Annotated in this window: 171 protein-coding genes and 11 pseudogenes (1 of these 182 only partly in view); 133 read left to right on the top strand and 49 right to left on the bottom strand. The window is 34.9% G+C overall.

Going from position 1 to position 190,248, the window contains the following annotated elements; genetic code table 11:
• The first annotated feature begins 44 nt into the window (after positions 1–44).
• From IPH11_12495 to IPH11_12375, 25 genes and pseudogenes are all read left to right on the top strand, one after another.
• Positions 45–1,085, top strand: a complete 1,041-nt coding sequence (locus tag IPH11_12495) for a type 2 isopentenyl-diphosphate Delta-isomerase (protein ID MBK6914419.1) — start codon at positions 45–47, stop codon at positions 1,083–1,085.
• Positions 1,082–2,077 carry a polyprenyl synthetase family protein gene (locus IPH11_12490; protein ID MBK6914418.1) on the top strand — a complete coding sequence of 332 codons (996 nt, stop codon included), beginning with the start codon at positions 1,082–1,084 and terminating at the stop codon, positions 2,075–2,077. The genes IPH11_12495 and IPH11_12490 overlap by 4 nt, the downstream gene beginning before the upstream one ends.
• Complete coding sequence (locus IPH11_12485; protein ID MBK6914417.1) at positions 2,077–2,343, top strand: HPr family phosphocarrier protein; 267 nt, start codon at positions 2,077–2,079, stop codon at positions 2,341–2,343. The genes IPH11_12490 and IPH11_12485 overlap by 1 nt, the downstream gene beginning before the upstream one ends.
• A pseudogene (ptsP, locus tag IPH11_12480) lies at positions 2,340–4,105 on the top strand (phosphoenolpyruvate--protein phosphotransferase). The gene IPH11_12485 and the pseudogene ptsP overlap by 4 nt, the downstream one beginning before the upstream one ends.
• Before the next feature lie 7 nt (positions 4,106–4,112).
• On the top strand, positions 4,113–5,147 hold the full coding sequence (locus tag IPH11_12475; GenBank protein ID MBK6914416.1) for a bifunctional phosphoglucose/phosphomannose isomerase: 1,035 nt from the start codon (positions 4,113–4,115) through the stop codon (positions 5,145–5,147).
• 41 nt (positions 5,148–5,188) lie between these two features.
• A pseudogene (locus IPH11_12470) lies at positions 5,189–7,997 on the top strand (BamA/TamA family outer membrane protein).
• The gene (locus IPH11_12465) at positions 7,994–9,133 is read left to right on the top strand and encodes a PQQ-like beta-propeller repeat protein (protein ID MBK6914415.1); all 1,140 of its coding nucleotides are present in this window, start codon (positions 7,994–7,996) and stop codon (positions 9,131–9,133) included. Before IPH11_12470 ends, IPH11_12465 begins: the two are co-directional and overlap by 4 nt.
• The gene (locus IPH11_12460) at positions 9,117–9,851 is read left to right on the top strand and encodes a hypothetical protein (GenBank protein ID MBK6914414.1); all 735 of its coding nucleotides are present in this window, start codon (positions 9,117–9,119) and stop codon (positions 9,849–9,851) included. The genes IPH11_12465 and IPH11_12460 overlap by 17 nt, the downstream gene beginning before the upstream one ends.
• A gap of 20 nt (positions 9,852–9,871) precedes the next feature.
• Complete coding sequence (prmC, locus tag IPH11_12455) at positions 9,872–10,660, top strand: peptide chain release factor N(5)-glutamine methyltransferase (GenBank protein MBK6914413.1); 789 nt, start codon at positions 9,872–9,874, stop codon at positions 10,658–10,660.
• A gap of 58 nt (positions 10,661–10,718) precedes the next feature.
• Positions 10,719–11,174 (top strand): D-tyrosyl-tRNA(Tyr) deacylase, encoded by a 456-nt coding sequence (locus IPH11_12450; GenBank protein MBK6914412.1) that lies wholly within the window; start codon positions 10,719–10,721, stop codon positions 11,172–11,174.
• A gap of 38 nt (positions 11,175–11,212) precedes the next feature.
• Entirely contained in the window at positions 11,213–12,100 is an 888-nt protein-coding gene (locus tag IPH11_12445) for an alkaline phosphatase family protein (GenBank protein MBK6914411.1), read from the top strand.
• Between the two features lie 35 nt (positions 12,101–12,135).
• Entirely contained in the window at positions 12,136–14,487 is a 2,352-nt protein-coding gene (locus IPH11_12440) for a DNA internalization-related competence protein ComEC/Rec2 (GenBank protein MBK6914410.1), read from the top strand.
• Between the two features lie 27 nt (positions 14,488–14,514).
• A complete protein-coding gene (gene purE / locus IPH11_12435; protein MBK6914409.1) occupies positions 14,515–15,006 on the top strand; it encodes a 5-(carboxyamino)imidazole ribonucleotide mutase in 492 nt (163 codons plus the stop codon).
• A 142-nt stretch (positions 15,007–15,148) separates the two neighbouring features.
• Positions 15,149–16,498 (top strand): T9SS type A sorting domain-containing protein, encoded by a 1,350-nt coding sequence (locus IPH11_12430; protein ID MBK6914408.1) that lies wholly within the window; start codon positions 15,149–15,151, stop codon positions 16,496–16,498.
• Between the two features lie 271 nt (positions 16,499–16,769).
• The gene (locus IPH11_12425) at positions 16,770–17,615 is read left to right on the top strand and encodes a VCBS repeat-containing protein (GenBank protein MBK6914407.1); all 846 of its coding nucleotides are present in this window, start codon (positions 16,770–16,772) and stop codon (positions 17,613–17,615) included.
• The gene (locus tag IPH11_12420; protein ID MBK6914406.1) at positions 17,537–18,796 is read left to right on the top strand and encodes a VCBS repeat-containing protein; all 1,260 of its coding nucleotides are present in this window, start codon (positions 17,537–17,539) and stop codon (positions 18,794–18,796) included. The genes IPH11_12425 and IPH11_12420 overlap by 79 nt, the downstream gene beginning before the upstream one ends.
• Before the next feature lie 172 nt (positions 18,797–18,968).
• The gene (locus IPH11_12415; GenBank protein MBK6914405.1) at positions 18,969–19,541 is read left to right on the top strand and encodes a hypothetical protein; all 573 of its coding nucleotides are present in this window, start codon (positions 18,969–18,971) and stop codon (positions 19,539–19,541) included.
• A 103-nt stretch (positions 19,542–19,644) separates the two neighbouring features.
• A complete protein-coding gene (locus IPH11_12410) occupies positions 19,645–20,460 on the top strand; it encodes a hypothetical protein (protein MBK6914404.1) in 816 nt (271 codons plus the stop codon).
• Positions 20,461–20,673: 213 nt separating this feature from the next.
• Positions 20,674–20,943: a T9SS type A sorting domain-containing protein gene (locus IPH11_12405; protein ID MBK6914403.1), complete on the top strand. Its 270-nt coding sequence runs from the start codon at positions 20,674–20,676 to the stop codon at positions 20,941–20,943.
• Between the two features lie 137 nt (positions 20,944–21,080).
• On the top strand, positions 21,081–21,251 hold the full coding sequence (locus tag IPH11_12400; protein ID MBK6914402.1) for a hypothetical protein: 171 nt from the start codon (positions 21,081–21,083) through the stop codon (positions 21,249–21,251).
• Positions 21,252–22,188: 937 nt separating this feature from the next.
• Positions 22,189–22,797, top strand: coding sequence for a T9SS type A sorting domain-containing protein (locus tag IPH11_12395; protein ID MBK6914401.1), 609 nt, complete (start codon positions 22,189–22,191; stop codon positions 22,795–22,797).
• 204 nt (positions 22,798–23,001) lie between these two features.
• Positions 23,002–23,148 (top strand): hypothetical protein, encoded by a 147-nt coding sequence (locus IPH11_12390; GenBank protein ID MBK6914400.1) that lies wholly within the window; start codon positions 23,002–23,004, stop codon positions 23,146–23,148.
• A 296-nt stretch (positions 23,149–23,444) separates the two neighbouring features.
• The gene (locus IPH11_12385) at positions 23,445–24,245 is read left to right on the top strand and encodes a T9SS type A sorting domain-containing protein (GenBank protein MBK6914399.1); all 801 of its coding nucleotides are present in this window, start codon (positions 23,445–23,447) and stop codon (positions 24,243–24,245) included.
• Positions 24,246–24,378: 133 nt separating this feature from the next.
• Complete coding sequence (locus IPH11_12380) at positions 24,379–24,774, top strand: tetratricopeptide repeat protein (protein MBK6914398.1); 396 nt, start codon at positions 24,379–24,381, stop codon at positions 24,772–24,774.
• Between the two features lie 106 nt (positions 24,775–24,880).
• Positions 24,881–25,787, top strand: a pseudogene (locus IPH11_12375) (DUF58 domain-containing protein).
• On the opposite strand, the pseudogene glmM reads toward IPH11_12375, so the two are convergent.
• A pseudogene (gene glmM / locus IPH11_12370) lies at positions 25,781–27,138 on the bottom strand (phosphoglucosamine mutase). The pseudogenes IPH11_12375 and glmM overlap by 7 nt on opposite strands.
• A 90-nt stretch (positions 27,139–27,228) precedes the next feature.
• Between glmM and IPH11_12365 the strand changes: the two are divergent.
• From IPH11_12365 to IPH11_12315, 11 genes are all read left to right on the top strand, one after another.
• Complete coding sequence (locus IPH11_12365; protein ID MBK6914397.1) at positions 27,229–27,951, top strand: endonuclease III; 723 nt, start codon at positions 27,229–27,231, stop codon at positions 27,949–27,951.
• 92 nt (positions 27,952–28,043) lie between these two features.
• On the top strand, positions 28,044–29,159 hold the full coding sequence (gene hppD / locus IPH11_12360; GenBank protein ID MBK6914396.1) for a 4-hydroxyphenylpyruvate dioxygenase: 1,116 nt from the start codon (positions 28,044–28,046) through the stop codon (positions 29,157–29,159).
• Positions 29,160–29,194: 35 nt separating this feature from the next.
• A complete protein-coding gene (locus IPH11_12355) occupies positions 29,195–30,358 on the top strand; it encodes a homogentisate 1,2-dioxygenase (protein MBK6914395.1) in 1,164 nt (387 codons plus the stop codon).
• A gap of 21 nt (positions 30,359–30,379) precedes the next feature.
• On the top strand, positions 30,380–31,396 hold the full coding sequence (locus tag IPH11_12350) for a fumarylacetoacetate hydrolase family protein (protein MBK6914394.1): 1,017 nt from the start codon (positions 30,380–30,382) through the stop codon (positions 31,394–31,396).
• Positions 31,397–31,399: 3 nt separating this feature from the next.
• Positions 31,400–32,377: a flavin reductase family protein gene (locus IPH11_12345; protein ID MBK6914393.1), complete on the top strand. Its 978-nt coding sequence runs from the start codon at positions 31,400–31,402 to the stop codon at positions 32,375–32,377.
• Between the two features lie 15 nt (positions 32,378–32,392).
• Positions 32,393–34,369, top strand: a complete 1,977-nt coding sequence (locus IPH11_12340; GenBank protein ID MBK6914392.1) for an acetoacetate--CoA ligase — start codon at positions 32,393–32,395, stop codon at positions 34,367–34,369.
• A gap of 53 nt (positions 34,370–34,422) precedes the next feature.
• Positions 34,423–34,632: a hypothetical protein gene (locus IPH11_12335; protein MBK6914391.1), complete on the top strand. Its 210-nt coding sequence runs from the start codon at positions 34,423–34,425 to the stop codon at positions 34,630–34,632.
• Between the two features lie 273 nt (positions 34,633–34,905).
• Positions 34,906–35,715, top strand: coding sequence for a LysE family transporter (locus tag IPH11_12330; GenBank protein ID MBK6914390.1), 810 nt, complete (start codon positions 34,906–34,908; stop codon positions 35,713–35,715).
• Positions 35,716–35,814: 99 nt separating this feature from the next.
• Positions 35,815–36,843, top strand: coding sequence for a histidinol-phosphate aminotransferase family protein (locus tag IPH11_12325; protein MBK6914389.1), 1,029 nt, complete (start codon positions 35,815–35,817; stop codon positions 36,841–36,843).
• Positions 36,844–36,845: 2 nt separating this feature from the next.
• Complete coding sequence (locus tag IPH11_12320; GenBank protein MBK6914388.1) at positions 36,846–37,727, top strand: CDP-alcohol phosphatidyltransferase family protein; 882 nt, start codon at positions 36,846–36,848, stop codon at positions 37,725–37,727.
• A 1-nt stretch (position 37,728) separates the two neighbouring features.
• The gene (locus IPH11_12315; protein MBK6914387.1) at positions 37,729–38,463 is read left to right on the top strand and encodes a phosphocholine cytidylyltransferase family protein; all 735 of its coding nucleotides are present in this window, start codon (positions 37,729–37,731) and stop codon (positions 38,461–38,463) included.
• Positions 38,464–38,490: 27 nt separating this feature from the next.
• Here IPH11_12315 and IPH11_12310 read toward each other — a convergent pair whose 3' ends face one another.
• The 3 genes from IPH11_12310 to IPH11_12300 all read right to left on the bottom strand — a co-directional run bounded on the left by IPH11_12310 (position 38,491) and on the right by IPH11_12300 (position 41,407).
• Positions 38,491–40,047, bottom strand: a complete 1,557-nt coding sequence (locus IPH11_12310; protein MBK6914386.1) for a DUF853 family protein — start codon at positions 40,045–40,047, stop codon at positions 38,491–38,493.
• Between the two features lie 82 nt (positions 40,048–40,129).
• A complete protein-coding gene (gene mscL / locus IPH11_12305; GenBank protein ID MBK6914385.1) occupies positions 40,130–40,528 on the bottom strand; it encodes a large-conductance mechanosensitive channel protein MscL in 399 nt (132 codons plus the stop codon).
• A gap of 30 nt (positions 40,529–40,558) precedes the next feature.
• Complete coding sequence (locus IPH11_12300; GenBank protein ID MBK6914384.1) at positions 40,559–41,407, bottom strand: DUF3078 domain-containing protein; 849 nt, start codon at positions 41,405–41,407, stop codon at positions 40,559–40,561.
• A 314-nt stretch (positions 41,408–41,721) separates the two neighbouring features.
• Here IPH11_12300 and IPH11_12295 point away from each other — a divergent pair, with 314 nt between their 5' ends.
• The 34 genes and pseudogenes from IPH11_12295 (at position 41,722) to IPH11_12130 (ending at position 73,079) form a co-directional block, all read left to right on the top strand.
• Positions 41,722–42,810 (top strand): T9SS type A sorting domain-containing protein, encoded by a 1,089-nt coding sequence (locus IPH11_12295; GenBank protein MBK6914383.1) that lies wholly within the window; start codon positions 41,722–41,724, stop codon positions 42,808–42,810.
• Positions 42,811–42,867: 57 nt separating this feature from the next.
• A complete protein-coding gene (locus IPH11_12290; GenBank protein MBK6914382.1) occupies positions 42,868–43,869 on the top strand; it encodes a LacI family DNA-binding transcriptional regulator in 1,002 nt (333 codons plus the stop codon).
• A gap of 11 nt (positions 43,870–43,880) precedes the next feature.
• A pseudogene (locus IPH11_12285) lies at positions 43,881–46,257 on the top strand (glycosyl transferase family 36).
• Positions 46,258–46,288: 31 nt separating this feature from the next.
• Positions 46,289–47,674, top strand: a complete 1,386-nt coding sequence (locus IPH11_12280) for a Tat pathway signal protein (protein ID MBK6914381.1) — start codon at positions 46,289–46,291, stop codon at positions 47,672–47,674.
• 58 nt (positions 47,675–47,732) lie between these two features.
• Positions 47,733–48,191, top strand: a complete 459-nt coding sequence (locus IPH11_12275) for a hypothetical protein (GenBank protein ID MBK6914380.1) — start codon at positions 47,733–47,735, stop codon at positions 48,189–48,191.
• Entirely contained in the window at positions 48,122–48,619 is a 498-nt protein-coding gene (locus IPH11_12270) for a discoidin domain-containing protein (GenBank protein MBK6914379.1), read from the top strand. The genes IPH11_12275 and IPH11_12270 overlap by 70 nt, the downstream gene beginning before the upstream one ends.
• A gap of 130 nt (positions 48,620–48,749) precedes the next feature.
• Positions 48,750–50,429, top strand: coding sequence for a hypothetical protein (locus tag IPH11_12265; protein MBK6914378.1), 1,680 nt, complete (start codon positions 48,750–48,752; stop codon positions 50,427–50,429).
• A 1-nt stretch (position 50,430) separates the two neighbouring features.
• Positions 50,431–50,907 (top strand): hypothetical protein, encoded by a 477-nt coding sequence (locus tag IPH11_12260; protein ID MBK6914377.1) that lies wholly within the window; start codon positions 50,431–50,433, stop codon positions 50,905–50,907.
• A 10-nt stretch (positions 50,908–50,917) separates the two neighbouring features.
• Entirely contained in the window at positions 50,918–52,573 is a 1,656-nt protein-coding gene (locus IPH11_12255) for an alpha,alpha-trehalase (GenBank protein MBK6914376.1), read from the top strand.
• A 28-nt stretch (positions 52,574–52,601) separates the two neighbouring features.
• Entirely contained in the window at positions 52,602–53,663 is a 1,062-nt protein-coding gene (locus IPH11_12250; GenBank protein MBK6914375.1) for a beta-galactosidase, read from the top strand.
• A gap of 74 nt (positions 53,664–53,737) precedes the next feature.
• On the top strand, positions 53,738–54,730 hold the full coding sequence (locus IPH11_12245; GenBank protein MBK6914374.1) for a hypothetical protein: 993 nt from the start codon (positions 53,738–53,740) through the stop codon (positions 54,728–54,730).
• A gap of 214 nt (positions 54,731–54,944) precedes the next feature.
• Entirely contained in the window at positions 54,945–55,388 is a 444-nt protein-coding gene (locus IPH11_12240) for a hypothetical protein (GenBank protein MBK6914373.1), read from the top strand.
• Positions 55,389–55,397: 9 nt separating this feature from the next.
• Entirely contained in the window at positions 55,398–55,634 is a 237-nt protein-coding gene (locus IPH11_12235) for a hypothetical protein (GenBank protein MBK6914372.1), read from the top strand.
• Positions 55,631–56,638 carry a T9SS type A sorting domain-containing protein gene (locus tag IPH11_12230; GenBank protein ID MBK6914371.1) on the top strand — a complete coding sequence of 336 codons (1,008 nt, stop codon included), beginning with the start codon at positions 55,631–55,633 and terminating at the stop codon, positions 56,636–56,638. The genes IPH11_12235 and IPH11_12230 overlap by 4 nt, the downstream gene beginning before the upstream one ends.
• Before the next feature lie 193 nt (positions 56,639–56,831).
• Entirely contained in the window at positions 56,832–57,404 is a 573-nt protein-coding gene (locus IPH11_12225; GenBank protein MBK6914370.1) for an alkaline phosphatase D family protein, read from the top strand.
• The gene (locus tag IPH11_12220) at positions 57,382–57,720 is read left to right on the top strand and encodes a hypothetical protein (protein ID MBK6914369.1); all 339 of its coding nucleotides are present in this window, start codon (positions 57,382–57,384) and stop codon (positions 57,718–57,720) included. The genes IPH11_12225 and IPH11_12220 overlap by 23 nt, the downstream gene beginning before the upstream one ends.
• Before the next feature lie 205 nt (positions 57,721–57,925).
• Positions 57,926–58,261 carry an extracellular solute-binding protein gene (locus tag IPH11_12215; GenBank protein MBK6914368.1) on the top strand — a complete coding sequence of 112 codons (336 nt, stop codon included), beginning with the start codon at positions 57,926–57,928 and terminating at the stop codon, positions 58,259–58,261.
• A gap of 12 nt (positions 58,262–58,273) precedes the next feature.
• Complete coding sequence (locus IPH11_12210) at positions 58,274–59,011, top strand: extracellular solute-binding protein (protein ID MBK6914367.1); 738 nt, start codon at positions 58,274–58,276, stop codon at positions 59,009–59,011.
• Between the two features lie 2 nt (positions 59,012–59,013).
• A pseudogene (locus IPH11_12205) lies at positions 59,014–59,917 on the top strand (sugar ABC transporter permease).
• Positions 59,914–60,722, top strand: a pseudogene (locus IPH11_12200) (carbohydrate ABC transporter permease). Before IPH11_12205 ends, IPH11_12200 begins: the two co-directional pseudogenes overlap by 4 nt.
• A gap of 50 nt (positions 60,723–60,772) precedes the next feature.
• Positions 60,773–61,614 (top strand): annotated as a pseudogene (gene ugpC, locus IPH11_12195) (sn-glycerol-3-phosphate ABC transporter ATP-binding protein UgpC).
• Positions 61,611–61,865 carry a TOBE domain-containing protein gene (locus tag IPH11_12190; protein MBK6914366.1) on the top strand — a complete coding sequence of 85 codons (255 nt, stop codon included), beginning with the start codon at positions 61,611–61,613 and terminating at the stop codon, positions 61,863–61,865. Before ugpC ends, IPH11_12190 begins: the two are co-directional and overlap by 4 nt.
• Before the next feature lie 574 nt (positions 61,866–62,439).
• Complete coding sequence (locus IPH11_12185) at positions 62,440–63,015, top strand: hypothetical protein (GenBank protein MBK6914365.1); 576 nt, start codon at positions 62,440–62,442, stop codon at positions 63,013–63,015.
• Between the two features lie 449 nt (positions 63,016–63,464).
• Positions 63,465–64,298 (top strand): PQQ-like beta-propeller repeat protein, encoded by an 834-nt coding sequence (locus IPH11_12180; GenBank protein MBK6914364.1) that lies wholly within the window; start codon positions 63,465–63,467, stop codon positions 64,296–64,298.
• On the top strand, positions 64,264–65,709 hold the full coding sequence (locus IPH11_12175) for a carboxypeptidase regulatory-like domain-containing protein (GenBank protein MBK6914363.1): 1,446 nt from the start codon (positions 64,264–64,266) through the stop codon (positions 65,707–65,709). The genes IPH11_12180 and IPH11_12175 overlap by 35 nt, the downstream gene beginning before the upstream one ends.
• Before the next feature lie 39 nt (positions 65,710–65,748).
• Positions 65,749–66,480, top strand: a complete 732-nt coding sequence (locus tag IPH11_12170; GenBank protein ID MBK6914362.1) for a hypothetical protein — start codon at positions 65,749–65,751, stop codon at positions 66,478–66,480.
• Positions 66,481–66,512: 32 nt separating this feature from the next.
• Positions 66,513–67,256, top strand: coding sequence for a T9SS type A sorting domain-containing protein (locus IPH11_12165; GenBank protein ID MBK6914361.1), 744 nt, complete (start codon positions 66,513–66,515; stop codon positions 67,254–67,256).
• A 175-nt stretch (positions 67,257–67,431) separates the two neighbouring features.
• On the top strand, positions 67,432–67,791 hold the full coding sequence (locus tag IPH11_12160) for a radical SAM protein (GenBank protein MBK6914360.1): 360 nt from the start codon (positions 67,432–67,434) through the stop codon (positions 67,789–67,791).
• Positions 67,792–67,831: 40 nt separating this feature from the next.
• Positions 67,832–68,446, top strand: a complete 615-nt coding sequence (locus IPH11_12155) for an SPASM domain-containing protein (GenBank protein ID MBK6914359.1) — start codon at positions 67,832–67,834, stop codon at positions 68,444–68,446.
• Complete coding sequence (locus IPH11_12150) at positions 68,447–69,382, top strand: flippase-like domain-containing protein (GenBank protein ID MBK6914358.1); 936 nt, start codon at positions 68,447–68,449, stop codon at positions 69,380–69,382.
• Between the two features lie 125 nt (positions 69,383–69,507).
• Positions 69,508–70,155 (top strand): glycosyltransferase, encoded by a 648-nt coding sequence (locus IPH11_12145; protein MBK6914357.1) that lies wholly within the window; start codon positions 69,508–69,510, stop codon positions 70,153–70,155.
• Entirely contained in the window at positions 70,152–70,562 is a 411-nt protein-coding gene (locus IPH11_12140) for a hypothetical protein (GenBank protein ID MBK6914356.1), read from the top strand. The genes IPH11_12145 and IPH11_12140 overlap by 4 nt, the downstream gene beginning before the upstream one ends.
• 235 nt (positions 70,563–70,797) lie before the next feature.
• Positions 70,798–72,207, top strand: coding sequence for a hypothetical protein (locus IPH11_12135; protein MBK6914355.1), 1,410 nt, complete (start codon positions 70,798–70,800; stop codon positions 72,205–72,207).
• 110 nt (positions 72,208–72,317) lie between these two features.
• Entirely contained in the window at positions 72,318–73,079 is a 762-nt protein-coding gene (locus IPH11_12130) for a queuosine precursor transporter (GenBank protein MBK6914354.1), read from the top strand.
• A 217-nt stretch (positions 73,080–73,296) separates the two neighbouring features.
• Here the strand turns inward: IPH11_12130 and IPH11_12125 are convergent.
• Positions 73,297–76,881: pseudogene (locus IPH11_12125) on the bottom strand (multifunctional oxoglutarate decarboxylase/oxoglutarate dehydrogenase thiamine pyrophosphate-binding subunit/dihydrolipoyllysine-residue succinyltransferase subunit).
• 151 nt (positions 76,882–77,032) lie between these two features.
• Between IPH11_12125 and pdxH the strand changes: the two are divergent.
• Complete coding sequence (gene pdxH, locus IPH11_12120; protein MBK6914353.1) at positions 77,033–77,680, top strand: pyridoxamine 5'-phosphate oxidase; 648 nt, start codon at positions 77,033–77,035, stop codon at positions 77,678–77,680.
• On the opposite strand, the gene IPH11_12115 is transcribed toward pdxH, so the two are convergent.
• Entirely contained in the window at positions 77,677–78,567 is an 891-nt protein-coding gene (locus tag IPH11_12115) for an EamA family transporter (GenBank protein MBK6914352.1), read from the bottom strand. The two genes, pdxH and IPH11_12115, sit on opposite strands and share 4 nt — an antisense overlap.
• Positions 78,568–78,651: 84 nt before the next feature.
• On the opposite strand from IPH11_12115, the gene IPH11_12110 reads away from it, so the two are divergent.
• The 9 genes from IPH11_12110 to IPH11_12070 are packed head-to-tail and all read left to right on the top strand — an operon-like array spanning position 78,652 to position 87,568.
• Positions 78,652–79,290 carry a polysaccharide deacetylase family protein gene (locus IPH11_12110; protein MBK6914351.1) on the top strand — a complete coding sequence of 213 codons (639 nt, stop codon included), beginning with the start codon at positions 78,652–78,654 and terminating at the stop codon, positions 79,288–79,290.
• Positions 79,275–80,375, top strand: a complete 1,101-nt coding sequence (locus IPH11_12105) for a glycosyltransferase (protein MBK6914350.1) — start codon at positions 79,275–79,277, stop codon at positions 80,373–80,375. The genes IPH11_12110 and IPH11_12105 overlap by 16 nt, the downstream gene beginning before the upstream one ends.
• Positions 80,375–81,367: a radical SAM protein gene (locus IPH11_12100; protein ID MBK6914349.1), complete on the top strand. Its 993-nt coding sequence runs from the start codon at positions 80,375–80,377 to the stop codon at positions 81,365–81,367. Before IPH11_12105 ends, IPH11_12100 begins: the two co-directional genes overlap by 1 nt.
• Complete coding sequence (locus IPH11_12095) at positions 81,367–82,197, top strand: DUF1207 domain-containing protein (protein ID MBK6914348.1); 831 nt, start codon at positions 81,367–81,369, stop codon at positions 82,195–82,197. Before IPH11_12100 ends, IPH11_12095 begins: the two co-directional genes overlap by 1 nt.
• Complete coding sequence (locus IPH11_12090) at positions 82,198–83,190, top strand: site-2 protease family protein (GenBank protein MBK6914347.1); 993 nt, start codon at positions 82,198–82,200, stop codon at positions 83,188–83,190.
• A gap of 59 nt (positions 83,191–83,249) precedes the next feature.
• The gene (locus IPH11_12085; protein MBK6914346.1) at positions 83,250–84,056 is read left to right on the top strand and encodes a hypothetical protein; all 807 of its coding nucleotides are present in this window, start codon (positions 83,250–83,252) and stop codon (positions 84,054–84,056) included.
• Entirely contained in the window at positions 84,053–85,645 is a 1,593-nt protein-coding gene (locus IPH11_12080; protein MBK6914345.1) for a hypothetical protein, read from the top strand. The genes IPH11_12085 and IPH11_12080 overlap by 4 nt, the downstream gene beginning before the upstream one ends.
• Before the next feature lie 9 nt (positions 85,646–85,654).
• On the top strand, positions 85,655–86,656 hold the full coding sequence (locus IPH11_12075; protein ID MBK6914344.1) for a hypothetical protein: 1,002 nt from the start codon (positions 85,655–85,657) through the stop codon (positions 86,654–86,656).
• Between the two features lie 12 nt (positions 86,657–86,668).
• Positions 86,669–87,568: a PorV/PorQ family protein gene (locus IPH11_12070; GenBank protein MBK6914343.1), complete on the top strand. Its 900-nt coding sequence runs from the start codon at positions 86,669–86,671 to the stop codon at positions 87,566–87,568.
• A 194-nt stretch (positions 87,569–87,762) separates the two neighbouring features.
• Here the strand turns inward: IPH11_12070 and IPH11_12065 are convergent, their stop codons facing one another.
• The 3 genes from IPH11_12065 to IPH11_12055 form a co-directional block, all read right to left on the bottom strand.
• Positions 87,763–87,996: a hypothetical protein gene (locus IPH11_12065; GenBank protein ID MBK6914342.1), complete on the bottom strand. Its 234-nt coding sequence runs from the start codon at positions 87,994–87,996 to the stop codon at positions 87,763–87,765.
• Positions 87,997–88,445: 449 nt separating this feature from the next.
• The gene (locus IPH11_12060; protein MBK6914341.1) at positions 88,446–89,027 is read right to left on the bottom strand and encodes a DNA-3-methyladenine glycosylase 2 family protein; all 582 of its coding nucleotides are present in this window, start codon (positions 89,025–89,027) and stop codon (positions 88,446–88,448) included.
• A gap of 150 nt (positions 89,028–89,177) precedes the next feature.
• Complete coding sequence (locus IPH11_12055) at positions 89,178–90,263, bottom strand: hypothetical protein (GenBank protein ID MBK6914340.1); 1,086 nt, start codon at positions 90,261–90,263, stop codon at positions 89,178–89,180.
• A gap of 376 nt (positions 90,264–90,639) precedes the next feature.
• On the opposite strand from IPH11_12055, the gene IPH11_12050 reads away from it, so the two are divergent.
• The 9 genes and pseudogenes from IPH11_12050 to IPH11_12010 all read left to right on the top strand — a co-directional run bounded on the left by IPH11_12050 (position 90,640) and on the right by IPH11_12010 (position 98,960).
• Positions 90,640–91,968 (top strand): pyridoxal phosphate-dependent aminotransferase, encoded by a 1,329-nt coding sequence (locus tag IPH11_12050; GenBank protein MBK6914339.1) that lies wholly within the window; start codon positions 90,640–90,642, stop codon positions 91,966–91,968.
• An 83-nt stretch (positions 91,969–92,051) separates the two neighbouring features.
• Entirely contained in the window at positions 92,052–92,522 is a 471-nt protein-coding gene (locus IPH11_12045) for a PTS sugar transporter subunit IIA (GenBank protein ID MBK6914338.1), read from the top strand.
• 38 nt (positions 92,523–92,560) lie between these two features.
• On the top strand, positions 92,561–93,859 hold the full coding sequence (locus tag IPH11_12040; protein ID MBK6914337.1) for a histidine--tRNA ligase: 1,299 nt from the start codon (positions 92,561–92,563) through the stop codon (positions 93,857–93,859).
• A gap of 28 nt (positions 93,860–93,887) precedes the next feature.
• Positions 93,888–94,760 (top strand): prolipoprotein diacylglyceryl transferase, encoded by an 873-nt coding sequence (gene lgt / locus IPH11_12035; GenBank protein ID MBK6914336.1) that lies wholly within the window; start codon positions 93,888–93,890, stop codon positions 94,758–94,760.
• Positions 94,761–94,766: 6 nt separating this feature from the next.
• The gene (gene rlmB, locus IPH11_12030; protein MBK6914335.1) at positions 94,767–95,495 is read left to right on the top strand and encodes a 23S rRNA (guanosine(2251)-2'-O)-methyltransferase RlmB; all 729 of its coding nucleotides are present in this window, start codon (positions 94,767–94,769) and stop codon (positions 95,493–95,495) included.
• A gap of 71 nt (positions 95,496–95,566) precedes the next feature.
• Entirely contained in the window at positions 95,567–95,983 is a 417-nt protein-coding gene (locus IPH11_12025; protein MBK6914334.1) for a hypothetical protein, read from the top strand.
• Complete coding sequence (locus tag IPH11_12020; GenBank protein ID MBK6914333.1) at positions 95,983–97,407, top strand: T9SS type A sorting domain-containing protein; 1,425 nt, start codon at positions 95,983–95,985, stop codon at positions 97,405–97,407. Before IPH11_12025 ends, IPH11_12020 begins: the two co-directional genes overlap by 1 nt.
• Before the next feature lie 53 nt (positions 97,408–97,460).
• Positions 97,461–98,025, top strand: a pseudogene (gene def, locus IPH11_12015) (peptide deformylase).
• A gap of 14 nt (positions 98,026–98,039) precedes the next feature.
• Positions 98,040–98,960: a methionyl-tRNA formyltransferase gene (locus tag IPH11_12010; protein MBK6914332.1), complete on the top strand. Its 921-nt coding sequence runs from the start codon at positions 98,040–98,042 to the stop codon at positions 98,958–98,960.
• A 176-nt stretch (positions 98,961–99,136) separates the two neighbouring features.
• On the opposite strand, the gene IPH11_12005 is transcribed toward IPH11_12010, so the two are convergent.
• Positions 99,137–99,760 (bottom strand): hypothetical protein, encoded by a 624-nt coding sequence (locus IPH11_12005; GenBank protein MBK6914331.1) that lies wholly within the window; start codon positions 99,758–99,760, stop codon positions 99,137–99,139.
• Positions 99,761–100,663: 903 nt separating this feature from the next.
• The gene (gene tnpA / locus IPH11_12000; protein ID MBK6914330.1) at positions 100,664–101,104 is read right to left on the bottom strand and encodes an IS200/IS605 family transposase; all 441 of its coding nucleotides are present in this window, start codon (positions 101,102–101,104) and stop codon (positions 100,664–100,666) included.
• Between the two features lie 851 nt (positions 101,105–101,955).
• Between tnpA (IPH11_12000) and IPH11_11995 the strand changes: the two genes are divergently transcribed.
• The 5 genes from IPH11_11995 (at position 101,956) to IPH11_11975 (ending at position 108,530) form a co-directional block, all read left to right on the top strand.
• Positions 101,956–102,540, top strand: a complete 585-nt coding sequence (locus IPH11_11995) for a hypothetical protein (protein MBK6914329.1) — start codon at positions 101,956–101,958, stop codon at positions 102,538–102,540.
• Positions 102,541–102,668: 128 nt separating this feature from the next.
• Positions 102,669–106,148, top strand: coding sequence for an SAM-dependent DNA methyltransferase (locus IPH11_11990; protein ID MBK6914328.1), 3,480 nt, complete (start codon positions 102,669–102,671; stop codon positions 106,146–106,148).
• A 15-nt stretch (positions 106,149–106,163) separates the two neighbouring features.
• Positions 106,164–107,246, top strand: a complete 1,083-nt coding sequence (locus IPH11_11985; GenBank protein MBK6914327.1) for an MBL fold metallo-hydrolase — start codon at positions 106,164–106,166, stop codon at positions 107,244–107,246.
• A gap of 2 nt (positions 107,247–107,248) precedes the next feature.
• Positions 107,249–107,902: a hypothetical protein gene (locus IPH11_11980; protein MBK6914326.1), complete on the top strand. Its 654-nt coding sequence runs from the start codon at positions 107,249–107,251 to the stop codon at positions 107,900–107,902.
• Positions 107,903–107,909: 7 nt separating this feature from the next.
• Complete coding sequence (locus IPH11_11975; protein ID MBK6914325.1) at positions 107,910–108,530, top strand: hypothetical protein; 621 nt, start codon at positions 107,910–107,912, stop codon at positions 108,528–108,530.
• Positions 108,531–108,767: 237 nt separating this feature from the next.
• Here IPH11_11975 and IPH11_11970 read toward each other — a convergent pair whose 3' ends face one another.
• The gene (locus tag IPH11_11970) at positions 108,768–108,908 is read right to left on the bottom strand and encodes a hypothetical protein (GenBank protein ID MBK6914324.1); all 141 of its coding nucleotides are present in this window, start codon (positions 108,906–108,908) and stop codon (positions 108,768–108,770) included.
• A gap of 138 nt (positions 108,909–109,046) precedes the next feature.
• Between IPH11_11970 and IPH11_11965 the strand changes: the two genes are divergently transcribed.
• From IPH11_11965 to IPH11_11930, 8 genes are read left to right on the top strand one after another with little or no spacing between them, the layout of a single operon-like run.
• Positions 109,047–109,760, top strand: coding sequence for a hypothetical protein (locus IPH11_11965; GenBank protein MBK6914323.1), 714 nt, complete (start codon positions 109,047–109,049; stop codon positions 109,758–109,760).
• A 4-nt stretch (positions 109,761–109,764) separates the two neighbouring features.
• Positions 109,765–110,004 carry a hypothetical protein gene (locus tag IPH11_11960; protein MBK6914322.1) on the top strand — a complete coding sequence of 80 codons (240 nt, stop codon included), beginning with the start codon at positions 109,765–109,767 and terminating at the stop codon, positions 110,002–110,004.
• Between the two features lie 13 nt (positions 110,005–110,017).
• Positions 110,018–111,247, top strand: a complete 1,230-nt coding sequence (locus IPH11_11955) for a DUF5103 domain-containing protein (GenBank protein MBK6914321.1) — start codon at positions 110,018–110,020, stop codon at positions 111,245–111,247.
• Positions 111,225–112,241: a Gfo/Idh/MocA family oxidoreductase gene (locus IPH11_11950; GenBank protein ID MBK6914320.1), complete on the top strand. Its 1,017-nt coding sequence runs from the start codon at positions 111,225–111,227 to the stop codon at positions 112,239–112,241. Before IPH11_11955 ends, IPH11_11950 begins: the two co-directional genes overlap by 23 nt.
• Positions 112,241–112,849 (top strand): hypothetical protein, encoded by a 609-nt coding sequence (locus IPH11_11945; protein MBK6914319.1) that lies wholly within the window; start codon positions 112,241–112,243, stop codon positions 112,847–112,849. Before IPH11_11950 ends, IPH11_11945 begins: the two co-directional genes overlap by 1 nt.
• Before the next feature lie 19 nt (positions 112,850–112,868).
• Positions 112,869–113,831, top strand: coding sequence for an ROK family protein (locus IPH11_11940; protein ID MBK6914318.1), 963 nt, complete (start codon positions 112,869–112,871; stop codon positions 113,829–113,831).
• 47 nt (positions 113,832–113,878) lie between these two features.
• Positions 113,879–116,440 (top strand): LPS-assembly protein LptD, encoded by a 2,562-nt coding sequence (locus IPH11_11935; protein MBK6914317.1) that lies wholly within the window; start codon positions 113,879–113,881, stop codon positions 116,438–116,440.
• Between the two features lie 6 nt (positions 116,441–116,446).
• The gene (locus IPH11_11930) at positions 116,447–116,893 is read left to right on the top strand and encodes an NYN domain-containing protein (GenBank protein MBK6914316.1); all 447 of its coding nucleotides are present in this window, start codon (positions 116,447–116,449) and stop codon (positions 116,891–116,893) included.
• A 4-nt stretch (positions 116,894–116,897) separates the two neighbouring features.
• Here IPH11_11930 and IPH11_11925 read toward each other — a convergent pair whose 3' ends face one another.
• The 3 genes from IPH11_11925 to IPH11_11915 all read right to left on the bottom strand — a co-directional run bounded on the left by IPH11_11925 (position 116,898) and on the right by IPH11_11915 (position 119,450).
• Positions 116,898–117,374, bottom strand: coding sequence for a Rieske 2Fe-2S domain-containing protein (locus tag IPH11_11925; protein ID MBK6914315.1), 477 nt, complete (start codon positions 117,372–117,374; stop codon positions 116,898–116,900).
• Between the two features lie 145 nt (positions 117,375–117,519).
• Positions 117,520–118,206, bottom strand: coding sequence for a dienelactone hydrolase family protein (locus tag IPH11_11920; GenBank protein ID MBK6914314.1), 687 nt, complete (start codon positions 118,204–118,206; stop codon positions 117,520–117,522).
• A 251-nt stretch (positions 118,207–118,457) separates the two neighbouring features.
• On the bottom strand, positions 118,458–119,450 hold the full coding sequence (locus tag IPH11_11915) for a hypothetical protein (GenBank protein ID MBK6914313.1): 993 nt from the start codon (positions 119,448–119,450) through the stop codon (positions 118,458–118,460).
• A gap of 123 nt (positions 119,451–119,573) precedes the next feature.
• On the opposite strand from IPH11_11915, the gene IPH11_11910 reads away from it, so the two are divergent.
• Entirely contained in the window at positions 119,574–120,353 is a 780-nt protein-coding gene (locus IPH11_11910) for a CPBP family intramembrane metalloprotease (protein MBK6914312.1), read from the top strand.
• A 7-nt stretch (positions 120,354–120,360) separates the two neighbouring features.
• Positions 120,361–121,080, top strand: coding sequence for a pyridoxine 5'-phosphate synthase (locus IPH11_11905; GenBank protein MBK6914311.1), 720 nt, complete (start codon positions 120,361–120,363; stop codon positions 121,078–121,080).
• A gap of 8 nt (positions 121,081–121,088) precedes the next feature.
• On the opposite strand, the gene IPH11_11900 is transcribed toward IPH11_11905, so the two are convergent.
• The 7 genes and pseudogenes from IPH11_11900 to IPH11_11870 form a co-directional block, all read right to left on the bottom strand.
• Positions 121,089–121,541 carry a hypothetical protein gene (locus IPH11_11900; protein ID MBK6914310.1) on the bottom strand — a complete coding sequence of 151 codons (453 nt, stop codon included), beginning with the start codon at positions 121,539–121,541 and terminating at the stop codon, positions 121,089–121,091.
• A gap of 337 nt (positions 121,542–121,878) precedes the next feature.
• A pseudogene (gene fabF / locus IPH11_11895) lies at positions 121,879–123,133 on the bottom strand (beta-ketoacyl-ACP synthase II).
• 85 nt (positions 123,134–123,218) lie between these two features.
• Complete coding sequence (locus IPH11_11890; GenBank protein MBK6914309.1) at positions 123,219–123,713, bottom strand: GNAT family N-acetyltransferase; 495 nt, start codon at positions 123,711–123,713, stop codon at positions 123,219–123,221.
• 4 nt (positions 123,714–123,717) lie between these two features.
• Positions 123,718–124,011: a DUF3298 domain-containing protein gene (locus IPH11_11885; protein MBK6914308.1), complete on the bottom strand. Its 294-nt coding sequence runs from the start codon at positions 124,009–124,011 to the stop codon at positions 123,718–123,720.
• A gap of 17 nt (positions 124,012–124,028) precedes the next feature.
• Complete coding sequence (locus IPH11_11880) at positions 124,029–124,292, bottom strand: hypothetical protein (GenBank protein MBK6914307.1); 264 nt, start codon at positions 124,290–124,292, stop codon at positions 124,029–124,031.
• A complete protein-coding gene (locus tag IPH11_11875; protein ID MBK6914306.1) occupies positions 124,289–124,447 on the bottom strand; it encodes a hypothetical protein in 159 nt (52 codons plus the stop codon). The genes IPH11_11880 and IPH11_11875 overlap by 4 nt, the downstream gene beginning before the upstream one ends.
• A 12-nt stretch (positions 124,448–124,459) precedes the next feature.
• Complete coding sequence (locus IPH11_11870) at positions 124,460–125,008, bottom strand: phosphatase PAP2 family protein (GenBank protein MBK6914305.1); 549 nt, start codon at positions 125,006–125,008, stop codon at positions 124,460–124,462.
• A gap of 145 nt (positions 125,009–125,153) precedes the next feature.
• Between IPH11_11870 and IPH11_11865 the strand changes: the two genes are divergently transcribed.
• A complete protein-coding gene (locus IPH11_11865; GenBank protein MBK6914304.1) occupies positions 125,154–127,787 on the top strand; it encodes a response regulator in 2,634 nt (877 codons plus the stop codon).
• A gap of 114 nt (positions 127,788–127,901) precedes the next feature.
• On the opposite strand, the gene rocD is transcribed toward IPH11_11865, so the two are convergent.
• Positions 127,902–129,131 (bottom strand): ornithine--oxo-acid transaminase, encoded by a 1,230-nt coding sequence (rocD, locus tag IPH11_11860; GenBank protein MBK6914303.1) that lies wholly within the window; start codon positions 129,129–129,131, stop codon positions 127,902–127,904.
• Positions 129,132–129,326: 195 nt separating this feature from the next.
• Here rocD and IPH11_11855 point away from each other — a divergent pair, with 195 nt between their 5' ends.
• Positions 129,327–132,191, top strand: a complete 2,865-nt coding sequence (locus tag IPH11_11855) for a T9SS type A sorting domain-containing protein (protein MBK6914302.1) — start codon at positions 129,327–129,329, stop codon at positions 132,189–132,191.
• A 79-nt stretch (positions 132,192–132,270) separates the two neighbouring features.
• On the opposite strand, the gene IPH11_11850 is transcribed toward IPH11_11855, so the two are convergent.
• Entirely contained in the window at positions 132,271–132,921 is a 651-nt protein-coding gene (locus IPH11_11850; GenBank protein ID MBK6914301.1) for a hypothetical protein, read from the bottom strand.
• A 382-nt stretch (positions 132,922–133,303) separates the two neighbouring features.
• On the opposite strand from IPH11_11850, the gene IPH11_11845 reads away from it, so the two are divergent.
• On the top strand, positions 133,304–134,227 hold the full coding sequence (locus IPH11_11845; protein ID MBK6914300.1) for an NAD(P)H-binding protein: 924 nt from the start codon (positions 133,304–133,306) through the stop codon (positions 134,225–134,227).
• A 222-nt stretch (positions 134,228–134,449) separates the two neighbouring features.
• Here the strand turns inward: IPH11_11845 and IPH11_11840 are convergent, their stop codons facing one another.
• The 5 genes from IPH11_11840 to IPH11_11820 all read right to left on the bottom strand — a co-directional run bounded on the left by IPH11_11840 (position 134,450) and on the right by IPH11_11820 (position 139,395).
• A complete protein-coding gene (locus tag IPH11_11840) occupies positions 134,450–135,643 on the bottom strand; it encodes a glycosyltransferase family 4 protein (protein ID MBK6914299.1) in 1,194 nt (397 codons plus the stop codon).
• 65 nt (positions 135,644–135,708) lie between these two features.
• On the bottom strand, positions 135,709–136,341 hold the full coding sequence (locus tag IPH11_11835) for a hypothetical protein (protein MBK6914298.1): 633 nt from the start codon (positions 136,339–136,341) through the stop codon (positions 135,709–135,711).
• Between the two features lie 10 nt (positions 136,342–136,351).
• Positions 136,352–137,191 (bottom strand): class I SAM-dependent methyltransferase, encoded by an 840-nt coding sequence (locus IPH11_11830; GenBank protein ID MBK6914297.1) that lies wholly within the window; start codon positions 137,189–137,191, stop codon positions 136,352–136,354.
• Between the two features lie 19 nt (positions 137,192–137,210).
• Complete coding sequence (locus IPH11_11825) at positions 137,211–138,401, bottom strand: ATP-grasp domain-containing protein (protein MBK6914296.1); 1,191 nt, start codon at positions 138,399–138,401, stop codon at positions 137,211–137,213.
• Complete coding sequence (locus IPH11_11820; protein MBK6914295.1) at positions 138,382–139,395, bottom strand: methyltransferase domain-containing protein; 1,014 nt, start codon at positions 139,393–139,395, stop codon at positions 138,382–138,384. Before IPH11_11820 ends, IPH11_11825 begins: the two co-directional genes overlap by 20 nt.
• Before the next feature lie 614 nt (positions 139,396–140,009).
• On the opposite strand from IPH11_11820, the gene IPH11_11815 reads away from it, so the two are divergent.
• The 7 genes from IPH11_11815 to IPH11_11785 all read left to right on the top strand — a co-directional run bounded on the left by IPH11_11815 (position 140,010) and on the right by IPH11_11785 (position 145,201).
• Entirely contained in the window at positions 140,010–140,372 is a 363-nt protein-coding gene (locus tag IPH11_11815) for a DUF1801 domain-containing protein (GenBank protein MBK6914294.1), read from the top strand.
• A gap of 42 nt (positions 140,373–140,414) precedes the next feature.
• Entirely contained in the window at positions 140,415–140,786 is a 372-nt protein-coding gene (locus tag IPH11_11810; GenBank protein ID MBK6914293.1) for a VOC family protein, read from the top strand.
• Between the two features lie 257 nt (positions 140,787–141,043).
• Entirely contained in the window at positions 141,044–141,697 is a 654-nt protein-coding gene (locus tag IPH11_11805) for a hypothetical protein (GenBank protein ID MBK6914292.1), read from the top strand.
• 126 nt (positions 141,698–141,823) lie between these two features.
• The gene (locus tag IPH11_11800) at positions 141,824–142,894 is read left to right on the top strand and encodes a hypothetical protein (protein ID MBK6914291.1); all 1,071 of its coding nucleotides are present in this window, start codon (positions 141,824–141,826) and stop codon (positions 142,892–142,894) included.
• A 741-nt stretch (positions 142,895–143,635) separates the two neighbouring features.
• Entirely contained in the window at positions 143,636–143,875 is a 240-nt protein-coding gene (locus IPH11_11795) for a hypothetical protein (protein MBK6914290.1), read from the top strand.
• Between the two features lie 47 nt (positions 143,876–143,922).
• Positions 143,923–144,240 carry a helix-turn-helix transcriptional regulator gene (locus tag IPH11_11790; GenBank protein ID MBK6914289.1) on the top strand — a complete coding sequence of 106 codons (318 nt, stop codon included), beginning with the start codon at positions 143,923–143,925 and terminating at the stop codon, positions 144,238–144,240.
• Positions 144,233–145,201: an RNA-directed DNA polymerase gene (locus IPH11_11785; protein ID MBK6914288.1), complete on the top strand. Its 969-nt coding sequence runs from the start codon at positions 144,233–144,235 to the stop codon at positions 145,199–145,201. Before IPH11_11790 ends, IPH11_11785 begins: the two co-directional genes overlap by 8 nt.
• A 290-nt stretch (positions 145,202–145,491) precedes the next feature.
• Here IPH11_11785 and IPH11_11780 read toward each other — a convergent pair whose 3' ends face one another.
• The gene (locus IPH11_11780) at positions 145,492–146,055 is read right to left on the bottom strand and encodes a hypothetical protein (protein ID MBK6914287.1); all 564 of its coding nucleotides are present in this window, start codon (positions 146,053–146,055) and stop codon (positions 145,492–145,494) included.
• A 243-nt stretch (positions 146,056–146,298) separates the two neighbouring features.
• On the opposite strand from IPH11_11780, the gene tnpA (IPH11_11775) reads away from it, so the two are divergent.
• From tnpA (IPH11_11775) to IPH11_11765, 3 genes are all read left to right on the top strand, one after another.
• Positions 146,299–146,709, top strand: a complete 411-nt coding sequence (gene tnpA, locus IPH11_11775; protein ID MBK6914286.1) for an IS200/IS605 family transposase — start codon at positions 146,299–146,301, stop codon at positions 146,707–146,709.
• A gap of 334 nt (positions 146,710–147,043) precedes the next feature.
• Entirely contained in the window at positions 147,044–147,592 is a 549-nt protein-coding gene (locus tag IPH11_11770) for a GNAT family N-acetyltransferase (protein MBK6914285.1), read from the top strand.
• Positions 147,593–147,678: 86 nt separating this feature from the next.
• Positions 147,679–148,503: a VOC family protein gene (locus IPH11_11765; protein ID MBK6914284.1), complete on the top strand. Its 825-nt coding sequence runs from the start codon at positions 147,679–147,681 to the stop codon at positions 148,501–148,503.
• A gap of 26 nt (positions 148,504–148,529) precedes the next feature.
• Here the strand turns inward: IPH11_11765 and IPH11_11760 are convergent, their stop codons facing one another.
• The 9 genes from IPH11_11760 to IPH11_11720 form a co-directional block, all read right to left on the bottom strand.
• Positions 148,530–148,925: a response regulator gene (locus IPH11_11760; GenBank protein ID MBK6914283.1), complete on the bottom strand. Its 396-nt coding sequence runs from the start codon at positions 148,923–148,925 to the stop codon at positions 148,530–148,532.
• A 36-nt stretch (positions 148,926–148,961) separates the two neighbouring features.
• The gene (locus IPH11_11755) at positions 148,962–150,836 is read right to left on the bottom strand and encodes a PAS domain S-box protein (GenBank protein ID MBK6914282.1); all 1,875 of its coding nucleotides are present in this window, start codon (positions 150,834–150,836) and stop codon (positions 148,962–148,964) included.
• The gene (locus IPH11_11750; GenBank protein ID MBK6914281.1) at positions 150,770–153,886 is read right to left on the bottom strand and encodes a PAS domain S-box protein; all 3,117 of its coding nucleotides are present in this window, start codon (positions 153,884–153,886) and stop codon (positions 150,770–150,772) included. The genes IPH11_11755 and IPH11_11750 overlap by 67 nt, the downstream gene beginning before the upstream one ends.
• A gap of 32 nt (positions 153,887–153,918) precedes the next feature.
• Complete coding sequence (locus IPH11_11745; protein ID MBK6914280.1) at positions 153,919–154,086, bottom strand: hypothetical protein; 168 nt, start codon at positions 154,084–154,086, stop codon at positions 153,919–153,921.
• A gap of 620 nt (positions 154,087–154,706) precedes the next feature.
• Complete coding sequence (locus IPH11_11740) at positions 154,707–155,825, bottom strand: C-GCAxxG-C-C family protein (protein MBK6914279.1); 1,119 nt, start codon at positions 155,823–155,825, stop codon at positions 154,707–154,709.
• 16 nt (positions 155,826–155,841) lie between these two features.
• Positions 155,842–156,291, bottom strand: a complete 450-nt coding sequence (locus IPH11_11735) for a tetratricopeptide repeat protein (GenBank protein ID MBK6914278.1) — start codon at positions 156,289–156,291, stop codon at positions 155,842–155,844.
• 199 nt (positions 156,292–156,490) lie between these two features.
• Positions 156,491–157,801, bottom strand: a complete 1,311-nt coding sequence (locus IPH11_11730; protein ID MBK6914277.1) for a sigma 54-interacting transcriptional regulator — start codon at positions 157,799–157,801, stop codon at positions 156,491–156,493.
• A 362-nt stretch (positions 157,802–158,163) separates the two neighbouring features.
• On the bottom strand, positions 158,164–159,252 hold the full coding sequence (locus IPH11_11725) for a hypothetical protein (GenBank protein MBK6914276.1): 1,089 nt from the start codon (positions 159,250–159,252) through the stop codon (positions 158,164–158,166).
• Positions 159,253–159,322: 70 nt separating this feature from the next.
• A complete protein-coding gene (locus IPH11_11720) occupies positions 159,323–160,624 on the bottom strand; it encodes an outer membrane protein transport protein (protein ID MBK6914275.1) in 1,302 nt (433 codons plus the stop codon).
• Positions 160,625–160,997: 373 nt separating this feature from the next.
• On the opposite strand from IPH11_11720, the gene IPH11_11715 reads away from it, so the two are divergent.
• The 11 genes from IPH11_11715 (at position 160,998) to IPH11_11665 (ending at position 174,768) form a co-directional block, all read left to right on the top strand.
• Positions 160,998–162,815, top strand: coding sequence for a hypothetical protein (locus IPH11_11715; GenBank protein MBK6914274.1), 1,818 nt, complete (start codon positions 160,998–161,000; stop codon positions 162,813–162,815).
• A 282-nt stretch (positions 162,816–163,097) separates the two neighbouring features.
• Positions 163,098–165,302 carry a molybdopterin-dependent oxidoreductase gene (locus tag IPH11_11710; GenBank protein MBK6914273.1) on the top strand — a complete coding sequence of 735 codons (2,205 nt, stop codon included), beginning with the start codon at positions 163,098–163,100 and terminating at the stop codon, positions 165,300–165,302.
• A gap of 1 nt (position 165,303) precedes the next feature.
• On the top strand, positions 165,304–165,843 hold the full coding sequence (locus IPH11_11705; protein ID MBK6914272.1) for a 4Fe-4S dicluster domain-containing protein: 540 nt from the start codon (positions 165,304–165,306) through the stop codon (positions 165,841–165,843).
• 7 nt (positions 165,844–165,850) lie between these two features.
• Positions 165,851–166,810 carry a polysulfide reductase NrfD gene (nrfD, locus tag IPH11_11700; GenBank protein MBK6914271.1) on the top strand — a complete coding sequence of 320 codons (960 nt, stop codon included), beginning with the start codon at positions 165,851–165,853 and terminating at the stop codon, positions 166,808–166,810.
• Positions 166,811–166,824: 14 nt separating this feature from the next.
• The gene (locus tag IPH11_11695) at positions 166,825–167,400 is read left to right on the top strand and encodes a YeeE/YedE family protein (GenBank protein MBK6914270.1); all 576 of its coding nucleotides are present in this window, start codon (positions 166,825–166,827) and stop codon (positions 167,398–167,400) included.
• Positions 167,397–168,002: a YeeE/YedE family protein gene (locus IPH11_11690; GenBank protein ID MBK6914269.1), complete on the top strand. Its 606-nt coding sequence runs from the start codon at positions 167,397–167,399 to the stop codon at positions 168,000–168,002. Before IPH11_11695 ends, IPH11_11690 begins: the two co-directional genes overlap by 4 nt.
• Positions 167,999–168,661 carry a rhodanese-like domain-containing protein gene (locus IPH11_11685; protein MBK6914268.1) on the top strand — a complete coding sequence of 221 codons (663 nt, stop codon included), beginning with the start codon at positions 167,999–168,001 and terminating at the stop codon, positions 168,659–168,661. Before IPH11_11690 ends, IPH11_11685 begins: the two co-directional genes overlap by 4 nt.
• 540 nt (positions 168,662–169,201) lie before the next feature.
• On the top strand, positions 169,202–171,457 hold the full coding sequence (pta, locus tag IPH11_11680; protein ID MBK6914267.1) for a phosphate acetyltransferase: 2,256 nt from the start codon (positions 169,202–169,204) through the stop codon (positions 171,455–171,457).
• A gap of 194 nt (positions 171,458–171,651) precedes the next feature.
• Entirely contained in the window at positions 171,652–172,857 is a 1,206-nt protein-coding gene (locus tag IPH11_11675) for a metallophosphoesterase (GenBank protein MBK6914266.1), read from the top strand.
• A gap of 181 nt (positions 172,858–173,038) precedes the next feature.
• A complete protein-coding gene (locus tag IPH11_11670; GenBank protein ID MBK6914265.1) occupies positions 173,039–173,641 on the top strand; it encodes an HD domain-containing protein in 603 nt (200 codons plus the stop codon).
• A 128-nt stretch (positions 173,642–173,769) separates the two neighbouring features.
• Positions 173,770–174,768, top strand: coding sequence for a hypothetical protein (locus IPH11_11665; protein MBK6914264.1), 999 nt, complete (start codon positions 173,770–173,772; stop codon positions 174,766–174,768).
• Between the two features lie 58 nt (positions 174,769–174,826).
• On the opposite strand, the gene IPH11_11660 is transcribed toward IPH11_11665, so the two are convergent.
• From IPH11_11660 to IPH11_11650, 3 genes are all read right to left on the bottom strand, one after another.
• A complete protein-coding gene (locus tag IPH11_11660) occupies positions 174,827–175,015 on the bottom strand; it encodes a hypothetical protein (GenBank protein MBK6914263.1) in 189 nt (62 codons plus the stop codon).
• Positions 175,016–175,098: 83 nt separating this feature from the next.
• A complete protein-coding gene (locus tag IPH11_11655; protein MBK6914262.1) occupies positions 175,099–175,533 on the bottom strand; it encodes a hypothetical protein in 435 nt (144 codons plus the stop codon).
• A gap of 73 nt (positions 175,534–175,606) precedes the next feature.
• Complete coding sequence (locus tag IPH11_11650) at positions 175,607–177,286, bottom strand: peptidase (GenBank protein ID MBK6914261.1); 1,680 nt, start codon at positions 177,284–177,286, stop codon at positions 175,607–175,609.
• Between the two features lie 329 nt (positions 177,287–177,615).
• On the opposite strand from IPH11_11650, the gene IPH11_11645 reads away from it, so the two are divergent.
• From IPH11_11645 to IPH11_11625, 5 genes are all read left to right on the top strand, one after another.
• Positions 177,616–179,235, top strand: coding sequence for an indolepyruvate ferredoxin oxidoreductase (locus IPH11_11645; GenBank protein MBK6914260.1), 1,620 nt, complete (start codon positions 177,616–177,618; stop codon positions 179,233–179,235).
• The gene (locus IPH11_11640; protein ID MBK6914259.1) at positions 179,232–179,816 is read left to right on the top strand and encodes an indolepyruvate oxidoreductase subunit beta; all 585 of its coding nucleotides are present in this window, start codon (positions 179,232–179,234) and stop codon (positions 179,814–179,816) included. Before IPH11_11645 ends, IPH11_11640 begins: the two co-directional genes overlap by 4 nt.
• A 479-nt stretch (positions 179,817–180,295) precedes the next feature.
• A complete protein-coding gene (locus IPH11_11635; GenBank protein ID MBK6914258.1) occupies positions 180,296–183,256 on the top strand; it encodes a discoidin domain-containing protein in 2,961 nt (986 codons plus the stop codon).
• Between the two features lie 127 nt (positions 183,257–183,383).
• The gene (locus tag IPH11_11630; protein ID MBK6914257.1) at positions 183,384–183,770 is read left to right on the top strand and encodes a class I SAM-dependent methyltransferase; all 387 of its coding nucleotides are present in this window, start codon (positions 183,384–183,386) and stop codon (positions 183,768–183,770) included.
• Positions 183,725–183,997 (top strand): methyltransferase domain-containing protein, encoded by a 273-nt coding sequence (locus IPH11_11625; GenBank protein ID MBK6914256.1) that lies wholly within the window; start codon positions 183,725–183,727, stop codon positions 183,995–183,997. Before IPH11_11630 ends, IPH11_11625 begins: the two co-directional genes overlap by 46 nt.
• 7 nt (positions 183,998–184,004) lie before the next feature.
• Here the strand turns inward: IPH11_11625 and IPH11_11620 are convergent, their stop codons facing one another.
• The 7 genes from IPH11_11620 to IPH11_11590 form a co-directional block, all read right to left on the bottom strand.
• On the bottom strand, positions 184,005–185,294 hold the full coding sequence (locus tag IPH11_11620) for an O-antigen ligase family protein (protein ID MBK6914255.1): 1,290 nt from the start codon (positions 185,292–185,294) through the stop codon (positions 184,005–184,007).
• The gene (locus IPH11_11615) at positions 185,284–186,054 is read right to left on the bottom strand and encodes a ChbG/HpnK family deacetylase (GenBank protein ID MBK6914254.1); all 771 of its coding nucleotides are present in this window, start codon (positions 186,052–186,054) and stop codon (positions 185,284–185,286) included. Before IPH11_11615 ends, IPH11_11620 begins: the two co-directional genes overlap by 11 nt.
• A 140-nt stretch (positions 186,055–186,194) precedes the next feature.
• Positions 186,195–187,148, bottom strand: a complete 954-nt coding sequence (locus tag IPH11_11610; protein MBK6914253.1) for an oligosaccharide flippase family protein — start codon at positions 187,146–187,148, stop codon at positions 186,195–186,197.
• An 87-nt stretch (positions 187,149–187,235) separates the two neighbouring features.
• Entirely contained in the window at positions 187,236–187,598 is a 363-nt protein-coding gene (locus tag IPH11_11605) for an oligosaccharide flippase family protein (GenBank protein MBK6914252.1), read from the bottom strand.
• A gap of 154 nt (positions 187,599–187,752) precedes the next feature.
• The gene (locus IPH11_11600; protein MBK6914251.1) at positions 187,753–188,655 is read right to left on the bottom strand and encodes a glycosyltransferase family 2 protein; all 903 of its coding nucleotides are present in this window, start codon (positions 188,653–188,655) and stop codon (positions 187,753–187,755) included.
• Between the two features lie 45 nt (positions 188,656–188,700).
• Positions 188,701–189,567, bottom strand: a complete 867-nt coding sequence (locus IPH11_11595) for a glycosyltransferase family 2 protein (protein ID MBK6914250.1) — start codon at positions 189,565–189,567, stop codon at positions 188,701–188,703.
• 25 nt (positions 189,568–189,592) lie between these two features.
• A protein-coding gene (locus tag IPH11_11590) for a glycosyltransferase family 4 protein (GenBank protein MBK6914249.1) crosses the window boundary here: on the bottom strand, positions 189,593–190,248 show its 3' portion. 565 nt of this gene lie beyond the right edge of the window; 656 of the gene's 1,221 nt are visible here — the last part of the coding sequence; the start codon falls outside the window, past its right edge; it ends in the stop codon at positions 189,593–189,595.

Genomic DNA, 190,248 nt, shown 5'->3' with positions numbered 1-190,248 from the left:
TTTATTTTCTATATTTTGCAACCGAATAAATAATCAATTCAGAAATGTCGAAATCAAATAACGAAATATCCATAAGAAAAAAAGAGCACCTCGAACTTTGCTTAACAGATAATGTTGCATTCCAATCAAAGACAAATGGTTTTGAGAGATATGATTTTATCCATAATGCAATTTCTGAAGTTGATATTTCCAAAATATCATTTCATACAAATCTCTTTTCAAAAAAAATAAAATTTCCATTCTTGATTTCCTGTATGACTGGCGGCACAGCGGAAGCAGAAAATATAAATTTAAGATTAGCTTCTATTGCATACGAACTAAAAATACCAATAGGAGTAGGCAGTCAAAGACAAGCACTCGAAGACAAAAATTATCACGACTCATACAAGATAATTCGTAAAACCGCCAAGAATATTCCGGTGCTTGGAAATATTGGCGTGGCTCAACTTGTCCAATCAAAGAAACTGACTGAAATTTTATCTTTGATTGATATGCTCGAAGCAGATGCGTTTGTTGTTCACTTAAATCCGTTGCAAGAATTACTGCAAAAGGAGGGTGAACCAAATTTTGTCGGTCTATTGAAGAAATTGGAAAAATTAATTTCAAAAGCAAAAGTTCCAATAATAATAAAAGAAGTTGGTTCAGGAATTAGTAAGGACGCTGCAAAGAAATTATTAAGTATTGGCATTAGCGGAATTGATGTAGCTGGCGCTGGAGGCACAAGCTGGGCTGGTGTTGAAATTATCAGAAGCAAATCTGGAAATGATTTTTGGGATTGGGGATTACCAACATCTTACTGTTTAAGAGAAATCTATCCTTTAAAGAAAAAGTATAAATTCGCTTTAATTGGTTCAGGCGGAATAAATTCTGCGAATGATCTTGCTGTTGCCTTTGCTCTCGGTGCTGATGTTGCTGCCTCAGCAAGAATTATTCTTCAGACTTTGATGAATGATGGCGAGGATGCGGTTCAGAAAAAAATTGTAAATTGGTTTGATTACGTTAAAAAAATTATGTTTCTAACGGGATCAAAAAATCTTAATGAGCTTAAAAAAAATAAGCTTATCAAAAAGGAAGAATTGTTTTGAAACCTTCTGTTGCGGAAAAATATTTTCTCATCTACGAAAAAGAGAGAAAAATTATCGATCAAAGACTTTCAACAGCATTAAAAGATAGACAGCCATCGGAACTTTACAAACCTGCTTCTTATATTTTAGAAAGCAGCGGAAAGCGCTTACGACCTCTGCTTGTGATCCTTTCTGCAAAGGCTGTGGGAGGAAAACCGAAGCAAGTTTACAATGCTGCTGTTGCTGTTGAGATGCTTCATAACTTTACACTTGTCCATGATGATATAATGGATAATGCTGATTTGCGGCGTGGAAATTTAACGCTTCATAAAAAATATAATTTGAATACTGCAATTCTTGCAGGTGATTCGCTGCTCGCAGTTGCTTATGAGTTCATTTTGAAGGATTGTAAAGTTAATGCCAGAGAAGCACTAAACGCATTTACTCATGGATTGGTAGAAGTTTGCGAAGGACAAAGTCTTGATACACAATTTGAAACTCGAAAAAATGTTTCGCTGGATGAGTACATCGAAATGATTAGTAAAAAAACTGCTGCACTTGCACAAATGTGCTGCGAGCTTGGTGGTTACCTTGTTAACGGAAGTAAGCAGGATATTAAAGCACTTTCTGCTTACGGTAAATATTTAGGAATCGCTTTTCAGATTCAGGATGATTTGTTAGACATTACAGCCGATAAAGTTGATTTTGGCAAACGCATCGGCGGTGATTTAATTGAAGGCAAGAAAACATTTTTATTTATTGTAGCTTTAGAAAAAGCTGAAGGCAAAGACAAAGAAGATTTATTAAAAGTAATTGCTAATAAGGGCATTCGATCAAATCAAATTGAAAAGTATAAACAGCTTTATAAAAAGCTTGGTGTGATTGATGATGCAAAAACTGCTATTCGTAATTATTCGAACAAAGCATTAAGATCAATTGAGAATCTTTCAAATAAGAGAGAGGTGAATATTTTTCGCTGGCTTGCTGATTCATTAATCAAAAGAAATAAATAATGATTGAAAAAACAGTAAAGATTGTAAACAAAGCCGGGCTGCATACAAGACCGGCGGCGACTATTGTTAAACTCGCTGCAAAATATAAATGTGAATTTTTTATCTCACGAGATGGAGTTCAAATAAACGGTAAAAGCATTATCGGCGTGATGACTTTAGCTGCTGAAACAGGTGCCGAAATAGTACTTACATTTGACGGTGAAGATGAAGAACAAGCAGCCTTTGAAATTGCAGAATACTTTAACAGAGGGTTTGATGAATTATGAAAAGCTTCAGTAAACTTTATAAAAATTCTTTAAACAAGGTGACTGGAATCGCTGCCGCACCCGGAATCGTTATCGGACAGGTTTATTTATTTACAAAAGAAAAACTGGATATAAACAAAGGTGAAATTACTAATGTTGATGAAGCTATAAAAAATTTTAATGAAGCATTAAATAAATCTAAAAAAGAGCTTCAAAAAATTTTTGCTATGGCGCGTGAAAAAATGGATGATGCACGCGCATCAATTTTTGAAGCACAAATGATGATCCTCGATGATCCAATTCTTTTACAAAAAATTATTTATCGAATTGAAAAAGAATTAAGACAGCCCGAATATATTGTCCATGATGAAATATCTAAATATCAGGAATTAATGGTGCTGTCAAACGAGTCTTATATGAAAGATCGTGCGCACGATATTGATGATATTAAAAATAGAATCATTCGTAATCTTCAAAAGAAAAGACTACAATCAAAAATTAAACACGATGTAATTGTTGTCAGCGATTCTTTAACTCCGGCGGATGCACTATTACTTTCACGCAATAATGTGAAGGGCTTTGTCACTGATCACGGGGGATTACTTCACACGCCGCCATAGTATCGCGTTCGTTAAATATTCCTGCTGTTGTTGGTACTCATAATGCAACAGAAATTCTGAAGGACGATCAAACAATTATTGTTGATGGATTTCACGGTTATATTATTTTCGATCCATCGGAAGAACAAATTAATTTCTTTTCTCAAAAAATAAGCCGCTTGCTCAAACTTCAAGAAGAATTAATTGACCTGAAGGAGCTTCCTGCTGAAACTCTCGATGGAAAAGAAATTAAGTTGATGGCTAATGTTGATGTTTCGGGAGAGATTGATTTAGTTGTTACAACAGGTGCAAATGGAATCGGGCTTTATCGTACCGAGCAGATTCTAGATGAGCTTGGAGAATTCCCGACTGAGGATGAGCAAGCAGATATTTATTCTAAACTTGCTTCAAGAATTTATCCGGAAACTTTAATAATTAGAACTTTTGATATTGGAGGGGATAAATTTAAATTTCTCGATTTTGTTGAACCTAATCCATTCCTTGGTCTGCGGGGAATTAGACTGCTGCTTGAAAATTTAAGTTTGTTCAAGACACAGCTCCGAGCTATTCTTCGAGCGAGTAAGAATAAAAACATTCAGGTAATGCTTCCGATGATTTCTACAATTGAGGAAATATGGAAGTCTAAAGAAATTATTACTGACTGTAAGAAGGAATTAAAAGCAGATAAAATACATTTTGATAATCATATCAAAGTTGGAGTCATGATTGAAGTTCCTTCTGCGGCTGTTATGTCAAAAGAATTTTCTGAAGAAGTGGATTTTATAAGTATTGGTACAAACGATTTGATTCAATATTTAATGGCTGTTGATAGAGGGAATGATCTTGTTTCAAATCTCTACCAGGAATTTAACCCTGTGGTTATCAGAACTATTCAGCATATCGTAAAGGAAGCGAAGAAGAATCATAAATCGGTCAGCGTTTGCGGCGAGATGGCTGCCGATACACTTGCAATTCCATTATTAATTGGACTCGGTTTAGACTCGTTGAGCATTTCTCCATCTACTATTCTTTATGCTAAAAGAATTATCCGAAGCTGTGACTATAAAAAAGCCAAAGAACTTGCCGAGGAATGCCTCACCCTTCGTACGCAGGAAGAAATTATTAGTAAACTCGAAAAGTTTTTTGCAGATAATAACATAACAAGAACAAGACAAATAATTTAGGAGTAAAATGACTGTTGAAGAATTAGTTCATAAATATGATCCTCAAAATCAATTCAAAGTGTTAATTGATACTTATAAGCAAATTGATTACGCATGGAATAATCCAAATGATTTAGGAAATATTAAAAAAGAAAACATTAGCTCAATTATTGTTACAGGTTTAGGCGGCTCTGCTATGAGCGGTGACCTGCTTCAAAATTTTTGTGCAGGTGAAATTAAAATACCTTATTCAGTCAATAGAAATTATTTCCTTCCCGAATATGCCGATGAGTACTCGCTTGTAATTGTATCTTCTTATTCAGGCAATACAGAGGAAACTATTTCTGCACTTAACCATGCACTTAAAAAAAAATGTCAGGTCATTTGTATTTCTACCGGTGGAAAAATTAGTCAAACTGCCAAAAAAAATAATATTCCGGTTGTTGTTATTCCAGCCGGATTGCAGCCAAGATATGCACTTGGATTAAGTTTTTTTTCTTTGCTGAAAATTTTTCAAACCCTAAACCTCATTCCTGATCAATCAAAATATGTCGAAGAAATTCGTGAATTATGGAAACAAAATGGAGAAATATTTTCAACTGAAAATAATCTTGCGCATTCTTACGCAGAAAAAATTATAGGATACATTCCTATTATTTATTCCGCTGCTGATGTCACATCCGCGGTTGGTTACAGATTTAAATGTCAGTTGAATGAAAATTCAAAACTGCATGCATTCCATAATGTTATTCCTGAATTAAATCACAATGAAATCATCGGCTGGGAATCTTTCGATGATGATAAATTTCAGGCGAAACTTATTACCGTTTATGATGATTGCTATCTTCCCCAAATAAAAAAGCGATTTGAAATTACTTCTGAACTCGCTGCAAAAAGTGGAATTGAGGTTATTAACCTTTCGAGTAATAAGAATCAATTTAAGGTGCGATTAATGGATTTGATTTATTTAACTGATTGGATAACTTACTATACAGCAGTGCTAAGAGCTTTTGATCCAACAGAGATAAACAACATCAATACTCTTAAAGAAAGATTGGCTTAGCTGATAAATAAAAAATTTATTAATCATCACAGTATGTAAGTGTGAAGTATAAATTACTAATTCTTGTATTTTTTATAGTTTCAATCTCTACTTCCGAAGGTCAAATTTATTTCTTTGGAAGGAACAAAGTGCAATGGGATAAATTTAACTGGAAAGTGATTGAGACTGATCATTTCAATATTTATTATTATGATGATATGCAGGTCGTCGCTTCTATCGGCGCTGCCTATGCTGAAGAAGTTTACGAAGAATTAAAAATAAAGCTCAATCATGTTGTTACGTATAAAATACCACTGATATTTTATAACACTTCACTTCATTTTCAACAGACCAATACAACACCGGGATTTATACCTGATGGTGTCGGCGGCTTTTTTTGAATTTCTGAAAGGAAGGGTGGTAATTCCCAACACAGGTTCATTAAGCGATTTTAAACATGTTATCAGGCACGAACTTGTTCACGTTTTTGTAACTACAAAAATTTTAAGAATCCAAAGAGATCATAAAAAAAATGTCTCATCTTTTCCACCGCTGTGGTTTACTGAGGGTGTGGCAGAATTTTTATCAACTAAAGTTGATGCACAAGCTGAAATGGTGATGCGCGATGCAGTGATAAATAATAATTTCTTTAGTCTTGATCGGATGAATCTGATATACGGAACATTTTTAATGTATAAGGAGGGGCAAAATTTTCTTGAATATATCAAGGATGAGTATGGCGAAGAAAAAGTCATTCAGTTTATTGATAACTTTTGGATGTATTCGGATTTTGAAGATGTTATAGCATACACAATTGGAAAACCTATCGAAGAAATTGACAAAGGGTGGCTGATTTATCTTAAAAAAAAATATTTCCCGCTGCTTCAATCTAATTTCCCGGTTGAACTAAATGCAAAAAAACTTACTGACTGGGGTTTTAATTTTGCTCCCAGGCAATGCAGCATTGATTCTATTGACTATGTTTATTTTGTTGCTAATCGTGATGGCTACTCTTCAATATACCGATTCACTTATGATCAGGAGGGGGAGGCACTCTCACCGGAATTGGTTTTGCGAGGCGAAAAAACAGATGAGTATGAAGCCTTCCATCCCTTTTATTCTTCGATAGATATTTCAAAAAACAAATCACTTGCTTTTGTTTCAAAGTCAGGAGCTACTGATGCAATTTATTTATATGATATTGTCGAAGATGAAATTAATAAAAAATTACAATTTGATTTTTTAGTCAGTCTTTCTTCGCCAAAATTTTCTGATGATTCTAATCAATTAATTTTTCAAGCTGTGGATCGAAAAGGATTCAGTGATATCTTCGTTTATAATTTGTTAACATACGAACTGCTGCGATTAACAAACGATTATTATGATGATCGCGATCCGGTGTATTCTTCAACAAGTCAAATAATTTTTTCTTCGGATCGAACAACAGGAGAATTTGCAGGTAAGTACAATTTATTTTCTTATGATTTTTCGACAAAATTAATTTCACCAGTTACCTACCTAAATGCCAATTCATCTTCGCCAATTATTTCGGCTGACAAAAGACAGCTCTATTTCACTTCTGATTATGATGGCGTGAAAAATATCTGGAAGATGAACTTATCGGATAACTTACAAGAAAATAAAATATTTAAAGTCACATCTTTTTTGTCAAGCTCTTTTTATCCTTCGCTTGTTGATTCAACTAAAATACTTTTTGGCGGATTCGAAAATTTTTCATTTAATATTTATTCAATTGATTTAAAAAATTCCGAGACTGATACAATCGGGATTGATGTTTCATCGCGTAATATCAGCCGAAATAAATGGATACCGGATCAGATAAACACTCCCCCGAGTCAGCAGGAATTAAAGTATGAAAAAGATTACACGCTCGATTATGCTCAAAGTCAAATTGTTACTGATCCAATCTATGGAACACGGGGAGGGGCAATACTAACATTAAGTGATTTACTTGGCGATGATAGATATGATTTCTTGATTTTTAATTCGGCACAAGCGCAGAGTGAATTTCTCAAAAGTTTCAATATCGTAATGCAGAAGATCAATCTTTCAACCAGAACTAATTACGGTTATGGAATTTTTCACTTTAGCGGCAGAAGATATGATGTGCGTGATGCTGATCTTTTTTATTTCGAAAGAAGTTTTGGCGGCTATTTTGGAATGAGCTACCCCCTTTCTAAATTTCAAAGAATCGAAGCTACTTTAACTGTTGCCAATTCGGATAAGGAAGTAATTGAAGGCGTCATTGAAAGAAAAGCTTTGTTAGTAAGTAACAGTCTTTCGTACGTGATGGATAATTCACTTTGGGGACCATCGGGACCGGTTGACGGAATCAGAACAAAAATTTTACTCGGCTATACAGGCGATGTGAAATTCAGTAATGTAAACTACTTTAGTGTTATCGCCGATTACAGGCATTATTTCCGTCTGGGATTTCTTTCAACAATCGCATTGCGAACTTCGCTTTATTACAACGAAGGCAAAGAAGCGCGCCGCTATCTAATCGGCGGGAGCTGGGATTTACGCGGTTATCCTTTATGGTCAATACGCGGCGAGAAAGCATGGGTGGGGTCTGCAGAACTTCGCTTTCCGCTCATTGATGAAATTAATTTAAGACTGCCTTTTGTGAATATTGGCTTTGGCGGAATTCGTGGTGCTTTATTTTTTGATGCAGGCGGAGCGTGGGATCAAAAATATATCGAAACACTTGGGAGTGTCGGCTTTGGTTTTAGAATAAATCTTTTTGGTTTGCTTGTCTTGCGTTATGATATTGGAAAACGTATTGAACAAAACTTTACAAAATTTCAACCTCGATTATTCTACCAGTTTTTTTTCGGATGGGATTTTTGAAAAAAATATTTTATATACTGTTGCTTACAACATTTATTCTTTCGGGCTGTATCGGCTCAAGTATCAAGCTTAATTTTCTAAAAGATAATGATCCCTATCCTGTTTTTGGAAAGACCAATCAGCGGACATTTTACTTCCCCATCTCAGTTACGGATTCGATAAAACGGAAATATGATTATTCAGTAAGCGGAAGCTTTGCTAATTCATCGGTTGTGTTTCATAACCATTATCTTTTTGTTAATGATCTTTCAGGAAGAGTTTATTGCTATAATACTTCAACAGGTAAAAAGATCGGACATATTTCTTATAAAGGATCAATCTTTACCACACCCTTGATTCATCGTTCGTGGGTAATTTTTGCCAATGTACATTTTAATGAGGATTTAACTTCAATCATTATTTATGATTTTTCGCGTGCTGAACTTTACAAAGAAATTGTAATAAAAGGTAAAGTGAAAACTGAAATGCTTTTAATGTCGAATGGAATAATTTTTACGACGGAAAAAGGGGTAATCTACCGCTATGATTTTCTTGGTGAAAAACTTTGGCAGGTTGATACTAAATCAACAATCAGATGTTCACCCGCAATGCTGGATAATAATATTGTAGTCGGCAATGACAAAGGAGAAATTATTTTTATTAATGCCGGTACCGGTGAAATTCTTTTTAGAAAAAAATTTGAATCAATGTTCGATACCGGGATAATGATCAGCCGTAATAATATTTTCGTTGGAGATCATAATGGCAATTTATTCTGTTTAAATTCTGACGGCTCGCAAAAGTGGAATTTTCAAAGTGGCAGCAGGATTACAATGACGCCCGCTGCTGATGATTCATCAATCTATTTTGGTAATCTCAAGGGTCAATTATTCAATTTGAATATTTCCGTTAATGGAAAGTTGATTTGGACTTCGATTGTTGATGGAATTTTGAACATCACTCCTGCGGTAACGGATAATTTTTTAATAGTACCGGATCAGAATAAACAAATTCACTTTGTGAATAAATTTACAGGCCAGATTACAGAAAATCATTCACTTAATGGCAGAGCAAAACTTACACCTGTGATAAAAGACAGTACTCTTTATATTGGTTATGACAATGGAAATCTCGAGGCTTATGAATTTATTAGATAAAATAAAATTTGTGGTACTATTTGTCCTGGCACTTAATATTTTAATCTCAGCACAGGATAGTTGTCAGGCAGCGATTACTATCGAATGTGATATTCCAAATGTAATTTTATCATTTAATGGACTTGAGTTTGAACAAAGCAATCAGTTCATGCTTCAACTAAAAAAAGGGATTTATAAAATCACATTGATGGAAAACAGTGATAGACTTGGTGCAAAAACAATTTTTGACACTATCTATGTTGATGATTGTGATGAAAAATATTTTAAATATTTCTTCAGTGAAGAAGTCTTTCTCGATTCTAAACCACAGGATGCAAAAATTATCAGCGGCGATTCATTACTTGGTTATACACCATTATTTGTAAATAAGAATCTTTCCCCCTTCCTCATTTCTAAAGATGGATTCGAGTCTCTGTCTATTCTATCCAATCAATTAACGGAAAATAATATTTTCAATTTGAAATTTATTGGCAGCACAAAAAAAGAAAGTTTTCTTGAAACGCTTCAGTTTAAAATTATTCTTGGCGCAGTTGCCGTTCTTGGCGGTGTGACTGCTTACTACAAGCTTTTAGCCGATGATAATTATGATGATTATAAATTTACGGGCAATCAAGCATCACTTGATCTAACTAAAAAATATGACCTTATTTCAGGCATATCGTTTGGACTGCTTCAACTAAATTTTGGATATCTTCTTTACAATGTTTTTGCAGAATAAAAAATTAAACGACGAAGTAAATGCTAACAGTACTTGAAGCCGTAAAGCTTTCCGCTGATTATTTACAAAAAAAAGGAATTGAATCTCCCCGCCTTAATGCCGAACTATTGCTTGCGCACCTTTTAAATTGCAAACGACTTGACCTCTACCTTTTATTTGATCGTCCGTTGAAGGAAGACGAAGTTGTGCTTTACAGAGAGTTACTAAAAAAACGCGGCAGCTTTGTTCCGCTTCAATATATTATCGGGAATGTAGAATTTTATGGATTAGAATTTAATGTTGATTCTTCAGTTTTAATTCCACGTCCTGAAACAGAATTATTAGTTGAAGCAATTATTGAAGAGAATAAAAATACTAATCTAAAAATTCTGGATATTGGAACGGGTAGTGGAATAATTGCAATTACATTGGCAAAGAGCATGGATCAACCTGAATTATTTGCGATAGATATTAGTGAAGCTGCATTAGAGAACGCTAAGAAGAATGCAATTAAAAATTGTGTGGCAGATCGGATAAAATTTTTACAATTAGATGTGCGTAATGACCTTTCTTTATCTGAGCGATCATTTGATATTATCGTTTCAAATCCGCCATATATTTCAAAGGATGAATTCCCAAAACTTCAAACTGAGTTACGGGTCTTTGAACCGTCAATCGCATTGACCGACAATGCAGATGGGCTTTCATTCTTTAGAATCATTTCAGAAAAAGCAATAAGACTTTTGAAAAATAACGGAAAGCTTTATTTTGAAATAGGAAAAGATCAATCTGATTCTGTAAAAAGATTCTTGAGGAAAATGGATTCGTAAACATCCGAATAAAAAGAGATTTTCAAGAGATTGAAAGAGTAATTTCAGGAGAGAAAAAATGAGAGCAATAGTTCAAAGAGTTTCCGAAGGGGGAGTTTATATATCGGCTAATAATTATTCGGCTGATATAAAGAGAGGATTAGTAATTCTGCTTGGAATAAAAACCGGAGACACGATTGAGGATTCAATTTACGTTGCAGATAAATGCACCAACCTTCGGATATTTGAGGACAGTGAGCAAAAGATGAATACTTCAGTTAAAGACATTAATGGTGATGTTCTGATTATATCTCAATTTACTTTGTATGGAGATACTTCAAAAGGTAACAGACCTGGTTTTACTGATGCTGCCAAGCCGGATGAGGCGATTCCCGTTTATGAAAAATTCATTGAAAGAATGAAAGATAATTTGGGTGAAAGAAAAGTTAAAGCAGGTATTTTTGGAGCGATGATGCAGGTAAAAATATTCAATGATGGACCTGTTACTCTTCTTGTAGAATCGAAAGAAAAATAAAATAACTATCGGAGTCTGAAAAGTTGAATCCGGTGCTAATGATTTTTATAGATGGTGTCGGTATCGGCAAAAAAGATTATGAGTTTAATCCCTTCTTCAAATACGGCTTCAAATCATTCCTAAAAATATTTGGTGAAATTCCTTCGCTGGAAAATTCTTCATTGACGTCAAATGGTTTCTATCTTTTCCCCACTGATGCAAGGCTTGGCGTTGACGGGCTGCCGCAAAGCGGTACGGGACAAACATCAATCTTCTGTGGAATAAACGCACCGCAATTTGTCGGCAAACATTTCGGACCGTATCCGTACTCCACTACAATTCCTATCATTAACGAAAAAAATATTTTTCTTCATTATAAAAATCTAAATCGCAAAGCTTTTTTTGCGAACGCTTATCCTCAAGTTTTTTTTGACTACATAAATTCAGGTAAATCAAGATTAAGTGTTACTTCATTGAGTTATCTTTCAGCGAGGATGAAATTAAATGATGAAACTGATGTACTGAAAGGCAGCGCACTTACGGCAGAGATTACAAATGAAAGATGGAACAGCAAACTTGGTTACAACCTGCCAATCATAAGTCCACAAACCGCTGCCGAACGATTGCTAAGTATCGCAGACGAAAATGATTTTACACTTTATGAATTTTTTCTAACCGATCATATAGGGCACGGTAGAATTAAAAATGAGTTCGATCAAATATTTAGCAACATTGATTTATTCCTCCTGCATTTGATTAAGAATATTCCAAATGATTTGACTTTTATAGTTTGTTCTGATCACGGAAACCTCGAAGATCTTTCTATTAAAACTCACACATTGAATCCCTCATTAACAATTACTGGCGGAAAACACGCAAGTAAATTGGCTAACGCGATAACCAATATTACTCAATTCAAAAAAGCTATATCTGACTTTTGTTTATGAAAGATTATCCGGTAATAAAATTTGTATTACTGTTTATGACGGGGATAATTATTCAACGATTTATCGAGCTCGATGCTATCGTTCTTGTATCATTTGAATCTCTCATTCTCATTTTATTGATTTTTATTTTAAAAAAAACTGTTACAGAAAGAAGCTTTGCCGCATCGTTGATTGTAGTTCTTTCAATTATAATTGCCGGATGTCTGACTGCCGAATTAAACAAAGTTAATTCATTTGATTTCCCGGATACTCTAAATCGAGAAAAAAATGTTTTTGTAATCGGTGAAATAAAAAGAATTGATCTTCAAAAAGAATATGAAATCAGTATGCTGATAAAAGTTGATTCAATAAAATTTAATAAGATGTTTCAACAAATTGATTGTGAAATGTACTTAAGAATCCGCGATGAAAAATTATTAATGGATTCGATTTATGATGTATTAAAACCTGGCAATATTATTTCTGCTATCGGTATTTTTTCTGAAGGTAAAACACAGCGAAACCCGGGTGAGTTTGATTATAATAACTATCTTCATTCAATAGGAATATCAGGTTCACTAACGACTTACAAAGTAAGTGATGTTAAAATTATAAATCCTGGCGTGAATTATTTTGACAATACAATTCATCAAATAAGACGAGTGCTTGATTCGAAAATTAAATCAATTCATTTACCGCTGACAGCAGGTTTTATCAAAGGACTTTTACTTGCAGACAGAAGTGAAATAGATTACGACACGAAAACTCAATTCATAAACACAGGGGTGGTGCACGTGCTTGCGGTTTCCGGTTTACATGTAGGATATATCGCAATGATTTTTTTAATTTTATTCGGCAGGTTCAATCTTTATTTGCGCTCTATTTTTACGCTGACTGGACTTATACTATTTATGTTTCTAACTAATTCACCCGACTCGGTTATTCGGGCTGTGGTTATGTCATCTGTAATTATCATTGCATTTATTTCTAATCGCACCACCAATATTTTTAATTCGCTCGCTATTGCTGCACTTGCAATTTTATTATTCAAACCTGATGAACTTTTTTCACCATCCTTTCAATTATCATTTGGTGCAGTATTTGGAATTGGAGCAGTGACTCCTCAAATCACAAAATATATTAATTCACTAAAGCTAAAATCTAAATCAATCCGGTATTTATTTTTATTTCTTGCGGTATCTTTTGGAGCGCAGCTTGGTACGCTTCCAATGACGATGTACTATTTTGGAAAATTATCCGTGGTAGCTTTCATCGCTAATTTGATTGTTATTCCTGCTGTTGGAGTAGTAGTTGCAATTGCGATTTTTACACTGGCGATTAGTCCAGTTTCAATGTGGCTTGCATCAGTTTATGCATTTGTAAATGATTATCTGACCATTTCATTATTTGCATTTATAAAATCAGCCGGCGAGCTTGATTTTTCTTTTGCCAGAATTAATCTTTTTTCAGCATTTAATGCGATTACGATTTCCGTATTTATTTTATTTGTAATTTATTTTTGGAAGAAATTTAATTCACCCATCGCTAAAATCATTTTACTGCTTATAATTTTTCTAAATATTTTTGTCTATTCACAAATTGATGATAAGGAACTGCTGCAAAAAAACTCATTAAACATTGTAATGATTGATGTAGGGCAGGGGGATTCTTTTCTTATTAAATTTCCCGATGGTAAGACTGCTTTAATTGATGCGGGCAATGCTGATCAATATTTTGATAATGGGGAGCGTGTAATAATTCCTTTGCTTGATTATCTTGGAATTGATGTTATTGATTATGGGTTTGTAACTCATATAGATTCGGATCATTACGCCGGGTTTATTTCTTTAATTGATGAAAATAAAATTAAAAGGATTTTCAAACCGCAGCTTGATTCAACACTCGAGAAAGATGTTCGATTTGAAAAGTATCTTCGTAAAAAACATTTACCAATTTCTTACTACCATAAAAAATATTTAGAAATTGGCGGAGCGCGTTTTTACATATTAAATGATCCAACCGATAAAAATTATTCTGCACTTTCTACAAATGATAAAAGCGGCATTTTCAAATTGGTTTACCGAAACACAAGTTTTTTATTTACAGGTGATCTTGAGGCTGATGGAGAGAATTACTTTGCGCATAAATATTCAGAGTTTCTAGATTCAAATGTATTGAAAGTAGGACATCACGGAAGTATAACGAGCAGCTCGTTAAAATTTTTAAATAGTGTCAAACCAAAATTATCTTTGGTAAGTGCAGGTTTTAAAAATAAATTTGGGCATCCATCCGGTAAAGTTTTGAACCGGCTGCAAAATTCAGCTTCAAAAATATTGCGGACTGATCTTTCTGGTGCATCAATTCTTCAGTCGGATGGCGATTCGATAAAAATTATTCAATGGAGATAAATCTATTTAAAGTGAACAGGAGTTGAAATGACAAATCAAAATATTTTAGTCGGTATTATTATGGGCAGCGATTCAGATCTTCCGATAATGAAAGAAGCTTCCGATATTCTAAATCAATTTGGAATTACAAATGAACTGAAAATAATTTCCGCTCACCGCAGTCCAAAATTTCTTTTTGAATATTCCGCCAACGCACACAAAAGCGGGATGAAAGTAATTATAGCCGGTGCCGGCGGCGCCGCTCATCTGCCGGGAGTTACCGCTGCATTCACTCCATTGCCTGTAATCGGGGTTCCGATAAAAGGGAAATCTTTGGAAGGAATGGATTCGTTGTTTTCCATTGTGCAGATGCCTTTAGGTGTTCCGGTAGCTACAGTCGCAATAAATGGTGCAAAGAACGCCGGAATACTTGCGGCACAAATTTTAGCAACTGCCGATAATAATATTCTAAATAAAATGATTGACTTCAAAAAAAATCTTGAGCGGGAATCACTCGAAAAAAATAAAAAAATTAATTAGCAAATACTTGCTTCAATACTAAAAAATGATTATTGTTGACTAAAGATTTTACCTAAATTGTTGTTAAAATATTAACTAAACATTGTGTAAAATATTTTGTAACTCATTAATTCAAACTTCATTTAACTTTTGGAGGTACTTAATGTCTAATATCTACCGTTCTTTGTTCGTCATATTATTAGTAGTATTCCTTGTGCCAAATTTGCTCGCTCAGGACAAGGCACAGGATAACAATTCATTCATAGGCACTAATAAAGCAGATCTTACAACACAACAACCGAAATTGAGTGACGGTTTATTTGCAGTGCTTTATGATAATGGACCTCTTGTAAATAGTCCTGGCACTGGTGTTGGTGGCGCAGACGAGAGTGTTTTACAAAGCGTTACGCTTGGAATGACTACGCTCGGCTTTGGCCATCAGATAATTAACACAAATTCAATGGCTGATGATTTCGTGGCAACGGAAGATTGGACTATTGACGAAATAATTTTTTATGCTTATCAAACATTTTCCGGCACAACTTCAACCATAAATGATTACCGAGTTCAGATTTGGGATGGTGATCCCTCAGTTGGTGGAAGTAGTGTTATTTGGGGTGATTTGACTACTAATGTTCTTAGCAGCACTGCTTGGGCTGGAATTTACAGAGTAAGTGAAACCACAACCGGTACAAACAGTGATAGACCAATTATGGAAAGTCATGTAACTGTTGGGGCAACTTTTTCTGCAGGAACTTATTGGATCGAATGGCAATGTGGCGGCACTTCTGCTTCCGGTCCTTGGGCGCCTCCTATTACGATTACAGGATTGACTACTACGGGTAACGGTTATCAAAATTTAGCGGGTGTCTGGGGTCCAGCAAATGATGGCGGCACCTTAACTCAGCAAGGATTTCCTTTCGTAATTATGGGTTCAGTAGTGCCAGTTGAATTAACTTCGTTCACAGCAAAGGCAAATAACAATGAAGTAGTATTGAACTGGTCAACAGCAACCGAAACAAATAATCAGGGCTTTGACATAGAAAGAAAAAGCAATGGTCAATTTGAAAAAGTTGGTTACGTAGCCGGTTTCGGTACAACTACAGAAGTTAAAGCATACACATTTACTGATAAAACAGTTGGAAGCGGAAACTATACTTATAGACTGAAACAAGTTGACTTCAATGGTACATTTGAATACAGTCCTGAAGTTGAAGTAGAAGTAAGCGCACCAAAAGTATATCAGTTATCACAGAACTATCCAAACCCATTTAACCCTGCAACAACAATTAATTTCAGCTTAGCAACAGATTCAAAAGTAAGCTTGAAAATATTTGATGTGATAGGACAGGAATTAGCACAATTGGTAAACGGACAGTTGGCAGCAGGTCAGCATAACGTAAACTTTGATGCAAGCAGCCTGAACAGTGGAGTTTACTTCTACAAGATAGAAGCAAACGGAGTAGATGGAACAAGCTACAGTTCAGTAAAGAAAATGATATTGACTAAATAATAATTTAGTTAGTTGAATTCTATTTAATTGGTCAGAAAATGACCGGCTTTTTTATAACTGATTGAAGCAACTTATAACGGCAAAAATCATCCGTTTTACCATTCCGAACTTGATCAGGAACCATAGGATTGTATCAATTTAAAAAATATTTTCTTTCAACAGTACTTGCTTCAATACTAAAAAATGATTATTGTCGCTAAGTAAATTTTTGAATAATTGCTTAAACTATTTACTGATTTTCTCATTCATAATTTTCTGAGAGTTTTTTAGGATGAAGAAATTGATTCTGGCTCTTGCGTTAATTACTGTTTCAAATAGCATCTCTCAAGTGACATTTCAGGATGTTGCTTTAAGTATGGGATTATTTCACCCGTTTCAAGGAGCGGATGGAGGAATAAGTTTTTGTGATTTTAACAAAGACGGCAAAGATGATATTTCTTTTAACAACAGTAATGGCGGAGCTGTTTTTCTATTTAGAAATGACTTTACGAACTTCACCAATGTTCAACCCTCCTCTGGAATCTCAGATACTCTCCGTTCAACTCTAACACTATGGGTTGATTATGATAACGATGGCGACCGCGATTTATTTGTGGGCAGATACTTTGCTAATAATTTACTTTATCGCAACGATGGAAATTTTAATTTTACAGATGTTACATTATCTTCAGGACTATCTCCTGATTCAATGACCACTTCCGCAGCTTGCTGGGGCGATTATAATAATGATGGTTGGCTCGATCTTTATGTGACTAACTACAGTGAATATCAACCTAATTATCTTTATAAAAATAATGGCGATGGAACTTTTGCAGATGTTACGATTCAGGCGAATGTTCAAGACACACTTGGCGGCACTTCATTTTTTAAAACTCCTCTTGCAGTAGCTTTCTTCGACTTTAATAATGACGGTTACACCGATATTTTTACAGCTAACGATCATCAAACCGGCAATTCACTTTTTAAGAATCTTGGTGACGGAACCTTTGCAGATATTACTGAGACCTCCGGAACAGGAACGAAAGGCTCGTTCATGGGGTGGGTATTGGTGATTACGATAATAATGGATTTTTTGATATTTATGTTTCCAATGATCCAACGGGCAATCATCTATTAAAAAACAATGGTGATGAAACTTTTACAGATGTTACAACTCAACTTGGAGTGGCGGTGAATCAGGTTTGCTGGGGCGCAAACTTTTTTGATTTTGATAACGACAGTGATATGGATTTATACGTATCTGTCTCAGTTGGAAGCCCAAACAATAATAATGTTTTATTTGAAAATCAAGGCGATGGAACTTTTAGTCAGGTAACCGGAATTGGTTTCGATGAAAATTATGAAAGTTACGGAAACGCAATCGGTGATTTTGATAACAATGGTTATTGCGATGTTGCTGTGTTCAACACGAATGGTAATATGAATTTATATCAAAGCAGCGGTGGAACAAATAACTGGGTAAAAATTATTTTGAATGGAATTTCCACAAACAAAGACGGGGTGGGAAGTAAAATTGAATATTATCTCGGCAGCGATAGATACGTTCGATATATTCACTGCGGTATAAGCTTTGCATCTCAATCAAGCTCCTCACAAATTTTAGGTATTGGAAATGCCTCTTCGATAGATTCCATTATTATTTATTGGACGAGCAGTTTGGTTGATAAATTTTATGATGTTGCTCCAAATCAAATTCTTTTAATTGAAGAAGGCGAAACAATTGTCCCCGTAGAACTGACTTCGTTCACAGCACAAGCAAATAATAATGAAGTAGTTTTGAACTGGTCAACAGCAACTGAGATAAACAACAGTGGTTTTGAAATTGAAAAAAGACAAGTCTTCAGTCCACAGTCTTCGATTGGCAATATGAATTGGAATGTAGTTGGATTTGTTCCAGGATTTGGAACTACAACCGAACTAAAAAGTTATTCATTCACCGATGATGATATTGCGGAAGCAAATTACCAATACAGATTGAAGCAAATTGATTTTGACGGAAGCTATGAATATTCTAACATAGTCGAGGTTTCAATTATAAATGCAGATAATTTTGAACTAGAACAGAACTACCCGAATCCATTTAACCCGGCTACCACAATAAGTTTTAATTTAGAAAATGACTCGCAGGTAAGTTTAATTATATTTGATGTATTGGGGCAGCAAGTATCGCATCTGATTAACAGAGAATTAGAAGCGGGAAGACATTCAATAAATTTTGATGCAAGCAGCTTAATAAGTGGAGTATATTTTTATAAGTTAAGAGTGAAAAATCAATCTGGTACTTTTTTGAAGCTGTAAAAAAAATGATATTTAACAAATAAGATTTTAAAATTTATGTAAAAAATAATTGCTTTATTTCAAAATTTTTGATAAAGTGAAGTGTAAATTTTTTAATTTAACACAGAACAAAAAATTGAATGAATGTTCTGTAACAAATTAAAAATTTCTTTAAACTATAATCGGAGGATATATGTACAAACTGTACAGGTTCTTTTTTAGTTTTCTTCTTTCAATGTTATTTATCACTACTGCTATTAGTCAGGAATTATCACGTGATATTTCACGTGCTCATCTGGATCAAGTTAAAAGGTACAATACTACTTCCCAGAATAATCCTAATAGTACTGTGTTACAATGGGATGATGGGGTTAACTTCGATGCTATAGGTTTAACTTCCGGCGGCACTTTTGAAGTTTCTGCTCGTTTTGATGGTTCAATTACAGGTTTGTATGTTGGTCAGTCTCTTACGCAGATTGAAATATATATCAATGATGCTCCATCACCATGTGTTATAAAAATTTATGATGAGGGAACACCTTCTCTCCCCGGTTCACTCTTGTATTCTGAAGATGTAACCAGCCAGATTGTAGGAACTAGTTGGAACCTTATTACTCTTTCATCTCCAGTATTTATAACAGGAAATGATATTTGGATTGGATATGAAGTAACTCACTCCGGCGGATTCTTCCTGCAGGTTGTGATGATGGTCCTGCAGTACCTGATGGTGATTGGATATATTTCTCTGGTGCGTGGGATCATTTAAAATAATTTTGGACTTCCCTATAACTGGAATATTCATGGAATTGTTGAATCGCTTTCCGGACCTGGTCCAGCTACAGATCCAATTCCTGCTTCCGGAACTACTGGTGTTTCAAGTTAATATTTCTGATCTAATGTGGACAAACCCGGCAGGTGCAACTTCTCTTGAAGTTTACTTTGGTGATACTCCTGGTGGCATGTCATTAATCTATTCTGGTGCGCTGGTTAATTCAGTTGGCGTTCCCGGAACACCTCTCAATTATTCAACCACTTATTATTGGAAAGTTAATGAAATAGACGGCAGCGGTACTACAAGCGGTTCAACCTGGAATTTTACAACCGAGCAAAACCCTGCAATTGCAAGCATATTCTTTGATGATTTCGAAGCTGGTTCTGGCAATTGGACAATAACAAATGACGGCGGTAACTGCGTATGGGAAATTATTCCATTGGGTAGCAGACCTTACACAATGCCTTCAACTGCGGCTGGTAATGTATTTGCAGCAGACGCAGATCTTTGCGGAAGCGGTACAGTTACAAATACTACAGCAGTAGCCGGTCCTTTTGATGCTACAAATGCTACAGATGTAACACTTGAATTTGATAACGATTGGCAGGCAATCATAGCCGGCGATTTTGCTATTGTTGATGTATCAACCGATGGCGGGCTATGGACAAACATTCTCACTTTTGACGATGTTGATGTGCGTAACACACATGAATTCTGGCCTATGTCAGTTGTTGATGGAACAAACTTCTGGATTAGATTAGTTTCTATTCAGCCTGGTTGGGATTGGTGGTGGGCTGTTGACAACTTACTAATTCAGGGAGTTGTTATTCCAGTTGAATTAACATCATTCACAGCAAAGGCAAATAACAATGAAGTAGTATTGAACTGGTCAGCAGCAACCAGAAACAAATAACCAGGGCTTTGATATCGAAAGAAAGAGCAATGGACAATTTGAAAAAGTTGGTTACGTAGCAGGTTTCGGTACAACTACAGAAGTTAAAGCATAAACATTTACTGATAAAACAATTGGAAGCGGAAACTATACTTACAGACTGAAACAAGTTGACTTCAACGGTACATTTGAATACAGCCCTGAAGTAAGTAGAAGTAAGCGCACCAAAAGTATATCCAGTTATCACGGAACTATCCAAATCCATTTAACCCTTCAACAACAATTAATTTCAGCTTGGCAGATTCAAAAGTAAGCTTGAAAATATTTGATGTTATAGGACAGGAAGTAGCACAATTAGTAAACGGACAGTTGGCAGCAGGTCAGCATAACGTAAACTTTGATGCAAGAAGCCTGAACAGTGGAGTTTACTTCTACAAGATAGAAGCAAATGGAGTAGATGGAACAAGCTACAGTTCAGTAAAGAAAATGATATTGACTAAATAATTTTTTAATTAGTCAAGTTCTTATTAAGCCGGTCTAAAAATGACCGGCTTTTTTTAAATTCTCTCCAAAACTAATAATATAGGAAGCAAAAATGAAGACAATGATATTTTATTGCATTTTTATAATAAATATAATCTATGGACAAACTTATTATATATCTAATAGTGGAAATGATGATTGGTTTAGGCACCACAATTGATAAACCATGGAAAACTTTAATGAGAGTTAAACGTGCTGCAGATCAATCTGTGTTTAAACATAGGGATATAATTTCATTCAAAAGGGTGATATATGGTACGAGTCTTTAGATTTATCCAATTCGCCAGATGGTTTGGACGATAAACATATAACTCTAAATAGTTATCCATATTTGGATCCTAGGTATCCAATCTTTGATGGCTCTAATTCGTTGGAGACAGGGATAATATTACAGTCTAAGTATTATAATATTGAAGATATAGAAATAAGAAATTACATAACAGAAGGAATAAGGCCATTCGCAATAACTTATACATCATAATAGATAATTTATTTATTCATGATATAGGTATCATCCAACCACCTAATCCATCACATATTGATAGAATTCATAATTGTCTCCTTAATTGGTAATAATACTGAAATCAGTAATTCGACAATATCTGAGATTAGAAATGATTGCATATTTATTATTGGCTCTAATTCAATTATTTCTTACAATTCATTATTGAATTATGGTGAGGAGATAATTCAATTATTCATTGGGGAGATGGAATTGAAATTCATAATGGTACGGACAATTGCATTAGTGAAAATTTTATAGAAGTAAAAAATGAAAATTCAAAAACTTTATTAAAATAGACGGTGCCGGTGTTGATGTTTATAATAATGTTTTGCAAAAATCTACACTCGGTATTGTTGTTGACTATGCGTCAGTTTCCAATAAAGAGCAAATATTTTCAATAATCATTTGGGTTGGAATAATGGTTTAATAAAAAGAATTTGAGGATACGAGTAAATAATAATGGAACTACCCCAGGGAATAGTATTAATATTTATAATAATATAATTGAAAATTGTCAGGAAGGTGGTGTTCAAATAATATCATCATTGGATGTGGTTACTATTTATAGCAATACTATTGTTAATACTAATAATAACCAAGGTTTCTGCTTGGAAATAAGCAGTGATGTCATCACACCAAGACTTCGTAATAACATTTTTATGCTGAGGATCTACCTAGTTTAAAAGCATTTCATTTTCCAAATGATAGTAACCCCCACAAACATTACTTTCTCCAATAATAATTTGTTTTATTCTACAAACAGCAATTTAATAATATTTAAAATTGGTAGTCAGTATGAATATAATTGGAATGAATGGATACTTGGTGGATATGAGGCACTTTCTAGAAATGAAGATCCTATATTTGAGAATAACGAGCAACCCTACATGATTACGTCGGGTTCACCAGCAATAGATTTAGGTGAAACTCTGCCAAATGAATTTGCATTTGATTTTCTTGGGAAGACAAGACCTTTCAATGATTTATTTGATGCAGGCGTTTATGAATACTATGATGTTCAAAAAAAAATGATTTTAAGTTCAATGGAGCACGAATTATCCGAATTCGAACTTTTCAATAATTTTCCAAATCCATTTAACCCTTCAACAACAATAAACTTCAGCTTAGCAGATTCAAAAGTAAGCTTGAAGATATTTGATGTGATAGGACAGGAAGTAGCACAATTAGTAAACGGACAGTTGGCAGCAGGTCAGCATAATGTAAACTTTGATGCAAGAAGCCTGAACAGCGGAGTTTACTTCTACAAGATAGAAGCAAACGGAGTAGATGGAACAAGCTATGTTCAGTAAAGAAAATGATATTGACTAAATAATAATTTAGTTAGTTGACTTCTATTTAAGCCGCTCTGAAAATGACCGGCTTTTATTTTATAAAAAAATATTGCTTTTGTTCAGAATTATTTATAAAGTGATGTGTAAAATTTTTTTAATTTTATCGCAGAGCAAAAAAATAAGTGTTTGTTCTGTTAATTAAACTAATCGTAAGGAGTCATAATGTATAAATTCTTTGTACTTTTTGTCCTTCTTTTTTCATTTTCTGTATTTGCTCAGTCTTCACTTCTCGATTATGGTTCTGCCGGGATTTCCGGAAGTTCTTACATCGAAAACTCTTTTCACCAATTGTCTTCCTTGACCAAGTAACAAACGGCGTAAACGGCTATTTCTCGGATTCTGATTGCCAAGGTTGCGGTACGCTACAGCAATCAATTGCGGATAACTTCGCAGTTGGAACTGCTGGTCCTACTTATGGAATCACCGGGATAGTATTTTGGGGTGGGTATTTCCCGGAAAACATCCCAAACCCGGTTGATGATTTCACACTCACACTTTACAACGATGCAGGCGGTTTTCCCGGAGCAGTTGTAGATAGTCCTAGTCATATTGCAGCCGATAGCCGGTCAACCACAGGAATCGTCCTGTTTGGGGTAGATGAGTATGTGTTCACATTCGACTTCAGTGCCTCTCCGATTATTGTCTCTACTACAGGATCGTATTGGATAGAAATCTTCAACAATAGCACGGCTTCAAGTAACTTCTTCTGGGAGACAGGAAATCTTGATGTTACACATGGTATAGCAGGCAGTGCTTTTGCTTTTGAAACACCGGGTATAACATGGAATCCGTTAGGTGACGATATGTCCATTCTAATCAGCGGTGATGATGCCGTTCCTGTTGAGCTTGTTAGTTTTGTAGCGACAAGTCAAGGTACGTTTGTCAACTTGAATTGGGTTACAGCTTCTGAAATCAACAACCAGGGATTTTCAATAGAGAGAAGCTCCGGTGCTGAATTTGAAGTAGTTGGATATATTGCAGGATTCGGAACAACAACAGAAAGTAAGTATTATAGTTTCAATGATAGAGAAGTAACTTCTGGAACATATACCTATCGTTTGAAACAGATTGATTTTGATGGAACATTCAAATACTCAAATACTGTTGAAGTTGAGATTCTTGCTCCTGCAGAATTTAATTTATCACAGAACTATCCAAATCCATTTAACCCTGCAACAACAATAGACTTCAGCTTAGCAGCAGATTCAAAAGTAAGCTTGAAAATATTTGATGTGATAGGACAGGAATTAGCACAATTAGTAAACGGACAGTTGACCGCAGGTCAGCATACTGTAAACTTTGATGCAAGCAGCCTGAACAGTGGAGTTTACTTCTACAAGATAGAAGCAAATGGAGTAGATGGAACAAGCTATAGTTCAGTAAAGAAAATGATATTGACTAAATAATAATTTAGTTAGTTGAATTCTATTTAAGCCGGTCTGAAAATGACCGGCTTTTTTTATTATTGCTCTTAGATTACTTTGCACCTTCACAACTTAATTTATAATTTTACATCAATAAAAATAAAATGGAAATTAAATGAAATACTTTGTCTTAACCATTATCATCAGCGTTTTAATATTATCCTGCGGTAAAACCACCGATAAGGAATATCTCGATAACGGTGCTGCACAACTTGATCAAAAAAAAATTTCTGAAGCGATTACTTCTTTTCAAAATTTAATTGATGAATATCCTGAAAGTGTATTGGCACCGGAGGCAATGCTAAAAATCGCTCAGGTTTACCAAAACAAATTGGATACAACTTTAACAGGCGGAGCATCTCTCAAAAAAGCTGTTGATACTTTCAAGATGATTTTTACGAAATATCCTAAGAGCCCGCAGGCACCTTCCTCATTATTCATATTGCATTTATTCTTGCTAATGATCTTAAAAATTTTAACGAAGCCACTGAAACTTATAATTTATTTCTAAGTAAATTCCCAAATGATAAATTAGCTCCCTCAGCAAAAGAGGAACTTGAAAATATGGGACTCTCACCGGAAGAAATTCTTGAGAAGAAAATTTCTGCGAATAAATAATGGAGGGGACAAAAAATAATTATAGAGATTATTTAAATCCCGCTTTAGTCTCTAAGCTTAACTCAATCGAATTAAAAGCAAGACTTGTTGTCGAAGGATTTATGGTAGGACTTCATCGAAGTCCATATCATGGCTTTAGTGTAGAGTTTACACAGCATAGACCGTATATGCAAAGCGATAGTCCAAAAGACATTGACTGGAAAGTTTACGGCAAGACTGAAAAATTTTTTATCAAGCAATATGAAGAAGAAACAAATCTTCGCTGTTACATTCTGCTTGACATTAGCAAGTCTATGAGTTATGGTTCTCCTTCAAATATTAGTAAAATTGAATATGCAAAAACTCTCGCCGCCTCGTTAAGTTATTTAATGGTGAAACAGCAGGATGCCGTTGGTCTCACTCTGTATTCTGACAAAATTGTTAAAACTATTCCGCCTAAATCCACTAAGACATATCTTCAGGAAATATTAAAAAGTATATCTCTCGCAGAAACTTCAGACAAAACGAATACCGCGTTTTGTCTTGGAAATATTGCTGAAAAAATTTCGAAGAAGGGATTAGTAATTATTATCTCAGATCTCTTTGATGAACCGAAGTCAGTAATTAGTGCATTAAAACATTTTAGATATAAAAAAAATGAGGTGATCGTTTTTCAAATACTCGATCCGCTTGAGAGAAGTTTCGATTTCCAAAAAGATTCTATATATAAGGATCTGGAAACGGGGGAGAAGATGACAATTCAGCCTTATCAAATTCAAAAGCATATCGGGAATCAATGAGAGAATTTATTTCTAAAATAAAAAAGATTGTCTGAATGCAAATGTTGAATTCAATTTGTTAGAAACCTCCACACCATTTGATAAAGCACTCTTCAGCTACATCAATAAAAGAAAACGTCTTTATTGATTGTGCAGTGCTTGATTTACTTCTTCAAAATAATGATCTATCAATCTTTTTGAATTTAATTCGGATTCTGACTCCACAATAACTCTAATAATTGGCTCAGTATTAGATTTACGAAAGTGAACCCAATGATCATTAAAATCAATTCTCAAACCATCCTCGGTATTTATTTTTTCAAGAGAATATTTCTCTGATAATTTTTTAATCACTGAATCAGGTTGTGAATCACCTAAGTTTATTTTTTTCTTCGAAATAAAATATTGCGGCAATTCGTTTTTTATTTCCGAAAGCTTCTTCCCGGAATCAGTCAAATACTGAAGTACGAACGCAATTCCAACAAGTGCATCACGTCCGTAATGAAGCGTAGGATAAATAACTCCACCGCTGCCTTCCCCCCAATTACAGCACTTACATCTTTCATCTTTTGTACGACATTTGCTTCACCAACAGCCGATCGGAATACATTGCAAGCATGATTTTTTGCAACATCCTCTACCGCACGTGTGGTGGATAGATTGACTACAACATTTCCCGGCGTTTTAGATAGGACAAAATCTGCAGCAACTGTTATTGTATTTTCTTCGTTGAATGCTTCCCCTTGATCGGTGATTAAAACTAAGCGATCAACATCAGGGTCAACAACAATTGCAAAATCTGCATTATTCTCTTTAGTTGCTGTCATTGTTTCTACTAAATTTTCTGGAATTGGTTCGGGCAGGCGGGGGAAGATCCCACTCTTTTCACAATTCATCTCGATTACTTCACAGCCAAATAATCTTAAAAAATCGGGAACGCAATAAACGCCTGCACCATTTACGCAATCTGCAAGTACTCTAAACTTTTTAGCTCTGATTTTATTCAAATTAATTACGGGCAATTTTAAAATTGCATCTATATGACTCTTTACAGCTTCGGAATACAAAGTTCTTACTCCGATGTTTTTCCAGTCAGCATATATTGAAAGATCATTTAAAGAATTTTTCATAATCTCATGCTCGGAGGGAGACATAAATTGTCCGGTCTGATTTAATAATTTTAATGCATTCCATTCATTTGGGTTATGACTTGCAGTAATAGCGATTCCCCCTTGTGCCTGCAGCGATTTTACTGTGAACTGCACAGTTGGGGTGGGGCAAATCCCAATATCAATTACATCCAAGCCTTTGGCAAGCAAAGTCCCGGTTACAATTTGATTTATCATTTCGCCGGTGATTCTTGCGTCACGCCCCACTACAACTTTACCTTCCCCAATATAGTTTGCGTAAGCAGATGTGTATTTAATTATAACCTGCGGATCAAGTCCATCGCCAATTATTCCACGAATTCCTGAAATGCTTACCATCAAAGTTGACATTAATTTTCCTTAGATTTTAAGATCGAATTAATAATTTTAATTCATTCAAATTTAATGATTTTCACTTAAATCATTTTTAGTATAACTTTTATGCAAATTAAGATTCTTCAGAAAAAAATATCAGAAGTTAATAATGCTCTTATCAATTATTACGGACTTCCAGGAAGAAATTCAAAACTGCCCAAACCAATTGATATGTTGATTGCCACGATCCTCTCCCAAAACACTAATGATAAAAATTCACATCGAGCCTGGCTGAATCTTAAAACAAAGTATAAATCCTGGCACTTACTATTAAACGTATCCACTAAACAACTACAGAATGAAATCCGTGTTGCAGGACTTGCAAATCAAAAAGCCATGGCGATAAAAGGAGTAATAAAAAAAAATTATATTGAAGAAGGAAGAGTGTCATTAAATCAAATAAAAAATATGTCGAACACAGAAGCACTAACATATTTAACAAATTTTGAAGGTGTTGGAGTTAAGACTGCATCCTGCGTTCTTTTATTTTCATTAAATAGAAATGTGTGTCCGGTTGATACTCACGTTCATAGAATTTCAAATAGAATCGGATTGGTAGAAACAAATACACCGGATAAAACATTTGCTCAATTAAATGAAAACTTCCCTTTAGGGATAGCTCACAGTTTTCATACCAATTTAATAAAACTTGGCAGAGAATTTTGCAAACCGACAAATCCCGCTTGTAAAGAATGCCCGATTGAAAATCAGTGTGGATTTAATGGAAAAAACTTTCAGAACAAGAAATTCAGGGTAAATAATTTTATGTTGCTGGACAATGTTAAATGAAAGTAGTTTTTAGTGCTTTGCTCTGATTGATAAAAAAATTAAATTTCAGAAAACATTTCAATTAAATAATTTATTCTCGGAGTTGATAAATGATGAATCAGTTAGGTCTAATCGGTTACGACTTTATTGAGTTTTATGTTGGTTCAGCAAAAATGTGGGCTTACTGGCATGCAAAAGCGATGGGCATGACAATTACAGCTTATCTCGGACCAGAAACTGGTAACAAGGAGAAAGTATCTTACTATCTCGAAAAAAATGATTTACGTTTTGTCTTCACTTCAGCAGTAAAACCGACTGCTTATGAAATATCTTCATTTGTTGAAAAACATGGTGACGGTGTTAAGCGATGGTCTTTGAAAGTTAATGATGTAAAAGATACTTATAAAAAAGCTCTCTCAAATGGAGCAATTCCGATCAGAAATCCAAAACAGTTTGAAGACGAATTCGGTCATTTAGAAGAAGCTGCAATTAAACTTTATGACGATGCAGAAATTGTATTTATAAATAGAGATAACTACAAAGGTTTATTCAAGCCGGGATTTGGAAAACCAATACAAAATATTGAAATTAGAAATGAAGAAACAGGATTAATGTCAGTTGATCATATTGTTGGAAATGTTCGAACAAATGAAATGAACTTATGGGCAAATTATATTAATAAAAGCTTGAACTTTGAGACATTTATTGAGTTCGGTGAAGGAGATATTTCTACACAATATTCTGCACTACTTTCAAAAGTGGTAAGGTCGCGAGAGGGTGCTCCGATAAAAAATCCTATCAATGAACCTTTTGAAGGATTAAAAAAATCTCAAATAGAAGAGTATATTGATGAATACTTTGGCTCTGGAATTCAGCATATTGCTATTGCAACTGAAAATATCATTGCCACAATCAAAGCGTTGAGAGAAAATGGAGTAGAATTTCTTACTACACCTCCCGATACTTATTATAAAATGCTAAAAGAAAAAGGCTGGGAAGTTACGGAGGATATGAACGAGTTAAAGAAATATGGAATACTTTGCGATCTGGAAGGCAAAGGATACTTGCTCCAACTTTTTACAAAACCAATTGGTGATAGACCAACATTTTTCTATGAAATTATACAAAGAAGAAAAGGTGCTGAAGGATTTGGTCAAGGAAATTTCCAATCACTGTTCGAATCAATTGAAAGAGATCAACAGCTTCGCGGTAACTTTGATCGTGAGTAAGTAGAAGATATTTTTATTTATAAAAGGAGTATAACGTGGCTTATTATATAAAATTAGGAAAAGTACCTGCTAAAAGACATATAACGTTTTTTAAGGATGACGGTAAATCACTTTATCGTGAAGAACTATTTAGCACAAAAGGTTTTGCCGGCATTTATTCAAATAAATATCATCTTTATATGCCGCCTCAGGTCGAAAGCATTAGCGAAGTTGATTTATTAAAGGACAAAATCTGGACTGATGCTCCGCTTCAATACTATCATTTTATGACAGGAAAGAAAAAAACATCGGGTAACTTTTTAACAGCCCGTCAAGAATTTCTGAAAAATAACAATTGTGTTATCTCAACAGCGAATCCAACTGAAGACACAGATTTGTTTTTTCGAAATAGTTATGCACACGAAATTGTTTTGGTGCATAATGGGAAAGGTGAAATGCTTTCTGAGTATGGTAAATTAGAATTTGATAATTGGGATTATATTGTAATTCCTAAAGGCACAACTTATCAATTGAAATTTGATGATTATAATGATGTTAAATTGATGATTATTGAATCTGACACTCCCTTTGATATTCCTAAACATTTTAGAAATGAGTATGGACAACTAACTGAGGACGCTCCATATTATGAGCGTGATTTTAAACCTCCCGTTTACCGCGAACCAATGGATAAAGTTGGGCAATTCAATTTGATCTTAAAAGTTAGGAATAAATATTTTGAGTATCATTTACCTCATCATCCATTTGATGTAATTGGTTGGGATGGATTCCTTTATCCTTATACGTTTAATCTCAAAGATTATGCGCCGAAAGTTGGGAAAATACATTTACCACCACCCGTGCACCTAATGTTTACGACTCAAAATTTTGTTATTTGTAATTTCGTTCCGCGTCTTTATGATTTCCATCCGCAGGCAATTCCTGCTCCATACTATCATTCAAATGTTGATAGCGATGAGGTATTATATTATGTACACGGAGATTTTATGTCACGGACGGGAGTTCAAGAAGGATCAATTACACTGCATCCAATGGGTATTCCACACGGACCGCAGCCGGGAAGAACGGAGGCTTCGATTGGGAAAAGGGAGACAGAGGAATATGCAGTAATGATCGACACTTTTTCACCCTTGTTCCTGACAACAAATGTAAAAGAAACAATGGTAGGGGATTATTCACAATCATGGCTCGAAAAATAAATTTTAATTAATGGAGTTTTAATGAAGTTCGTTTCTTATCAGAATGACTCAGAAGAAAGATTGGGAATATTTTTCAATCAAAAAATTTTTGATCTTAAAGATTGCGCATTGCAACTTGGAATCAAAATTCCTTCTAAAATGAAAAAATTTTTGAAAAAATTCGACGAGAATATATTATTAGCTAGAAAAGTTGAAGCGGAGATTAAATCTGAAAAAATTCAGAAATTTTTCAGCGAGCAGGAAATAAAAATTCTGGCTCCGGTACCAAAGCCGACGTCTTGCAGAGATGGATATGCATTCCGACAACATGTAGCTACTGCTCGAAGAAATCGTGGAGTCGAAATGATTCCGGAGTTCGATCAGTTCCCGATTTTTTATTTTACAAACCATAATGCAATCATTGGCCCTGGCGATGTACACCTAGAGGAAGATCATCTAAAAGGATTAGATTTTGAGTTAGAAGCCGCCATTGTAATTGGAAAAGAAGGCAAAAATATTTCATCACAGGATGCAGATTCATTCATTGCAGGCTACATGATAATGAATGATTTTTCTGCACGTGTTCTTCAAATGGATGAGATGAAACTGAATCTTGGTCCGGCAAAGGGAAAAGATTTTGCAACTGCTATTGGTCCGTGGCTTGTTACTCCCGATGAACTTGAACCGCAAAAAATTAAAACAGAATTTGGAAATAAATACGCACTTGAAATGAAAGCCTGGCATAACGGAACGCAAATTTCAAGCGGCAATATGAAAGACATGGATTGGACATTTGCTGAAATAATCGAACGGGCGTCATACGGAGTTACCTTATATCCGGGCGATGTTATTGGTTCAGGAACTTGTGGAACCGGTTGTTATTTAGAATTAAATGGAACGCACGCACTTGAAGCAAAAGCCAAAGGAGAAAATTTTATTCCAGTTTGGTTTAAAGAAGGGGATACTGTTGAGATAGAAATATCCGGCTTGGGTAGACTTGTGAATAAATTTGTTAAATCTCCAAATTCGTATTCAATTCTTGCAAAGAAAAAAGTTTAGCTGATGCTGCATTTTGAACCGAAGGAATTAACAGTTCCGAAACTTCATCAGATTTTACTGGGAGGAATTGCTCCACGTCCAATCGCATTGGTCTCGACTATTTCTGAAAGCGGGATTAATAATTTAACTCCTTTTTCTTTCTATAATGTATTCGGAGCCAACCCGCCGATTATTGCCTTTTCACCATCAAGACGTGGAAGGGATGGATCTTTAAAAGATTCTTATAATAATTTAGTAACTACTAAAGAGTGTGTAGTACACGCTGTAACATTTTCGATGGTGGAGCAAATTAGTTTGGCTTCCACAGAATATGCTCCTGAGATTGATGAATTTATTAAGTCTGGTTTAACTCCTATTGATTCTGATTTAGTAAAACCTAAGCGTGTTAAAGAATCACCTTTTCAGATGGAATGTATATTAAAAGATATGATGAGCTACGGCAGCGGCGGTGCTTCTGCTAACATTGCAATTTGCGAAGTGATAAAAATTCATTGTGCGGAGGATATCTTTAAGGATGGAATTATCCAACCCCAACTAATTGATTTAGTCTCCCGAATGTCCGCTGATTATTATTGTCGTGCTAATGGTGATTCAATCTTTATAGTTGAAAAACCTAATCAAAAAAAAGGGATTGGATATGATAATTTACCAGATATAATAAAATTTTCCGGTACCTACTCCGCAAACAACCTGGGAAGATTTGCAAATATTGAATCAATACCAACTGAAAAAGATGTATTAAATTTTGTGAACGAAATGAAACTTAAATCAATTCCTGAATTTGAAATCTCTGAAGAAGCTTTTCAGCGTTCTCAGCAGACTAATCAATACGAAAAAATGTTCAAACTCGCTTTGTACTATCTAGAATCAAATCACCCGAAAAAAAAATTATTGATCGAACTCACAGCAAAGTGTGCTTTGGAGAAAGGGGATTCTATTTTTGCATGGAAAGCTGCACTTACCCCATCCTACATAAAATAATTCGTGATATTTAACATGAATTCTTCTATTCCACTTTGGTCGCCTTCTAAAGAACAGATTGAAAATTCTAATTTGAACAGATTTATGGAATTTGTTTCGAAAAAAACTGGAAATTCTTTCGGTGATTATGATCAATTATATTCCTGGTCTGTAAATTCAATTGAACAATTTTGGGAATGTATCTGGAAGTTTTCGAATGTAATACACTCTAAATCTTACGACAGAATTTTATCTGAAAGAAAAATGCCCGGGGCTAAATGGTTTGAAGGTTCAAAGCTAAATTTTGCTGAAAATTTATTAAGATTTTATGACGATCAGATTGCAATTATCTCTGCACGTGAAAACTATCCTACAATAAAAATTACTTATTCAGAATTGAATCGTCTTGTTGCCCGCTGTACTTTTAGCCTAAAAAAACTTGGTGTAAAAAAGGGTGATCGCGTTTGCGGTTATATTTCAAATGTTCCGGAAGCAATCATTGCTATGCTCTCAACAACAAGCATTGGCGCAGTTTGGTCATCAACGTCACCTGACTTTGGTTTGCAGGGAGTGATTGATCGCTTTGGTCAAATAAAACCGAAAATATTATTTGCTTCAGAGAGTTATTTCTACAACGGGAAAAAAATTGATTGCACTCAGAAGATTGAACAGATTGTAAATCAACTCCCTGAATTAGAGCACTTGATTATTGTTCCAAACTTTTATGATTTTAAATCAAAGTCTTCAACTCGCGTTTCTGACGGATCCAAAAATAGCAATAATCTTTTGTTTCCCGATCTTATTAATAATAATGAATCAGTCATTCGGTTTGAACAGCTTCCATTTGATCATCCTGTTTATATAATGTATTCTTCAGGTACAACCGGCGTTCCCAAGTGTATTGTGCATGGGGCAGGTGGAACTTTGCTTCAACATTTTAAAGAATTATCGCTTCACACTAATTTAAAAAGAAGTGATGTAATTACTTTTTTCACTACTTGCGGCTGGATGATGTGGAACTGGTTGGTAAGCTCGTTACAAATTGGTTCGAAAATTTTTATTTATGATGGATCTCCAATCTATCCAAACGAAACAGTCTTGTGGAATAAAATAGAAGAAGAAAAAATTTCTGTTTTTGGGACAAGTCCGAAGTTTATTTCTATTTGCGAGAAATCTAAATTGATCCCTAAAAATCAGTTTGATCTTTCATCGCTTCGGTGTGTATTATCAACTGGCTCACCACTCTCCGAAGATAATTTTCATTGGATTTATTCCAACGTGAAAGATGATATTCAACTTTCTTCTATCTCCGGCGGTACTGATATTATTTCTTGTTTTATGCTCGGCAACCCGATTAAACCTGTTTATCAAGGCGAGATCCAAACAGCTGGATTGGGGATGAAAGTTTTAGCTTTCAATGATGATGGACAGCCTGTTGCAAATGAAAAAGGCGAGTTAGTTTGTACGGAACCTTTTCCGTCCATGCCCGTTTATTTTTGGAATGATACTGACAATAAAAAATATCATTCTGCATATTTTGAAAAATTTTCTGGAGTTTGGTGTCACGGAGATTATATCGAAATTACTAATAGTAATGGAATTATTGTTTATGGCAGGTCTGATGCAACTCTAAACCCGGGGGGTGTGCGAATCGGTACTGCTGAAATATATAGGATTGTAGAAGCAATGCCTGAAATTAGTGATAGCATTGTAATCGGGCAAAATTATCAAAACGATGTTCGGGTTATTCTTTTTGTAGTTTTAAAGAATGATATATTATTAGATGTTAAACTTGAGCAAAAAATAAAATCAGCAATTCGGAATCTTGCAACTGCACGACATGTCCCTGCGAAAATATTTCAAGTGAAAGAAATTCCACATACTGTGAATGGTAAAAAAGTTGAGATTGCTGTAGCTCGATTAATAAATGGAAAAAGTGTGGATAATAAGGATGTATTGGTCAATCCTCATTCTTTAGATGAGTATTTAAAAATCAAGGAATTATTTTTATAGATATTCATTCTAAATTATTTAATTTTGCGCGCATATTTATTGAAAGGTAAAGCATGACTAATTTTGACTTTAAAAAAACAGGGGATGTTTTAGTCGTAAAGTTTAATTTGAACAGAGCAACGGGTAAAGACTCGGAAGTTTTTAAGAATGAATTGAATAAGTTTATTGATGAAGGCTGGGTACAGATCGTTTTGGAAATGAAGAACTGTCATTTTGTTGACTCAACTTTTCTGAGCGCAATCCTTATTTGCTATAAAAAGTAAAATTGGTGGGGGGCAATCTTGCAGTTAGTTCGCTTAATAATGAAGTCGCATCTGTTATCGAATTAACCGGGGTAAAAAAATTTTTTAGTATTTATCCATCGTTGAAAGATGCAATAGCTGCATTTAAAAAGTCAGCATGATTTTGGCATATCTTCTATTCTTCATGTGAGTCACCTCTGATGATATTACACTACATATTAAAATTTCTCAATTTTAACTTCAATGCAATAAAATGATGCAGGCTAAATCGTATTTTTATAATATCAAAAATTTATGACTATAGCTTTTATCAATTTAATTTTAATTGGTTTTTTTGCGGGATTTCTGTTTTCAATTCCTGTTGCGGGACCAATAAATATAATTATTACATCGAATGCTCTCGGAGGCAGATTAAGATATTGTCTTCGTACGGCTATCGGGTCATCTATCATCGAATTTTTTTATGTGATGATTATCGTCTATGGAATTTCGGCATTGTACAATTTATATCAGCCGCTTATACCATACTTACTGTTTTTCGGTTCTATTATACTTATTCTTGTCGGGTTGCGTATGCTCAAAATGAAATTAAATTTTGATAATGTTGATACGGAAAAAGTGATTAGTGATAAAATAAAAAATAAGGGGGGTATGAGAACCGGCATATTTGTCAACCTCACTAATCCTTCTTTATTCCTTGGTTGGCTGACTTCAACTTTCATAATTTTTTCTTTCGTCTCTTCAATTGGAATTAACACTGGAGGATTAGACCTGCTGGTGAATAAAAATCTTAATACGTTTCAGGAAATTACAGGTAACACAAAAGATGAAATTAATTCGCCCCCGCTAACATCAGACATTCAAGAGCAAAGCACTTCCGAAACTGAAAGTCTCCATCCACTCTTATTAAGTTCTGTGTATTCAATTTCGGTAGCTTTTGGAAGTTTTGTCTGGTTGTTTCTTTATTCAAAAACTGTGGTTAAATATCGAAATAAATTTAAAATTGAATTCTTAAATTTTACAATTAAATTATTGAGCTATGTTTTGATATCAATAGGTATTTACTTGATTTATAAAGCACTAACCACTTTTATTATATCGTAAATTGTGAGAGAAATAACATCTGATGCATTTCAATGTTATTCTTAAATGATTTTTTAATATTTTCAAACAATTGAATTATAATTTTTATTAGGCTTAGCTATGCAAAAACAATTTCTTTTCCTTGATAGGAATGAAAATAATTATGGGCCCGCACCAAAATGCTACGAGGTTTTGAAGTCTGCTGACCTTACTAAAATGAGCTGGTACACCAGAGCATTTACAAAAGGTACGAAAAGTATTTTATCTAAACGACTCGCCGATGATTTCGGATTATCCGAAGATAGAATTGTACTCGGTTATGGCGCTGAAGATTTGCTGAAACAAGCAATTCAATGCTATTTGAAAAAAGGTGATAAGCTAATGGTGCCAACATATTCGTGGTGGTATTATAAAAAGATGGCAGACGAGGTGGGTGGAATAAACGTTGAGTATTCATTAAAGAAGGGAACAGATTCATTTTATTATGATCTTGATAATATGATGAATCTTTATAAAACTGAAAAACCAAATATGATTTTCATCAGTTCACCAAATAATCCAACCGGAAATTCAATAGATAAAAATGATTTGATAAAATTTTTAGACTTCGTCAAAGATACAATCGTAGTGCTTGATGAAGCTTATTTCTACAATGGAATTACTGAAAATGTCAGCGATTTTATTAATGCATATCCAAATCTTTTAATGATCAGAACTTTCTCCAAGTATTATGCTCTTGCCGGAACGCGAATTGGATTTGCGGTGCTCGGCAAAAATCATCAGCAGCTAACTAAATTCACGAACAGATATCTTGGCTACAATCGCATTTCAGAAATGCTAGCCATTGCTGCTCTGGATTCACCTGATTATTATTTTGACATTGCTCAAAAGATGAAGCAAGACAGAAAACTTTATTATTCACGACTGGGGCAAATTCCTGGTTTTACTGTATTCCAATCGAATGCGAATTTCATTCTTGTGGAAATTCCCCCATCCATTAAAAATGAATTAAATAAATTTTTAATAGAAAAAGGAATTCATCTAAAATTTATGGACGAGGAGCTATTGAACTCGCACATTAGGATTTCTTTAGGCACTCAAGAACAAAATCTTCGAGTAGTTGAAGCTGTTGAGGAGTTCTTCAAATAAGTATGTCTGGTTGGATTTCCCAATTTAACAGCTCTTTAAAATCCATCGAGGTAGAGGAAGTATTTGATCTTATTATTTATAGACCACTTGCTTTTCTGTTTGTAAAAATTATTTACAGAACTAACCTGACTCCAAATCAACTTACCTTTGCATCAATGATTTTTGGAATCTGGGCAGGAGTCGCAATTGCGTTTAACTCAAAAACAGCATTTATTATAGCTGCATTATCGATTTTACTTTATGATGTGCTTGACTGCAGTGATGGACAACTTGCGAGATTAAAACATAACGGCACCCACCTCGGAAGAATATTGGATGGATTTGCCGATTATATTGTTAGCATTGCAGCATATATCGGGATTGGGATCGGCTTCGCATCTAATTCAGAATCGCCGGCATTCTGGTGGACTATGACAGCGTTGGCAGGGGTAAGTAATGCTGTTCAATCTGGTTTGCTTGATTATTATAGAACAAAATATCTTGATCACAAATTGAATAGAGTTAGTATTCTTGAAGAAGAACTGCAGCAATTTAAAGACGAATATGAGCAATTAAAAAAAGTCGGTGGACGATCAATCGAAAAACTTATTATCAATGTTTATTTGAATTATTCTTTGATTCAGAATAAAATAATCTCTGCAAATAAAAACACTTCATTCTCAAAAAATTTCGACCGTGAAGATTATGTCCATAAGAATAAAAATTTTATTCACTTTTGGACTTACCTTGGCCCAACAACGCAGTGGACATTTTTAATTATTACCTGTCTAATCGGTAGAATAGATATTTATCTTTTAGGATTAATAATCGTTGGAAATTTACTTGCAGTAATTTTGTTTACAGTTCAATATCTAATTGATAGAAACACTTTGGATGCAAAATAAAATGCAAGCAGTGATTTTGGCGGCTGGAGTAGCTTTTAGACTTCGACCACTTACGAACAACACTCCTAAATGCTTGTTAAAACTTGCTGGTAAAACGATACTCGAAAGAACGATTTCAAATTTGCTCTTTAACGGTATAAATGATTTTGTGATTGTAACCGGATATTTGCAAGAGCAAATAAAATATTTTATAAACAGCCAGTTTCCATCTTTAAATGTAAAATACATTTTCAATGAAAAATACGAAGTAACAAATAATATTTATTCATTGTGGTTAACTAAATCAGAGGTTGGGGGAAAGGAATTTATTCTTTTAGATAGTGATATCATCTATGATAAAAAAATTGTCTCGTTGCTTAATGATTCACGTTATCAAAATGTTTTGGCGCTTCGCTCCGATGACCATCTGAGCGAAGAGGAAATCAAGATCAGTTTGAATAGTGACGGTTCAATTAAAGAAATTGGTAAAGTAGTCAGTCTTGAAGATGCAATTGGTGAGTCTATCGGAATTGAGAAATTTGGTGACTTGTTTTCTAAAAAATTATTCCAACTTCTTGATAAAATGATTTTACAGGAAAATCAAACAAATATTTTTTACGAAGCTGCTTTTCAGCGACTTATTGATTCAAGCGAAAAAATTTTTACTGAAGATGTTGGAGAACTAAAATGCATCGAGCTTGATACACCCGAAGACTTGCAAAAAGCTGAAAGAGAAATCATCTTCTATCTGCAATGATTTAGTGAAATAAAAATTATTCAAAAATCATCTGCGAGATTTACCTCCAAGCCCCAGCACTCCTAATAGACCTCGCGTAAGTTCCCGCATAACTGTTGTACCGATTTGCTTAGTTACTTTGCTATTCAACACATCTTTAAGAACACTCTTATCTTGAGTTGTTTTGTTTGATGTTCTGATTTTAGTATCCTGCTTGGGTGAATCGAATTTGATTTCAGGAATTTGACGGGCAGAGTCAAGTTTTTTAGTTAAAATTTCGAATGCACTTTCGCGGTCAATTGACTGATTATATTTTGGAACTAACTTCGACTTCAAAATTAATTCATCAATTTCCTGAGTCGTTAATATGTCCATTCTCGAACGAGGTGCGCAAAGCAGCGTTGCAGCAAGGGGAGTGGGAGAACCTTTTTCATCCAGAGCAGATATTGCAGCTTCACCAATTCCGAGTGAAGTTAAAAGCTCATCAGTTTTGTAATAATCCGATAGTGGGTAATTTTCGGATGTTAGTTTAATCATTTTTCTGTCCTGTGCAGTGAAAGCGCGCAGTGCATGCTGAACTTTCAATCCTAACTGGCTTAATACACTTGCAGGAATATCAGTCGGATTTTGTGTACAGAAGAATATTCCCACACCCTTTGATCTGATTAATTTTATTATTGTTTCAATTTGATCTAATAAAACTTTTGGAGCATCGTTAAAAATCAAATGAGCTTCATCAATAAAGATTGCTAATTTTGGCTGTGAAAGGTCACCTTCTTCAGGGAAGGAAGAATAAATTTCTGCAAGCAGCGAAAGCATAAATGTAGAAAATAATTTTGATCTGTCCTGCAAATCAACCAGCCTGATGATTGATATAATTCCGTATCCATTGTCATCTATTCGTATAAGATCGTTTACTTCAAATGATTTTTCACCAAAAAATAATTCTGCACCTTGCTGCTCTAACTCAACAACCTTTCTTAAAATTATTCCAACTGAAGCAGAAGAAATCATGCCATAATTCTCTTCAAGTTTAGCTTTGCCCTCGTTAATAGAAAACTGGAGAACTTTTTTAAAATCTTTTAAATCAAGTAGTGGCAATCCATTGTCGTCGCAGTATTTAAATAAGACCGAAATTATACTTGATTGAGTTTCATTTAACTCGAGCATTTTAGAAAAAAGTACAGGACCGAATTCAGAAACCGTAGCTCTTAATCTTACTCCTTTTTCATTTGATAGTGTTAAAAGTTCTACTGGAAATTCATAGGGGGAGTAAGCAGTACCGATTTTATTGTGACGTTCTTCTATTTTGGGATTTATCGAACCCGCTTTTGCTATACCACTTAAATCACCTTTAATATCCATCATTACAACAGGAATACTCTTAGCAGAGAGAGATTCAGCAATAAGCTGAAGTGTTTTTGTTTTACCGGTTCCGGTTGCCCCCGCAATTAGTCCGTGTCGGTTTAAAGTTTTCAGCGGGATTTTAATATTGAGGTTGGGAATGCATTCACCATTAAGAATTGCCCCTCCAATCGAAATGAATTCACCTTTAAAGTTATAGGCTGAATTAATATGATTGATGAAATCTTCTTTCGTTACCATTAGTTTATCCGTTTAATAATTAAGAATAAAAAAAAGGATTCCCTACTTTAAAGAAATAAGTGAGAATCCTTTGTGAAAAATTTTACTTCTTCAGTGCATCCCGAATCTGAGTTAATAAAACAACTTCTTCCGACGGTTTTGGTGGAACGGCGGGTTGTTCAACTTCTTTTTTCTTCGTGGAATTCATTGCTTTTATAACCATAAAAATTGCGAAAGCAACAATAAGAAAATCAACAACTGTTTGAATGAAACTTCCATATTTCCAAAGTACTGCGGGAGAAGTTTCCGTTGCTGGTTTTAGAGTCGTTGCTAAGTTTGTGAAATCAAGCCCACCGAGCATTGCTCCAAGCGGCGGCATTAAAACATCCCCAACAAATGAACTTACAATTTTTCCAAAAGCAGCACCGATAACAATACCGACTGCCATATCCACAACGTTACCTCGCATCGCAAAGGCTTTGAATTCTTTTACCAGTGACATAAGAACCTCCTTAATGATTTTGAAATATTTTTAGAAAATAGTATAAATAATACCTAACTGAAGAGCCTCTTTCAACTGTGTTTTTCTTGATTGACTAATTTCATGAACGAGGACAACATTTAAATTCACGCTAACATAATCATTAACTTTTGCAGCAATATTATTATCCCACCTAATATCCCACACATCAAGTTGATTGAATCGTGAAAACAATCGGAGAAAGGAGGAGTAAGACATGTTGGTTGCAAAATCATATTTCAATTCGCTAACCGATTCAAGTCCGGTATCAAATTTGAAATCTTCAATTTCATTTAACGTTTCCAGATCATCTGTGTATCCAGTAAATTTTTTAGCAAATGTTTGTTGAATTGCTAAACCAAGTCTGGTCGAAAATACGCTTCCTTCATTGTATAAAAATCCGAGGGATTCAGTAACATAACCCGGATCAAAAAAATCAACTATTTGAACGGAGGGAGTAACCGTGTAATCATAACCCTTAGTAACTGCACTGCGGATAGTAACTGCAAAATAAGGATCAACTGCCCAATTAATATCTCGAGAAAGCAACGTTTCGAAATAAATTTCATTGTCGGTCGTTCGATAACCAGCATCTTCTAGTTTCGTTCTTCCGAATGCAGATTTTAAGTATGATTTCCATTTCCAGGGATAATTAAAATATACTGCTCCAAAGTTTGAATAAAAAGTAAAGGCGAGTGAATTAGAACCCCCTTGTGTCCAATTACTGAATGCTATCTGGCTAAGATTTAAACCGACTACTCCATTAGGATTCCAGCCGGGTTTCAAAAGTGAGTCGGCGACAGTTTGGCTAAATGAAATGGATGTAAAAAAAAGTACAAAGGTTATTATTATTATTTTCATCTTCCCTTTATGTGTTTGTTATTGAATATTGAATTAAACTCAACATAAAATCTGAACAAAAAGTAAATAAAAGTTTCTCATTCACCAAATAATTTTTATTTCTTCCGACAGACTGATCTTGCTAACTATTTGGGAGAATCAAATTGAATAAATTTTTCAAAAAAATATTTGAAAAAAATCAAAATTTCAAATGGGAGCAAAAAAAATATTGGACTACATCTTGACTTTTAGAAAATGAATGATTAAGTTATACCTAAATGTAAACGTTTACATTTGATTTATTTAATTTATCAATAAATTTAAAGGAGTTCATTATGAAACGGTTGTTATTGGTTTCACTTTTTCTGTTCTCAACTTCTTTATTGGCACAGCCAATAGATTTTGAAACAGTTGGAAATACTTGGACCTGGAATATTTTTTCTCAGGGAACAGGCGGAAGTTTTGACATAGTGGCAAATCCTGACCCAAGTGGAATAAACACATCAGATAGTTGTGCTATGTTAGTTATCGGTGCTGATGGCGATCCATGGGCGGGGGTATGGTGTTCTGATTTCCCGGATATGACCATAGATGCAAGCAATTGTTACGTCAAAGCTCTTGTTTACAAAAACGTTACTTCAAGGTTTAACTTAAAACTTGAACCACCTAATGTTGACCACTTCGATTCAAATACAGTTGTAAATGAATGGCAAGAAATGATATTTGAATATTGTGCAGATAATGGTGTAACCTCTGCTACATTGACCCTAATTCCTGATATGGAAGATGGTGCAAGAACTCATTCAAGTATTAACTATATAGATAATATTAGATTTGAAGACTTTCTTCCGGTTGAATTAACTTCATTTACTGCTAATTGGTTAAACGGGGATGCTCAATTAATCTGGACAACAGCTACCGAAATTAACAATCAGGGTTTTGAAATTCAAAGAAGTGTTGATGGTAACATTTTTGCTACTATTGGATTTGTTAAAGGCAATGGTACTACAACTGAAAAAAGGAGTTATACTTACACAGATAATACTGTCAATGGCGGCGGATCGTTTTCATATCGTTTAAAACAAATTGATTTTGGCGGTAGCTTCGAATATTCAGAGATTATTAATCTTGGTTCTTATGCTCCGGATAAATTTTTATTAGAGCAGAATTTCCCTAATCCTTTCAACCCAACAACTTCACTTTCATTTTCTCTTCCGGTAAAATCTAATATAGAATTTGCAGTTTATAATTTACTCGGTCAGAAAGTAGTGGATATATATAACGGCACTTTAGAATCGGGCAAATATTCATTTAATTTTGATGCTGCCAGCTTAAGTTCCGGAGTTTATGTTTATACTGTGAATGCCCATGGTGTTGATGGACAAACTTCAGTGCTTAGTAAAAAAATGACTTTGATGAAATAATCTAAAGTTAATTGAGGGCAGGTTTATTGACCTGCCCTTTTTTTATGATGTATATTAATGACACCGCCTACTATAAAAGTAATAGCTAAAAAAGCAAATGTTTCCATAGCTACTGTCAGCAGAGCATTAAACAATGACCACCGGGTTAAAGACGAAACGCGAAATCTTATCCTAAAAATTTCAAAAGAATTAAATTATAACCCAAATCTTCTTGCCAGAAGTTTTGTTAAGCGTCAATCGAATGTAATAGGATTAATACTTCCGGATATTTATGATGAGTTCTTCACTGAAATTATTCGCGGGGTTGATGAGGTCACATTTTCATCAAAATTTTTTACAATGGTTGCCAGCTCTCACAAATACAGATCACTTGCAGACTCAGTTACCACGTTCATTAAGGGAGGGATGTTAGGTGGAATAATCATCTTAGTTTCATCACTCACTGAAGAATTTATAAAAGTAATTGATCAGAGCAGAATACCCGTTGTACTCATTACCGGTTCTGACCAAAAAACAAAATATGATACTATTACAATTGATAACTATCAAGGTGCTTTCGGAATGACAGAATTTTTATTAAGAACAAAAAATTATAAAAATCCAGTGCATATTTCCGGTCCCTCTGATAATGATGACGCTGTGTTCAGAAAAAAAGGATTTATTGATGCTTGTAAAAAAAACAATTTAAATATTTCAAAATCATCGATTTTACCTGGAGATTTTAGTCGAGAGAGCGGGGAAACTGCATTTTTCTCTGCAGCTAAAATGAAAAACAAACCTGATGTTATCTTTGCTGCTAATGATATGATGGCTTTGGGTTGTTATGATGCAGCAGCAAATCTTAAATTAAAAATTCCTGACGACATTGCAATTGCAGGCTTTGATGACATTTTTGTCTCAAAATATATTTCTCCAGGGCTAACTACTGTAAGAGTTCAAATTGAGGAAGTAGGTAAAGCAGCCGCAGAAATATTGATAAAAAAAATGACGCAGGATCAAAGTTATAGTTTACATTCAATTAGAATAGCAACGGAATTAAAAATTAGGGAATCTTGTTAAAAAAAAATACAATGGGACAATTCAAAACTAAATTCGGACACTTTTCTTCAGACCGCAATGAATATATTATTACGGACTTTAAAACTCCAAAACCATGGGTTAATGTAATTTCAAATGGCAGGTACGGCTTAGTAATTTCCCAGACAGGTGGCGGTTTTAGCTGGCTTGATCATTCTGAATTTAACAGACTTAACCGCTGGCATCAGGATTTGGTGCAGGATAATTGGGGAAAATATTTTTACGTAAAAGATAATCTTACCGGCGATGTCTGGTCGCCGACATGGATTCCGGTAAAAACTGATCTTGACTTTTATCAAGTTGTTTATGGATTTGGTTATTCCAAATTCATATCTGAATATAAAGGTATCAAAATAATTTTAACTGTATTTGTTCCTATCGGAGAAAATCTTGAAATCTGGAATTTTAAGATTGAAAATAAAACTACTCAGAAAAAATCATTATCAATTTTTACTTACTTTGAATGGTGCCTCGGTTCATCATCAGATCATCACAGAGAATTTCACAAGTCTTTCTTAGAAACTCATTTTGATTCTGAACTTAATTGTATGACGGCAACTAAAAGGATTGTGGGAAATTCCGCTTGGAGATAGAGGACACTGGAATATTGAGTATCCTTATTTGGGATTTATTTCCTGTTCAGAAAAAATTTCAGATTATGACGGAGATAAAAATTCTTTTGTGGGTCAATATGGTTCGATTCAAAATCCTGCTGGTTTAACTGCAAAATCCTTAAGTAAAAAACTTGGTAAGTGGAATGACTCAATTGGCGCTGTTAAAACAAATATTGAAATCAAACCAAATGAAACTAAAAATTTAAATTTCTTTTTAGGAATTAAAGAAAATAAAAAAGCAATTGCAGTATCATTAAAAAAATTCTTATCACAAAAAAATATTGACAGCGCATTAACCGAAGTAAAGCTTTCCTGGCAAAAAATGTTTGATACTTTGGTAATCGAAACACCTGATAAAGCAATGAATCTGCTAGTGAATAAGTGGCTTCGATATCAGGCAATTGCAGGAAGGTTATTTGCACGTACAGCTTATTATCAGCAAAGCGGCGCATTCGGATTCAGAGATCAGTTGCAGGATAGCTTGGTATTTCTTCCTATAGATCCAGAGAGAACAGCGCAGCAAATTCGTTTGCATGCTCGTCATCAATTTGAAGATGGAAGTGTGCTGCATTGGTGGCATCCAATTTCTGAAACAGGTTTGCCAACTAAAATGACTGACGATTTGCTTTGGCTTCCATTCGTCATTCTTCAATACATTGATGAAACTGCTGATTATAAAATTCTTACTGTAAAAGAACCTTACTACGATAACAAAAATAAAAAAGATACTTTACTCAATCACTCAGTTGCTGCAATTGAAAAAGTATTAACAAGAATGAGCAAGCGTGGATTAAATTTGATTGGTGCCGGAGATTGGAACGATGGACTTAGTGCTGTTGGATTAGATATGAAAGGGGAATCTATCTGGCTTACAGAGTTTTTCTATTTGATATTGAAAAGATTTGCTGAGCTTTCAAGAGAAATTGGTAACGAAAACCTTTATAAACAATATTCCAAAAAATCTATTCTAATAAAAAAAGCATTTGATAAATATGCCTGGGATGGAGAATGGTTTTGGCGTGCTACAAAAGACGATGGCAAAAAAGTTGGAAGCAAAACTTCACATGAAGGTAAAATTTATCTTAATGCTCAAACCTGGTCCGTAATAAGTGGTATTGCAGAAAACAGTAAACAGAAAAAAGCTATGGACTCGGTAACAAAACATCTACTAAAAAAGAATGGATGCTTACTTTTAAGTCCCGCTTATTCAAAGCCGGATAAAATGATTGGATATCTTTCTCGCTATGCGCCAGGCAGAAGAGAAAATGGTGGGGTGTATTCTCATGCTGCAACTTGGGCAATTTGGGCTTTCTCTTTATTAAAGAAAAATGATTTGTCTTTTACTGCTTATAAAAATCTTTGTCCAATTTATAATGGAATGAATCCTGAAGAATATGTCGCCGAGCCTTATGTTACTCCCGGCAATATTGATGGACCTGAATCACCTAATTATGGAATGGGCGGCTGGACTTGGTACACTGGCTCAGCAGCGTGGTATCAAAAAGTTATTGTTGATTGGATACTTGGCGTTCGCGCAACAAAGGGTGGGCTATTAATTGATCCCTGCATACCGGATGATTGGGAGGAATTTTCTATCAAAAGATTATTTAGAGGGACGATCTATAATATTAAGGTTGTAAGAAAAAGAAATAATAATTCATCTGATCAATTTATTACAGTTGATGGGAAAAAGTTGGAAGGGTTTATAATCAAACCTGTTAGGAAAGATATTGTGAATGTTGAAGTATTTCTCTAATCGAAATTTGAAAACAAAAAAAATGATGATGATGAATATTTTAAAAATATTTGTGTTACTGATATTCTTATTTGTGGGATGTCAGGCGCAGCAAAATTATTTCTCGTTTGAATCAAAGGGAAAAATTAATTACGATCTTTCAACTGATGACAACAAACTTTTAGATTCAATTCAGTATAAAACCTTTCTGTATTTTCTAAATGAATCTAATCCTGAAAACGGTTTGGTGAAAGACAGAAGCGCAAGCTGGGCACCTGCAAGTATTGCTGCAATTGGTTTTGCACTTCCATCTTACGCAGTTGGAGTTGAACACGGTTGGATAACTCGTGACAGAGCTGCTCTGATAACTCTTAATACTTTAAAATTCTTTTTCAATTCTGTCCAAAGTTCTGATACAAATGTTACAGGCTACAAAGGATTTTATTATCATTTCTTAAGAATGAATTCTGGTACCCGCGAATGGAACTGCGAACTTTCCACGATTGATACCGGTTTATTAATGATGGGAATCATTTTTGCAAGAAAATATTATAATCAAGTGAACGATGTTGAAAATGAAATTCGCAACCTTGCTGCAAATCTATTAAAGAGACTTGACTGGGATTTTTTTGAAATGCCTCCAACAGGCGAATATGCAAATACAATTTCAATGGGATGGAAACCAAATGAAGGACTGCATTTTATGGGATGGAATGGTTATAACGAAGCATTGTTCCTTTACATTCTTGCCGCAGGAAGTGGAATGAAAAATGTTGAAGCCGGATATAAAACATGGTTAGCTTCTTATGATTGGAGAACGCCATATCCGAATCTTTCTCACGCTGCATTTCCCCCACTATTTGGTCATCAATTCTCTCATGTGTTCATAGATTTCCATGGACTTGCTGATTCATTTATGAAAAATAAAGGAATAGATTATTTTGAAAATTCAAGACGGGCAACTTTAGTGCAAAGACAATACGCAATCGAAAATTCTTACAGTTGGGAGGGGTACGATTCTCTCTGTTGGGGACTTTCAGCTTGCGATGGTCCAACAGAAAAATATAATTATGATAGCAAACAGTTTTTGGGTTATGCAGCGAGAGGTACAAGCGGTGCTGATTTTAATTACTTTGATGATGGAACAATCGCACCTTATGCAGCAATATCCTCAATTGTTTTTGTCCCAGAAGTTGTTCTTCCAACTATAAAATCTTTTAATAAAAAATACGGTAAAGATTTATGGAAAGAATATGGATACGTTGACGCATTTAATCCTACTTTAAATTGGTTCAACAAAGAATACATCGGGATTGATCAAGGTCCGATGCTCTTGATGATTGAGAATTTTAGAACTGGCTTGATCTGGAATTATGTGATGAAGGATCCTATCATTCAAAAAGGACTGAATAGACTTAGTTTTGAATATATCAAATAAAATTTAATTCGTGTTAATTAGTGAAATTCGTGGCAAGATTTTTAAGTATAAATTAAAAATGTCAATCAATCATATAATCTTTAGAACAATTTTCGCAATAACGATACTGATATTAAGAAACAATATCCTAAGTGCTCAATCAACAACGCTGGATGATTTTGAAAGCACTAAAGGATGGGACTTAATAAAAGCCGACGGAGTTGATCTATCAATTTCAAGCGAGATTGGTCTACACGGCAATGCGGTAAAGTTTGAGTATGATTTTACTAAAGGTACTGGCTACGGCGGTATTCAAAAATTCTTTCCGATTGATCTAACTGAGAATTTTGAATGTACTTTTTACGTTAAAGCAGAATCTCCATCAAACAATTTTGAAATAAAATTTATTGACAGCACCGGCAATAATGTTTGGTGGGTAAACAACAGAAATTACGATTTCCCAGCTGAGTGGAAAAAAATAAAGATAAAAAAAGACACATCCAGTTTGCCTGGGGACCAACTGAAGATCAGTCTTTAAAGCGAATAGACAGAATTGAATTTACAATTGCCTCATTCGTTGGAGGTAAAGGAAGTGTTTGGATTGATGATTTGAAGTTTGAACCACTGCAATCTGAAACAAATGTTTATCCAACACCTCTTGTAACAGCTAAATCGCAATCCTTTGACTTGATACCAGGGAATATTATTGATGTTTCATCAGGTACTTATTGGAAGAGTATTGGTACAAATAATCAATCAATTACAATTGATTTCAAAACCCGAAGGGAATTCGGAGGATTAAAAATTGATTGGTTAAAAATTCATCACGCCAAATCTTTTGAGATATTACTTTCTGAGAACGGAAGTGATTGGGAAAAAGTTTACTCAGTTTCATCCAACCAGAGTGATGTTAGTTTTATAAAGCTAACAGAGGCAGAAGCAAGATTTTTAAATAAATCTTCTTGAAGCTAATTCTGCTGAAGGATTTGGTATCAACGAAATAAAATTTCTTGATATTAAGAATTCTTTAACTCCAAATGATTTTCTCATTTATATCGCTAAGAATTCACCAAAAGGAAATTACCCAAGATATTTTTTGGAACAAGCTTCTTATTGGACTGTGGTGGGAGTTAATAATGATGTTAAAGAAGCGTTGATTAATGAAGATGGAATGGTTGAGGTTGATAAAGCAGAGTTTTCAATTGAACCAATTATCAAAGTTGATGATAAGTTGTTTAATTGGACTAATGTAAGTTCAACACAATCTCTCGAAGAAAACTATCTTCCAATTCCAAAAGTAAATTGGAATTGCAATGATCTTGATTTTGAAACCAAAGTATTTGCAAACGGCGAGGCAAATAAAAGTTCTGTACTTTATTTTAAGTACACACTTTCAAATAATTCTTTATTACATAAAAACGGAAGTTTGTTTTTACTTATTCACCCATTTCAGGTTAATCCTTACTATCAATTCTTAAATATTACCGGTGGAGTCGGAAAGATTAATTCTATTAAAGAAAGTAGTGGTAAGATTTATGTAAATGATGATAAAGAAGTAATTCCGATTACTCATTACACTTCTTTTGGTGCGAACACTTTTGATGAAGGAAATATTGTTGATGCTGTAAGCAACGATAACATTTCTCAAAATAAATCAGTTGTTGATGCAACAAATCTTGCAAGCGGAGTTTTGAGATATGATTTTGATTTGAGGTCCGGGGAAGCAAAAATTGTATATGTCGCCGTACCGTTCTATGGAAAGGAATCAATAAAGGAAAATTTAACTGATGAAATAATCGAACAGAAATTTGAAGAAACAAAAAATTTCTGGAAATCAAAAGTAGATTATATAAAATTTAATCTTCCTAAATCTGCCGATAGAATAGTAAACACATACAAATCAAATCTTGCATACATTTTAATTAATAGAGACAAAGCGGGAATTCAACCCGGCTCACGATCTTATGAACGAAGCTGGATAAGAGATGGAGCATTAACTTCATCTGCATTATTAAAATCCGGAATTGTAGCTGAAGTAAAAGATTTTATTGATTGGTACACTGCTAATCAATTTGAAAATGGTAAAGTGCCTTGTGTTGTTGATTCCAGGGGTCCCGATCCGGTTCCTGAAAATGACAGTCATGGTGAAATGATTTATCTGATTCGTGAATATTTTAACTTTACAAAAGACACTACTTTCCTAAGATCAAAAAATGAAAATGTAAAAAAAGCTGTTGAGTATATTGAATCATTAATTGCCGAAAGATCAACTGACCATTTTAAAAATGGCAATGACAGCGTTCGAGCTTATTATGGTTTGGTTACTGAATCGATTAGTCACGAAGGTTACTCAGCAAAGCCAATGCACTCGTACTGGGATAATTTTTTTACTATGAAAGGGTTAAAAGATGCAGCAGAGATTCAAAAAATACTTGGTGAAAAAGAATCTTATGAAAGAATAAAAAAAGTTAGAGATACATTTAATGAAAATCTTTACAATTCACTTAAGCTCGCGATGAAGACAAGAAATATTGATTACATTCCGGGCTGTGTTGAGCTTGGTGACTTTGACGCCACATCAACAACAATTGCTCTAACTCCTTGCAACGAATTGAGTAACCTACCGAAACCGCGAGTTTACAATACTTTTAACAAGTACTATGAATACTTTAAAAGCAGAAGAGATGATAAAATTGATTGGGTTAATTACACTCCTTATGAAAATCGTTTGATTGGTTCTTTCATTCAATTGGATCAACCGGGACGTGCAATATGAATTGATAGAATTCTTTTTAAATGATCAACGTCCGCATGGATGGAATCATTGGGCAGAAGTTGTTTGGAAAGATAAACGCATACCAAGATTTATTGGAGATATGCCGCATACATGGGTTGGTTCCGATTTTTTAAATGCAATTCGTTCCATGTTTGTTTATGAAAATGAAGCTGATGAATCTTTAGTATTAGCATCAGCGCTTTATCAGGATTGGATTGATTCGCCAAATGGAATGTCGATTGAAAAACTTCCTACATACTTCGGAGATATTTCATACTCAATTAAAAAAGAAAATGAAAAATATACTTTATCGATTTATGGTGATGTTAATCTACCAAAGAACGGAATAAAAATTAAAAACTTTAATGAATCAAAACTTCCTATCGGTGTAACGGTAAATGGTAAAGAAACGAATTCATTCACAAAAAATGAAATTGATGTGAAAGAATTTCCTGCTAAATTAGTTATAGCTTATTGAGGATTAGTCAATGAAAACTAATATAATCATGACTCTATTACTTATCCTAAGTTTCTATTCTATCTTTTTACTACCCCAAAATGGCGAAGTGCAGGGGATATACTTTTCAAAAAAAACTTATGAGCCACGTCCGCTACCAAAGTTCGATGATACAAAGGATTTATTGCCAAATCCGATTTATGATGAAAATCCACTCTGGATTGAAACTTACTGGGCATCCTGGGAAATGGCTTTCAAAAACTTTCAAGCGCCTGCAGATGGAAGCGGTTTTGTTTCTCAATTTCTTGATTGTGCTTTTAATGCAAATTTATTTTTGTGGGATACTGCTTTTCAAACAATGTTCTTAAATGTGGCGCATCCTTTGGTTCCTGGAATTTCTTCTTTAGATAATTTCTATATTAAACAATATTCTACTGGAGAAATTTGTAGAGAAATAAATCGTACTACCGGAATTGATTTTGATCCGTGGAGAAATAATGAAAATCTACCTCTCTTTAGCCGCTGGGGATTTGATGAGTACTTTAATCAATACAAAGCTGATGTAATTTATAAAGGAAGGGCGACACCTACTCCAAATCCTAAATTAACGCTTGATGCATTGAACCATCCGATTCTAGCCTGGGCGGAATTGGAAAGCTATAAATGGACAGGCGACAAAGCACGGTTAGAATTAGTTAGACTACCATTAATAAAATATTACGAAGCTTTGAAGAAATATATCCGGCAGGGAAATGGATTATACATTACAGATTGGGCAAGTATGGATAATTCGCCAAGAAATATTTGTCTTGCAAGCGGAGGAACAGGAATCGACATTTCCTCAGAGATGGTTCTCTTTGCAAGAAATCTTTCTGAACTATCTGATATTTTAGGTTTCGAAATTGAAGCAAAAATTTTTAATGACGATGCAGACAGTCTTTCAGCAATAATAAATGCTAACATGTGGGATGATGAAAAGAAATTTTATTTTGATTTAACAATAGATGAAGAATTTTGTACAATCAAAACTATTGCAGCTTTCTGGACACTACTTTCAAAAACTGCTCCGTCCGATAGAACAATATATCTTGTCGAACAACTAAACAATCCCAAAACATTTGGAAGATTGCATCCAGTACCTTCTCTTGCAGCAGATGAAAAAGAATATTATCCGCAAGGTGGATACTGGTCTGGTGCGGTCTGGGTTATGACAAATACAATGATTATTAAAGGCTTAGATGCTTGCGGATATAATGATCTCGCTGAAGAGATTGCTCTTAAACATTTAGATGCTGTCGTACAAATATTTAAGAAGACATGTACATTCTGGGAAAATTTTGCTGCGGACTCTATTAAGGAAGGAATCAACACAGACGGAGCGCCGGTTGTAAAAGATATTGTTGGATGGGGGGCGTTAGCGCCGGTACTTTATTTTATTGAATATGGAATCGGATTAAAACCTAATGCACCGGAGAACGAATTGGTCTGGAAAGTAAATTCTGACAAACGTTCCGGCTGTGAAAGGTTTAGATTTAATGGACATGTTGTTGATTTGGTTGCCGAGCGAGTGGATGATACATTTAAGATTACTGTTCAATCTGATGGTGACTTTCAGTTGAAAGTGATTAGGAATGGTAGAGAACAAAAATTCAATATCCTACAAGGAAATAGTGAATTTTTATTTTAATTCAATAAATAGAGTCGGTTTTGATTAAATGAGCTTCAGCGCATCAAAAGGATATTTTTTAAAAAACGGAAAACCACATTTTATAATTTCTGGAGAAATACATTACTTCAGACTTAATCCAAAATTATGGGAAAAGCATTTAACATTACTGAAACAATCCGGTGCAAATACTACTTCAACATATATTCCCTGGGATTGGCACGAATATGAAGAAGGCAAGTTTGATTTTACAGGCGAAACAAATCCAGCACGAAACTTTTTAAAGTACATAAAATTATGTAAGAAAATAGGCTTGGATTTAATTGTAAAACCCGGTCCGTATATTCTTGCCGAGTACGATTCACATGGGCTTCCCACATGGCTTCTAGAACGGTGTTGTAAAGATTCTTTTGCTTTGGATGAACATGGAAATGTAATCTCACGCGATTTGATGTCATACATGTCTGATGAATATCTGCGTTATACTTTTCTTTGGTATGATAAAGTGATGCCAATCATTTCTGAAAATCAGCAGAGTAATAATGGACCGATTATAATGTTGCAGGTTTGTAATGAAGTTGGTGTATTCCAATGGCTTTTAGGTAAGATCGATTACAATCCTTCGGTGATAACATTATACAAAGAATTTTTGATTGAGAAATATTTATCAATTGAAAATCTAAACAATATTTACGGGATAAATTATTCATCATTCGAAAACCTTTCTGCACCAGTGGGGAAGATTGAGATCAAACAAGATTATTGTGCATACCATGATTTTCATCTTTTCTATCGTCACTATTTTACTCAATATCTAGATGTATTAATTAAAAAAATAAAAAGTTACGATATAAATGTTCAGCTTACACACAACATTCCAGGCTGGATTTACGGTAACGCGGCAGAACTTCCGATGCTTATTAGCACTTATGAAGAAATCATGCGTACTCGTGATGATATTGTTTTTGGATTGGATCATATTCCAGAATTTGTTTCTTTTAGAAATGCTCATTCTGATTTAGCTTGCAATAAAAATTCTAGAAGCTATGCAGCCAAATGCACCAGTGTGGGCTGCAGAATTTCAAGCAGGAACTCGCGAGCATCATGTTAAAAGTGATGCAAGTGATTTAGAAACATTTTATTTTGCTTCACTTGCTCATGGTATGAAAAGTCTAAACTATTAAGATGTTTTCTCAAGGAATTAATCCTAAAGGGAAAGGATTTTATGGAAAGACTTTTTACTATCAAACTCCTCTTGATTACAAAGCCGAAAAATCTCCTTTGTATGATTCAATAAAAAAGGTTAACAACTTCATCAATAAAGAGAAAGAGAATTTACTACTCAGCGAAACCAAAGCGGATATTTGTGTTGGATTATACAAACCATATTTCTATACAGAGCTGACAACTTCTCAACTGCTCAAAGAAAAACGACTTGATGTTGATAAATTAGGTCTGCAATATGATCCAAGATTTATTCGTGAAGAAATATTTTTTAATGGATTATTACGCGGGCTTCAAACGTTAAATTATAATTATGATATTAAAGATTTAGAAACTACTGCCGTAGATGATTTACTTAAGTACAAACAACTTTGGGTTGTTACAACAGAGTTTATGGATGCAGAAACTCAGAACCTGCTTGCTGATTACACAAAGGCTGGGGGTCATTTAATATTGTATCCTGCTTTACCTACTTTAGATTTGTATCTAAATCCCTGCACAGTGCTAAAGGATGAGTTTGATATTCAATTTTCAAATAGCGAAAGTTCAAATAAAATAAATGCATTTGGAATTGAAGATGTATTTACGATTTTTAAATCGAAACAAATTTATCAATCAAGCGATGCAGAAATAGTTTCGAGAACAAGTAACGGTGAAGTCTGTGCTATCAATAGAAAAATTGGCAAGGGCACAGCTACAATTCTTGGATATGCACTTGGATATAGCAGTGATGAGCATTTACTGCTTTACGAAAAAATAGTTTCACTTGATAACATAAAAAGACAAGCAAAGATTTCTGATCCTGATTTACAATTTGTTCAGCGAAAGGGAGAGAAGAACACATATTTGTTTCTGCTAAACTATCATAATCAAAAGAAAATAATTACGGTTGGTTCTAAAAAGTATAGATTGAAATCTTTTGGTTATAAAGTCATAAAAAAAAATAATTGTTAAATTCATTCACCATAGATTTAATTAAGGATAATAAGATGATACGATTTATAATATTTGCGATCATTTTGATTATATGCCCATTCGGAACAAATGCGCAGACAGACACCATACCCCCCAATACTCCGCTAAATCTTAAAGGTGTTGGCTATGAAAACATATAGACTTAATTTGGAAAGCAAATACAGAAAGTGACCTAGCAGGTTATAATATTTATTTGTGGAATGGTTCAGTTTATAATTTTTATAAGATCGTTGATAAAAGTAAAAACTATTTTTCTTTTAATTTGGGCGTTGCCGGTTATAGTTTCAAATTTAAAATTAGTGCATTTGACGTTAGTGGAAATGAATCCCCTTTAAGCGATAGTGTTGAAGCCCAAACACATGTAATGACTGATGATGAATTTCTGGATATGGTGCAAAGAACTACAGTCAGATATTGTTGGGATTACGGACATCCGGTTTCAGGTCTTGCAAGGGAGAGGCTCGGAAGTGCGGAAACTGTTACCTCAGGCGGCTCAGGTTTTGGTATAATGTCTATCCCGGTCGCGGTGGAACGAGGTTATGTGACTCGTGAAGAAGCAGTTGAACGAATGTTGAAAATATTGAATTTTCTTACAACAAAAGCTGATAGATTTCACGGAGCTTTTCACATTGGCTGAACGGTTCAAATGGAAACGTTATACCATTTAGCACCTTTGATAACGGGGGATCTCGTTGAAACATCTTATATGATTCAAGGTTTGATGACGATTCGACAATACTTTGATCAGTACACTGCTGAAGAAGACTCGATAAGAATTTTATCTACTCAAATTATTGATGAAGTTGAATGGGATTGGTATAGAAGATATCCCACCGAAATTACCTCTACTGGCATTGGTCACCAAATTATGGCTGGCAAATGAATATGACCGTTGCTGGTCCCAATGAAGCTATGATCGTATATTTATTAGCAATCGCATCTTCAACACACGGCGTTCCCGCAAATTTATTTCATGACGGATGGGCGAACTCTTCTTATTATGTTAATGGAAGTTCATTCTATGGTTATATACAATGGGTAGGGTGGGACTTCGGTGGTCCGCTCTTCTTTTCCCATTATTCGTTTCTTGGATTTGATCCAAGAAACAAAAAAGATGCCTACTGTAATTATTTTTTAAATAATAAGAATATTACTCTAATCCATAAAGCTTATTGTACTGATAATCCGCATAACTATGTTGGATATAATGAAAACTGCTGGGGACTAACAGCAAGTGATGATCCGACCGGTTATCGCGTTCACGAACCTAATAATGATAATGGTACGATAACTCCGACGGCTGCTCTTTCTTCTTTAGCTTATACTCCTCAAGAATCAATCGAGGTTATTAAATATCTTTATCGAACTTACTGGACAAGTGTTTGGGGGGAGTATGGTTTTTATGATGCTTTCAATCCCACTGAAAATTGGTTTGCAGATAGTTACCTTGCAATTGATCAAGGACCAATAATTGCGATGATAGAAAATTACAGGAGCGGATTGCTATGGAATAATTTTATGAAAAATCCTGAAATTCAACCTATGCTGGATGCTATCGGATTTGTGCCTGATTCAACTACAGATGTTGGAGATATAATTCCTGACGAAAATACTTTCAAGTTAATTGGTAATTATCCTAATCCTTTTAATCCTTCCACTAATATTGTTTTCACTCTTCCACATTCGGAATTTACTCAGGTGAACATTTATAATTCGCTAGGACAGTTAGTCAAGCAATTAGTAAATAAAGAACTTCCTGCAGGATTAAATGAGAAATCATGGGATGGTTTAGATGAACTTGGAAGATTAGTGAGTTCAGGTATTTATTTTTATAAAATCAGTTACAAAGAAAATGTCTTAACCGGCAAAATGGTGCTTGCAAAATGAATTTTATCATCGTTACGTTATGAAAAAAATAGTTGTTTGTTTCAGTATTTGTTTATCGGCTTTATCGTTTGCACAAAATAATTATCCGCTGATTTCAAAGATAGCTTTCGGTTCTTGTGCAGATGAAAACCTAGATCAACCGATCCTATCGATTATTCTTGAACATTAACCTGAACTTGAACCTGAACTCTTTATTTATCTCGGCGATAATATTTATGCTGACACAAAAAGTATTGAAGAATTAGAAGAAGCTTATAAAAAGCTGGGGGCTAAAGAAGAATTTCAAAAACTAAAATTGAACATTCCAATTATTGCAACGTGGGATGACCACGATTACGGCTGGAATGATATTGGGCGGCATTACGAATTACAAAATGAATCGAAGAAATTATTCCTCAATTTTTTCGAAGTGCCTAAAACTTCACCGCGATATAATCGTAAAGGTATTTATGATTCTTATTATTTCTCAGATTCGAAACACACTCTTCAGATTATTCTTCTCGATGAAAGAACTTTTCGCGATGACTTAAGAATTTATAATGATGAATTAAAAGATGACGAAAGCTTTTTTTACAAACTTGATTATTTCCCGCACCAAAATTCTGATTCAACAATGCTTGGCGAAGAGCAATGGCGCTGGCTTGAAAAGGAATTATCAACTCCTGCAGATATAAGAATAATTGGCAGCGGTACTCAATTTGGGGTTTCATTTAATGGTTATGAAGCATGGGCGAATTTTCCTTTTGAACAAAAAAAAATTACTTGACCTGATTAAAAAGACCAATGCCAATGGTGTTATTTTTATCTCCGGTGATGTGCATTATGCGGAAATTTCAAAAGTAGAATCGGAAGAACTATATCCGATTTATGATGTTACTTCGAGCGGTATAACTGAAAGCTGGAAATTTGCGACGCCAAATCTGAATCGAATTGAAGGTCCTGTTATGGATAATAATTTCGGACTTATTACTATTGATTGGAATAGTGATGATCCAAATATTAAAATGGAAATTTGGGTTTACCGAAATAATCAAAGAATTGAGCACACAATATCTTTGAGTGAAATTACTTTTAATAAGTAACTATTTAAATGACAAACAAAAGTCTAAATATTTTAATCATTCTCTTTTTATTTTTCTGTACAATTCAGTTTTCTTGTTCCAATGAAAAAAAGACTTTTACAGAGATAAAATTTTGGGCAATGGGGTCAGAGGCAGAGTTTGTCACAAAGCTTATTCCTGAATTTGAAAAACAGTACCCGCGTATAAAAAAGTTAAAGTTCAAGCAATGCCATGGACAGCCGCACAGGAAAAACTAATAACTGCTTTTGCGAGCGATAACACACCAGACATTTGTCAACTCGGTAATACCTGGATCCCTCAATTCGCAGCGTTGTATGCCATCATCCCCCTTGATAATTTAATTGCAAGCTCGGATAAATTGAACCGCGGCAGATATTTTGATGGAATCTGGCGTACCAATATTATTGATGGAAAAATTTATGGTATTCCGTGGTACGTAGATACAAGAGTTCTTTACTATCGCAAAGGATGTTTTGCAGCGTGCGGGATACTCCCACCCCCAAGAAATTGGGAAGAGCTTTTGGATGCTTCAAAAAAATAAAAATACTTTTCCCTGGGAGAAGAAAAATATGCTATTTACCTGCCAACAAATGAATGGGCACCGTTTGTTCAGTTCGGGCTTCAGGCAAATGCTGAATTAATCTCAGAGAATTTAACCAAAGCTAATTTTAGTTCGCCTGAGTTTAAAGAAGCATTTGATTTCTTAATTTCATTTCATAAACAGAAACTTGCTCCGATAGGAATCTCCCAGGTCACGAATGTATATCAAGCGTTTGCTGATGAGTATTTCAGTATGTATATATCCGGTCCGTGGAATATTCCTGAGTTTAAAAAATGGATGAAAGGTGATCTTGCAAATGAATGGATGACCGCGCCGATGCCTGGTTATAAACACGAATACCCGGGATTATCATTAGCTGGGGGTTCAAGTCTTGTTATCTTCAGCCGCTCCGAACACAAAAAGGAAGCAATCGCATTGATCGAATTTCTTTCGGAAGCGAAAACACAAATTGAGTTTTATAAGCTTACAGACGATTTGCCCTCGGTCAGAGAAGCGTGGGAAGACTCAATTCTAAAAAATGATATTTATATGAACGCGTTTTATGAACAATTTCATAATGTTGCCGCCACCCCCAAGATTCCAGAGTGGGAACAAATTGCGTTTTCAAAAATTCAACTTTATGCAGAACTTGCCGCAAGAAATGAGATGTCAACCAAACAAGCACTAATGAATTTAGATAAGGATGTTGATAAAATTCTTGAAAAAAGAAAATGGATGCTTGAACATTAAAAATGAAATCGTTATCTAAAAAATATTTCACAAACAACAGCAAAGCAGCGTACCTGTTTTTAGCTCCGGCAATTTCTGCGATTGGCATTTTTTTCTTCCTGCCTGTTGTAGCTGCGTTCATGATAAGTTTTACGGACTTCGATATTTATACACTTGGTGATTGGAGTACACTTCGATTTGTTGGATTGAAAAATTATTTAAAACTAATTGATGATCCTTTATTCTGGCAGGCACTGCAAAATACTTTTTTATTACGTAGTGGCAGCGGCGCCTTTATCTATAGCGATATCATTGGGAGCGGCGCTTCTGTTAAATTCGAAACTAATAAAGTATAAAGGAATATTCCGCTTAAGTTATTTTATGCCCGTTGTGACGACACTTGTAGCTGTCGCAATTGTTTGGCGAGTTATCTACCACCCTAAGTTTGGAATTCTAAATTATATTATAAGTTTTGTGGGAATAAATCCTATTGATTGGCTTGGTGATCCTGTTTGGGCGATGCCTTCAATAATCTTGATGTCTGTTTGGAAAAATTTTGGATACAATATGATAATTTTTATTGCAGGTTTGCAAAACATTCCCGAAGAATTATACGAAGCTGCCGATATCGAAGGAGCTAACGGATGGCAGAAATTTAAATCCATAACTTTACCAATGCTCGCCCCCACCACATTATTCGTAACTCTTATTACCATGATTGGCTTCTTTCAGGTTTTTGCTGAGCCTTATGTGATGACTCAGGGGGGTCCATTGAATAAAACATTAACCATCGTTCAATATATGTATCAGGAGGGTTTTCGATGGTGGAATATGGGTTACTCTGCTTCAATTGCTTTTGTGCTCTTCTTTATAATTTTTATCGGAACGATGATTCAGTTAAAAACTCAAAAGAGTAAAGATTTATGAAAAAGATTTTGCTTTACACATTTTTAGGAATTACTTCCTTCATCACTATGGTGCCATTTCTCTGGATGGTCTCTGCATCATTGATGAATGATGGGGAGGCAAGCGTATTCCCGCCAGTATTTATTCCTGATTACGCAGCATTAATTCAATTTCAAACTTTGTTTGTAAGATTGAATGCTGCCCAAAATTTTCTAAACAGTTTATTACTTTCAACCATTGTTACTATCGTCTCGCTTTTTTTTCAATTCCATGGCAGGATATGCCTTTGCAAAATATCGCTTTGCTGGAAAGGATAAATTGTTTAATCTGCTTTTGACTTCAATGATAATTCCAAGTCAGGTAACAATGCTTCCGTTATTTTTACTCTTAAAATATATGGGCTTTATCAACACATATATGGCTATCATAATTCCTGGTTTAGCTAATATTTTGGAATATTCTTGATAAGACAATACTGCCTTTCGATTCCCGACAGCTTAATTGAAGCCGCTAAAATTGATGGTGCCGGCGACTTCGAGATTTACCGGAAAATAATTCTGCCGCTTGCTACCCCATTTTAGTTACACTTGCCATATTCACTTTTCTTGGAACGTGGAATGATTTTCTTTGGCCTTTGATCGTGTTAACGGATGACTCTATGTACACGCTTCCGGTTGCACTTGCAAACTTAATGGGCGAGCATACAAAAGATCCCGAGTTAATGATGGCTGGATCTGTTGTTACTATTATCCCTGTCATTATTGTTTTCCTCGCTCTCCAAAAGTATTACATTAAAGGAATCATGATGGGGAGTGTAAAAGAATGATATTCAAAATAGAATAAGAAATTATTAAATAATCAAAGCAAAGAAATATTATGGCAGAAGTAATATTAAATAATGTGACGAAGGTTTATGAAGCCGGCAAAAAGGTGGTGGATAATGTTTGTGTCGAAATAAATGATAAAGAATTTGTTGTACTCGTTGGTCCTTCCGGATGCGGTAAATCAACCACTTTAAGAATGATTGCAGGGCTTGAAGAAATTTCAAGCGGGCAAATTTTGATTGATGGGGAGGTGGTAAATGATAAACCGCCAAAGGATAGAGACATCGCAATGGTATTTCAGAATTATGCGCTTTATCCTCATATGACGGTTTATGAAAACATGGCATTCGGATTAAAACTTAAAAATTTGATAAAAAGGAAATTGAAAATAGAGTAAATGATGCAGCTAAAATTCTTGAACTTGAAAATTATCTAAATAAAAAGCCAAAATCTCTTTCAGGAGGACAGCGGCAGAGGGTTGCTGTTGGAAGAGCTATTGTACGTAAACCAAAAGTATTTTTGTTCGATGAACCGCTTTCTAATCTTGATGCTAAATTAAGAGTGCAGATGAGAACAGAAATTTCTAAGCTTCATAAAAGTCTTAATGCAACAATGATTTATGTTACACATGACCAAACTGAAGCGATGACGATGGGAGATAGAATTGTTGTAATGAAAGATGGAGTTATTCAGCAGATTGATACTCCGCTAAATCTTTATAATAATCCAGCGAATAAATTTGTTGCAGGTTTTATTGGAAGCCCTTCAATGAATTTTATTGAAGGAGTAATTTTATCAGGTTCAAACCAGTTTAAGAGTAATTCATCTGAGCTTACTTTTCATCTTAATCAAACTCACATCAATCAACTTGTGAAGTACGAGAATAAAAAATAACTATTGGAATCAGACCGGAAGATTTTTTCCTGGAGCATGATAAGCAAGCCGTTTCTAATGTTATAAATGTTTGCATTGAATTAATTGAACCAATGGGTAATGAAATGTTTGTTCATTTTTCTATTGATGGAAATAAATGTGTAGCTCGAATATCACCGACAGATAAAATTAAAGAAAGTGACAAAGTCACCCTTGCTTTTAATTTAGAAAAATTAAAAATTTTTGATGTTGAGACGAACAAATTAATTTAACTCACCTTTCGCATTTATCATACTGATGCCTTGCCGCAGAATGACATAAATGATGATTTTGAGTTAGGCGAGTTCAATAGTCCTTATAGGTAATTTTTACACTCCAGCAGTAAATTTTCACTTCCTATCACTTTATTTTTGCTTCCTGCCGTCATCGCTTCCTGTCATCATTTCGCTTCCTGCCAGATCATTTTCGCTTCCTGTCATATCATTTTCGCTTCCCTGTCGTCTCATTTTCGCTTCCTGTCGTCTCATTGTCGCTTCCTGTCATCTCATTTTCGCTTCCTGTCATCTCATTTTCGCTTCCTATCACTTTATTTATGTGTGCTGTCAATTGATATCTTTGGCATTCAACTTGACATTTAACAGTAATAATGTGATATGTAATGAAAATAAACTGAGATTTTACTTAAATAACTCACCGTATACATTTGTCATGCTGTTGGCATTGCACAGAATGGCATAATGCTAATTTTGAGTAAGATTAGTGATTTAATATATTCAGTTATAAATTCTTAATCGTTCAATATTAGTCAATAAATTTCATCCAATTTAATAAGGTAATAAAAATTATATGAAACCAACTATGGTGAACCACGAATTGAGAGTTATTCACTTTGAATACAAAAGTGATGCTTCTCTAAGCGAGTTAGAATCTTCTGCTGTTATGGAATATCTAAAAATGCACAATGATTTAGCGGCGTTGTACAAAATGCAGAAAAGGATGGAGGAAATGTTCAGCGAAATTCAGCCGGAAATTTCCATCTTTGAAGAAGAACTTGATTGGATTGAACAGGGAGTTAAATCGTGGGGTACAATTGCAGGCTACTCAATGGAGGAGTGCGAAAGTGAAGAATATAAAAGCGGCACTTCCGATTTTCCTCAGCTTTTTACAAGATGTTTAACTCATCAAGATAAGCGGGAAATTTTTTATGAAAAGCTTAACAAACTTTTTGATGAATTTAAAAAATGGGATGAAGACACTGATAAAATGGAAGAGAAAATAGATTGGTTCGAAGCTACTTATCATGATCCGATCTTTAAGGATTATGAAAAAATGGAAATTGACTGGTACACTTTCGACAATGATTTGCAAGAGTTTTATAAAATGTACGATGATCTTATCCGAAAATTCATCCTGACTTTATAAAATATTTTAATCGAAATGGTGAGCTGTTTAAAATCTTATGCACAAAAGTCAGATGTTGTTTATAGTAGATTAGAATTGATTCAAAGACATCTGAATAAACTTAGCAATGAGACTGATTTCACTGCTTTCATGTTGATTAATTTTAATTCATAAGCTTTTAATTAAAATTTTCTTCTTTCGAAATTATTAAGGATTATTTATCCTATCTATTCAAACGATGCGTATGCAAATCTCGTTTCTTAATAGACTATTATATCTCAAGATGTTTTAGGTGAGAATTTTGTTTTTGAACGAACAACGTTCTAAGTTTGATCACAAATAAAATAATATTTTGTTATCAGCAATACGTTTCTGAAGATGTTAATGAGTACCTCAGTTACAAACCGTTCCTTCGTTAGTCCCTCTATAAAATATTACTACAAATTTATTAAACTATCCAGGAGGTTCACATGAAAAGTTTATTTCATTTTGATTTGCAAACCTTAAAAACAATTTTAATAAGTATCCTACTATTTTCGTTTTTCATTTTCACGAATGAATTGTATTCACAGGATAAGAATTTTATCGGCACAAAAATTCTTCGTGATGGAAATAATTCTAAACATCAGACTTTTGGTGTTAAGAATTCATTTGATGATAATTCATTGTTAAATCAATCCTTTGCCCCTTCAAGCCTAAATAAAGAAAAGTATGTTTTAGGCGGCAATCTTCTTTGGTGGTATCAGGATGGGGCAGCAATAGCGAATTTTACTGAGTTGAATAATAGCGGCTCTTCTCCGCTTACAGGATGGGGTTTGAATGATATGAGAGTATCGCTTTATTCTGATCACGATAATACTCCGCTCTGGGAATTATCTACTGCGCCGTATGACCCCGTGGTTGCAGAATCAGAAGATGATTTTGTCATTGGAGCAGCGAGGGGGAGTGATTTTGTACTAATCGAAAAAGCTACAGGCAATATTATTTATCAACTTACGCTTCCAGATACACTTTACGCTGTAAATATTGGAATACATGGAATAGGAGCCGGACCAACAATAAGAGTGATTTGTTTAGCTCAGGCGATTGGAAATGGTACAGTTTCAAGAGCATACTCTTTATTTTATAACGGAACAACATTCGAGGTCGGCTGGACTTTTGATGTCCCGAAAAGTGAAATATCCAATTGGACAGGAGTTGATTTTTCCTCCGATGGCAATGTGATAGTAATCAATGGACGAAACCATTTGTATGTTTTAAATAGAGTTGATGGTTCACTTATTTGGGATCACTTTTTTAGATAATACCGAAGCACCCGCTGTTATCAGCGGCGATGGAAATATTATTGTAACGGCTGATAACAGTGGTTTCATCCAAACGCGATATTTTGACGTTTCAACTAACGAATATAATTTACTCTGGCAATACCGTGTGCCGGTTGGTGCATTTACTAACTGGGCTTCATCAGTTGATATTTCTGAAGATGGAAATACAATTGTAGCCGGCACTCTGCTTTTTTATTCTGCTGGTTATGATGGTTCGGTAATTGCATTTGATACTTTTGGTGATGGAACTCCTAAATGGGTTTACACAGGGGCGGGGGACTTAGTTGATGATATTGCACTCTCATCGGATGGTAGAGTAGCTGCTGCAGTAAGCTGGGGTGATCTATCACACTCCCAACCCGATCTTTTAGTCTTTGATGTTCAAACCGGAGAATTATCATACAGCTTTAATTCACCCGGATCCTTATTCTCTGTTGATATTAGTTCTGATGGGAAAAAAGTTTTTGCCGGTGGTAAAGCCGTTCACGCAAGAGAATTTGGAAGCGGCGGTTTGATTTATTATGCTGAAATTGATTTAGGTGGCGGCAGTGTAAGTGGAAATGTGGAACTTACAAATACCGGCGATCATAGCGGTGTAATTATTAGCGCAGTAGGTACCGAACGATTTGGGATCTCACAAGCAAACGGTAATTATATAATTGAAAATATTCCTGCAGGCACTTATACTATTCGCGCACAAAAGCCGGGATATCAATATGGAACTGTTTCAAATGTAGTTGTACCTGAGGATGGGATAGTATTGGGTATTGATTTCTCACTCAGTTTTTATGGATATTCTGCTCCGGCTATTTCAGCTTCAACAGATCTCGAACTACTCATTCAGCTTACATGGGTAAATCCTATGAATTTAAAGGTTCAACGCGAAATGGCAGTTGATGATCTCGGCACTTTGATGCAAACATTGACGAAGCAGGCAAGAGATAAAGTTTCCGGCAATCAATATATCCCTTCTCAGATTGGTGAATTGACGGCCGATAGTGTGGCAATTTACCGAAGTTCAGTTTCCGGCGGACCATACGCCAAAATTGGAACTGCTAATTTGTTAGATGAAAATTTCATTGACGAAAATGTTCTTCCATTAAAAGATTATTACTACGTGATTACAGTGTTTGATGAAAATGGTGAGAGTGAATATTCAAATGAAGTTTTAGGCAGGGTAAATGACTCAATGTTTACTTTTACTTTTGAATCTCCACAAGGAAGTGTTCCCGTGATCGACGGAATTATTTCAGCAGGGGAGTGGGAAGATGCATTTAAAATAGATGTCTCCGATGTTTTAGGTTTTGGTGGCGGAATCCCTTTACCTGCGGGCAGTGTTTTCATGTATTTTAAATTTGATGATCAAAAGCGATATGCTTTACGTAGCTAGGAAGATTTTCTGAATTATACACTCGAGGATAACGAAGGCTTGGGATTTTATTTCGATGATAATAACAACAACGCATTCGAACCCAATGGCGGGGAGCCATTATTTACAGAAGGAAATTTCTGGGCGTACTGGCATCCAACCGGTTCAAATTTAAGATTCAGACCTATTTATACTGGAGGCGCAGTTGGAATTGTTGACACTCTCTTCGGTGCACAAGTAGAATTCACAGATGCAGCGGGACATCTGCAGGGTGAAGTTGCATTGCCAATGGGGTTTTTCGATGGCGATCAGCTTCAGGTTTACAGTCCTGATAAAACTCCGGGACTTGGAGCATTCTTAATTGCCAGAGCAGGTGGTGCTGCTATTTTCGATGGGTGGTGGCCTCAAACCATGAATAGTGTTTTTAATCCGCAGTATTTTGGCGACATAAAAATTAATGTTACTCTCTTAGCCCCTCCACAGTCACCAGCAAATATTTCGGTGGAGAAAGAAACAGACAATCTTTTACTAACATGGTCTGATCCAACATTAGGATTGAATAATGATCCACTCCAATTTCCACCAACTATAAATATATACAGAAATGGTGAATTCATTTCATCTGTTGATGCCGGTGTGCAATCATATCTTGATGAAAATGTTGGCTGCGAATTGTGGTATGAATATAAACTTGAAGCTTTTATCATCAGCGGAAGCGATACATTGACAAGTCCTTTGAGTGGTGTTTACGGGGAAACTTTGGCTGTAAAGATCCGGAACTTAATCCGCTGACATACGATGATGGAAGCTGGGAAGCATTTTATGTGGTTAGTTTTTCTTATGAGGAAAATAAATTTGCTCTTCGTTTTACGCCAACATTTTATCCTGCGAGAATAGTTCGACTGCAAACATTAGTAAATAATAATGGCGAGTTTGATTTTACCATTCATAAAGATAGCATCGGTTTACCGGGAGAAAAGATTGCAGGACCCTACCGCGTATCCGCAACAGGTGTAGGAGTTGCGAGCGCAATAACTAAAACGCTGCCGGGTGAAGATCCTCCATTATTAAAGGAAGGGGATTATTGGGTGGTGGTAAACTATCTGCCTGAACTCCCCGGAAATCCTGGAATCGGTGTTGATGTTAATGCACCTATTTCAGATCGCGGATATTTCTATTTGTCAAGCACAGGCTGGCAGTATTTTGCAAGCGGCAATTTGATGATCACTTCATTTATCGCCGACACTGTAAGTACAATTAGTAGTGGTGAATCCGAGAATAAACTTCCTCTAACTTTTCAGATGAATCAGAATTATCCAAATCCATTTAACCCTTCAACAATTATATCTTATCAAATTCCTCAAAGTGAATTTGTAACGTTGGAGATTTTCAATGCGCTTGGTGAAAAAGTTAATTCATTAATCAATCAGTTTCAGAATGCCGGAACTTATTCAATTCAATGGGATGGGGATAACTTTAGCGGCAGTCAGGTTTCCAGTGGAATTTATTTTTATAGAATTAAAGCCGGTAATTTAAATTCTGTTAAAAAGATGATTCTGCTCCGATAAATTTTTGTTTTCAACAATTATGGGAGGCGGTGATATTTCCGCCTCCATTCTTTTTCCTCTGTTCTTCAAGAGAATCTGCATATCAAAAAATATTACTGTTAGAATCAACTTCGATCAGTTTCGCTAAAAGATTGATTTTAACTATCTTCATTCCACAAAAAATTTAACTTATCTTTTGGAAATAAACGTCTTTAAATATCTCACAATTAAGCGAGCATGGAATGCTGTAAAAATTGTTTGCTCATTTACGTTGTCACGAATAACAAGAAAGCCGATTGTTTGGGGAATGCCCATTTCGTATTCTATCGAACCGACGAATCACTGCAATTTGCAGTGTCCCGAATGCCCTTCCGGGCTTGGTACTCTAACTCGACCACTTGGTTTATTAAAAATAAATGATTTCAAAAAGTGGATTGATGAAATAAAAGATACAGGATTTTACGTGCAGTTATTCTTTCAAGGTGAGCCGTACATCAATAAACATCTTCCTGAAATGATTCGCTACGCACAAAAAATAATGTTTATATCAGCATAAGTACGAACGGTCATTTTGTAAATGAAAAAATGTAGATCTTGTGCTAGATGATGCACCGGATAAACTTATCTACTCTGTTGACGGCTTGGATGAAGAAAGTTATCAGCAGTACCGTGTTGGCGGAACTTTTGCTCAAGCCGATAATGGATTAAAAGCATTAATCAAAAGACGTAATGAATTGAGTTTGAAAAAACCATTTGTCGAGTTCCAATTTATCGTGATGAAGCAGAATGAAAATCAGATTGAAGCTGTTAAAAAATACTGCAGGGAAAGGGGAGTGGACAAAATAGCTTTCAAAACTATGCAGATTTCGTCTTTAGAAAATGCAGTTAAATTTCTTCCTTCAAATCAAACTTATTCGAGATATATTTTAGAAAAAGATTCGTACCATATTAAAAATAAACTTAAAGATCATTGCTTTGCTTTGTGGAGAACTTCTGTAATCACATGGGACGGTAAAGTTGTTCCGTGTTGTTTTGATAAAGATGCTCAATATTCACTTGGAACATTGAATGGCAAATCATTCTCTCAAATATGGAACTCAGAAAAATATAATGCCTTCCGAGCTGGTGTACTTGATAATCGCAAAGCACTTGAAATGTGCCGCAATTGTACTGAGGGATTAAAAATAAATATTTTTGAGATTGAACAATAGATGACTTACGCCATTAAAAAATATTTTGAAGCATTGGCCACCTTTCTTGATGAACATAAATCAAAAGTATTTTTTGCTGCTAAAATATTGATAGCAGCAGGGCTTCTAATATTCATTTTCAATTATGTTGACATCAATGAAATTATAACTGCTCTTTCCAATGCTAATTACATAATTCTTTTTGCGGCATTTGCTTTAAGCTTTATCAATGTTGGGTTGCAGTATTACAAATGGAAAATTACCTGCGAGCATTTATTAAACGAAACCAATGATAAAAAAATATTTTCATCTTTGTTTTATGGTTTTGCTGCAGGATCATTTACTCCCGCAAGAGTAGGTGAATATTTCGGCAGAGCGATTGTTTTCAAAAATAAATCGCTGCTTGAAGTTACGATAGCCACTCTTATTGATAAGCTTTTCCCTCTGCTGATGGTTGCGTCGCTTGGAACCATTTCAAGCATTTTATTCTTACATTTTTATTATCAAGTATCATTCTACATTACAGTTTCGTTGTTCATTGTTTTCTTTATGTGTTTATATTTTATTGTAATGTTGTTTATTAATCCAAAGTTTTGGGAAAATATTTTATTCAAAAAATTAAGATCATCTGCTCATTTGAATAAACTGTTTGAAAAGTTTAGACCGCTGCAAATGCTGGATAAGAAATATTCATTGCAGATGACAGTTATTTCATTATTGTTCTATTCTTGTTTTATACTTCAATACTCACTGCTTGTAATAAGTTTCAGCGGCAACACGAATGTATTAAATTATCTTTGGGCTGGAAATCTAATAATGTTTGCGAAGACAATTATACCGCCGGTATCATTCGCTGAGCTTGGAATAAGGGAAGGAGCCTCAGTGTTTTTCTTACTTCTTTTGGGGGAAACACAAGCAGTTGCCTTCAATGCTTCTTTCTTCCTTTTTTATGATTAATGTTTTATTACCTTCATTAGTTGGACTGATATTCTTCTTTAGAAAAATGATTGATAAATTTTTGCTTATTGTATTTATTCTGCTGTTGATCAATTATTTTTTTTCTTCTAAGAATATTCTCTGGATTGAAAAACCTAAAATCTTGTGATGTAGATTTTATGTCGGAGGATTTTGTAACTGTTATTATTCCATTTCGTAATGAAACGGAAAATATTTTACGAAGCTTGAAAAGTATTGAAGCACAAAATTATCCGAAAGAAAAATATGAAGTATTATTTGTAAATGATTTTTCTCAGGATGATTCGCTTCAGAAAATTTCAGATTGCAAGAAATCAGATAACATCAAGATTCTCAGTGTTCCATCAGATTATTCTATGAATGCACATAAGAAAAGAGCAATTCGATTCGGGATACAAAACGCTAAAGGTAAAATTATAATTACTACGGATGCAGACTGTAATCATAATGTAGATTGGCTGAAATCTTTACTGGCTTGTATGAAGGATGATGTGGGGTTCGTTTCTGGTCCGGTTGAATTTTATTCAAACGAAAGTTTCTTCAGTAAACTTCAGAAAATAGAATTTGCAGGATTAGTGATAACAGGAGCGGGTTTAATCGGCAGCGGCAAACCAATCATTTGTAATGCTGCTAATATTGCATATCGTAAGAATGCTTTCGATAAAGTAAATGGTTTTAATGACCAGATGAATTTGTCTTCGGGTGATGATGAATTGTTAATGCAAAAATATGGAAAGAAACTGATTACAAAGTGAAATTCTGTACTAATAAAAAAGCTATCGTTGAAACTGATCCTAACAGAACGGTAAAGCAATTCTATCAACAAAGAAAACGATGGGCGAGCAAAGGATTATTTTATGCCGACAAACTTTTAATTGTAAAACTAATCTTGATTTATTTGTTTTATGTTGGTCTTCTTGTGCAATTAGTACTCGGAATATTCTTTTCGATTTATTTTGTTTTTTCTTTTATAATATCATTCTTCTTAAAGGCGCTGGTAGAATTCTTAGTGCTGAAAAAAGGTTCAAGTGTTTTATTCGATAAATTTTTCTTAATCCCATTTCCGATTGCTGAAATTATACACCTGCCATATATAATCATTGCTGGGATTAGTGGAGCTTTCGGGAATTTTAAATGGAAGAATAGAACAGTTAAGCGTTAATAATTTCTAGTCTTTGCTTACAAAATCAATTCTGCCACGAAGTCTGCGTATCTGTTTTTGACATTAACCTTTATTCATTCAGTAATATTTAAACTGTATAAATTCAATTAGCCTTTGTCCATTCAATTATACAGAACTAAAAAATTACCTTTAAATCTTATTGAATAAAGGGCTTTTATCATTGGCATATTCCTTGGAATAATCATCCTGAACAATTTATTAAAAGGAGTTCGTCATGAAAAAGTTAATGTTGATCGTTTTCGTAATAGCAGCAAGTTTTACTCTTAGACTGAATGCAGAACCAGCAGCTCGTGTAGGAGGATTCTTCTACTCATCTTTGTCTCCTCACGGAACATGGATAGAGTTGAATACCGGTGTGACCGTTTGGCGACCAAGAATCATCCGCAACGATTGGAGTCCTTACATGGAAGGTCAATGGATTTGGACAGACGATGGTTGGTACTGGGATTCTTATGAACCATTTGGACAGATAGTTTATCATTATGGACGCTGGTACTACGATGACTATTATGGCTGGATATGGGTTCCTGACTATGAATGGTCACCTGCATGGGTTGAATGGAGATACGATAATGATTATATCGGTTGGGCTCCGCTATCGCCTTATGCAAGTTTCTCAATTAGTTTTGGAATACATTTCTCGAACCATTGGGTTACACATTATCATCATTGGAATTTTGTACGGTTCAATTATTTCTGTGATCCTTATCCTTACAGACATTTTGCTCCGCACAATATTAAGTACAGAATCTATAATCACACTGTTTACAGAACTAACTACAATTATTCAAACGGAAGAATAAGAAATTACGGTGTTGATGTTGATTATGTTCGGGTTAGAAGCAAACAAGATATTAAGGTTAGAAATCTTCAGGTTGTAAGAGACCCGAATGATCTTAGAAATAATAATGGAAGAAATGGTGATGTTCGTACTTTGATAGTTGACCGCGATGAGCTTAGAAAAGAAAACTTCAAAGATGTTGAAGTAACTAAATCAAAAGAAAGAACTTCGCTTGAAACTTCGAAAATAGAGTTAAGCTCTGTAAAGGACAGAACAATTCTTAAAGAGAATAAAGATCGAAATACTGAAGTAACTCTTAACAAAGAACGTGAACAAAAAGTTGACGTAAAAGAAAATAGAAACCTTGATACAAAGAAAAATCAGGTAAAGGTGAATGAAGATAAATCAATCTTAAAAAATAAAAATGACAGAAGTTCGAATGAATCTGTAAATAAAAATTACAGCAAAGAAAATGTTAAAATAGATAAAAGCAGAACTGAAAATCCTGTAAAGATTGAAAAAAACACGAGCGAAAATCTTCAGTTGAGAAAGGATGTAAGTAAGAATACTTCAAAAAATTACGAGCAGAAAAAACAAAATGAAGTTACTTATCAGCCCAAGGTAAATTATCAACCGAAGAAAGATGTTAAAGTAAATACTCAAACTCAGTATAAAAAAGAAAATACTTCTAACAATAGAACACAGTCTTTTGATAAGAATAAAACGAATACAACAAAATTCAATACTCAGAAGAATAACACTCAAAAGACTTACACTCAGAAGACTCAGGTTACTTCAAATAACCGGAATAACACTACAAAACAAGATCGTAATAAAAGGTAACGTACTTTCACATCATCCCTCCTAGGAGCGGCATCGGCAAATAACCGGTGCCGCTTTTATTTTTTAATTCGATGTTCTCTGGATAAATTATCATTAAAAAATTAAACTCTATGAATAACAAAACTACCAAACTGTTTTATGTGCTTGGAGCATTCTTCGTCGCCAATGCAATACTTGCTGAGTTTATCGGTGTAAAAATATTCACACTTGAAGGAACATTCGGATTTACACAAGTGAATCTCTCAATCTTTAATGTTGAAAATCTATCATTCAATCTCAGTGCGGGTGTGCTGCTCTGGCCTGTAGTATTTATAATGACCGATATAATCAATGAGTACTTCGGAAAGAAAGGAGTAAGATTTCTTTCATACACTGCTGCTGGATTGATCGCTTATGCTTTTCTGATGGTTTACTTTGCAATACAACTTTCGCCGGCAGATTTTTGGATTGAACGCACAACAACAAACGGGGTGGTGAATATGGATTCGGCATTTAATACAATATTTGGACAGGGACTCTGGATTATTGTTGGCTCATTGATTGCTTTTCTCGTCGGACAATTAGTTGATGTTACTGTATTTCATTACGTTAAGTCAAAAACCGGAGAGGCGAAAATCTGGCTGCGGGCTACAGGCTCGACCTTAGTTTCTCAGTTTATTGACAGCTTTGTTGTTTTGTTTATCGCATTTTATATCGGTGCAGGGTGGGATATAAAATTAGTGCTTGCGATTGGAGTAGTAAACTATATGTACAAATTCACAGTAGCGATAGTTTTAACGCCGCTGCTGTATATCGTGCATAACATAATTGATAGATATTTAGGCAAAGAACTATCTGAAAAGCTAATGGCAGAAGCAATTGAAGCTGATTAGCAGAGCACTAGGAGTATAATAGGTGTATAATAGGAGCGAATGTGAAAAGTTATAGCTAAGTATTTTGAGTGAATTTCATTTAGAATTTTGAATGCAAGTCAGTCAAGAAAAAGAAGTAATTTGCTATTAATATATACTCTTCAAACACACAATTTTGCCATCATTAAAAATAATATTTTAGAATAATTTCTTCATCCCTCGGCAAACGCCTGCTTTACTAAATGCTTTTGCTGCTGATTAGAAATTTTGCTGAGCCCACTGCCGGGCTTGCACTTTCAGGTCTTCCTGCATATCGCAATTTTTGTCCAGTGCTTAAGTCCTCAATTAATCTTGAAGTCAGAAAATTCCAGGCTCCCATATTTTTAGGTTCTTCTTGAACCCATACCACATCCTTAGCCTTTGTGTATGAAGCGAGTATCTTCTTCATTTCTTTAGATTTGTACGGATAGATTTGCTCAAGTCGAATTATAGTTGAATCATTTATTTCATGCTCTTTCTTGAATTTGGCTAAATCATAAAAGACTTTACCGCTTGTCAGTATAATCCGTTTAATCATGTTTTTATTATTCAGAGAATCCTCTTCCAGAATTTCGTGGAATCTTCCTTTTAGAAAATCTGCTTTATGAGACTTCGCTTCAGGGTGGCGCAGTAAACTTTTTGGCGTCATAATAATCAACGGCTTATTAATATTTTGACGGATATGTCTTCGCAGCAGATGGAAGTATTGCGCCGGGGTTGAAGCATTGCAAACATACATATTATCCTGTGCACAGAGTATCAGAAATCTTTCAAGTCGTGCTGATGAATGTTCGGGTCCCTGTCCTTCATAACCATGGGGTAGTAGAAGTACAAGACTGTTTGGCAGTTTCCATTTTTCATAGGAGGCAGCTATGAAATTATCAATTATAATTTGAGCGCCGTTAGCAAAATCACCGAATTGTGCTTCCCACATTACAAGTGCAAGCGGGTCAGCTGTACTGAATCCATACTCGAATCCAAGTACTGCTGCTTCAGACAGAAAGCTATCGAGTGCTTCAATCTGGTTTTGGTCTTTACTGATATGATTTATAGGGAAGTATTCTTCGCCGGTGACAATATCTGTAAGTGCAAGGTGTCTTTGACTGAATGTCCCTCTAACACTGTCCTGCCCGCTCAATCTGATTGAGGTTCCTTCGAGCAAAAGGCTGCCGAAGGCTATTGATTCTGCTAATGCCCAATCCGCAAGCTCAGTTCCGTCAAGAATCCCTTTTCTCTTGTCAAGGAATTTTTTCAGTTTAGCATGACTGTTAAAATTATGCGGGATAGTCGTAATACCTTCAATTATTTTATGTAATGAATTTTCGGATATACTCGTGTCTTTGGTAATGTGCACATCTTCAACCTGTTCTTTTGGATAAGCAAGGGGGATGTCGGAATTGAATACACTACTTCGTCTTTTGGTTTTTTCCAATGCGTCATATAATTTTTCCTCAATTTCATTCTGAATTTTTCCAACTTCAGAAGGGGAGAGTATTCCTTCTTTTAACAGGTGCTCTCGATAGATGCTTTGCACTGAAGGATGCTGCTTAATTTTTTCATATAGAAGCGGTTGAGTAAATCCTGGTTCATCGCCTTCGTTGTGCCCGTGCCTTCTATATCCGAATAAATCTATTACAATATCTTTATTGAAAATCTGTCTGTACTCCAAAGCTAATTTAGTTACCCATACTGAAGCTTCAACATCATCACCATTCACATGAAAAATAGGAGCCTGAATCATTTTAGCGACATCAGTAGCATAAACGGAAGAGCGCGCATCTTCGGGGGTGGTGGTAAATCCTATTTGATTATTGATAACGATATGAACAGTGCCGCCTGTTCTATATCCCGAAAGTTGGGATAAGTTTAAAGTCTCAGCACAAATACCCTGCCCTGCAAATGCTGCATCGCCATGAATCAACAGCGGCATAATCTTTCTGTGAGTTTTGCTTTCACCAATATGGTTTTGCTTTGCACGAACAATTCCCTCTACTACAGGATTTACCCATTCAAGATGACTTGGATTGGAAGCGACAGATACAGAGATATAATCACCATCATATGTTCGGAATTTACCCGAAGCCCCAAGATGATATTTTACATCACCCGATCCCTCTATCGAGTTTGGATCCTGAATATCTTCAAATTCAGAAAATACTGACTCGAAAGATTTCCCGATTATGTTTGTCAATACGTTAAGCCTGCCGCGGTGTGCCATACCAAGCACTACTTCGGAGATGCCGCTTTTTTTTGCTTCATTTAAAAGGGCATCAAGTACAGGAATTAGTGTTTCAGAACCTTCAAGCGAAAATCTTTTATGACCGATAAAACTTTTATGGACAAAGTGTTCAAAGCTTTCGGCTTCAATTAATTTTTTAAGAATGTTAGTCCTAAATATTTTATCAAACTGCGGCTTATTCATAACCGGTTCCATTTGATTCTGAAGCCAAATTTTTTCGGCAGGGTTCTGAATGTGCATGTACTCCACACCAATTTTATCGCAATAGGTTTTTTGAAGTATGTTCAGAATCTCGCGAAGTGTGGCTTTCTTCAAGCCAGAAAACCCCGGTAATAAATTGTCTGTCGAGGTCCCAGATGGTAAGATTAAAACTCGAAGGATCAAGCTCAGGATGGTATGGGATCTTAAATTTAAGCGGGTCAAGATCTGCTATCAGATGCCCGCGCACTCTGTATAGATTTATAAGCTGTAACACTTTTGCTTGCTTTTCAATTTCTTCAGTATTAGAACTTGAATCAAAAATTCCCGGCTGATAATCAGTCTTCCATGAAAGCGGTTTTAGCGGAATCTGTAATGCCTCAAAAATTTCTTCGTAAAAATTATCTTGCCCGAGTAATAATTCATTTATCTTTTTCAGGAATAAACCAGACTGTGCGCCTTGAATAATTCTATGGTCGTAGGTGCTTGTGATAGTCATTACCTTACTTACACCAAGTGCAGAGATAGTAGAGGGGGACATAGCCTGGTACTCGGGAGAGTATTGTATTGCGCCTGTTGCTATTATCGCTCCCTGCCCTACCATCAGGCGGGGAATAGAGGCATTCGTTCCAATCGTCCCGGGGTTTGTAAGTGTTATCGTTGTTCCAAGAAATTCAGATGGGTCAATTGTTCCTTTCCTCGAGCGTTGGACAATACCTTCATAAGCCTCGATGAACTGTTTGAAGTTTAGTTCATTTGCATTTTTAATGTTGGGTACAAATAACGAACGAGAGCCATCTTTTCTTTCAACATCTATTGCAAGTCCAAGATTTACTTGTTTTCTTTTTATAAGGGTGGGTTTACCGTTTATTATTGAAAAAGCGTTGTTAATCGAAGGATAAAATGAAACAGATTTTAAAATCGCCCAGCTAATTAGGTGCGTGTAGGAAATCTTATTCAAATTTCGTTTAGCTACCGCTTGATTGATCACAGAACGATTTTCCTCAAGCAGTTTAACAGGAATAGACCGCTGAGACGTGGCGACAGGGATGCTTAAACTGTTTGTCATATTCTCCAGTATTCGAGCTGAGCTTCCAGCTATTACCTGTATTTCGTCTTGGTCGGAAGGTTGGGGATAATTAATATGCATATTTGCCGATAAAGATCCCGATGTTGTCTTTGCTCCATCGTCTTCCCTTTAACGTTTCCGAAAAAATTTCTCCATTGTTCCGGTATTGATTGTGGATCCGCTTCGTATTGCTTATGAAGTGATTCAACAAACCATGTATTTGCGCCAAATTTTTCTAATTCTTCTTTTTGTTTTTTAGTAAGATCGTTTGATTTCATTTTGTAATTTCGTGTTGAAAGAATTGATTATTTATAATTCAATTTATAAAAGAAATGAAAAAGTTCATAACCTTATTGCAGTTTAAGGGTTATAAATTTATCGCAGTTGTATTCTTAATAATATTTTTCGTTAGAGGTTTAGAAGAGAACAATGATTAATCAAAATAAATTGGCAGCGTTAAGACAAAATTATTCACTAAAAACTTTAGATGAAAAAAGCGTTGACATTAATCCATTTAAACAATTTTCAGCATGGTTTAATGAAGTACTTGCAGCAGAAATCAGTGAGCCTAATGCTATGATGCTTTCTACTTCGGGCTTAGAATCTAAACCTGATATTCGCGCAGTTTTGTTAAAAGGATTTGATGAACACGGTTTCGTTTTCTATACGAATTACTTAAGTCATAAAGCAAAAGCATTAGACGAAAACCCAAAAGCAGCACTTCTTTTTTTCTGGAAGGAATTAGAACGCCAGGTAAGAATTCACGGAAAAGTGGAACGAACTTCTTCAGCAGAATCAGACGAATATTTTGACTCCCGCCCTTATGAAAGTAGAATAGGCGCCTGGGTTTCTTTGCAGTCAAGTGTGGTTCCTAATAGGAAATATTTAGAAGATAAGTTTGTCGAATTCAAAAGCAAAATGAACGAACAAACTATTAAACGTCCTGAATATTGGGGCGGATACAGGGTCATCCCTTCTTATTTTGAATTTTGGCAAGGCAGGGAGAATAGACTGCACGATAGAATCGTTTACGAATTACAAAGTGAAAACTGGAAAATTTATCGTCTGTCTCCTTAATCACGCATAACTTTTTTGTTTCCCCAGATTTCCACAAATACAGTCCTTAAAAGAATTGCTAAAAGAATTATACCTCCCCCGACAAGTGCTTTAAAGGAGGGTCTTTCACCATAACCGATAAAAACCCAAATTGGATTCAATAAAGGTTCGAGCAGCGACATTACTGAAGCTTCGAACGCCTGTACTCGATGTAAGCCGTAACTAAAAATTGCGTATGCGATTCCGATCTGAAAAATTCCAAGAAATGAAACCATTAGGATATCAGTCACCAATAATTGTTCGATGTCGAATACAAATTGAAATGTAAAAACTGCCACAAGCATATTGCCATAAAAAATTGAGCTAAGCTGAAATTCTTTTTTATTCACGCGGAGTCCAATAAACAATGCCGCAAAAGCTAAGCCTGCACTAAGCCCGGCAATGTTACCATTCATTTGCCCCGGAGTTATTTCATCAACAAAAAACAAAACCATTCCAAGCGAACAAATAATAACTGTGATGATATTTATTTTTTCATACTTCGTTTTATTCAGCAGTGGTTCAATCAGGAAAACATAAATCGGAGCAGTGGATTGTAGAAAGATTGCATTGGCAGCCGTTGTGGTCTTGGTTGAATAAACAAACAGGATAAGCACAGCGGCATAAAAGATAGAATTTAATACAGCGAATCCATTTAAATAAAAAACCTGCTTCTTAAATATCACTCCGAAAACTAAAGCCGCAATCAAACATCTGAAAAAAGACAATTGCATAGCTGAAAGCGAAATTAGTTTTACTAATAGTCCTCCCGAGCTCCATAGCAGTGCAGTGAGTAATATTGCTGCTAATCCTTTTTGATGTTCTGAAAACTTTTCCATTGAGAATTTTTTTTCAATTGTTGAATCCAAACTTAATCTTATTGTTGTTAAATTGTGATGGAAAATAATTTTACGAAAATAGTAATCAACCTAATAGAAACATTAAATATCTGAATGAAGTATTTTTATAATCCGCCATTAATTATCAAAAAAATCTTTAGTGATTTTATTTGGGAGACTTATAACGATCAGATACTTCTGACATTTGATGACGGTCCAACTGTTGAATCTACAGAACTGATATTAAAACTTCTCGACGATCGGAATCTGCATGCTGTATTTTTTTGTGTCGGGAATAATATCAAACTAAAAACTCAGTTAGCGAAACTGATAATTCAATCCGGGCACACACTTGCGAATCATACTTTCAACCACGCTGTTCTAACCAACCTTGATAAGCTCTTAGTCTCTGCTGAGATAGATGCTTTCAATTATTTTGTTAATGATAATTTAAATTATTCTGTCAAATATTTCAGACCACCGCATGGTAAATTTAACTTTAGAATAAAAAGAATTTTGAAGCAAAAAAACTTGACAAATGTGATGTGGTCTTTGTTGACTTATGATTATAAAAATGATTTCAACATCGTGAAATATTCCATTGATAAATATTTAAAAGCGAATTCAATAATTGTTTTTCATGACTCAATTAAATCGGCGGCTATTATAAGGCAGTCTCTCGATTATTTATTTGAAGCTGTCGAGAGAAAGGGATTTACAATCGGAGAACCAGAAGAGTGCTTGAAACATTAGAAATAATATTCCTGATTTTTGTTTCGGGCTATTTTATTCAATCTGTAATATTCTTTATCGGTACAGGCAAAAAATTTCCACAAAAATCAGATGATGAACTTCCGACCGCTACAGTTATTGTTGCGGCAAGGAATGAAGAACCAAATATTCTGCGCTGTCTAACTTCACTTAATAATTTGTTATATCCCGATGGTAAGCTTAGCATTATTTTAGTTGATGATAAATCAACTGATAACACTGGAAGCATAATTGATGATTTTATTAAAGACAAACCAAAGTTTCAAAAGATCATTACTAAAAAAGAGATTGGCAAATTAAAGGGAAAAACAAACGCATTAGCAAATGCAATCCAATTAGCTGCCGGTGAAATTATTCTCACCACTGATGCTGATTGTGAGGTAAATCCAAATTGGGCTAAGACCTTAGCTTCATACTATGAAAAGGATGTGGCAGTTGTGAATGGTTTTACTACTCAAAAAGCTGCCTCAGGATTTAGCGGAATGCAGGCAATTGACTTTATCTATCTTTTGTTCGTTGCTTCCGGTACAATAAATCTCGGTCATCCGTTAAGCTGCATCGGTAATAATATGTCCTATCGCAAAAGTGCTTACTTCGAGGTAGGGGGATATGAGAATTTACCTTTCAGCGTAACTGAAGATTTCAATCTATTAATTTCTATTTATAGATTAAAAAAATATAAAATAATTTTCCCGCTAAATATTAATAGTCTTGTTGTATCACTCGCATGCAATGATTATCGAACCTTGTACAGGCAGAAGAAACGCTGGGGGGTAGGCGGTTTACAGATACCGGCAAAAGGTTACTTAGTATTTTTCTTCGGATATTTCACACAGCTTGGAATGCTTGCTCTTCCTTTTTTATTCACACCTGTATGGTTATATTTGGCTGCATTTAAACTGTTTATTGATTTTTTTGTCCTGTACATCATTCACGATAATCTGGGTATCAAAAAAAATCTTTTATATTTTTTCCAATTTGAAATTTACTATACTCTATACGTTTTAATTTTACCATTTATGATTACAGTCAGTAGAAAAGTTATCTGGAAGGATAGAAAATATTAATGCTTCTCCTTTGTAATTACTATGTAACTTACCGCTGCAATGCGTTCTGCGAGTTTTGTCATTTTGGTGTTCACGAAGATTTTAAAGATACTCCCTTTGCTTCCTTTGATGATTTTAAATCGAATGTTGATCAACTTTCTGATCTTGGTGTAAAGTTTATTGATCTTACCGGCGGTGAACCGCTGCTTCACAAAGATATTCACCTGATGGCTGAATATGCTAAGCAAAAAAAAATGCAAACGAGCATTACCACAAATGCTTTGCTTTACAAAAAGTTTGCTGAAAAACTTGCCGGTAAAATTAATCTGCTTCACTTTTCATTAGATTCTCCTGACGAAGATGAACACAATAGAATCAGAAAAGTAAATTGTTACGGTCATGTTCTCGAAAGTCTAAAACTTGCCAAATCACTCGGTGAATATCCCGACATTCTTTTTACTGTTACAAATGATACATATAAAAAACTTCCTCGTATGCACGAGATTGCAGTTAAAAATGATTTGGTTTTGCTGGTCAATCCTGTCTTCTCGTATTTCGGCAATCCCGGCTTGAGTGACGAAGCTATTGATTTTATTGAAGAATATTCTGACGGCAAAATGAATATTTACGTGAATAAAGGATTCCTAAAATTAAGGAAGGATGGAGGAAATAATATTAGTGATCCGCTTTGCAAAGCTGTTTCACGTGTGATTGTAATTTCACCTTATAATGAAATTATTCTTCCGTGCTATCATTTTGCAAGTGAACGAATTAAAATTGATAGACCAATTAAAGAACTTCGCTATTCTGATAAAATAAAATATTTCCAAAAGATGGAGGGACGTTTTGATTTTTGCCAGGGATGCACAGTCAATTGCTACTTCGAGCCTTCCTTTGCATTTCCCACCAACCTTTATGCAATGGCGAGCCTCACTTCAAAATTCAAGTATGGCTATAATAAACTCATCAAGCAGAAATTCAAAAAAAAATTTTCTAAACCGGATATTGTTTAATGCGCATTCTCTCTTTTATTTTTGTGATAACTTTATTGATGATCAATTCTGCCGGCGCTCAGCCGATTCATTCGTGGTTTAACTCGGAGTTAAATATTAAACCATTCACCGCAAATTTTTATGAACCAAAAGCAGGTACAAGCTTCGATCTCAATGGTAAATTTTTAAGACTCGATATTGGAACTACACAGGATGTTTATTCGATTCAAGATTCGACGACATCCTATTCTTGTGGTGCTGATCTTTTCACTTACACAAGGTTGAGAAGCGAAAATGATTTCAAGTTCCCAGTTGAAACTATTGATTATTTTTTCGGTGTGAACTTTGGATTTAAACATTTAATTTCGGATGGCAATTATGGTTTACGTTTTCGGGTAAGTCATGTCAGTGCACATCTTGTTGATGGACTTTACGACGGGCAGAATAATGATTGGAGAAATGGATTCTCACCTATTGTTTTCAGTAAGGAATTCATTGAACTTTTTCCTTTTTATCAGTATAAAAATCTTCGCGCTTATTTAGGTTTGACTTATATTTTTCACGTTATTCCTGAAACTATTGGCAAAGGTATTTATCAATTCGGCTTTGATTATTATTTAACTCAACTCTCGTTTGGTGATTTTACTCCTTTGGTTGCAGTAGATTATAAAATTAGCAGCACCAGCGAATACGCTGGAAATATTATTACGACAATTGGAATGAAGTTTGGAAAAGTAAATTCGAAAGGATTTTCGATTCTGTTTACTTACTACAATGGAAAAAGTATTCACGGAGAACTTTTTAATAGATACGAAAAATATTCAACAATTGGATTTAATGTAGATTTATAAATGGACGAACAATTCGATTATACTGCGCAAGATAATGTGAAGAAGAAATCAAAGCAGAATTATCTTCTCCACATTGGTTTATTTGCGGTAACATTTTTTACTACAACGTTAGCTGGCGCTGATTGGATTACCGGTTTCGGCGGTCCTTACGAACTTGCTTACTTACAAATAGGACTCTCATATTCTGTCTCAATTTTATTTATCATTGCCAGCCATGAATTTGGTCACTACTTTGCGGCAAAGTTTCATAAAGTGAAAGCCACGCTTCCTTATTTTATTCCTTTCCCTCCGCTGCCGGGATTTATTAGCTTTGGAACAATGGGGGCGGTAATTAAGACTAAGTCTGCCGTACCTAATAAAAAGGTTATGTTTGATATTGGTGTTGCCGGACCGATCGCTGGTTTTATTGCTTGCCTCGGAGTACTTATTTATGGATTCACAAATGTACCGGGAGTTGATTATATACTTCACATTCATCCAAATTATTTTGACGCAGACTACGGAAAAAATGCTTTATCTCTTGAATTCGGTGACACAATTCTATTCGCCTTTTTAAGATGGCTATTTGTTGATCCGAATAGTTTCTTCCCCCCGATGAGTGAAATTTATCACTTTCCATTTTTATGTGTCGGCTGGTTTGGGCTGTTTATTACTTCAATGAATATGATTCCTATCGGTCAGTTGGATGGAGGACATATCAGCTACACAATGTTCGGAGAAAAGAATCATTATAAAATTTCTGTAGTATGTTTTTTATTTTTATTTGTCAGCGGTGTGCTTGGGATAGTAGATTCAATGCTCGAACTTGGTTTTAACATCGGCTGGTCGGGATGGTTTTTCTGGGCTGCTGTTTTATATCTTGTTATAAAACTAAAACACCCTCCGGTCATGGATAATGAGCCGATTGATGTTAAGCGAAAAATTCTCGGCTTTATTAGTTTTATTATTTTTATTATTTCATTTTCACCAAATCCGATTGTGCTCTCTATATGAATTTAACAGGCAGATATTTTTACCTTTTGAAAAAACAATTAGAAGTTTTTATTTGAGTTATGAAAAAGTATTTCTTATTAATAGCTATTCTTTTTATCGCCGGATGCGAAAAAGATTTTGACGGTGTGATTGAATCTCAAAATCTAAGCTATGATGTAATCGGGATCAGTTCCTTCGAAAGTAAAATTTATACACCTTTGGATTCGCTCATCCAGTTAAATGTTTTTTTGAAGAATTCAGAAAACATTAAAGGCATCTTTGCCGATGTTTATTCTCCTTCATTAAGTAAATTAAATGACGCATCAATTTCTTTGTTTGATGACGGGAATGCTGAACATGGCGATATTGGTGCAGGAGATAACATTTACTCAAGTAAATTTCCATTGAGTGAGTTTGATATTAATGGCAGCTATAAAATTTATTATTACATTACTGATAAATTTAATGTTACAAATTTAGTGGGTGTGCATTCATTCAACTATAATAATTCGCAGGATAATCTTGCACCGGTTGTTTATAATCTTACTGCGCCCGATACTGCAATAATCGGCTCGGAGGATACTTTTATAAATATAAGCATACAAGCTGATGATCCAAATGGAAGAGATGATGTTGAACTTGTATTTTTTAATTCTTTTATTCCACCGGATGAACATCCCTCAAGCAGCAATCCATTCACTTTATTCGATGATGGCAGTGCCGAGCATGGCGATGATACAGCCAATGATGGAATTTATTCTTTAATTATTGTTCTTCCTAAAATAGGTTCTGGCGTTCCGACCGGTACTTACAGATGGGAATTTCAAGCGCGCGACAGAGGTAAAAAACTTAGCGAAAAAATTATTCACTTTATTCAGATTTTATGATTCGTAAAAAATTATTCCTTGTAATTTTCTCAACACTCATTTCGAGCGCTGCAATTGCACAGTTTGCACCCGATAATTTTTATCTTCAAAGTGAAAATAAATTTCTGCAAAAAATTTCTTCCGAAAATCCTGCAAGTAATAGTATCAGCGATATAATTGTAGCTGGCGATACTATTTGGCTTGGTACAAGTCGCAGTGTTAGCCTTTCAACCGATGGAGGCGAAAGTTGGACAAACTTTTACGGTACCTCTCCCTTAGGGGATGAAAGTATTTCTGCTATCGGCTACAACGACGGAACTTTTTGGGCGGCTACCGCAAATTCTGTTGATGTCAGTGGGCAGTCACTTCCGCAAGGGACGGGGCTAAAGTTCACCACTGATCTTGGTCAAACGTGGACATCCATTCCTCAGCCCATTGACGCAGAAGATGATTCTGTAGAAATTTACGGCACTAATCATATTCGTGCTTTGCCTGTTACTGTTACGATTCAAAATCTTACTTATGATATTGCCTTCACAAAAAATACTGTTTGGATTTCAAGCTTCGCCGGTGGATTGAGGAAAAGTACAGACAACGGTCAATCGTGGCAGCGTGTTATCATCCCCCCTGATTATTTGAACGAAATTAAGCCGACTGATACTCTTAATTTCTGTTTAAGCCCTGTAGCCGGAAATTTTTGTGCTGAGAATAATCTGAATCATCGTGTCTTTTCTGTAATTGGAGTTAACGATTCAACTTTATATGTCGGTACGGCGGGGGGAATAAATAAATCAACCGATAACGGAATTAGCTGGAAAAAATTTAACCACTCAAATCAGGATGAACCGATAAGCGGGAATTTTGTTGTTGCACTTGGATATGATTCTGTTAATGATATGATCTGGGGTGCAACCTGGAAAGCAGAGGGAGAGGCAGAATTTTACGGCGTAAGTTCTTCTTCAAACGGCGGCGACACGTGGCAAACATTTTTAGATGATGAACGCTCTCATAATTTTGGTTTTGCTGCTGGTGATGTTATCACGACTACAGACAATGGCGCTTTCAGATCAGCATCCAACGGCACAAGCTGGATACTTCCTGGTCCAATCATTGATAATAAGTCAAATCTTAAACTTGGCACTAATATTTTTTACAGCGCAGCTTCGAATGATGTAAACACATTTCTCGGTTCTGCCGATGGGTTAGTTCGCTATACAGAAAATTCTGCCGGTCCGTGGGCAGGGGAGTGGAAGCTTTATATTGCTTCTCAGCAGTTAGTTTCTGTAAGTGAAACGTATGCTTACCCTAATCCTTTTTCACCGAAGCTCGATCAATTAAAAATTAAATACAGCACCGGTGGAAAAACTGCTTCGGTTACAATTCGTATTTTTGATTTTGCAATGAATTATGTTTCAACTGTTGTTCAGAATGTTCAGCGCGGAAATTCATTTAATCAGATTGATGGAAATGATCTTGAAGCAAACGGTGTGATAGATTTTTGGGATGGAAAGGATGCTGCAGGAAATATTGTCCCAAATGGAGTTTATTTTTACCGTGTAGAAGTTGATGGGGCTGATCCTGTATTTGGAAAAATTCTGGTTTTACAGTAAGAGGAATTTGTGAAGAAAATAATTTCAATAATAATTTTAGTTTGTTCAATAACATTACTGGCTCAGCCGGAGTTTTCTAAAATCAGTTCTTTGCCCGGTTCATTCAGTAGAATTGGTTTTGGCGCACGCGGCTTAGGAATGGGTAATGCAATGTCTTCTGTCATCGAGGGTAATTTGGTCTCTTACTACAACCCTGCTTTATCCGTTTTTCAGAATGATAATTCATTTCAAACTTCTTACTCCATCCTTTCACTTGACAGATCATTAAACTTTTTGAACTTCACCCGGCGATTTGAATTTTATTCTTCTAAAGATTCTGCTCTCGAAAATAAAAAACCGCGCGCAACTGCGGGGATAAGTCTTGGTATAATCAACTCAGGCGTTAGTAATATTGATGGACGTGATAATCAAGGTTTTCCAACAGGTGAATTAAAAACTTCCGAGAATCAATTCTTTATAGCGATGGCAATACGAGTATCAGAGAAATTTGCTATCGGTGTTGCTGCTAAATTTTATTATTACAAATTGTACGAAGAAATAACTTCCACCGGACTTGGTTTTGATGTCGGAGCTCTTTACAAAGTGAATGAAAACTTTACAGTCTCTGCCGTTCTTGCCGATTTGAATAGCAAATACAAATGGGATACTTCTCCAATTTATGATCAGGATGGGACAATCTCCGAAGATAAATTCCCCCTGCTTAGAAAAATTGGTGTAAGCTATTATGAATCAGAACTTGGTCTTCTTGCTTCTGTTGAACTTGAAAACAGCAATGCTGAAACAAATATTCTTCGTGCCGGTGTTGAGTATAATATTTATGAAAATCTTTTTATCCGTGCTGGTGTAGATCAGTTCAATTTGAGCAATGCTGATTTTCTACCCAAGCCTGCCGCAGGATTTTCTTATTCAAAAAATTTCGGCTCACTTACGGCGGGGGTTCATTACGCTTTTATGATTGAACAATATTCGCCGCACGACAGGCACATAGTCGGACTTACAATAAACTTTTAATTTGGTTTTAATATGATTAAAAAAATTTTATCAATCGCACTTATCAGTTTCACATTTGTAAATGCTCAAAGCGCCGGGAATACCGGGTTATCTTTTTTGAAATTTGGATTCGGTGCGCGCAATATTGCAATGGGGGATGCAGGAACTTCTGCTTCTAACGATTTGACTGCATTGTTCTACAATCCAGCAAAATTAAATATCAATTCTGATAACGAAATTCTTGTAATGCACAATGAATGGATACAGGACGTACGAAGTGAAGTGCTTGGTGCGAAGACAAATATTTTCGGGCTGCCTTTTGCTTTTGGGTTTAATGTTACTTCCGTCAGCGATATTCAATTGCGGACCAAAGCGGGTGACCCCGAATCAACATTTGATGCAAATTATTTTTATGGAAGCATCTCCACAGGATTTGAAGTTTACGAAAATATTTCCACCGGCATTACGGCAAAATATCTTTACGAAGGTTTACTCTCTGATGAAGCTACAGGCTACGGATTTGATCTTGGTTTATTTTATAAAACTGAAATGGCGGGGTTAACTTTTTCCGGTGTTGTGAAAAATTTAGGCTCGATGAACAAACTCCGCAGTGAAGAAACTAAACTTCCTTCCGAAATCAGAATTGGTCCTGCTTACAATTTTGAGTTAGGCGAAAATAAATTTGATGCAATTGTCGCCGGGGAATTTCAAAAGTATCTTGACACAGATGATATTCATTTTAATCTTGGCGGTGAAGTTTTATATGATAATCTGCTCGCATTACGTGGGGGTTATCAAACGGGTTTTGAGTCAAAAGGATTTACAGCAGGATTAGGATTGATGTGGGGCAGTCTAAAATTTGATTATGCATTCCTGCCTTTCTCATTGGGACTTGGCAGTGCAAGCCTCTTCTCAGTTCAAATAAAGTTTTAATACTCACCCCTCTGTCATCCTGAGCCTGTCGAAGGATGAGAATGCCTGCCCCGCAGAGCGGGGTCGAAGGATGTGAAATTTCCAATCGTTTAGGATAAAAAAAAACCTCGGGGATACGTTCGGTCCCAGAGGTTTCAATTCAGACTATCTTCCGCGATACACGTGGGCATATCTTGTTTATATTTGTCCAACTATTATGCCATATTGATTTTTGATTTCAATATTGAAAAAAAGGCAAAAATAAGTTTGAGGATGGATAGAACAGGTAAAAAATTACCGCTGAGGATAAAAATTACTTGCCCAACGACGAAAAAAAGAGTGTTAACTCCCGCAGCGCTGGCTGTAACTTTATGGCGGTTATTACCAACCACGCCACCGTCCGGGCAACAGGGCAGCGTCGGTGCCAACCGTGAAATTGTTAGCGCCAACAATCTGACGGTTGGTTCATACGCGCTTGTGTTGTACCGATGTTCTGACGGTTAGTATCTCCCGCAATGTGGTTGGTGCTTACTTTCCGACGGTTATTGCCAACAGTCCAAAAGTTAGGGGCAACCGTGTGACGGTTGGGCTAAATAGAGCGAAAATAGGCAAAATTAAAGGGGTAATTGTTGCGTGGGTGAAGGGAATTTCGGCGGAATCGGAGGAGTTATATTGATAGGATTAGATATGTGGTCTTTTTACAATTCTGCCTTAAGCAGGCTGTCAGCACAAATGATCATTTGGAGAACTATACTTTCTTTGACCACAAAATTCGCCTGGAAACACGAAACCTCACCTTTGGGCAGGCACTATTTTAAATTGCCTTTTTGTTCTATCTTCGTAATCTGAAGCTTGCGGTTATCTTTTCATCGTTATTCAAAATAGCAGCAAGCCTGCATTAACTTCTATTTCTTTTCTTAAGATAATAATGCCACAGAAAATAAGCAGCTAAAGATCTATATGGTTTCCACTTTTGTGTTAGGCGAATAATTCCTTCCTTAGTTTTCACTTTGGTTAGTTCTTTTATTGTGGTGATTAGTGCAATATCTCCCAAAGGAAAAATATCTTTTGATTGCAGACAGAACATTAGATAAATATCTGCAGTCCAATTTCCGATTCCTTTTATGTTTGTAAGTATTTTTCTTACTTCTGACGGACTCAACTTAAACATTTCATCAAAATCTAATTCTTTGTTTAATATTGACTGAGATAGTGTGCGAAGATATTTTGATTTTTGTCTGCTTATCTGGCAGGCCCGCAATTCTTCATCCGTAAGCTTTAAAATTTCAGTCGGTGAAAATTCCGGCAGATAATTATTTAGCTTAATAAAATGTGCTTCTGCGGATGCAAGACTAACCTGCTGTTCTAAAATAATTCTTGATAACGAAACAAAACCCTGTGGTCTTGTCCAATTTGGTGGTACACCATATTTATCTTTTATCCTGGCGAAGAGTTTCTGAGCAATGGCGAGTTTATTTATGTCTAAGTTGTTTACTATCAAGAATATTACTTTAAACTCTATTTACGATTCGGGGTTTTAAGAAGTGGCGGTTTAGAAGCACAAACTTTCATACGAAGCACAAAACCCCTGCTATCGCAAATCCCTTGTTAGCGGCTGGCTTACTCTCTCTCATAACGACCAATTTATCTGTTGAACGCCATACTCCTGTGTAATGCTATTGACTACAACTTTGCAAAACTGCTTTATCTCACGCTTGCTGTAATTTGCGCCCATCCACCAGTTGTTCGGTAAAGATTTTGAAAAGTCCTGAACCAAATCTGGTCTGCCGATGAACAAGTTTTCTTTTTGTTTTGAAAGCAAAGAACGGGAGCGTCCTCGTGTTTGACTTTCAATTCTTCGTAGTGAATTGGGGAAGTTTGTAATCGCAATTTTCAAGAGTGCCTCTAAAGTGCCGATTGCGTTTCTACTTTGAACTGTCTGATTGTTGAACCTAACACCTCTAAAAGCATCGTTTGTATTTATGTCGTCTTCGTTATCATTTGTTTCATAGTCATCAATTGCGTCTTGTGGCTTGGAAACATAATTACTTGTCTTGCCAAGCTGTTTCAGGTATTCAATGAGTTTGTCGTCAGATGGTTCATAGCCACAAATGTCAGCTACTTTTTCTGAAAGCAAACGAACTAAGGTTACATCTTGGTCTTGAACAAGTTTGTCCCAAGCTAAAGGGATAGAAGTGTCAATCTCTTTACTCTTATACTGCTTGTCGTAGTCGGCTTTTGCTTGTTTGAGTGCCTCTCCAGTTCTAACTGCCTCATAACCTAAATAGCTTTGAAAAATTAGCTCAATCTCGGATGTTGTCCGTGCAAGCAAGTCAAGTTTATAGAAACGTCTCTCTGTCAAACTACCTCTCTCTGCGGGCAGATAAAAATGCCATTCTTGTCCGTCTGTTAAGATTGCAACTGGAATACCGGTCTTGAATGAATATGAAAGGACTTGCTCGTCTGTGTTGTTAGCTTTACCCAGTGCTTTTACTTCAATGATGATTGCAGGTTTGTTGTCCGGGAAGCAAAGTGCAAAGTCAATTATTTTGTTGTCAATTCGGAATTGCGGTTTCACTTTCTTGGTGTCATACACATTCCAATTCAATTGGTTTAGAATTCGCAATACAATTCCGTTAGTCACCTCTGCTTCGTTTAGGAAGTCCTGCTGCTTAATCGCTGTGATAATCTCGGTAAGTGTTGTTTGAAAGTCCATGTTGTTTCTTTAGTCGTGATTTGGTCTCATAAAATTAGACTAATACAACCGCACTTAGCTGTACATGTTTCATTACATTAATATATTATTATATATAATTTACATAAATTTTTTCTAATTATAATCAGCAGTACTTTTTATTCATACTTTTTCTCTAATAATAAAGCCCATCTTAAATTTTACTCAAGTAATTCCGCCAATAAATCCTTATGAATGTTCTGCGGAATTTTCTAATTTTAAGTAAGTAAAATTTTGGTGATAGTCACTCTGAATGTGTCGATTTTCACCCTGAGCGCGTCGAAGAGTGAATGGAAAAAGTAAAAGTGTTATGCTTCGACAAGTTCAGCATGACAGTATGTATAAAAAAATAAATCGAATGAAAAACACTCCAATAAATTATCAGGTTGTTGAGGATAAAATTAAGGCAGCTAATCTCCCATCAATCAGCAAAGCAACTATTCGTGAGATTAAAAAGCTCGTTGATGAAATTGAAAAAGCTTCCGGCGAAAAGTTTATTCGCATGGAAATGGGGGTGCCCGGTCTGCCACCGTCTCAGGTGGGTGTTGATGCGGAAATAGCAGCGCACAAAAAAGGTGTTGCGGCAATCTATCCCGATATTCAAGGCATTCCTGAATTGAAAATTGAGGCTTCGCGCTTTGTAAAACTTTTTATGAATATTGATGTAAGTCCGCAAGGCTGCGTGCCGACAGTCGGCTCGATGCAGGGAAGCTTTGCTGCATTTTTAACTCTTAACAGAATTCATAAAGAAAAAGACACCACCCTTTTTATTGATCCCGGTTTTCCGGTTCATAAACAGCAGCACAAAGTTTTGAATTTAAAATATGAGACTTTTGATGTTTATGATTTTCGCGGTGAAAAACTTAGTGCGAAGCTTGAGTCATATCTTGCAAAAGGCAATATCTCAAATATCATTTACTCGAACCCGAATAATCCGTCGTGGATTTGCTTCACCGAAAAGGAATTAAAAATTATTGCGGAACTCGCTGAAAAATATGATGCAATAGTTCTTGAAGATCTTGCTTATTTCGCAATGGATTTCAGAAGGGATATGTCAAAGCCCGGGGAGCCGCCGTATCAGCCCTCGATTGCGCATTATACGGATAAATATGTTCTGCTTATCTCCGGCTCAAAAGCGTTCAGCTATGCGGGGCAGCGAATCGGAATGATGATTATTTCGGATAAATTATTTTCTTCCACCTACCCGGACTTAAAAAGATATTATTCGACGGATACTTTCGGCTATACAATGATCTTCGGAACAATTTATCCATTGAGTGCGGGGATGACTCACACTGTCCAATATGCAATGGCGGCAATATTCAAAGCAGCTAACGATGGTAAATTAAACTTTGTGGAATCAGTCAAAGAGTACGGTTATAAAGCAGCGATCATGAAAAAGTTATTTACTGAAAATGGATTTGAAATAGTTTACGACATGGATGAGAATAACCCAATCGCCGATGGTTTTTATTTTACAGTCTCTTATCCCGGTATGGATGGGGAAGAACTTTTACATGAACTTTTATTTTACGGAGTCAGTGCAATCTCCCTTGAGATTACCGGCTCAACGCGAACAGAAGGATTGCGTGCCTGTGTTTCGCTTGTGCGGCGCGATCAATTCCCTGATCTTGAAAAACGATTAAAGCAATTTTATAAAGATCATCCATTACCTTATAAAGACTGATACTGTTATATTCAAAATGCAAATAATTTCTTTTAGTTTTATAGTTTAGAAATGAAATCTGAATTTAATTTATCAGTGAGTCAATGAAAGTTACAGATATACTAACCGAAAATTTTATAATTGCTGAACTTCAAAGCAATCAAAAAAATGAAGCAATAAATGAACTGCTTGAGTTATTCAGATCCGATGATCGTGTATTGGATTTTGAAAAAATGAAGGAGTCGGTTTTAGAAAGGGAAAAAATAATGTCCACAGGGGTGGGGAAAGGATTTGCAATACCGCACGGCAAAACTTCAGGAGTAAAAGAGATACTCGCTGCATTTGGAAAATCTACGAAGCCTATTGAATACGATTCACTTGACGGCAAACCGGTACAGTTACTTTTTTTATTGATCGGAAGAGAAAATATGGTAAGCGCACATATAAAACTTCTCAGTCGCATTTCCCGCATGATGAATAGAGATGAATTCAGACAAAAACTTATTGATGCAAAATCTTCTGCTGAAATACTTGATTATTTCAGACAGGAAGAAATAAATTACTTCGATGTCTGAGATTTGCACACATAATATTTTCCCCCTCCATTATCAAAATGATTAAAGCAATTACCGGTACAAAAGATATTCTACCAAACGATATTCCGAAATGGAATTATATTCAAAACATTGTTGAAAAAGTTTTCCGTCAGTTTAATTACAAGGAAATTCGTACACCCATCTTCGAGGAAACAATTCTTTTTGCACGCGGTATAGGCGAGCAAACTGATATCGTTGGTAAAGAAATGTATTCATTTAAAGATCGAAGTGAAACGAGCATAACATTGAGACCTGAAAATACTGCCGGAGTTGTTCGTGCTTTTATTGAACAATCACTTGGGGCGCAGCAGTCATTAAACAAGCTTTACTACATCGGTGCGATGTTCAGGCAGGAGCGTCCGCAGGCAGGAAGACTCAGACAGTTTCATCAGTTCGGTGCAGAAGCTTTAGGGAGCACTTCTCCGCTGCTGGATGGCGAAATGATTGAAGTTGCTTATCAAATATTAATTAAGCTCGGATTAAAAAACTTAGTCGTCAAAATTAATTCGCTTGGTGTGCCCGAAGTTAGAGAGAAATACAAAATTGAACTGCGCAAATTTCTGTTAGACAAAAAAGATAAACTATCCGAAGAAAGCAGGAAAAGATTTGACACAAATATTCTGCGGATCTTTGACAGCAAGATTGAGGTTGATAAACAGATAATGAAAGATGCCCCATTGCTTTTAGATTATCTTGATGAACAAAGTAAAAATGATTTTGCAATTGTAAAAAGTTACCTAACAAATGTTGAAATTCCATTCGAAGTTGATACCACACTTGTACGAGGGTTAGATTACTACACAAAGACAACTTTTGAAATAGTAAGCGGAAGTGTTGGTTCACAAAGCGCATTGTGCGGTGGGGGAAGATACGATTTACTTGTTCAGGAACTTGGCGGCAAATTTACACCGGCAGTTGGTTTTGCTGCAGGGATGGAGCGCATTCTACTTGCTTGTGAAAATGAAAAATCATTCAGTGTCCCTGACGATTCAATTGATGTTTATTTAATTCGTATTGATCCAAAACCTGAACATGAACTTGATCTTGAACTTGAACTGCTAATCACCACCCTCGCATCAAAGTTACGTAAAGAAAATTTAAGCTGTGATTACGATTATCACGAACGAAGCGTAAAAGCACAAATGCGCGAGGCAAATAAGTACAATGCAAAGTTTGTTCTGTTTGTCGGCGGTGATGAATTTAAAAATGGTCAGGTGAATTTGAAGAACATGAAAACAGGTGAACAAACTTTAATCAAATTAAATAGTTTATCATCAATCGTTGATGCAGTTAAAAATAATTTGCAATCCAAATAGTAACTTTTTTTTGCAGAGGTAATAAAATATGTATCCGGAATTATTTAAGATTGGACCACTAACAGTTTACAGCTATGGTTTGATGCTCGGTATCTCCTTCATTCTTGGCAGTTATTTCCTAAATAAGCAAATTGAAAGAAAGAAGCTTGATCCGAATATTGCGACTGAAACAACCCTGCTTGCAATAGTTTTCGGTGTGGCGGGGGGAAAACTTTTTCATCTATTTGAACACTGGAAACAATTTATTGCAGATCCGATTGGAATGGCATTCTCTCCCGGCGGCTTAACATTTTACGGCGGACTAATCCTCGCCATCATTGCGATTTATATTTACATCCGCAGAAAGAAAATTCCTTTTCTCGTTCTTGCCGACGCTGCTGCACCTTCACTTGCATTGTCTTACGGTATTGGACGAATCGGCTGCCACCTTGCCGGCGATGGTGATTATGGTATTCCAACTGATCTTCCCTGGGGAATGGTTTATTCAAATGGCACTGTCCCTCCATCAGCAATCTTTAATACAGAAGAAATGGCAAAACAATTTCCATCAATAATGGATAAATTCCCAAACGGTGTTCCCGATACAGCACCGCTTCATCCAACCCCCCTTTATGAATTTATAGTTGGCATCATGCTTTTTTATCTCTTGTGGAAATTGAGTAAAAAAGATTGGATGGATGGAAAACTTTTTATGCTCTACTTGATGCTCTCCGGTACTTCAAGACTGCTTGTTGAATTTATTAGGTTGAACCCACGATTGATGTTTGGACTTTCGGAAGCGCAGCTTATTTCAGTCGGATTGATAGTAATTGGCATTGCCGGCTGGTTCCATTTTATGTATCACAAAGAACTAGTTAAGTTTGTGCCTCCACCTTTAAAACCAAAAGCAGTTAAGAAATAACTTCTTATGCAATTAATCATTGGCAGAAAACCGGTTCTCGAAGCAATCAACTCCGGTGCCGAACTTGAACAAGTTGTTATATCTTATGGACAAACTGGCGGCATAATCGAGACTATAATTATAGCTTGCAAGAAAAAAGGGATTAAGTGTAATCAAATCTCCACTTCAAAATTTTCGGCTCTTGTTACAAGTCAAAACTCACAGGGTGTGGCTGCTATAAAAACTCAACAAAAATATTTTACATTAACGCAGCTCATAATTGATTCAAAAAAATCAGCCTACCCTTTAATATTAATCTTAGATTCCATTCAGGATACACATAACGTTGGGGCGATACTACGAACAGCGGACTGTGTCGGGGTGGATGGTGTGATAATTACAAAACACAACAGCGCACCGATAAATGAAACTGTTGCAAAAACTTCTGCAGGTGCAATCGAACATTTGAAAGTTTGTCCGGTTACAAATCTTGCAGATGCTATTCGTGAATTAAAAGATAAGGGCTTTTGGATTGTTGGTTCGTCACTCCAAAATTCAAAGCCATATACAAAAGTTGATTATAAAATTCCAATCGCTTTAATTTTAGGCAACGAAGAAAAAGGCATTCGACGATTAACTGCTGATAGTTGTGACATACTGGTGAACATTCCGATGAAGGGAAAAATTCAATCATTGAATGTGTCAGTTGCTGCGGGCGTTCTATTATTCGAGATATTACGTCAGCGCAGTGGCTAAAAATTTTTCTTGACCTTAATATTTTTTTTGATTACAATTCCGCTGTAGATTAATTAATACAGGGAGAAACAATGATCAAGAAAATTTTTCTATCAATAGTTCTTCTCGGCTCACTTTCGTTCTCGCAAGAGAATAGTGTTTTCACATCACTCACGGGACTTGATGATACGCTCGGAGTTACTCATCTTTATTATCGTTCAGGCAGTTCAATAGATATTTATAACCCAGTTTATCATTTCATTCCCGGGACTCCAATTGATAGTGCGTTTATTGATGCTTATGTAATTAACTACCCACCACCTACCGGAGAAATAGCCAAAGCAGTTCTTGATTTTATTTTTTATAAAGGTGATCCTGAAAAATATCTCGCCGCCGGTTTTTCGATTTTTCCTGACAATCATGGTTATATTGAAAGATTTGACGGCGCAGCGTATGGTGGGGTGGATAACATAAATCATCTAAGTTTTCATATCAAAATCCTGATCTGATGTATGCTAACGGAGGAATTCTATTAAAAAGTACAGATGGTGGTTATACCTGGCAGGATCAGAATCGTCCCGTCTTTCAAATTATTTCGCTTTCGCCTTATGATGATAAAATTATGTTTGGAATTGATTACGACAATTCTCTAATCAAATCGCTAGATTCGGGAAATACATACTATACGGTGGATACAGCAAATTGGGATAGTGGTTCTCAAATGTACTTTGATCCCGATGGAGTCCATATTTATTGTGTTTCAAACGGTTATAATTACAATTTCATGAAACTGTCCACAGGAGGAGGGGAACCATTTAGCTGGGTAATTAAAAAGCAATCTGATATTCCAATTTACTTAAGTAATGATTCGGAAATTCCCGGGTTCATTTTTTATGCTAATGGAAAAAATATTTATAAGTCGAATGATTTTGGAATCACATTTAATCTATATAAAACTCTTGAACGAAATATTGTCGGCATATACAAGAAACCTAATGAGGATAAACTTTATGCTGCAACAAAATATAAAATTTATGAGATAACTAATAATTCGATGATAGTATTAAAATCATTACCGATCCCTTCGGATGTTTTTGATTGGTTTCCACTTGCAATTGGGAATAAGTGGGTTTATAATATTACGTCCCTTAATTATTATTGCTGGCCTGATACTCAGTATGTAAAATCTTTTGAGATCACAAAAGATACTTTGATTTCAGGGATTAGATATTTCAAGTTTGAACCACCGCTTCGTTATGAATATAAATTTATAAGAATAGACTCACTTGACGGTCACTTAAAAACATTATACAATTTTTTTGGTTATTACGACACTATTGAAATTTCAATTTACGATTTCTTGATGGAGGTTGGCGACACTGTTTATCTAAATCCTCAAGAGCAATTGCCTGATGCTTATTACCTCGCTTCTGAGGAAACCAACTTTGTATTGGGAGAAAATCGTGTAGTGCGGACACTTTACCCAATTTCGTTTTATTTTCCCCAATATTCCTTAGCATATCAAATAGGATATTTAGGTAATTACAGTTGTGAGTTTGGTGGTTCTAGCAGCTATTTAAAGGGATGTATTATTAACGGAATCGTTTACGGAGATACTACAGTAACTTCCGTTAAAGAAGATCAAACTGTACCAAAAGAGTTTGTACTTTATCAAAATTTTCCCAACCCCTTCAATCCAAGTACTGCCATAGATTATGATTTGCCTGTAAGCAGCCGAGTTACTTTAAAAATATTTGATATACTTGGAAGAGAAATAGAAACGCTTGTTGATGAATTTCAGCAGGCGGGGAGTCATAGCGCTCAATACTTAAGCAATGCAGAACTCCCAAGCGGCGTATATTTTTATCAGTTAGCAATTGACGGCGGAGCTAAAAATTTTATTTCCGTAAAAAAGATGATGCTCTTGAAATGATTGTGTGATTAAGCTTAAATTGTGATAAGAAATAATTAATATTTGAGGAACTAATGAGCATTCTGCCTATCACGCTTTATGGTGATAATATTTTAAGAAAGAAAGTCAGCAAAGCTAAAAGCATTGATGATAAAACGATAGCACTTATTTCAAATATGTTTGAGACAATGCACAATGCACATGGAATCGGCTTAGCTGCAAATCAGGTAGGGGCAAACAAAGCGATTTTCATCGTTGATCTTACCGGGGTTGAGGAATACGAAAACTTTAAACCAATTGTTTTCATCAATCCCAATATAAATAAATACAGCGATGAGAAATGCATTATTGAAGAAGGATGTCTTAGCATTCCTGATATTCGCGGTGAAGTTGAACGTCCGTCTGAAATTGAAATAACTTATTTCGACACAAATTTTAAAGAGCAGACAATTCATGCCGATAAATTATTAGCGCGTGTAATTCAAAGATGAGTATGATCATTTAAGAGGAATTTATTTTACTGATCTGCTTCCTGCTGGCGAGCAAAAGAGATTAAAAAAATCTTTAACTAAAATTAAAAATCGTAAAATTGAAGTTGATTATCCTATCACACACGACCTTGATTACCAATTGAAATAGCTGACAATTAAAGCATGAGTATTGTGTTTCTTGGAACTCCTGATTTTGCTATTCCATCTATAAAAATTCTTTTAGATAATCACCATCAGATTCCTGCAATCGTTACTACACCTGATAAAGAGCGAGGAAGGGGACAGAAAATTTCATTCACTCCGGTTAAACAATTTGCGATGGATCATAATATTCCGGTTTATCAACCGAAAAAATTAAAAGGCAATCAAGAATTTGTTGAGCAGATGAAAAGTCTAAATCCGGATTTATTTGTGGTTGTAGCTTTCAGGATATTGCCGAAAGAAATTTTTGAGATTCCTAAGTTTGGTTCCTTTAACCTGCATGGTTCATTTCTGCCAAAATATCGTGGAGCTGCACCGATTCAGTGGGCATTAATAAACGGGGATACTGAAACAGGACTTACAACTTTTAAACTTGCAGAAAAAGTTGATACCGGAAATATCTATCTTCAGGAAAAAGTTTTTATACGCGCTGATGATAATTTTGAATCACTACACGATAGAATGAGTCTGCTTGGTGCAGAGCTTGTATTAAAAACTATTCAGCTAATTGAATCCGGTAATTTTCAATTGAAGAATCAAGATGATTTGTTAGCATCCCCCGCACCAAAAATTACAAAAGAGATTTGCCGTATAGACTGGCATAAATCTGCGAAAGATATTCATAACCTAATACGTGGACTTTCGCCTTATCCGGCGGCATTTTTTACTTTTAACAATAAAGTCTTTAAAATATTTAAGACTGAAATTGTATCTAACCTTAATCTTTCACCATTCCAAATTCATCAAACAAAAACTGAATTGATCATAGGCTGTGGGAATAATGCAATCAGAATTCTTGAAATTCAATTGGAAGGAAAAAAGCGCATGAGCATAGAGGAGTTTTTGAGAGGATTCAGTTTTCATACCGCAGATAATTTATAAAAATTCTTTTTCGAATGTTTCTATACTCTTATGTTCACAAGGCGATTTATTGAAGTATAAAACTACTAAAAAGGCGATCGCATTATAGCCGACCGCCTTTTAGTTTTTACAAATGATCATTTTGTTTTTTATTGTTCCCTGTTTTTAGGGAGGTGGGAGGTAGTGCTGTTGTTTTATTATCCTACCGTTATACTTGCTACATCTGACTGCTGTCCGACTTCAACATCCTTGTAAACAAGTCTGCCGAAGTACTCACGCTTTTCCGGCGCACCGTTAAGATTGGGGCGTGCGTCTTTGAAGCTTGTAAGTGTTACAGTTGCGAGCAGTGTAAATGTGGTTTCATCGCCGCGTTTACTGTAGATATTTATCGCAGCAACGAATCCTTTCTTCCATGTTATCCTGATTGATCCGTCTGCATTCTTAAAGAGCTTAAGAAATGGTTTGAGATCGTCGAGGTTTAATGGAACATCTATAGGTTCTATCCCGAGCTCCTGACCAATCTGCAATGTGTAATTTCCACTGCTTTTGATCTTTCTGATAAGTGATCTTGTAGCCCCGGGTGCCGAGATCGCAGCCTGCTTCTTTGCTTTATTATCCTGCACAGCACCATGATAAGATGCTTCGGCGGATACTTGTGCTGAGAAAGCAGCGCGGTGTGTATTAATGAGTGAAGTAACTGCTGCAACTTCGGCTGCTGTTACCCCTACCGTTGCATTATGCAAAGGCAGCTTTGTGATAAGGTTTTCTTCCCATGTGTCTAACTGATCGTTAGACTGGGGAAGATAATCTTTTGTGGACATGGTGTGTCCTTTCTGATTGTGAGAAAAATATTTAATTAATTGACCTTGCGGTTGAGATGAGAAAGTATTTTTTTTAATTTTCCCTTCTTACCACAGGGCTAATTATATCGTGTCAACCATCGTGCCAAAGTGATATTTGTAAATAAAGCATTTCAGAAAAAGAAAAAATTACCCTACCGTACGATAAATATTTAATAATTTGCGAAAAAACAAATTATTTTATTAGAAAAATATTCCCCGCATTCAACGCGGGGAGATCCGCAAGCAAAAAAACACTCCCCGCATTCAACGCGGGAAGCCCCGCAAGCAAAAAAACATTCCCCGCATCCAATGCGGGGAGTCCCGCAAGCAAAAAAACATTCCCCGCATTCAACGCGGGGAGTCCCGCATGAAATAAAACGTACGTTTTTTTTAATGAGGGAAATGTTTTATTAAGATTTATAACCTCCGCAAGCAAAAAAACGTACGCCGCACACAATAATTAGAGCAGCTTAATAGCAGGACAGATATTTTTTACAAGTAAAATTTTCCTTTTTAGAAATAATTACATGGCTGAGTGAGGGATTAGAATTAATTATAATGGACATATTACATATACTGCATTTTCAAATAGCCCCGGTATTTATTCCGGGGGTCAAAATAGGACAAATGACCCGGGCTTTAGCCGGCATTAGCACAGATAGTGGCTAAAGCCTTTGTTGTCAGTGGTTGTTCCGTCCCCACCATAAATGGCGGGGTTAATTTAGTCTATGGAATAAATTCCATAGAAAACCTAAAAATCTTGGTTGCTTGTATTTTGCTCTCAGGTTCTCAATCCACTTCATTGCATTGGAAAGTTTCTTCTTAGGTTCTCAATGCGATTTATCGCATTGGAAAAAGGATCAACAAATAGATTTAACGGTTTTAACCGTTTATTAAAACGCCGTATTTTTTTAGAAATAATTGATACTCTTCCGTATAACTTTTAAGGCGATGATGCTCCTCCTGATTTTTGATGTATTTTATCACCGCACTAACCCTTGAAGGGGAGACAGAGAACGCACCATAACCTATTCCCCATTGAAATTTTTGTCCCGTCATTCTTTGCTGATTTATATAATGTGAAGAAGCCCCCTTTAATAATTTTATACATTCTTCAACGGATAGGTTTGTAGGTAGGTCTATTAAAGTATGAACGTGATCACTATTAACGAAATTATTCTCCATATAAATGTTCTTCTCCTTAGCATATTTAAAAAGATATTCGGAAATTTTTAGCCTCGTTTCTTTGCTTAGTACTTTCTGATGATCAAGTGTTTCCCAAATAAAGTGTATCCAGATTTTGTGGTGTGAGTGTTTTGACATCTTATTTCCTTTTTTAGTAATAAAATATTAAACCGTTAAAACGGTTTCCTTTGTTGGTATAGCTTTTTTAACCTATGGAATAAATTCCATAGAGAACCTGATTTTTTTGGACTAAATAAATTTCATAAAGTCTTTTAAATAATCAAAGCTTATTTTGAATAGTCTCAATGAGTTTTATCACTTTGGAAAATAATCTCCTCTTAGGTTCTCAATACGATTTATCACTTTGAAAAAAAACATACACGCTAAAAAAGTCTTAACGGTTTTAACCGTTTACCCACTCGCCCATTAAACCGTTAAAACGGTTTTCTTTGTTGGTATAGCTTTTTTAACCTATGGAATAAATTCCATAGAGAACCTGATTTTTTTGAACTAAATAAATTTCATAAAGTCTTTTAAATAATCAAAGCATATTTTGAATAGCCTCAATGAGCTTTATCACTTTGAAAAAATTTCTCTTAGGTTCTCAATACGATTTATCACTTTGAAAAAAATCTCCTCTTAGGTTCTCAATGCGATTTATCACAATGAAAAGTTTCATATCAGGTTATCAATGTAATTCATTTCACTGAAAAAATTCCTCTTAGGTTCTCAATGCGATTTATCGCATTGAAAAAACATACACCCCAAAAGTCTTAACGGTTTTAACCGTTTGCTTACTCTCCTTTAAACCGTTAAAACGGTTTCCTTTGTTGGTATAGCTTTTTTAACCTATGGAATAAATTCCATAGAGAATCTGATATGCTTTTGAACTGCTGTACACTTAATATTTTATTTGCATCGGGTATAACATTTTATTTAAGTTATAAGTATCAAGGTAGAATAGTTACGCAAAACAATAGGACTTTCTTATGAAAACATTAATTTCGATCAGGATGCTGGTTTTAGGTTTCTTTTTAATAAGTATTTTTATTTTAACCTCCGCTGGATGTGGAAATAAAGAAACCCCCGATAAACAACAAACCCGGGAAAAACCTCTAACTTTTAAAAATTACAGCCCCACCCTGCAAGTTGACACCACTGCATTACAAAAAGAAGCTTTTCTGCCTTCAAGTGCCTCCGATTCCCTGTTGAAGCGATTCAGGTTTTTTGCCAAAGGTGTAAATAATGACCTCTTGAAAGAATATCCTATAGGCTACGGTATATTAACTTTGAATAATGGACGCTATACAAGTATAGCATTTTCAAATGATGAGCGGTTGGTTATAAATTGGAAGCAGTCCAAAATAAATCCAATGGGCGATAAAGGAATGGGAATACAATTAAATGGAATAAAAATGGAAAATTTTAATTTTTTGGGCTTCACAGTTCCATTTAATCTGGATTATACGCCAAAGGAAACAGAGCTTGTTAGTACGAGTCTGAAACTGTACACCCAACTACTTCTTAAAACTGAAGCGGGAATGATGGTGTTGGTGGGGTTTAAGGAAAAGTGAGGGTGAAGTGAAAAGAATAATCTCCGATTCATTTTTTATTTCGTAAATACTTTTTTTTGTAACTGAATGATTATTCTTTTAGTTTTGATGTAAGTAATGATTGGTTAAATAATAATAGATAGTATTGAATGCAAGAACCCAAATCCAACGAACGCACTTTTCAAGGAATTATCTGGAATGTTGTAAATAATATTCTGGATAAAGATGAAAACATTTCCTTTTCAAGAATTTTACAGGAACAAAATATAGGAGTAGGCGAATCCAGGTTTGCAGATGGATTATTAGAATCAAGTTTGGATATTACAAAGAAGGTACTGTTTGAATTAAAAGACTCAAGCTGGGATGCAACTGATGAGACGTTAGTTTATGACGCTGCAATGAAAGCATTCAATAGGGGTTTGAAGTATTTTGTTACAGGTACACCGCGTCAGCTTGTGATATATGAAACAATAAAAGAAGGCGTTCCGCTTAACGAGAGAAAACTTAAAGTCTATAACATCTCAAATATCCGTAAGAATGTTGAGTTTACTTACCCAGGTTATGTTACTCAGATAACCCAACCACTTAAGTTATTTCTAAAAGACTTAAGCGATATTGTTCATAATGTTAAAGAGATTCAATGGGATTCAATTGATAAGTTCTTTGTTAATAAACTTTCTGCATACATTCTTGAAGGCTCCGCAGAAATGTTTAATGTTATGTATGATAAGATAAATGAAGATGCACAGCTCAAAACTGAATTAAAAAAATATCTCCGTGATCAGGACATATTTAACATATCATTAAAATTTGATAGTGAAGAAATTTATAACATTTGTCAGCTTTCAAATTACCTGCTTTATCTTAAAATTATCTTTTATACTTATTTACAGCGTGATTTGCCTGAACTAAAATTAAAAGTCTTAGAAATACCTGAAGACAAAGACAAGTTGAATAAAACTTTAAGACAAAGATTTGATGATGTTCTTAAACACGATTTTGAATTAATATTCCAGAAAAACATTTTAGATGATTTTGAATATGATACAAAATATATCCCTTCATTAAAAAACAATGTTGAGCAAATAAGACATCTTAATTTCAAAGAACTTGATGCAGACATTATTGGTGCAATTTATAACAAACTAATTGATAACCAGGAACAGCACGACAGAGGACAGCATTTTACAAATATAAATGAAGTTGACATTGTTAATACTTTTTGTATAAATAAAGAAACTAAATTTGTTCTTGATAGTGGTTGTGGTGCAGGTACTTTTATTGTCCGTGCTTATGTAATGTTAAAAAGGCTAAATCCAAGACTTACACACGAAGAATTACTTGAACGTTTGTGGGGTGTTGAGATTGCTACCTTTCCAGCTTTTCTTGCTACAATGAATTTATCCTTGCTTAATATTAAAACAAAAGAAAATTATCCAGTAATTATTCGTAATGATTTTTCTCATTTGAAACCAACATCTTCAGCAAATGTTATTTTCTTGAATGCAAGTCATTTGTTTGAAGTTAAAGATACAGGTGGAAAAACTAAAAAGGTTAAAGTTCCTATTTTTGATACTTGCGTTGGTAATCCACCTTATATTAGACAAGAAAAGATTGATCCAGACGACAAGAGTCGCTGGGTTAGCCTCGCCCAATCTGAACATAATCTTAAAAAAGTAAACCAGCAGAGTGATTTATATGTTTACTATTTAATGCATACTTCAGCATTTCTTAAAAATGGTGGAAGACTTGGTTATGTCGTCTCAAGCAGTTGGCTTGATGTTTCATTTGGTGCTGGTTTACAGAAATTCTTACTCGATAATTTTAAGATTATTGCAGTTATAGATAATCAGAAAGTTAGAAGTTTTGAAACTGCTTCTATTAACACAGTAATTCTTATTTTAGAAAAGTGCAATGATCGCGAAGCTAGGGAAAAAAATAAAGTAAAGTTTGTTAGAGTATTCAAAGAGTATGATGAGCTTGTAGGAAATAGCAATGATACTGATAGAGCTAAATATTTAGAAAGATTTGTTGGTGGTATTGAAAACTCAAGCAAAACTATTAAAAATGAAAATTATCATATAATTGTTAAGAAACAATTTGATCTTGAAATTGAAAGCACTTTTGATGGCAAATATGAAAATGGGAATTGGGGTGCTAAATATTTACGTTCACCCGAGATTTTTAATAAGATTCTTGAAACTGCTAGCAATAAATTACAACCGCTTTATAAATTCTGTAACGTTGCTTATGGAATTAAAACAGGAGCGAATGAATTCTTTTATGTAAAAGACAATACAGATTTAGTAAAGAAAATGTCCGGTGATGAATTCAAGCTACATTTCGGACATAAAAAAGAAAGTTCAAAAATAAATTGGGAAAAGTTCGGTTGGTATTATTCTGAAATGGGTAATAAGCATTATTTATTAGAACGATTCCATTTTAAACCTTTGTTTAAGACACAAAGAGAAGCAGATAAACTTGAAGTAAATATCAAAAAATTAAAATACCAGGTTTTGGTTTGCAATGATTCTATCCATTCATTAAGAAAAGTCAATTCTAAGCTTGTTAAATACATCGAAGAGGGTGAGTCATCTAAACATAATTATGATAGTCGTCCAACTTGTGCCCAAAAAATTAAAGAAGATGGATCACAAGACTGGTTTAATCTCGGAGATGATTTATTTGTTGGAGATTTTATTTTTCCTTCCAAGATTGGCGAAAAATTTAGGCTAATAGATAATAGACAAACAAAAGTTTATTGTGATAAAGTTAACTATAATATAAAAGTAAAAGACAAGTATAATAACCTTGCTGGATTAATTTTCATAATTCTTAATAGTACACTTTTTAGATTTTTACTTGATCTTTTTGCGAGGCAATTAACAGGCAGTCAAACTCTCAGCGACGTTGATGTAAATGTTGTTCGAAGAACTTTTATTGTTGATCCTGATATTTTAAAGCCTTATGAAAAAGAACTTGTAGGTCTTTACCAAAAGCTAAAATCAAGAGAACAATTATCTATCATTGATGAAATAGAATTTGAAGATAGAAATCGAATTGATGAAATAATTTTTGAAGCTCTTAATCTATCAAAGAAAGATCTGAAGGATTTATATGAATACCAGAAAAATTTTATCACTGATAGGGAAGAAAAATCCAAGTCAGTAAAAACAACAAAAGTAAAACAAGTAGTTGATTACGAAACCTCAGTTCGTTTAGCCAAAGACAGATTTGATGAAATAAGAAATTACAATAAACTGATTGAGAACAGGCAAACAAAACCATATACATTTTATAATCTTCCTGCAATTTTTCCTAAAGACATTAAAAGCGGCGACACAAACTTTTTCGCTGCATATAAAGTATATTTCAAGGAGAATAATAAAACGATTACGATTAACTTTGAGAACAATAACCAAATAATGCTTTATCAATTCTTTTATAAAAATTTAGAAATCCGGGAAGGAACAATAAACCTTCCACTCGATGCAGAACAATGCGACAAAATCCAAAAAGCACTCGAATACGATTTTAACAAATACGCACAGCAAGTAAAAACATTATTAAAAACACATAGAAGCAAAGCACATTATTTGAGTGTGTATAGGGAGATAGTATTTAATTAATTAAAGGTAGATAATATGAATCAAATATTTTTGAGCTTGATTTTTACCAGTTGGAAATGGGAACGAAGTGGTGACGCTATTAGCTTAAGACATGGGGTCAAAGACGAAACACATATTATTTCTCAAGAAGTAATCGTAATTGATGGTGGAACTAAAGAATCAGGTGAAAGTCTTGTTGAACATATAAAAACATTTTACAATACTTCATCTGTGTCCCACGTAATTAATACTCATCCAGATATTGATCACGCTTCTGGATTGAGTATTGTACTTGAGAATCTATCAGTTGGTAGACTCTGGTTGCACCAACCTTGGAATTATGCTGAATATCTGAAAGATAAATTCAAAGACGTTCGTTGGACTACTGAAGGCCTTGCAAAAAAACTTAAAGATAGTTATCCATTTGCATATTCACTCGAAGAAATTGCCAAAATAAAGAAAATACCTATAAGCCAACCATTTCAAGGTTCAAGAATTGGGCCTTTTACTGTCTTATCTCCTACTGAACTATGGTATCTGGAATTAGTACCTGAGTTTGATAATACGCCAGAAGCTCGTCAAAAGAAACGTGAGACTAAATTTCGTTCATTCATTGCAAGTATAAAACAATGGATAGATGAAAATTGGGATATTGAAACTTTAAGTGAGGATGGTGTTACTTCTGCAACAAATGAGAGCAGTGCTGTTTTATATACTAATATCGATAATGTAAAAATTTTACTTACAGCTGATGCTGGCATTGATGCGCTTAATTTATCAACCGAGTATACAAATAGTCTGGGTATAGCATTGAATAATTGTAATATTTACCAAATGCCTCATCACGGGAGTAGGAATAATGTCAATCCAACAACATTAAATAGAATACTTGGTCCTAAAATCGGTATTCAGTCTGCACGTACAAAATACGCGATGGTTAGTTCATCTAAGGTGTCGGAAACTCATCCAAGAAAAATTGTGTGTAACGCTTTTTTAAGAAGAGGTGTTAGTGTATTTTCGACAAATGGTCTCAACCTAAGTAAAAGTCACAATATTGATGTTAGACCTAATTGGCATAGTGCCACTGCTTTGCCATTTTATGATCAGGTGGAGAAGTAATAATGACTGATAAGTTTAATTTTTATGACTTTATTGCAGTACTTATTCCAGGATTGTTTTTTCTTATTTCACTAAAAATATTAATTGGATTTAGCAGTACTGACTTCCATGTAACGAGTTCCTTAGAATTAATGAACTCTTTTGCATTGATAGTTTTTGGTTATGTTATGGGTGTGTTACTCCAAGGTATTAGTCAAGGTATAACACAAAAACTGCTTTCTTTTCTTTGGAGTGGGTTGCCTTCCGAGAAATGGCTATTGGATTCGGAGCCTAAACTTACCTCTGATTATAAAAATCATCTTTGGAATAAAATCAACACAACATTTCATCGTGAAAAACCAGAAGGCGAGTTATCACAAATAAAAAAAGTAAATAATGAAATTTTCTATTTAATCTATCGACATATTGAAAAACAAAAGATCACCGAGAAACATCAAGTATTTAATGCACAATTCAGCTTCTTTAGATGCTTGTTAACTGCTTTTGTATTTCTTTTTGTAGTTACCCTTTACCAAATACTTTGTTCCTGGTCTTTTGATTTTAAGAATATGAGCTTTTTAATTTTCACTTTGATTGGAATAGTAGTCTCGTATTCGGGTGCTTTAAGACGAGGTGAAGATTTTGTTAAATGTATTTTAGATTCATTTTTAGCTTGAGGAATTTATGGCAATTGAAGATAAACAATTTGAATTATTAAAAACATTTCACGAACAATTCGCGCAAAATCAAAATCATCATCAAAACTTATTTATAAAATTTCTCTCAGCAGTATTTATTGTTATTGCAGCTTATTTTATTATTTATGTTAATACTCAATCCTTTGCCAAATGGCACGATTCAACATTTGTTGCAAATTCAAATGAAATAACTTCGTATGCGATTTTGCATTTAATAGGAGCTTATTTCATAGCCCAAATAATATTTTTGATAATGTTAATAGTTGTAACAAATATGGGTTATAATTTTAGAAGGGATCAAAAAGTAAATCGTAATATTAGAATTAAGTACTTAAATAAAGAGGTTTATAAGGAGATTTTTAGTGATAAAGCATTTAATACTGACAAGCTAACTTTGCGTGATTATTTACCAGGCTTCCACTTAATTTTTTCTCTTTCTATTTATTTTTTACAAGTCCTTTTATTAATCACTATCATTTTTAAATCAAAATCCATTGAAGATTTGTGGATATATCCAACAAATGTTGTATTCATAACACCTCTAATTATATCACCGCTCATCTATTTTAAATATTACACTAAATTTAAGAAAAAAGTTCAAGGCTGATTTATGTCAGTCATAAAATTATTTCAAATCACCAGTAAAAAAGTAACTGAATTAGAAGGCAAATCAGTTAAGTAGCATAGTTTATTCACCTCATTAATTAATCAGAAAAATAATCAGGTACAATTAGCCGGGGAAAATATTCCGGATAATATTAAAACTCTTGCTCTTAGGCTGACATTGTCTATCACGTTGTGGCAGGAGGTTGGGAATGAGTTCCTTTTAATCCGCACAAAAAAATTACTTCTTCTTCCTATTATAAGGTGATTGATTAACGGGCTTCAACGAAATATTAAATTCACTCGCTTTCGATCTTATTGATTCTTCCGTTCTTCCAAGCTTTAACCCAATCACACGTGTTGGCGTATTCTGCTTAGCCAATGCTTTTAATTCATTCTTTTGTCCTGCTGTCCAAAGGTGACCACTCTTCCTCTATTATTTTGGTATGATTTTCACCCTTCCCGTTTTACTGCAAAATCTTTCAAATCACTTATATTTGAGCAGGTTATTATTAGATATATGAAAAAAATATTATTGACTATTATGGTGTTTTCATTTTCAATTGTCTTTGCTCAAAGTGACGAGTATTTATTCGAATCTTTTACAGTCAAATTAGAAAGCAAATCATTGATCGCTCTTGATTCGCTAAACCAAATTGTATTTACAAAAACTTTTGTTAATCCTGTTTTAACTTTATCCGATCTTAATAGGGATGGAGTTGATGAAATCATTCTTATTGATTCCGCCTCTGCCTTTGATCAGCCTGATTATTATTTATTTATTTACGGCTTCGATAAAAATATTTTTCTGATTGATTCGGTTTATTCGGGAGTTATTCAGCCGTTTGAAACTGAGTTTGAGGAACTTGACGGAACAGTTCTTGTCACAGGTGATACTCAATATAATTTTTTTAATCAAGCTGATAAGCAGTTTTATCTTCCGATAAGTTGTTTAACATTTGATGGATCAAAAATGGTTTTAGTAAATGATATTCTTTATGATATTTTTATAGAGGAAAACGAAATTATTTTAGCAGGTATTATTGACTACGTAAATGTCAATGGAAAAAATTGTAATTCATCCGAGGCACTTTTGCCGCTGATTGTTTCGGCTTATGTAAATTATATTAATGCCGGAGAGAATTCGAGTGCCTTACAATTAATCAATAATTTTTACTATTGCGAAAACAAAAACGAGCTAATTAAAAAAATAGAATCACTAATTGAGAATTAAAATTATGAAAATGAACTGGGCTGATTTCATCGGTAAACTTTTAAATATTACTCTGCACGAAAATTACGGAATGACTATGGATACAAATTCAAATGCACCTTTCTATGAAATTGTTTTTACAACAGGAAAACTTACGCAGGTTTATGACGAAGGATTATTTCTGGAAACTGAACGCGAAAATAAAATTGTAAATATTTTTGTACCGCATTCTTCAATTAAATGCGTCGAAATTTTTAGTATCTAACAGGATTGATAAAATGAAAAATATCATTAGTCTATTTTTATTTATTTTTTTTATACCTGGAATAACTTCTTTTGCACAGGATCCGCTTGTAAAAAATCTTCGCACCTATTCGATTGTAAGTGAAATTGGATTTCCTATTATTTCTAATGAGTCATCGGCAATCATTATAGAATTTGACCTTCAATCAAACTATCAGCCCGATATGAATATTGTTTTCAGATATTGTGATAAAAACTGGAGACCTGTTGATAATATTTTTTTGCTTAACACAGGCAAAAATATTTTTTATAGTATTGGCTTCACAAAACTTCCTCATACAGTTCTTGATGCTGATTATCATTTTCAAAAATCTTTTCCCGATGCAGAGGGATTGGTTTCATTTCCTTTCACCGGCAAATGGCGCTATTATATTACCGATGCCCAGGATACAGCAAATGTTTATGCAAATGGAAAATTTATTGTTGCAGGAACATCAGTACCTTTAACTGTGACTGTTAAAAATGAAGAGCTTGAAGATAAAGTATATTTTCCGGCAGACTTAAAAAAAATATTTAATATTACCACCTCCTTCACTTTACCCGATGAACTTTTCCCGAACTACGTGAGCTTCGTGGAAATTATAGAGAACAAGAAAATTGATTACCCGACGATCATTGATAAAAATTTTAATACTAATGTCCGCCAGTACTATTGGGATGGAAATAGAAAATTTACTTTTACCGCACGTGATATACATCCCGGCAATGAATACCGCCAAACTGATTTGAGAAATACGAATAAATTTATTTCAAATAATGTTAAAGCGCAGTTTGATGGAATTGAGTTATCCCGGTTTTTTATACAAGGCGGACCGGATTTTAATGGTGGTTCGCAGCTTACAAAATATTCAGATGAATATGCGACTTATATGAATGTGAAATTTAACATTCGCACTCCTGAAGATTTTGGCGGTGAGGTTTTTCTTGTCGGTGCATTTAACAATTGGAGGCTGTCTCCCGATTACAAAATGTTAAACGAGGGGGGACGGTTTACAAAATCACTTTTGTTAAAACGGGGAGCTTATGACTATCAATATGTCACCGCAGATATAATTAATGGAGAAATTAAAAATGCCGATTGGCAGTATCTTGAAGGAAATAGCTGGGAGACTTCAAATGAATATTATATTTTCCTTTATTATACCGATCCAAACTTCGGCGGATATGATAGAATAATCGGATATAAAAAAATCATTACAAAATAATTATGGAAAAACAAAGGTTGGTGTAATCGGCGTCGGACATCTCGGAAAATTTCATACAAAATTATTTAAGGAAATTGATTCCTGTGATCTTATGGGTATTTTTGAACCGGATTTCTCAAGGGCGATTTCTGTTGCAACTGAATTATCTGTAAGGTCATTTACTTCAATTGAGCAGCTTCTGCAATACTGCGATGCAGTCTCAATTGCAGCCACAACAAGCGCACATTATTCAATTGCCAAGCAATGCATTGAAGCCGGAAAACATGTTTTTGTTGAAAAACCAATAACAGCAACAATTGAAGAAGCGGAAGAGATTGTGAAACTTGCCCGAGATAAGAATCTTATTCTTCAAGTTGGACATGTTGAAAGATTTAACCCTGCCTTACTTTCGTTGGATAATTTTGAATTAAAACCAATGTTTATTCAAAGTGACCGGCTCGCTCAATTTAATCCTCGTGGTACCGATGTAGCTGTCGTTCTCGACTTAATGATTCATGACATTGATATTATTTTGAGCTTAATAAAAAGTGAAGTAAAAAAAGTTGAAGCGAGTGGAGTAGCCGTTGTATCAGATACACTTGATATAGCAAATGCAAGAATTGAATTTGAAAACGGGGCGGTTGCAAATGTTACAGCAAGCCGCATTTCACAAAAGAAAATGAGGAAGATGAGAATCTTTCAAAAGGATTCATATATCTCGATAGATTTTGATTCAGGACTATCAGAAATTTTTCGTTTAATTTCATTAGAAGAAACAACCAATCCTGCTACGATTAACTATGGTGAAATAGGAGTTGGTGAAAAGAAAAAAAGAATTATTTATGAGCAGCCTGAAGTCAAAGCAGAAAACGCATTGAAGCATGAATTAAGTTTGTTTATTGATTCCATCCGAAATAACACAAGACCTGTTGTTTCAGGCGAGGACGGATTGAAAGCATTAGTAGTAGCTCAACAAATCATTAATAAAATAAAAGAATCAAAGGTAGGTGTATAATGAAAAAAAGTCTCTATTTACTTTTCGTGGTAATTATTTTCAGCAGCCTAAGCTGCAGTGTTTATGAAACAATCGTTAACTTGTCGCGTCTCCAATTCAAACTTGGAAATGTGAACGGATTTTTATTGAACGGCGTTTCTATTTCTGATAAAGCAAAGCTTGATGATTTTTCTGCCTTTGATATAATAAAATTATCCACTGCTGTTGTGCAAGGCTCGTTGCCTGTTTCATTCACTTTAAACGTTGAAGCTAAAAATCCGAACGACGGAACCGGAGGATACAAAAAAACAGATGCCACATTAAAATCTTTTCCATGGCGATTGAATCTTGATGAAAAAGAAATCCTGACAGGAAATATCAGTTCTCCGGTTACAGTGCCCGGAACAGGCGACGCAACAATAATTCCAATTCAAATTAGTGTTGACCTTGTTAAACTATTTAAAGACCAGGGATATGAATCTTTGATTAACCTTGCTTTAAATCTTGGAGGCAAGGGAGGATCAGCATCTAAACTGACAATATATGCTAAACCTACTGTTACTTCTCCGCTTGGTGATATCACATACCCCGGTGAATTAAAAATTGTAAATGTAGAATACACTAAATAATCTAATTAGTTTTAATATGATGAATCATAAAAATCAGTTTGCAGTTGGTGTTGATCTCGGCGGCACAAATATTAAAATCGGTATAGTCTCTGACAGTGGAAAAATTCTTGTAAAAAGTTCGATTCCGACTCAAGCAGAACGTGGACCAAAAAAAGTTTTGGATAATATTTGTGAGGAAGTTTCAAATTTAATCTCATCCTCGAAGGTGAAAATTGCTGGAATAGGAATAGGTTGTCCCGGGATTGTTTTGCCGGAGGAGGGTGTAGTAAAAAATCCTCCAAACCTTCCCGGCTGGAAAACCGTTCTCGTCTCGCAAATTATTTTTGATAAACTTCATATAAAAACAATTGTAGCAAACGATGCAAACGTAGCGGCTGTCGGTGAATTGATTTTTGGTGCAGGTAAACAATTAAATGATTTTATAATGGTTACACTTGGAACAGGAGTAGGTGGTGGAATTGTTATCAATAAAAAAGTCTATCACGGAATGCACGGTGCTGCAGGAGAAATAGGACACATCACTATTAATTATAAAGGCAGGAAGTGTAATTGCGGCTCCATCGGCTGCATCGAAACTTATGCCGGAAACCAATATCTTAAAGCGAGGGTGATTGAGGAGCTTCAGTTTCATCCTGATTCACTAATAGTTGGATTAGTTGAAAATAATTTTGAAAAAATATCTCCATTAATAATTCAAAAGGCTGCTTCGATAGGAGATAAATATTCGAAAAGTGTGATTCAGAATCTCGGAATGCATCTCGGCGCTGCTTTTGCTTCGCTTGGTAATGCATTTGATATTACAAATTTTATTGTAGGCGGGGGAGTAGCAGGTTTTGGAAAACCTCTATTAGATTCGATTGCCCATACAGCGTCTTCGAGAGTAATGACTCCGCTTCGAAATAAAATAAAAATTATTCCTGCAAAACTTCGTAATGATGCAGGTATCAAAGGTGCTTCTGCACTTATTTTTAATAAATATTAATTAACGAGTTTAATTTGATGTTATTCAGTGCAGTGAAATATAAGTGAATGAAAATCATCGCCTCACTCATATTAATAGTTTTAACTTTAAACTTTGCGCAAATAACTGATTCGTTATTCGAGACAAAAACGGATTCAGTTAATTTAGTTTATAGCGACTCCCTCCTTGTGTTTGATTCGACATCAAATAAAAAAAGCGATATTGACACTATAATATATGCTAGTTCCAACGACTCGCTTATCTTTTTTATCAATCAAAAAAAAATGAGCATCTATGGAGGCAGCGAGTTGAAGTATAAAAATACTGAAATCAAAAGCGCTAACATTTATCTTGATTTTGTTTCAAGTAATATTGATGCAGAGGGAGTTCCTTCAGATTCCCTCCAAGACAAATTGGAAGGGACACCGGTGCTTTCAGATAAGGGCGAAGTATATGATGGACAAAAGATCCGGTATAATTTTAAAACTCAGCAAGGAATAATTTCCGGTGCACACACAGAACAGGAAGGTGCATTTTATGACGGCGATAAAATAAAAAAAGTAGATAAGGATACTTACTTCATTAAAGATGGAATTTATACAACTTGTGATGATTCTTGTCCACATTACTATTTCAGTGCAAGTGAAATGAAAGTAATTCACAAAGAACAAATAGTTGCGGAAATGATCTGGCTGAATTTTGGCGGTGTGCCTTTGCCAATTCCTATTCCATTTGGTGTATTTCCGATTGAGTCGGGAAGGCGGTCAGGAATTATTGCCCCTGCCTTTGGTGATGATGGAACTTACGGAAGATACTTTTCCCGCTTCGGATATTTCTGGGCAATAAGTGATATAATGGATCTGACACTGACTGCTGATTACTATACCCGCGGCAGTTACAGGTTGAATAGCCGTTACAGGTATGGGCTTCGCTATAATTACACCGGAAGTGTTGAAGCTAATTATGAAAACCTGCAAACCGGAGCCGATACAGATCCTGATAAATCTTTGCAGCAAAATTGGAGGCTCAAAATTAATCATAACCAAACAATAACACCCACCATGCGTCTCGATGCGCGATTAGAGTTTCTATCTGGAAATACCTTACAGCGGAATATTAATGATCTAAATGAATTGCTAAGAAATGATGTTATCTCCAATGCTACATTTACTAAAACATGGGATGAATCCGGCAATTCACTTTCTTTAAACTATTCGCGTACACAAAATCTTGAGTCAGGAGATATTTCGGAAATTCTTCCGAATATGACTTTTAGTAAATCACAGTCATATCCATTCAAGCGAAATGATTCATCCGGTGATCAGAAATGGTACGAACTTTTTGGGTATAATTATTCCTCTCAGTTCCAAAACAAAAGAACTAAGGTTGACGGTACATTAAGTGTTCGGGGTGGAATTCAACACAACATAACAATGGGGATGTCTCCAAAGATTGGTTACTTCAGCATTTCGCCTTCATTCAGGTATCAGGAAAAATGGTACAATAAAAAAATTGAGCAGTATGCGGTTGATCTTGTCTCAAGTGACTCTGATTCGATTGTTAGTAATGACATTCATGAAATTAATTTTGTCCGCACATTTAATTTTGGAATAAGCACCTCTACAAAGTTTTTTGGAATGTTTCAGCCAAATGTATTCGGGATAAGTGCAATCCGTCATACTGTTAGTCCAAGTATATCTTATAATTATCAGCCGGACTTTTCTGACCCGAAATGGGGATACTATGGTTCATACAAAAACTCCAAAGGGGAGGTTATTAAATACAATAAATATATCAAAGAAGTTTTCGGCGGTGCTTCATCAGGAGAACAGCAAAGTATTTCATTCGGACTTTCAAATATTTTTGAGATGAAAACCACTGTTGATCCGACAGATACTACTTCAAAGGAAAATAAAATTCAATTATTAAATCTTGGTGCAAGAATAAGCTATAATTTTGCAGCCGATTCATTGCGGCTTTCAGACTTGAATATTAATTACCGGACTCAAATTGGTGATGTATTCAATCTGTCAGGTTCATCCACTTTTACACCTTATGATTACTCTGCCTCTTCTTCAAAGGTAAATCGCTTTTTAGTTGATGCAGGAAGGGGAGTGCTCAGAATGACTAACTTTTCTTTTTCGCTTTCAACAAGTATCTCAGGTGAGAAATTAAAATCGGACAAAGATGATGATGTGGAAAAAACTACTGTTAGCCAATTGCAAAATCAATCAAATCCACTCACTCAAGGCGAATCAGTTTATCAAGGCTTGTATTCAAATCAGGATCCTGATTTCACGATACCGTGGGACATCACTTTGAGTTATAATTTTACACAGAGCAGCCCTAAGCCGGATCAAAAAACAAAATTCTCTACTCTTTCCGGCAGTCTCAATTTCAATCTTACCCCTGCCTGGAAATTTTCAGTTACAGGAAGTTATGATATTGTTGGAAAAGATTTTTCGGCTCCTCAAATTAGAATATCGCGCGATCTTCACTGCTGGCTGATGAACTTTACCTGGAACCCAATTGGTACTTATCGCGGATATTTCTTTGAGATAAGAATTAAAGCGCCGCAGTTACAGGATTTGAAAGTAACAAAGCGTGATGCTTTTTACAGCGGCAGGTAAAATATTATGCTTAATTACATTCTCGATGGTAATAATCTTATCGGACAACACCAACAATTGAAACAGCTTCAGAAGAGCAATAAACAATCATCCCGTGAGAAACTTGCTTTTATGATCGGAAATTATTTTGCGGATAAAAAAGTAATAGTCTCACTTCACTTTGACGGATACCCAAAAGAATCAATAAAAATCCTCAAAGCGAAAATTATCTACTCTGAAAACAAAACTGCTGATGAAAAAATAAAAAGTGAAATCGAATTCGCTAAAAATAGAACGAAAATTGTTTTAGTAAGTTCGGATAATAACTTAAAGGAATTTGCAAAAGTGTGTGGATGCAAAGTTTTATCTTCATTGGAATTTATCTCGCTGCTGAATCAGAAAAAAAATAATTCTGATGAAAAGAAAATTGATGATAACGATATCGAATTTTACAAGAAACTTTTTAATGAATAAATCTTTACAAAAAGATTGTCAGCAAATTATTTTCAAATGTAGTTAAAAAAGATTTTAATGGGGCATCCGCCGGACCTTGCACCACTCCTCCATTTAAATTAAATCTTGAACCATGACAAGGACAGCCAAAATTATTTTCTTCCGTGCTGAATAAATCAATTATGCAGCCATCATGAGTGCAAACTGCGGTTATAGCTTTAATTTCGGTCGCACTGATTCTTTGAAGTAATACTCCGTTATCTCCGTTATTATAAACTAATAACAAAATACCACCGGTTAAATTCAAAGGATTTGCAGAATCAATTGTTAGTTCGATTTTATTATCAACTGGAGAGGCTGCTATTTTCGTTATACCCGAATATGAGTTTAAGCCGGTGGGATTAGCTGCGCAGCTTTGCAGAATGCTTGCTAATGATCCTGAAATTCCGGCAATAGTAATGGTGCTAATTGTGTTGAATAAAAATTCTCTTCTTGAACTCATACTCGAAATCTTTCAAATAATTTATTAAATAACTAATCAGATAATATAGAAGAATTGAAAATTGTGTAAGGCAAAAAAATGGGATTTAGTTTTGGAAATGTATTTCAAAACCAAATCCCGGATTTAAAAATATTATTTCACCTACTTACTTATTAAAAACACGTTTGAAAAAATCCTGCATATCAATCCAGGATTTTTCATCTGCCTCTTTGTTATATGCAATTTTTAATCCAAACTTCTGTGCATTAACATCCGCTTCTGGATTTGTGAAAGCATGGAGAGCATTTGGATAATTTATAAAATTATAATCAACTCCAGCTTTTTTCATTTCTTCATTAAAATTTATTATATCTTCTTTAGTAATAAATGAATCAGCTTCACCATTGCAAACGAGGATTTTAGATTTTACTTTATTTAATCCTGCAGGATTGTCAGTTGCCAGGCTGCCGTGAAAACTAACTACGCCCTTCAAGTCAACTCCAAGCCTTGCCATGTTTAATACAACTCCGCCGCCAAAGCAATATCCTATTGCCCCGATTTGTCCCGCCTCAACATTTTCAGATTCATTTAAAAAATTATAAGCAGCTTGAAATCTTTCTTTTGCGGTTTCCATATTACTCATCACTTCCGATGCAAAAGTGTTTGCATCATTAGGATGATTAGCGAGTTTACCATCACCATAAAGATCTAATGCAAAGGCAGTATAGCCAAGCCCGGCAAGCATTTCTGCACGATTGCGTACATACTGATTATGCCCCCACCATTCGTGGACAACTAAAATTCCCGGTCGTTTGCCTTCAATCGAAGCATCATAAACAAGGTAGCCTTTCATTTTAAGTCCGTTTGAATAGTATTCGACTTCTTTAGTGATAAGATTACTTTGTGCAATTAACGCTGATTCGTTGATTAAAAAGCCAAGAATTAAAAAACAAAAAAGCTTTTTAAATTCATAATTACTTCCTTTCTATTGTTGAGAACTAATGAAATAGTTAAAGTGAAAATAAAAAATTATTACTCTATCAACTGCTAATTATTGAGTAAAAAAAACGCTCTAATAAATACAATTAAATCTGAGCTAATATTTTAGTTCTTAAAATAATAAAACTCTTTTGCCAATTCGTCGGTAGTAAAAAACTCATAAAGAATCCGACCAACTTTTTCTATTCCAGCACCCCTACCCGGATGAGTAAAATCTTTCGTATCATAATCAGACTTAAACCAGTTTAGCCCTGCACTATTTTTATTTTCACCATTTGCCCAAAGATATGGACCCCAAACTAATGTAGGGGTCGTTTTTAGGTCGAGTAATTGATCACCGTTTATTTGTTCAAGTATAACATTGCGAACAGCGAATCCACTTTCATAAGCGAAAGGCTCAGGGTTCAAATCACTTGTTGCATAACCGGCATAGATGCGGGATGATAAATAAATCACTTTAAGATTTAAGAATTTTTCCTTTAAAATATTTATTATTGATATGATATCTTTTTCAAGCTGCACTGCATCCGAATTTTGATTAGGCATGGAAGTGGTTGGCTGCTTGTGTGCAGTTTTCAGCCAGACAATCTGAACTTGATCAGAAATCAATCCTGACTGCTGCAATCTCTCGTCAAGCACATTCCAGGGTTTTGAAGAAGCTTCCGCCCATAAATCTGCGGTCACCCCGCCCTGTGCCCCATTACAGAGAAAGAGATAGTTTGATTTGTTTTTATCATTTTCAACTAACCTCATAAAATACTTAAACTCGTAGGCTGTGTTTGACATTCCAATTGAGAGAAAACCAATTTTCCCATCAATAGGTTTTATCTCCCCGATCTTAGTTTTTAAAGAAATTAAATGTGAAGAAGGGATTTCGTTATTTCCATTTCCATAAAGTCCGCCGCTCTCGTTTTTGTAGTAAATACCAGCCTTCAAATCAATCAGAGGGATTAAATCATTCGTCTGCTGATTTGTAGAATCAATTTCTAATGCAGTCCCATCTTTGTTTTTCTCTCTTTTCTCCAGTTGCTGCGTTTGACAAGATGAGTATAAAAATACTGAAAGTAAAAACAGGCTAAAGCAAATCTGATGTTTCATTGGAATTCCTTTTATTTATAATATAAAAATATTATGTCACTTTATTAGAATTATTTTTGATGCTTTGCCGAAATTCCTCGAATTATTTTCGGTAAGAGTTCATTTCTATTCTTAAATTTGATTATGATTTTAAAGGAAATAAAAATCTTACTGGACATCATCAAGTCCCTCAATAGAAAAGTTGTAATAATTTTTTTTTCTATCGCTTTTCTTCAAACAATTTCCTGGTACTATACTTCCCGCTCATTCTTTCGATTAAATTTGGTTGAATTCTTTAAGTCGAAAGAAAATATTTCTCTGATTGAATATTTCTATTGGTTTATTAGTGATTTCTTTACACTGCTGATTATTCCTGTGTTGATTGTAAAATTAATACTAAAAGAAAAACTTAACAATTTTGGATTTCAAGTTGGAGATTATAAAACCGGACTAAAATATTCTTTCCTATTTATTCTTTTTATGATCCCGCTTATCTGGTTTGTTTCCGGCAGTCAATCTTTTGCTTCTACCTACCCTCATCTGCAGATGGCAAGGAGTAATTGGTCAATATTTATTTTGTATGAAACAGGGATGTTGATTTATATGATAGCGTGGGAATTTATCTGGCGCGGATATATGCTTTTCGGGTTGAAAGAAAAATTTGGTTATTACGCAATACTAATTCAGATGATTCCGTTTCTGATTTTGCACAACGGGAAACCTGTGCTTGAAACATTCGGGGCGATATTTGGCGGTATTGCTTTAGGTATTCTTGCATGGCGGACTGCTTCGTTTTACTATTGCGTTATTATTCATATGGCAGTTATGTTTACGATAGATTTTATTTCTGTTTTAAGATTTCGCAGTTCTGATTACGGAATTGGACTAAATTCTATTCTGAATATTTTTAAAAGTTTTTTTTAAAGGATTAATTATGAGATTTTCATTAAATGTAGATCACATAGCAACATTAAGAAACGCAAGGGGAGGGAATGAACCTGACCCTGTAGCAATTGCATTGATTGCTGAACAAGCAGGCGTTGATGGAATCGTTGTCCATCTTCGTGAAGACAGAAGACACATTAATGAGCGCGATCTAAGACTGCTCCGTGAACTCATCACTACCAAACTTGATCTTGAAATGGCAGCAGTTGATGATATAATAAAAATTGCCTGCGACGTGAGTCCTGAATTAGTTACTCTTGTCCCGGAGAAACGTCAGGAATTGACTACTGAAGGCGGGTTAAATGTCATTGATAATATTTCTCGTTTAAAAGATGTAGTTCAGGAATTACACGCAGCAGATATAGAAGTTTCATTTTTTATCGAGCCAAGTATTGAACAAATTGAAACATCAGCGGAAATTAAGGCTGACTTTATTGAAATTCATACGGGTGTGTTTGCAAATTCAATTTCTGAAGAAGAACAATTTGATGAACTGGAAAGAATCAGGCAGGCTGCAAAACTTGCAAAGAAACTTGGGCTTGGTGTTAATGCCGGACACGGATTGAATTATCAGAATATTAAAGTATTCCGTGAATTAGAAAACATTGACGAAATTAGTATCGGGCATTCAATTATTGCGCGAGCTGCATTCACAGGGATATCTGAAGCAGTCCGCGAAATGATCAGACTGATTAATAAAAGATAATCGCTTAGTTAAAATCTGTAAGACAATCCAACGCTTACATGGCTATCGCTTCTTAAAAATTTATTCCGATTTAAACTAACGAATAAATTTACCGGCAATTCATCTTTTAATTTATTAGCTTCGGAATAATTCTTTTCACCAAATTGAAAAACTTTTTCCTGGAGAATAGATTGGCTGTCGGTACTTGTTGAATCACTTGCATCTTCTATGACAGGGTTTTTGTCTTTATAAAATACAAACTTATAAATCAGAAGAGCAGCCACAGCCACACCGGCAAGAACGAATAACGTTGTCCCGCTATTTCCGCTTTCTTCCACACTTGAGCTGCTTCCACCGCTTCCGATCTCTCCGTTAATTGATTCAATGCTTTGGGCTTCAACACCAGGTGCTAAAATAAACTGTGCAGCCACAATCATTGTTATCAGTATTGTAAAAAATCGTCTTAATATTTTATCAGACATATTTTAACTCCTTTTAGGACTAACAATAACAAATTAAAAAATTTAATTCAACCTATTTTAGAATCGGTAATCTAAATATTGAAAACAATATTATTGAATAATTATTCAACTTTTCAGCGATATAATTTTATTTGTAATTCCTATTATAAAAAAAACTAAACCGATGAAGCTGATAGTTAGTACTTCAATCAGTAAACCTGTAATCATCCAGATAGTTCCAAGAATTAAAAAAGATTATTCCTTTGTAAAGGATCAACAATTCTATTTCTGAATCTAAAAAAAATGATTACAGAAAAAATGGCTAAAGTAAATGCCAGAATTGCGAAAAATAAATCCATCAGGAATATTTCTTAAATACGACTGAAGTATTATGACCGCCAAAGCCAAAAGCATTACTCATCGCAATGTTCACTTTTCTCATTTGTGGTTTGTTAAAAGTATAATTTAAATCACACTCAGGATCGGGATGTGAAAAATTTATTGTCGGTGGAATAGTATCATTTTTAATTGCGAGAATTGATGCGATAGCTTCAACAGCACCTGCAGCACCGAGCAAATGTCCTGTCATACTTTTCGTCGAAGAGACATTTAACTTGTATGCGTACTCGCCGAATATTTTTTTGATTGCTTTAGTTTCTGCAATATCACCAAGCTGTGTTGATGTTCCGTGCATATTGACATAATCAACTGCTTCCGGTTTTATGTTTGCTGTTTGTAAACCCATTTCCATTGCGAGGATTGCGCCTGTTCCTTCGGGATGGGGTGCAGTGATGTGGTAAGCATCAGCCGAAAGTCCAAAACCTATTATTTCAGCATAGATTTTTGCGTTTCGTTTTATTGCATGTTCAAGTTCTTCTAACACAAGTGCCCCACCACCTTCACCCATAACAAATCCATCTCTTGTAGCATCAAATGGACGGCTGGCAGACTCAGGGCTTTCATTTCGTGTTGATAATGCACGAGAAGCATTAAAACCTCCGACACCCATTTCGTTTAGCGGTGCTTCACTTCCGCCGGAAATAATTATATCTGCAACGCCATTCTTAATCAGCAGGTAAGCATCAATCATATTATTATTTGCAGTAGCAATATGCAGATACAATACAGTAGTTTGGTCCTCTGAATCCATATTGCATAGAAATATATCCGCTTGCTATGTCCGGTATCAGCATCGGAATAAAGAATGGGGAAATTCTACCGGGTCCTTGAGTATGATTTATTATAGACTGCTGATAAAAAGTATCAATTCCTCCGATGCCGCTTCCAAACACAACGCCGATCCTGGCACGTTCGGCGTCTGATAAAGTTTCGGTTTTCAATTCGCTGTCTTCAACTGCCATCTTTGCCGCAGCCATTGCATACTGGGCATACTTGTCCATTCGTCTCGCAGTTTTTTTATCAATATAATTTGTGGGTTCAAATCCTTTTAGTTCGCAAGCAAATTTTGTTTCGATTTTGGAAGTGTCAAAACTTTTTATGAATGCACAGCCGCTTACTGAATTCATCATCGAGTTCCAGAATTCCTCTACTGTTAATCCAATCGGAGTTAATGCACCCATTCCGGTTACTACAACTCTTTTCATTTCTGCCATTATTGTACCTTATTTTATTTTCTAAATGAATGGTATAAAGTTAGTGTAAAAATAAAGATTTTCATTCAAAATGAATAAATGAAAATCACTGAGATGCAAGTTCGTTTATTTTATCTTCTGTTATTCTGAATATAGTCCAGTCATTTATTGCTTCAGCGCCAAGCTTTTTATAAAATTCGATGGCAGGAAGATTCCAATCGAGCACAGCCCATTCAACTCTGCCGCAGTTTTTTTGCTTTGCAATTTTTACTAATTGGATGAGAAGTGTTTTCCCAATATTGAGTCCACGAAACTGCGGTCGAACGAATAAATCTTCGAGATAAATTCCAGATCTGCCTAAAAATGTTGAAAAATTATAAAAGAAAATAGCCATTCCCGCCGCTTCACCTTCTAACTCTGCAATTAATGCTTCCGCCGATTTGTCATTACCGAACAATGAATTCAATAGTAATTCCTCGGTAGCGATAACTGAGTGCGAAAGTTTTTCATATTCAGCCAATTCTTTAATCAATTTTAAAAGAATGGGTACGTCATTTGCCGAAGCGGATCGAATTACTAATTGATCTTTTTTATAATACATAAAATTATTGCTCTAATTTTTTTAATTTAAAATCACTAACCATCAAATTCTCAATCTCATTCCATGGAAGAAGTATTTCAACATCTCCCATTACATAAGGACCAATTTCGTAAGGATCAAATTCGATGACCAGTGCATTGTTGGTTAGATAAAAATCCTGCTCGGCAGAAATTGTTAATTTTTCTTCGAAAAGACCAATATCAGTAAACCTTTCAACTTCAAATTCTTCAATCATTTTCTTTTCAGATATCGAAGTCAATTCATCCAGCATTTTGGAATCTATTATATCAGTAAGCATAAGTAATTTCCCGGCGTTTAAATCCAGATTATAACCATCGTGACCATAATAACCATGAGCCCCTCCATTGAATGTATAAAATTATGAACAATTGAAATTAAATCTGAGGAGTTGAATTCAACATAGCAATTTATTTCAAGTGTCGAACCTATATCAGGATCACAATCGGAAATATCAATTTCATCTTCGTGTATAAATTCATTTTTTAAAAACCTATTTAATGTATCCTGCATAAATTTATCTTTTAATGATAGAAGTTCGGGATAATTAATATCTATCACACACTTGAATCTTCCGAAGCCATTTGAAAAGTGTGAATGACAAATTTAGTAGAATCAGAATCATCCTCAATATTTGTGTGAAGCGCCGAGGCGAAAATAATTATTAGATTTATGCATTGAAGAAAAGATATTTTTAATTTCCAAAAATTTGACATGAATTTATCCGGCTAATATTTTAATCGAGAGTTGATTCTATTGATGACAATTGAGAAACCATACCCAATTACAGATCCAATCAACGCACCGCCGATTACATCTGACGGGTAGTGTAAACCGAGATAGACTCTTGATAATGATATGAGCACTGCCGTTATAAAAAGTACCCATTTTAAATTCGGATACAAGCGATAAAAGAAAACAGCGACAGCAAAATTATTTAAAGCATGATTTGATGGAAATGAAAAACTGCCGGTGCATCCAAGTGGTGTAAGTACGTTAACAAGTGCATTACACGGACGAACTCGCTGAAATAATTCTTTGAACAGTTTTGCTCCAAGCTGATCGCTGAAGATAATCAAAAGGATCACTGCGACTGCCGCAACTCTTCCTTTTTTACCGCCGTAACGAAATAATATTCCAAGTAATATTACATAGGCGATATACCATTTAGTAACATCAGTGATCAATGAAAAAAATTTGTCCAGAAAAACTGTGGACAAATTATGATTGATGAAAAAAAATATTGATAAGTCAATTGAGTAAAGAAAATCAAGCATAAAAAAAATAATTATTCCTTTTCTTCAATCTATACAAATTTTAGAAAAATGAGCACTATTTTTTTTATTTTATATTGTGTTGTATAAATAATTATGTTGCTACTGTGTCGCAGCAACTTAACATACTGAAATTAAGAGAGTTGAAATGTTAGAAAATAATAAAGTAAACCATTCGCCTATCATAAAAATATTTATGGAGGATGGATTCCCTCCGAATGTTGAAGGATCTTTGTCTGAAGACGATCAAACATTACTTATCACTCCGCTAAAAATAATTGCAATATTAGTTTCAATAGCCGGCTTATTCGCCATGATATTTGAAATAAAATATTTTAATCAATTTTCGTGGCAGATATATTTTGCGCGCTTATTCTCCACAGTGATCGCATTCTTGGTTTTGCTTTACCTTTATTTTGGCAAAGCCCTGAAAAAAACAGTTGCATTAATGCATCTGTTATTGCTTACTATTATTATCTCCTCGGGATACATGATCTATCTCATTCCATCCACTCTTTTTGTTAATGCGCAGATTGTAGCCTTACTGATTTTTACTTCAGCACTTTTTTTAACATGGGCAGTAAAGAATCAAATAATTGTTGCAATCTATTATAACACAGTCTTCGCCGCCGCAATAATTTTAGGCAAGCAGGACATTTACTTTTTACCAAATCTTTATGAATCTGTTTTATTCGTTTTATTTTTAAGTGTGATTTCAGTTGTAGCGAGCATGATAAATTTCAAACTTCGATTGCTCGTCAATGAAAGAAATTCAATTATGGAAAAGTCGGAGAAAAAGTACCGCTCCATATTTGATAATTCTTTCGATGGAATTTTTCAAACTGATTTGAAAGGAAGAATTCTACTTGCAAACAAATCATTTTTTGATCTACTTGGATATGAGAATTATGAAGATATCTTCAACCTTAATTTAAATAATAATTTTTTTGCTGATGAAACAGAGTTTAAAAAATTATTAATCGCGGCAAGGCAAAACGATTCAAACGAATGTGATGTAGTTCTGAAAAAGAAAGATGGAGCAAAATTATATTCAAAATTTCATTTGCAAATCTTACGCGATGATCTGGGCAATGATTATTTACAGGGAAGTTTACACAATATTACAGCGCAGGTAGAATCCGAGCAGCTTCAAAAAAAATATGCCGAGGAATTGGAAAAGGCAAAGATAAAAGCCGAACTGCTTGCAAAGGAGGCGGTAGAAGCAAGCATTTTAAAAAGTAAATATCTCGCTAATATGAGTCATGAGATCCGCACTCCGATGAATGGTATAATTGGCTATCTCGCACTTATAGATTCTGATTCATTTAATACCAAAGAAGAATTAAAACAGTTTACCGCCAGCGCGAAGCAATCCGCAGAAACATTACTGGATATCATTAACACCATCCTTGATTTTTCTAAAATTGAGTCCGGCAAAATGGAATTGGAAGAAATAGATTTTAATATCGAAAAAGTTATTGATGATGTTATTGCTATCGTTTCACCAAAAGCGATTGAAAAAGATCTGACCATTATTAAGGAAATAAAAGAGAATTCAGTCCTTTATCTTAAAGGTGACCCGACCCGGATCAGGCAGATTTTTATGAATCTTTTGTCGAATGCAATTAAGTTCACACAGTTTGGTGAAATTATAATTCTACTTGATTCTAAACAGATTACCTCTGAATATGTTTTGGTTACCGCAGCAGTAAAAGACAGCGGTATCGGCATCCCCTCAGAGCGATTGGAGAAAATATTTGAACCATTCACTCAAGTTGATGGTTCGAACTCAAGAAAATACGGAGGCACAGGACTTGGTTTAGCCATCTCAAAAGAATTTGTCAATATGATGGGCGGGAAAATCCGGGTTGAAAGTATTCCAAATTCCGGTTCAATTTTTCACTTCACACTAAAATTAAAATTAAGTGATGTTGTACAGGATGAGAAAGGCAGCAGCACGAAAGTTTCAGCCTCTGGTTATTTCATTCATCCAAAGAGGAGTAAACAGAAAAATGAAGAACTAAAACTGAGCAGGGAGGGGTTCAATATTTTACTCGCTGAAGATAATCTGATTAACCGAAAAGTAGTAGTAAGAATTTTAAATCAAGCCGGGTTTAAAGTTGAAGTAGCAGGCAACGGAGCAGAGGCTGTTGAATTGTATCAGGCAAAAAAGTTTTCGGTGATATTGATGGATGTTCAAATGCCGGAAGTTGATGGGTTTGAAGCTACCGCAAGAATCCGGGGTGAAGCGAACGGTAAAGCGATACCGATAATTGCACTCACAGCTCATGCTCTTGCAGGCGATAGAGAAAAATGTCTTGCCGCCGGCATGAATGATTATCTTTCTAAACCCATCGAAGCTGATATTTTAATAAGCAAACTTGATCAGTGGCTTAATATTTCAGATGATTCCAATGTTGAAGAAAATTCGATCAGATCAATAGAGAATCCTATATTTGATTTTATGCAGCTCGAAAAAGCTACAGGCGGCGATCCTTCTTTCAAACGGGAATTGGTAAGAGAATATGTCGGAGATTCTTTACGCCGATTTAAAAATTTGGAGGAATTTTTTCTAACAAATGAGATGGACCGATTAGTTCGCGAAGCACACACTTTGAAAGGTTCAAGTTATTCAGTTGGTGCTAAAAAAGTTGGAGATGAAGCATTAGCCGTAGAAATTTCCGGCAAGCATTTCGATATTGCAAATTTAATGGATCGAATGAAGGCGCTTGAAAAAGCAATTGCAGAAACTAAGGATTCACTTCAATCGTTACTTGATTAATATTTTTCTTTGTGACTTTGAGTCTTTGTGGCAGTGCCTTTTTCTTTTTAAAGAAGACGCCACAAAGACACGAAAGCTCTAAGATTCACTAATAAATTTATTTCGAGATAAAACTCAATTCTCTGCCTGCATTTTACGAAGAACTTTTCCGATCGTTTCCGTTGCCGTCTTCATCTCGTCTTCATTGATTACAAGAGGAGGGGCGAAACGAATTATATCTCCGTGAGTTGGTTTTGCAAGCACACCTTGATTCATCAGTTCGACGCAAACAGTCCAGGCATCTTTACCGCTTTTTGTCGGCTTTATAACGACTGCATTTAATAATCCTTTACCACGTACGAGTGAAACCATTTCAAGTTCATCAACAAGCTTTTGCATTTCAGCGCGGAATATTCTGCCCATTTTTTCTGCATTCTCAGCGAGCTTCTCTTCAATCAGAACTTTTAATGAAGCAACAGCAACCCTTGCAGCAAGCGGGTTACCGCCAAATGTTGAGCCATGCTGTCCCGGTTTTATCGTTAACATAATATCATCATTTGCAAGTGCGGCGGAGATAGGCATTGTTCCACCCGAAAGTGCTTTACCGAGAATTAATATATCAGGTTTTACATTTTCATGTTCAGAGGCAAGCATTTTTCCTGTGCGCGCTAATCCTGTTTGAACTTCATCACAAATGAGTAAAACATTTTTTGCTTTACAGAGTTCCTGAACCTTTTTAAGGTATCCATCATCGGGAACCATGACTCCTGCTTCCCCCTGAATTGGTTCAATGAGAAATGCACAAACGTTTGGGTCTTCGAGAGTCTTTTCGAATTCAGGAATATTATTAAAAGGGATTTTGATAAAGCCCGGCACATAAGGTCCGTAACCGTCATAGCAATCAGGGTCGGTGGAAGCAGAAACTGCCATCATAGTTCTTCCGTGAAAATTTTCATTCGCTACAATAATTTTTGCTTCATATTTTTTTATTCCTTTAACTTCATAAGCCCATTTACGTGCGAGCTTAACAGCAGTTTCATCTCCTTCCACGCCTGTATTCATCGGCAAAACTTTATCATATCCCAAAAGTTCGGTCACAAATTTTTCATATTCGCCAAGTGCATTATTATAAAAAGCGCGCGATGTTAGAGTAAGCGTTTGAGCCTGTTCGATCATCGCATTTACAATTTTAGGATGACAATGCCCTTGATTTACTGCGGAGTAAGCCGATAGAAAATCGAGATATTTTTTCCCTTCAACATCCCAAACCCACACCCCCTTGCCCTTTGCAATCACTACGTCAAGCGGATGATAATTATGTGCGCCGTATCTACTTTCGAGTTCAATAAAATCTTTTGAAGTCATAAAATTCCTATTTTGATTTATTTATGGATTGATAAAATTGTGATGGAAAATTAAGTGAGATCGCAATAATATCCAATCAGTTTTTCTTTATTTACAATAAGTTACGGAGTACTTGAGATTATTAATGGTTATTTGAACAATTAAATTTTCTTTATTTTAAAATCAGAAAAGAATTTAATATTTAATGGAAAAAATATGCAGCTAAGACTCACACTTATTTTTCTTACAATACTGATTACTAAAGTTTTCTCTCAGGTAATCGTAACAATTCCGGAATACTCAACTGAAAATGATTCTATCACAATTCAGTTTAATGCGCAGGAAGGGGATGGGGGACTTGAAGGATACACCGGGACTGTTTATGCTCACACGGGAGTGATCACTAATTTTAGCAGCGGTCCTTCGGATTGGAAACACGTTATCGGTGATTGGGGAAACAACTCAAATCAACCGGCTCTTACCCGAATTGGAACTGATTTATATGAGTTGACAATTGGATATCCGCGTGAATTTTATTCTGTCACAGACGCAAATGAACACATTCAACAACTTGCTTTTGTTTTTAGAAGTGCCGATGCTACTAAAACAGGTCGCGATGTGGGTGGGGCGGATATTTTTGCCGACCTTTATGAAGCCGGTTTGACGATTGTTGTAAATAATCCACAAGTTTCAGTTTTGTATGGCGATCCACTTCGCTCTCCATATTTTATGAATGATGATGATACTCTAAATATTTCTCTAACTTGTGTTGAACTTGGAACACTTGTGCAGGATTTCACTTTATTCGTGAATGGGCTGCAGGTGGCACAAACAAATACGACCGAACTTCAATATGATTTCTTCGCAGCGAACTATTCTGTTGGCGCTAATTACATTTCTGCTATTGCAAATAGTGTTTCAGGAAGTTCGGATACAAGCGAATTTGTTATTATGATTAATCCACCCATTGTTAATTTACCCCTGCCTGCAGGAAATGATCTCGGAATTAATTACGTTGATAATTCTACCGTGACGCTGGCTCTTTATGCACCTTACAAAAATTTTATTTATGTAATTGGTGATTTTAATGATTGGAAAGCTGATATAAATTATTTTATGAATAAAAATGAAATCACACCCGACAGCACAATTTGGTGGATTACTATTTCAGGATTAACTCCACAGACAGAATATGCTTTTCAATATCTTGTTGATGGTGAAATAAGAATAGCCGAACCATATTCAGAAAAAGTACTCGATCCTTCAAACGATCAATATATTTCCGCTTCGACTTATCCGAATTTAAAACCCTACCCTTACGGTAAAACAGGCGAAATTGTTTCTGTTCTCCAAACAGCACAAACACCTTACGACTGGCAGGTAACAGATTTTCAAAAGCCATTAAAAACCGATTTAGTTATTTATGAATTACTCATCCGCGATTTTATTACGGCACACGATTACGACACTTTGGAAGATACTTTGAACTATCTAAAAAATCTTGGCATCAATGCAATTGAACTTATGCCTGTTATGGAATTCGAAGGAAACAGCAGTTGGGGTTATAATTCAAGTTTTCATTATGCACTTGATAAATATTACGGTCCTGCTGATCAATTAAAATCTTTTATTGATAAAGCACATAGCATGGGGATGGCAGTAATTCTTGATATTGTATTAAACCATGCTTATGGTCAATGCCCGCTTGTTCGTTTGTATTGGGATTCAGCGAACAATCGTCCTGCAGCTAATAACCCCTGGTTCAATCAGGTTTCCCCCAACCCTGTTTTTAGTTTTGGAAATGATTTTAATCATGAAAGCGGCGCCACAAAATATTTTGTTGATCGTGTAAACAAGCACTGGCTAAACGATTTCAAGGTGGATGGTTTCAGATTTGATTTTACAAAAGGATTTACAAATACACCCGGTGATGGATGGGCTTATGATGCAGCAAGAATTTCTATACTTGAAAGAATGGCTAATGTAATCTGGAGCGTTGATACGCAGGCTTATGTTATTCTTGAACACTTTGCCGAGAACAGCGAAGAAATAGAATTATCAACTTATGGTGCAATGCTTTGGGGAAATATGAATCATGAGTACAATGAAGCCACAATGGGATATGCTTCTGATCTTAGCTGGGGCTCATACAAAACAAGGGGGTGGTCTTTCCCTCATCTTGTCACTTATATGGAAAGCCACGATGAAGAAAGACTGATGTATAAAAATCTTCAGTACGGAAATTCTTTTGGAGATTACAATATTAAAGAACTTTCACAGGCGCTTAACAGAATGAAACTTGCCGGCGCTTTCTTTCTTACGATCCCGGGACCTAAAATGATATGGCAGTTTGGTGAACTTGGTTATGATTACTCGATTGATTATAACGGAAGATTAGGTGAAAAACCAATTCGTTGGGATTACTTTGATGATCCGCGAAGATTAAAAGTCTATAAAGTATTTTCTGCGCTTTCCAATCTTAAAGAAAATTATGAAGCATTTCGCAGCACAGATTTCATTTTAGATGTTTCAGGTTTCAGCAAACGAATTGAAATTAATGATCCTTCAATGGATGTTAGAATTGTCGGCAATTTTAATGTGCAGTCAGGTACTGTCAGTGGAAATTTCAGCAGAACAGGGTGGTGGTATGAATATTTTTCCGGTGACAGTTTAGATGTGGTAAGTACGCAATCACAATTTCCTTTAGAGCCGGGTGAGCTGAGACTTTACACTTCAGTAAAGCTGCCGGATCCTGAACCAGATTTACTCTCTGAAGTAGAACTGATTAATACACAAGTGGTTGAAGAATATAATCTTGAACAAAACTTCCCAAACCCTTTCAATCCTTCAACTGAAATTGTATTTCAAATAGTTAAACCGGGAATTGTAAAACTTAAAGTTTACGATATACTCGGCAGGGAAGTGATGACACTTGTTGATGAAGAATTGAATAACGGAACATATACTGTTCCCTGGTTTGGAGAAAACAATCTTGGTGAACAATTAAGCAGCGGAGTTTATTTTTATAAAATTGAAACCGATGATTTTATTCAAACTAAAAAGATGATCTTGCTCAGGTGATTTCTCACGTGAGCAAAAATCTTTTGGTAAATCTTAATTGAAAAAATTAATTATTGTTTTTCATTTTAAGAATGATTCATTAATTCCCTGATAAAGTTGTCACTATTCCTGATTCACTATTAATCCACAAAACCAGCGAATTGGAATCAGAGTAAAAGTTTATAAGCCAGTCTGCAGAATTAACTATAGAAGTTGAATCAATTGATTTGCTCGGCACAAGCAGCATATCAATTTTTGTGTTAGTATTTTGAGTGATGAAAGCACTCCCCCCATTAATCAATGCCGTTTGCACAGCCGATGGGCTATCATCATAATTTGCTGCTGGATCAATTGAAGCTGTAGCAAGTGTGCCGAAAACTGATCCGAGAATATTTGCCGCCGTTGTGTCTTTTACTAATTGAATCATGGCATCAAAATTTATTGGAGATTTTACAGGACCTGCACCAAACACCGGTACATAAAATTCATTGCTCTGCATAATATCAGACTGAACAACATACACAAAAGCATTTTCAAGATTTAATAAATCAACTTCACCGCTCTGGCTTACATTCCTTCCGTAGATTGCAGCAATCTCCGCATCAGAAGCAAAATCCTGTTTTGCGGTCTGCAATACCTCATCCTTTTTTTGATTGGCAGTAATCGAACTGTCAACAATATCGTTCACGGTTTCACTGCACGAACTAAACAGTAATAAAGTCATTAAACTGCTAAATAATAATTTCTTCATTTTAATTTCTTTCCGATTTAATTTCTGATAATTTTTTCATGACTAAATTAACCAATAGACATTAAAAAAAAGGTTCAATAAATTATAAGTTGTATGAAGGGAAAAAATAAAATTATTCGTTTTGAAAAATCTATTTTTTTATTTCAACATCTGAATAAACGGTTAAAACCGTTAAGGCTTTTTGTTGTATGCATTTTCAATGCGATAAATCGCATTGAGAACCTGAGACGAAAATACAAGCAAAAAAGTTCTTTAGGTTCTCTATGGAATTTATTGCATAGACTAAATTCAAACAATCATTATTTGTTATATTTATGTAAGTAAAAATTGCTTACATCATTTATCTAAAAAAATCCTTCCTTAATTTTAAAGAGATTTTCAAATGCTTAATGTCGTAACAGGTTCCTTTGGATATATTGGTAAATACATTACCCGCAAATTATTGGAGCATGGGGAAGAAGTTATTACGATCACAACTCATCCGGATAAACCAAATCCATTTGGCAGTGCGATAAAAGCATTTCCATATAATTTCAACAACCCACAGGAATTGACTGCGAGTCTGCGCGGCGCATCTACACTTTATAACACTTATTGGATTCGATTTGAGTATGACAATCAAACTTACCGGCAGACTATCAAAAATACAATTACACTTTTTAACTGCGCTAAAGAAGCCGGGATTAAACGCATTGTTCATATTAGCGTAACAAACGCTTCTGAAAATTCTGATCTGCCTTATTATTCCGGTAAAGCTGAACAGGAAAAAGCATTAATTAATTCACGTGTTCCTTATAGTATTGTTAGACCCACCTTAGTTTTTGGTGATGAAGATATTCTCGTAAATAATATTGCATGGCTGATCCGGAAATTTCCACTCTTCCCGATTTTTGGGGATGGGGCATACCGCGTGCAGCCTGTATTTGTCGAGGACTTAGCTTCAATTGCGATTGAAAGCTCCAAAGAAGAAAACTCTGTTATACTTGATGCAATTGGACCGGAGTCATTTACATTTCAGGAATTTGTGCAGCTCATCACCTCTAATATCAAACCGGCTGCTAAGTTAATACATATTCCTCCTCCCATTGGAATTATATTCGGTAAACTAATCGGATTAGCTTTACGTGATAATATTTTAACACATAATGAACTCAAAGGACTTATGGATGAAATGCTTACGTCCAAACAAAAACCAAATGGAACAACTGCATTTTCAGATTGGCTTAATTTGCACAAAGAAAAAATTGGTTCAAAATATTCCTCTGAAATTGAAAGACATTTTAAGTGGAAGCACACAAATCAATAGAGATATTCAATTCTTAAGTCTTAATTTAGATTTATTGCCATTAGAAACGGGATTCGATCTAATTTCTAATTTAAAGTTAAGCAATCACCTTTTTCTATTCCTTACCTTCTAATTATAAATTTTTTAATTGAAAAATAACCTTACCTGGGATTTTTGTTTTACCGCTCAGAAAAAAAACATTAAATGGAATAACAAAGTTTTTTTTTGAATGAAATATAATCGCTATCCTTTTCTGAGTGAGTTATAAACGTTTAATAAATTTTGTCTCTGTTTTTCCCAGGTATATTGATGATACACTTTAACGCCCGCAGTTATAATAGCAGCTGCATCTTTCGGATAGGAGTAAATATTTAGAATCATTTCACAAAGACTTTTGGCATTACCAGATTCAAAAAAGAAAATAGAATTTTCATCAAAGTAATCTTTTATCCCTCTGGTTCTTGGAACAATCGTTGGTTTGTTATAAAAAAGATATTCAAATATTCTTGTTGGAAAATTAATATTTGTAAATGGACTGATTTTGTTCGGAATTATTCCGACTGATATTTTAGGTATAGTTGCTGATATTTGTTCAAGACTAACTAATCCTGAATACTTAACGATATCCTGCAAATCTAAATCCTTAACTTTATTTAAAAAAGTTTTTGTATAATCCCCCTCCCCAAACACCCAGAACTCTAAATTTGGGATAGTGTGTCTTAATATGCCTATGGCTTCTAAAGCGGTATCGAGACCATGACGCTCAACCAGTGTACCGTGATACATAATTATAAATTTGTCACTTCGAATAGAATTATCGCTATCAATAGTACCAATTTTAAAAACAGTATTCTGAGGTGAGTTCATAACAATGGTAATCTTCTCTTCAGGACACCCCCTTGATACAAAAGTCTCTAAAAATGAAATGTTTGTAGTAATTATTTTATCGGCAAATTTTATACTGATCTTTTCCTGGAATTTTAAAAACTTTATGCCTAAGCTGTCATGCCCATCATAGTATTTCGCCATAAAAACTTCGGGGGTGGGGTCGTGAAGATCAAGAATTATTTTTGCACTCCATAATTTCTGAATCATCGGAACAAATACCAGGAAGTCCGGCATATTATGAACATGAACAAAAGAATATTTATTTTTTAACGATAATTTATTTGCTATGAAAAAAGCTCTAAGAAAAAAATTAATATACCTAAGCGCATATTTATATTTGGATGGTCTTTCTCGCAGCATGTTGACCCTATATATATTTACACCATTTATGGTTTCCTTTTTAGGGCGATCAGTTTGGTTTAAGCAAATGATATCGACATTATAATTTTCACTTACTAAGGCTTCAGCCTCCCTTCTAACTCTTACATCGGCGGGGAGGCGGGAATGCACTACCATTAATACATTTTTACGTGCTTTGTTATGAATCATACTTAAATGATTTTTTTCTAGGTAACATTTGAAATGAATAAACTTATATTAAAACAACTTTTTAATTACAACTTTATCGTCAATTTTCTCAATGCGAATCTGCAATAAATTAAGTAATAAATAAAAAGATTCGCTATTCCTAAAAACTTCAACCCGTCATCCAACAAGTATCTAAAACTAAACCGCACAACATTTAAATAACTTAAGATATCAACTAAAACCGACAAGCCAAGAAAAGTGACTGCAACAGCGAAAAGCGATATGTTATTTTTTTTAATAAGATTTCTAAACTTGAGTAATAAAAGAACTGTAAGAATTACATAAACGATCAATACAATTAGCTGATGAATATTAAAAACTTTTGGTAAAATAAAATTATGAATTAACAGAAGTTCATCCATCAAAAAGTATCCGAAAAATATTCCTGAATAAAGCAAAAACTTTTTTATGTCTTTTAGATTTTCAGATGATTTCAGAACAGAAAAACTGAATAGTGTAATTAGAACTGTGCCGCCCCAGAGTATAACTCCTATTCTTTGCAAAATACCCTGATAAAACGGCAGATCAAGAAGTGAAATAGGATTTGCTGTCAGATTAGCAAAAGGAATTTCAAAAACGAGTCCAATGAATCCAACAATGAAGACCAATAGCACCGTAAATAATTCAAGAACAATAAATCTAATATCCGCTGTTTTCATCCATTATTATTTACAATATTTTTTTACGCGGATTAAGAACTAATTTTGAGTCATTTCTTTTCTTAAAACAGATGACCGGTTCGGACGCCCAGCGAGGCGACAAAACAGAATACATGGTAAGCATCAACGCCTTATAAATTGCAGCGCCAACTTTGTGTTTTGATTTGAATTTTAAGTAACGGGTTCCCATTTCAGGTTTACCAAGATAAACAGCCTCTGCAGTAAATCCGAATGAACTGATATATTTAATGAGGCTCAAATGAGTGAAATATCTGAGATGAGCATAAAATTCATAACTGTCTTTAGGATTTAATGGTTCGTGAAAATTCTTTCCTTTAAATATAAGTGGGATAAGGTAACTTAACCCATTATAGTTCGGAACTGAAATATAGATGTACCCATCATCTTTAAGTATTCTTCTCGCTTCATGGAAAAAGTTATCAATGTTATAAAGATGTTCTATTGTGGCGAGTGAAATTACCGCATCAAATTCACCATCTTTTAATGGATACGGTTTGGAAGTATCATCAAGATCAAAGGATGTTGTTTTTAATCCTAATTTATTTAGTGACTCTAAACATTTGGGTGCTAACTCATTGCATAAAAGATCAGCCTTGTAATATTTATTCACTCTGTTTGCGGCAGCACCGATCCCTGCTGAAACATCAATAATTTTTTTATGATTTCTGGTTTCAAATATTGCGGGGAAAATTCGGTGTCTCTCATGAAACATATCAAAATCTTCAATATCAGAGATATGTTTCAATCGTTCTTCTTCAAGACCGATAGCAGGATTTTTTTTATCAGTTTTTAGTAACTCACTTTGTTCAATTTCTGTAATCAATTCCATGTTTAACTTTCTTTATAATTTATAAAATTCTGTTGAAATCAAATAATAACTTTAAGCCATCCGCGAAATGCTTATAAAAAGGCTTCATATCTTTTGAATAAAAAATTGCGAAGACTTTTTTCGAGAAATAAGTTTTTAGAAATCTCAACAAATTTTCTTTACCACTTAAAAGTTTTTTTATTTTTTCTTGAAAATCCTTAAACTCATCCACATAGTAAAAACCTTTTTCGTAATCATTTTGCTTAAAGTCTATACCATTAATAATATAATTGTATTGAATCCAGGGGAAATTTATTCCGGATTCCGCCGATAGCAGTGATGACCTGTTATATCTGCCATTCACTTCAAGTAATTTATATAACCCATCCCTTTTATCATATTTAAATTCGACATTTGAATAACCTTCATATCCCATTTCAGATAGTAATTTTTCGGAGTAATCCCACAATTCCTTTATCATTTCACGGCTGCGAACAATAACGGGAATTCCATAGCCATTGTCGGTCATCCTGACTTTATAAGCAGTAAATCCTTGCTTAATCTTGCCGTTGTAAATCAACGAGTTGAAGTTTAACCCCTGGGTGATATCTCCTTCTATAATTTCCTGTAACGTAACGTCTAAGCTATATTTTTTACATTGCTCAAACTGATTTTTTAACTCTTCAATATTATTTACTATAGCCATTTTAGATTTAAAGATATCAAAATAAATGTGGCTCTGGACAGGCTTAACTAAACAGGGGAATCGAAATTCTTTTATTAAATCCTCTGTAATTGTGATAGTTTCATCCAACGAAAGTGTTTTTGGAAATGGTACACCAACTTTCTCAGCAACAGCGTAAGTCATGTCTTTGTTAATTACCTTGCTTATGATAGACCAATCCTGGCTCGCTATAATAAATTTTGCTTTTAATAAATCTATATTTTTTGAAAGCGCTACTAAAGTAGGATCATCTGCGGGAAAAACTAACGCCTTACCGATTTTGTCATGTATCCTTAATAATCCCGCAATAAATTCTTCAGCATTTTTTTCAGGATGGGGTAGAACAAAATGCTGCTGTATAAATTTTGATTTATACGCCATATCTTTTGTATCATAACTGACGACGTACACAGGCACACCTTTTGACCCAAGGGAGCGAATTACTCCCAATGCAATGGCATGACCGGAAAGAATTAATACCGGAAGATTATTGTTGTTTTGTTTCATTATCAATCACCTGTTTATTAATCGAATGATTCAAGCCTGGTGAATTTATTGGCTGGATCCATAAAACCCAGCGATTTGCAAAAAAACTTAAGAAGCCAAATATCCTAAACCGTTGTAAGCCTTCTATGAATTCACTGATCTTAATAGATCTCTCGAGTGAAAAAAAACTTTTCTGCCACAGTGCAAAAGGACCAAAACAATATCCCCGATATTCATTTATTCTGTACCCGGAAGATTCTATAAGCTTTCTTACTTTCTTAAAACTATATCTTGTAACTGTAGATTTACCAAAATCTATTTTTGCCTGCTTATCTGCAGCGATATCTGATCTGTATTGAGCTCCTTTTTTCCCGAACAAATAACTCCATACTCTGATTAAATAGTAATATGGATTTATAAGATTTCTTAACTTATAAACATTTGGAAAAGTTACCATTATATTTCCATCAGGTTTGATTAACCTATGCATCTCTCCGAGCGCTTTAGTTTCTTTGCTTAGATATTCAAGTACACCGATGCTAATAATTAAATTGAAATGATCTGATGGAAAAGGAATATTATAACAATCGGCATTAATCAATTTTGTTTCTTGAAAGGAAGCTTTGGCTAAATTATTTTTAGAAGTTAAAAGCATTTCTTCAGAATTATCTGCACCCACCGTGCTATACCCAATGTTAGATAAATTCACAAGGTAATGCCCCGCTCCGCATCCTATATCTAAAGCAGTTTGATTTGGCTTGAACGGCAGTCTGGAAATAAAATCAAAAACTATTTCTTTCCTTTTTTTAAGTTCAAATTTTGTAAATGATTGCTTGCCGTTTGTTTCATCATAAAGAGAATCCCAGTATTCCGTTTTGTTGGAGAAATGTTCTTTAACTTTGTCCTTTCTACTTGTTAAAGAATTTTTTTCTATTGATTCATCATAAAGAGAATTTCGGTATCCTGATTTTAGAGTGTTTGGGTCTCTGACTGTATTCGTTTGAGTGTATATCATTTTTTTAAATTTATTTTTTTTTTACTTTAAAATTATTTTCTATTTTCACTATTCTTAATATAGAATTCTGCTTCGTTTAGCAGCGCATTTCGGTGTTACCCCTTTGTTATCTTTTAATTAACTTATTGTTATCATTTAATTATTGAGAAAAATCATGATAACCTTAACAAAGAGCATATTTAATTTGATTTGAATAGAACCATTAATTAAATAATCTTTTCGTAAAGAGACTAAAATTATGCCACCCTCCCGTTTCATTGAATCTTTAGTATTTCTCTTAAATTATGTGATTTCCTTTGTTTAGAGAGTATAAAAAAAGTAAAATATTGACAGTGGTGAAATGCGGTTTTACATAAGTTGATACATTGTTCTTGATTTTGTACATAAGCGGGAATATTTTTATTAACCCTTCTGATTGAGTTTCAATTGAGACCGGATAAAATGAAGATAATTAATTTATGCTACGCATCTTGGATAAAAATCTTCGATTACATTGCCAATGAATGATAACTATAGTCACCGATGGACAAAATAACATTGACAATAGTTCTCATTGTTCAGAAGTCTCAAGAAATATTACTATTTTATAAATTATAAAGTGAAAGAATTACTCTCTGAATAATATTTTCAAAAACACAGACGATTACATAAAAAGTTTCCCGAAAGACGTTCGGCACCGACTCGAACAAATCCGTGCGATAATAAAACACACAGCGCCGGATGCAGAGGAATCTATAAGTTATGGTATGCCTGCCTATAAATTAAACGGCAAGCCATTGGTATATTTTGCCGCATTCAAAAACCATATTGGCTTTTATGCTACACCATCAGGACATTCAGAATTTGCGAAGGAACTTTCAAAATATAAACAGGGAAAAGGTTCGGTTCGGTTTCCACTTGATAAACCCCTGCCATTGGGACTGATAACCAAAATTGTTAAATTCAGAGCGAAGGAAAATTTGCAAAAACAAAAATGAAAAAAAACTAAATTCATTAACAAACAATAAGGATCAAACAAAATGAAAAATGCAATCAACTGGTTTGAAATTCCAGTAAAAAATTTCAACAGAGCAAAAGCGTTTTATGAAACACTTTTCGGTGCAGAGATTCAGGAAATGGCTCACCGCGAAATGAAGTATGGCTTCCTTCCCTGCGACATGCAAAATGGCGGGGTTGGGGGTGGAATCGTGGAAGGTGAAGGATTTGAACCATCAATGACCGGCTCATTAGTTTATCTGAATGGCGGTGATGATTTAAGCGTGCCGCTTTCAAAGGTAGAGGCAGCAGGCGGTAAAATTCTTATGCCTAAAACTTCAATTGGCGAAAATGGTTTTATGGCTCACTTCTCCGATACCGAAGGCAACAGAATAGCACTTCACTCAATGAAATAATTTTCATAAGATTTGGTTGTCTCAAAAGTAATTTTTCCTGCCACACTGAGTTTGTCTCCCAAAGGCATCCCTGAGGCAGAGGTGTAAAGTCATTATAGTATGAGACTGTCTCAAAAGTCAGTTTTTGTCACCTAGTCACGATACATCGGGATGGAATGATACTTTTGAGATAGCCTCTGCCAAAACTTTTGAGACAGCCTTCTATTAAACTCTATTTTGAGTAACGTGACTTAAAAGTTGGAAAATTTACCCCATACATAAGCATAGTTTTTGGACTAACAACACTTTTAACATTTGGTCTTTTTTATAAATCAGCCGGCAGTTCAAAAGGCACTTTACTGATTTTATTAATCTGGATTGCGGTACAAAGTGTTATTGGACTTTCCGGATTTTATACTGTGACAGACACAATACCCCCTCGTTTCTTGCTTTTAGTTTTACCGCCATTCCTTTTTATAGCTGGATTATTTTTAACGGCAAAAGGCAGACAATATATTGATGGTTTAAACATCAGAACATTAACCCTTTTACACATAATAAGAATTCCTGTTGAAGTTGTACTCTTCTGGTTATATGTTAATAAAGTTGTACCTGAACTTATGACTTTTGAGGGGAGGAACTTTGACATTTTATCCGGGTTGACAGCCCCCTTTATTTATTATTTTGGCTTTATTAAAAAACAAATAAATAATAAAGTAATTCTGACGTGGAATTTTATCTGCCTTGGACTTCTTTTGAATATTGTTTTAAATGCAATTCTATCCGCTCCATTTTCGTTTCAGCAGTTTGCTTTCGATCAACCTAATATTGCTGTTTTATATTTTCCTTTTAACCTGCTTCCGGCTTGTGTAGTGCCATTGGTTTTACTTTCGCACCTTGCTGCAATAAGACAATTACTTAATCAAAATTGAAATCAGACAGCCTAACTTAATTATTCATTGTTAATTCTTAATTCTTAATTGTTTTTTCCCTCTTGAGTTTTTTGTTTTATTGATGTAGATTTATTACAGCATAATTCAAATTCTAAGGAATGTTATATGTTTAATTTTACAAGTGCATATACCCGTAAAAAATATTATCAAATAATTTCAGCCTTTATTTTTATTCTAACAGGTATTTTGGGTTGTGATTTTGGACCGGTTGAAAGTTCAATTGACACTAATAACACAAAGCAGGGACCCTATTCTGTTTTTGTCGAAACATTTGATGGGGGAGTTACCTGGTCTGAAGTTGACACCCTCCGTTTTGCTAAGGAACTTCGTGCCGGAGCGTTTGGATTTGCTTCCAACATCTTTGTTGTAGGCGGGCAGGACACCTTAGGCAAAGGTGCTATCTGGCAGTCTTTAGATAACGGACTTCACTGGACTAATGTGCTGACAACAGAAGGTACTATATTTTCAGATATCGCAGTGACTTCTAATTTAGGAATGATTGCAGTCAATAATGAAGGGCGCATCTTTTTAAGTACTAATGACGGCACTACCTGGAATATTATTACAACAGCTCCCAATACCCTGAACAGTGTTTCTTTTACACCCACCTATGGCGTTGCAGTTGGCAATGCAGGCACTATACTTGTTTCTTATAATGAAGGTTTTAACTGGACTATAAAGACATCTCCAACAACTGAATCCCTGTTTGCAGTCCACTGCTTCGGTGATACAAGTGTTGGTGTTGGCTCAAACGGAGTTTATGTAATGTCCACGGATGCCGGGGTTACATGGACTGAGTATAATTTCAACAGCACTAAAATCTTTATAACGGTTGGTTTTTCTGAAGAGCAAAATGGACGGTATGGTATTGCCGCCGGTTATGATAATACGATTTTTAAAACAACCACCGGTGTTATGAACTGGAAATCGTTGTCGTCAAAGATGCCGGGGTTTGGAAACATTGAAGATCTACATGCGGCAGCCGATGGTAAATGCATAGCAGCGTATTACGATACAGGTGCAAAAACCGTAGGGAGTCAATTTATTTATTCAACTGACCGCGGCGAAACGTGGAGCGATCCTGATATAATTGAGAATGCTTATATATATAAAATGGTGTTCAGGACTTTTCCTGTCGGTTATGGATTTGCTGTTGGAAACCAGATACAAAATTAGTTTATCAATTATTTCCAATGTAGAATGTAGAATTAAGAATTAAGAATTGTCGTCTTCCAATCTCCAACTTCCTAATTCTTAATTATTAATTATTCATTCTTAATTCTTCATTTTTAATTTTTGTTTATTTCCCGTACTTTTAACCCTGTAAAGAATGGCGGTTTTACTATATAACTATTTGTAGGATTAGAAAATATGCTTACACACTGCCGTACTTGATTAGAAACTAATAAAAATAAGAAAATCCAGAAAAAGATTTTACCATTCGATTATATTTGTACTAAAGTCTAATACTATTTGTAAAGATTAGGGACGTATTAACTTTTTGGACTAAAAGATATTTTGTCCCTAAAACATTAAGTAATTCACATATTGTAAATTAATTTGTTTCTGAGTTAACTTATAAGTATATTTGATTATCCAATATGTAATTATTGGGTTCTTTGAAATTGTGATATTTATTACATCAACCTCCATTCGTCTCCTTAAGATGATTCTTACTCAAATTGTTGTAGTAACCAGGATACTAAAAGTAAGTGGGCATAGAGGATGTCAAGCTTATGTTAATCAAAATCAGTTATACTTCGGTTAATCATACTTCCATCTACTAACAACTATATCCATAAAACTTTGTAGATAGATTATGCATATTGTCATTGTTTATCTACCAGGATTAAAATTTTCCTGGGCTTTTAATTAAAGTATTGTTCCAATATTTCAAAGAAAGGAGGTTGAATCGAGATGAAAAATAACAATATCACACCGAGAGATATAAAACAGTTAAGAGAACTTAAAAATACTCTGACTAATATCTCTCAAGTACGTGGAGCACCAAATCGGTTGAAGATTTTCATTGCAGGTCTTATCAAGCAAATTGATAAAATACTTGTAAATGAAAAAGCTCGAAATAGATTGAGTATGATTAATTCGTTAATCGAGCTTATAGTTAAGTTCTTGACGTTACTTCAATTGATTAAATAATATTAAAAGCATTTTTTTTCTGAAATTTAATACCGATAGGTTTATAAATGGAACTTCTAAGCGAATTGGGTACAAGAATTAAGTTGATTCGGGTGTATAGTGGAATCAAACAAAAAAATCTTGCATTAGATTTAGATGTCCCTGCCTCATTACTTTCAATGTATGAACAGGGAAAAAGAGAACCCTCACTTACTTTTCTTCATTCATTTTGTAATCGATTTGATATGACATTGTCACAACTGTTTATTTTTCAAAATACAAATCGCGAAAGCAACGCCAACAAGGACTTTAAAAACATCATGAGTGAATTAAATTCAGTATTGAGAGATTTTGAAAGAGACAAGCTAAAATTGATAGATGCCTAGTAAAGTATTACAACACATTCCTCTAAAACTTAATTTACATGAAATTAAGTATCTTACGACCCCACTTAAAACCACTGAATCAAGATTATTAAAGATTATCTCCATCAAATCTAAAATTGTTAAAGAAAAAAAAATACCCAAAAAGAATTCAGATGAATTTCGAATACTCAATTACCCAGTTGGCGAGTTTAAATTAATCTTAAAAAGATTGCATAAATTTCTAATGTCACGGTCGAAATTTCCCAAAAGTGTTTGTGGTGGTATAGTAGATAAAAATCTTTATGATATGGTTAAATCTCATTGCGGTAGGGAAGGGATATATCAAATTGATTTGAAAGATTTTTTCCCTAATATTAATTCCGATAGGGTATATTCTTTTTTTAAAAATTCAGGACGTTCAGAAAGAATATCTCAAATTCTTACAGATTTAGTGATTTATGATAAAAGACTACCTCAAGGGTTTCCAACTAGTCCAATTGTTGCTAATCTAATTGCTTGGAAAATGGATTATGACCTTCAATCAATATGCAATAACCATAAACTAAATTATTCAAGGTGGATTGACGACGTTTTAATATCTGGTAGGATTTCAGAATTAAATAAAGCTATTTATAAAATAGACAAATCAATTCTTAAGAATGGATTCTATATTAATAATAAAAAGAAAAGATTATTAAAGAGAAAGAATAGTAAAGAAATTGTATCGGTTGGTTTAGATTTAAAAAGACATAAGCCAGATGTTCCGATAAAAGTTTACGAAAAGTTGGAATATATTTTACAAGTGTTAATAACTGAGGGAGTTGAATTTGCTCGTGATTTTTTTGAAGAAGAATTTAAACTAAAAGATATTCAAAAATCATTAATTGGTAAGATACGGTTTATTGAAGAATATAATAAAGCAAAAGGTAACTTTCTTAGTAACTTATATATTCAGATTAATTGGGGTAAGGGCATTGGATAGCAAAATAATTTGTTATCATGCATTATTAAGCTATTATAACTAAAGTTATTACGTAATAACCTGATAGCTATAGCTGTGAGAGTAATATTTATTGTATAGTGATCCGCATTAATGTGAAATCAATTTCTTTTCATAGATTATTAATTTTGTTAAATGATTTATTAATTTTCTATCAACACTTCAAAAACAAATCACAATAAGGATTATTCCGTTGTGAAAACATTTACAGTAGTCCCGATGACAGTCGGGATTGTTGTTTTAAAATCATATTCCAAAATACTTTCTATCTCTCATCTAAACCCTAACAAAATTATCATTCCATCTTTTGTTTTGGCTATTAGCTGGCTGTACATTCTTAATGTTGCACTTGATATTCCTGCATCCCGCGGCTGTTCGTTAAGGTTTATGGGTATGGTTAATCCTTCCATTGAAATGTTTTCCATATTTATTTCAGGAATCCATAGTTGCAATTCGGTTTCGCTTAGGTTTTGAACTTTTGCATTTTTCCATTTTAGTGTTACACGACTTTCATCAAGTCTTGTAGCGCCGTGATAATGCCCTTCAAAATCTATATATAAAACACCATACCCCGCCGGGTAGGTGCTAAATATTTTTTCTGCTTCGGTCGTAATTAACGCCTGGAATAGTAGCTTAAGAGAATCCGGCATAAATTGAGGAAGCTGCAAAGGATCTTTGGTCACGGTCGTATCGCCGGGCAGGGGAGTGTTATTATTAGTGGGGGTTTGCGGTTTTTCGGATGTGTCTTTCTTTAAGCATCCTGCAGAGGTTACACTAAAAACACCAATTAAAAAGAAACTTAAAACCAGCATCCTGATCGAAATTATTATTTTCATAAGAAACTCCTTTTGTTTTGCGTAACTATTCTACCTTGATACTTATAACTTAAATAAAATGTTGTACCCGATGCAAATAAAATATTAGGCGTACAGCAGTTCAAAATCATTATCAGGTTCTCTATGGAATTTATTCCATAGACTAAAAGAAGCTAAACAAAAAGCAAAACCGTTTTAACGGTTTAATATTTTATTACTAAAAAAGGAAATAAGATGTCAAAACACTCACACCACAAAATCTGAATACACTTTATTTGGGAAACACTTGATCATCAGAAAGTACTAAGCAAAGAAACGAGGCTAAAAATTTCCGAATATCTTTTTAAATATGCTAAGGAGAAGAACATTTATATGGAGAATAATTTCGTTAATAGTGATCACGTTCATACTTTAATAGACCTACCTACAAACCTATCCGTTGAAGAGTGTATAAAATTGTTAAAAGGATCTTCTTCACATTATATAAATCAGCAAAGAATGACGGGACAAAAATTTCAATGGGGAATAGGTTATGGTGCGTTCTCTGTCTCACCTACAAGGGTTAGTGCGGTGATAAAATACATCAAAAATCAGGAAGAACATCATCGCCTTAAAAGTTATGCGGAAGAGTATCAATTATTTCTAAAAAAATACGGCGTTTCAATAAACGGTTAAAACCGTTAAATCTTTTTGTTGATCCTTTTTCCAATGCGATAAATCGCATTGAGAACCTGAGAGGAAAACACAAGCAATTAAGCATTTCAAGTACTCTGTGTAATTTTCTTCTTAAATAAATTAAGTGCTCTATTGAGTTTTTAATTTTATTATTGTAGATTTAGCTAACTAAAGAACTGCTGTTGTCACAAATACAATTTAAAAAAAATACAATAAAATCTAAGGCAAATAATATTTGCTTGAAGACATAAATAGTTTTACACAGCGCATTTTAGTAATCGAGATTTTAAATTCACAAAGAAATAATTAAGCTTAAATAATAAAACGAATTAATATGCACACCGAAAACATAATAGTATCTAAAGCAAAACTTGCAGAACTTAATGAGCTTTTGATTGTTGCAGCAAAAACATTTTACGATACCTTCTCAGAGGTAAATACTGAAGAAGATATGAAAATGTATTTGGCTGAACATTTTACTTTTGAAAAATTATCATCTGAATTTAATAACCCATATTCTGAATTTTATATTGCGACTTTAAACGACAGGATAATCGGTTATCTGAAAATAAATTTTGGACAGGCTCAAACTGAAACTATTCAGAATAACACAATCGAAATTGAACGTATATATGTTCTGAAAGAATTTCAGGGACACAAAGTTGGTAATCTTCTGCTCGATAAAGCCTTCGAAGCAGCAAAGCAAAAGAAGATAAATTTTGTATGGCTTGGTGTCTGGGAAAAAAATGTAAAGGCAATTAGTTTTTATAAGAAGAATGGTTTTACTGAATCTGGGAAACATTTATTCAAATTAGGAACCGAAGAACAAACAGATATAATTATGAAAAAAAAATTAGAGACCTCTAATGCCACTGCCGCATAATGTATTCTCGCGGTGATGGCAGGTGAATGACAAACAGGAAGATATTTATTTCTCAGAAGTTTCATTAAATAAATAAGGAACATAAAATGACAAATCAAATTTATCCTTGCTTATGGTTTAACGGACAAGCCAAAGCCGCAGCAGAATTTTACTGCTCCATTTTCAATAATTCCAAAATAACTTCTTACAATAAGGTGGTTGTTACTTTTGAATTAAACGGAACAAAATTTATGGCGCTTAATGGAGGATCAATGTTTGAGATTAATCCATCTATTTCTTTTTTTGTAATCTGCGGATCAATGAGTGAAACCAATAGAATGTGGGATAAACTAATTGATGGAGGTAAAGCATTAATGCCAATTGATAAATATCCATGGAGCGAGAGATACGGCTGGCTTCAGGATAAGTTTGGTGTAACATGGCAGTTGTCTATTTCAAGTAATGAAGATACAAATCTAAAAATATCTCCATCAATGTTATTCACCAACGAATTGTTTGGAAGTGCAGAAAAGGCTATTAATAATTACACTTCTGTTTTTGATAATTCCTCGATAGATGTGATGATCCATTATCCGCCGGAAGATGCTAATGCCGGCAAGGTGATGTTTTCAGAATTCAAATTGAATAAGTGCAACATGATTGCAATGGATGGTCCGGGAGATCATGATTATTACTTCAACGAAGCTGTTTCCTTTGTTGTCGAATGTGATACGCAGGATGAAATTGATGAATACTGGGAATTACTAACGGATGGGGGAGAAGAAAGTATGTGCGGATGGCTGACAGATAAATTCGGCGTTTCGTGGCAGATTGTTCCAACTATACTTCCAAAATTAATGAGCGATCCGGAAAAGGCACCGGGAGTTATGAAAGCGCTGATGAGCATGAAAAACTGGATATTGATGCGCTAAAAAATGCTGAGTCAGAGTAGGATGGATTAATCGCTGTAAATATTAATTGTATCCATTACGCTTCTTAACAGGTCATCCGAGTGATAAGGCTTTAATATGTAGTTATCAAAGCCAGCATTTAGAAAAGATTCTTTGTTGCCGAAATTAGCATAGGCAGTGATTGCAATGACCGGGGTATTTTTACCTTTATCGGATTCCCGAATTATTTTCATAACCTCGATCCCGTTTAGTCCGGCACCAAGATTTATGTCCATAAGAATAAGATTATAATTATTTTTCGAAAACAATTCGATAGCCTCTTCTCCATCTTTTGCGATATCAATTAAATAATACTTCCCAAGTTGAAATTCCATTATTTTGCTATTTACTTCATTGTCTTCGACAATAAGGATTTTTTTTGATTGAATATTTGAATCTGTCATACTAAAACGCTCCAACAAAAAATTAAATTAATATCTTTATAAAACGAACTTGCCAATTGTGTCAAGCAGTGCATTTCTTGAAAAAGGTTTTGCTAAATATTCATCACAGCCGGCATTCATTGCATTCGCTCTATCGCTTTCAAATGCGTGAGCCGTTAAAGCAATTACCGGTATCTTAGAATATTCTTTTGATGCTTTTAATACTTTTGTTAATTCCAATCCATTCATGTCTCCTTTAATTGAAAAATCCATTAAAATAATATCAACTTTAGTATTCTTTAATAATTCAATTGCTTCGTTGGAGGAATCAGTGATAATTGCAAGATAACTTCTTTCAATAAATCTTTTAATTGTAGATTGGTTGATTTTATCATCTTCAACAATCAGAACTAAAGGCATGTTTTTTCCTTCCGGTATGGGGATATTTTTTATAATTTTTTCTTCCGTCATTTTTTCATCATGCTGATAAATGGGTTTTCCAAAATTGACTGTAAAAATTGTCCCTTTTTCTTTTGTGCTATTTACGGAAATGGTTGCATTGTTCAAAAGTAAAAATTTCTTTACCATTGGAAGCCCAAGCCCGATCCCTTCATAGGCACGACCATATCCCATTTGCTCCTGCTGATATGGCTCGAAGATATGCTGAATGTAATCCTCGCTTATTCCAATGCCGCTGTCTTTTACATCGAGTAAAATTTCATCATCTTCTCCGTTATAAAGAATAACTTCGACAAAACCTTTATTAGTATATTTTATTGCATTATCTATCAAGTTGGAAACTGCATGGGTGATGGAGTACTCATCGGCGAATATTGAAGTTGATTTACTGCATCTGTTTTCGAAAGAAAATTTAAGTGATTTACTTTTTGAGGAGTTGAAAAATTCTTTGACTAAATTATCACATATCGAAGAAAGTTCAATTTTTCTGTGTGCAACCGGAAAATCGCCGGTTTGCATACGCGAATAATTTAATATCATATCAATTGTTCTGATTATTCGTTTGCTTGAATGCTCAATGCCTGCAAATAATTCTTTATCTTCCTCTTGAATATGCCCGGCATACATATCCCTTATTATTTCCGATAACCCTAAAATTCCATTTAACGGTGTTCTGATTTCGTGGGACATATTGGCGATAAAAGCATCTTTTAATTTGTTGGCTGACTCAGATTTTTCTATCGCGGTAATTAATTCCTCTACCATCATTTTCTTTTCTGTTATATCTTCTTTCACTGCTACAAAGTGTGTTATATCTCCTTCTGAATTTAGTAAAGGTGATATGAGAGCTGACTCCCAGTATAATTCTCCATTTTTCTTTTTGTTGCGCATTTCACCTTGATATTCTTTACCAGATAAAATTTTGTTCCAGAAATTTTCGTAGAATGCTTTATCGTGATAACCGGATTTTAGAATGTTCGGATTTTTACCAAGAACTTCTACCATGGAATAGCCTGTTACCTCACAAAACTTTTTATTCACATATTCTATATCGCCGTTTTGATTTGTTATTACAACCGAAGCCGGACTTTGCTCAACGGCTCTTGATAGTTTTGTTAATTCTACTTCTGCTATTTTTCTTTTTGTGATATCAACTATGTATCCTCTTATCCGGATCAATTCGTTTGCATTATTAAACTCAGCAATAGCGCTTTCAAACGTATAAATAATTCTGCCGTCAAATGAAACAAGTTCTCTCTCAAAGTTTTCAATTTTTTTATGCTTTTTAATAAACTCAATAAACCGGTTTCTCTCAGATGGAAGCGGATATAGTTTTTCAATAGGAGAGGCAAGAGCTTCTTGTTTGGATTTAAAACCAAATATATTTAGAAATGCTTTGTTGCAGTCTAATAACTGCCCGGCAGGGGTAGAAATATAATCTGCAGATAAATCATCATCGAAAAACTTTTGCAAGTCTTCTTTGCTTTTGCGTAGTTCTTCTTCGGCTTGTTTGCGTTAGTAATATCCCGACCGATACCAACCAAACCGATAATCCGACCATCCTTATCTCTCAATGGAAGTTTGGAAGAAAGAAGCCAGCGTATTTGTTTTTTATCATCTATAATATATTCTTCCCTATTAAGCACAGGAATGCCGGTTTGTATTACTGATTGATCGTCAGCAAAGAACTTTTCCGCAAGTTCCTTTGGGTAAACCTCAAAATCAGTTTTACCTAAAACTTCGAGCTCCAATTTTGCTCCAGCGTAGCGGACATCAGCGGCGTTGGCGAGTGTCTTACGGAGGGTTAAGTCTTTTAAATAAATTGAATCCGGAATATTATCAATAAGTGTTCGCAGCAGCAGCCTTTCATTTTGGAGCTTTGATTCTGCAAGTTTGCGATCGTTAATATTACGCGCGACATTCCTGTATTCAACAACATTTCCGGTAGCATCACGAACAAAATGAGTAATTTGCTCAACCCATATTATTGTCCCATCCTTACGACGTACTCTGAATTCAAGAACAGAATCTGAAGAACGATTTAAAGTTTGTTCGAGATAATGATCTACCACCAAACGCCGGTCAATTGGCGCTATCAAACGAATGTATGATTTTCCCAGTATATCCTGAAGCGAATATCCTATTGATGTAAAACTATTTGGGCTGCAATACTCAATCTTACCTTCTCCATTTGATAAATAGAATACTTCATTAATATTTTCTACAAGGTTTCTGAACCGTTCCTCGCTTTTACGCAGTGATGCGTCCGCACGATTTTGCTGGGTAATATCACGGAAAGACCATACGCGCCCACTAATTTTATCTTCCATTAACAAGGGAGTAGAATATCTTTCAAAAACACGACCGTCTTTAAAAATGAGCGTGTCTAAATCTTCATTTGATGTATTATAAAGTCGATGTACTTTATTAAGGAATTGCTCCGGGTTGAGTAATTGATCCAATACAAATTTCAAAAGTGCTTCATCATCTCCCAAGTTAATCAGAGTCTTTGGTATTTTCCAAAGCTCAGCAAATCGTTTATTAGTTTTGATGATTTTACCATTTTGGTCAACGGCTAAAATACCATCAGCAGTGGATTCGAGAATAACCCGCAATTCATTTTCACTTTTCTGCAAGGCTTCTTCGGCTTGTTTACGTTCAGTAATATCATTGTAAGAAGAAAGAAAATGATTAACAGTCCTATCATCATTACGCTGACAAACAACCGAAAGTGTAACATAAATAATTCTGCCATCTTTTCTGATAAATCTCTTGTCCATCTCGTAATTATCTATTTTACCATCAAGTGCTTGTTGAAACAAATTTAAATTCTCAAATATATCTTCAGGATAAGTGATTAAATCCCAGGTAAGTCCGATTAATTCTTTTCTAGTATATCCCAACATTTTGCAAAGTCGTTGATTAATTTCAAGCCAGGTTTTATCTGGAGCTGTAACGCTTAAACCGATTGAACCCGAATCAAAATAGGATTTAAATTCTTTACGGCTTTTAAACAATGCTTCTTCTACCAGCTTGCGCTTGGTGATATCACTTATTGTCCCTTTTAATCTTACCGGCTGTTTCTTATTATCAAACTCAAGTTCACCCAAGCCATGAACCCATAGTTCTTTACCATCTTTAATCCTGACAATTTTATATTCTTTATCAAAACTTTTGCGTTTACCTATAACATCTTCAATAACATAATTTTTCATTATTTCCCTGAAATCAGGATGAACAATAGCAGCCCAACCTTCTAAGGAACGAATATAGTTTTTATCTATTCCAAAAATATCATCAAGGATATCTGAGCTTGTCCAAAAACCTTTTGATAAATCCCACGTATAGTTACCTAAACGAGCGATCTTCTGAGATTCTTGAAGAAGTTGTTCGTTACGCTCTAATTTTTTTCGTGTTTTATATGCTTCAGTCACATCAGAAAATACAAGTACCACGCCTTTAATTTTTCCATTAGCATCTTTAATTGGCGCAGCACTGTCAGCTATATTTCTTTCTTTTCCATCGCGGGATATAAGTACTGTATGGTTTGCTAAACCTATCACTTTACCGGTTTTAATTACTTTCTCAAATGGACTTTCAACCGCCAATCGGCTATCAGCATTTATTATTCTAAATACATCATTGAGATGTTTTCCTTTTACACCATTTATTTTCCAGCCGCATAATTTTTCTGCAGTTGGATTCATCTTATTTATAATGCCTTTATTATCTGTTGTAATTACTGCGTCCCCGATGGAATGTAAAGTAATAGAAAGATTTTCTTCGCTTTCACGCAATGCTTCCTCAGCCTCTCTTTTTATATTTTCTTCTTTAATAAATTCTAAAGCAAAGGATAAATCCTTAACCATCTCATGGAGGAGTTTTATTTCCTCATGATTAAAAAACAATTCCTGCGATGAGTAAAGGGAGAATGATCCAACAACTTTACCAAACAATTTAATTGGAAAAGATGCAGAAGATTTGTAACCGTATTTGATTGCATCCTTTCGCCAGGGAAGCATTCTTTTGTCTTCTTCAATATTATTAGAAATAACGTGCTTGCCGGTTTTTACTGCTAATCCCGTCGGTCCGCCGCTTCGCTTTTTATCATTCAAATCAATATTTATTTTTTTTAAGTAATCTTTAGTAACACCTGCTGAAGCAATTACTTTTACTTTATTTTCTTTTGTATCAATCATTCCAATCCACGCCATTACATAGCCGCCTTTCTCAACAGCTATGCGGCAAATGTTTTTAAATAACTTCTTATCGTCTCGGATGCGCACTATTGTTTGATTGACCTCGCTTAAAACAGCATAAACTTTATTCAGTTTATTTATTTTTTCTTCTGCAAGTTTTTTATCGGTAATATCTTTTGCAGTTACAAGCGCAGCTTTACGACCGTTATATTTTATTGTGTGAGAAGTTATTTCAACATCAATAATTTTTCCGCTTTTTAATTTGTGCCGCCAATCGTCGGATTGTTGAAGTGCCGGACGTTTTTTAGAAACATCCTTTATCAACCGGGAAACATCTTCTTTGGGTCTGATATCTTTTAGAGTAAGTGTAAGGAATTTTTTACGTGAGTAGCCGTATATTTTACAGCAGCGTCATTAACTTTGAGAAAGGCGAGAGATTGAATATCGTAAATCCACATCGGTAGTGGATGATTCTTGAAAAGAAGATTAAACTTTACCTGACTTGCATCTGACTTTGGGGACATAACCCCTCCTTGTATTATTAGTTGAAATTAACTAAAAGATCAAATCATACAGCCAAAAAATATAACATTTTTGCAATAGTAACTATATTTTATTTTGATGATCCTTGAGAGACATTTTAAGGATTATGCCAAGCACTTACTACGATTATTATAAATATTTTTCTAATCTTTAATTCGCTATTCAAGATTTCCAATTTATAATTGTTCATTTGAGTGTTCGTAACTAAAGTGTAAATAGTTTTGGCTTCAGTAAGTGTTACATAAAAACACCTGCTAAAAAGAAGCTAAACCAGTCGCAAATCCGTTTTAACTGTTTAATGGGTGGGTAGGTAAACGGTTAAAACCGTTAAGACTTTTTTAGTCTATGTTTTTTCAATGCGATAAATCGCATTGAGAACCTGAAAGGGAAATACAATCAGAAAAACTATTTCGGTTCTCTATGGAATTTATTCCATAGGTTAAAAAAGCTCGAGCAGCGAAGGAAACCGTTTTAACGGTTTAAAGATTTATTCGTATTAATAACCTGAGTTGGAAAGATTTTAATTAAAAAAAATGGCGATCACTGATTAAGTGACCGCCATTTAAAGCAATGAGTAAAAAGAATTTAAGATTTATAAAGTTTATTTTACAAGATTCATCTTTTTTGTTTGTGCAAATTTACCTGCCTGCATTTTGACAAAGTAAATGCCACTGGCAACATTCTTACCGTGATTATCTCTTCCGTTCCATTCAACACTGTAATTCCCTGGCTGATACAGATCGTAATCAACTAAGGATTTAATTAATTTACCCTGAATATCATAAACATCAAGACGAACCTTTTCTGTTTGCGGGACTGCAAAATTAATTTTCGTGCTTGGATTAAATGGATTAGGATAATTCTGACTCAGTGAAAATGAGGATACTATTCCGCCGGTTGGTTCAACTGCGGAGGTATCATGCGGGTCACCATGACAGGATGTGCATTCCATTTTAGTCATAACATTATTCATGAATGCAGTTCCGTGGCAGCCTAAACATGCAGTAACAGTTTCAGGATCAACATAAGTTGGAACAAAAGTTCCAGCGAAGTAGGCATTTAAAAGTTCAACAGTTTTTGCAGCGCAATCACCGGCGATTCTGCCGCATCTTTCTTTTCTTTCAACATCACTAACTTTTTTGCCGGCTGCAACGCACCATTCAGTAACAGATATATGACAAAGCGGACTTCCGGAAACATTCTGAACTAATGCATCGTCATAATTATGAACAAGATACCCGCCATTAACTGCGATATCATTTGCTGCATCACTTGGTAATTCAGCCTGAGTGTACCATCCAAAAAGTTCTGTTAAAAGCGGACCTGATGCAGCTTTTTCAGTAACCAGACTTATGAGTGCTGCCCCCCCGTTTATTACACCGCAAAGAGTACCCCAACCTCCGCCGCCGCCGCGTCCGAATAACATAACTTCCATTGGCAGGTTAGTCCATGGTTCTCCTATTTTTGCAGCTAATGCATTAACTAAAGCACCGAATACACCGGCGCAGCAGTCTTTATCATTCCAATAAAGATAATGAGCCTGAAGTCTAACTTCTTCTGCATCCAACTCTTGATAAGGCCAGGGCCAGGGGGTGATAAGAGGTTTGGCTTTTGTTGTAGCAGTTGTAACAAGGCTTGAGAACCCGGCTACTGCAGTTACACCAACGGCAGCTCTGGAGGCATTAACTAAAAATTCTTTTCTTGATAAATTACTTTTCATTTGAACTCCTTTTAGTTTAGTGTGATAACATCTGAGATTGATTATGTTTTTTTATTATAGATATTGTATCAATAATTTCTTTATTGTTGGACTGAATTGTTAACGCCTTTTGGAAATAATTGAGTGAAGTTTCTTTATCGCAAAATAGCCAGAGCATTCCCAATTGAAGTAAGTTTGTAAAATCCAAATCATTTGAATAAAATGAGTTTTCCATTTGAAAAATTAGATCGGGGCAGGGGCAATCTTCATCAGCAGTATTTGTATCCAAAATAATTTTAATGTTTGTTTTAATCAGAGAGCAGAATAAATTAAATGCTTCAGAAATTCTTCCGGTTTCTGCGTAACAGATGATTAGCTTCTTCTTTAAAGAATCATCATTGGAATACTTAAGAGCTTTTTCAAGCAAGGGTGCGGCTGTAATGAATTTACGATTCTGGAAATAATGATTTGCTAACATTTCGCTCATAATATTTTTATACAAGCAAATCTTTTACCAGAAAAAATATTGAGTTAGAGATAAAAATTTGAATGCTATAAATGCGGCAGTTGCAACACTGCAGTAAGTTTATGGTGCTATCTTATTTGGTTGTAAAATGTTAAAGGATGGTGCATCATTTTGTTGCATTGCAACATTGAGGAAGGGAGTAGTGAATTATAATGTTGATTTATTCTATACCCATTGATTTTAATTTTCGCCAGAGAGTTGATCGGTTAATACTTAATTCCTTTGCTACCTTTGACCTGTTCCACTGATGGAGTTCGAGCAGCCTTAATATTTCTGATGAGGAAGGATCGGATATATGATTTTTTTCTTTACTGCATTTAACATTATTACGCAGATATACAGGTAAACTGCAAGCGCACAAGGTGTCGGATGATTTGCATCTGATCATAGCATATTCAATTGCATTTTCAAGTTCGCGTACGTTACCACGCCAATCATATCTGTAAAGCAAATCCATCCCTTTATCGTCAATCTGAGTTATATCTTTTGAATAGAGTAAAGCAAATTTTTTAATAAAATGATTTACAAGATGAGGAATATCCTCTCGTCTTTTTCTTAATGGGGGAACCTCTATCGGGATTACATTCAACCTGTAATACAGGTCTTCTCTGAATGTACCGTTTTTAATAGCCTCTTCAATATTTACATTTGTTGCGGCAATAATTCTTACATCCACCTTACGGGTTTGCGATTCACCCAATCGCTCGAAAGCTCCTTCCTGAATTATTCGCAGTAATTGCAATTGCATTTGAATAGGTATCTCGGCAATTTCATCTAGGAAAATTGTACCTCCATCGGCATATTCAAAACGCCCCATCCTTTCTTTCACTGCATCTGTAAAAGCGCCTTTAGAATGACCAAACAATTCACTTGCAAGAAGCTGCGGCGGAAGAACTGCGCAATTAACTTTCACAAATTTATTATTTTTTCTTTTGCTCGTTAGGTAAACAGCGTTCGCAATTAATTCTTTACCCGTACCGGTTTCACCTATTATCAATATTGTTGCATCAGTGTTCGAAATTTCTGTTATCAAAGAAAATATTTCCTGCATTGGTTTACTATAACCAACTATGCCGTAAAATTGTGTATTGTGTTCGAGATATTGGCGAAGTTCTTTGTAAGCAGACATATCGCGGAAAGAAATTATTCCACCGGTTGGTTCATTAGAAGCATTTTTTAAGACAGCGGCATTCATACGAATCTGCAATACTTTGCCGTCACTACGCTGTATTTGTGTTTCTAAGTCGAAAATGCTTTTTCCATTTTCAAGGATTGAAGCAATGGGACAATTCAGATAGCAAAGTTCTGATTTTAAAACGTGCTTGCAAAATTTTCCAATCACGTCTTTTCTATCGAGCCCTGTTACTTTTTCAGCAGCAGAATTGAAAAAATTTATTTTAAAATTTTTGTCAACAGTAAATACACCTTCTGCTAAAGAGTTTAATATTGTATCGGTAGTCTGCTCTTCCATCGCTTTCAATAATAATTAAATATCGGCTACTCAAAATTACAAAATCATTTCTGCAATTCTTCTTTATTTGTTGTCCGTAAGCCTATCAAACAGCAAATACTGTATTAAGAAAAACAGCAGAATAATTTTTTGCGTATGAATCTTCTGAAAAATTTTTCGACTGTCATCCTGAGCTTGTCGAAGGATGATAATTTTGATCATCTCCAGACTTCGACAGGCTAAGTCTGACAGTAGTTTCTTATTGATTATAAATTATCAAAAGGCTCATTTTTAAAATTTAACAACAGCAAATAAAAACAAAATGATAATAATTTAATCCCAAAAGGTGATCAGTAAAAAAAAACTGACCACCTTTAGTATTACTAATCTTTATCCTTCGCAAACAAAGCACGGTAAATAGATTCATCAAGTATATCGGGCATACTCATGTGATCCATAAAAGCTTTCATTCCGGCATCCCAAAAGTACATGTCCATTCTCAACATCTCCCTTGGAGTGTGAACAACAATTTTATCACCTTTAATCATCAGTAAAACTTCGATGGGATAAGCAGTAAGATGATCAAGCCCGGGGCAGCTATTTTCTTTAGTTTCATCACCAACGATATAAAAGGAAACTCCTTCTGTTTGATTCCTTGTAATTCCCAAAAGAATTGCTTTTTTATCCGGAGAGTAAACTTCACTGATTACTTTCCATTTAAGATCCTCTTTTAGATTTTCGCTCCAGCGATATTCTTTATCTTCCTGGTTGGGTGAAAAGTTTTTAATGTTTGCTATAAATTTTTGTTTTAGTTTTTCCAAACCTTCAACGGTTACATTTTTTTTCTGTGAATAAATTTCCGGAAACTGATCTTCATCTTCAAAGAAAGTCATATCGCCTACCATCATGATCATATCTTTAGAAGCATCGCGAATATCTTCATCACTTCTTTTTGGCTCACGTACTTCTTTTACGTTTGAATCAAGTTTAAGAGAATGAATAGCATCAATAATTTTCGTTTTAAATGGGACTATTTTTTTTACAGCCTTATTGTACTGATCATCGTTCAAGTCATTAAAAATAATTCGATCAATCGTTTCAGGATCGGCGATGATTATTTGAATACCTTCATTTGTTTCATGAATTCCTACACGAAAGAATCCAGCGGATAAATATTTATTACCGAATGAAGTGATTGCTTTGATGTATTCGTCATTTGTAAAAACAAAAAGCTTTCCCCTATATCCGCAAAGATCTTTTCTATCCTCTTTTACTCTGTCTGGTGTAGTTATGTCATGGTCGGCTAAAATTTTGAAGCCGGCAGATTGCAGCGATTGTTTAACACTTGCACAAACTTTGGAGTAGTCTCCCTTTATATCTTTTACAACACGCATGTAAATACCATGATCAGAGGCTGAAGCGGCATTGATAAATAAGAATATGTAAATTATTAAAAAGAATTTTTTCGACATTTTATTCCTTGTTATAAATATTTAATAAAAAGGGCACCGGAATGATGCCCTTAATTAGATTGACTAAAAATTAAAAAGTAAATGCATAACCAAAATCAATTTGGAACTGACTCATTTTTATTCCGATTGTTTGTGCACCGGGCGCTTCCATCGGATTTGGTCCTTCAACAGTTACAGCAGGAGCGTACATCATTGCAAAATTTATTTCATTACTTCCAATAAGTTTGCTCAAGCCAAGTGTAATATGATGTTGAACGACAGCAGGGGCAAGAATATTAAACATGACTTCGCTTTCCGGAATCGGCTGTGAATTGAAAGAATAACCACCGAGTATGGTCCATGTATCGTCAAGTTTATACATTAAACCAAATTTTACAGCAGTTACATCTTCCCATCCGAAACCCCATCCTTCTTCATTGCCAAGAGCTTTAAAGTTTGGATTTGGATTTCCGTCGGGTAAAGCAGGGGAATTATTGATTAAATCCATTGGATTGCCGACTGAGTTTATTCCGCTGTAAAGAATCTGTTGAACATCAAGCAGGACTGTCAGGTTTTCCATCGGAACAACTGCAACACCGGCTGTCCATGAAGCAGGAACATCGAAGTCACCTTTTTCAGCAAACAAGCCCTGATAACGTTCGAACTTCTGCATTGATAATTTAGTTTGATACGCCGCACCAAAACTTAAAAAGTCAGTGAACTTTCCAACATAACCGATCTTTCCACCATATCCAAAAGCGGTTGAAAATGAATTACCAGTTAAACTTGCAGGATCACTTGAGAAATTAGAAAACGCAATTAATCCTTTTGCAGCAAACCTTTGCCATCCAAGTAAAGCACTTACTCCAAGTGAATGACCTTTTGCAATTTCAATTGAGTAAGTGGCGGCGGCAAACATTTGTTCAATATTTACTCCTGTGGAAGGGGAGGTTGGGTCATAAAATGTTTGAGCAGGGTAGTCACTGTTCATTCCGCCATTGCCGTAAAAAGCTAAACCAAGACTCATAGTCGGATTGATCTTATAGGCGATACCCATTGTGGGGAAAATAAAAAAGTTTGATTCACTTTCTATTGTGCCGGGTGTAAGTCCAAATGTTCCGGGAAAACCTGATGGAGCGCCTGTAATAGTGTACTCACGGGACGGGCTGAATAATGAAACGTTTATATCTAACCTGCTGTCAACGTAAGTTAGTAAGGCAGGGTTATTTATTGCGCCGAGTGAACTTAATGAAATAGCAACTCCAGAGCCTGCAAGTGCGGAGTATTTTATTCCGTAACCGTGTCGGAAATAGCCGTCAGTTGCGCTTGCACTTTGAATCATAATCAAAGCCAAAACGAATACAGTTACAATAGAAAAAAGTTTTTTGCACATATAGAATCCCTTCTTTTAATTTTAATAATTAGTTTGATTGTTTTGAATTAGTTTTTGTTTATAGTATTCAATTATTCTTTTAATGAAAAAGAAGAGTCAATTCTTTTACCAAATAATTAAGTTTATTTCAGACTTAATTCACACAATAATTGACTTTTAGTTTCATTATTGAGAACTAAGTTGATTGAAATTCTTAACATAGAGAACAGCTCTTTGCTTCACTCTAAATAATTATTTCGAAATAATATTTTGATTATAACAAGTGTTTTATTTTCCTTTCGTGGAATCTATTTTAGAAGTAATGTTTTAATCAGGCAAAGAATTATTAGAATTGACTCTAAGCAAAAAAATATTTTTTTCATCTTTATTAATATTGATTATTTACGTCTTTGCTTTTTACGTAAGTGGGTCTTTTATCAATAAAACTGCGTTTAACGGCTGTGTAAATTGTCACGATGAAATGGAGGGGTTTGAACCATCTCATTCACCTCAAATTATTGGTTGTAATGCCTGTCATCTCGGAAATCCAAATACATCCAATAAAATATTTGCTCATAAGGGAATGATACTCATACCGGGAAACACTTCAGACGCGGCAAAAACTTGCGGCGCTGTAAATTGTCATCCTGGAATTCCTGAACGAATAATCAGTTCTTTGATGAATACAATGAGCGGAGTAATTGCTGTAAATCGTTTTGCATTTGATGAGTTAGCCAGACCGGATGGTCATTTTGATGTAAAAGATTTGACTCAATCAAATGCAGATAATCACAACAGGAATCTTTGTGCCTCGTGTCATCTCTCAAATAAAAAAACGGAATGGGGTGCGATTAATGAATTATCACGTGGTGGGGGCTGCAATGCTTGTCATCTTAATTACAGCAATTTGGCAATCGAGCAATTAAACAGTTACCAAAAGGCAAAGGTCAAACGTGAAAAGTCAAACGAAAACAAAAATCAGTTTGAAAGTTTTCCGGAAATTCATCCTCAATTAAGCTTAAATGTAACTAATGATCATTGCTTCGGATGTCACAGCCGCTCAGGTCGCATCTCAACAAATTATGAAGGCTGGTTTGAAACGCTTTATTCCACAAGTGAGATAAAAGATAAAAATAATTTTAGACTTTTAATGGATGGGAGGGTTTTTCAAAAAACTAAGGACGATGTTCATCACTCTGCAGGAATGATTTGTATTGATTGTCATGTTTCTCTTGAGATTATGGGAGATGGAAATTCGTACGAGCATATGGAAGAGCAGACCAAAGTGCAGTGCATTGATTGTCACTCAAACGAATCCGGATCAGTTAGTTATTTGCAGCTTGATTACGAGTCAAAAAAAATTGTGGATTTAAGAAATGCTCGCATTGGAAATGAAAAATTTTTAATTACAACCAAATCAAATATTCCTCTAATTAACACTTATGTTAAATCATCCAGTCAAAAATATCTACTGACAAAATCAAGTAAGCAAAAGTTGAAATTAAATCCGCCGGCAAAAATTTGCATTGAGGGTAACGCACATAAAAAGTTAAGTTGCAGTTCGTGTCACACTGAATGGGTCTCGCACTGCGTTGGCTGCCACACGGAGTTTGATCCGAAACTTGAGGGATATGATTTATTAGAAAACAAAGATATCACAGGTAGCTGGAATGAAACTCCATCAGATTTTTATGTAGATTATCCTGTCCTCGGTGTTAGAAAAGGAAAAGATGGAAATGAAATCATTAATACATTTCTGCCGGGAATGGTTCTTACAATTGACAATATGAAAAATAATTCTGATAAAAAAATCTTTAAAAGATTATTTGTCCCAACCTTTTCTCATACAATCAATAAGACCGGACGATCATGCCAATCGTGCCATAATAATCCGCTTGCTATTGGCTACGGTAAAGGGGAATTATTTTATTCTAAAAAAGGTGAGTGGAATTTTCAATCGCAATTATTAAACCATCCGGAAGATGGATTACCAAAGGATGCCTGGATTGGATTTCTGCAAACGAGAGAGGAATCCTCGTCAACACGTACAAACACAAGACCATTTAACCTTAAAGAACAAAAAAGAATTTTACTTGTTGGTGCTTGTCTAACCTGTCACGCTGAAGGTTCGGATGTGATGAGTGAGAGTTTGTATGATTTTGAAATGCTGTTGAAACGTGTTAGTAAAAAATGTGTGCTGCCAAAATATTGAAGGTTGGAAAAGGCTTACTCATCTTAATTGGCGCTGCGCTGTTTTATTTTATCAAATATTATCCTGCTTTTCAGAGTAAATAATTTACCCGCTGAAAATATTTATTTCTCAACTCTAAGAATTCGTGATTGCATTTTCTATAATATGAAAAAAAAATCACTTCTAATCTTATCATATTCTCCAAATTACAAATATCCAATTGGCAATAAAGTTGATATTCATAAATGTCAATCATGAATATTTCAAAAAGAATTTATCAAACACAAAAATTTCGAGAATGAAATGAACTCAATATCCCGAAGAAGATTTCTAAAAATTTCAGGTGCAACAATAGCTACTGCCGCTGTACTTACTGGTTCGGCTAAAACTATTTTTAAAGGATCAGAAAAAATCAACAAAGAAAAAGTAAAAGGGATTAAGAAAATTCCAACTTACTGCGATTTATGTTTCTGGAAATGCGGTGCTATCGCTTATGTAAAAGATGGTGAGCTTTGGAAAGTCGAAGGTAATCCGCTCGATCCATTAAGCAGTGGAAGATTATGCCCGCGCGGAACAGGTGGGGTTGGTGCTCATCGTGACCCTGAGAGATTAAAGAGACCGTTGATCAGAAGAGCTGATCGGGGTGAAGAAAAGTGGGTTGAAGTTACCTGGAACGAAGCATTTGATTTTATTACCGAGAAAATGAATAAAATAAAATCAGCTTATGGACCCGAATCAATTGCTTTATTCTCACATGGAATAGGCGGGAATTTTATAAAACACATGCTTCGTGCCTATGGAAGCCCGAATGAAACAGCCCCTTCCTTTGCACAATGCCGCGGTCCACGCGAAGTTGGCTTTGAACTTACATTTGGTGATATAGTCGGTTCGCCCGAAAGAACTGATATTGAAAACGCAAAATGTCTTGTGCTTATTGGTTCTCATCTCGGAGAAAATATGCACAATACACAGGTTCAAGAATTTTCTCGCGCAGTTGAAAGTGGCTCTTCAATTATTGTGGTTGATCCGAGATTTTCGGTCGCAGCAAGTAAAGCAAAATATTACCTGCCGATAAAACCCGGGTTAGATTTAGCATTACTGCTTGCCTGGATGAGTGTGATAGTAAATGAAAAGCTTTACAATTCAGATTACATTGAAAAATATGGTTACGGTTTTGATAAATTCTCACAGGAAGTTTCTATCTACACTCCTGAATGGGCTTATGTTGAAACAGGAATTGAGCCTGAAATTATTAGAGCTACTGCACGCGAGATGGCTCGTTTCAAACCCTCAACACTAGTTCATCCGGGGAGACACGCAACATGGTATGGCGATGACACACAACGCAGCAGAGCAATTGCACTGCTCAATGCACTGCTTGGAAGTTGGGGAAGCAAGGGTGGATTTTATGTTCCTTACTCTTTCCCGGTTCCAAAATATCCTTACCCGGTTTATCCTGAATTAAAGAAAGAACCGCTTGACAACCCTGATATGAAATATCCATTTGCTTCCGGCGAACAAATCTCTACAGGAATTCGTGCGGCAACAATATCAGGTAAACCATATCCGATAAAAGGGTGGTTCGTTTACGGTACAAATCTTATTCAGGCTTTGCCCAATAGAAAAGAAACTATTCACGCAATTCAAAATTTAGATTTGATGGTAGTTGTTGATGTAATTCCAAGTGAAATTGCCGGCTGGGCTGATGTTGTACTTCCCGAATCGGTTTATCTTGAAAGATACGATGATCTAAATACCTCACCCTTTAAAGAAGGCTTTGTTGGAATTCGACAACCGGTTATTGATGAACCAAATGATCAAAAGCCAAATTGGTGGATTGCAAAAAAGCTCGGCGAAAAACTTGGACTTGGTGCTTACTTCCCCTGGAATAATATTGAGGAATATATGGACACCAGATTAAAAGCTGCAGGTCTTTCATTAGATGAATTAAAATCCTCAGGGATTGTCAAAGCACCTAAACAACCAATTTATTTTGAAGATGGGGTAGAACCTGAATTTGCTACTCCCTCGGGTAAAATAGAATTTTATTCCGATCAACTTGCCGAAGCTGGGTTTGATCCTGTTCCCCGATACACAAAACACGAAGAACCTCCTTCCGGTTATTTTAGAATGATATATGGAAGAGCGCCTATGCACACATTCAGCAAAACTCAGTCGAACCCTTTGCTGCATGATTTAATGAGTGAAAATGAACTTTGGGTAAATGCCGATGTTTCTGAAAAGTTGGGAATCAAAAATGGACAAAGAGTTAAACTAAAAAATCAGGATGGTGTAATCAGCGACCCGATAAAAATCAAAGCGACTGAAAGAATCAGAAAAGACTGCGTTTATTTAGTCCATGGATTCGGGCAGAAATCACGTCAGCTTCATTCAACTTTTAAAAAAGGAGCAAGCGATAGTGAACTTATTACAAAATATAACACTGACCCATTAATGGGGGGGACAGGAATGAATGTAAATTTCGTAACATTTGAGATGGAGAGTTAAAATGCCGCGCTACGGAATGGTGATAGATACAAAAAAATGTGTTGGCTGCAACGATTGTGTTGTTGCCTGCAAAACGGAAAATAATATCCCCGAAGGCTACAACCGTGATTGGATCATAACAGAATCTCACGGTAAGTTTCCGGAAATTCAACTTGAAATTAGAACAGAACGATGCAACCATTGCTCAAACACTCCATGCGTTTCATGCTGTCCTACAGGGGCAAGCCATATACACGACTTTGGCGGAGTTGTTTTAGTTGATCATGAAATGTGCATCGGCTGCAAAGCTTGTGTCGAGTCGTGTCCATACGATGCAAGATTTATTCATCCCGATGGTTATGCCGATAAATGCACATTTTGTATTCATAGAGTTGAAAAAGGAATGAAGCCTGCCTGCGTTGAAGTTTGTCCGACCTATTGTATGCACTTCGGCGATCTTGATGACCCAAACGGTGAAGTAAGTCAGTTGCTTAATTCACGTAAATGGCATGTTAATCTCCCTGATGCAGGCACCGAGCCAAATATTTTCTATTTAACATGAGGCTGAAATGATTTCACAAATTATAGAATTATCTACGACAAGACATAACCCGCATGTTGACCCTTCGATGGCGATGTGGGAATGGCAAATACCTGTTTATCTTTTTCTTGGCGGAATGGTCGCTGGTATGATGATCATCTCCGGATATTTTCTTTTCAGCGGACGGCACAAAGAAAGCAATTGTGCATGCTTCTCAATTCCATTTACAAGCGTTGTACTGCTAAGCGCAGGGATGTTCGCTCTGTTTTTGGATCTTTCACACAAGCTTTATGTTTGGAGATTATATACAACATTTGAACTAAAGTCCCCAATGTCCTGGGGTGCGTGGATATTGATTCTCGTTTATCCTGCATTGATCGCAAATATTTTAATTCGACCTTCCCAATGGATGATAAAATTAATTCCAAAACTTTCGGATATTTCACAAAAAATTTCTGAGCATCATATTTTAATTAGGAACATTGGAATATTGAACATGCTGTTCGGGATGATGCTCGGAGCTTATACAGGAGTTCTGCTTAGCACAATGGTTTCAAGACCGTTGTGGAATAGTTCACTATTGTGGGTGCTGTTTCTTGTTTCAGGTCTGTCTGCTGCGGCTGCTTATGTCCATCTCGTTGCAAAAAATAAAGCTGAATCAGAACTGCTTGCAAAAGCTGATAATGGATTTCTGGTGATAGAGCTTTTTACTTTTGTGATGCTTTTTTTAGGATTGCTTAATTCTTCAAAGACGCACATTGATGCTGTTTATCTTTTAATTGATGGACCATTTGCCCCAGCCTTTTGGGTTTTTGTAATTGGGCTTGGGATAGTAATCCCATTAATTATTCAACTTCTTGCTGTCAATCATAAAATTAAGCACACACCAATTGCCCCAATAATGGTAATTGCAGGCGGATTGATTCTTAGATTTATTATTGTTTCGGCTGGACAATACAGTCATTGGTTTAATGCACATTTAAAATAACGGAGAGAATTAATATGAATACACTCGTTAAAAAAATTTCCGGGATATTTGAAAAGGAGGAAGTACATGTTGAGGTTAAAGCTCAGCCATACTCTAATCCTTATCTTACCGGAATTGGTCTAGGATTAGTTTTGCTTGCGGCATTTGTGATAATGGGCAGGGGGCTTGGCGCCTCGGGAGCGTTATCAACAGTTGTTACTGTCGGAGTTGATACAATTGCGCCTGATCATGCAAAAACAAGTCCTTTTTATAATGAATATCTTGGTGATGGAACAACAAATCCATTAAAAGATTGGCTGGTCTTTGAACTAATCGGAGTTCTCGCAGGCGGATTTATTTCCGGATCACTTGCTGGAAGAGTCAAGAAGGGAATCGAAAAGGGAGTAAACATTACCTCAAGGAAAAGATTGTTTTATGCTTTCGTCGGCGGAAGTTTAATGGGCATTGGAGCTAAGCTTGCACGCGGCTGTACAAGCGGTCAGGCTTTATCGGGCGGCGCATTACTCAACCTCGGCAGCTGGGCTTTTATGATGATGGTTTTTGCAGGCGGATATGCCGCAGCTTATTTTTTTAGGAGGCAATGGATATGAACGCACCATTTTTCAAATTTGGATTTTTTAATGCCGATGTCAGTTTAATTATTGCATTCGTGATTGGGATCGGTTTCGGCTTTGCTTTAGAACGGGGAGGTTTTGGCAGTGCAAGAATTCTCGCAGCACAATTTTATTTTGGTAATATGCGAGTTCTAAAAGTTATGTTTACTGCTATTGTTACCGCAATGCTCGGAGTTTATTATTTATCGGTTATCGGGTTCGTTGATCTTTCACTCATATATATCAGCGAAACGTATCTACTGCCGCAAGTGCTCGGCGGATTAATTCTCGGTGTCGGTTTTGTAATCGGTGGTTATTGCCCCGGGACTTCCGTAGTTTCATTTGCAACTGGCAAATTAGACGGCTTGGTGTACATACTTGGAGTTATGTTCGGCATTTTCGTTTTCGGCGAAATATTTCCATATATAACTGAATTTTATTATTCAACTAATATGGGCAGTTTAACGCTTCCTCAGTTTTTCCACCTACCTTATGGGTTGGTAGTATTTTTTGTAGTGATCATGGCTATTGGTGCTTTTATGCTTGCTGAATGGAGTGAGAAAAAATTTGCACACAGAAATCCGGAGAATAAATTATGATCAAAAAATTTTCGCAGCTTGATTTGAAAATCAGATTAATAGTAATTGGTGTGGTGCTTGGTGCCATCGCAATTTTTGCCGGTGATCCTTACGGAGGTACGACGATAAAAATTAATTCGGAAGATTTATCATATTCAACCATGAATGATGCGGATAAAATTGATCCGGTTGAGCTTGCAAATTGGATAATTCAAGGTAAATCTGATTTTGATTTGGTTGATTTACGCACTTCAGATCGGTATTCTGAATATTCATTGCCTGAATCAGAAAATATCCCTTTGATTCAGTTACCCAAATCTGATTTGCTCAGGAATCAAAAAATAATCCTTATTTCTGATGATGAAGTTGCCGCTTCGCAAGGATGGTTTATTCTGAAAGCCAATGATTATAAAGGAGTTTATATTCTGAACGGTGGTATTAACAGGTGGAAAGATCAAGTGCTGTTTCCTAAATGCCCGTTAAATGCAAACGATGAAGAAATTGCCAACTTTAAAAAGATGGAAGAGATAAGTAAATATTTCGGTGGACAGGCAATGATGGTTTCATCTGATACAGAGACTGCGACAACGACAACACAAATTCAGCTTCCAACATCGAATACTAAAAAATCAGGAACGACTACCACTTCTCCAAAGAAAAAAAAACGCGAAGGATGTTGAGCAGATGTTTGCACCTTGGTATTGCATAATCCCGACAATCGAAATAATTTTTAGAAGTCCTGCATCTCAGCGGGACTATTTTTTTGCAGCCAATATTCAAATACAAATATTTTAGACATTCTTCGCCTGATTGGATAAAAATATTTCTGTCTGATATTATTTCTTTATGACAGCAGAACAGGCACTGGTTCAATTAGTAAACCAGGGTATTTAAAATTAGGCAAAAACATTCATTATTTTTTCAATAAAATTATTTTGGACAGATGTGTTAAGCATAAATCAATTTGATAGTGTTTCATTACCGGTAAGTTCGTAATTTTACTAAGTAAAATATTTACAGTATTAAAAATTAAAATATTTTGCTACTATAAAATTCAGATGGGAATTAGAATTGGATTCGAACTTAGATAGTGCCTCAAAAAACAAATCAGCAATTATAGAATTGTTGATTCATACCTTTAATCAATATTTAATCACAATTATAACAATCACCAACTTTCATAGATGTGAAAGATTGGTACTTTTAATCAGGAGAATAAAATGAAAATTCAAAAAGAGGATGCTCTATTTTATCATAGCGGCGGTCGCAGAGGTAAAATAGAAGTAACACCAACAAAACCATGTTTAACTTCGAGAGATTTGTCACTTGCATACACTCCCGGAGTGGCAGTGCCTTGCATGGAAATAAACGCCAACGTTGATGACGTTTATAAATATACTGCTAAAGGAAACCTTGTTGCAGTGCTTTCAAATGGTACGGCTGTATTAGGTTTGGGTGATATCGGACCCGAAGCAGGAAAACCGGTAATGGAAGGGAAGGGGGTTTTGTTTAAAAGATTTGCCGACATAGACGTTTTCGATATTGAAGTTGCTTCAAAAGATCCTAAAGAAGTAATTCGATTAGCTGAACTTTTAGAACCAACCTTCGGAGGAATAAACCTTGAAGATATAAAAGCTCCCGAGTGTTTTGAGATAGAAGAGACTTTGAAAAAGACAATGAAAATCCCTGTTTTCCATGACGATCAACATGGAACAGCAATTATCTCTTGTGCTGCTTTAATAAATGCAGTTGAAATAGCAGGGAAAAAATTGGATAAGATCAGACTGATTGTTAATGGCGCCGGTGCTGCAGCTATTTCTTGCTGCAAACATTATGTTCGTGCCGGTGTAAAGAAGGAAAACATTTATATGTTTGATTCTAAAGGCTGCATTACACATGATAGAACAGATCTTAATAAATATAAAGACGGCTTTGCCCAGAAAAAAGGATTTGCTTCTTTGAAAGAGGCATTCAAAGATGCCGATGTTTTTATTGGATTATCCAAAGGCGGGGTGGTTGATAAAGAATGGGTTAAAACAATGGCTCCAAACCCGATAATTTTTGCCATGGCCAATCCCGATCCTGAAATCAGCTACGAAGATGCAACTTCGGTGCGTAAAGATTTAATAATGGCAACAGGCAGAAGCGATTATCCCAATCAAGTTAATAATGTTTTAGGATTTCCATTTATATTTCGCGGTGCGCTTGATGTTAGAGCATCCACAATAAATGATGAAATGAAAATGGCGGCAACACTTGCGCTTGCAAAACTCGCTCGTGAAAAAGTTCCCGAGATGGTTATGAAAGCTTACGGTGGTGAAGGATTTGAGTTCGGACAAGATTACATTATTCCAAAGCCATTCGATCCACGAGTTCTATGGTATGTTGCACCTGCTGTTGCAAAAGCGGCAATCGAAACGGGTGTTGCAAAAATCACTAAGATGGATTGGGCAGTGTATGAAGAACAGTTGAAAGAACGTCTTGGGCTTTCGAAGGAAGTGATCAGAGTTATGATTCACAAAGCTCAGAAGAATCCAAAACGAGTTGTATATCCCGAAGGCGAACAAGAAAATATTATCCGCGCTGCACAGGCTGTTTTTTCTGATAGCATCGCTGCTCCTATTCTAATCGGTAATGAAAAATTCATTAAAAGTGAAATAGAAAGAATAGGGTTCGATGTTAAAGATTTTACAATTATGGATCCTACGAATTGTGAGAAGTGTGAAGAATATGCCCAAGCATTCTTCCGCAAAAGACAGCGAAAGGGCGCAACAATTTGGGATTCAAAATCTCTAATTAAAGATCCAAATTATTTCGGTTCGATGATGGTTGCCATGGGCGATGCTGATGCATTGATCAGCGGCTATGCTTCAAGTTATCCAAACACTATTCGTCCAGCTTTAGAATGTGTTGGTGTTAAAGAAGGATTTAAGATTGTATCAGGCATGTACATTGTTGTTACTAAAAAGGATACATATTTCTTCGCTGACTGTACAGTGAATGTTAATCCAAATTCCGAACAGCTTGCAGAGATTGCAATCTCTGCTGCTGATACAGTTCAGCATTTTGAAATAAAACCCAAAATCGCTCTTCTCTCGTTCAGTAATTTTGGCAGCGCACCTTACCCCGAATCTAATAAAGTTAAAGAAGCTTTACGCATCATTCACGAGAGGCGACCGGATTTAGTTGTTGATGGTGAAATGCAAGCCGACACTGCCGTGGTTCCTGAAATTCTTGATAAGACATTTCCATTTTCAGCTATTAAGGGTGGTGCAAATGTACTCGTATTTCCAAATCTTGATGCGGGAAACATAGCCTACAAATTGTTGGCAAGAATCGGGCAGGCTACTGTTATCGGTCCGATATTAATGGGAATGAAAAAACCGGTTCACGTTTTACAGCGTGATGCAAGTGTTGATGATATTATTAACATGACTGCCATTGCTGTTGTTGAAGCCGCTCAGGCGAAAAAGTAATATTTCGTTTACATTCATCTACAAGGCAAATTATTAATTTGTACTAACACAATTAATGGTTTGCCTTTTTTGTTTCCAACTTGTAAATTGAAACTGTAATTGTAAAAGGGTTATCAAATACACGCCAAGAAACCCGACATAATTTTTACTTATTCTATTTTTTATTCGACTTTTGTAGCACAAATTGATTATTAATGAAGCAATCATTAGTTCAAAAATATAATCTGCATAATAAACTGACATACCTTTTAATTCTGTCAGCCGCCACACTCATAATTTTTTATTCCACAAATAAATCCATCCAGGGTAATTACATTAGTGCTGAAGCGAAATCAATTGGCGGAACAAATCAAAGTGATAGTCTCATTATTAACCGGATATTATTAATAGGTGATGCTGGTGATCCTTCTCTGACCAACCAAGAACCTGTACTGTTAGCAATGCAGAAACAAGCAACTCAACTGCAAGCAAAATCCTTTATAATAACATTAGGCGATAATATTTATCCATACGGTATGCCCGGTATTGAGGATGGTGAAAGACTAATCGCCGAGGATAAATTTAAACGTCAGCTCGATTTAATTATCAATAGCAAAGTGAACGCTGTGTTTCTTCCCGGTAATCATGATTGGGCGCAAGGCACCGAAGAAGGCTGGAAAAGTATAAAAAATGAGCAGGAATTTATAAACTCAAAATATTTTCCACAGATTAGATTTTTACCTGAGAATGGTTGCCCGGGTCCATCAGTAATTGAAGTTGGTGATAAAATTAAAATAATTGCTCTTGATTCACAGTGGTGGCTTCATTCCGGAACAAAACCATCCGTTGCTTGTGATTGCAGCTCGGAAAATGAAGTCGTAAAAACTTTAGATTCGCTGTTGACTGCTTACACCAGTGATATTGTGGTCATCGCTGCTCATCATCCTTTGGCAAGTTATGGACCGCATGGGGGATATTTTAGCTGGAAAGATCATGTATTTCCTTTGTTAAATCTCAATTCTAATCTTTGGATACCCCTGCCTGTAATAGGTTCAATTTATCCATTAACAAGAATGATGGGAATTTCTAATCAGGATATGTCTAATTCTGAGTATCAAAATTACATATCCCGTATAGAAGATGTATTAAAGAATCATAAAAATATTATTTATGCCTCCGGGCATGAACATTCGCTTCAAATACTAAATGGAATTAATAAGTCAATTTATCTCGTAAGCGGATTTGGAACTTCTTCGCATCACACTGAATTGGCAAAAGGAGAACGAACATTGTTTGCAGCATCGCAGCCGGGCTTTATGCAAATTGATCTCTACAAAGACGGCAAAGTTCAAATTTCTGTGTTTGAGGTTGATGAAAAGTCCAACCCGGTTAAAGCCTTTTCATTTTGTCCATTTATGTAATTGAAAACACTATTATTTTTCCCACTTATCTTTACTTTCCTTATTGACTCACTTTGTTCTAAGTTGAATTCAGATGCGGTATTACTGTGAGGATTATCACGGTGAACTAAAAATTATTTCTATAACATTCAATTGAAAAAATTATTTACAATAAAATGATGTCCTCATTTTTGTTTAGACAATGAATACAAACGATTTAATTACTTCTGCAAAAGAATTTATTACCCGTGAATTCCAAAAGAATTCTCCTGATAGTAATTTATATCATAATTTTGAGCATACTCTTGATGTTGTTCAAACCGCTATCGAAATTGCTTCGGCAATGGGTATCAGTAGTAAGGATTACCAAGAGCTTGTGATCGCAGCCTGGTTTCATGATATCGGTCATTTTGAATCATGTCATGGTCACGAGGAAATTAGCGCTCAAAAAGTAATTTTATTTTTAGAGGATTTCCATTTACCTGCAGAAAGAATTAATGGTATTGTCAATTGTATCATAGCTACAAAAATTCCGCAAAGTCCCACAAATACAATTGGTGAAATTCTATGCGATGCTGACCTTCACCATTTGGGAACGAAAGAATTTTATCATAAAAGTGAATTGCTTCGAAATGAAATTACACTAAAAGATAAATGTGAGTTTTCAGAAGTAGAATGGATTCAAAAAAATATTGACTTTCTGAATGCTCATCACTATTTCACTGATTATGCTAAACGGACGTTTGGGTTCCAAAAAACTGAAAATCTAAAATCACTTGAAAAATCATTGAGCTATTTTCTTTAACAAGTTTTTATTTCCCAATTGCAGCAACTCTCTCAAACTATTAAATCTAAATTTATTTTTTTAATTGATTTACTTAATTATGAGTATTTTGTTGGACAGAAATTTCCAACAATTATTCAAGTCTGATAATGGACAATAAATACTTTATCTGTTTAATCTTGTTGATAAATATTGAACTGGTGGGGCAATATAGGTTTTCAGGATTTGCTTCTGTCGGTTATACATACGTTGCCATGAATAATGAAATTGATTACACACAACAAACATCCTTCGCAGCAAAACTTTTGTTCGAGTATGATTTGAATAAACATATTGGTACAAGAATGGAGCTTCGGGCAGGTTCTCGCGATCTAACGGTTCAAATAAGAGAAGTCTCAATTAACTTAGACTATTTTGAGCATCTAAAATTTCAAATTGGAAATATTAAAAAACCTTTTGGCGCTGAAAATATTGAAAATATAGAAAATCTTTCGACAGTTGGACGAAGTTATTTAACACAAAAGTTAAATCGAATTGGTTATGGTGATAGAGCAATCGGTATCGAAGCTTATTATAAATATTCTAAAGCCGATTCTGATTTTCCATATTCATATTATCTATTTGCTTTTAGAGATGATGGGGAAGAGTCAGGCTTCACAGCCCGATTAACGAGGGTGGTGGATAATTTGTCAATTACCGGGAATTATTTTCTTCTTAAAACTCCCGGGCAGTTTCCGATTACTACCCATGCCGCAATGCTGGCTTCTAGTATTGATTTTGCTTATCTATCATTTGATGGTGAGTTACTGTTGGCTCAGGATCCCGTTGAAGGAATTAAGCGGATTAAAAAAAATGAAAATCAAGAAGTTTATATTATTGGAGCAAAAATCTCTTCATCTTTTCTTATACCGTCATCAGGTGAAATAATACAAGCGATTCAGCCAATTGTATTAATTTCATACTATCAACCTGATTCGAATGTCTGGGATGACTATACAATTCAGTTTTTAACTGGCGCAAATTTTATTCTTGATGAAAAATTTAAATTTAGAGTGAATACAGATTTATTGGTAAGCAAAAACCCTTTGACAAAAAAATATAAAGGACACGATGCACGGCTTACTCTCAATCTTCAAGTCAAGTTTTAAAGGGGAAGTAAAAAGATGACATCCTTCTGAAAGATGTCATCTTTAAAATGTTATTAGATTATTTTATAACAGCGTCTTCAATCATTACCTTGTAAACGTAACCTGCACCGAAATCCTTATCAACTGAAACTTTTCCTTCAACAATTATGACATCCCCAACGTTTGCAATATCATTACTGGTAACCATCAAATCGTAATTACCGTCAAATTCAGTCCCGTCCTGAATGTGAATCCAGTTTCGGTTCATAATGCCTTTATTAACTTTTACAACTTTGCCTTTAATTTTTACGGTTTTTTCAGAAAGCGATTTACTATTTTCGTAAATATTTTTTACTGACGAACCATCTGATAGCGGTTCAAAATCAATTTGAAGTTTTGTGGTGGAACTGACTTGAGAGTGAGGTGATTGAATAGTTTGCTGTTGATTATTTGATGGTGTTTTGAAACAGCCTGGACAAATAAAATTGATTCGAATGTTTTATCTAAAACATCACTGCGGAAATTTTTCATCACCATACTTTTTTCGAAATAAACTATTTCGCCTTTTTCCACCGGAGTTTGCGGCGCGGCAATCCAGAATTCACTCTCATTTTCTTTCACAAGCATGTAAGTATAGTTCGATGCATTCATGTGATCTACAACTTCAACCTTATGGGTTCCGTTTACGTTTTGTGTACTGTCTTTCATTTCAGGATTTTCTTTTTCCTGACAAGCCGAAAATGTTATTAACGAAATTGCTATTAACACTATTAACTGATATTTCATTTTTTCCCTTTTTGATTTTTGTTTTATTAATAAATAGTAATCCATTTAGGATTATGATGACATTTGTTTTTACCTAATTTTGATGGTGCTCATTTTCAATTTGAAAAACAGGACGTATATCAATCGGAAGATGAGAAATTTTTTCACGAAGAATATTTATTACTTTAGAATTAACAGCATATTTTTCTATGAAATCCTTTGCCTGTTTATAATTTCCGCTGGCTTGAATAGTTAATACTATATTAGCTAATTCTTCCAATGCGGAATAAATTTTATCAAAATTTACTTTAACAGTATTATTTGCTTCATCAAATTGATAAGCATTTTTTTCAAGCAAGTAATTGAAGATAATTGCATTACCTCCACCATGAGCTTCTCCAATTCCAAATCTAACCGAACGAAATACACCGGCAAGAAATGTAACCCAAAGCTGCTGTTCAAATTCTTTTGGATAAATATTCTGATTTATCATGAATATATTATTGTACATGCCAAGCATATCGGCTTTACATTCTTCCAAAGTGGAATATGTTTCTTTTAATTCTTTTTTAACTTCTGTTTTTATACCGTTCACTTCGATAAATCCTGGACCAATACCGTGCGACATTTCGTGCATCAATGTATGGTTGAAGAATGCATCGAAGGTTACAAACTGTAATTGAGATTTATCAAGTACTAATTCAGCAATCGGCAGGAGAAGTTTCTCAAATTTAGCTTCGTGAATATTTTTTAACATAACTTTTTTAGAACCTTTGACACTTCGAACTCTTTCATCATTTGGTAAATTGAATGCGAGAGTTTGAACACCTGCTTTTGAATCGCCGGCATTATAAACTTGATTTACAACAACGATGGGTGATTCGCTGCCTCGAGAAAAGTTTTTGTATTTTTCATCGAGCGGTAGATTCATCTCCATTTCTTTTAAATATTTTGCGAACACTTCCAGCTTCTTGCTTTCAGTGGAATCTTTTAATGTCAAAAAACTTTCGAACGAAGCTTTATAATTAAATAGTCCATCTTCATATACTTCATAAGGACCGATAACAACTTCAATCAAATTGTCCTTTACATCCATCCATGCTAAATCACTTTCAAAGTAGTCATTGGACTCAAAAGCGTTTGCGCGTAAAGTCAAATAATTTTTAAGTGATTCATTATTACACTGGTCAGCAGCTTCTCGTAAGAGATTAGCAGCTTCAGTTAATTTATCTTTATAAAATTCACTAAAGGGAATAGCGATTAATTTATCTCCTTCTCTTCTTACTACAGTAAACTCAGATGTAAAATTTATTTCATCTTCGGGATGATTTTTAATCCACTCTATAAATTCTTCGCGAGTCATATCTTCGGGATAAAAATTTGCGCCGAGTGGTTTTGGTTCATTACCAATGAATGGTTCATCGCTCTCAAGCCTATCGAAAGGACCAGCCATCATATTGAAATATTCAAGTTGAAGCTGTGAAGGGATATTATCTGACGAACGAAGTTTATTCTTTATCATTTCATTTTTTGAATATACCTGATCAAGAAAAATATCGTCTATTATTTTTGAGGCTGAATAAAGTTTGCTCAACACAATTTTATCTTTTACAGAGAGCAGGGCAGCATCATATTTTATTTCTACAGGAATGAATTGTGAAATTCTATCTTGAATCATTTTTGAATCTTTCTTTTCAACAGTGCTACTTGTATCCTGAGATGGTGAACAGTTAAGTAAACTGAGTGTCAATATTATTTGAAAAAGAGTTTTCATCTTTGTACCAAATTATTTAAATATTTATTACTAAAATAAGTTAATAATGTGAGAAGAGGAGGATAAAAAAAGAGACTTCACATATCTATTTGAGGAGGACTCTCAATTTTGGCAAATTAAACACATATAAAACTGCATCGGTAGAAACAAAGACAGGCAGAATAGCATGGAAAATTTCCAGTATTACCTGGCCAAAAGAAATTTTTCTAAATCTTACGTAAAACAATCATGTTAATTTGGATTCAAGATCTCAGTTCATTAAGTACCTGCCATAGTAATTCTTTTTGTAATTTTGCAATAAACTTATTAAAAATTATTGATGATAATTTATGGAAAAGCTTTTATTACTTGGCGCTGAAGCTATTGCTCAAGGTGCAATCGATGGCGGAATGTCTGGCGTTTACGCTTATCCCGGAACACCATCCACAGAAATTACAGAGTACGTTCAACACAATAAAATTGCAATCGAAAGAAAACTGCACAGCCAATGGTCCACTAATGAAAAAACTGCAATGGAAGCCGGACTTGGAATGAGTTACGCAGGTAAACGTGCAATGGTTTGTATGAAACACGTTGGTTTAAATGTTGCTGCTGATGCGTTTATCAATTCTGCAATAACCGGAGTTAATGGCGGATTGATTGTAACTGTTGCTGATGATCCTTCAATGCACTCATCACAAAATGAACAGGATTCACGTTTCTTCGGCAAGTTTGCAATGATTCCGATTCTTGAACCCGCAAATCAGCAAGAAGCTTATGATATGGCTTATGAGGGATTTGAACTTTCTGAAAAATTAAAAATCCCTATCATGATGAGAATAACAACGAGACTTTCACATTCGCGTGCAGGAATTGAAACTCGTCCGATGAAACAGGAGAATAAATTAAAATATCCCGAAGACCCGATTCAATTTGTTCTTCTTCCATCTAACGCAAGAAAAAGATACAAAGGTTTGTTGGGTTTGCAATCACTTATGGAGCAGGAAGCAGAAAGATCATCTTTCAATACTTATTATCCTGCACGAAATAAATCTATTGGTATAATAGCATGCGGAATTGCATTTAATTATTTAATGGAAAATTATCCTGATAGAAAATTTCCACATCCCGTTTTGCAGCTTGGTCAATATCCGCTTCCATTTTCTAAAGTTGAAAAGATTGTAAACGAGTGCGAGCACGTTTTAATCCTTGAAGATGGATATCCACTTGTTGAAGAAATGTTAAAAGGATATTTAGATAAGAATAGTAAAATTAAAGGAAGATTTGACGGATCAATTCCACGTGATGGTGAATTGAATCCTGATATTGTTGCAAAAGCTTTGGGATTAGAAGTTAAAGCTGGAAAAATAATTCCTTCAATTGTTGCGGATCGCCCACCAGAACTTTGTGCTGGCTGCGCTCATCGAGATATTTATCTCGCCTTAAACGAAACGATGAAAGAATTTGGAAAACAAAAAGTTTTTTCGGATATCGGATGTTATACACTTGGTGCACTTCCTCCCTGGAATTCAATCAATTCTTGTGTAGATATGGGCGCATCGATTACAATGGCTAAAGGTGCTGCCGATGCCGGAGTTCATCCTGCAATTGCAGTTATTGGTGATTCCACTTTTACTCATAGCGGAATGACAGCTTTGCTTGATGCAATTGTTGAAAACACTCCGGTTACAATTATTATTTCTGATAATGGGACTACTGGAATGACAGGCGGACAAGCTTCTCACGCAACAGGAAGATTGGAAGAAATTTGTATCGGTCTTGGTGTAAAACCCGAACACGTTAGAGTTTTAACTCCATTACCAAAATACCACGATGAAATGGTAAATGTTCTTCGAGAAGAAATGTTGTATGAAGGCGTTTCTGTTGTTATTCCGAGAAGAGAATGTATCCAAACATTAGGCAGGAGTAAGAAGGATGTTAAAGTTAAGATGGAGAAAGTTTTGAAATGAAATCAGATATAATTTTAGCGGGTGTAGGCGGACAAGGAATTCTTTCAATTGCTGCGGTTGTTGGCATGGCAGCTTTGGAAAATCATCTTTATTTAAAACAGGCAGAAGTACACGGAATGAGTCAGCGCGGTGGTGCAGTGCAATCTCATCTTAGAATTTCTGAAAGAGAAATTGCAAGTGATTTAATTCCAGAAGGCAGAGCAGATATAATTATTTCTGTTGAGCCAATGGAATCATTGCGTTACTTGCCGTGGCTTTCAGAAAATGGGTGGCTGGTAACAAATACAACTCCATTTGTTAACATTACAGATTACCCCGATATGAAAATGCTGCTTGCTGAGATTGAAAAACTTCCTCACAACATTGCAATAAACGCTGATGAAATTGCAAGACAGGTAAAATCTCCACGTTCATCAAATATGGTAGTGCTTGGCGCAGCTTCTCCATTTATTGATATCCCATATCAATCACTCGAAAACGGAATAAAGAAAATCTTTGAAAGAAAAGGGAAGAAGATAGTTCAGCTTAACATTGATGCACTAAAAGCCGGAAGAGATTTTTCAGCATCTCATATGAAATAAGAACGCTTAAACGTACAATTATAGAGTCGTCCAGAAACTCCTAAGCTAGTTGGTTGTTTGTAAAAATTCTTATGACTTGACCAAGTAGTTAGGCGCTATTATTTTACCCCTTATTTTTCTTTTCTAATCAGTTTAACTAATTACTGCTTACCATCAAATCTCAAAGAGAATTTTCCATTCTGATCAGCAAGTTGTAATTATTACCTGGAAAATCTTCCGATATGTAAAAAAACATTCAATATTATCTCATTTTCTAATACTTTGAAATAGTACAATTCTTGCAGTTGTGAAGTGAAGTCAAAATCATTCACTTAGAAAATAAATTTTAAAATGATTTTCCGGTCAAATATTTCGAATCGAATTTCATCGAACATAAAACCAATTGTCCATTTCTGTGCCAAGCAAACACTACTATTTATAGACCCAATAAATAATAAATTATTACTAAACAAATCTTTCGTCTAAGGAGGCTAAACATTATGTTTAACAAATTTGTTTGTGCTTTTCTCATACTTTTCACTTCATTTACTTTCTCCAATACTTATTACCTCGATAAGGATAGCCCAAATGCTTCAGATTCGAACGTAGGTACTAATCCAGATCAACCTTGGTTAACTTGGGATAAAGCTGTAAACACAGCTCAAGCTGGGGATATTGTAATTATCAAGAAATCCTCATCTCCATACATTCCAACCACTAACACTACATTTATCCATAGCGGTAATGCAGCGAATAGAATAATTTTCAGAGGGGAAAACCCCAATGATAGACCTATTATAGATTATCAAAGCAATAAAAATTTTTCAGCGAATAACATTCAATTTGTAACCTGGGAATCATTGAAGATAATTAATACTGGAAACGGATTTTGGACCGAAGGCTCTGATTATCTTGAATTAAGAAGATTGGTGATAGATGGAGTTGCTTCAGGTTCAACTTTAAGATTTCAGGGAGATTATAATTTAGTCGAATATTGTGAAATTACAGGCTCAAAGTGGAATGCGATCACGATAATGAGTCATTCACAAAACACTTCCGATCCTTCTGACGATTGGAGATGCAGAGGCAATATTATAAGATACAATTACATTCACGATAACACTGCTCACCATTCAATAAACATATTTCCTTATGTAAGTCCAGGTGGAAGTGATTTAATGCCTCAATATATTGACAGTACAGAAATATACGGCAATAGACTAGAAAACTCCAATTGGGGTATATACAGCAGGTATATGCGATACTTTAAGATTTATAACAATTTAATAGTAAACTGTACTGAAGGTGGAATTCAATTAGAAAGAAATTATGATAGTGGAAATGCTGGTTCCCCTGATTCAGCAAGATTTGGTACATATGATGCGCGAGGTGGTTTGATAGCCAACAACACTATTTATAATAGCAAAGGTACTTATGGTTGCGCAATAGACAACCGAGCTTGCAATAACGTGAAGTTTTATAACAATGCCATCTGGAATTCAGCTTCTACATCAGATGATGTACAGTGGAGATTTTATAACCCAACAGCTTCATCAGCACCACCACCATTTAACGTGCACCCAGTAAGCAATCTTACTATTGACCATAATATGACTTCTACTGATGGTGGAAGTGTATTATGGAATGGGGGTGGTCAAACCCCATTGGCAACGTGGAATGCAAATAACTGTACTAACGGTATCATCGCTACACCGCAAATTGAATTAACCGGAATTGATTCAAAATGGAATATAGCAGGTAGTTATCTTCCCCAGACAGGAAGTAATGTAATTGACATTGGTTTCTCTGCTTTACCTTTTAATAATGATTATTACGAGACTCAGAGAACGCAGGGTAACGGATGGGATATTGGTGCCGCTGAATTAATCACCGGACCCGACCTGATTGCACCTGAAGTTATAGGCGCTACTTTTATCGACCCTGTTACAATTAGAATAAATTTTTCAGAACCGCTCGAGAGCGGCTCAGCTCAAAACTCAGGAAATTATTCTATCACAAATGGAATTACAGTTTTATCAGCAAGTCTATCTGGGTCGCAAGTAACATTGACCACATCGCAGCATACTGCCGGAACCTACACTGTCACAATAAATAACGTCACAGATCTTTCGGGAAATATAATTTCGCCGGATGCAAACACAGCGCAATATGAAATGCTTGGTGATGTTACACCTCCTGAAGTTAATAGTGCAGAATTAATTGATTCAGTAACTCTGCGAATTACATTTTCGGAATCCCTGGATCCTTCTACAGCAGAAAATATAAGTCACTACAATATAGACCCGACAATCACTGTTTTGTCGGCGGATTTATCAAATTCTATTGTCACATTATCAACTTCAGTTCATTCAGTAGGGACTTACACAGTTACAGTTAATAATGTAACCGACCTTGCCGGTAATCTTATTTCACTATCAGCAAACTCTGCCAATTACGAAATGGTGGATGATTCTTTACAAGGATTAATTCAGTTTGAGATTGATAGCGCAACTGCTTCGGTCATACCAGAACCAGAACATTCACCTGAGCAGACGATTGACGGATTGGGATATGGAGACGGGGATCCTGATTCAAGATGGGCGGGAGACACAATGCCTGAATGGATTATGTTTGACCTTGGAAGTGTTAAACAGGTTAGCTTAGCACGCCTAGCATTTTACAGTTGGGAAACAGGTAGAATTTATAATTACACAATTCGAGTTTCAACAGATCTGAATGATTGGGTTGATGTTTTAACAAATGTTTCATCTGCAGAAGCAGAGTGGACAGAAAATCAATTCAATGTTGTTGATGCAAGATATATTAGAATAGTCTTTATTTCCTCCAATCAAAATGGTTGGGCGGGACTTTGGGAGGGGCAAATCTGGGGTTATGATGATGCTCTCGCAGTAGAACTCACAGAGTTTTCAGCACAATCTAATGGTGAAAATGTCACCCTAAATTGGAATACTTCAACCGAATTAAATAATGCCGGTTTTGAAGTTGAAAGAAGAACTGGAGAAGCTTTTTTACCCATCGGTTATGTTAATGGTAATGGTAGCTCTGTTGAAGAACATTCTTATAGTTTTACAGATTCATCAATTCAAAGCGGTTCATATTATTATCGGCTAAAGATGATAGAATTTGGAGGAGCATATGAATATTCAGATGAAGTTTTAGTAGATGTTGTATCACCAGAGCGATTCATATTAGAGCAAAACTTTCCGAATCCATTCAATCCTTCAACTACAATAAAGTTTTCACTCCCACAGAGATCAAACGTCAAGTTAACAATCTATACTTTGCTTGGAGAGAAGGTTGAAAATCTGGTCGAACAAGAATTAGAGGCAGGAGTTCATTCCTACGAATTCAGTCCAACTAATTTATCTTCAGGCATCTATCTATATGCCTTAGAAAGCAAGGATTTCAAGGAAATTAAGAAATTGGTTTTACTCAAATAATCTTACATCCTTCATTAAAAATTCATTAATAATAATCAGAGAATCATTTGATTGTATCAATCTTTATGATTCTCTGATTTTTTTTAAATTTTAATAAAATTTATTATATTTGAAAAAAAATGACAAAATGAAAATTAAAAAATCAGTTTCGAATTTCTTCAGTTTTGTTAAAGTTTATTGCTTACCTTATAAACCACTTTCCCGAAGTAGACAAACATGGGAACAAGAGTTTAAAGATAATAAATGGGATTACCTATCTGACATTAATCAACTGTCACGATACAGTATTATTATTGGATATTTTAATTTCTGGTTCGAAGGTGGAAGCATATTAGATCTGGGTTGTGGACAAGGACTATTATTAAATCGACTAAATGGTATTAACTACGAATTATATGTGGGTGTGGATTTATCAGAGGAGGCAATGAAAATAGCCGCCAATATTGCCACCAACAAAGCCAAATTTGTTTGCTCGAAATTAGTTCATACGAACCGGATCAAAGATTTGATATGATAGTTTTTAACGAATCACTTTATTATTTCGATAAACCAATAGAAGTAATTAAAAAATATAAAAACTTCCTATCTAAAGATGGAAAGATTATTATTTCTATGTGGGACAATAAGGAGCGAAATAATAAATTATGGAAGGATGTAGATAGATCATTCAAAGTTGTTGATGATCTGCGATTACAAAAAATTCAAAGGAAATCTTCTTGGGTTATTAAAGTTATTGAATGATATAGTATCACTGTATTTTAATAATTTTCTTTTCATTGTTATTCTTATAAGGGTCAAACGAATCAAATGCTGTTATCAGATATGCAAAAACAACTAATGAAGAAAGCAGATGTCCGGGACGAAAAAAAGTTGACTCCTGAAAATTAGATATAACCGCTATTATCATAAACCATATCCATTGGCTTTTTATTTTACTTATTGCAAAACGAGTAAAATAACTAACGATGAAAAAAAGAAACAGTATGAAACCAATAAAGCCTACTTCATTTATTATGTCTATATAACCGTTATGTGATTGATTGGGAAGCCAGACAAAATAGTCATAAATCACCAAAACACTTTTATTTTCAACTACCCAGAACCCTTGATAACCTGCCCCCAGCCATGGGTGTTTTGAAATTTCAAATAACATATAAGTCCACAGATCAGTTCGACCGGAAAATGTGTCATCCTTGCCAAACAACTCCGGAATCAGTTTAAAAAAATCAGGTGCTAAGGTAATTACAGCCAATAGACAAGAGAGTAGTGTAAATATTAAAATAGATGCGGCAGTCCTTCCATACCCAGTTGGTTCAAATAATTTATAAACAAAATAAAAAATACTAAGTGCCAGAAGAAATATAAAAATCAAGATTGATGTTGAACTCATCGAACCCACCATAAGCACAATACTCAGAAGCATCATCATCATGGCAATAACCCGCGAATAAAATTCATCAGTATTTTTGTAAAATAGATAACAAAAAATAGAAGAGATTAATGCATCTTGTCCAAGCATATTTTTCTGTGAAGTTAATCCCCTCCAGGTATGAAAATCTGGATCCAGTGCATCAGGAACAAGAATTACTGATAAGAAAGACAAAATTAAGTATAGATAAATAATATATTTGATGAATTTCAAAAGATCATTTCGTGAATCATTATGAAGTAAGAAAGCTATACTTACACTTATCGTGCAAAACATTTGGAATAATCTTTTGAATGAGTTAAAACTGAATTCCGACCAGATTAAACTAAGGAAGCACCATATAATAAAAGCCGTGAGAAATTTTTCTTTAATAATGAAAGAAAGTAATTCTCTGCGTTTTGGCAAAAGTGCAATAAGAGATAAGATAAATAGTGAAGAAAAAACAATTTGATTTATAATGTTTGAGGTGCCAATCTCCGCGACTTCAGCGGCCTTTGATCTAAACGGTAATGCGGTTCCGAATACCGTAAAAAATATCAGAATAATAAATGATATATTCGCAATGTTAAAATAAGTATCTCTCTTGAGATAGTTGTTTTTAGTTTCCATTTTCACATAATGATTTATAAGTAGCAAACGAAACTTTAGGAAGAAATTTTTCTATCAGTGATTCAAAATCATCACCTTCTTTATAATTGACAATTTTTCCGTCAATACCCTGACAGGGATGCACCATAACCTCAATGGGTTTCTTCTTCAATAGTAATCTCTTATCCACATTTCTTATCTCACAAAAATATTTTGTCTTGGCAAGTTCGGCAAATTCTAATCTCCAATTATAGAGTTTTGAGTAAATTCTTCTTTGCAATGAAAGGTTTCCCCAATTAAATCTTAATCTTACCGCTGGAATAGAATTATCCTTAGCAAGTGCGATAAATAAAGATTGTGTGCCGATAAAATGATGTGAGTGTCGATGTGAGTCGGCGTGTGTTGGATTTATATGATTTTTTTTTAATTTGTTCATCTGTGCTTCGAGTTCAATATAAACAGCTTCTTTTTCTATAGAGTTAAAAGTCTGTCCTTTAAAAGATTTATACATTTCACCATTGTTATTACAAAACTTCTTCAACTTTTTTATTTTTTCTGTCAAAGGTTTGCCCTCTGTAATGTTAAAATGGATTCCGATGCGATCTGAAATTTTTTCTTTATGAGTCATTTCACAAGCCTCTTCAAACCCTGCCATATTGCACATAATCGTTGTGGTAGAAATCCAGCTATTATTAAAAGATTTCAGAATAGCTAGATTTACAGCATTTGACATTCCAAAGTCATCTGCATTTACTACAATTTTCAGATTATTGGGATTCATTTCGCAAATCGAACTTTTATGATGTTATAGATTATTACTTTATTTCTCAAAAAGCTATAATTATAGAATAATAAAAAAATTTCAAAATAACTTCCTTTATTTTGAATAATAATTCTCATTTATGCCGTGAGCTAAAAACACTAATGTTTTTTTAAATTCGTAATAAAATTATTCTTCAATTTTAATAATTGAGCAAGCATACCCTTAATTATCTCTCTAAATTCATTGATGAAAATTCCTTGTAGAACAAAAAATAAAATTATAAACGCAATCTTTAGTATCAAATATTCCGAATCAATAAAAAAATAAATAATTAAAATAATTGCAAGAACTAAAATAGGTTTAAATAATTCGAGTAGCTGTAGTTGTATTTTATATTTAATAAGATGCAAATAAAATAATGTAAAACTAACTAAATTCATAAAAATTAAAGCATACGCAGCACCTATAACTCCAAATATAGGAATCGTAACAAGGCTCGCCGCAGCACTTATAATACTTGCGATGAAATTTACTTTTGCAGGAACCGAGGGATGTCCAGCTGGAGTAAAGGAATATCCCATGAGATCAGCCATCCCTCTTATATGAAAATTAAATATTAATAATGCAGCTACTAAAGCTGAGTCCAAATATTTTTGTGAGTAAAGAAGGATAATGATTTCATTTTTAAAAATAAATGAGAATAAAACTAAAATCGTCATTACTAAAGAAAATATTGAGAGAGATTTATTAATAAAACTTTCGGCAGTTTTTTTATCTCCTTCAGAAAATAACTTAGCCAAGTTTGGGAAATAGACTATAATAAATGAGGAAAATATTTTTTTTAGTGCCATTGGTATATTGGAGGCAACTGAAAAACTCGCTACATTAGCCGGACTCAGATATGCTCCGATCATGAATATATTAATTCTTCCATTAATGAACACGAAAAGATTATTTAGATAGAGGGGAGTACTAAATTTTATAATTTTAACAAAGGAGCTAATTGTTGGTTTCATCTCAAAATATTTTTTGAAAGGAATAATAAAAATTTGATGAACTAGTGGTTGCAATGTTGCTAATATTTCAATTATTAATAGTGTTTCAATGTTCATTTTATCAAAATAAATAAAAAAGTAAAACAACGAGTACTCTGAAAAACGAAGAAACAACATTGACAACCGAATATTGTCGAAATCTATTTAACCCTGGAGAAGGTTATAAAATAAATCTCTAAAATTGGCAAGGACAAAAATGATTGGCACATAAATAAGATATAAAGAAAGATGATCGTCAAAAAAATGTAATATAAATTTACCCGCAAGTAAAAAGACAATGCTAAATACAAAAGCCCCAAGTGCTCTTAAAACCAAAATAGGAATTAGGATATCTTTATTCTCTTCAACTTTAGAACTCGCAATTGATTTTACCATGGTTAGTTCAAGCCCTAATCCGCCGAGTAAGCTGAACATATTTACAACAACCATGATGAGTGCATACATTCCCATTTCGTTCTTTGTAACATATCGTACAACCAACATTACAGTTAAGAACTGAAACAGCATCCCTGACAAGGTTCCGATGGAAGTAGCTAAAAGATCCTTTTAGAATATTTTTTTTAAAATTTTTGTCCACAATTACATTTGAGAAAAGTTATCTTAATGAAAAAAAATTAATTTGTATTTATTGAATAAGGATAGAAGTTTACGCAATATTTGACTAAGAATATTCAAGGGGGTAGTATCCAAACACTGCGGATAGTTTTCCTAAATTTGCAATAAATTTTAAGTACCAGTGAATTCGTTTTGATTTTAATGGAAATAAGAGAATGGCGAGACAAATACTTATAAGTGAAAACGACAATCCAATAGTAATAAATTTAAATTTTACGATGAAAGTATTCTCCTTTTTATTTTCAATGAGTCTTCTTACGAATCCATTGCCGGTCCGAAATGCTCTTTTTACCAGCCACTTGAGTGTTGCTCGTTCAGGAGGTACAAATTCGAATGTTTCGGCTTCAAACGAATTGACAAATTTTGCCCCATTACTTATTAACAAATAAAAAAGCTTTGTATCTGACCCTCCAGAAATACCATACGCTGGGTCAAAAGGGCCATCAACGGACTTTATCGTAGCTCTCTTTATTAAGCAATTTCCCGATCGGGTTATAGTAGCCACTGTGCCCGTTTTGAAAGTTGGACGGTTATAAATAAAACTTTGTCTTATCCAATCAGGAGTACCTTCAGAAAAATACGAATTAACAGTCCCAAATACGCCATCTGCACCAAAGTTCGTTACTGTTCTGAATAATTCCATCACCCAGTTTTCAGAGGCATATTCATCATCATCAATGAATAATATATACTCTCCATTCGCCTTCGCAACTGCTAAATTTCTCGTGAGACTTATATTTTTTTCCGGTTGAACAAGATAAGAGTACTTAAATTTATCAGTATCGTTAAATTCTGTTACAATATTTCGTGCAGTTTCATTCTTATCATTATCAACTACTATTATTTCTAAAAGAATTTCTTTTTCTATTTTTTGGCTTACTAAACTAAACAGTAGTTTTTTTAGTAATTCCGGTCTTTGAAATGTTGCAATACAAACGCTAAGCAGCATAAAAATATATTTTAATGTTATTCATAACTATGTAAATTATTTTAATCAATCAAGTTTAAGACTGGTTCGGATTTTTTTAAGCTGCTCCGATCTTAGATAGTCTTTAAAGTCTTTTGAAATAGGCATATCATATTTCTTTATCGCTCCCCAAATATATCCTGAGAATAAAAATAGACTTCCCAAAAAGTAAGGGGGTAATGAAATATTGCTGACCAATTTAAATATCTGAAATAATGGGTGATAACCAATCGAATAATTTCTTAACCCTGCTCTAAATTTTTGTTTGATAATATTATTATGCGCAGATCCCGTTGGACGATGATGGAATACTTTATTTTGGGGAAAGTGTTTCACTTCCCACCCCAACATTCTTGCCGATGTTTCAGCCACTGCATCAATACCACCAAAACGAAGTGGTTTATAACCGCCGATTTCCTCATAACATTTTCGACGGAAAAGTTGGAAGGGACCACCAACACTATCGGGTGCACATTTTAACATCTGAAATTTATTATTAATAAGGTCATATCTTATTCCTCCACCCACTCCTAGTTTTGGATTCATCGCAAATTCATTTAAAATGTTTTCATAATAATTCGGATCAAATGAAACGTCAGCATCTAAATTACCGAAGTAGTCAAAATCTAATTCCTTAAGTTTTTGATATGCGAGTGAAATAGCTCGAGCTTTAGCTCCAAAATTTCTGGTCTTATCACTACTTTTTTTAATTAGCTCCATAAATTTATTGTCAACTAAATATTTCTCAACAATCTCATCAGTTCTATCTGTAGAACCGTCACTAACTATTACCCATTTAATCGGTTTAATAGTTTGTTTTATTACCGACTCGATAGTTTTAGTTATGTAGGCTTCTTCGTTTTTTGCCGGAGTTATAAGAACGTATCTAATCATGGATTGTTAATTGTCAGTATAAATATTAAAGTAATTTTGAATTATTTAATTTGTCTTTGACTAATTCTCTTTCAATTTTAGCCAGTTGTTTCTTCTGATCCTGCCATCTGTAATTTTGATAAACACTGATTGCTTTTTGCAGAGTGTCTTCTCTATAATTTTCATTAGTATAAACTTCGTAAATTTTTTCTGCAAGGTTTTCAGCATTCCCCGGTTCAAAATAAAAAATTGATTCTTCGCCAAAGTAATCCGAAATGCCTTTTGTTCTAGGGACGATAACAGGCTTCTTATTTATTAAGTATTCAAAAATTCTAACCGGAAAATTTAGTTGAGTAAAATTATTTAATCTATTTGGTATTATACCTAAATCTATCTTCGGAATGAACATAGCAATTTCATCATTTATTACAGATCCTTTTATTTCAACCAAATCTTTTATACTTAATTCATCAATGATTTTTTCTGCTTTTGATTGAAAATTGCCTGAACCAAAAATAACAAGTTTTATATTAGGAATTTTATTCCTCAGCAGCGCTACTGCCTTCAGTCCAATATCAAGCCCGTGTTGTTCGATGATTGCGCCGTGATACATTAAAACATATTTTGATTTCAGCGATTCGCTTCTATCAGTCTCATTAAAATACTTGAAGACATTTTCATCCGGAGAATTCATGATAATAT

Source organism: Ignavibacteriales bacterium, assembly GCA_016709155.1.
Classification (GTDB): domain Bacteria; phylum Bacteroidota; class Ignavibacteria; order Ignavibacteriales; family Ignavibacteriaceae; genus JADJEI01.
This window is presented reverse-complemented; position numbering and strand designations above follow the sequence as displayed.

What these genes read in the sequence shown, in the direction of transcription:
- IPH11_12495 (MBK6914419.1), top strand. Translation starts at nt 45, where the DNA reads ATGTCGAAATCAAATAACGAAATATCCATAAGAAAAAAAGAGCACCTC.
- IPH11_11920 (MBK6914314.1), bottom strand. Translation starts at nt 118,206, where the DNA reads ATGAAAGGCTACCTTGTTTATGATGCTTCGATTGAAGGCAAACGACCG.
- IPH11_11710 (MBK6914273.1), top strand. Translation starts at nt 163,098, where the DNA reads ATGAACTCAATATCCCGAAGAAGATTTCTAAAAATTTCAGGTGCAACA.
- IPH11_12100 (MBK6914349.1), top strand. Translation starts at nt 80,375, where the DNA reads ATGCTTCTCCTTTGTAATTACTATGTAACTTACCGCTGCAATGCGTTC.
- IPH11_12350 (MBK6914394.1), top strand. Translation starts at nt 30,380, where the DNA reads ATGAAGTTCGTTTCTTATCAGAATGACTCAGAAGAAAGATTGGGAATA.
- IPH11_12475 (MBK6914416.1), top strand. Translation starts at nt 4,113, where the DNA reads ATGACTGTTGAAGAATTAGTTCATAAATATGATCCTCAAAATCAATTC.
- IPH11_12080 (MBK6914345.1), top strand. Translation starts at nt 84,053, where the DNA reads ATGATTCGTAAAAAATTATTCCTTGTAATTTTCTCAACACTCATTTCG.
- IPH11_12070 (MBK6914343.1), top strand. Translation starts at nt 86,669, where the DNA reads ATGATTAAAAAAATTTTATCAATCGCACTTATCAGTTTCACATTTGTA.
- IPH11_12425 (MBK6914407.1), top strand. Translation starts at nt 16,770, where the DNA reads ATGAAGAAATTGATTCTGGCTCTTGCGTTAATTACTGTTTCAAATAGC.
- IPH11_11925 (MBK6914315.1), bottom strand. Translation starts at nt 117,374, where the DNA reads ATGAGTTCAAGAAGAGAATTTTTATTCAACACAATTAGCACCATTACT.
- IPH11_12330 (MBK6914390.1), top strand. Translation starts at nt 34,906, where the DNA reads ATGACTATAGCTTTTATCAATTTAATTTTAATTGGTTTTTTTGCGGGA.
- IPH11_12135 (MBK6914355.1), top strand. Translation starts at nt 70,798, where the DNA reads ATGAAAAAGTTAATGTTGATCGTTTTCGTAATAGCAGCAAGTTTTACT.
- hppD (MBK6914396.1), top strand. Translation starts at nt 28,044, where the DNA reads ATGAATCAGTTAGGTCTAATCGGTTACGACTTTATTGAGTTTTATGTT.
- IPH11_11840 (MBK6914299.1), bottom strand. Translation starts at nt 135,643, where the DNA reads ATGATTCATAACAAAGCACGTAAAAATGTATTAATGGTAGTGCATTCC.
- IPH11_11615 (MBK6914254.1), bottom strand. Translation starts at nt 186,054, where the DNA reads ATGAATCCCAATAATCTGAAAATTGTAGTAAATGCAGATGACTTTGGA.
- IPH11_11765 (MBK6914284.1), top strand. Translation starts at nt 147,679, where the DNA reads ATGACAAATCAAATTTATCCTTGCTTATGGTTTAACGGACAAGCCAAA.
- IPH11_12175 (MBK6914363.1), top strand. Translation starts at nt 64,264, where the DNA reads ATGGTTCACTTATTTGGGATCACTTTTTTAGATAATACCGAAGCACCC.
- IPH11_11810 (MBK6914293.1), top strand. Translation starts at nt 140,415, where the DNA reads ATGAAAAATGCAATCAACTGGTTTGAAATTCCAGTAAAAAATTTCAAC.
- IPH11_11655 (MBK6914262.1), bottom strand. Translation starts at nt 175,533, where the DNA reads ATGAAATATCAGTTAATAGTGTTAATAGCAATTTCGTTAATAACATTT.
- IPH11_12400 (MBK6914402.1), top strand. Translation starts at nt 21,081, where the DNA reads ATGGACAAACTTATTATATATCTAATAGTGGAAATGATGATTGGTTTA.
- IPH11_12485 (MBK6914417.1), top strand. Translation starts at nt 2,077, where the DNA reads ATGATTGAAAAAACAGTAAAGATTGTAAACAAAGCCGGGCTGCATACA.
- IPH11_11630 (MBK6914257.1), top strand. Translation starts at nt 183,384, where the DNA reads ATGAAAATTAAAAAATCAGTTTCGAATTTCTTCAGTTTTGTTAAAGTT.
- IPH11_12460 (MBK6914414.1), top strand. Translation starts at nt 9,117, where the DNA reads ATGAATTTATTAGATAAAATAAAATTTGTGGTACTATTTGTCCTGGCA.
- IPH11_12020 (MBK6914333.1), top strand. Translation starts at nt 95,983, where the DNA reads ATGTATGCTAACGGAGGAATTCTATTAAAAAGTACAGATGGTGGTTAT.
- IPH11_11645 (MBK6914260.1), top strand. Translation starts at nt 177,616, where the DNA reads ATGGAAAAGCTTTTATTACTTGGCGCTGAAGCTATTGCTCAAGGTGCA.
- IPH11_11990 (MBK6914328.1), top strand. Translation starts at nt 102,669, where the DNA reads ATGCAAGAACCCAAATCCAACGAACGCACTTTTCAAGGAATTATCTGG.
- IPH11_12365 (MBK6914397.1), top strand. Translation starts at nt 27,229, where the DNA reads ATGCAAATTAAGATTCTTCAGAAAAAAATATCAGAAGTTAATAATGCT.
- IPH11_11890 (MBK6914309.1), bottom strand. Translation starts at nt 123,713, where the DNA reads ATGTATTATAAAAAAGATCAATTAGTAATTCGATCCGCTTCGGCAAAT.
- IPH11_11865 (MBK6914304.1), top strand. Translation starts at nt 125,154, where the DNA reads ATGTTAGAAAATAATAAAGTAAACCATTCGCCTATCATAAAAATATTT.
- IPH11_11955 (MBK6914321.1), top strand. Translation starts at nt 110,018, where the DNA reads ATGAAAAATATCATTAGTCTATTTTTATTTATTTTTTTTATACCTGGA.
- IPH11_11675 (MBK6914266.1), top strand. Translation starts at nt 171,652, where the DNA reads ATGAAGCAATCATTAGTTCAAAAATATAATCTGCATAATAAACTGACA.
- IPH11_12245 (MBK6914374.1), top strand. Translation starts at nt 53,738, where the DNA reads ATGTTTTCTCAAGGAATTAATCCTAAAGGGAAAGGATTTTATGGAAAG.
- IPH11_11685 (MBK6914268.1), top strand. Translation starts at nt 167,999, where the DNA reads ATGATCAAAAAATTTTCGCAGCTTGATTTGAAAATCAGATTAATAGTA.
- IPH11_12150 (MBK6914358.1), top strand. Translation starts at nt 68,447, where the DNA reads ATGACTTACGCCATTAAAAAATATTTTGAAGCATTGGCCACCTTTCTT.
- IPH11_11670 (MBK6914265.1), top strand. Translation starts at nt 173,039, where the DNA reads ATGAATACAAACGATTTAATTACTTCTGCAAAAGAATTTATTACCCGT.
- IPH11_12095 (MBK6914348.1), top strand. Translation starts at nt 81,367, where the DNA reads ATGCGCATTCTCTCTTTTATTTTTGTGATAACTTTATTGATGATCAAT.
- IPH11_12280 (MBK6914381.1), top strand. Translation starts at nt 46,289, where the DNA reads ATGAATATTTTAAAAATATTTGTGTTACTGATATTCTTATTTGTGGGA.
- IPH11_11945 (MBK6914319.1), top strand. Translation starts at nt 112,241, where the DNA reads ATGAAAAAAAGTCTCTATTTACTTTTCGTGGTAATTATTTTCAGCAGC.
- IPH11_12275 (MBK6914380.1), top strand. Translation starts at nt 47,733, where the DNA reads ATGTCAATCAATCATATAATCTTTAGAACAATTTTCGCAATAACGATA.
- IPH11_11605 (MBK6914252.1), bottom strand. Translation starts at nt 187,598, where the DNA reads ATGCTGTTTCAGTTCTTAACTGTAATGTTGGTTGTACGATATGTTACA.
- IPH11_12215 (MBK6914368.1), top strand. Translation starts at nt 57,926, where the DNA reads ATGCCATGGACAGCCGCACAGGAAAAACTAATAACTGCTTTTGCGAGC.
- tnpA (MBK6914330.1), bottom strand. Translation starts at nt 101,104, where the DNA reads ATGTCAAAACACTCACACCACAAAATCTGGATACACTTTATTTGGGAA.
- IPH11_11965 (MBK6914323.1), top strand. Translation starts at nt 109,047, where the DNA reads ATGAAAAAAATATTATTGACTATTATGGTGTTTTCATTTTCAATTGTC.
- IPH11_11600 (MBK6914251.1), bottom strand. Translation starts at nt 188,655, where the DNA reads ATGCTGCTTAGCGTTTGTATTGCAACATTTCAAAGACCGGAATTACTA.
- IPH11_12055 (MBK6914340.1), bottom strand. Translation starts at nt 90,263, where the DNA reads ATGGACTTTCAAACAACACTTACCGAGATTATCACAGCGATTAAGCAG.
- IPH11_12315 (MBK6914387.1), top strand. Translation starts at nt 37,729, where the DNA reads ATGCAAGCAGTGATTTTGGCGGCTGGAGTAGCTTTTAGACTTCGACCA.
- IPH11_12345 (MBK6914393.1), top strand. Translation starts at nt 31,400, where the DNA reads ATGCTGCATTTTGAACCGAAGGAATTAACAGTTCCGAAACTTCATCAG.
- IPH11_12445 (MBK6914411.1), top strand. Translation starts at nt 11,213, where the DNA reads ATGATTTTTATAGATGGTGTCGGTATCGGCAAAAAAGATTATGAGTTT.
- IPH11_12450 (MBK6914412.1), top strand. Translation starts at nt 10,719, where the DNA reads ATGAGAGCAATAGTTCAAAGAGTTTCCGAAGGGGGAGTTTATATATCG.
- IPH11_12295 (MBK6914383.1), top strand. Translation starts at nt 41,722, where the DNA reads ATGAAACGGTTGTTATTGGTTTCACTTTTTCTGTTCTCAACTTCTTTA.
- IPH11_12430 (MBK6914408.1), top strand. Translation starts at nt 15,149, where the DNA reads ATGTCTAATATCTACCGTTCTTTGTTCGTCATATTATTAGTAGTATTC.
- IPH11_12255 (MBK6914376.1), top strand. Translation starts at nt 50,918, where the DNA reads ATGAAAACTAATATAATCATGACTCTATTACTTATCCTAAGTTTCTAT.
- IPH11_11930 (MBK6914316.1), top strand. Translation starts at nt 116,447, where the DNA reads ATGCTTAATTACATTCTCGATGGTAATAATCTTATCGGACAACACCAA.
- IPH11_12415 (MBK6914405.1), top strand. Translation starts at nt 18,969, where the DNA reads ATGTACAAACTGTACAGGTTCTTTTTTAGTTTTCTTCTTTCAATGTTA.
- IPH11_11730 (MBK6914277.1), bottom strand. Translation starts at nt 157,801, where the DNA reads ATGGAAGAGCAGACTACCGATACAATATTAAACTCTTTAGCAGAAGGT.
- IPH11_12235 (MBK6914372.1), top strand. Translation starts at nt 55,398, where the DNA reads ATGGAAACGTTATACCATTTAGCACCTTTGATAACGGGGGATCTCGTT.
- IPH11_11985 (MBK6914327.1), top strand. Translation starts at nt 106,164, where the DNA reads ATGAATCAAATATTTTTGAGCTTGATTTTTACCAGTTGGAAATGGGAA.
- IPH11_11725 (MBK6914276.1), bottom strand. Translation starts at nt 159,252, where the DNA reads ATGTCGAAAAAATTCTTTTTAATAATTTACATATTCTTATTTATCAAT.
- IPH11_11635 (MBK6914258.1), top strand. Translation starts at nt 180,296, where the DNA reads ATGTTTAACAAATTTGTTTGTGCTTTTCTCATACTTTTCACTTCATTT.
- rocD (MBK6914303.1), bottom strand. Translation starts at nt 129,131, where the DNA reads ATGACTTCAAAAGATTTTATTGAACTCGAAAGTAGATACGGCGCACAT.
- IPH11_11855 (MBK6914302.1), top strand. Translation starts at nt 129,327, where the DNA reads ATGCAGCTAAGACTCACACTTATTTTTCTTACAATACTGATTACTAAA.
- IPH11_11745 (MBK6914280.1), bottom strand. Translation starts at nt 154,086, where the DNA reads ATGTCCCCAAAGTCAGATGCAAGTCAGGTAAAGTTTAATCTTCTTTTC.
- IPH11_11980 (MBK6914326.1), top strand. Translation starts at nt 107,249, where the DNA reads ATGACTGATAAGTTTAATTTTTATGACTTTATTGCAGTACTTATTCCA.
- IPH11_11885 (MBK6914308.1), bottom strand. Translation starts at nt 124,011, where the DNA reads ATGCTTACTGATATAATAGATTCCAAAATGCTGGATGAATTGACTTCG.
- IPH11_11825 (MBK6914296.1), bottom strand. Translation starts at nt 138,401, where the DNA reads ATGAAACAAAACAACAATAATCTTCCGGTATTAATTCTTTCCGGTCAT.
- IPH11_11960 (MBK6914322.1), top strand. Translation starts at nt 109,765, where the DNA reads ATGAAAATGAACTGGGCTGATTTCATCGGTAAACTTTTAAATATTACT.
- IPH11_12320 (MBK6914388.1), top strand. Translation starts at nt 36,846, where the DNA reads ATGTCTGGTTGGATTTCCCAATTTAACAGCTCTTTAAAATCCATCGAG.
- IPH11_12310 (MBK6914386.1), bottom strand. Translation starts at nt 40,047, where the DNA reads ATGGTAACGAAAGAAGATTTCATCAATCATATTAATTCAGCCTATAAC.
- IPH11_11610 (MBK6914253.1), bottom strand. Translation starts at nt 187,148, where the DNA reads ATGAACATTGAAACACTATTAATAATTGAAATATTAGCAACATTGCAA.
- IPH11_11720 (MBK6914275.1), bottom strand. Translation starts at nt 160,624, where the DNA reads ATGTGCAAAAAACTTTTTTCTATTGTAACTGTATTCGTTTTGGCTTTG.
- IPH11_11785 (MBK6914288.1), top strand. Translation starts at nt 144,233, where the DNA reads ATGCCTAGTAAAGTATTACAACACATTCCTCTAAAACTTAATTTACAT.
- pta (MBK6914267.1), top strand. Translation starts at nt 169,202, where the DNA reads ATGAAAATTCAAAAAGAGGATGCTCTATTTTATCATAGCGGCGGTCGC.
- IPH11_12090 (MBK6914347.1), top strand. Translation starts at nt 82,198, where the DNA reads ATGGACGAACAATTCGATTATACTGCGCAAGATAATGTGAAGAAGAAA.
- IPH11_12250 (MBK6914375.1), top strand. Translation starts at nt 52,602, where the DNA reads ATGAGCTTCAGCGCATCAAAAGGATATTTTTTAAAAAACGGAAAACCA.
- IPH11_12325 (MBK6914389.1), top strand. Translation starts at nt 35,815, where the DNA reads ATGCAAAAACAATTTCTTTTCCTTGATAGGAATGAAAATAATTATGGG.
- IPH11_11995 (MBK6914329.1), top strand. Translation starts at nt 101,956, where the DNA reads ATGAAAACATTAATTTCGATCAGGATGCTGGTTTTAGGTTTCTTTTTA.
- IPH11_11690 (MBK6914269.1), top strand. Translation starts at nt 167,397, where the DNA reads ATGAACGCACCATTTTTCAAATTTGGATTTTTTAATGCCGATGTCAGT.
- IPH11_12130 (MBK6914354.1), top strand. Translation starts at nt 72,318, where the DNA reads ATGAATAACAAAACTACCAAACTGTTTTATGTGCTTGGAGCATTCTTC.
- nrfD (MBK6914271.1), top strand. Translation starts at nt 165,851, where the DNA reads ATGATTTCACAAATTATAGAATTATCTACGACAAGACATAACCCGCAT.
- prmC (MBK6914413.1), top strand. Translation starts at nt 9,872, where the DNA reads ATGCTAACAGTACTTGAAGCCGTAAAGCTTTCCGCTGATTATTTACAA.
- rlmB (MBK6914335.1), top strand. Translation starts at nt 94,767, where the DNA reads ATGCAATTAATCATTGGCAGAAAACCGGTTCTCGAAGCAATCAACTCC.
- IPH11_11875 (MBK6914306.1), bottom strand. Translation starts at nt 124,447, where the DNA reads ATGTCAAATTTTTGGAAATTAAAAATATCTTTTCTTCAATGCATAAAT.
- IPH11_12380 (MBK6914398.1), top strand. Translation starts at nt 24,379, where the DNA reads ATGAAATACTTTGTCTTAACCATTATCATCAGCGTTTTAATATTATCC.
- pdxH (MBK6914353.1), top strand. Translation starts at nt 77,033, where the DNA reads ATGATTAATCAAAATAAATTGGCAGCGTTAAGACAAAATTATTCACTA.
- IPH11_12010 (MBK6914332.1), top strand. Translation starts at nt 98,040, where the DNA reads ATGAGTATTGTGTTTCTTGGAACTCCTGATTTTGCTATTCCATCTATA.
- IPH11_11835 (MBK6914298.1), bottom strand. Translation starts at nt 136,341, where the DNA reads ATGAAAACAGCGGATATTAGATTTATTGTTCTTGAATTATTTACGGTG.
- IPH11_11935 (MBK6914317.1), top strand. Translation starts at nt 113,879, where the DNA reads ATGAAAATCATCGCCTCACTCATATTAATAGTTTTAACTTTAAACTTT.
- IPH11_11830 (MBK6914297.1), bottom strand. Translation starts at nt 137,191, where the DNA reads ATGGAATTGATTACAGAAATTGAACAAAGTGAGTTACTAAAAACTGAT.
- IPH11_12300 (MBK6914384.1), bottom strand. Translation starts at nt 41,407, where the DNA reads ATGAAAATAATAATAATAACCTTTGTACTTTTTTTTACATCCATTTCA.
- IPH11_11900 (MBK6914310.1), bottom strand. Translation starts at nt 121,541, where the DNA reads ATGTCTGATAAAATATTAAGACGATTTTTTACAATACTGATAACAATG.
- IPH11_12050 (MBK6914339.1), top strand. Translation starts at nt 90,640, where the DNA reads ATGAAAAACACTCCAATAAATTATCAGGTTGTTGAGGATAAAATTAAG.
- IPH11_12110 (MBK6914351.1), top strand. Translation starts at nt 78,652, where the DNA reads ATGAAGTATTTTTATAATCCGCCATTAATTATCAAAAAAATCTTTAGT.
- IPH11_11790 (MBK6914289.1), top strand. Translation starts at nt 143,923, where the DNA reads ATGGAACTTCTAAGCGAATTGGGTACAAGAATTAAGTTGATTCGGGTG.
- IPH11_12340 (MBK6914392.1), top strand. Translation starts at nt 32,393, where the DNA reads ATGAATTCTTCTATTCCACTTTGGTCGCCTTCTAAAGAACAGATTGAA.
- IPH11_11940 (MBK6914318.1), top strand. Translation starts at nt 112,869, where the DNA reads ATGAATCATAAAAATCAGTTTGCAGTTGGTGTTGATCTCGGCGGCACA.
- IPH11_12230 (MBK6914371.1), top strand. Translation starts at nt 55,631, where the DNA reads ATGAATATGACCGTTGCTGGTCCCAATGAAGCTATGATCGTATATTTA.
- IPH11_11800 (MBK6914291.1), top strand. Translation starts at nt 141,824, where the DNA reads ATGTTTAATTTTACAAGTGCATATACCCGTAAAAAATATTATCAAATA.
- IPH11_11760 (MBK6914283.1), bottom strand. Translation starts at nt 148,925, where the DNA reads ATGACAGATTCAAATATTCAATCAAAAAAAATCCTTATTGTCGAAGAC.
- IPH11_11620 (MBK6914255.1), bottom strand. Translation starts at nt 185,294, where the DNA reads ATGGAAACTAAAAACAACTATCTCAAGAGAGATACTTATTTTAACATT.
- IPH11_11845 (MBK6914300.1), top strand. Translation starts at nt 133,304, where the DNA reads ATGCTTAATGTCGTAACAGGTTCCTTTGGATATATTGGTAAATACATT.
- IPH11_12390 (MBK6914400.1), top strand. Translation starts at nt 23,002, where the DNA reads ATGTATAAATTCTTTGTACTTTTTGTCCTTCTTTTTTCATTTTCTGTA.
- IPH11_12045 (MBK6914338.1), top strand. Translation starts at nt 92,052, where the DNA reads ATGAAAGTTACAGATATACTAACCGAAAATTTTATAATTGCTGAACTT.
- IPH11_11595 (MBK6914250.1), bottom strand. Translation starts at nt 189,567, where the DNA reads ATGATTAGATACGTTCTTATAACTCCGGCAAAAAACGAAGAAGCCTAC.
- IPH11_11665 (MBK6914264.1), top strand. Translation starts at nt 173,770, where the DNA reads ATGGACAATAAATACTTTATCTGTTTAATCTTGTTGATAAATATTGAA.
- IPH11_12040 (MBK6914337.1), top strand. Translation starts at nt 92,561, where the DNA reads ATGATTAAAGCAATTACCGGTACAAAAGATATTCTACCAAACGATATT.
- IPH11_11850 (MBK6914301.1), bottom strand. Translation starts at nt 132,921, where the DNA reads ATGAAGAAATTATTATTTAGCAGTTTAATGACTTTATTACTGTTTAGT.
- purE (MBK6914409.1), top strand. Translation starts at nt 14,515, where the DNA reads ATGACAAATCAAAATATTTTAGTCGGTATTATTATGGGCAGCGATTCA.
- IPH11_11915 (MBK6914313.1), bottom strand. Translation starts at nt 119,450, where the DNA reads ATGAAACATCAGATTTGCTTTAGCCTGTTTTTACTTTCAGTATTTTTA.
- IPH11_11770 (MBK6914285.1), top strand. Translation starts at nt 147,044, where the DNA reads ATGCACACCGAAAACATAATAGTATCTAAAGCAAAACTTGCAGAACTT.
- IPH11_11695 (MBK6914270.1), top strand. Translation starts at nt 166,825, where the DNA reads ATGAATACACTCGTTAAAAAAATTTCCGGGATATTTGAAAAGGAGGAA.
- IPH11_12290 (MBK6914382.1), top strand. Translation starts at nt 42,868, where the DNA reads ATGACACCGCCTACTATAAAAGTAATAGCTAAAAAAGCAAATGTTTCC.
- IPH11_11740 (MBK6914279.1), bottom strand. Translation starts at nt 155,825, where the DNA reads ATGAAAAGTAATTTATCAAGAAAAGAATTTTTAGTTAATGCCTCCAGA.
- IPH11_12395 (MBK6914401.1), top strand. Translation starts at nt 22,189, where the DNA reads ATGATAGTAACCCCCACAAACATTACTTTCTCCAATAATAATTTGTTT.
- IPH11_11660 (MBK6914263.1), bottom strand. Translation starts at nt 175,015, where the DNA reads ATGAACCGAAACTGGATTCACATTCAGGACGGGACTGAATTTGACGGT.
- IPH11_11975 (MBK6914325.1), top strand. Translation starts at nt 107,910, where the DNA reads ATGGCAATTGAAGATAAACAATTTGAATTATTAAAAACATTTCACGAA.
- IPH11_11910 (MBK6914312.1), top strand. Translation starts at nt 119,574, where the DNA reads ATGATTTTAAAGGAAATAAAAATCTTACTGGACATCATCAAGTCCCTC.
- IPH11_11705 (MBK6914272.1), top strand. Translation starts at nt 165,304, where the DNA reads ATGCCGCGCTACGGAATGGTGATAGATACAAAAAAATGTGTTGGCTGC.
- IPH11_11650 (MBK6914261.1), bottom strand. Translation starts at nt 177,286, where the DNA reads ATGAAAACTCTTTTTCAAATAATATTGACACTCAGTTTACTTAACTGT.
- IPH11_11820 (MBK6914295.1), bottom strand. Translation starts at nt 139,395, where the DNA reads ATGATATACACTCAAACGAATACAGTCAGAGACCCAAACACTCTAAAA.
- lgt (MBK6914336.1), top strand. Translation starts at nt 93,888, where the DNA reads ATGTATCCGGAATTATTTAAGATTGGACCACTAACAGTTTACAGCTAT.
- IPH11_11640 (MBK6914259.1), top strand. Translation starts at nt 179,232, where the DNA reads ATGAAATCAGATATAATTTTAGCGGGTGTAGGCGGACAAGGAATTCTT.
- IPH11_11870 (MBK6914305.1), bottom strand. Translation starts at nt 125,008, where the DNA reads ATGCTTGATTTTCTTTACTCAATTGACTTATCAATATTTTTTTTCATC.
- IPH11_12440 (MBK6914410.1), top strand. Translation starts at nt 12,136, where the DNA reads ATGACGGGGATAATTATTCAACGATTTATCGAGCTCGATGCTATCGTT.
- IPH11_12005 (MBK6914331.1), bottom strand. Translation starts at nt 99,760, where the DNA reads ATGTCCACAAAAGATTATCTTCCCCAGTCTAACGATCAGTTAGACACA.
- IPH11_12180 (MBK6914364.1), top strand. Translation starts at nt 63,465, where the DNA reads ATGAAAAGTTTATTTCATTTTGATTTGCAAACCTTAAAAACAATTTTA.
- mscL (MBK6914385.1), bottom strand. Translation starts at nt 40,528, where the DNA reads ATGTCACTGGTAAAAGAATTCAAAGCCTTTGCGATGCGAGGTAACGTT.
- IPH11_12085 (MBK6914346.1), top strand. Translation starts at nt 83,250, where the DNA reads ATGAAAAAGTATTTCTTATTAATAGCTATTCTTTTTATCGCCGGATGC.
- IPH11_12025 (MBK6914334.1), top strand. Translation starts at nt 95,567, where the DNA reads ATGATCAAGAAAATTTTTCTATCAATAGTTCTTCTCGGCTCACTTTCG.
- IPH11_11795 (MBK6914290.1), top strand. Translation starts at nt 143,636, where the DNA reads ATGAAAAATAACAATATCACACCGAGAGATATAAAACAGTTAAGAGAA.
- IPH11_11735 (MBK6914278.1), bottom strand. Translation starts at nt 156,291, where the DNA reads ATGAGCGAAATGTTAGCAAATCATTATTTCCAGAATCGTAAATTCATT.
- IPH11_12185 (MBK6914365.1), top strand. Translation starts at nt 62,440, where the DNA reads ATGAAACCAACTATGGTGAACCACGAATTGAGAGTTATTCACTTTGAA.
- IPH11_12335 (MBK6914391.1), top strand. Translation starts at nt 34,423, where the DNA reads ATGACTAATTTTGACTTTAAAAAAACAGGGGATGTTTTAGTCGTAAAG.
- IPH11_11780 (MBK6914287.1), bottom strand. Translation starts at nt 146,055, where the DNA reads ATGAAAATAATAATTTCGATCAGGATGCTGGTTTTAAGTTTCTTTTTA.